A 225,220-nucleotide genomic window follows, 5' to 3' on the forward strand; every position below is an offset into this window, starting at 1 on the left:
TGATCGGCTGCGTGGCCGGCGCGGCGGTGATTTCGCCGGTGCTGGAACTGCTCTACAACGCCTACGGTTTTGCCGACGCCATGCCGCGCGCAGGCATGGACCCGGCGCAGGCCCTGTCGGCGCCGCAAGCGACGCTGATGCTGGCGATCGCGCGCGGCATCTTCACGCACCAGCTCAACTGGACCATGATCCTGATCGGCATGGCGGTCGGCGTGGGGCTGATCGTGGTGGACGAAATCATGAAGCGCACCTGCCGCGTGGCCCGCATTCCGGTGCTGGCCGTGGGTATCGGCATCTACCTGCCGCCCACCGTCGCCGCGCCCATCGTGGTCGGCGCGATCCTGGCATGGCTGCTGGAACGCGCTCTGCGCCGCCGCGCGGCCGCTGCCGGCAAGCCCTACGAGCAGTTCGCCGACGCGGCCAACCGCCGCGGCGTGCTGATCGCCTCTGGCCTGATCGTGGGCGAAAGCCTGGTCGGCGTGCTGATGGCCGGCATCATCGGCGCGGCCGGCACCGAAGCGCCGCTGGCGATCGCCGGCGCGGGCTTCGAGCACACGGCCTCGTTCCTGGGCCTGGCCGTCTTCGTGGCGGTGGCGATCCTGTTCTGGCGCCGGGTGATGAAACTGGCGTGAAGCGCCCGGCCGGTCCTGCCGGGCGCCCGCCTCAGGCGGCGTCCAGCAGGTCGGCCAGCGTGCGGGCGATGACCTTGGTGGCGCGCCGCAGGTCTTCCAGCACCACCCGCTCATCGTTGCGCTTGGCGTGCGATTCCAGCACGGTGCGCGGTCCGGCGCCGTAGATCACGCCCGGAATGCCCGCTTCGGCGTACAGGCGCACGTCGGTATAAAGCGGCGTGCCCATGGCGGCGATGGGCTCGCCGAACAATTCCTCTCCATGTTTCTGTATGGCCTGCACCAGCGGCTGGTTGCCCGGCAGCGGGCGCATGGAATTGGCCAGCAGCAGGCGCTTGATGTCCACGCTGATGCCGGGCACGGAGGCGGCGGTTTCCTGGATGATGCGGCGGATGTCGGCCTCGACCTCGGCCGCGTTTTCTTCGGGGATCATGCGCCGGTCCAGCTTGAACACCACCTTGCCCGGCACCACGTTGGTGTTGGTGCCGCCTTCGATGCGGCCGACGTTCAGGTAGGGGTGGCTGATGCCCGGCACCTCGGAGCGGATCTCCCGATACCGCGTGTTCTGCGCGTACAGCGCGTTCAGGATCGCGACCGCGCCTTGCAGCGCATCCACGCCGCTGCTGGGGATGGCGGCATGCGCCATCTTGCCGTGGACCGTCACTTCCATCTGCAGGCAGCCGTTGTGGGCGGTCACGACCTCGTAGCTGAAACCCGCGGCGATCAGCAGATCGGGCTTGGTCAGTCCTTGGGACAGCAGCCAGCCGGGGCCGAGCAGGCCACCGAATTCCTCGTCGTAGGTGAAGTGCAGTTCGACCGCGCCGCGGCTGGGGCGGGCGACGGCTTCCAACGCGCGCAGGGCGAACGTGTAGCTGGCGAAATCGCTCTTGCTGACCGCGGCGGCGCGGCCGTACAGGCTGCCGCCGTCGATTTCGCCGCCGTAAGGATCATGTTCCCAGCCTTCGCCCGGCGGCACCACGTCGCCGTGGGCGTTGAGCGCCACGCGCAGGCCGCCCGCGCCGTACTCGCGGCGCACGATGAGGTTGGTGATGGATTGCAGGCCATAGTCCCGCACCTCCTGCGCCGGCACCGGATGGGCTTCGGCCTCCAAGCCGAAGCCTTGCAGCAATTCGGTCGTGCGCTCGGCGTGTGGCGCATTGTTGCCGGGAGGCGTGTCGGTCGGCACGCGCACCAGCTCCTGCAGGAAGCGGACTTCCTCGTCAAAGTGGGCGTCAATCCAGGCGTCGAGTCGGGCGTAATCGGTCATGGTCGGCTATTGGGTGTCGTGGGCAAGATCGTCGAGCAGGCGCAGGAACGCCAGCACGGCAAGCTGGATGTCGTCGCTGGAGGTGGATTCGCGCGGGTTGTGGCTGATGCCGGAGTTCTGGCCGCGTACGAACAGCATGGCCTGGGGCATGACTTCATGCAGCTTCATGGCGTCGTGGCCGGCGCCGCTGGGCATGCGATGGACGGGCAGTCCCAGCGCGTCGACGGCGCGTTCCCAGCGCTGCTGCCAGGCCGGATCGCTGGGCGCGGCGGCGGCGCGCATGGTTTCTTCCAGCGTGTAGCGCAGGCCGCGGCGCTGGCAGATGGCTTCGAGCTCGGCCAGCACGTCGCGCGCCAGCGCATCACGCTGCGCGTCGCTGGGCGCGCGCAGGTCCAGGCTGAAGCGGCATTCTCCCGGCACCACGTTGATCGAACCGCCGGGCACTTCCAGCATGCCCATGGTGCCGACCGAGTCGCCGTCGCGGGCGGCGCGCTGCTCCACGTACAAGGCCAGCTCGGCCGTGGCGGTGGCGGCGTCGCGGCGGCGGTTCATCGGGGTGGTGCCGGCGTGGCAGGCTAGGCCGTTGATCCGCACCTGATAGCGCACGCAGCCGTTGATGGACGTGACCACGGCCAGCGGCAGCCCCATTTCGTAGAGCACCGGACCTTGTTCGATGTGGACTTCGACGAAGCCCAGATAGCGGGCGGGGTCGCGCTTGAGCATGGGGATGTCTGCGCTGCGCAGGCCGGCTTGCGCCATGGCGTCGCGCATGCTGACGCCGTCGGCGTCCTGCTGGTCCAGCCATTGCGGCTTGAAGTCGCCGATCAACGCGCCCGAACCCAGGAAGGTGGCGCGGTAGCGCTGGCCTTCCTCTTCCGCGAAGCCGATGACTTCCAGGTGGTAGGGCAGGCGCTTGCCCTGGCGGTGCAATTCGCGCACGCAGGCCATCGGCACGAAGATGCCCAGCCGGCCGTCGTACTTGCCGGCGTTGCGGACGGTGTCGTAATGGCTGCCGGTCATGAGGGTGGGGGCGTCGGCGCTGGCGGCCAGGTAGCGGCCGACCACGTTGCCAACCGCATCGATGCCGACCTCGTCGAAACCGCAGTCGCGCATCCATTGCGACAACAGCGCGGCGCAGGCGCGGTGGGCTGCGGTCAGGTAGGTGACGGTGAGCTGGCCTTTTTCTGCGTAGCCCGGATCGCTGTGGACGGCCAGTTGTTCGCCCCAGTCCCAGATGTCGTTGCCGATGGCGGGCTCGGCGTCGAAGCTATCGCGCAGGCGGATCTCGGCGATGCGGTGCAGCTGCTGCTGGGCTTCTTCGAATTCCAGGTCCGGCGGGTTGTCCAGGCGGCGGGTGAATTCGTCGATCACCTGCTGGCGCGTCATGCCGGCGCCGCGCGGGCCGCGCACGGCCAGCACGAAGGGAAAGCCGAATCTGGCGCCGTAGTCGGCGTTCAATGCTTGCAGGCGAGCCAATTCGGCGGGCGTGCACGCGGCCAATCCGGCCAAGTCCTGTTCGCGTGCCGAATCCGCGTTCCGGGGCGTGCCTGCTGCCAGCTCCGGATGGGCGCGCAGCAGCGCCGTCCGGGCGTCGGCGTCGGCCTCGTTCACGGCGCGGCGCAGGCGCTGCGCCAGGTCGGCCAGCGAGCGAAACGGCCGGTGGCCAAGCGCGCGTTCGGCGATCCAGGGGGCATGTCCGTACAGGCCGTCGAGCATGGCGACGGCGTCCGCGGGCGCCGCCGCATTGAGTTGGGCTAGGGTATGGGCCATGGCCGTCCTGTTCAGGCGTTGGGGGTGTAGGGATGCGCCGCCTTCCAGTGGCGCGCGATGTCCAGCCGCCGGCAGACCCAGACGCGGTCATGGCTGGCAATGTGGTCCAGGAAACGCTGCAGCGCGGTGATGCGGCCGGGCCGGCCCAGCAGGCGGCAATGCATGCCGATGCTCATCATCTTGGGCGCTTCGTCGCCTTCGGCGTAGAGCGCGTCGAAGCTGTCCTTCAGGTACTGGAAGAAGGGATCAGCGTGCGAATAGCCCTGCGGCAGCGCGAAGCGCATGTCGTTGCAGTCCAGCGTGTAGGGCACGATCAGTTGCGGCACGACGCTGCCGTCCGTTTTCTGTACGCGCATCCAGAAGGGCAGGTCGTCGCCGTAGTAGTCGCTGTCGTACTCGAAACCGCCATAGTCGGCCACCAGGCGCCGCGTGCGCGGACTGTCGCGGCCGGTGTACCAGCCCAGCGGACGGCTGCCGGTCATTTGCGTGATCGCGTCCATGGCCAGGCGCATGTGTTCGCGCTCGGTGGCCTCGTCGATGTGCTGATAGTGGATCCAGCGCCAGCCGTGGCAGGCGATCTCGTGTCCCAGTTCGACGAAGGCGGCGGTCAGTTCCGGATGGCGCTGCAAGGCCATGCCCACGCCGAATACCGTCAGCGGCAGGCCGTGCTTCTCGAATTCCCGCAGGATGCGCCAGACGCCGGCGCGCGAGCCGTACTCGTAGATGCCCTCCATGCTGAGGTGGCGCTCGGGATAGCTGGCGGGGTTGAACATTTCCGACAGGAACTGTTCGGACCCGGGGTCGCCATGCAGCACGCTGTTCTCGCCGCCTTCCTCGTAATTCAGCACGAACTGCACCGCGATGCGCGCCTGCCCCGGCCATCGGGCATGCGGCGGATTGCGGCCGTAGCCGGCCAGGTCGCGGGGGTAGGGGAGCGTGGAATCGTAGACGGTCATGAGGCGGGCGGAGGGCAACGGCGCGCGGCGGCCGGGCGTGGGTGGGCGGATGACTTCCTGATGATCAGCACCATAGCGGGAAATCATAGTTTTGTATACAAACTATGTACATAATTCTATTGGAGGGCCGGAAAGGCGGGCCCAAACGAAAAGCCCAGCCGGCGGATACGCCGGCTGGGCTGCGCTTCCTGCGCTCATCATCGGCGCTGGCGGCCAGGACTGGCAAGTCCAGGGCCTGGCCGGCCTTTCAGCGCAAGTCGCCGCAAGGCCAGCCGAAGGCGCCGTAGGCGCCCTTATCCGTTGCGGTAGAGAAAGCTGTAGGCGTTGATCGCCGGCACCCCTCCCAGGTGCGCATACAGAACCCGCGAGCCGGCCGGAATCTCGCCGCGGCGGATGATGTCCATCATGCCCTGCATGGATTTTCCTTCGTAGACCGGGTCGGTCATCATGCCCTCGAGCCGGGCGCAAAGACGGATGGCCTCGTTGGTCTCGGCCGAGGGCAGGCCATAGGCCGGGTAGGCATAGCGGGTGTCCAGCACCACGTCGCGCTCTTCGATGGCGGCGCCGAGTCCGACCATGTCGGCCGTGCGCCGCGCGATGCGCAGGATCTGCGCGCGGGTTTGCTCGGGCGTGCCTGAAGCGTCGATGCCGATGACGCGGTCCGCGCGGCCATCCGCCGCAAAGCCCACCACCATGCCGGCCTGCGTGCTGCCCGTGACCGCGCAGACGACGATGTAGTCGAACTTGAAGCCCAGCTCGGCTTCCTGGCGCCGCACTTCCTCGGCGAAGCCGACGTAGCCCAGGCCGCCGAGTTCGTGGTCGGACGCGCCCGCTGGAATCGCGTAGGGCTTGCCGCCGCGCTTGCGGACATCTTCCAGCGCCTCTTCCCAGCTGCGGCGAAAGCCGATGTCGAACCCCTGGTCCACCAGACGCACGTCGGCGCCCATCAGGCGGCTCATCATGATGTTGCCGACCCGGTCGTAGACCGCGTCCGAATAGTCCACCCAGTTTTCCTGCACCAGCACGCAGGCCAGCCCGAGCTTGGCGGCCACGGCCGCCACCATGCGGGTGTGGTTGGACTGGATGCCGCCGATGGTGACCAGCGTGTCGCAGCCCTGTTCCAGCGCCTGCGGGATCAGGTACTCCAGCTTGCGCAGCTTGTTGCCGCCGAAGGCGAGGCCGCTGTTGCAGTCTTCGCGCTTGGCGTAGATCTCGACCTTGCCGCCCAGATGCGCGGACAGGCGCTCGAGCTTCTCGATGGGGGTGTCGCCGAAGGTCAGGCGATGGCGCGGAAATCGTTGCAGATCCATGGGACTCTCCTGGGCCGGGCCGGGTGGCGCGGATGGAAAAATCATAGGAATTTCAAGGATTTGCCGTCAATTGCGTATTTTTATTATTTAAAAGGAAAATAATTAAATAAACGTCCAGGTTTCTATTTAATATTTCTAGATTGGCTTTTTGATCGAAATTTAATTTTCAGGGACGCATCAAATGCCGACGAATTCTGACCTGGACCGCATCGATCGCCACATCCTGCGCGTGCTGCAGCAGGACGCCCAGATCACCAACCTGGAACTGAGCGCGCGCGTCCACCTGAGCCCGGCCGCCTGCCTGCGCCGCGTGGAAAAGCTCAAGAGCGAGGGAGTCATCCGCAAGACCGTCGCCCTGCTGGCACCGGCAGAGGTGGACATGGCCACCCTGGTCATCGTGGGCGTGGTGCTGGACCGCTCCACACCGGAGTCCTTCACGGATTTCGAAGCCGCGGCGCGCGGCATCAGCGGCTGCCTGGAATGCCACCTGGTGGCAGGCGAGTTCGACTACTTCCTGATGCTGCGCATCCGCGACCTGGAACGCTTTAACAAGCTGCATGCGGGCGAGATCATCAAGCTGCCCGGCGTACGCCAGATCCGCACCTTTTTCGTCCTGAAAGAGATCCTGTCGACCACCGAATTGCCCGTATGAACGAGGCTAATGCGCAACACTGCAATTTTTGCCAGCGAAAATGATGCGGCGCGGCATTTTGGATTGCCGGAAATTGAATGCGAGTAGACGGCGCAATGGAAGGGGTTGCCTGGACATTCCAATGCTGCATGACGGCATTCCGAATGCGCTTTTGCGTCACGCAAACGCAAGAAGACGTCCTTAAACTCAAAGGGCTATACTCTTATCCCATACGGCTTTTAAGGCTTGTACGCGCCTTCTGCCCCTGCTATCCGCTTAACGGGAAGCCCGTGTCGCGGAAGGTTTTCCTGCATCGTGTCGAGTGAAGCACTCGTAAAGGTGAAGCGATATGTCTTCGGAAATAGAATCTCTATCCACGTCTTATCTCTTTGGGGGTAACGCCCCTTATGTTGAGGAGCTTTACGAAGCCTACCTCGACAATCCCGGTTCGGTACCTGACAACTGGCGCGAATACTTCGACCAGCTGCAACACGCTCCCGCCACCGACGGCCAGGAATCCACCCGCGACCAGGCCCACGCTCCCATCGTCGAATCGTTCGCCCAGCGCGCCAAGGCCAATGCCTTCGTGCAACGCGCGGCCGAACCCGATCTGACCGTGGCCAGCAAGCAGGTTTCGGTGCAGTCGCTGATCGCGGCCTACCGCTCCCTGGGTTCGCGCTGGGCCGACCTGGATCCGCTCAAGCGCCAGGAACGTCCCCCGATCCCCGAACTCGATCCGGCCTTCTACGGCCTGACCGAAGCCGATCTGGACCAGACCTACTCGGCCACCAACACCTACTTCACGACCGCCAGCACCATGACGCTGCGCGACATCCTGAAGGCGCTGCGCGACACCTACTGCCGCAGCATCGGTGCCGAATTCACGCACATCTCCGACCCCGCCGCCAAGCGCTGGATCCAGGAACGCCTGGAAGCCACCCTGGGCGCGCCGGCCTACTCGGCCGAAGAAAAGCGCCACATCCTGCAGCAGCTGACCGAGTCCGAAGGCCTCGAGCGCTTCCTGCACACCAAGTACGTCGGCCAGAAGCGCTTCTCGCTGGAAGGCGGCGAAAGCTTCATCGCCTCGATGGACGAAGTGGTGAACCACGCCGGTGAAAACGGCGTCCAGGAAATCGTGGTCGGCATGGCCCACCGCGGCCGCCTGAACCTGCTCGTGAACATCATGGGCAAGATGCCCGGCGACCTGTTCGCCGAGTTCGAAGGCAAGCACGCCGAAGGCCTGACCGACGGCGACGTGAAGTACCACAACGGCTTCTCCAGCGACCTGTCCACCCGTGGCGGCCCGGTCCACCTGTCGCTCGCGTTCAACCCGTCGCACCTGGAAATCGTCAACCCCGTGGTCGAAGGCAGCGCACGCGCCCGCCAGGAACGCCGCGGCGACGCCGAAGGCAAGCAAGTCCTGCCGGTGCTGGTGCACGGCGACGCGGCCTTCGCCGGCCAGGGCGTGGTCATGGAAACCCTGAACCTGGCCCAGACCCGCGGCTACGGCACGGGCGGCACGCTGCACATCGTCATCAACAACCAGATCGGCTTCACCACGTCCGACCCGCGCGATTCGCGCTCGACGCTGTATTGCACCGACGTGGTCAAGATGATCGAAGCGCCGGTGTTCCACGTCAACGGCGACGATCCCGAAGCCGTCGTGTTCGTCACCAAGCTGGCCCTGGACTACCGCCTGCAGTTCCGCCACGACATCGTCGTGGACATCGTCTGCTTCCGCAAGCTGGGCCACAACGAGCAAGACACTCCGTCGCTGACGCAGCCCCTGATGTACAAGCGCATCGGCCATCATCCCGGCACGCGCAAGCTGTACGCCGACAAGCTGACCACGCAAGGCGTGCTGGCCGAAGGCGAAGCCGATCAGCTCGTCAAGGACTACCGCCAGCTGATGGAAGACGGCCAGCGCACCATCGAGCCGGTGCTGACCGACTACAAGAGCAAGTACGCCATCGACTGGTCGCCGTTCCTGGGCGCCAAGTGGACCGACCAGGCCGACACCGCCGTGCCGCTGGCCGAACTCAAGCGCATCGGCGAACGCATCACCACCGTGCCGGAAGGCTTCACGGTGCACCCGCTGGTCGCCAAGCTGCTGAACGACCGCCGCACCATGGCCAAGGGCGAAATGAACCTGGACTGGGGCATGGGCGAACACCTCGCCTTCGCGACCCTGGTGTCCTCGGGCTACGCCATCCGCATCACCGGCCAGGACTCGGGCCGCGGCACGTTCACGCACCGCCACGCCGTGCTGCACGACCAGAACCGCGAACGCTGGAACGACGGCACCTACATTCCGCTGCAAAACGTCTCGGAAGGCCAGGCTCCGTTCACCGTCATCGACTCCGTGCTGTCCGAAGAGGCGGTGCTGGGCTTTGAATACGGCTACTCCAGCGCCGAACCCAACACGCTGACCATCTGGGAAGGCCAGTTCGGCGACTTCGTCAACGGCGCCCAGGTCGTGATCGACCAGTTCATCAGCTCCGGCGAAGCCAAGTGGGGCCGCCAGTCGGGCCTGACCCTGATGCTGCCGCACGGCTACGAAGGCCAGGGTCCCGAGCACTCGTCGGGCCGCATCGAGCGCTTCCTGCAGCTGTGCGCCGACAACAACATGCAAGTGGTCCAGCCGACCTCCGCGTCGCAGATCTTCCACGTGCTGCGTCGTCAGATGATCCGTCCGTTCCGCAAGCCGCTGGTGCTGTTCACGCCCAAGTCGCTGCTGCGCAACAAGGACGCCGGTTCGCCCCTGACCGATCTGGCCGGCGGCAGCTTCCGCCCGGTCATCGGCGAGGTCGACGAGGCCATCGACGCCAGCAAGGTCAAGCGCGTGCTGGCTTGCTCGGGCAAGGTCTACTACGATCTGGTCAATGCCCGCCGCGAGCGTGGCGCCGACAACGTTGCGATCGTCCGCGTCGAACAGCTGTATCCGTTCGCGCACAAGTCGTTCGAAACGGAACTGCGCAAGTACCCGAAGGCAACCGAAGTGATCTGGGTTCAGGACGAACCGCAGAACCAGGGCGCCTGGTTCTACGTTCAGCATCACGTGTACGAGAACATGGTCGAAGGCCAGAAGCTGGGTTACGCCGGCCGCGCCGCGTCGGCATCGCCGGCCGTGGGCTACCTGGCCAAGCACCAGGAGCAGCAGAAGGCCCTGATCGACACGGCTTTCGCGCCCAAGTTCAAGGTCATGTTGACGAAGTAACACTCGCTTGATGCACGCGCCGCGCGCGCAGGTTTCTGGAATTCCGATTCGAAGCTTGCCGCGCAGCGCGACCAGAACACAAACTTTACGGAACAAACAAAATGGCTATTACCGACGTCGTCGTCCCCCAACTCTCCGAATCCGTCTCCGAAGCGACGCTGCTGACCTGGAAGAAGCAGCCGGGCGCTGCCGTTGAAGCGGACGAAATCCTGATCGAAGTCGAAACCGACAAGGTCGTGCTGGAAGTGCCGGCTCCCGCCTCGGGCGTGCTGGCTGAAATCGTCAAGGGCGACGGCAGCACCGTCACCTCCGGCGAAGTGCTGGCCCGCATCGACACCGCCGGCAAGGCCGCCGTTGCCGCCGCCGCGCCCGCCGCCGAAGCGCCCAAGGCCGCCGAGCAAGCCGCTGCTGCTCCCGCCGCTCCCGCTTCGTCGGCTGCCGCCGGCGTGGCTTCGCCCGCCGCTGCCAAGATCCTGGCCGAGAAGGGCGTCGACGCCGCTTCCGTGGCTGGCTCCGGCCGCGACGGCCGCGTGACCAAGGGCGACGCCCTGGCCGCCAGCGCTCCCGCCAAGGCCGCTCCGGCCAAGGCCGCCGCCCCGGTCGCGCCTCCGACGCTGTCGCTGGACGGCCGTCCGGAACAGCGCGTGCCGATGAGCCGCCTGCGCGCCCGCATCGCCGAGCGCCTGCTGCAATCGCAGCAGGAAAACGCGATCCTGACCACGTTCAACGAAGTGAACATGCAGGCCGTCATCGACCTGCGCAACAAGTACAAGGACAAGTTCGAGAAAGAGCACGGCATCAAGCTGGGCTTCATGTCGTTCTTCGTCAAGGCCGCCGTTGCCGCGCTGAAGAAGTTCCCGCTGATCAACGCCTCGATCGACGGCAAGGACATCATCTACCACGGCTACTTCGACATCGGTATCGCTGTCGGCAGCCCGCGCGGCCTGGTTGTGCCGATCCTGCGCAACGCCGACCAGCTGTCGATCGCCGACATCGAGAAGACCATCGCCGACTTCGGCCGCCGCGCCGCTGACGGCAAGCTGGGCATTGAAGAAATGACCGGCGGCACGTTCTCGATCTCCAACGGCGGCGTGTTCGGCTCGATGCTGTCGACCCCGATCATCAACCCGCCGCAATCGGCCATCCTGGGCGTGCACGCCACCAAGGATCGCGCCGTGGTTGAAAACGGCCAGATCGTCATTCGCCCGATGAACTACCTGGCGCTGTCCTACGACCACCGCATCATCGACGGCCGCGAAGCCGTGCTGGGCCTGGTCGCGATGAAGGACGCTCTGGAAGATCCGCAGCGCCTGTTGCTGGACCTGTAATCTCGACGCCCCGGCCCGGCGCCCGATCGACCTTCGGGTCTTGCGGCGCCCCGGCCGGCTCCATGCCGGCCCGCAGGGCGGGGCGTGTTCCACTCAATACCTCTTCGCGAGAACACTATGTCCAAACAATTTGACGTCGTCGTCATCGGCGCGGGCCCCGGCGGCTACATCGCCGCCATCCGCGCCGCGCAGCTCGGCATGTCGGTGGCTTGCATCGACGCCTGGCAGAACGGCCAAGGCGGCCCGGCACCCGGCGGCACCTGCACCAACGTCGGTTGCATCCCGTCCAAGGCGCTGCTGCAATCGTCCGAACACTACGAACAAGCCAACCACCACTTCGCCGAGCACGGCATCGAAGTCAAGGGCGTCAGCCTGAAGCTCGACACGCTGATCGGCCGCAAGAACACGGTGGTCAAGCAGAACAACGACGGCATCCTGTACCTGTTCAAGAAGAACAAGGTCACGTTCTTCCATGGCAAGGGCGCGTTCGCCGGCCAGGTGGAAGGCGGCTGGGCCATCAAGGTCACCGGCACCGCCGAGGAAGACCTGGTTGCCAAGCATGTCGTGGTCGCCACCGGTTCGTCGGCGCGCGAGCTGCCCGGCCTGCCGTTCGATGAAAAGGTCGTGCTGTCCAACGACGGCGCGCTGAACATCGGCGCCGTGCCGAAGACGCTGGGCGTGATCGGCGCCGGCGTGATCGGCCTGGAAATGGGCAGCGTGTGGCGCCGCCTGGGTTCCGAAGTCACCATCCTGGAAGCCATGCCGGAATTCCTGGCCGCGGCTGACGGCCAGGTGGCCAAGGAAGCCCTCAAGGCCTTCACCAAGCAAGGCCTGAACATCCAGATGGGCGTCAAGATCGGCGAGATCAAGGCGACCGCCAAGTCCGTCACCGTGCCCTACGTCGACGCCAAGGGCGCCGAGCAGAAGCTGGTGGTCGACAAGCTGATCGTCTCGATCGGCCGCGTGCCTTACACCGGCGGCCTGAACGCCGACACCGTGGGACTGAAGCTCGACGAGCGCGGCTTCATCGCCGTGGACGGCGACTGCAAGACCAACCTGCCGAACGTCTGGGCAGTGGGCGACGTGGTGCGCGGTCCGATGCTGGCGCACAAGGCCGAGGAAGAAGGCGTGGCGGTTGCCGAGCGCATCGCCGGCCAGCACGGCCATGTCAACTTCGACACCGTGCCGTGGGTGATCTACACCTCGCCGGAAATCGCCTGGGTCGGCAAGACCGAACAGCAGCTCAAGGCCGAAGGCCGCGAGTACAAGGCTGGCAGCTTCCCCTTCCTGGCCAACGGCCGCGCCCGCGCGCTGGGCGACACCACCGGCTTTGCCAAGGTGATCGCCGATGCCAAGACCGACGAGGTCCTGGGCGTGCACATCGTGGGCCCGATGGCCTCGGAACTGATCTCGGAAGCCGTGACCATCATGGAATTCCGTGGCGCGGCCGAAGACATCGCCCGCATCTGCCACGCGCACCCGACGCTGTCGGAAGCCGTGAAGGAAGCCGCATTGGCCGTGGACAAGCGCGCATTGAACTTCTGATACGCGCATAGCCGATGCAAGACGGGGGCGGGTTCACGGATCCGCCCTTTTTTCATTCTGCTTTTCCTGCTCCCACATGAACGTCCGCGAATACTACGAACACGCCCTGGCCGAACGCGGCTACAAGCCCGACGAAGCCCAGAAAAAGGCGATCGACCGGCTGCAGCGCTATTTCGACGAATGGGTCAAGTTCAAGTCGATGCGCTCGAACGCGCTGAAGAAGCTGCTGAACCGCCCCGACGTGCCGCGCGGCGTGTACCTGTGGGGCGGAGTGGGGCGGGGCAAGAGCTTCCTGATGGACGCTTTCTACGCCACCGTGCCCGTGGTGCGCAAGACGCGCCTGCACTTCCACGAATTCATGCGCGGCGTGCACCGCGAACTCGAAGAAGTGAAGGGTATGCAGGATCCGCTGGACGAGGTGGCCAGGCGCGTGGCCAAGCGCTACCGCCTGATCTGCTTCGATGAGTTCCACGTATCCGACGTGGCCGACGCGATGATCCTGCACCGGCTGCTGTTCAAGCTGTTCGAGTACGGCACGTCCTTCGTGATGACGTCCAACTACGAACCCTCGACTCTGTATCCGGACGGCCTGCACCGCGACCGCATCCTGCCCGCGATCCAGCTGATCCAGGCGCGCATGGACATCATGAACGTGGACGCCGGCGTGGACTACCGCCGCCGCTCGCTGGAACAGGTGCAGTGTTATCACACGCCGCTGGACGAGCGTGCCCAGAACGCTTTGCAGGAAGCGTTCGACAGCCTGGCCGATACGTCGCCCCAGGATCCGGTGCTGCACATCGAACACCGCGAGATCCGCGCGCTGGCGCTGGGCGGGTCGGTGGTGTGGTTCGATTTCGCCACGCTTTGCGGCGGGCCGCGTTCGCAGAACGATTATCTGGAATTGGCCAATCGCTTCCACGCGGTGATCCTGTCGGGCGTACCCCGCATGGGACCGCGCCAGGCTTCCGAGGCGCGCCGCTTCACCTGGCTGATCGACGTGTTCTACGACCACCGCGTCAAGCTCATCATGTCCGCCGAATGCGAACCCGAGGAGATCTACACGGAAGGCGCGCTGGCCAATGAATTCCACCGCACCGTCTCGCGCATCCTAGAAATGCAGTCGCGCGAGTACCTGGAGTCGGAACGCCGCCACACCGTGTCGTTGTAGTCGCGCCGCATCTGTCCGGATTTTCCGGGCAGATCGCGGTTGAAATTGGTAATACAAGTCATTATCAATTAAGATTTGGAGACTTCTGGTCCAGCACCGCAGTTTCCAACGTGTCTTCCACCCTCCTGTCCGCATCGGCCGCGCGCACCGACCCTCCCGCCGCGCCCGTCGATGGCCTGTACCGCGATCATCGCTCCTGGCTGTTCGGCTGGCTGCGCCGCAGGCTGGGCTGCGAGCACCGCGCCGAAGACCTGGCGCAGGACGTGTTCCTGCGGGTGATCCAGGGCCGCAAGGCGGTGCGCGCCACCGAAGCGCGCGGGCTGCTGACCACCATTGCCAAGGGTCTGGTAGTGGACCACCAGCGGCATGCGGCGCTGGAACGGGCCTATCTCGCCTATCTGGCCGCCATTCCCGAGGCCTATGCGCCATCCCCCGAGGAACAAACCGAGCAGCTGCAATCGCTGGCGCGGCTGGACCGTTTGCTGGACGGCCTGCCGCCCAAGGCCCGATCCGCGTTCCTGCTGTCGCAGCTCGACGGGCTGACCTATCCCGAGATCGCCCGGCGGCTCGAGGTTTCCTTGAGTTCGGTGCAGCAATACATGGTGCGCGCCATGACCGCGTGCTACGCGGCCTTTGATGACTAGCGCCGCGGATCCCGCCGCGGACCCCGTTGCGGGCCAGGCGATCGCCTGGTGGGTGCGATTGCAATCCGGCCTGGCCGGCGCGGCGGAACGCCAGTCCTGTGAGGCATGGCTGGCGCAAGACCCCGCGCACCGCTGCGCGTGGGACCGCTTGCAGCGCATCAGCCAGGACGCGCGCCGCGTGCCGGCGGCATTGGCGCATGGTGCGCTGACGCGCTCCGCATCGTCCTCGCCCCGATCGACCGGCCGTCGCACGGTGTTGCGCGGACTGCTGGCTATCGGCGGCACGGCTTTTACCGGCTGGGCTGCCTACCGCCATACGCCGTGGCAGCGGCTGGCGGCGGACCTCAGCACGGGCGTCGGTGAGCGGCTGGCGGTAGCGGTGGCGGATGGGCTGCACATCACCTTGAACAGCGACAGCGCGGTGCGCCTGCATGTGCAGGGCGATGCCCGCGGCATGGACCTGCTGCGTGGCGAAGTGCTGGTGCGGGCCGAAATGCGGCCCGGCATGGCGGCGCTGCGCGTGGATACGGGGCATGGCGAGCTACGCGTCGAGCAGGCGCGCTTCGATCTGCGCCGCACCGCCGAAGGCGCGCGCGTGGGCGTGTACGAAGGCAGTCTGGCGCTTTTGCGCGGCGGCGCGGTCACCCATGCGGAAGCCGGGGAGCGCCTGCAATTCTCCGAACACGGCGACGTCGGCCGTCTTGCATCCGATTCCGACCGGCTGGCCTGGACCGACGGGCTGGTGGTGGCCAAGGACTGGCGCCTGGACTATTTCGCGCAATACCTGGCGCGCCAGCGGTTGGGCATGATCCGGGTGGACCCGGCGGTGGCCGGCCTGCGGCTGTCGGGCGTGTTCCCGCTGGACGACGCCGAGCGTGCGCTCAAGGCGCTGGAGCCCGCCTTGCCCATCCGCGTGACACGACATACGCAGTATTGGCTGCAGGTCGGTCCGCGCGAGGCCTGAGCGTTACAAATTTTTTTGCCTGCGGCTTGCAGGTTTTCCGATCCCGTACGGAAGGCAGGGATAGATACCACCGTACAGGGAGAGTTTTGTGTCCGTTTCATCTCACCCGCGCTTGCGCGCCCCCTTGTCCGCCGGCCGCGTGGCCCTGCTGGCCGCCATGTGCGCGGGCGGGCTTGCCGCCGGCATGCCGCAGTCCTGGGCGCAGCCGGCGCCCGCCTCCGCGAATGCGCCGCGCAGCTACCAGATCGCTGCCGGCTCCTTGGCCGATGCCCTGACGCAGTTCGCGCGCAGCGCCGGCGTGGTCCTGTCGTTCGACCCCGCGCTGGTGCGGGGACGCCGCTCGGACGGGCTGGACGGCGCCTATTCGGTGGGCGCGGGATTCGCCCGCATCCTGTCGGGCAGCGGCCTGCAGGCGCGCGCGCAATCGGGCAATACCTGGACCCTGGTGCAGGTCGCCGCGCCCGGGGGCGACACGCCCACGCTGGCGCCAGTGACCGTGTCCGGCCTGTCCGACAGCCCGATCACGACGGTGGGCTATGTCGCCACGGTGAGCGCCAGCGCCACCAAGACCGACACGCCGCTGATCGAAACGCCGCAGTCGGTATCGGTCGTCACGCGCGAGCAGATCACGGAGCAGGGCGCGCAGACGCTGAACCAGGTTCTGCGCTACACCGCGGGCGTGGCCACGGAATCGCGCGGCGCCACTGCTACGCGCCTGGACCAGTTCAGCGTGCGCGGCTTTTCGGCGTCGACGTATCTGGACGGCCTGCGGGTATTTGGCGGCCGCGACGCCTTGCCGCAGGTGGACGCCTATCGGCTGGAGCGCGTGGACGTGCTGAAGGGACCGGCCTCCGTCATGTACGGGCAGGGCGGTCCGGGCGGCGTGGTCAACCAGGTCAGCAAGCGCCCGCTGGAAGAGACGCTGCGCGAGGTCGAGGTGCAGGTCGGCAACTACGACTACCGCCGCGCCAACTTCGATTTCGGCGGTCCGGTCGATGAAGACGGCAAGTTCCTGTACCGCCTGGTCGGCTCGGGCTACATGTCCGACGGCCAGGTCAAGGACACCAAGGAACGCCGCTACTTCGTGTCGCCGGCCTTTACCTGGAAGCCCAGCGGCGACACGACGCTGACGGTGCTGACCAATTTCCAGCGCGATCCCGACATGGGTTCCTACGGCAGCGTGCCGGCCATGCGCACGCTGCTTTCCGCGCCCGACGGCATCCGCCTGCCGGCCGATTACTACGACGGCGACGCCAACTTCGAAAAGAGCGATCGCAAGAGCTATTCGCTGGGCTACGTGCTGGAGCACCGTTTCAACGACAACATCAAGGCATCGCAAAGCCTGCGCTGGACGCGCGCGGAAGCGCAGTACCGCAGCATCTACGGCGCCATGACCAACAACTACGGCTACACCGACAAGACCTACCGCTACCAGCAGCGTGCGTCGATCGCGACCGACGTGGACGTGGGCGCGCTGGTGCTGGACAACAACGTGCAGGCGCGCTTCAACACCGGTCCCTTCGCCCATACTACGTTGCTGGGTTTTGACTACCAGCACGTCAAGACCGACACGCTGTCCGGCTTCGGCACCGCGCCCGCGCTGGATGTGCTGAACCCGAACAATCATCAGAACATCCCGGTGCCGGCGTTCTCGTCGGACGCAACCTCCAAGCAGTACCAGACCGGCCTGTACTTCCAGGACCAGATCAAGATCGACCGCCTGTCGGTGTTGCTGGGCGGACGCTACGACTGGTCGCGCACCGTGGGTGAGACCACCACGATCGCCACCGGACGGGTCGCGCCGTCCTCGCTGAATGCGGAGAAGTTCACGGGCCGCCTGGGTGCGATCTACAACTTCGACAACGGCGTGGCGCCGTACTTCAGCTATTCGGAATCGTTCGAGCCGCAGTCCGGCACGGGCTGGCAGAACAAGCCGTTCAAGCCGATCGAGGGCAATCAGTACGAGGTTGGCATCAAGTACCAGCCGCCGGGCAGCGCCACGCTGCTGTCGTTTGCGGCGTTCGACATCCGCCGCGAGAACATGACCACCACCGATCCGGATCCGACCCATATCTGCGGTACGGCCGGCGGACGCTGCTCGATCCAGGCGGGCGAACTGCGCACGCAGGGCATCGAGCTCGAAGCCAAGACCGAGCCCCTGCGCGGCCTGACGCTGGTGGCTGCGTACTCCCTGATGGACAACGAGTACTCCAAGGGCTATCCCAACGCCGCGGGCCTGAACCTGAAGGGCAAGACGCCCGTGGGCGTGCCTTCGCAACAGGCGTCCGCTTGGGCCCGCTACCAGTTGCAGGAAGGTCCGCTGGCGGGCGTGGGCGTGGGCGGCGGCGTGCGCTACATCGGTTCCTCGTATGCCAACGAGACCAACACGCTGAAGGTGCCGTCGGTCACGTTGTTCGACCTGATGCTGGACTATGACCTGGGCCGCGCGTCGCCGTCGCTCAAGGGCATGCAGGTGGCGCTGAACGTGCAGAACCTTTTCGACAAGGAATACATCGCCTCGTGCTCGGGCGATTCCTGGTGCTGGTACGGCTACCAGCGCTCCATCAAGGCCAGCCTGCGCTATCGCTGGTAAGCCTTGCCGCTATTTCGAAGTGAGAATGGTTATAATTTAAACCCTCCGAATCGGACCCGGGCCGCGGGGCTGGTCCGATCCGGTCCTCTAAAGGAAATCAACAATGACATTCGCAAGAACCTTGGCTGCCATCGCCTTGTTGAGCACGGCAGGGGCCGCGCAGGCGCATTTTGTTTGGTTGGAACGCAGCGCCGAGGGACCGGCCAAGGCGTATTTCGGGGAATGGGCGGATGATGTGCGCGAAAAGCGCGACGGCCTGCTCGGCAAGATCATGGTCGCACCGGTCGTGACGGGCGCCGACGGCAAGGCGCTGAAGACTTCGGGCGAAGGCGCGGATTTCCTGGAATTCGCGGCGGCGGGCAAGGGCGACGTGCGTCTGCGCCAGGCCTACCAGTTCAAGGACACCCTGGTGCAGTACGGCGCCAAGGCGGGCCGCGCGGACACCGAGGGCAAGCTGGACCTGGAGCTCGTGCCGGTCGCGGCCGGGACCAACGCCTTCGTGCTGCAGTTCAAGGGCAAGCCGCTGGCGAAGACGGAAGTCACCGTTTTCGGCCCGCCCAAGTGGGAGAAGCGCTTCCACAGCGACGAGAACGGCCGCATCGAGATCACCACGCCGTGGCCCGGCCAGTACGTGCTCGAAGCCGCCCACGTCGAAGACAAGCCGGGCGAGGCCGACGGCCGTGCCTACGCCAAGATCCGCTACGTTTCCACCACTACCTTCAACGTGTCCCAGTGAAAGCTCCCGCTGCCGGCGCAGGCATGATGCGCTACCGTCTGGCCGTCTTTTCCAGGGCGGCGGCCGCCATCCTGGGCGGCTACGCCCTGGCGTCGGCGGCCGCCGCCTGCCTGGCGATCTGGCTGCCCATGCGGCGGCCGGACGCCGTGGTCACGGCGCAGATGCTGTCCTTCGTGTTCTACGCCTGCGGCGTGATCTGGGTCTTTGCCACGCGCAATGCCTGGCGCGCCTGGGCCGGCGTGCTGTTGCCCGCTGCCTTGATGGGCGCGCTGTTCCTGGCCGGCCGGGCAACGGGGGCGGCATGAAGGCGAAAGTGGAAAGGGCGCCGGGCGAGGAAGGCCTGCGCCAATCCATGTCCTGGCTGCATACCTGGTCGGGGCTGATCTTCGGCTGGGTGCTGTTTGCGATGTTCCTGACCGGCACGCTGGCGTTCTTCCGCCCCGAGATCACGGCCTGGATGCAGCCCGAGATCCAGGTGCGGCCCGCGCCTGCTGCGCAGTCCGTGGCCGCCGCGCAAAACTACCTGGCCGAACACGCGCCCGACGCCACGCGCTGGTTCATCACGCCGCCGTCCGACCGCGAGCCGTCGGTCCAATTGCTTTACCAGGTGCCCAAGCCCAAGCCGGGTGAACGCGGCTTCGTGCGCGTGAAGCTGGATGCGGCCACCGGCCAGGCCGTGACCGCGCGCGAGACTCGCGGCGGCGACTTCTTCTATCGCTTCCATTTCGAACTGGAAACCGCGTTTCCCTGGGGGCGCTGGCTGGCCAGCATCGCCGGCATGTTCATGTTGGTGGCCATCATCAGCGGCATCATCACCCACAAGAAGATCTTCACCGATTTCTTCACGTTCCGGCCCGGGAAAGGCGGGCAGCGCGCCTGGATGGACGGCCACAACGCCTTGTCCGTGCTGGGGCTGCCGTTCCACCTGATGATCACGTTCAGCGGGCTGGTGCTGTTCATGGCCATGCTGATGCCGGCCGGCATCCTGGCCGTCTACGAGAGCCCGCGGCAGTATTCCGACGACGTTTTCAAGTCGTTCAGGATCACGCCCGCGCGCAACGAGCCGGCGCCGCTGATCGCGCTTGCGCCGTTGGTGGAGCAGGCGCAGCAGCACTGGCAAGGCGGCCGGGTGGGGCGCATCACCGTCAACCATCCCGGCGATGCCGGCGCGACCGTGACCCTGGTGCGCGACGCTGCCGACGGCGTGTCGTTCGGCAAGCTGGCGCCCTACATGCGCTTTGACGGCGTCACGGGCGCACTGCGGGAAAGCGAGGACGAACTCGGCGCCACGGCGCGTACGGCGGGCGTCATCGTCGGCCTGCACCTGGGTCTGTTTGCCGAACCGTTCTTGCGCTGGCTTTATTTCCTGGTCAGCATGGCGGGCACGGCCATGGTGGGCACGGGCCTGGTTCTGTGGATCGCCAAACGGCGGCAGAAGGCACGTCCGGGCGCGCGCGAAGCATTCTCGCTGCGGTTGGTGGATGCGCTCAACGCCGGCACGATCGCGGGCCTGTTCATCTCGATCGCGGCCTTTTTCTGGGCCAACCGCCTCTTGCCCGTCGACCTGCCGGGCAGACAGTTCTGGGAGTCTCGCGCCTTCTTCGCCGCCTGGGGGCTGTCGCTGGTCTACGCCTTCCTGTTCCAGCACCGCAAATGGCGCGACCTGCTGGCCGCCGCAGCCGTTGCCCTGGCGCTGGTGCCCGTGGTCAATGCCCTGACGACCTCGCGCCATCTGGGCGTGTCGCTGCCCGCGGGCGACTGGGTCATGGCCGGTTTCGACCTGACCTGCCTGGCCGGGGCGCTGCTGTTGGCCTGGATGGCGCGCAAGGCGGCCCGCGCTGGCAAGGTGGGCGCCAAAGCGCCCGCCAAGGGCCGCGCCGCGATCAAGCCGGCGGTCCAGCCGCAGGCCGCGCCGGCCCAGCCCGCCTACGAACCTAGAGGTGATACGCCATGACGCTAGCCGCCTTCTGCCTGGCCTATGCGGGCTTTTCCGCCCTGTGCCTGGGCATGGACCGCCACTACGAAGACCTGTTCGACCGCGCTCTGCCGCGGCGTCATCGGCTGCCCCTGCGCCTGTTTGGCTGGGGGGCGCTGGCCCTGTCCCTGTGCGCCTCGGCGGCGGTCTGGGGTTGGAGCTACGGCACGGTCGAATGGATCGGCATACTCAGCATCGCCGGGCTGCTGCTGATCTGGTTCCTGACGTTCCGGCCGCGCGCCGCGCTGACCGCGGGCGGGCTGTGCGCGCTGGCGGCGCCGGTGCTGGCCGTCCTGTAGCCGCGCGCCCGGCACGTTACACTGGGCGTTTCCCCTAGCAAACGCCTCTTCGCCTCATGAATACCCGCGTCCTCACCGGCATCACCACCTCTGGAACTCCCCACCTCGGCAACTACGCGGGCGCGATCCGTCCCGCCGTCCAGGCCAGCGCGCAGCCCGGCGTGGACGCATTCTTCTTCATGGCGGACTACCACGCCCTCATCAAGTGCGACGATCCCGCCCGCGTGGCGCGCTCGCGCCTTGAAATCGCCGCCACCTGGCTGGCGGTGGGCCTGGACCACGAGCGCGTGACCTTCTACCGCCAATCGGACATCCCCGAGATCCCCGAACTGACCTGGTTGTTGAACTGCGTCACCGCCAAGGGCCTGATGAACCGGGCGCACGCCTACAAGGCGTCGGTGGACCAGAACATGGAAAAGGGCCTGGAGCCGGACGATGGCGTGACCATGGGCCTGTTTTCGTACCCGGTGCTGATGGCCGCTGACATCGTCATGTTCAACGCCAACAAGGTGCCGGTGGGCCGCGACCAGATCCAGCATCTGGAAATGGCGCGCGACATCGCCCAGCGCTTCAACCACCTGTACGGCCGCGACTACTTCACGCTGCCGGAAGTCGTGATCGAAGAGGACGTGGCGACCTTGCCGGGCCTGGATGGCCGCAAGATGTCCAAGAGCTACAACAACACCATTCCGCTGTTCGAAGGCGGCGCCAGCGCGCTGCGCGCGGCGGTGATGCGCATCGTGACCGACTCGCGCGCGCCGGGCGAGCCCAAGGACGCTGAGAACTCGCACCTGTACACCATCTATCGCGCCTTCGCCACGCACGAGCAGGCCGCCGCGTTGCGCAAGCAGCTCGAAGAAGGCATGGGCTGGGGCGAAGCCAAACAGGCGCTGTACGACCATCTGGAAAACCTGCTGGCGCCCATGCGCGAAAAGTACTTCGACCTGATGGCCAACCCCGGCCGCATCGAAGACATTCTGCAGGCCGGCGCCGCCAAGGCGCGCAAGCTGGCCACGCCGTTCATGCAGGAACTGCGCCAGGCCGTGGGCCTGCGCAACCTGGAAGCCGGCTCGGGCGCCAAGGCCGCGCAGCCCAAGAAGGAAAAGGGCAAGGGCGCGCGCTTCGTCAGCTTCCGCGATGAAGACGGCGGCTTCCGTTTCCGCCTGCTGGCCGCCGACGGCGAGGAACTGCTGCTGTCGCAGCGTTTCGCCGATCCGAAGGAAGCCGGCGCGCTGATGCGCCGCCTGCAGTCGGAACCGGCCGATGCGGTGCTGCAGGCTGACGGGCAGGGCTATGCCGCGATGATCGACGGCGTGGCCGTGGCCACCGCGCCGGCAGGCGCGCAGGGCGAGTCCGGCGCCTTGCTGGAACGCGCGCGCGCTGCGCTGTCGTCTTTGTCGCAGGAATAAACCCAAGGGGCCGGCGCGCAGCCGGCCCGGCGGTTCAGGCCGCGCGGGCGCTGGCCACGATGCGCCCGTCGCGCACCTGGAAGCGCTGCGCGCTGCCCTGGCCGGCGATTTCCAGCATGTCGCCTTCCGTGTAGCCGGTGACGTTCGGGCAATCCAGCCATTCCGGATTGATGAACGGGAAGTACTTCAGCGTGCCGCTGCCCTGGCTGGCGAAATCGAAGGTGGTGTTGGCGACCACTTCCGGGTCCCATTGGCTGGCGTCGAAGGTCAGCGCGCAACCCGCGCCGATGCGGTAGGTGATGCTGGCGCCCATGCTGGCGAATCCCAGTGCGCCGACGTGCAGCTGCGCCCCATTGCTCAGTTCGATGATGCGGCTGCCCAGCCGCTCCAGCGTGATGTGCTTGAAGCTGACTTCGGCGCCGTCGACAAGCAGGTGCGAATACTGGCCCAGGGTGATTTCGCTATAGACGCCGCTGGCGTTGGTTTCCTTGGCGGCGAGGGTTGCCGTTTCATTGGCGGCAAGCGTGATGGTATGGGACATGGCGGGGCGGATCTCCGGTCGTTCGGGGCAGGGCGCTGTTGTTCTTGTGCTGCTCCCCGGCAGGCGCTGCGCGCCATGGCGCGCCTGCTCGCGGGGGGCTTGTGCCGCCTTGCGGCCTGGCGCCGCCGGGTTTTATTATTTGGACACAATTAGATATTTTCTATCATTTTTGATAGGTTTGGCTTGAGACTACGCAAGTAACCTGTCTCTTTACGGGTAAGCCCTAGGCAAAAAAAAACCGGCGCATCAGGCGCCGGTTTTCCGTGGGGCGGTGCTCGCTCAGCGCTTGAGCTTGGCGAAGGCGTCCGCCATGGCGCTGTTCATGCCTGCGCCGGCCCCGGCGCCGGCGCGGCCGCCGTCGCCCTGCGGACGGCGGTTGCGGTCGCCGCCCTTGGGCGCGTCGCCGCTGCGGCGGGCGGGAGCCGCGGTGTCGTTCAGGCGCATGGTCAACGCGACGCGCTTGCGCGCCACGTCCACTTCCAGCACCTTCACGCTGACCGTCTGGCCCACCCGCACGACGTCGCGCGGATCCTTCACGAACTTCTCGGCCAGGGCCGAGATGTGGACCAGGCCGTCCTGATGCACGCCGATGTCCACGAACGCGCCGAAGTTGGCCACGTTGGTCACAACGCCTTCCAGCACCATGCCCGGGTACAGGTCGTTCAGCGTTTCGACGCCTTCCTTGAACTGCGCCGTCTTGAATTCCGGACGCGGATCGCGGCCGGGCTTTTCCAGTTCGGCGAAGATGTCGCGCACCGTCGGCAGGCCGAAGCGCTCGTCGGTGAAGTCGGACGGCGACACGCCCTTGAGCGCTTCGCGCTGGCCGATGATCTGCTTCACCTCGGCCTTGATCTTGGCGACGATGCGTTCGACCACCGGATAGGCTTCGGGGTGGACCGACGAGGCATCCAGCGGGTTGTCGCCGTTGGGAATGCGCAGGAAGCCCGCGGCTTGTTCAAACGCCTTGTCGCCAAAGCGCGGCACCTTGCGCAGGATCTCGCGGGTCGGGAAGGCGCCGTTCTCGTCGCGCCAGGCAACGATGTTCTTGGCCAGCAGCGAATTCAGGCCGGACACGCGGGCCAGCAGGGCGGCCGACGCGGTGTTCACGTCCACGCCCACGGCGTTCACGCAATCCTCGACCACGGCGTCCAGCGAACGCGCCAGCTCGCGTTGGTTGACGTCGTGCTGGTACTGGCCCACGCCGATGGCCTTGGGATCGATCTTGACCAGTTCGGCCAGCGGATCCTGCAGGCGGCGGGCGATGGACACGGCGCCGCGCAGCGTCACGTCCAGGTCGGGGAATTCCTGGGCCGCGGTTTCGGAAGCCGAATAGACGGAAGCGCCGGCTTCGGAGACCACCACGCGGGTGACCTTCAGGTCCGGGAAGCGTTCCATCATGTCGCCCACCAGCTTCTCGCTTTCGCGCGAGGCGGTGCCGTTGCCGATGGCGATCAGGTCGACCTTGTGGCGCGCCACCAGGGCGGCCAGCGTGTTGATGGTGCCTTCGCGGTCGCGGCGCGGCTCGAACGGGTAGACCGTGGTGGTGTCCACGACCTTGCCGGTCTGGTCGATCACGGCGACCTTGCAGCCGGTGCGGATGCCGGGGTCCAGGCCCAGCACGGCCTTGGGGCCGGCGGGCGCGGCCAGCAGCAGGTCCTTCAGGTTGGCGGCGAACACGCGGATGGCTTCGGCTTCGCCGCTTTCGCGCAGGCGGCCGATCAGTTCGCTTTCGAACGCCGTCAGCAGCTTCACGCGCCAGGTCCAGCGGCAGACTTCGCCCAGCCAGCGCGCGCGCGGCGTGGCGTCCAGCGCGAACAGGCCGTTGCCCAGCTTCAGGAAGCCGGCGATGCGGGCCACGCAGGGATGCGGCGTCTGCGCTTCCAGTTCGGCTTCCAGGCCCAGGCGCAATTCCAGCACGCCTTGTTGGCGGCCGCGCAGCAGCGCCAGGATGCGGTGCGAGGGCAGGGTGCGCAGCGGTTCGTTGAAGTCGAACCAGTCGCGGAAATTGGCGCCCTCGGTTTCCTTGCCGTCGACCATCTTGGAATGGATCAGTCCGGTGGACCACAGGTGCTCGCGCATGTCGGCCAGCAGGTCCGCGTTTTCCGCGTAGCGCTCGGCCAGGATGTCGCGCGCGCCGTCGAGCGCGGCCTTGGCGTCGTTGATGGACGCTTCGGGATTCAGGTACTGCGCGGCCAGCGCGGCGGGGTCGCAGGCGGGATCGGCGAGGATGCCGTCGGCCAACGGCTCCAGGCCCGCTTCGCGCGCGATCTGCGCACGGGTGCGGCGCTTGGGCTTGTACGGCGCGTACAAGTCTTCCAGACGCTGCTTGGTGTCGGCCGTGGCGATTTCCTGCTGCAGCGCTTGCGTCAGCTTGCCCTGCTGCGAGATGGATTCAAGAATGGAGCCGCGGCGCTCTTCGAGTTCGCGCAGATAGCCCAGGCGCACTTCGAGATTGCGCAGCACGGTATCGTCCAGGCCGCCCGTGGCTTCCTTGCGATAACGGGCGATGAAGGGCACGGTGGCACCATCGTCCAGCAGTTCCACCGCCGAAGCGATCTGGGAGGCGCGCGTACCCAGCTCGGTGGCGAGCTGCGCGACGATGCGGGCGTTGTCGACGCCGGCGGCGACGTACGTGATAGCGGAAGTTTCAGACATCTCGATACGACGACAAAAAGGAAAAACAAGGGGCGGATTGTGCCATAAGCCGCTGTTACAAAACGTGCCAGGGTGGACGGATATGTCCCCCTCGCGGCAGCCTGGCGGCCAATCCGCGGCCCGGCAGCGGGTATCATTTGGTCCTTTCCCACCCAAGTGTCTGGCGCCCGAACCGCAACCGGCACCGGTTCACCGTTGACTCGCTATGCTGGACCTGGATATCTCCGAATTCTTTGATGCCGAAGGCCCTTTGGCCACGGCCTTGCCTGGCTACAAACCCCGGCCTTCACAGGTCGAACTCTCGCAGGCCATAGGGCAGGCCATCCAGGACCGCGCCACCTTGGTGGCAGAGGCAGGCACCGGCATCGGCAAGACCTGGGCCTATCTTGTACCCGCCTTCATCCAGGGCGGCAAGGTGCTGATTTCCACCGGTACGCGCACTTTGCAGGACCAGCTTTTCGCCCGCGACCTGCCGCGCGTGCGCGCGGCGCTGGCCGCGCCGGTGACGGCCGCGCTGCTCAAGGGCCGCGGCAACTACGTCTGTCATTACCACCTGGACCGCCTGCAGGGCGACGAGCGTGCGCTGAAGTCGCGCACCGAAATCCAGCAGTTGCGCCAGATCCAGGTATTCGCCGGCATCTCCAAGACGGGCGACCGCGGCGACTTGGCGCAGGTGCCGGAAGACGCCGACATCTGGCAGCGCGTGACCTCCACGCGCGAGAACTGCCTGGGCCAGGAATGCCCGCGCATCCGCGACTGCTTCGTGGTGAAGGCGCGCCGCCAGGCGCAGGAAGCCGACGTGGTGGTCGTCAACCATGCCCTGTTCATGGCAGACCTGGTGCTGCGCGAAGAGGGCGTGACCGATCTGCTGCCCGAAGCGGACACCGTGATCTTCGACGAGGCGCACCAGCTGCCGGACACCGCCACCCGCTTCCTGGGCAGCAGCGTGTCCACGCACCAGCTGCTGGATTTCGGCCGCGCGTTGGAAGCGGCCGGCCTGGCCTACGCCCGCGAAGCCGCCAAATGGAGCGACGTCAGCCGCCATGTGGAAACGGCGGCGCGCGAGCTGCGGCTGGTCTGTGCGCCGCTGGACCGCATGCCGGGCCGCAAGGCCACCTTCGAGGCCATCCCCAATCCCGAGGAATTCGATGAAGCGCTGCTGGCGCTGCGCGAGGCCGTGGACGGCGCGGCCAAGGCGCTGGGCGCGGTGGCCGAAAAGCATCCGGACCTGATGGCGGCCGCGCGCAGCGGCGCCGAGATCTCGGTGCGCCTGAAACGCTGGGCCACGCCGGGGCGGGCGGGCGCGGACCATGCCGACGAAGGCTGGGGCCGCGATGACCAGGCGTCCGAACCCGCCGCGCAATCGGCGCTGGGCGATGGGCTGTCCACGCCCGCCGCCATCCTGGAGGGTGCGGCCGCCGCGGAACAATGGACCGGTCCGGCGGTGCGCTGGGTCGAACACGGGCAGCACCATGTGCGCCTGCATTCGGCGCCGCTGTCGGTGGCGCAGGCTTTTTCCAAGTACCGCAAGCCGGGCCAGGCCTGGATCATGACCTCGGCCACGCTGTCCGTGAACGGCGAGTTCACCCACTTCACCAGCCAGCTGGGGCTGGAGAAGGCGCGCACGGGCAAATGGGAATCGCCCTTCGACTACCCCGAACAGGCCTTGCTGTTCGTGCCTCGCGGCATGCCCGAACCGCAGTCGCCGCAGTTCCTCGATCGTTTCGTGCAGACCTTGCTGCCGCTGCTGGAGGCCAGCCCGGGCGGCACGCTGGTGTTGTGCACGACGCTGCGCGCGGTGGACAAGGTTGCCAATCTGCTGGCGGACGCCTTCGACGATGCCGGCCATGAATGGCCCTTGCTCAAGCAGGGCGAGGGCACGCGCCGCGATCTGCTGGACCGCTTCTGCAAGCTGGAGCACCCCGTGCTGGTGGGCAGCGCCAGTTTCTGGGAAGGCATAGACCTGCCCGGCGACGTGCTGACGCTGGTAGCGATCGACAAGCTGCCGTTCGCGCCGCCCGACGATCCGGTCATCGAGGCGCGGCTGCGCGCCTGCCGCGCGCATGGCGGCAATCCCTTTGCGGAATACCAACTGCCGGAAGCCGCGATCTCGCTCAAGCAGGGCGCCGGCCGTCTGATCCGCACGGAATCGGACTGGGGTGTGCTCATGGTGGGCGACGCGCGCCTGGTCGAAAAGCCTTATGGCAAGCGCCTGTGGCGCGGACTGCCGCCGTTCGCGCGGACGCGCGAACTGGAAGAGGTGCTGGCGTTTTACCGGCGCAAGCAGGAACCTCAGGACTAGCGGCCGTTCACGCCACAATGAGCCGGCCCTGGGGATCGCCCGCGCCAGCGGGCGCCCCTGGCAGCCACCTCAGGCCGCGACCCGTTCCGTCCGCCGCGACATCGCCCACCAACCGGTCATGACCGCGGCCAGGCCCACGATGGGCAGCATGGCGGCATTCAACGTTTCCCAGCCCATGCGCGCGAGCGCCGGGCCCGCGGCCAGCGTGGCCAGGGCGGTGGTGGCATAGCGCAGCATTTCGGCGGCCCCTTGTACGCGCGCCCGTTCGGCGGGCCGGTAGGACTGCGCCAGCAGCGTGGTGCCGCCGACGAACATGAAGTTCCAGCCCACGCCCAGGCAGAACAATGCCGCGTGGAAGGCCGTGAGCGAAGTCGATTGCATCGCGATCACCGAGCAGGCCGCGTTCAGCGCCATGCCCATGCCGAGCACGCGGGGCAGCCCCAACCGGTTGATCAGCGCGCCGGCGAAGAAGGCCGGCGCGTACATGCCGATCAGATGCCACTGCATGATGCTGGCGCCGTCGGCGATGCTGTGCTGGCAGGCGACCGCTGCCAGCGGCGCGGCCGTCATGACGAACATCATCGATACGGAACCCACGACATTGTTGGCCAGGGCCGCGACGAATATCGGCTGCCGCATGACCTCGCCCAAAGGACGGGCCGGCAGGTCCGCGGCCTGCGTGCCGGCGGGCTGGCCGCCGGCGGCTTCCTGGTCGCGGTAGGCGATCAGCAGCAGCGCGCTGGCGACTCCCAGCAGCGCCACCATCAGATAGGCGCCGGAGAAGATCGCGGCGGGGAAGAGGTCCTTGGCCCAGGCCGCCAGCGCCGGCCCCGCGATGGCGGCGATGACGCCCCCCGTCAAGACCACGGATATGGCGCGGCTCTTGGCCTCGGCGGGCACCGCGTCGGCGGCGGCCAGCCGGTAGTACTGCGCGAAGGCCTGGAACACGCCGACCAGCGCCGTGCCCAGGCAGAACAGCCAGAAGTCGCTGGCGAACACCGCGGCCACGGAAATCAGCCCGCCGGCCGCGCCCGCCAGCGATCCCAGCATGAAGCCCGCGCGGCGGCCGATGCGTTGCATCAGCAGCGATGCATACCAGGTGACCGCGGCGCCTGCCACCGTGATCAGCGCGAACGGCAGCGTGGCCAGCGCCGGATGCGGCGCCAGCATCTGGCCGGTCAGCGCCGTCAGGGTCAGGTCGATGGAGATCGCCGCGATGTACAGGCCCTGGCAGACGGCGAGGATGCGGGCATTGCGCAGGCCGCGCGTGGAGGAGGTCATGGCTGGTGGGAGTCCGGAGGATTGACAGGCCCCACTCTAGCGCCGGAAACTATGGCAAGAATGACTATTTTCCCTCATTTCATGCCATGACCCATCGCGTCTGCATTTTGCCTGTACCCAACTTCCAGCTGCTGGACATGGCTGGGCCGCTGTCGGTCTTCCAGATCGCCGCCGAACTGGTGCCGGGCGCCTATGAGGTGGCCGTGGCATCGGCCGAGGGAGGCCTGGTCCGCTGTTCGGCCGGCGTGCCCGTGTTGACGCGGTCCTGGCGCGGCCTGCGCGCCGACACCGTGCTGGTGCCGGGCGGCCAGGGCGCGCGCGAGCCCCAGGCGGCCCCGGCCATGCTGGCCTATCTGCGCGCCGCGCACGCTCGCGGCCGGCGCGTGGCCAGCGTCTGCACCGGCGCTTTCGTGCTGGCGCAGGCCGGCATCCTGCAAGGGCGCCGCGTGACCACCCACTGGCGCCATGCCGCCGAACTGCAGCAGCGCCATCCCGCGCTGGCGGTGGAAGCGGACCGCATCTACGTCGAGGACCGCGCGGTCTGGACCTCGGCGGGCATCACCGCCGGCATCGACCTGGCGTTGGCCATGGTGCAGGCAGACCACGGCGAGGCGGTCGCGCGCGCCACCGCCCGCGAGATGGTGGTCTATCACCGGCGCACGGGCGGGCAGTCGCAGTTCTCGGCGCTGCAGGACCTGGCGCCGGCCAGCGGACGCATGCGCGAGGTGCTGGCGCACGTGGGCCAGCACCTGGACGAAGTCCTGGATATCGAGCGCCTGGCCGGCGTGGCCTGCCTGAGTCCGCGCCAGTTCTGCCGCCAGTTCAAGCTGGAAACCGGCGAGACCCCGGCCAAGGCCGTGGAACGCGTGCGCGCCGAGGCTGCCCGCGAACTGGTCGAGGAGGGCGACGCCGGCATGGATGCCATCGCGCGCCGGGTGGGTTTCGGCGACACGGAGCGCATGCGCCGCGCCTTCATCCGCATCTACGGGCAGCCGCCGCAGGCCCTGCGGCGCGGCGCGCCGGCATAAAAAAAAGCCCCTGCGTCGTGGCAGGGGCTTTCTTCGCTGCGGCGGTTACGTCAGTTGAACGGGTTCCACCAGCTCTTGTCGGCCTTCAGACCCTTGGTCTTGAAGTCGCTGTTGGGGAAGTTCTTGTCGTACACGCGCTGCGAGTCGTTCTTCAGTTCGGTCAGGCCGAGCTTGTCGTAGGACTCGACCATCAGGTAGAGCGCTTCCTCGGTGGCGGGGGCGCCTTCGAAGTCGGTGATGACGGTCTGCGCGCGGTTGGCCGCGGCCACGTAGGCGCCGCGTTCGTAGTAGTAGCGGGCGACGTGCACTTCGTTCATGGCGATGGTGTTGACCAGCCAGGCGACGCGCTTCTCGGCATCCACCGTGTACTTGCTGTCCGGGTAGCGCTTGATCAGCTCGTTGAACGCGTCGTAGGACGCGCGCAGGCCCTTGGGATCGCGCTCGGCGGGATCCTGGCCGGTGATGCTGCTCATGAAGGCGCTGGCCGGGGTGAAGTTGATCAGGCCCTTCAGGTAGAGGGCGTAATCGGTGCCGGGGTGGTTGGGGTAAAGCTGCTGGAAGCGGTCGATGGCGGCCAGGGCCTGCTCGTTTTCGCCATCTTTCCAGTTGACGTAGGCAAGCTCAAGCAGCGCTTGCTGGGCGTAGACGCCGAAGGGGTAGCGGCTTTCGATCGCGGTCAGACGCTCGCGCGCTTCTTTCCAGCCGCCCGAGGCCATTTCCGCCTTGGCGTCCGCGTAGAGCTGTTCGGCGCTCCAGTTGGTGGTCTTGTCGTACTTGCTGTTGCTTGAGCCGCAACCGGCGATGACCATCACGGCGAGCAGCGCGATAACCACGCGCAAGACCGGCCCGCTTCGGGAGGCGGGATTCGAGGGAGCTGCGGAGTGGTGAATCACGAGAATCGTATCCTTGGTGTTAGCATGCAAGGCTGATTATATGATTTGTCTCCATGTCTGATACAGCCTCCGGCGCGGATCTCGTTTCCGACGACGAACTCCTGGGTATTTCCGAAGAAAACCCGCGGGGGGAACCGCAATTTGTAACAGTGCCTTCCGGCACGCGCGCCGACCGGCTGGACAAGGTGCTGGCAGGGCTGATGCCCGAGCATTCCCGCAGCCGGCTGCAGGGCTGGATCGAGGCCGGCAACGTCCACGTGAACGGCAAGCCGGGCAAGATCCGGCAGACGGTCGGCCCCGACGATGAACTCACCGTCTGGCCCCAGCCCGCGCCCGAAACCCTGGCCTTCGCGCCCGAACCCGTGGATTTCGCGGTCGTGGCCGATAGCCCCGACTGGATCGTGGTGAACAAGCCTGCCGGCCTGGTGACGCATCCCGGCGCCGGCAACTGGAGCGGCACGCTGCTCAACGGCCTGCTGTACCGCTATCCCGAACTGGCGCAGGTGGCGCGCGCCGGCATCGTGCACCGCCTGGACAAGGACACTTCCGGCCTGATGGTCGTGGCGCGCAACGAAACTGCGCAGACCCATCTGGTGCGTCAATTGCAGGCGCGCAGCATGGGCCGCGAGTACGTGGCGCTGGCCCACGGCTGGCTGGCCGGAGCCGGCAAGGTCGACCGTCCCATCGGCCGCGATTCGCGCGTCCCGGTGCGCATGAGCGTGGAGCGCCCGGTGGCGCCCAAGCCCGCCATCACCCATTACATGCCCGCCCGCCGCGGCGAGGCGGATCCCGGCGGCCGCGTCACCGAAGTGGTGTGCCGCCTGGAAACCGGCCGTACCCATCAGATTCGCGTGCACATGGCCAGCCTGGGGCACCCGCTGCTGGCCGACACGCTATACGGCGGCAAGAACATTGCGGGCGCGCAGCGGCAGATGCTGCATGCGCGCGCGCTGCACTTCGAAGATCCGGGCGGCCGCGGCGAAGTCGACTTCACCGCGGCCGTGCCACCCGACATGAGCTTGGTCCAGGAAGAGATTGCATGGAACGCGTAGTGGCAGGCCTGCCGGTGGTGACTGGCCCGCAATGGCCGGGCGTGAACTACTTCTGCACGACCCGGGCAGGGGGCGTCGGCGTCGCGCCGCACGACACCTTGAATCTGGGGCGCCGCGCCGGGGATGACCCGGACACGGTCACCGAGAACCGTCGCCGCGTGCGCGCCGCATTGCCGGCCGAACCCTTGTGGCTGCGCCAGGTCCATGGCAGCGAAGTGGTGGATGCCGATCAGGCCGACCTGCCGGACGAGCCGGCGGTCGACGCCAGCGTCACGGCGCAGCCCGGCCGCGTGCTGGCGGTGATGGTCGCCGATTGCCTGCCCGTGGTCATCGCCGATGCGCAAGGCACGGTGCTGGGCGCGGCGCATGCCGGCTGGCGCGGCCTGTCGGGAGGCGTGCTGGAGAACACGCTGGCGGCCATGCGCGCCAAGGCGCCGCAGGCCTCGGGCTGGCGTGCCTGGGTCGGGCCAGGCATCGGCCCGCAGGCGTTCGAAGTCGGCCAGGACGTGCTGGACGCCTTCTCCAAGGACGATCCCGCGACCCTGCGGTACTTCACGCCGCGGCCGGGCATTTCCGGAAAATGGCTGGCCGACCTCGCCGGATTGGCTGATTTCCGCCTGCGCCGCGCCGGGGTACAAGAAGTGTCCTTGAGCGGGATGTGCACGGTGGAGGGGGCGGATCGGTTCTTCTCGTACCGCCGCGACGGCGAAACCGGACGCATGGCTTTGCTGGCCTGGCTAGGCCCGGTTTGATCTGGCGCAAGGCCCGCAGCCGGCCTTGCGTCATACCCTGTCAGGCCTCCTTGTATACCCGCATTGACAGTCCCGGACCCGGAATGCAACATCAATCGCGTAGTTTCGATAACAAGGTGTCGAAGTGAATGCCAATCTCTCCGCAGGGCCCATTCCGGTGAGCGTGGCACCGGAAGTCCTGGCCGACATTCAGGCCGAATTCTCCCGCGAGTGGCAGCGCCTTTGCGATGACGCCCGCCGTGGCGCGCTTGCGCCGCCGCCAGACCGCCGTTTTTCGGGCGATGCCTGGGCCTCCAATCATTCGCATCTGTTGCTGGCGCATACCTATCTGCTGTCGGCCCGCGCCATGTCGCGCATGGTCGACGCGGCCCAAGTCAGCGAGCCCATGCGCGACCGCCTGCGTTTTTCGATCATGCAATGGGTCGACGCGCTGTCGCCGTCGAACTTCCTGGCGCTGAACCCGGATGCCCAGCAATCCATCGTCGAAAGCGCCGGCCGCGCGCTCAACGAAGGGCTGGCCAATCTGCTGGGCGACGTCAAGAAAGGCCGCATCACGCAGACCGACGAATCGCAGTTCGAGATCGGCCGCAACGTCGCCGTGACGCCGGGCGAAGTGGTGTTCGAAAACCGGTTGTTCCAGCTCATCCAGTACGCGCCGTCGACCGCCACCGTGCACGAACGGCCGCTGGTCATCGTGCCGCCGAACATCAACAAGTTCTACATCCTGGACCTGCAGCCCGAAAATTCCTTCGTGCGGCACGCGGTGGACCAGGGCTTTACGGTGTTCCTGATTTCCTGGCGCAATCCGGTATCCAGCGACACCGATGGCGTGGACCGCGCGACTTGGTCCGATTATCTGGACGACGCGGTGTTGCAGGCGCTGCGGGTTGCCAGCGACATCACCAAACAGCCGCAGGTCAATGCGCTGGGCTTCTGCGTCGGCGGCACGATGCTGGCTTCCGCGCTGGCCCTGGCCGAGGCGCGCGGCGAGCATCCGGTCGCATCGCTGACGCTGCTGACCTCGCTGCTGGATTTCCACGATACCGGCATCCTGAACGTCTTCGTCGACGAGGCCCACGCGCTGCTGCGCGACCACCAATTGGGGCAGGGCGGGCTGATGCCCGGGCGCGATCTCGCCACCACGTTCTCGTTCCTGCGGCCCAACGAGCTGGTCTGGAATTACGTGGTCGGCAACTATCTGAAAGGCCAGAAGCCGCCCGCGTTCGACCTGTTGTTCTGGAATGGCGACAGCACCAATCTGCCTGGCCCGTTCTTCTCCTGGTACTTCCGCAATACCTACCTGGAGAACAACCTCAAGGTGCCGGGCCGCGCGCATGCCGCGGGCCTGCCGCTGGACCTGACGCGCCTGGAAATGCCGGCATACATCTTCGGGTCACGCGAGGACCATATCGTGCCCTGGGTCTCGGCGTATGCGTCGACCCAGGTGCTGCGCGGACCGCAGCGCTTCGTGCTGGGGGCATCCGGCCACATCGCTGGCGTGGTCAACCCTCCGGCGAAGAAGCGCCGCAGCTATTGGGCGGCTGACAAGCTTGAACAGTCAGGCCATCATCTGCCTGGCGATCCGAACACGTGGTTCGCGCAGGCCGTCGAGACGCCGGGCAGCTGGTGGCCCGACTGGGCCGGCTGGTTGTCGGGCCACTCGGGCAAGCAGGTCAAGGCGCGCGAAAAATTGGGCAATGCCAAGTACCGGCCGATAGAGCCGGCGCCTGGCAGGTATGTGAAAGTCCGGGCAGCCTGAAACCGCGACCAGCGGTTAGGCCCAGACGAGAAGAAGGTTAATTAACGAGGCGTCCGTCGCACACAGGAGGAAGTCCAATGAGCGGAAAACTGGCTTACGTAACAGGCGGGATGGGCGGTATCGGCACCTCTATTTGCCAGCGCTTGGCCAAGGATGGCTTTCGCGTGGTGGCAGGTTGCGGCCCCAGCCGCAACTACCAGCAATGGCTGGATGAGCAGGCAGCGCAGGGCTACACGTTCTACGCATCCGTGGGTAACGTGTCCGATTGGGACTCCACGGTGGAAGCCTTCGAACGGGTCACGAAGGAGCTGGGCCCGGTCGACGTGCTGGTCAACAACGCGGGCATCACCCGCGATGGCCTGTTCCGCAAGATGAGCGCGGACGATTGGCGCGCGGTCATCGACACCAACCTGAACAGCTTGTTCAATGTGACCAAACAGGTGATCGACGGCATGGTCGAACGCCAGTGGGGGCGCATCATCAACATCAGCTCGGTGAACGGGCAGAAAGGCCAGTTCGGCCAGACGAACTATTCGACCGCCAAGGCCGGCATCCATGGCTTCACCATGGCGCTGGCCCAGGAAGTCGCCAGCAAGGGCGTCACCGTCAACACGATCTCGCCCGGCTACATCGGCACCGACATGGTTCGCGCCATCCGCCCCGACGTGCTGGAAAAGATCGTCGCCACCATTCCGGTGCGCCGCCTTGGCACGCCGGAAGAAATCGCGTCCATGACGTCGTGGCTGGCCTCGGACGAGTCCGGTTTTTCGACGGGCGCGGACTTCTCGCTCAATGGCGGCCTGCACATGGGCTGACCCATCGCGGACCGCCAGCGGGCGGCCCGTCGGCGCCGGAGGGCCTCGGGGAGAGGGCCCTCCGGATTACACTAACCCTATCCGAAGCCTTAGAGATCGCCCGATCCGGGGACAACCATGACGCAAGCACAAACCGGCGCCAGCCTGCGCCTGATTAAAAAGTACCCCAACCGTCGCCTGTACGACACCCGGACCAGCACCTACATCACCCTGGCAGATGTCAAGCAACTGGTCCTGGCAAACGAAGAATTCCAGGTGGTCGATGCCAAGAGCAGCGAAGACCTGACGCGCAGCATCCTGCTGCAGATCATCCTTGAAGAGGAAAGCGGCGGCATGCCCATGTTCTCGTCGAACATGCTGTCGCAGATCATCCGTTTCTACGGCCATGCCATGCAGGGCATCATGGGTTCCTACCTGGAAAAGAACATCCAGGCCTTCATGGAAATCCAGCAACGCATGGCGGAACAGTCCAAGGGCCTGTACGGCAGCCAGTTCGGCCCCGAGGCCTGGACCCAGTTCATGAACGTGCAGACGCCCATGCTGCAGAACATGATGAACAACTACATCGACCAGAGCAAGAATCTGTTCGTGCAGATGCAGGACCAGATGCAGGATCAGACCCGCGCCATGTTCTCGACCTTCCCGTTCACGCCCGGCGGCACGCAAGGTCCCGGCCGCAAGTAACGGCGGGGCCGCGCCAGGCGCGCGCCTCATCGATCAACACCCCAAAAGCCGGACGGAGATCCGGTTCTTGGGGTGTTTTTTCATCATCGCGCGCGGCCTTTTGCTCGCGCGGCATGCAAAAGAACCGACCCCAGGAGTGCAAGCATGAGACTGAACAAGGCGTTTTCCCGCTTGGCCTGCGCGGCATTGGCCGGCTTGACTGCCGTGTCCGCGTCGCCCGCCGCTTGGGCTTGCACGCGCGTGGTCTTCCATGGCGCCAACCAGCAGGTCGTTACCGCGCGCTCCATGGACTGGAAGAACGACATCACCAGCAACCTGTGGGTATTGCCGCGCGGCATGGCGCGCAGCGGCGAGGCCGGCCCGAACTCCCTGCGCTGGACTTCGCGCTACGGCAGCGTGGTCACGTCCGGGTATGACGTCTCCACCACCGACGGCGTGAACGAAGCGGGCCTGAGCGCCAATCTGCTGTGGCTGGCCGAATCGCAGTACCCGCAATTCGATGCGAAGGGCAAGCCCGGCCTGACCATCGCGGCGTGGGCGCAGTACGTGCTGGACAACTACGCCACCGTCAAGGAAGCCGTGGCCGCGCTGGAGCAGGAACCCTACACCATCGTCTCGGACAACGTGCCCGGCGAGGACCGCCTGACGACGCTGCACCTGTCGATCTCGGACGCCAGCGGCGACAGCGCCATCGTCGAATACATCGGCGGACGCCAGGTGATCCACCACAGCCGCGATTACCAGGTGATGACCAACTCGCCTCAGTTCGAACAGCAGCTCGCGCTCGACGCCTATTGGCAGCAGATCGGCGGCACCACCATGTTGCCGGGCACCAACCGCGCGGCCGATCGTTTCGTGCGGGCATCGTTCTACATCAACGCCATCCCCAAGGATCCCGATCCCAACAAGGCGCTGGCCAGCGTCTTCAGCGTGATACGCAACGTCTCCGTACCCTACGGCATCAGCACGCCCGGACAGCCCAATATCTCGTCCACCCGCTGGCGCACGGTCTTTGACCACCAGCGCAAACTGTATTTTTTTGAGTCGGCCCTGACGCCCAACACGTTCTGGGTGGATCTGAAGGCCCTCGATTTCAGCCCGGAAAGCGGCAAGGTGCTGAAGCTGGACCTGGGGCCGGATCAGCGCCACACGTTTGCGGGCGACGCCACGCGCGACTTCCAGCCCTCGGCGCCGTTCAAGTTTCTCGGGCTCTGAGTCATCCGGGGCCGCACCTCTTTCACCGCTTGATCAAACGCAATGATCCGCAGATTTCCCTGGCCCGAGGTTCAGGGTTCTGTCAGTTGATTTGGTTACATTAATGAAAACGGTTCTTGTTTGTATTTTAAGAGCCGTCGTCTCATTCGTGACTCAAGGATTATGCACATGATCAAGAAAGCCTTGGCCCTGGCCATCGTCGCCCTGAGCGTTTCCGCCGCGAACGCGGCCGAATACCCCATCGGCAAGCCGGTGGAAAAGGGCGGCATGGAAATCGGCGCGGTATACCTGCAGCCGATCGAAATGGACCCCCCCGGGATGATGCGTCCGGCCAAGGATTCGGATGTGCACCTTGAGGCCGACATTCACGCCACCGCCGGCAACAAGACGGGCTTCCCTGAAGGCGAGTGGGTGCCCTACCTGGTCGTGAAGTACGAAATCCAGAAGGTCGGCAGCCAGAACGTGCAGAAGGGCACCTTCATGCCCATGGTCGCCAATGACGGTCCGCACTACGGCGAGAACATCAAGCTGGAAGGACCGGGCAAGTACAAGCTGAAGTACACCATCCTGCCGCCGACCGAGGACAAGATGAGCCACTTCGGCCGCCACATCGACAAGGAAACCGGCGTGGGCCCGTGGTTCGAGCCCTTCGACCTGGAATATGAATTCGTCTACGCCGGCACCGGCAAGAAGGGCGGCTACTGATCGTGCGCAGCCTGCTACGCGTTGCCGCCGCATTGCTGATCGGCCTGGCGGGCCTGGCCGGGGCGGCATCCGCGCAGGCTGACGAACTGCCCACGTTCACGCTGACCTTCAAGCCGAACGGGACGTTCGAACCGGCCACGCTGGAAGTGCCGGCGGGCCGGTTCAAGATCGAGCTCATCAACGAGAGCAACGAGCCGGTGGAATTCGAAAGCATTCCGCTGCGCAAGGAAAAAGTCCTGGGGCCGGGCGTGAAGTCTTTCGTGGTGATCACTATTTCCCGCCCCGGCGAATATCCCTTTTTCGACGATTTTCACCAGAACGTGAAAGGCACCTTGGTCGTCAAGCCCAAGGAATAAGCGGTAGCAATATATGGAACAGGTCCTCTTTATCGTCTGGCGTGAAAGCGTCGAAGCCATGCTGGTGGTGGGCATTCTCTACACCTGGCTGCGCTCCACGCCCGAGGGCAAGCGCGGCCTGAACTACCTGTGGGGTGGCGTCGCGGCAGGCTTGGCGCTGGCCGTGGCCCTGGCGCTGGTGCTGCTGGGCGTGTCCACCTGGCTCAGCGACGAAGGCCAGGAATGGTTCCAGGCCATCATGTCGCTGGCCGCATGCGCACTGGTGGTGCAGATGGTCGTGTGGATGAAGAAGCACGGCCGCACGCTAAAGGGCGAACTCGAAGGCGGGGCGCGCGCTTCCGTCGCCAGCGACAACTGGTGGGGCCTGTTCGTGCTGGTGGCCATTGCCGTGGCGCGCGAAGGCAGCGAAACCGTGGTGTTCCTGTACGGCACCGTGTCGGCGGGCGAGGGCGGCAGCGACATGCTGATGCTGGCGCTGGCCGGCGTGGCTGGTTTCGCGGTGGCGCTGCTGACGTTCTGGCTGCTGCAGCTGGGCGGCAAGCTCATCACCTGGCGCCGCTTCTTCCGCGTGACCGAAATCCTGTTGCTGCTGCTGGCCGGTTCGCTGCTGGTGGGCGGCCTGGATCACCTGATTTCGCTGGACGTACTCCCGACCATCGTGGATCCGGTCTGGGACAGCTCCTGGCTCCTGAGCGACAGCACCGGCGTGGGCAAGATCCTGGCCGACTTTGCCGGCTACCGCGCGCTGCCTGCGCTGAGCTCGGTGCTGTTGTGGGCGGCCTACTGGATCATTGTGTGGGCGCTGCTGCGCTGGGTGGGGGGCAAGCCGGCAGGCGCTGCCACCGCCGCCCGCAGCGCTTCCTGAACCCGACTGTTGCCGGACTGAATATTTGAAGGTTTGACCATGGCAGCTGCACTCGGGAGGGCGACCTCCCGTATCGCCGACTTCCTCCGTGACCATGCCCCGCTGTTGCGCAAGCTGCAGTGGGGCATTGTTGCGATATACGCGTTCCTTTTGATCGTGCCCGCGATCCTGCCTTTGCCGGACAATGCGGCCTCGGTGTTCAACAATCTGACCATCGTCGCGCAGTTCGCGTTCTGGGGCGTGTGGTGGCCGTTCGTGCTCATCTCCATGCCCATTCTGGGCCGGGCCTGGTGCGGCTGGCTATGCCCCGAGGGCATGCTGACCGAATGGGCCAGCGAACGCGGCCAGGGCCACGCCATCCCGAAATGGATGCGCTGGGGCGGCTGGCCTTTCGTCGCGTTCGCGCTGACCACCGTTTACGGCCAGCTGGTCAGCGTCTATCAGTATCCGCTCGCGGTACTGGCGGTGCTGGGCGGGTCCACGGTCGCGGCCATGATCGTCGGCTGGCGCTACGGCCGCAGCAAGCGCGTGTGGTGCAAGTATCTGTGCCCGGTCAACGGCGTCTTCAACCTGCTGGCCAAGCTGGCTCCCTGGCACTTCAAGGTCGACGAAGAGAAGTGGCGCCATCCGGTCATCCGCATCGAGCCCATCAACTGTGCGCCGCTGGTACCGCTGCGCCACATGAAGGGCGCGGGCGACTGCCATGTCTGCGGACGCTGCAGCGGCTATCGCGGCGCGATCGAGTTGACGCCGCGTTCGCCTGAAGAAGAAATCGTGCATGTCACCCATGGCGATCCGTGGCAGACGGCGCTGCTGTGCTTCGGCCTGATGGGCATCGCGATCGGCGCCTTCCTCTGGAGCGCCAGCCCCTGGTACGTGACCGCCAAGCAGTGGGCTGCGACCTGGCTGGTCGAACACGACATCATGTGGCCGCTGCTGGACAACGCGCCCTGGTTCATCCTGACGCATTACCCGGAAGTGAACGACAGCTTCTCGTGGCTGGATGGCGCCGGCATCCTGATGTTCGTCGTCGGCGCCACGATCTGTGTCGGCGGCGCTTCCTTCCTGTCGTTGTGGATCGCCGACCGCCTGGCGCCCGCCGCGCCGGTGGAAGGCGAACCCGCGACGCGCTGGGGGCGTCCTGGCCTGCATAAGCTGGCGCAGGCCTTGATTCCTTCCGCCGGCATTGGCGTGTTCCTGGGCCTGTCGGCCACTACCGTCAACCTGCTCAAGCACGAAGGGATGCAGGCCGCCTGGGCCGCGCCCGTGCGCTTCACGCTGCTGAGCCTGGCGGTGCTGTGGACGCTGCGCCTGTTTGCGCGCCTGCTCAAGCCGCGCCAAGCCAGCGGCTGGCGCAAGGGGCTGGCCTGGCTGGTGCTGGCGGCCGGCCTGGCGCCGTTCTGCCTGGCCTGGGTATTGTTCTTCGCGGTCTGGTAGCCCGGGTCCGAGGCTTGCGATAAAGTGGGAAACGCGCCGGCCTGAGCCGGCGCATACGTTTTCAACTATCGCTACCGCCATGGCCTCCTACGCTTTCCGCCTGCTCAACGTTTTCGCTTCCTCCACCTTCAGCGGCAACCAGCTCTGCGTGTTCGAAGACGCGCGCGGCATGGACGACGCCACCATGCTGAATCTGGCGGCGCAATTCAATCTGTCCGAAACGACTTTCATCCTGCCGTCCGACAAGGCGGCAGCGCGCGTGCGCATCTTTACGCCGGGCTTCGAGATGAAGTTCGCGGGCCACCCCACCATAGGCACCTCGCAGGTCGTGCGTGACTTGCGGCAGACGGGCGATGCGTTGACGCTGGAGTTCGCCGCCGGCGTGGTGCCGGTGACGGCGCGCGGCGATGCCTGGACCTTTACCGCGCCGTGCCCGGATGGCGTGCGCACCGCCGCGCCCGCGCTGGAACGAGGCGAAATTGCCAGTCTGCTGGGCCTGGATGCAAGCGATCTGCTGGACGATCCGATCTGGCTGGACACCGGCGCCGATCAGCTGCTGGTGCCGCTGGCCAGCGTCGACGCGGTGTGCCGTGTTGCGCCCGATGCCTCGCGGTTGGACCGCTGGCAGGCCAACAGCCTGGGCCGCAAGGTCATGTATGCCTACGCTTTCGACGACGATCGCCAGCAGGATGGCCGCCAGGTGGTGGTGGCGCGCTATTTCTACGCCAAGGCGGGCGGCGGCGTGAACGAAGACGCCGGCACGGGTTCCGCCTGCGCCAATCTGGGCGGCTGGCTGCTGCATCAAAAGCGTTCTTTGCCCGCCAGCATCCTGGTGGAGCAGGGCGACCAGATGGGCAGGCCCTGCCGGCTGTTGCTGGACGTCCAGGCCGACGGCCGGATCCAGGTGGGCGGACGGGCGCTGGAGATAGGCCGGGGCGTGGTGAACATCTGATCCGGAGCGCCGCGGGTAGCGGCGCAAAACAAGGCGGCGCCTGTGTCGGACACAGGCGCCGCCTTGTATTTCAAGAACGGGCCGCAACAGCCCGGTTGGGGTTACTTCTTGTTCTTGGCCGGGTCGACCTTGATGTTGTTCATGACCTGCTTGACGCCTTCGACGCCGCGCGCCACGGTGGCGGCATGATCGGCTTCGGCTGCGGTGCCGACGGTACCCGTCAGCTTGGTGACGCCCGCATTGGTCTCCACGGCGATGTCCAGCGCGCTCAGCTGCTTGTCGGCCACGATGGCGGCCTTGACCTTGGTGGTCACGGTGGCGTCGGACGCGTACTCACCCACGGACTGTTTCGGCTTGCCGTCGTCGGCGGCAAAAGCCATGGAAGTGAAGACGGCGCCCGTGCCCAGTGCAGCGGCGGCGATCAGCTTGCGGAATTCCATAGTCATGCTCCTTGTTAGTGGTTCAGCGCGTCGGGACGCGAGGATGGGGTAGTGTCTTGGGTGCGAGTTCTATTTCTTGCGGAATGCGCCGCCGAGGATGGACAGCAGCGCCAGTACCAGAAAGACGAAGAACAGGATCTTGGCGATACCGGCAGCGCCGGCGGCGATGCCGCCGAAGCCCAGGACAGCCGCGATGATGGCGATGACGAAGAAAACTACGGCGTAATGCAACATGTCAGCTTCTCCTGGTGGTTTATCGGATCAAGGATTGCGGTCGAAGAAGTCACGGACTTCTTTTTCGGCCTGCTCCTTGGTCTTGCCGTAACGCTCCTGAATCAGGCCCGCCAGACGTTCGGCGTTGCCTTCGGTGCGGGTCAGCTCGTCATCGGTGAGCTCACCCCAGGCGGCCTTGGCCTTGCCCGTCAGTTGCTTCCATTTGCCAGCGATGATGTCGTTGTTCATGGTGACCTCTCCATTTGCTAGCGGCATCCGGTTTGCGGCCTGTAAACCGGGCTGTCGCGGTTGAGTGGGACACTGATCAGCTAGGGCCTGTCGGTTCAAGTGATTCCGTCCAGGCCATGCACTTACCGTACGGGCCCGCGGCATGGCCGTCAAACCTGGCTGTGGGCAAATGTAACGGCCCGGCGCCGGCGAAATGGCCCGGTTTCCGGCGGGTAGGGATTGCAGGCGCACTAGATCCCGTAGTTACATTCCGGCAATGTCTTGTCCCCTTTTGAGGGAGGCTGGTAACTGGATCTGCAAGGCTGGACGCGGGCATGCGTGCTTGGCTTGCCGGCGGGCGCGCCGGTATAGTGTCCGCGGAACCCGCAAGCAGGTTCGGCCACGGAATATGGAAAGAGGAACTCGCATGACGCAACGACTTTGCCGCGCTATCTTGCTGACGCTGGCCGCGATGGCCGCGCTCGGATGCACGCACGTGACGGACCGCTATCAGGCCGCCGCGCCCGTGGTGTCGTCCAGCAGTTGACTGGCGCGCGCTGACGCAAACGGGGCGCCCTTGGGCGCCCCGTTTTTACTTCAGGAACCGCGTGCGGCTCAGGCCTGCGCGATGCGGCGCGCGATGTGATCCAGGGCTTCTTCGACCTGGTCGACCAGGATCAGGCACAGGTCGCCTGCGCCCAGGCGCGCCAGCGCCGTGTCGATGGCGAGAAACTCGCCGTGGATCTCTTCGACGTGCTTGCTGCGCGTGGCGTTGGCCAGGCCTTGCTGCAACAGGGCCAGCACTTCGCCATCGGCGCGGCCGCGCTGGCACTGGTCCTGGTAGAGCAGCACGTCGTCGAAGGCTTCGCCGAGGATCTCGGTCTGCATCCGGATGTCTTCGTCGCGCCGGTCGCCCGCGCCGCTGATGACCACGGAGCGGCGCTTGGCCGGCATGGCGTCCACCGCGCGCACCAGGGCCAGGATGGCATCGGGATTGTGGCCGTAGTCGGCGATGACCGTGGCGCCGCGGTAATCGAACACGTTGAAGCGTCCGGGCGCGGTTTGGGCGTCATTGACGAAGCTGGCCAGGCCGCGGCGGATGATGTCCGTGTCCAGGCCCAGCGCCCAGGCAGCGGCAATCGACGCCATGGCGTTTTCCACCTGGAAGGTGATCGTGCCGTTGCGCGTGAGCGGAATGGCGGCCAGCGGGTAGCGGGTTTCCTCGCCGCCCTGCGCGGTGACGATGGAGTCGCCGTCGCGGTAGACGCAGCGCAGGCCTTGGGCGCGATGCGTGGCCAGCACGGGATGATTGCGGTCTTCGGCGAAGTAGGTAATGGAGCCCGGGCAGCTCGCCGCCATTTCAGCCACGATGGGGTCGGCCGCGTTCAGCACCGCGGTGCCGGTGGGGTGCACGTGCTGCACGATCACGCGTTTGACCACGGCCAGGTCTTCGACCGTGCTGATGTAGCCCAGGCCCAGGTGGTCGCCCATGCCGATGTTGGTGACGATGGCCACGTTGCAGCGATCGAAGGCCAGGCCTTCGCGCAGGATGCCGCCGCGCGCGGTTTCGAACACGGCTGCGTCGACGTCCGGGTGCATGAGCACGCTGCGGGCGCTGCGCGGACCGCTGCAATCGCCGGTGTCGATGCGCAGGTTGTCGACATAGACGCCGTCGGAGTTGGTCATGCCGACACGGTTGCCGGCGACGCCCAGGATGTGGGCGGTCAGGCGCACGGTGGTGGTCTTGCCGTTGGTGCCGGCCACGGCCACGACCGGGATGCGGCCGTCGTCGCCGTCCGCGTACATGTTGGCGATGATGGCCTCGCCCACGGCGCGGCCCTTGCCGAAGGACGGATTCAAATGCATGCGCAGGCCGGGGGCGGCGTTCACTTCCACCACGCCGCCGTTCTGGTCTTCAAGCGGGTAGAGCACGCTTTCGGCGACCACGTCCACGCCGCAGATGTCCAGCCCGATCATGCGGGCCGCCGACACCGCGCGCGCGGCCATTTCCGGGTGCACTTCGTCGGTCACGTCGGTGGCCGAGCCGCCGGTGCTGAGGTTGGCGTTGTTGCGCAGGAAGATCAGGGTGCCGGACGGCGGCACGGAATCGGCCTCGAAGCCCTGCTTCTTGAGCGTGGCCAGGGCAATGTCGTCAAAGCGGATCTTGGTCAGCGAGGTGGCGTGGCCGTCGCCGCGCAGCGGATCGGCGTTGACCTGGTCCACCAGTTGACGGATGGTCTGCACCCCATCGCCCGTGACTTGCGGCGGATCGCGGCGCGAGGCCGCGACCAGTGCGCCGCCGACCACCAGCAGGCGGAAGTCGTGGCCGGGGATGTAGCGTTCGACGATGACTTCGGAGCTTATTTCCTCGGCCACTTCAAAGGCCTGGATCACGCGCTCGCGGGATTCGATGTTGACGGCGACGCCGCGTCCCTGGCTGCCGTCGCGCGGCTTGACCACGACCGGGCCGCCCAGTTCCTCGGCGGCGGCCCAGGCTTCTTCGGCGGTGGTCACCGAGCGGCCCATGGGCACCGGCACGCCGGCGGCGTCCAGCAGCATCTTGGTCAGGTCCTTGTCCTGTGCGATGGACTCGGAGATGGCGCTGGTCAGGTCGGTTTCGGCGGCCTGGATGCGGCGCTGCTTGCTGCCCCAGCCGAACTGCACCATGCTGCCCTGGGTCAGGCGGCGGTACGGGATGTTGCGGGCAGTGGCGGCGTTGACGATGGAGCCGGTGCTGGGTCCCAGGCGAACGTCTTCGTCGAGTTCGCGCAGGCGCTTCAAGGCGTCGGCGAGATCGAAGGGCGTGTCGTCCAGCGCGGCGCGCACCAGCACTTGCGCCAGTTCCATCGCCAGCTTGCCGACTTCTTCCTCGCTGTACTCGACCACCACCTGGAACACGCCAGGCTCGATGGTGGAGGCGGTGCGGCCGAACGTGACGGGGCAGCCGGCATGCGCCTGCATCGTCAGGGCCACGATCTGCAGCACGTGCGCGATGGAGACCGCGCCCTGATGGCCTTCCGGGCGCAGCAGCCCGGTCTGCGGCAGACGGGCGCGCAGGCGTGCTTCGAAATCAGGCAGGTTGTCGATGGAGCATTCGGCGTCGGCGCAGGAAACGATGGCCTCGATCGCGGTGTTCTTGCTCCACAGATTGGGGCCGCGCAGTGCTCGGATACGGGAAACTTCCATGGCAGGTATTCCTGTCTAGCTCACGCGCGCCCCGCTAGTGCAAGGGCGCGCGCAGATATTGTCAGTATTGCTGAATCCAGCGGCGGACCAGGTCGATGGTGGGACCGGAGAAGGCTTCGTCGGACTGCAGCAGGACGAAGTCGCCTGCGGCGATGGCGTCGAGCTGGCTCTGGATGGCCTTGCCGTGGTCGGGCTCGTCCTGGATGTCCTTGACGCGGGAACCTTGCGCCAGGCCCTGGCGCAACAGCGCGCGCGCTTCGCCTGCGGGACGCTTGCTGCGCACGGTCAGGTCGTCGTAGAGCACCACGCGGTCGAACGCGTCGCCCAGCAGCTTGCCCTGTTCGATCAGGTCCGCGTCGCGGCGGTCGGCGCCGGCCGAATAGACGGCGGCGCGCGTGGTCGACGGGAACTGGTCGATGGCGGCGATCAGGGGGCGCAGCGCCGAGGCGTTGTGCACGTCGTCGACCACCACGGTGCTGCCGTTGCGTTCGAACAGCGTGAACTGCCAGGGAGCGTCGGCCTGGTCGATGTCGAAGGTTTCGATGCCGGCGCGGATCAGCTCCACGGGAATGTCCAGCGCCCAGGCCGCGCCCACCGCGGCCAGCACGTTCTCGACCTGGAAGGCGACGCGCCCGCCATGGGTCAGCGGGATCGAAGCCACGGTGGCCAGGCGTTCCTCGCGGGTGCCTTGCGCCAGCACGATGCCGCCGTCGCGCACGAATACGGCGCGGCCGTCTTGTTGCAGGTGGGCGGTGATGGCGGGCAGGGCGGGATCGATGCCGAAGAAGATCACGGCGCCGTCGGATAGCTCGGCCATTTCCACCACGCGCGGATCGCGCGCGTTCAGCACGGTGGAGCCGCCGGGCAGCACCACGTCCACCTGCGTGCGGAACACATTGAACATGCGCTCCGTTTCATTGATGTCGAAGTCGCCGAGATGGTCGGCGTCGTCGATGTTGGTGACCACGCCCACCTGGCAGCGGTCATAGGCCAGGCCCTGGCCCAGGATCACGCCGCTGTCGTTCTCGATGACGGCGGCATCCACGTTGCGGTTCATCAGCAGGCGCGTACCGGAAGCGAAATCGGCGCGGTCGCCCTTTTGCACCAGGCGGCGGTCCAGGTACAGGCCTTCGCTGCAGGCCAGGCCGGTGCGCTTGCCGGACAGGCTCAGCAGGCGGGCAACCAGGCGCGCCACCACGGTCTTGCCATTGGTGCCGGTCACGCCCACGATGGGGATGCGGCCTGCATCGCCTTCAGGGAACAGGTGGTCGACGATGGCGCGGCCCACCGGGCGCGGCGTGCCGTCGGCCGGCTTCAGGTGCATCAGCAGGCCCGGGCCGGCATTGACTTCGACGATGGCGCCGCGCTGTTCGTCCAGCGGGCGCGAGATGTCCTCGGCCACCAGGTCCACGCCGGCGATGTCGAGGCCGACGATGCGCGCGGCCAGGGTCACGGTGGCGGCGATGCTGGGGTGCACGCGGTCGGTGACGTCGAAGGCGACGTTGCCGCTGCGCTGCACCAGCACGCGCTGGCCTTCGGGCGGAACGCTGTCTTCCGACAGGCCCTGGCGCGCGATTTCCAGCCGCGCGGCGGAATCGAGGCGCACCGGGTTCAGCGGGTGGTTCTCGGTGCGGCCGCGGCGCGGGTCGGTATTGATCTGGCTGTCGATGAGTTCGGTGATGGTGGACTTGCCGTCGCCCGTCACCCAGGCCGGTTCGCCGGCGGCGGCGGCCACCATGCGGTTGCCCACGACCAGCAGGCGGTGTTCGTTGCCCAGCACGAAGCGTTCGACGATCACGCCGCTGCCTTCGTCCACGGCCACGCGGTAGGCCGACACCACTTCCTCGCGCGTGGTCAGGTTGGTGAACACGCCGCGGCCGTGGTTGCCGTCATAGGGCTTCACGACCACCGGCAGGCCGATGTCCTCGGCCGCTTCCCAGGCGTCGTCCTCGCTGCGCACGAGGCGGCCTTCGGGCACGGGCACGCCGCAGGTCGACAGCAGTTCCTTGGTCAGGTCCTTGTCGCGCGAAATGCCTTCGGCGATGGCGCTGGTGCGGTCGGTCTCGGCCGTCCAGATGCGGCGCTGGGCCGAGCCGTAGCCGAACTGCACGAGGTTGCCCTCGAACAGGCGGATGTAGGGAATGTCGCGGTCGTCGGCGGCATCCACGATGCAGGCGGTGCTGGGGCCGAGACAGTGCTTGTCGATCAGGCTGCGCAGCTTGGCGATGGCGGCGGGCACGTCGAAGGGGCGGTCTTCGATGGCGGCCATGACCAGGTCGCGGGCTTCGTTCAGGGCGGTGCGGGTGACCTGTTCCTGCCAGGCGCGCACCACCACCTTGTAGACGCCGCGGGTGGAGGTTTCCCGGGCCTTGCCGAAACCGCCGCGCAAGCCGGCCAGGTTCTGCAGTTCCAGGGTGACATGCTCAAGTATGTGGCCGGGCCAGGTGCCTTCCTTCAGGCGCGACAGGAAACCGCCCCGGACCCCCGGGCTGCAGCGGTGCTCGATCAGCGTCGGCAGCCATTCCGTCAGGCGTTCGTAAAAGCCGGGGATGGTGTTGGAGGGGTAGTCCTCCAGTTCACCGATATCCACCCACGCTTCGAGTACCGGACGGTACGTCCAAATGTTCGGGCCGCGCAAAGCCACGACATCGAGAAATTCAATGTCTTTCTTTTTCATGTTTTAATTTACGAGAGAAGCAGGTTGGCACGCGCGGACGCCCCTATGCAAGACCGCGAATTTATTGGGGTTGCGCCTTTAGAATAATGCCAACGAGTGGGGGATCCCAGATATTCCTAATTAGAAAAATCGGCTGCTACTATACGACGCCTTCAAGGCGTGAAATCGTTATGTTGTAAGGAAGGGACACGTTTGCCGCCAGTCCAGGTTGCGAACCGGTTGCCGCCTAGTAGGGCAGAGTCCTGGCCCGGTATGCGTTCCAATGAAAAAACCAAACCTGCTTTCCGGCCTTGCCGAAGCCTTTCCTGCCCGCTGGCGCGATGAAATCAGCGCCGAACTGGCGGACGGCGAAACCTTGTTGGCCTGGGTTGAAATAGACCTGGATCAGCGCCTGAAGTTCCGTCCGGGGCTGATCGCCGCCACCGACCGCCGGCTGCTGGCCCGCCATCCCGACGAACCGCGCTGGGAATCCTGGGCATACGGCCCCCAATTAAAGCTGAGCCTGACCGACCACGCCGGCGCCGCGCTGCTGGAATTGCACGACGATGGCTCCCGCCTGGGCGCGTGGCGTTTTACGCTGGCGCGCAATCCGGCCGCGTTGAAGCTGCTGGCGCAGTTCGAGACCCAGCAGGCCATCCGTTTGTCGGGCCATCAGGACGAGGAACTGGCGGAGCGCACCTGCACCGTCTGTAATAACGTCATTCCGGCGGGCGAGGAAGAATGCCCGACCTGCAACCAGGAACAGGCGGCGCCATCCACCACTTGGGCGCTGCTGCGCCTGTGGCGTTTCGCCCGCCCTTACCGCGGGCCGCTGCTGGCGGGTTTCGTGCTGACCCTGCTGGGCACGGCCGCCACCCTGGTGCCGCCGTACCTGACCATGCCGCTGATGGATGACGTGCTGATTCCGTTCCAGAACGGCGCGCCCATCGATTACGACAAGGTCCGCCTCTATCTGGGCGGGCTGCTGGCCTCGGCTTTCCTGGCCTGGGGCCTGGGCTGGGCCCGGACCTACATCCTGGCCTGGGTCAGCGAGCGCATCGGCGCGGACCTGCGCACCACCACCTATGAGCACCTGCAGCAGTTGTCGCTGGAGTATTTCGGCGGCAAGCGCACCGGGGACCTGATTTCCCGCATCGGCAGCGAAACTGACCGCATCTGCGTGTTCCTGTCGCTGCATTTGCTGGACTTCGCCAACGACATCCTGATGATCTGCATGACCGCGGTCATCCTGGTGTCCATCAATCCGTGGCTGGCGCTGGTCACGCTGGTGCCGCTGCCGTTCATCATCTGGATGATCCACGCGGTGCGCGACCGCCTGCGCCATGGCTTCGAAAAGGTCGACCGCATCTGGTCGGAGATCACCAACGTCCTGGCCGACACCATCCCGGGCATCCGCGTGGTCAAGGCTTTCGCGCAGGAAAAGCGCGAAGTGGCGCGTTTCCGCGAAGCCAACAACCGCAACCTGGAAGTCAACGACCGCGTGAACACCACCTGGTCGCTGTTCTCGCCCACGGTCACGCTGCTGACCGAAGTGGGCCTGCTGGTGGTGTGGATCTTCGGCATCTGGCAGGTGTCGCAGAAGCAGATCACCGTCGGCGTGCTGGCCGCCTTCCTGGCCTATATCGGGCGCTTCTACATGCGCCTGGATTCGATGAGCCGTATCGTCTCGGTCACGCAGAAAGCGGCTGCCGGCGCCAAGCGCATCTTCGATATCCTGGACCATGTCTCCAGCGTGCCGGAACCGCAGAATCCCGCCAAGCTGCCGCATATCAACGGCCGCATCGAGTTGCGCGACGTGGGCTTCCGCTACGGCAACCGCCAGGTTATCCGCGGCTTGAACCTGAACATCGCGCCGGGCGAGATGATCGGCCTGGTGGGTCACAGCGGCTCGGGCAAGAGCACCTTGATCAACCTGATCTGCCGCTTCTACGACGTGTCCGAAGGGGCGGTGCTGGTGGACGGCGCCGATATCCGTTCGGTGCGCGTGGCGGACTACCGCCGCAACATCGGGCTGGTGCTGCAGGAGCCGTTCCTGTTCTTCGGCACCATCGCCGAGAACATCGCCTACGGCAAGCCGGACGCCACCCGCGACGAAATCGTGGCGGCGGCGCGCGCCGCGCATGCGCATGAATTCATTCTGCGGCTGCCGCACGGCTACGACTCGCTGGTCGGCGAACGCGGCCAGGCCCTGTCCGGCGGCGAGCGCCAGCGCATCTCGATCGCGCGCGCGCTGCTGATCGATCCGCGCATCCTGATCCTGGACGAGGCCACCTCGTCGGTGGACACCACCACCGAAAAGGAAATCCAGAAGGCGCTGGACAACCTGGTGCGCGGCCGCACCACGATCGCCATCGCCCACCGCCTGAGCACCTTGCGCAAGGCGGACCGCCTGGTGGTGCTGGACCGCGGCCAGATCGTGGAGCAGGGTCCGCACGAAGAACTGATGGCCCGCGAGGGCGCCTACTACCGCCTGTACCAGGCGCAGGCGCGCCAGGCCGAGGCCGACGCGCAGGCGTCGGGCAGCGAAGACATGGCCGCCGTGGCCTGACGCGGAACCGGAATTATCGTCATGACCTTGCCGTCTTTTCAGCTGCGCCGCAATGCCTTCGGACGCCTGGAGTTCCAGTCCGCCGATGGCCAGAACCACGAGGGCGTGCTGCCCGTGCGCGCCTTTCCCATCAGCGAACCTGGCCGCGGCCTGTCGCTCGTGACGGTGGACGGGCGCGAACTGCTCTGGATCGAGCACCTGTCCGATGTGCCGTCTCCGCAGCGCGAGTTGATCGAGGAAGAACTGGCGAGCCGGGAGTTCATGCCCGAGATCCGCAAGCTGGCCAGCGTCTCCACCTTTGCCACCCCCAGCACCTGGCAGGTCGATACCGACCGCGGCCCCACCTCGTTCACGCTGCGCGGCGAAGAGGACATCCGCCGCCTCAGTCCGCAGACCCTGTTGATCGCCGACAGCCACGGCATCTTCTATCTGGTGCGCGACATCCAGTCGCTGGACAAGCACAGCCGCAAGCTGCTGGACCGCTTCCTCTAGCCCTCAGCCTTCCCGCGGCCGCTTGAACGGGGAGTGCGTTTCCAGCTCTCCCAGATAATCCGTCACCGCCGCGGTTTCCTCGTCCAGGAAGTTCTGGATCGCGTCCGCGAAGCCGGGATGCGCGACCCAGTGCGCCGACCAGGTGGGCGTGGGCAGCAGCCCGCGCGCCATCTTGTGTTCGCCTTGCGCGCCGCCCTCGAAGCGCGCGATGCCGTGGACGATGCAATAGGCGATGGACTGCATGTAGCAGGTCTCGAAGTGCAGCCCCGGAACGTATTCGGTCGCACCCCAGTAACGCCCATACAGCGCGTCGCCGCCCGCCAGGTTGAGCGCGGCGGCCACCGGCTGGCCGTCGCGCTCTGCCAGGATCAGCACGAAGGCCTCGGGCTGTTCGCGGTACGCGCGGCGGAAGAATTCGTGGTTCAGGTAGGGCGGATTGCCATGGCTGAAGTAGGTGCGGCAATAGCATTCGTAGAAGAAGTCCAGCTCGGTCTCGCCGATTTCCGCGCCGCGCAGCCAGCGGTACGACAGCCCGGCGGCCGCGACCTTCTTGCGATCCTGGCGGATCTTCTTGCGCTTGTCGTGGCTCATCGTGGCCAGAAAGGCGTCGAAGTCCGCGTAGCCCGGATTGGTCCAGTGGAACTGCACGCTTTCGCGGATCATGAAGCCGGCCTCGCGCAGCGCGCGCATGTCGGCCTCGGCAGGGAACAGCAGGTGCAGCGACGACACCTTGATCTCTTCGGCGAAGGCGACCAGCCCGCGCACCAGCGTGGCGCGATCCTCATCGTTGCCGGCCAGCAGCCTGGGACCGGTGACCGGGGTGAACGGAATGGCCGACAGCAGCTTGGGGTAGTAGCGCAGCCCGTGGCGCTGGAAGGCGTCGGCCCAGGCGTAGTCGAATACATACTCGCCGCGCGAATGGGATTTCAGGTACAGCGGCGTAGCGGCGGCCAACGCATCGTCGCGCCACAGCGCCAGGTAATGCGGAGCCCATCCGGTCTGAGGCGCGGCGCAGCCGGTCTCGTGCAGCGCGCGCAGGAACGCATGGCGCAGAAAGGGCTGGTCGCCTGCCAGCGCGTCCCATTGCTGGGCGTCGATGCGGGACAGGTCGGTCTCTATGGTCAGGCGCAGGGAATCCATGGGTGAATGATAAAGTCTCCGTGTATGCGCGCGGCCTGCGGCCACGGCGCTTTCAAGGGATTTCGGGTGGGCGCGAGGCCGCCCGGCACAGAGAAGCATATGGATAGCAACACGACGCCCGCCGCGGCCGGGCATCGCCAGGATTGCCTGCGCGGGCAGGCGCTGGCGGCCCTGGCCGCGACGGCCTGGCAGGACAAGCTGGCGGCAGTGCGCGCCATGTCGGATGAGGCGGCGCTGGACTGCGAGCGGACATACACGCCCACGGCTGGACTGCCGGGCCGTCCTGCCCGGCCCGAGCTGGTGGCTCCCGCCCAGGTCAAGCAGCGTTCCATGGCCACCGAGGAAGGGCGCGCGGCGCTGCTGCACGCGCTGGCGCACATCGAATTCAATGCCATCAACCTGGCGCTGGACATCATGTGGCGCTTTGCCGGCATGCCTCAAGCCTTCTACCTCGACTGGCTGCGCGTGGCGCGCGAAGAGGCCTATCACTTCGATCTGCTCAGGCAGCGCCTGGCCGCCATGGGGTGCGCCTATGGCGACTTCCCCGCCCACAACGGCCTGTGGGACATGGCGCAGCGCACGCAAGAGGATCTGCTGGCCCGCCTGGCCCTGGTGCCGCGCACGCTGGAGGCGCGCGGCCTGGACGCTTCTCCCGCGATCCGCGCCAAGCTGGCGGGAGCGGGCGACGCGGAAAGCGCCGCCATCGTCGACATCATCCTGGCCGACGAGATCGGCCACGTGGCCATCGGCAATCATTGGTACAAGCAGCTATGCGCGCAGGCGGGCAAGGATCCCGTGTCCTGCTATGCCGAACTGGCGCAGCGTTACGACGCGCCCCGGCTGCGCGGCCCCTTCAACCTGGAGGCGCGCCGCGCCGCCGGATTCGACGACGCCGAGCTTGCCGCGCTGCAGGCCGGTTGATTGGAAAACATGAGCACCGACACTTTCATCAAAGCGCTGCGGACCCGCTGCTTGCGTCCACTGACCATCTTCTTGACGGGAGGCGCGCTCATTTCGCTGGCGCCTGCCGCATCGGCCGCCGACGCGTTCGCGGCCTGCCTCGCGCAATTGCGCGGCCCGGCGCTCAAGGCCGGCGTGTCGGGCGCTACCTTCGACACCCAGACGGCGGGGCTCGCGCCCGACATGACGGTGCTGGATCTGCTGGACGCCCAGCCGGAATTCAAGACGCCCATCTGGGACTACATGGCGGCCCTGGTCGACGATGAGCGCGTGGCCGACGGCCAAGCCGGCATGGCGCGCTGGCAGTCCGACCTGGACCGCGCCGCGTCGCGCTACGGCGTGGACGCGGCCACCATAGCCGCGGTGTGGGGCGTGGAAAGCAACTACGGCCGCACGCTGGGCGGCCGGCCCCTGCTGACGTCGCTGTCCACGCTGTCCTGCTTCGGCCGGCGCCAGGCCTATTTCCGCGGCGAGTTCTTTGCCACGCTGAAGATCATCCAGGACGAGCACATCGCGCCAGAACGCCTGACCGGCTCCTGGGCGGGCGCCTTCGGCCAGACCCAGTTCATGCCCTCGACGTACTTGCGGCTGGCGGTGGACTTCGATGGCGACGGCCGCCGCGACCTGGTCGACAGCGTGCCGGACGCGCTGGCATCGACGGCCAACTTTCTGAAGCGGGCGGGCTGGAACAGCGCGCTGCAATGGGGCTATGAAGTCCGCCTGCCGGCGGGCCTGGATACGTCGGGCGCGGGCCGCAAGAACAAGCGCGCCATGTCGTATTGGGCGGGGCGGGGCGTGACGCGCGCCGATGGTCAGCCGCTGCCCGCGGGCGACACGCCGGCGGGCCTGCTGCTGCTGGCTGGCAGCAAAGGTCCCGCCTTCCTGGTCACGCGCAACTTCGACGCCCTGTACTCCTACAACGCCGCGGAAAGCTATGCGCTGGCCATCGCCCACCTGTCCGACAGACTGCGCGGCGGCGGTCCGCTGGCGCAGCCCTGGCCGACCGACGATCCGGGCCTGTCGCGCGCGCAGCGGCGGGAATTGCAGCGGCTGCTGATTGCCCGGGGCTATGAGATCGGCGAACCCGATGGCATGATCGGCGCCCGTACCCGGCAAGCCCTGCAGACGGTGCAGCGCGAACTGGGCCTGCGGCCGGACGGCCGCGCCGGCCTGAAGTCCTTGCAGGCCCTGCAGGCAGGAAAAACCGCCAACTGACGGGTCGGAATCGATAAGCTTTGTAAAGATGCCGGGTGTCATCCATCGGATGACAGGCAGGGCGGCAGGCATGGGCCTATACTGAATCTCCGTTTTTTCAGGAGCACGATGATGAGCCTATTGGATACCTTGGCCTCGATGGCCGGCGGCGGTCAGCAAGGGGGCTCGGCTTCGCTGCTGCCCGCGCTGATCGAGCAACTGAACAAGTACCCGGGCGGCCTGACCGGCCTGATCGCCAGCTTCCAGAAGGGCGGCTTGAGCGAGATCGTGGCCTCGTGGGTGGGCACCGGCCAGAACATGCCGGTCAGCGCCGATCAGCTTGGTTCCGTGCTGGACCCTGGCGTCGTCAACGAACTGGCCGCCAAGACCGGCCAGGACACGGATTCCGTGCTGGGTTCGCTGTCCTCGCTGCTGCCGCAGCTGGTGGACAAGGCGACGCCCAACGGCGAGGTCCAGGGCGAACAGCAATTCAACCCGGCCGACCTGCTGGCGTCCTTGTCCGGCATCTTCGGCAACCGCGCAGGATAAGTCCTATCGCCAGGCAGCCCATGCAGGCTTCTGCGCCTGCTTCCACCGGCCGGCGGCGTCTGTTGCAGGGCCTGGGCGCGGCGGCGCTGGCCGCCAGCCTGCCCGCCTGCGCGCCGGCCTGGTCGGTGCAAAGTACCTTCTGGCAGCTTTGGCCCAGCCATCTGGAATTGAGTCCAGAGGCCTGGCGCGAACGCATCGCCGCCATGCATGCGCTGGGATTCCGCGAGATCATCATCCAGTGGGTAGGCGCCAGCGGCGGGGCGCAGCCCTGGCAACTGCCCGCGCCCACGCTGGCGCTGATCTTCGACGAGGCCGAGCGCCTGGGCATGGGGCTGCAACTGGGCCTGCCCTACGACGAGCGCTGGTGGCGACAGCTTGGCAATCCGGATGACGCGGCGCTGGCCGAATTCCTGCAAGCCGCGCAGACGCAGGCGCTGGCCTATGCGGGGGCGTCGAACGCGACCGGGTTGGCGGCGTTTCGCGGCTGGTACATCCCCTACGAGATCGAGCAGCACAGTTGGGCCGCGCCCGGCCGCCAGGCGCGGTTGGCGCAATGGCTGCGCGAGCTGTCCGATCCGCTTGCGCAACAGACGGGACGCGCGCCCGCCATTTCCACCTATCACAGCAAATTGCCAGGAGCGCTGAGCCTGGCCGACCTGTGGAACGGATTGTTGGATGTTGCCAAGCTGAGGCCCATGGTCCAGGACGGAGTGGGCGTGTCCGGCATGGCGGCGTATGAGGCGCTGGAGCCCCTGCATCGCATGCTGCTGGCGCGGCGCGCGCCATTCGACCTGATCGTCGAATTGTTCGAGGAACTGCCGTCCGAACGCCAGGACGGCACCACCTTCAATGCCCGCTCCGCCGATGCGGCGCGCGTGCGCCGGCAGTTGCGCATCGCGCGGCGCTACCGCGCGCAAAGCGTGGTCGCCTTTGCGGCGGACCCCTGGCTGATCGGGCCTACGCCCGAGGCCGAGCGCTTGCGGCGCGAATGGCCGCTCTAGGCGGCCGTTTAGCGGTCGGGAAGGGAAGGGTCAGCGCGGTTGCGCCGCGGCCATGGCCTTGAGCTGCGCGCAGGTCTTTTCCTTGTCGGCCGCGCTCAGCGTGCCCAGTTGCACCTTGGCTTGGCTGTAGGACTTCGAAAAAGCGGCGTCGAAGTCCGCAGCGGACATGCCCTGGGCGCTGGTCGCGGTCTTCTGTTGTTGCTTCATCTGTTCGAGCTGCGCTGCCGTGTAGGCGCCGCAGTATTCGGCGGCGGCATGCATCTGGCCGCTCACGGCCGCCAGGTTGGGCATCTGGCCCGGCATGGTCTGCTGGGCAAGGGCGGCGCTGCTGGCCAGGGTCAGGGCGACGGTCGTCAGGGCGATACGGGCTTGTTTGAACATCGGCAATTCAATCTCCAACGCGGTGAGGGATGGGGTTTGCACGCCTGGCGATCGCGCTGCCTGCGTGGCGCGGAGCACTATGCCCGAATCATTGTTATAGGCTTATGAATCGATGTAATCGTGTGTATCAGCGGCTCAGTACGACAGCGTCATGTTCATGAACCAGCCCTTGGCGCGGTCGCTCTCGCCGCCGCCCAGGCTGGTGCGGTACTGGACGCCGAAGTCCAGATAGGAGCGCGGCGCGTTGTAGTGGTCTTCGCGGAACCAATAGCGCACGTTGAAGCCGGGTCCCACGCCCAGCGACCAGGAGGTGCCATGGTCGGACAGGACCACCGACTGGTTGCCGTAGCCGGGCAGGTCGTTCAGCTTGGCCACGCTTTTTTGCCACAGCCAGTCCGCGCCGACCACCGCATACGGAAACAGCACCAGCTTGTCGCTGATGCTGGTGGCGCGGAAGCTGCGGCCCACGCGCAGCTCGCCGGACAGGAAGGCCTGGTCGCGCTTGAGGCGGCCCGAGGAACTGCCCAGGTCCTGCTGGCGCTGGCCCTTGGAGTCCACCGAGTAGGCGGTGTAGTTGGCGCTATTGTCGTCCCAGAGATAGCCGCCCTGCGCATAGCCTTCGATGGTGAGCCAGCTCGGCACGTCCACGCGCAGCTCGCGGCCATGGTAGTAGCCGTAGGTGAGGTAGGTCATCCATCCGCCCGCGTTGCCGTTGAGCTTGTAGCGCGCGACCGCGCTCTGGTCCTGCAGGTTGGGGTAGGCGCTGTGGAAGGCCTGCTGCGCCGCGCATTGCACCGCGCTGGATTCCGGATAGGCGTAGCCCTGGCGGGTGGCCGACCCCAGGAAGAAACGCCGTTCTATGCCGAAGGTCACGCCGGTGTCGGCCAGCAGGTAGCGCAGGCCCAGCGCGCCGATGGTGCTGGGGATGCCCGCGGCCGAGCTGCTGTTGCGCAGGCGTTCGTCGGCCGAGCGGTTGTCCGGCGTGCTTTCTCCGGTGCAGGGATCCACGTTCCTGCGCGACTCGTAGGTGCTGCCGCCGTCGTACAGCGTGTTTGAGCTGCGCGCATAGGCTTCGAGCATGCCCCAGCGATTGTTCAGCTGCGGCGGACGCCAGAAGATTTCCGCAGTGCTGAATACCACGTCGCCTGGCGTGTTGATGGCGGCGCCGCCCATGCTGGAGTTGGCGGGGCGCGCACCGCGGTAAGACGCGGAGAACGAGCCGCCCCATTCGCGCGACAGGGCGGCGACGCCGCTGCGCGTGTTGTAGCGCTCAAGCGGCGTAAGGCCCAGCTGGCCGGCATCGTCCATGTCGATGGCTTGCTTGAGCGAGTCGGTGGCGGCGCGGTTGTCGCCCATTGCGGACTGCGCATAGGCCTGGTCCAGGATCAGGCGCGGCGGCGCCTGGCCGGTGGCGCGCGCGGCCGCGAAGTCGGACGCGGCGCCCGCGGGCTGGCCCAGGCGCTGGCGCGCGTAGCCGCGCTGCGCCAACAATTGGGCCGAGTCCGGCTGGCGGGCGATGGCGTCGCTCAGCCGGGTTTCCGCCTCGGCGGCTTGCGCCTTGTTGCCGGCGGCCAGCGCGGTCGTCAGCAGCTGGGCATAGCTTTCGTTGTCCGGCGCTTGCGCCACGGCCTGGCGCGCCAGGGCGATGGCTTCCTGGTAGGCGCCCTTGTCGTAGGCGGCATAGGCGCCCGTGGCGGCCGCGCTGCCCGGAGCCGGCGCGGCGGGCGCCTGGTTCGCGGCGATCTGCTTCTGAAAGGCCTGTTGCCTGGCCTGTAGCGCCACCTTGTTGGGCGCGCCCAGCGCCAGCGCCGTGTCCACGGCCTGGCTGGCGGCTTCATAGCGCTGTTGCGCGCCCAGCGATTCCACCCACAGCAAGGCCCATTCGCCTTGCCTGGGCACGGCGCGGAAGGCGCGTTCGGCGCCTGCCGCCGCCGCTGCGTAGTCCTGTCGGCCATAGTCCGCATAGGCGCGCGCCGCCACGGGATAGGCGCGCTGGTAAGGGGTTTGCGGCGCGGATTTGCGGGCAGGGGCGAGGGTTTGTACAGGCGCCTGCCCGGAAGCTTGCGCAGGCGTTTGCGCCGCAGGCTGCGCGGGCGTGGCGGCTACCGCGGGCGGACGTTGCAGGTTGGCCTTGGCCTGGCGCAGTTCGGGCGTGCCCAGGCCGTCGGCGATCGCCGCATCGGCCGCGCGCGCGGCCTCTTGGCGCTTGCCCTGCTTTTCCAGGGCGTACACCAGCAGCAGCCGCAGGCGGGCCACGTCGGGCCGCAGGCGGATGGCGTTCTCCGCCATGATCTGGGCGGTTTCGTAATGGCCGGCGTCGTACTGCTTGTAGGCCTGGTCGGCGAGTTGGTAGGCGTCGCCTTCCAGCGGACGTTCGGCTGCGGCGGCGGGTTGCGCGGCCGCTTGAGGGACTGCGGCCACGCACAGCAGGGCGCTGAAAGCCAGCGTACGGGAAATGACGGTCATGGAGGTGTGGGCCTGTGCGATAGCGGGTCCGCGGGGTGTTCGGTCTGCGTCGGGGCGCCTTGCTGGAACGAGAGCGCTTCGTGCAGCGTCTTTTCGTCGAGCCAGCCCCGTTCCATCAGGATTTCGCCCAGCGGCCGCTTCTCGCGCGCCTGGATCTCCAGCGCCTGCTCCAGCATCTGGTGATCGATGGCCTGCCAGGACAGCAGCAGGTCGCCCAGGCGCTGGCGTTGCTGCGCCAACTGGTCGGTGGAGGGGAAGTCATGCATGGTCTTGTCCCAGGCCAGCCGCTTGCCCGTGATCAGATGGCCGATGAACAGGCGCCAAGCCCGCGCCGCCGCCATGGCGTTGATGAAGTTGCCGACGATCATGCGCGGCATGGACAGCAGCGCATGCTCCCAGCCGTACATGCGGCCGACGAAGTACGCGCGTTGCACCACGCGCAGCAGCAGGGCCCCCGCGTTCAGCCACATCAGCGTCACCAGCCAGCCGCCCGGACGGAAATAGGAGGGGTAGTAGACCTTCCACCAGCCAAAGCGGTCGGCCAGATAGAAGAGAAAGAAGTTGGCCAGCAACAGATAGGCCAGTATCGCGATGAAGGATGTGAACAGTCCCTTGCGGTCGCGGAACAGCAGGTACTTGGTGGCCAGCGACCCGGTCCATCCCACCTGCTGCCAGCCTTGCAGGCCGATGCCCAGCGTCCAGCGGGCCTTCTGCCGGTAAGCGGTGCGGAAGGTGTTGGGGAAGTACTCGCGCACGCCCAGCGGCATCTTGATGGCGGAGATCTTCTCCCGCCCCAGGCCGAACCAGGAACGGCGGCGCGTCACGTACTCGACCTCGAATTTGCCGAAGATCTGGCGCATGCCGCGCTGGGCCAGGCGCGCGCCGATGTCGTAATCCTCGGTCAGCGTGTCGGTATTGAAAGGCTGGTTGTTGGTCTCTGCCGCCAGCACCTCCAGCGCGTGGCGCGAGAAGCAGGTGCCGACGCCGGCGGACGGCACCATCTTGGACAGGCTTTCGCGCACCACCAGGTCCTTGGTGTGCCATTCGGCGAACTCGTCCATGTAGGTGCCGGCGACCAGTTCGTGCCACTCCCGCTCCAGCGACGTGACCGGCAACTGGATGAAATCGATGCGCGGCAGCAGGTAGTTGTAGTACTTGAGTTCCAGCGGGTGCAGCACGTCTTCGCTGTCGTGCAGGATCACGCCGGCGAAGGGTTCGGGCTGCTGGGCGTTCTGCGCGAAGATGGCCTGCACGATCCAGTTCAGGCAGTCGGCCTTGCAGGTCGGTCCGTCGTGCGGCACTTCCACCCGTATCAGTTGGCGGTAGCGCCGCCGCATGCGTTCCACTTCCTTGATGGTGCGCTCGTCGTTCTGGTAGGTGCCCGCGAAGATCATGTAGTTCTTGTATTCCAGCGTCGACACCATGTTTTCCAGCATGGGCGCGATCACGTCATACTCCAGCCAGGCCGGCACCATGATCGCCAGCGGCTGTTCCCGCTTGGCGCGCAGCTGCTCCGCGCTCAGCGGCGCATACTGGCGCTTGACCGTCAGCCCGCGGCGCAGTTCGCGCAGCCAGAACCAGCCGTCGATGAACAGGTCGTCCAGGCTGGACAGCAGGATGATGACGCCGACCACCGCCGTCACGATCTCCAGGCCGCGGTAGTAGTCGGCGATGAGGTAGGGCCAGTAAAGCGAGGACATGGCGCCTCCGGGTTACTTGCTGTCCTTGTTCTTCCTGCGGGTGACGCGCAATGCGGCGATCAGGATCAGGAGCAGGACCAGCAGGCCCACGCTCATCGCCGGGACGCTCCACGACAGGTAGTTGCGCCATTCGAAGAAGGCGCTTGCGCCCGCCCCCGGCGGCTGGCCCGCCGCGGGATTGGCGCTGTCGATCCAGGCCAGCGGTCCCGCCGCGCCGATGATGGCGATGTTGCCGCGGTTCAGCACGAAGGGCGCCTGCGGCATCACCGGATTTTGGCCCAGCGTGTGCCACAGCAGGCCGTCCTGGCCGCCCGCGCGCACCACTTCGGCCGTGCTCAGGTTGTCCAGGCCGGAAATGTCGAGCCAGGGCGCGTTCTTGCCGTCCACCGTCAGCTGCTTGCGGTCCGTGACCTTGACCATGGGTTTGGCGCCATCCACCGCGACTTCCATCGCCACGAAGGGGCCGCCGGGCTTGGCCGCCTGGCCCGCAGGCGTGAGCGACAGCGCCGCGCGCGTGGCGGACAGGCCGCTGGCCGTGGCGATGCCGATGACGCGCTGCAGGCTGGCCGGCGCGTCGGCCAGATAGCCGTCGGGGATCAGCAGCTGGGGACTGCCCGCCAACAGCGGCAGCAGTCCCACGAAGGTGCCGTCCGGCTGCGCGCGGCCCGGCTTCACGTAGCTGGTGGGCAGCACGTTGACGGGATAGCCTTGCGGGATTTCGTTGCAATCGACCGATACCGGCTGGCGCTGGAACGTGACGCGCACCGCGTTGGTGAGGCCCAAGGCGTAGCCGGGCACGCGTGCCGTCAGGCGTTCGGGATGGCCGTCGGCGTCCATCTGCTTGGCGGCCAGCAGGATGCCGTTCCAGAACACCGAGGCGACCGGGCGGGTGGCGGAGGCGCCCGGCGCGGCGGCCAGGTCCATGACCAGTTCGTCCGGCATGCTTCCGTCCGCCGACACCGCGGCCAGCGCGAACGTGGCGTTCCAGTCGCCGCGCGCGACCACGTCGAAGCTGGCGGACGATCCGCCCAGCGCGGTCAGGCGCATGCCGTCTTCGCCCGAGGCTTGCGGCGGTTCGGCCGTCTTGACCTGAGCCTGGCGCGTGACCAGGATGCGGCGCCAAGCCGTGTCGAAGGCGCCCGCGCCCTGCGCGCCGGCATCGGCGGCCACGGCGATGACCGCCTGCCGGCCCAGCGGCGCGAGGCGGATCTCCTTGGAGGGCAGGTCCTGGCCGGCCAGGGGCATGCGCCGCTGGCGCCAGGCCTTGAAGGCCTCCGCGGCGTCGGCGTCCTGCGCCAATTGCGCCTGCAAGGCGTCCAGCGCCTCGTTGTAGCGGGCGCGCAGCGCGGCGTCGGCGATCACCACGTCGCCGCTCACGGCGGGGGCGCCCATGACCAGCAGCGCGCCGATCTCCGCGGCGTTGCCCAGCTTGTGCTTGTCACTGGCCGCCAGGGCTGCGAAAGCCGGCACCTGCCCCAGTCCGTTTGGAGCCTGCAGGCCGCGGGTGTCGATCTCGTCGCCGACTGCCGGGAAGGCGCGAACCGCAACCCGCTTGCCGCTGCGCTCCATCGCCACGCCCATGCGCCATGCGCTGTCGAAGGCCTGCTGGTCGAGCTTGGCGCCCGCCACCATCAGCACGGGCTTGCCGGGCAGGGTGCTCCAGGCTTCGTCCAGGCTGCCGATGGCCGATGCGTCGTAGCGGTAGCTCAGGCGCGTGCGCGGCGACACCATCAAGGCGTTGGCGGTGGCGCGGTTGCTTTCGCACTGGCGCTGCGCGATCTCCGATTGCCAGTCCACCGCCAGCCGCACGAAGCCGGTGTCGCGCACGCGTTGCTCCACGCTCAGCTTGCGCGTGGCCGAGCCCTCGCCGTCGGCGATGCGCTGCGCCGTCTGCGGCACGCCGTCCACCCACAGCACCATGCTGGCGCGGCCCGGTTCGCCCTTGATGTAGCGCGCGTCGAAGTCCAGCGTGGCGTCGGCTATCGGCACGCCGCGCGGCACCGGCAGGTAGAACTCTTGGCGCGCGTCGCTGTTGCTCAGCACCACCGGTTCGCGGATGCCCAGGTCTTCCAGGCTGGTGTCGCGCGTGACCCAGTCGTCGCCCAGCAAGCGCCGCAAGGCGTCGCCCGCGGGACTGGCCATCGCTCCCAAGGGGAGCAGCAACCCGGCGGCGATCAGGGCGCGGCAGAGGGTGCGGGCGGCGGGGGAGTGCGGGGCATGGGGCATGAGGGCTCCGGTGGTGAGGGGCGTGGGGCGGCTAACGGGCCGCGGCCGGTGCTTGAGGCGCAAACTCGGATACGGCGCGGCCGCAAAGCGCGTCGACGATGCGTTGGCTGGCGAGGCCGTCGCCATAGGGATTGATGCGGCGTGAGAACGAGGCGTGCAGTTCCGGGTTGTCGAGCAGGCGGTTCACTTCGGCCAGGATGCGCTGCGTATCGGTGCCGACCAGCGTCACCGTGCCGGCCTGCACGGCTTCCGGGCGTTCGGTGACGTCGCGCATCACCAGCACCGGCTTGCCCAGGTAGGGCGCTTCTTCCTGCACTCCGCCCGAGTCGGTCAGGATCAGGTAGGCGCGCTGCATGAACCAGACGAAGTCCAGGTAATCCAGCGGGGCGATCAGATGTACGCGCGACAGGCCGTCCAGCTGCGCCATCACCACGTTGCGCACCTGCGGATTCAGGTGCACGGGGTAGACGATCTGCAGGTCCTCGCGCCGCGCCAGTTCGGCCAGGGCGGCGCAGATGTTCCGGAAGCCCTCGCCGAAGCTCTCGCGCCGGTGCCCGGTGACCAGCAGCAGGCGGCGCTGCGGATCCAGCCAGCCGTAGCGCGCCGCCAATTGCTGCGCGAGCGCGCCTTCGGGCGCGAGCTTGGCGCAGGTCAGGGCCAGCGCGTCGATGACGGTATTTCCCGTGACCGTGATGCGTCCCGACAGGTTTTCGCGCAGCAGGTTGGCGCGCGATTGCGCAGTGGGCGCGAACAGCCAGTCGCCCACCGCGTCGACCACGCGGCGGTTCATTTCCTCGGGGAAGGGCTTGGCCAGATCGCCGGTGCGCAGGCCGGCTTCGACGTGGCCGATGCGGGCGCGGCGGTGGAAGGAGGCCAGCGCGCAGGCCGATGCGGTGCTGGTGTCGCCGTGGACCAGCACGCAATCGGGCTGCTCCGCCTCCAGCACGCTGTCCACCCGGCTGATCAGCCGTGCGAACAGGCCGTTGAGCGTCTGGTTGGGCACCATGATGTCCAGGTCGTGCTGCGCCCGCAGGTCGAACAGGGCCATCACCTGATCCAGCATCTCGCGATGCTGGCCCGTCACGCAGACGACGCTCTGGATCCGGGGTTCGGCTTGCAGCGCGGACACCAGGGGGGCCATCTTGATCGCTTCGGGACGGGTCCCGAATATGGAAAGGACTTTCATCGCAAGAGCGGGCCCCCTACGCCGGTGGCATTTTCTTGCGTAGATTATGTATTGAAAGTAATCGTAATATGTGACGGTTTATTTCATAGAAAGGGGGTTGCTGGAAAATTTGGGGACAATCTGTTGCTTTCGCGCGATACCCCGCACTATTTACCCAGTGTCATGCCGCCGTCGATCGTGACGATCGAGCCGGTCATGAACAGGAACGGCGGCCTGGTCAACGCGATGATCGACGCCGCGATTTCCTGGGTGGTTGCCAGGCGGTTCATCGGATGCATGGCCGCAAGCCGCGCCTCGTCCAGTTCGCCCGCGTCGATGGAATGCTGGATCAAGGGCGTCTTGACGTAGCCGGGCGCCACCGCGATGACGCGGATGCCGTTTTCGGCCCATTCATTGGCCAGCGACCGCGTCAGCGTCGCGACGCCGGCCTTCGACACGGCGTAGTGGGCGCGGCCCTTCATCATGACCATGCCGGCCACCGATGCGATGTTGACGATGACGCCGCCGCGGGCGCGCAGCGCCGGGTACAGGGCATGCGCGCAATAAAAGGTGCCGTTGAGGTTCACCGCCAGGACCTGGGCCCATTCCGCCGGGTCCTTCTCCGCAACCGGGGCACGGCTGCCGGCGATGCCGGCGGCGTTGATCAGCAGGTCTACGCCGTCCAGCTGTGCCGCCGCGCGGGCCACGCTGGCGTAGTCCGAAACGTCGACGGCGACGGCGTCATCCGCGGCGGTCCGGTCCCACACCACGACCTGCCAGCCTTCGGCGCGCAACTGCCGCGCGCATTCCTGGCCGATCCCGCTTGCGCCGCCGGTGATGACGGCGATCCTTGCTTGAGTATTCGTGCTCATGTCTGACTCGCTATGTAGGTTGTGTGGATTTCAGGTGCCGGAGGCCGCGGCTTGCGCGGCTGGCGCCGCGCGCCGGTTGCGCACGCACAGGATTGCCAGGCCCGCGCTCGCCAGCGTCGCCAGGGCGAACACCTGGGCCGCGAGTTCCCATTCGCCGCCGCTGGCCTGCATGACCGCGCCGGTCAAGGTCGGGCCGAAGAAGCCTCCCAGCGAACCAATGGTCGTCACCAGCGCCAGGGGGCCGGCGTTTGCGCCGATGTAGTTCTGCACCGCGGCATTGAGCGGACCGTAGTACGCGATGGTGTAGCCGGTGATGATGGATACCACGGCGAGGAACGCCGCCAGGGACACCGTCGCCGCGCCGTGCAGCATCAGGAAGCCGCCCGCGCCCGCCAGGCAGACGATCGCCAGGTGCCAGCGGATGTCGCCGGTGCGTTCGCTGCTGCGCCCGACCACGTAGCTGAACACCAGCGCCACGACGTTGGGGATCATCAGCAGCGCGCCGATTTCCAGCGGCGTGATGCCATACAGCTGCTTGAGGATGGTGGGAAGAAAGTACGCCAGGGCAAAGGTCGCGGCATACGCGGCCAGCAAGATCAGCAGCAAGCCCCACAGCATGGGCTGGCGGAAGACGGCGAATCCGTGCGTCCAGGAAGCGGAGGGGGAGGCGGCGCGGGCGGGAGCCTCGTGTTCCATGACGGCGCGCAAACCCTGGCGCTGGTCGTCGCTGAGCCAATGGGCCTCCCGTGGCGTGCCGGGCAGGTAGCGTAGGATCAGCAGGCCCAGCAGCATCGTGGGCAGGCCTTCGATGAGGAACAGCCAGCGCCAGCCCGGCATGCCGACGTCGATCTTCAACAGCGCGCCCGCCAGCGGCCCGCCGAAGATCATGGCCAGCGGTAGCGCCATGATGAAGATCGAATTGATGCGGCTGCGGTAGCGCGGCGGAATCCAGGACGCGATGTAGAAATTGACGGCGGGGATGAAACCGCCCTCCGTCACGCCCAGCAGGAAGCGCAGCGCGTAGAACGATTTTTCGCCGTGCAGCGCGGCCATCAGGCAGGAGACCAGGCCCCAGGCCAGGAACATGCAGGCCAGCCAGCGCCTGACGCCAAAGCGTTGCAGCGCCAGGTTGGCGGGCACGCACACGCTGGCGTAGCCGATGAAGAACAGTCCCGCGCCGAAGCCGTAGGCCGCCAGGGAGATGCCCAGGTCCGCGCCCATCTGCAGCTGCGCATAGCTGATGTTGGTGCGGTCCAGGAAGTTGAGCAGATATCCTGCGAACAGCAAGGGCAGGACGCGGTTGCGAAAGCCGGCGACAGCCTGTTCGGCATGCGCCAGATCTTCATTGCGGATCATGGTTGGTCTCCTGTGTCGTCCGCCTTGGTGGCGGATCTCGCTAGACTGGGATTGCGGTGGCGCGGGGCAGCGCGCCGCCGGTCGTGGTTTCAGGTGCGCCCCGTCACTCGGGCGTACAGGTCGGCATCCGGCCAGGCGGCGCCGCGCCAGGCGACGTGCTGATCGGGTCTGATCAAGGTGAGGGGGGCGGGGTAGAGGTTGGCGACGCCGCCTTCGTCCGGGCGGATCAGCGTCAAGGGCACGCCCGCGGCCCGCGCCGCGGATACGGCGGCATCGACGTCGCGGGCGGCCGCCGTGGGCAAGGCCAGCAGCGTAAAGCCCGAACCGAAATGGTCGTACAGCGAGCTGCCGTCGTGCAGCCAGGCATGCGGGGCCAGGGCGCCCGGGCGGGACGACGGCGTGTAGTTGATGAAGTCCCGGGCCGGCTCGGGGCTGCCGTCAGGCACGATGACGGGAGAGTCCCCATATTGGTAGCCCAGCACCACGCCTAGGGTGGCGAACTCGCGCATCTTGGCCGCGCAGATGCGCGCGCCGGCTTCCTGGCGGGCCTGTTCGCCCGCGGCGCCGGCGTCTTCAAGATGGTCGGCCAGCAAATGATTGCCGAGAATCGAATGGTTGTGTTCGGCTTCGTCCAGTACCCATTGGTGCACGGGCCGGCGTTCCCGTTCATAGCTGTCGATGAGGGCGGGGCCGCCCCAGCCTTGCAGCGCCGCGGCCAGCTTCCAGCCCAGGTCCACGCTGTCGGCCACCCCCATGTTCATGCCATAGCCGCCGAAGGGCGGATGCAGATGGCAGGCGTCGCCCACCAGGAAGACGCGCCCCTGGCGGTAGCGGTTGCCCAGCAGCTTGCTGGCGGTCCATTCGTCGCTGCTGAGCACCTCGTAAGGCAGGTCGATGCCGGTGGCGCGGGCGATCATGGCGCGCGCGTCGATGTCGTTGGCGCGCCGCTGCGGGTCCACATGAGTGGGCATGAAGAACCAGGTGTCGCCGCTGTCCATCGGGCCGATCAGGCTGGGCGCATCGCCGTTGATCTGCCAGTACATGATGGCGGGTCCGTGCCGATGAGCCTGGGCCAGTCCGGGGGCGCGGAACACGATGTTGTAGTTGCGGGACAGCCCGTAGCTGCCTTCCATGCGCGTGCCGATCAGGTCCCGCACCAGGCTGCGGGCGCCGTCGGCTCCCACCAGGTAATCCACTTCCAGTTCGATGTCGCGGCCTTGCGCCAGATCGCGCAAGCGGGCGCGCACGCCGCCGGCATCCTGCGTCAGGTCCAGCAGTTCGGAGCGGAACCGTATCTCCACGCCGGGCAGGGAGGCCGCATGCGAACGCAAGACCTCTTCCACGGTGTATTGGGGAATCCATTGCGCGTGTTCCGAGTACAGCGGATTGCGGCCGGGGGCGCAATACATGGCGTTCTCGTGCCGCGCGAGCTCGAAGCCGGCCAGGCGGGTGCAGAACACGACGTTGGAGGGGTAGTAGGCGCCCAGCGGCGATGCCGCGCGCAGGCGGTCGGCGATGCCCCAGCGGCGTAGGTGTTCGCGTGTGCGCACATTGGTCGTCTTGGCGCGCGGCGCGTATCCCACGCGGTCATTGCGCTCGATGAGCAGGCACGGAATCTTCCTGTGCCCCAGTTCGATCGCCAGACTCAGTCCGGCCGGTCCGGCGCCCACGATCAGCACGCGGGGCGAGGCTCGCTTCTCCACCTTCGGTCTCCTCGGTTGCCTGCTTTCCTTGCAGGCTTTGGACGCATCCTAGGCCTATGCCGCCGATGCTGAAAGATGGCAGAATTGGCTTATCGATATCAAATCTGAATCACTTGGCATGAAGCTCAACACCCTGCGGGATTTCCTGGCCGTGGCCGAACGCGGCGGCGTCAGGGCCGCGGCCCGGCATCTGGACACGCCGCAGCCGGCCATCTCGCGCAGCATCCGCGAACTTGAGAAAGAGCTGGGGTGCGTGCTATTCGAACGGCATGCCAAGGGCGTGCGCCTGACCCCCATGGGCGCCGTGTTCCTAAGGCGGGCCAACGCCATACGCCATGAGCTGCAGCGCGCGCGCGACGAGATCGGCCAGTTGAACGGGGAATCCCGCGGACGGGTCACGCTGTGCATGTCTACGGCGCCGCATCTGGGACTGTTCGCCGAAGTATTGCGCGAGTTCCGGGCGCGCTACCCGGACACCCATCTGGAAATCATCGACGGGGTCTACCCGCTGGTGGAAGCGTCCCTGCTGGACGGCACCGTGGACTTCTATATCGGGCCAGTGCCCACGCGCACGCCTGGCGAACTACAGGTGGAAAAGCTCTTCGACAACACGCGCGTGATCATCGGCCGCAAGGGCCATCCGCTGGCGCGCGCCCGCTCCCTGCGTGACCTGGCCGGGGCGCAATGGATTACCACCTCCATCACGCACAAGGCCGAAGAAGAGCTGGGTCCGCTATTCGAGAAGCATGGCCTGCCGCCGCCGCACCTGGCCCTGAAGGCCCAGTCCGCGCTGACCTTCATCACCGCCCTGACCAACTCCGACCTGCTGATGATGCTGCCGGTGCAATGGTTGCGGTATCCGCTGCTGCAAGGCGTGTTCCAGGAAATCCGCGTCAAGGAACCGCTGCCCGCGCCGCCGGTATGCATCGTGCAGCGCGCCGGCCTGCCGCTGACGCCGGCGGCCGAGTACTACTGCACGCTGGCGCGGCGGGCAAGTGCGCGCCCCCCGGGCTAGAAGCAGAGCGGCGGGCGCCGCGCTCGAAGAAAACGATATGCCCTATCTGGCGTCGGCCGCCGGCCACTGGAAGCGTTGCGCCACCTTGTCGAGAAATCGGCCCGCCGCCTCGCGGTGATAGTCGGTGGAACGGGCCACCCCCTGGCCGGCGGCTTCCAGGTCCAGCATCGCGTTCAGGTCGCTGTTGAGCGAGGCATTGAAGCCGCGCTTGGTGATCGCCAGCGCCGCCATGGGCAGTTCGGCCATGGACAGCGCGATCTGCCGCGCACGTTCGTGGATGGTCTCCTGCGGTTGGATCTCGAACACGATGCCCATGTCGCGGGCCTCCTGCGCGCCGAACTCGCGGGTGGAGAAGGCCAGTTCCTTGGCGCGCTGCAATCCCACCATGCGCGGCAGGGTATACATGGTGGCGCAATCGGGGATGGCCCCCAGCCGCAGGAAGGACAGGCAGAATCGTGCCCGCGGCGAGGCCAGGATCAGGTCGGCGGTCAGGGCCAGGCCCAGTCCGGCGCCATAGGCCGGGCCGTCGACCGCGGCGATCACCGGCCGGTCCAGCGTGATCAGGCCTTCAATCGTCAGGAGCAGGCTGGCCATGCGTTCGCGCGCCTCTTCGGCGGAGCCGCCGGAGCCCATGGTGGAGATGTCGCCGCCCGAGCAGAAGGCGCCGCCGGCGCCGGCCAGGATCACGACGCGCACGCCGCGGTCGCGTCTGATTTCGCCCACCAGATGGGCCAGCTCTTCGCGCATGACCATGTCCAGCGCGTTGCGCTGGGCGGGGCGGTTCAGCGTGATGGTGGCGACTCCGCCTTCCACGGCATAGAGCAGGGTCTTGAACTCGCTAGAGATGACTTGCATCGGATCGGTCTCCATGTCTGCCTTCCATGATGGCCGGGCCGCGCCATGCGGACCGGGCCGCAAGCTGCAGCGGGCGCTCAGGCGATGGCGCCGCGTTCGCGCAGGGCCTGGATCTCGGCTTGCGCCAGGCCCAGTTCCGCCAGCAATTCTTCCGTGTGCGCGCCGGGCGCGGGCACTGCGCGGGCCTGCCCGGGCGTGCGCGAAAGCCGCGGCGCGGGGGCGGGATGCACGATGCCGCCGGTTTCGATGAAACTGCCGCGCGCCTGATGATGCGGGTGCCGCGGCGCTTCCTCGAAGTCCAGCACCGGCGCGAAGCAGGCATCCGTGCCTTCGAGTAGCGCGCACCATTGTTCGCGGGTCCGGCCCGCGATTATGCCGGCCAGCTTGGCGCGCAGCTGCGGCCATTGCGCGCGTTCCCATTGCTGCTGGAAGTCCGGGTCGTCGATGCCGCAGCGCTCCAGCAGCAGGCGGTAGAACTGCGGTTCGATCGCGCCGATGGAGACGTACTTGCCATCCGCGCAGGCATAGCAGCCGTAGAAATGGGCGCCGCCGTCCAGCATGTTGGATTGGCGCTGGTTGACCCAGCCGCCGTCCCGCAGCTTGCCGTGGTAGGCGCTGGCCAGCAGGGACGCGCCGTCGCAGATGGCTGCGTCCACCACCTGGCCCCGGCCCGTGCGGCCGGCCTCGAGCAGGCCGCATAGCACGCCGAAGGCCAGCATCATCGCGCCGCCGCCCATGTCGCCGACCAGATGCAGCGGCGGCGTCGGCGGCAGTTCGGCATGTCCCATGGCGTGCAGCGCGCCGGTGATGGCGATGTAGTTCAGGTCATGGCCGGCCGCCTGCGCCAGCGGGCCGTCCTGGCCCCAGCCCGTCATGCGTCCGTACACCAGCCGCGGATTGCGCGCCAGGCATTCGTCGGGCCCCAGGCCCAGCCTTTCCATCACGCCCGGCCGGAAGCCTTCCAGCAGGGCATCGGCCTGGTCCAGCAGCCGCAGCACGATGTCGGTCGCGCCGGGCTTCTTGAGATCCAGCGCAATCGTGCGCCGGCCCCGGTCGATGATGGTGCCGCCGCCGCCCAGGAAACCGGGCGCAAGCCGGTCGATGCGGATCACGTCCGCGCCCATGTCCGCCAACATCATGGCGCAGAAGGGGCCAGGTCCGATACCGGCCATCTCGACCACCGTAAATCCGCTCAGGGGACCAGCCATGTCTATCGTCACTCCATGATGTGTCGGGTTCTCAGGATTCGAAAAATTCAGCGCGCGCGTCCAGGATGATCTGGACGTACTTCTCCATGTTGGCGTCCATGCGGTGGGTCGGGCCGACGATGGACAGGGCCGTCAGCTGGCCTCCCACGCGCCCCGCGATGCCAACCGCCGACACGCCTTCATTGCCTTCGTCGCGGCTGTTGAAATAGTGCTTGGCCTGCTGTGATTCGATCTGCGCGCGCAAGGTGGCGGGGTCGGTGATGCTGCTGGCCGTGACGTGCTCATACGGCAGCGAGTCGATCAGCGCATTGCGTTCCGCCGCGTCCATCTCGCCCAGCAGCGCCTTGCCCAGCGCCGCGACCTGCAGGTCGAAGGTGGTGCCGGGCTGCACCACGTAGCGCAAGGCGCGCGGGCTTTCCTGGCTGGCGTAGATCTTCACCTTGTTGCCGTCCAGCAGGCCGCACATCGAGGATTCGCCGGACTGGCGCGTCAGGATCTCCAGCGCTTCGGACGCGAAGGCCTGCAGCGGGTCGGCCGCCGAAATGCCCTGGGCCACGTCGAGCAGCCGGCCGGTCGGGTGGAAGTAGCGCGACTTGGGCGTGCGCAGCAGGTAGCCTGCCTGGCGCAGCGTGTAGAGCAGGTCCGAGCAACTGCTGTCGGCCAGGTCGAGAAAGCGCGCCATTTCCGAATTCGTCAGGGGACGGCGTTCCCGCGCATAGACTTCGAAGACTTGCAGCACGCGCTGTGCGGTAGGGAGGATTTGCGGCATAGGATGTCGGAGTGGATAGGGGAGCCGGCCTGGGCGTTTGCGTAGTCGGTCATTTCAACGCGGAAATGCCCAGTACGCTCTGCGCCATGAGTAGGGCCTGGATCTGGTTGGTGCCTTCGGCAATGCTCAGGTGACGGGCGTCGCGGTAATGACGCTCGACGGGGAACAGCGTGGTGTAGCCCGCGCCGCCATGCACCTGCATGGACAGTTCCGCCACGCGCAGCACGGCGTCGGTGGCATGGCGCTTGGCCATCGAACATAGCATCTGGCTGTCGGCGGCGTTGCGGTCCAGCGCGTCGGCGGCGCGCCAGCACAGCAGGCGCGAGGTTTCGACCAGCGTCATCATGTCGGCGATCATATGCTGCACCAGCTGGAAGCCGCCTATGGGCCGGCCGAACTGGACCCGGTCGCCGGCGTATTTTACCGCCGCCTCATAGGCGGCCTCGGCGATGCCCAGCGCGGAAAACGCCACCACGCAGCGGCCGATGTTGAGGTATTTCTTGGCCAGCGCGAAACCCTTGCCCTCCGTGCCGATCAGGTTGGCGGCGGGGATTTCCACGTCTTCGAACAGCAGCTCGCCCAGCGGGCAGCTCAGCATGCCCATCTTGTCGATGGGGCTGGACGAGAAGCCCGGCATGGCGCGCTCGAACAGCAGGCAGGACACGCCTCGTTCGCCGCCATCCCGCTGGGTCTGCACGAATACCACGCCCAGCTCGCAGACCGTGCCCAGGCTGATGTACAGCTTGCGGCCGTTGACCCGCCAGCCGGTCTCGGTCTGCACCGCGCGCGTTTCGACATGGGCGGCGTCCGAACCGATATTGGGTTCGCTGAGCGCGAAGCTGGCGATCGCGTCGCCCGACAGGACGCGCGGCAGGTACTTTTCCTTGAGATAGGGCGAGCCGCCGTCGCTCAGCACCGAGGCCGCGAGATTGCTGGTGCTGACGATGCTGCGCAGCGACGGCCAGACGCGCGCCAGCTCGGCTATCAGCACGCCGTAGGTCGTCATCGGCAGGCCGTAGCCGCCGTCCTTTTCCTGCAGCATGCCGCCCAGGAGGCCGAAGTCGCGCATGGCGCGGACCATGTCCTGCGGCACCACGCGGGCTTCGGCCTCGTAGCGGTTGACGATGGGCGCGACTTCGGCCGCCAGGTAGCGGCGCAGCGAATCGCGCAATTCGATCTGGGTGGAGTCCAGTGAGAAGTCCATGCGAGTCCTAGGCGGATATGGTCGAGGAGGGCGTTGCGGCGGCGGTCATGATGGGCGTTGCTCCAGGCCGGCGTCCGCGCCGGGGCGCAGGCCGATCAGCGCGTCCAGCGGCATCGCGCCCTGTCCTGCGGCGCCGACCCAGACCGGGTTGAGCTCCAGTTCCTGCAAAGCGTCGCGGCGGCTCCAGGCAAAGTCCGATACCCGCAGGATCAGGTCCTCCAGCGCGGCAAGGTCGGCGGGCGCCTGGCCGCGCACGCCGTCCAGCACGTCGGCATGGCGGATCTCGCGCAGCAAGGCGCGAGCATCGTCGCGCGACAGCGGCACCATGCGGTGCGCCACGTCGCGGATGGTCTCGACGAAGATGCCGCCCAGGCCGAAGGTCAGCACCAGGCCGAAGGCCGCATCGCTGTGCACGCCGACCAGCACCTCGCGGCCGCCCGGCGGCAGCATGCGTTCCACCAGGATGCCGTCGATGACGGCATCGGGATGATGGCGCGCGACGGATTCGCGGATGGCGGCATAAGCTTCGCGCGCCGCGCCGGCGCTGGCAATGCCCAGCTTGACGCCGCCCGCTTCGGTCTTGTGCGCGATCTGGGCGCTGACCACCTTCATCACCACGGGAAAGCCCAGGCGCTCGGCTTCGCGGGCCGCCTGGTCGGCGCTGGCGGCCACCACCCCTTCAGGTATCGACAGGCCGGCCGCGCGCAGCATCGCCTTGGCCGCGGCTTCGCTGAGCATGCAGGCCTGGTCGGTAGCGGCGTCCACGTGCACGGGGGGCGCAACCGCCCTGCGGTCGGGCCGTTTCCAAGGGATGGCCTTGGACAGCGCCGCAATCGCATCCGACAGCGACAGGAACGGCAGCAAACCGGCGGTTTCCAGCAGCTGGAAGCCGCCGCCCAGGCGCCGGCTCATCCAGACCGGCACGATCAGGGTTTCGGTTTCGGCCGCCACCGTGGCGATGGCCTGCGCCATGCCGTCGGTGATGGAACCGTAATCCATGGGGATGGGGAACAGCACCGTGCCCACCGCCGGGTCGGCGCATATGGCGCGCAGGCAGGCTGCCGAGGCCTCGGGGTTGCGCAGGATGTCGGCGGTGGTGTCGACGGGGTTGTCGATGCTGGCGAAGTCCGGCAGCAGCTTGCGCAAGGCGGCCTTGGTCTCGGGCGCGAAGGACGCCATCGGCAGGCCGGCGGCGCCGGCGATATCGGCGGCCAGCGCGGCGGTCCCGCCCGAAAACGTATAGATGCACAGGCCATTGCCGCTCTTGGGCGTGATGCGCGTAAGCAGGCGCGAGACCGCCAGCAACTGGTCCAGGTCGTCCACTTCGATCGCGCCGAATTGGCGGAACACCGCGCTGTTGACGGCGGCCGTGCCGGCTACCGACGCCGTATGCGACTGCGCGGCGCGCACGCCGGCTTCGGAGCGGCCGACCTTCAGCACCACCACCGGCTTGTTGCGGGCGCGCGCCAGCTCCAGCGCGGCGGTCAAGCGCCTGCCATCCTTCACGCCTTCCATCAGCAAGGCGATCACGCTGGTTTTCGGATCGTTCGCCATGTGGGCAATGAAGTCAGGAATCTCCAGGTCGACCTCGTTGCCGGCGGAAAACCACAGGCCCACGCCCTGGCCGTAGGACAGGCCTTGCAGCAGGTTGCGGCCGAGTCCGCCGCCCTGGGTTGCCAGGCCGATGGAGCCGGTATTCAGATCGTCCTTGAAGGCGGGCGAAAAGGTCATGCCCAGCCGGTCGCGGACATTGACGAAGCCCGGACAGTTCGGCCCGTAGACATGCAGGCCGGTGGCTTCGCACAGCTCGGCGATCTCGCGTTCGAGCCGCTGGCCTTCCTCGCCCGCCTCGGAAAAGCCGGAGGTCATGACCACCGCGAAAGGAATCCCGCGCGCCGCGCATTGCCGCAAGGCATCCAGCACCAGCGAGGCGTTGACCATGATCAGGGCCACGTCGATCTCGGCCTGTGGCAAGGCGCTGATGGAGGGCCAGCAAGGCCGACCGCCTATCTCCTGGTAAGCGGGATTGACCGCGTATATCTCGCCTGGCACCGAGGAATGCAGCGCCAGGTTGTCGTAAAGGCGGCGTCCCTGGCTGGATTCGCGGGCGGACGCGCCGACCACGGCGATGTTGCGCGGATTGACGAAGCGGCTGAGGTCTGCGAACGGCTTCATGCCTGACCCTCCATGGAACGCAGCACCATCGCGAAGTCGGCCTGGACCGCTACCTCGCCGCGCTGATTGATGGCTTCGCGCCGGAACACCACCTTGTCCTTGCCGGGCCGGTACTGCTTCGTCTTTTCCGTCACCGTTACCCGCACCACGATGGTGTCGCCGATGAAGGTGGGTTTGGGAAAGCGGCAGTTGATGTCGATCAGCGCCAGCACGTAGGGCTCCAGCTGGCGGTAGCCGCTGGACTGGGTGGTCAGCCCGGACAGCACGGACAGCACCAGCAGGCCGTGGGCGATGCGCTGGCCGAAGGGCGTGGCGCTGGCGTATTCGTGGTCGACGTGCAGGCGGTTGAAATCACCCGACAGGCAGGCGAAGTTGACGATGTCGCTTTCGGTAATGGTGCGGCCGGCGGATTCGAAATGGTGGCCGACCTCCAGCGGCGGCTGGATGGGTAGCGGGGGCTGGCTGACTGGGCTTGCGCTTTGCATGGCTGATCGGATTCCGGATGGGAGGGGCGTTTTACGACGCGTAGCGGCCGCCGGTCACGTGCAGCAGTTCGCCCGTGATGAAGGAGGACCGCTCGGAAGCCAGGAAGGCCACCGCGTTGGCGATGTCCTCGACCGCGCCCAGGCGCGGCACCGGCTGGCGCGCCAGCGCATTGGCGCGCAGGGTTTCGTAGGTGGACAGGCCGCGCACCAGCGGCGTTTCGATCAGCCCCGGGGCGATGGCGTTGGCGGTGATGTTGAACTTGCCCTGTTCCAGCGCCAGCGCGCGGGTGAAGCCGATCAGGCCGGCCTTGGCGGCCGAGTAGTTGGTCTGGCCGGGATTGCCCCAGTGCGCGCGCGAGGCGATGTTGATGACGCGGCCCCACTTCCTTTCCATCATCGAGGGCAGGGCGGCCTTGGTGCAGTAGTAGGCGCCCTTCAGGATGGTGTCGACCACCGAATCCCAGTCCTCCACCGGCATCTTGAGCAGGTACTTGTCGCGCGTGAAGCCGGCGTTGTTGACCAGGATGTCGATGCCGCCGAACTTGTGCGCGGCCAGCTCGGCCATGGTCTGGACCTGTTCCGCATCGCAGACGTCGAGCACGGCGCCGATAGCCTCGTGACCGGCCTGCTTCAGGCTGCCGACCGCATGTTCCACCGATTCGGGGTTGATGTCGGTAATGACGATGCGGGCGCCTTCCTGCGCCAGGGCCAATGCCGACGCATAGCCGATGCCGCGGCCGGAACCCGTGATGACAGCGACTTTACCGGTGAGTTGCAGGTCCATCTCCATTCCCCTTCTGTAGCTGATGGCGCCCGGCGCCCTGGACCCGAAATCCAACATCCCGGGATAGGCGCCTGGCAGGTTTGAATTTATTCCGAGGTTCCGAACAAATATACACATCACCGGAATTCTTGACAATTAATATCGGCACGTCGTTATACTGTTCGGCATGTCGGAAATAAGCAGGCCCGGCATTCCCATATCTCTAAAAAAACGGAAGGAGATCGACTCATGGCAATGTTGAAGGGATTGTTGGCCGCGGTACTGAGCCTGGCTGCCGCAGGCGCAGCCAGCGGGGCCGACGCTTATCCGGACAAGCCGGTGCGGGTGTACGTGGGCTTCGCGCCCGGCGGCGCCACCGACCTGCTTGCCCGCCTGTACGCCAAAAAGCTTGGCGAACGTTTCAACCAGACTTTCATCGTGGAAAACCGCCCGGGCGCCGGCGGCAACATCGCGATCCAGGCGCTGACGCAGGCGCCGGCCGACGGCTACACGATCGCGATGGCGGCCAACTATGTGGCGGCCAACGCCGCCATGAAGCGCAACCCCTACGACTGGGAGCGCGACCTGATGCCCATAGGCATGGTGGCGTCCACGCCCAACATTCTGGTGGTGCCGCCCGGCTCCAGCATCCAGAGCGTCGACGACCTGGTGCGCAAGGCCAAGGCCGGCGGCAACAAGCTGACCTTCGCCTCGGCCGGCATGGGCTCGTCCATCCACCTGGCGGGCGAGCTGTTCAAGGTCATGGCCGGCGTCGACATGACCCACGTGCCCTACAAGGGGGTGTCGCCGGCGGAGGTGGACCTGATGTCGGGCACGGTGGACATGATGTTCGGCAGCGTCTCCACCGCCATCCCGCTGGTGCAGTCCAAGAAGCTGAAGGCGCTGGCCGTGACCGGGCGCGAGCGCATGAAGGCGATGCCCGACCTGCCCACCATCGAGGAGGCCGGCCTCAAGGGCTACGACGTGGAAGCGGTGTACTTCATGGCGGCGCCCGCCAAGGTGCCGGCGCCAGTCCTGAAGAAGCTGGCCGATGCCGTGGCCGACATCAACAAGCAGCCCGATGTGCAGGAGTTCATGGACCGGATCTACGCCCGGCCCCTGACCGGCGGCCCCGAAGAGGCCCGGGCCTTCCTGAAGGGCGAAGTGAAGAAGTGGCAGGGCGTGGTCGACGCCACCGGCATGAAGGTGGACTGACGCGCGGCAACGGGTCCGTACGCCGGATTCGAGACAGCGGGCGCCACAAGCCCGCGGACAAAAAACCAATCAGGAGACATACATGAACACACGCAGGCGATACACGCTGGCAGTGCTGGCCGGCCTGATGACCGCAATATCCTTGCCGCAGATGTCGCACGCGGCCGATGACTATCCGAACAAACCCCTGCGCCTGATCGCGCCCAGTTCGCCCGGCGGAATCCTGGACATCACCAGCCGGGTGATAGGCAAGAAGCTGTCAGAGCGGCTCGGTCAGCCGGTGGTGGTGGAGAACATGGCAGGCGCGGCCGGCATCCTGGGCATGCAAGGCCTGCTGCGCGCCGAGCCCGACGGCTACACGATGGTCATGGGCAGCAGCGGCCCGAACGCGGTCAATTACACGCTGTACAGCAAGCTGCCGTACGCAATGTCCGACTTCGCCCCGGTGATCCGCATCATCACCATGCCGAACGCGCTGGTGGTCAACGCCAACGCGCCGGTCAAGACGCTGGCGGAGTTTCGCGACTATGCCCGCAAGAAGCAGGGCAACCTGTCCATGGCGGTTTCCATGATCGGCACGTCCGGACACCTGGGCGGAGAGCTGCTGAAGAACCGCCTGGACTTCACCGCGGTCACCGTGCCCTACAAGGGCGCCGCGCCCGCGACCAACGACCTGGTCGCGGGCCAGGTCGACTTCACGGTCGAGAACGTGATCACCGTCGCGCCGCTGGTCAAGGCGGGCAGGCTGCGGGCGCTGGCGGTTACCACCCGCGAGCGCAGCCAGATCCTGCCCGATGTGCCGACGCTGGCCGAGCAAGGCTATCCCGATGTGGACGTCGGCGCCTGGCTGGGCGTACTGGTCGCGGCGCGCACGCCGCCGGCGGTGGTCGCGCGGCTGAACACGGAGCTCAACGCGGTCCTGGCCGATGAAGAGGTGAAGAAGCAGCTGGCGCAGCAGGGCGGCATTCCGCTGGGCGGCACGCCGGCCGAGTTCGACAGCTTCATCCGGTCGGAAAAAGACCGTTGGGAAAAAATCATCAAGGCCGCCGGCATCAAGGCGGAATGACCAGCATGCCGGCGGCCTGGCGCTGCCGGCATGCGTAGGGAGGCATGATCCATGGCAATCGATTATCAAAACCTGCGCAACTGGAAGTTCGAGGACCGCGTCGACCGCTACAGCGCGCGCGACTGCATGATCTACGCGCTGGGCCTGGGCTACGGCAGCGACCCTGCCGATGAAGCCGAGCTGCGCTACGTGCTCGAGGACGGGACGGCCGTGGTGCCGACTTTCCTGGCCACCATCGGCGCGCCCAACGGCTGGGCCGCCGATCCGGCCACCGGCATAGACTGGGTCAAGATCCTGCACGGCGAGCATCGCATGACCTTCCACGCGCCGCTGGCCGCGGCCGGCGCGGTGCGCAGCCAGACCCGCGTCACGCGGGTGGTGGACAAGGGCGCCAGCAAAGGTGCGCTGGTGGTGACCGTGCGCGACATTTCGGACGCCGACAGCGGCGCGCCGCTGGCCACGGTGGAGCATGTGTCGTTCTGCCGCGCCGATGGCGGCTTCGGCCAGGGCGACGAACCGCCCGAGGCCTTGCCGGCCACGCCGCAACGCGAGCCCGATCAGGTCGTGCTGCTGTCCACGCTGCCGCAGCAGGCATTGCTCTATCGCCTGAACGGCGATCTCAATCCGGTGCACGCGCTGCCGCACATGGCGCGCACGGCGGGCTTCGACCGGCCCATCCTGCATGGCCTGTGCACCTATGGCATGGCGGCGCGCGCGCTGCTGCAGGCCTGCGCGCCCGGGGGGGCGCAACGCCTGGGCGCCATCGCCGCGCGTTTTTCCGCGCCGTTCTTTCCAGGCGAGACGCTGCGCGTGGAGATCTGGCGCGACGGCGACCGCCTGCAATTCCGCGCGCTGGCGCACGAGCGCGGCACGGTGGTGCTGAGCCACGGCGCCGCCAGCCTGGCGCATTGAGAGAAACCAGAGGTGAACCATGTCTGTACTTGAAGCCCATGCCCGGGAGATGCCCGATGGCATCGCCTACCGCATGATTCCGTCCGGCACCACGGTGACCTGGCGCGAGTTGGAACTGCGCAGCCGCAAATGCGCGGCGGCCTTGCTGGACGCCGGCCTGCAATCCGGCGACGTGATCGCGGTGTTCCTGGAGAACCATCCGCGCTTCTTCGAACTGTTGTGGGCCGCGCACCGCGTCGGCCTGTACTACACCACCATCAGCCGCCACCTCAAGCGCGAGGAAGCGCGCTACATCATCGAGAACTGCGACGCGCGGGTGTTGTTCTACTCCGGCCACACCCAGGCCGAAACGGATGCGGATGCGCTGGACGCGCGCGGCGTGCTGCGCGTGAGCATGGACGGCGCGGACGCCAGCGCGATCCAGTACGAAGACTGGACCGGCCGTTACGCCGACGACGTGGCCCTGCCCGAAACCCCGGAAGGCACGGACTTCCTGTATTCGTCGGGGACCACCGGACTGCCCAAGGGCATCAAGCGCCCGCTGTCCGTGGCCAACCGCTATTTCCGCGTTGGCGACGCGCCCAGCAGCGCCTGGAAGGCCTTCGACCGCGACACCGTCTATCTGTCCACCGCGCCGTTCTACCACGCGGCCCCGGTGCGCTGGAACATGGCGGCGCTGCGGGCGGGCGGCAGCTGCGTCATGATGGAAAAATTCGACGCGGCCGCGGCGCTGGAGGCCATCGCCACCTATGGCGTTACCCATTCGCAATGGGTGCCGACCATGTTCATCCGCCTGCTGCGCCTGCCGCCAGAGGAGCGCGCGCGACACAACCTGTCCACGCTGCGCTACGCGGTGCACGCGGCCGCGCCGTGCCCGGCCGACGTCAAGGAGGCGATGATCGCGTGGTGGGGGCCGATCCTGTACGAGTACTACAGCGGCACCGAACTGGTGGGACGCACCTCGCTGGGCTCCGACGAGTGGCTGGCGCACCGCGGCTCGGTCGGCCGGCCGGAGTTCGGCCAGGCCCACATCATGAGCGAGGACGGGCTGAACGAACTGCCCGCGGGCCAGCCCGGCGTCATCTATTTTTCCGGCGGCGGCTCCTTCGAATATCACAAGGATCCGGACAAGACGCGCGGCGCCTACAACGCGCGCGGCTGGGCCACCTACGGCGATATCGGCTATCTGGACCAGGACGGCTATCTGTACCTGACAGACCGCCTGTCCAACATGATCGTGTCGGGCGGCGTCAACATCTATCCCCAGGAAGCGGAGAACCTGCTGAGCACGCATCCCGCGGTGGCCGACGTGGCGGTGGTCGGCGTGCCGAACACGGAGTTCGGCGAGGAGGTGAAAGCGGTGGTGCAACTGCGCGATCCCGCCGCCGCCAGCCCCGACCTGGCGCAGCAGCTCATCGCCTACTGCCGCGACCGGATCTCGCCCATCAAGTGCCCGAAGAGCGTGGACTTTTCCAGCGACATGCCGCGCACCGAGACCGGCAAGCTGCTCAAGCGCCTGGTCAAGCAACGCTACTGGCCGCAAGCCTAGGCGGCCCGCCATGACAGACCAGGAGACCGCATGAACCCGCAGCGCAAGCTTTTCTCGGCGGAGCACGAACTGTTCCGCGACACGGTGGCGCGCTTCATTGCGCAAGAGATCACGCCCCATCACTACCAATGGGAACAGGAAGGCCTGGTGCCGCGCGAGCTGTGGCGCAAGGCCGGCGCGGCCGGAATCCTGCTGCCCAGCACGCCCGAGGAATACGGCGGCGGCGGCGGCGACTTCCTGCACACCATCATCGTGGTGGAAGAGATCGCCCGTGCGCTGGCCACCGGCGTCACCGGCTTCACCACCCATTCCGACATCGTCGCGCCCTACCTGCTGAACTTCGGCAGCGAACGCCAGAAGCAGCGCGACCTGCCCGGCATGGCCCAGGGCGACATCGTGGCGTCCATCGCCATGACCGAGCCGGGCGCGGGCAGCGACGTCAAGGCGATACGCACGGCGGCGGCCAAGGCGCCGGGCGGCTATGTCATCAACGGCCAGAAGGCCTTCATCACCAACGGCTTCCATGCCGACCGCGTGCTGGTGGTGGCCAAGACCGATCCCGCCGCCGGCGCCCGCGGCATCAGCCTGTTCTGGGTCGATACCGCGACGCCCGGCTTCACCCGCGGACGCCTTTTGGACAAGGTCGGGCAGAAGGCGCAGGACACGGCCGAACTCTTTTTCCAGGACATGTTCGTGCCGGACGCGGACATGCTGGGCGAGCCGGGGCAGGGCTTCGGCTATCTGATGAAGGAACTGGTGCGCGAGCGCCTGATGATCGCGGTGCGCTGCGCCATGGCGCTGGAGAGCGCGCTGCAATGGACCGTCGACTACACCAAGAACAGGCGCGCCTTCGACAAGGCGTTGATCGACAACCAGCACATCCGCTTCAAGCTGGCCGACATCAAGACCCTGGCCGCCGCCACCCGCGCCTTCGTCGACGGCTGCGTGCAGCAATACCTGGATGGCGAGCTCGATGCCGGCGGCGCGGCCATGGCCAAGCTGTGGGCTTCTGAAGCCACCAGCGCCATCGACGACCTGCTGCAGTTCCACGGCGGCTACGGCTACATGCGCGAATACCCCATCGCCCGCGCCTACACCGACGTGCGGCCCAACCGGATTTACGGCGGCGCTTCGGAGGTCATGCGCGAGCTGATCGCGCGGACGCTTTGAACCTTCTTCTTCGACTTCGACAGGAACAGATCCCTACATGAGCAAGCATCTCTCGAAATCGGTCGCCATCGTCGGCGCCGCGGAATCCGACCTGGGGAAGGTACCCGGGATGACCTCGCTGGACCTGCAGGCGCAGGCAGCGGCCCGCGCGTTGCGCGATGCCGGGTTGACGCTCAAGGACGTCGACGGCGTGTTCGCGCACGTGGACGACAAGTTCGCCGGCCTGCACCTTGCGGAATACCTGGGCATACGGCCGCGCTACGTCGATTCGACCAGCGTGGGCGGCATGTCCAGCGTCATGCACATCCGCCACGCCATGGCCGCCATTGAGGCCGGCATGTGCGAGGTGGCGCTGGTGGCCTACGGCAGCACCCAGCTGTCGGACGGCACACGCAAAGTGGGCGGCACGCCCGAAGACATGCGCATGCCGCGCGGGCAGTTCATCACGCCGTATGGGCAGCTGAGCCCCATCGGCTACTACGCGATGGTGGCGCAGCTGCACATGCAGCGCTACGGCACCACGCACAAGGACCTGGCCGAAGTGGCGGTGGCGGCGCGCAAATGGGCGCAGCTCAATCCCAAGGCCTACCGCCGCGAGGACACCTCGATCGAGGAAGTCATGGCGTCCAAGATGATTGCCGATCCTCTGCGCCAGCGCGACTGCTGCCTGGTGACCGACGCCGGCGGCGCGGTCATCATCACGTCCGCGGCACGCGCCCGCGAACTCAAGCGGCCGCCGGTCTACGTGATGGGCATCGCCGAATCCTTCTCGCACCACTACACGCCTTTCAACACCGCGGACTGGCTGGACACCAATGTGGCGCAGACGGCGGACGCCGCGCTCGCCATGGCCGGCGTCACGCGCGCCGACATCGATGTGGTGCAGATCTACGACCACTTCACCATCGGCGTGATCCAGTCGCTGGAGGAACTGGGCTTCTGCAAGCGCGGGGAGGGCGGGGCCTTCGTGGCGGACGGGCGCCTGGCTCCCGGAGGCGACTTCCCCATCAATACCTCGGGCGGCGGCCTGTCCTATAACCATCCCGGCCAGTTCGGCATGCTGCTGCTGCTCGAGGCCGTGCACCAATTGCGCAAGGAATGCGGTGAGCGTCAGCTGCCCCGCGCCGAGCTGGCCTTGGTACATGCGCCCGGCCTGGTTTTTTCCTGCAATACCACCCTGATACTCGGAGTCTGACCATGGATCTCGCCCAACGCCCGCTGCCGCAACCGACCCGGATCACCCAGCCCTACTGGGATGCGGCGAAGGAAAACCGCCTGGTCATCCAGCAGTGCGGCTGCTGCAAGACGCGCCAGTTCTATCCGCGCGAATTCTGCACGGCCTGCCTGTCCGACAGCATCGAATGGATCGACTCCGCAGGCCAGGGCACCGTCTACACCTACACCGTCAACCGGCGCCCGAGCAACGCGGCCCTGAGCGAAAAAGTGCCTTATGTCGTCGCCATGATCGACCTGGACGAAGGCGTGCGCATGATGGCAAACATCATCGACAGCCCGCCCGAGGCGGTCCGGATAGGAAGCCGGGTGCGGGTGTGCTTCGAACAGGTATCGGACGAGATCACCTTGCCGCAGTTCAGGCTGGAGGCTTGAGCACAGCGCCGGCCCGTGGCCGGCGTTGCTGCGTGGCTACAGGTGCTGCTTGAAGAAAGGAACCAGCTCGGCCATGGCCAGCGCCACGGGTTCGGGCTTGTCATAGAAGTCGTAGTGCGACCAGCCTTCGACCAGCACCATGCGCTTGTCCCTGGAGCCGGCGCGGCCGTAGATTTCCCAGCCGTCGCGGTAGGCGCCGAAGCCGCCCGGCTTGCTGCCCATCACCACCATCAGCGGCTGGGTCAGCAGCACTTCCGCGTTCAGGAAGGCATCCCAGCCCATCGCGGCGCTATTGAAGGAGTACAAACCGCTGGTCGCGCCATTAGGCTGCCGGCCGCGCGGCGTCTTGTAGTACTCGGTGGCTTCCAGCAGGTCGATGTCGGTGATGCCGGCCTGCTTGCCCGCTTCCACCGAGTCCGGCAGGTAATTGATGATGTGGGGCGCGGCGCCCTTGGCCTCCGCCGTGCGCTGCTTGGCCATGGCCTCGATCGCGGCCAGCGGATCGAAATTGGCGAAACCCTCCCGGATCAGGCGCCCGAAATTCACGCCTGTGATCGAGGCCAGCGCCTTGATGCGGTGGTCGGTGATGGCGGCGTGGATGGTATAGGCGCCGCCGCCGCAGATGCCGATCGCGCCGATGCGGTTCTCGTCCACATAGGGCAGCGACTGCAGATAGTCGATGGCGTGGCGGATGTCGGACACGCGGATGGCCGGATCCTCCATATAGCGGGGCTCGCCGCCGCTGGCGCCCTGGAAGCTCGCGTCGAAGGCCAGGACGATGAAGCCCTCCTTGGCCAGCCCGGCGCCGTACACATTGCCGCTGGTCTGTTCCTTGCAACTGCCGATGGGGTGGGTGCTGACGATGGCCGGATACTTTTTCTTCTCGTCGAAACCCGGCGGCAGGTAGAGGTCGGCGGCCGTGTCCCAGCCCAGGTTCCGGTAGCTGACGTGCTTGATGGTGGTCGAGGTCATGATGGTTTCCTTGTCGGGCGGTGTGTGCCAGAGGATGGGGTGATCAGTGATGCAATGGAGTCATCTTAGGAGCGCCATTGATTAAGATAAATACGCATTGAAGGACATGAGAGTTAAGCTATGCTTACCAATATGCCCATGTCGCCTTCGCTACTCCCCGCGCTCGCCTGGTTCGCGCACATCGCCCGCCATCGCAGCTTCACCAAGGCCGCGTCGGAAATGGAAGTGTCGCGCGCGGCCCTGTCGCAGCAGTTGAAGGCGCTGGAACAGCAGCTGAACGTGCGGCTGCTGCATCGCACGACCCGCGACATGTCGTTGACCGAAGAAGGGCAACGGCTGTTCGATGCGCTTGCGCCCGCGCTCGCGTCCATCGAGCGCGCAGTCGGCGAACTGGGCGAGGCCTGCGCCGAGCCCGCCGGCCTGATCCGCATCAACACCTCGCGGCCGGCCGCGAGGTTGTTGCTGGAGCCGGGCATGACCCGCTTCCTGGCGGCCTACCCGAAGTTGCGGCTGGAACTGGTCATGAACGACGGCTTCGCCAACATCGTGGCCGAAGGGCTGGATGTCGGCATCCGGCTGGGCGAAAGCCTGGACGAACACATGATCGCTGTGCCGGTGACCCCCATGCTGGAAATGGCCATCGTCGGCGCGCCGGCCTACTTCGAGCGCCACGGCATCCCCGAAACGCCCGCCGACCTGATGCGGCACAACTGCCTGTCCTACCGCTACACCACCAGCGGCACGATAGACCGCTGGACGTTCAACTCCCCCGATGCCGAGGGCCGCACGATCGTGCTGGAGCCGCAGGGCAACGCCGTCTTCAACGACGACGACAGCATGCTGCGCGCGGCGGTGCAGGGGGTAGGGCTGGTCCAGCACATCGACCTGTGCGTGCGCCAGCAACTGGCCGAGGGCACGCTGGTGCGCGTCCTGCGGCCGTGGTGCAAGCCATTTCCGGGATTCTTTCTTTATGTGCCGTCGCGGGCGCAAATGCCGGCCAAGATACGGGCGCTGATGGATTTTCTGGTGGAACAGCGGCGGTGGTTGGAGCAGGAGAAGCGCGACATCCTGGGGTAGCCGGCGCGCGGTTGGCGCAGGCAAATAAAAAAGGCCGGTCTGACTTTGAATCAGACCGGCCTTCTGCGGTATTTGGTGGAGCCGGGGGGAATTGAACCCCCGTCCGCAAGCCCTCCGCAACCAGTTCTACATGCGTAGTCGATTTATTTGGTTTTAACCCTGGACTTAGCCAACCGACAGGCCGGACCAGAGCGATTCACGTAATTTAAATTTGAACCGTGTGACCCCAGTTCAAACCGATTCCTTGTGAATGTCGCTGCTGCGGTTCGAGGGTTGCCCCTCTAGGAAGTTGCCTTCCCCCGCCTGACCCAAGGACAGATCAGTGCAGCGGCTCACCGCTTAAGCGGCGAGAGCGAAACGCTCGTCGTTGGCGTTTGTAGTGTTCCAGTGGTTTAACGAGCGTACTGGTGCTCGGCATGCCCTGAGTTGTTTCGCGACCCACGTCGAATCCGGATCGGCCCCAAGAACATCTATTGTACTGGGAAACGCCATAGCCTGCTGCATCGTCTGCGCCGCCATGCCCGGGCGTGGCGCAGACGATACAGGCGGGGCGTCAGGCGGCGTTGGCGCAGGCCGCCTTGGGCTCCCGGCGCGGGCGCGAGGCCGCCATCAGCGCGATGGCCAGGATCACGGAGACGCCGACGATGACGGCCGCGGCCCAGCCCAGCGAGGCCAGCCCGTAGTTGTCGATGACGTACCCGCCGACCACGGCGCCCAGGCCGATGCCGGTATTGGCGCCCGAGATATTCAGGGACGCGGCAAAGGCCGGCGCTTCCGGCGCGGACTTCATCAGCCGCACGTGGCAGACGATGAAGAGCGCGGCTTGCGCAATGCCCCAGACGCCCAGCGCCACGGCCAGCAGGCCATGCGATTGCATCACGGGGGCGATCACGGCCAGCCCGGCCGCCATCAGCGCCGAAAAGAGCGCGGTCGCGCCCAGCGGGCTGCGGTCGACCATGCGGCCGCCCAGGGTGTTGCCGATCAAACCGACGGCGCCGAACGCCATCATGGTCCAGCCCACGATCTGGCCGTTGAAGCCGGCCAATCGCTCCAGCATGTCCGCCAGGTAGGTGTAGGCCGTGAACATGCCAGTGAAAACAAGCAGCGACAGCAGCACATGTCCCACCACGATCGGATTGCGCAGGATGCGCAGTTGCGTGATGAGCTTGACGCTATCGGCGCGGATGCGGGTGCTGGGGAAGGCGAACAGCAAGAGCAGGGCCTTGGCGAACGCCACCGCCGACAGCACGCCAAAGGCGGCGCGCCAGCCGAAGGCGTCGGAAATCAGCACGCCGATGGGGATGCCGAACACCGTGGCCGCGACGATGCCGAAGGCGACCATGGAGATGGCGCGGCCGGCGCGCGCCGGGCCGACCAGCTCCACGGCCGTGGCGCTGGCCAGCGACCAGAATACGGGCAGAGCCAGGGCAGGGACGAGGCGAGCCACGGCCATGACCCAGATGTTCGGCGCGACGGCCGCCAGGGCGTTGGACAGGCCGAACAGCACCAGCACGCCGATGAACAGCCGCTTGCGCTCGATATTGGCCATGAGCGCCGTGAGCAGCGGACCGGTCGCCGCCACCGTGAAGGCGAACAGCGATACCAGCAGGCCGGCCTGGGACACGGTGACGTCCAGGTCGCGGGCCAGGCCGGGCAGCAGCCCGATGATCAGGAACTCTGTCGTCAGGATGGTGAAGCCGGCGGCGGAAAGTAACAGGATGGGCAATAGCATAGGCATTCCTCTGGCGCGGCGCGGGATGGCGGCGCGCGGGCGGCGTTGTGGGCGGTCTAAAAAAAGGTCAGGGGTGCGCCGGCCGGAGCGCCGGGCAGAGCATCGGGGCCGAAAGGCGCCGGTGCGGGGATCAGTGGCGGCGGATGGTACTGGCCGCAACTGCCGGCATCAGCCGGAAAAGGCAATCGGGAAGCACCCGCATGCCTTGCATGAGTCACACTTTAAGTGACTATGGTTTCAGGATAAAGACCCTGGTGTCGGAAATATTGTTCGGGTAACTCAACTAATTCCTGCGAACAACCAAAAGGCCGGAACCGGGCCGCATGGCGGCCCGGCCGTGCAGACTTAGCGCAGATCGCTGGGCAGCAGCGGATGGATGGCGGACCAGAGTTCCGCGGGGGTATTGGCGCAGGTTTCCGCTTCCCAGGCCGTGATGTTGTCGTCCTCGCCGACGTAGCCGTAAGCGGCTGCCACCGCGGGCATGCCTGCCGCGTGCGCGGCCTGGATGTCGCGCAGGTCGTCGCCGACATAGACGCAGCGGTCTACGGCGAAGCCGGCTTCGCGCGCGGCGTGCTGCAGCGGCAGCGGGTGCGGCTTGGCGTGCGCCGTGGTGTCGCCGCAGACCAGGACCGCGCTGTCGCGCGTCAGGTCCAGGTATTCGACGATGGGCAGGGTCAGGTAGGTGACCTTGTTGGTCACGATGCCCCAGGACAGTCCGCGGCTGCGGATGTCCGCCAGCAGCGCTTCGATGCCGGGAAACAGCTTGCTGTGGACGGTGGAGCCGGCGGCGTAGTCTTCCAGGAACTGAAGGCGGGTGGGCTCGTAGTCGGCGTCGCCCGGCTTCAAGTCCAGCGCCACGCGCAGCAGGCCGCGCGCGCCCTGGGATGCGACCGGACGCAAGGCCTCGTAGGGCATCGGTTCCAGGCCCTTGCGGGTGCGCTGGCGGTTGGCCGCGGCGGCCAGGTCGGGGGCGGTGTCGGCCAGCGTGCCGTCGAAGTCGAACAGGATCAGGGCGCTCATTTGCGGGTAGCCATCAGGTAGTTGACCGAGGTGTCGGAAGACAGGGTGTAGATCTGGGTGATCGGGTTGTATTCCATGCCGCGCATGCTGACCGGTTCCAGGTTGGCGCCGCGCGCGGCCGCCGACAGCTCGCTGGGCTTGATGAACTGGTCATAGCTGTGCGTGCCGCGCGGCAGCAGGCGCAGGACATATTCGGCGCCCACGATGGCGAACAGGAAGGACTTGGGATTACGGTTCAGCGTCGAAAAGAACACCCAGCCGCCCGGTTTGACCAGGGTCGAGCAGGCGCGCACGACGGACGCCGGGTCCGGCACGTGTTCCAGCATTTCCATGCAGGTCACCACGTCGTACTGACCGGGTTGTTCCGCTGCGAGTTCCTCTACGGGAACCTTGCGGTACTCCACCTTCACGCCGGATTCCAGGCCATGCAGGCGAGCCACTTTCAGGGACTTGTCGGCCAGGTCGATGCCGGTGACCTCGGCGCCGCTGCGCGCCATGGCTTCGGACAGGATGCCGCCGCCGCAACCCACGTCCAGCACCTTCTTGCCCGCCAGGCTGCCTGCGCATTCCTGGATCCATTCCAGCCGCAGCGGGTTGATGGCGTGCAGAGGCTTGAACTCGCTTTCGGGATCCCACCAGCGGCTGGCCAGGGCGCCGAACTTGTCGATTTCGGCCTGGTCGGCGTTGATGGCGGGGCGGGCGGTGTCGTGAGTTTGCGTAGTCATGGGCAGGTTCAGCGTAAGGCGACTCTATGACTCTATATATAGAGGGGTCCGTCGCGCCGGGCGAGGGAGGGGCGGCGCAGCCCTGCACCGCTTTGGTGCGTGGCCGGCGAAAAAAAGGGCCTCGCTATGCGAGGCCCCCTTATTGTAGCTAGTCCAGCAATTACTTGCGGCTACCCACGATTTCGATCTCAACGCGACGGTTTTGGGCGCGGCCTTCCTTCGTCTTGTTGGAAGCGATCGGGTTCAGCTCACCCTTGCCTTCCGTGTAGATACGGTTCGGGTCGATACCCTTGCTGACCAGGTAGGTCTTGACCGAAGCGGCGCGGCGCTCGGACAGCTTCTGGTTGTAGGCTTCCGTACCGATCGAGTCGGTGTGGCCCACAGCAATGATGGTTTCGAGGTCGATACCGCGAGCTTGCTGGGCGACTTGGTCCAGCAGCTGACGGCCTTCGGGCTTCAGCGTCGACTTGTCGAAGTCGAAGAACGTGTCAGCATTGAACACGACCTTGGCCGCCATCGGGGCCGGCTTCGCCTTCTGTTGTGCAACCGGAACGCCGTCGCAACCGGGGATGCCGGTGGCCGGGGTCCAGAATGCATCGCGCCAGCACAGTTCGTTCGTGCCGTTCTTCCAAACGTCACCGAACGGGTTGCGCCAGTTGTCCACGGTTTGCGCGGAAGCTACACCAGAGGCCGTGACGGCGGCGAAGGCGAGCGCCAGAGCGAATTTGGAGGGTTTGTTCATGTTTCTCCTCGTTGAGCTTGAAGCTGGATAAGTGACTCGCAGCGAACCCCCGCCGCATATCAGGAAAACGGGGCCAGTATAGCAACGCCAAGAGCTGGTTCAAAGGAATAGCTACTGGGTTTCCTGCGTGCTGGAAACAATCTTAAGGCATTTGGGGGGCTTTGGCTTCCCTGGAGAGGCGCATTGGCGCTGGATATGACGTTTTCGGCGCTCCTTCGGTTTTCCATGTTGGTTTTTGACAACAGGGCCGCGGGACGCGGGCGGACGCGCGGTCGGTCGCCGCCCCATATCTTCCGCTCCGGCCGGTCGAGGCGCTACTTGGGGAGCGCCTTCTGACCTCTACGGGAATCGGATGATAGAATTTCCTGTTTACCCGGCCCGGGTTCCTCCTTACACGATTCTGTCGTTATATATATGGATTCCTTTGCCAAGGAGACGCTTCCGGTATCGCTGGAAGAAGAGATGCGCCGCAGTTACCTCGATTACGCGATGAGCGTGATCGTCGGGCGGGCGCTACCGGATGTGCGGGACGGCCTCAAGCCTGTCCACCGGCGCGTGCTCTACGCGATGCACGAACTGAACAACGACTGGAACCGCGCCTATAAGAAGTCGGCGCGTATCGTCGGGGACGTCATCGGTAAATACCACCCCCACGGCGACCAGTCCGTCTACGACACCATCGTCCGCATGGCGCAGGATTTTTCCATGCGCTACATGCTGGTCGACGGCCAGGGCAACTTCGGCTCGATCGACGGCGATAACGCCGCGGCGATGCGTTACACCGAAATCCGCCTGGCCAAGATCGCCCACGAATTGCTGGCCGACATCGACCAGGAAACGGTGGACTTTGGCCCCAATTACGACGGCAGCGAACAAGAACCGCTGCTGTTGCCGTCGCGCCTGCCCAACCTGCTGGTCAACGGCAGCTCGGGCATCGCGGTGGGCATGGCCACCAACATTCCGCCCCACAACCTCCAGGAAGTGGTCGACGGCTGCCTGTACTGCCTGCGCAATCCGGGCTGCTCGGTCGATGAGCTCATGGAGCTCATCCCGGCCCCCGATTTCCCCACCGGCGGCATCATCTACGGCATGTCCGGCGTGCGCGAAGGCTATCGCACCGGTCGCGGCCGCGTCATCATGCGCGCCAAGACCCACTTCGAAGACATGGAGAAGGGCAACCGCCAGGCCATCGTGGTCGACGCGATCCCCTACCAGGTCAACAAGAAGACGCTGCAGGAACGCATCGCCGAGCTCGTCAACGACAAGAAGATCGAAGGCATCTCGGACATCCGCGACGAGTCGGACAAGGACGGGATGCGCCTGGTCATCGAGCTCAAGCGCGGCGAGGTTCCCGAGGTCGTCCTGAACAACCTCTATAAGAACACGCAACTGCAGGACACCTTCGGGATGAACCTGGTGGCGCTGGTCGACGGCCAGCCCCGCCTGCTCAACCTGAAGCAGATGATCGACTACTTCCTGCAGCATCGCCGCGAAGTGGTCACGCGCCGCACGGTGTTCCAGTTGCGCAAGGCCCGCGAACGCGGCCACGTGCTGGAAGGCCTGGCCGTCGCGCTTGCCAACATCGACGATTTCATCGCCATCATCAAGGCGGCGCCGACCCCCCCGGTCGCGCGCCAGGAACTGATGGCGAAGTCGTGGGATTCGTCGCTGGTGCGCGAAATGCTGTCGCGCGCCGACGGCGATACGCCGGGAGGCCGCGCGGCCTTCCGTCCGGACGACCTGGGCGCCGAGTTCGGCCTCCAGGGCGACGGCCTGTACCGCCTGAGCGACACGCAGGCCCAGGAAATCCTGAACATGCGCCTGCAACGCCTGACCGGGCTGGAGCAGGACAAGATCGTCGGCGAATACAAGGACATCATGTCCACCATCGCCGACCTGCTGGATATCCTGGCGCGCCCCGAGCGCATCACGACGATCATTGGCGAAGAGCTGCAGGCCATCAAGGCGGAGTTCTCGACCGGCGCGAAGGATACGCGCCGCTCGGAAATCGAACTCAACGCCACCGAGCTCGACACCGAAGACCTGATCACCCCGACCGACATGGTCGTGACCCTGTCGCACGGCGGCTACATCAAGAGCCAGCCGCTGTCCGAGTACCGCTCGCAAAAGCGTGGCGGACGCGGCAAGCAGGCCACGGCCATGAAGGAAAACGACTGGATCGACCAGTTGTTCATCGCCAACACGCACGACTTCCTGCTGTGCTTCTCCAACCGCGGCCGCGTGTACTGGCTGAAGGTCTGGGAAGTGCCGCAAGGCACGCGCAATTCGCGCGGCAAGCCCATCGTCAACATGTTCCCGTTGGCCGAAGGCGAGAAGATCACCGTGGTGTTGCCGGTCAAGGAATTCAGCGAAGACCACTACGTCTTCATGGCGACCTCGCGCGGTACGGTCAAGAAGACCCCGCTGTCCGACTTCTCCAACCCGCGCAAGGCCGGCATCATCGCCGTGGACCTGGACGACGGCGACTACCTGATTGGCGCCGACCTGACCGACGGCCAGCATGACGTCATGCTGTTCTCGGACGCCGGCAAGGCCGTGCGCTTCGACGAGAACGACGTGCGTCCGATGGGCCGCAACGCCCGTGGCGTGCGCGGCATGATGCTGGAAGACACCCAGACCGTCATCGCGCTGCTCGTGGCTGGCGACGAAACGCAAAGCGTGCTGACCGCCACCGAAAACGGTTACGGCAAGCGCACGCCGATCACCGAGTACACGCGCCACGGCCGCGGCACCAAGGGCATGATCGCCATCCAGACCAGCTCGCGCAACGGCAAGGTCGTGGGCGCCGTGCTGGTCATGCCTTCGGACGAGATCATGCTGATCACGACCGGCGGCGTGCTGGTGCGCACCCGCGTCTCTGAAATCCGCGAAATGGGCCGCGCCACGCAAGGCGTCACGCTCATCAACGTCGACGACGGCAGTTCCCTGTCCGGCGTGCGTCGCGTCGTGGAAAGCGATGCGGACGATGACGGCGACCTGGGCGAAGACGGCCAGGACGCGGATGGCGGCGACGACAACGGCGCTGCGGACTCGACGGATTCGACGGAACCTACGGAGCAATAATGGCCCGCCCCTGGAACTTCTCGGCAGGCCCCTCGGCCTTGCCCGAGGTGGTGCTGCAGCAAGCCGCTGCGGAAATGCTGGACTGGCACGGCAGCGGCATGTCCGTGATGGAAATGAGCCATCGCGGCAAGCATTTCGTGCAGATCTGCGATGAAGCCGAGTCCGATCTGCGTGACCTGCTTGGACTGCCGGCGGATTACGCCGTCATGTTCATGCAGGGCGGCGGTTCCGGGGAAAACGCCATCGTCCCCATGAATCTCATGGGACGCCGCGGTACGCCGGCGGCCGACTTCGTCGTGACGGGCCATTGGTCCAAGCGTTCGTACAAGGAAGCCGGCCGCTACGGCAGCACCCATGTGGCGGCAAGCAGCGAGCAGGCCATCCAGCTGGATGGCCGCGAGCAGGCGCCGCTGACCTGGGTGCCGCCGGTCGATACCTGGCAAGTGCGCCAGGATTCGGCCTATCTGCACCTGTGCAGCAATGAAACCATCGGCGGCGTCGAGTTCATGGACTGGCCCGACACCGCCGCGCTGGGCGCCCCCGACGTGCCGCTGGTCGTCGACGCGTCCTCGCATTTCCTGTCGCGTCCGATGGACGTGACGCGCTGCGGCATGATGTACGCTGGCGCGCAGAAGAACGCCGGCCCGGCGGGCGTGACCATGGTCATCGCGCGCCGCGACCTGATCGGCCACGCCTTGCCGATCTGCCCGTCCGCGTTCGACTACGCCAACGTGGCAGCCGAACACTCGCGCTACAACACCCCGCCCACCTTCGCCATCTACGTCGCCGGCCTGGTGTTCAAGTGGGTCAAGGCCAATGGCGGCGTGGCCGGCATGGAAGCCGCGAACAAGGCCAAGGCCGATCTGCTGTACGGCTATCTGGACAGCACCAGCTTCTACCGCAACCCCATCCACGCACCCGTGCGTTCGCGCATGAACGTGCCGTTCGTGCTGCGCGACGAATCGCTCAACGACGCCTTCCTGCAAGGCGCGGACGCGGCCGGCCTGACGCAGCTCAAGGGCCACAAGAGCGTGGGCGGCATGCGCGCCTCGATCTACAACGCGGTGCCCCTGGCCGGGGTCTCGGCGCTGGTCGAGTACCTCAAGGAATTCGAGCGTCGCTATGGATGACGATCTGCAGCGCAAGCTGCTCCCCCTGCGTCAGCGCATCGACGCGTTGGACGCCCAGATCCTCGACCTCCTGACGCAGCGCGCAAGCGCCGCGCTGGAAGTGGGCGAGGCCAAGCACGCCGCGAATGCCGATGGCCCCGTGCTGCGCCCCGAGCGCGAAGCCGAGGTCATCCGCCGCCTGCAACAGACCAATCCCGGCCCGTTCCCGAACACCGGCGTGGCCGCGGTCTGGACCGAAATCATCTCGGCCTGCCGCGGCCTGGAGCGCGGCATGACGGTCGCCTTCCTGGGGCCGCAGGGCTCGTTCTCGGAGCAGGCCGCGCAGGAGCATTTCGGCCACGCCGTGCAGAAGCTGCCGTGCGCTTCGTTCGATGAAGTGTTCCGCGCCGTCGAGGCGGGGCAGGCCGACGTCGGCATGGTCCCGGTCGAGAACTCCACCGAAGGCGCGGTCAACCGCAGCCTGGATCTGCTGCTGAACACACCGCTGAAGATCCTGGGCGAGCGCTCGCTGGTGATACGCCACTGCCTGATGTCGCAGTCCGGCAGCATGGACGGCATCAAGACGATTTCCGCGCACCCGCAGGCGCTGGCCCAGTGCCAGGGCTGGCTCACGCGCAACTATCCCGACGTGGCCCGCGTGGCCGCGTCCAGCAATTCCGAGGCCGCGCGCGCGGCAGCCGGCGACCCGAGCATCGCGGCGATCGCCGGCGAAGTGGCGGCGCCCGCCTGGAACCTGCAGATCGTGGCCGCAGGCATTCAGGACGACCCGCACAACCGCACGCGCTTCCTGGCGATCGGCAACATCGAACCGCTGGTCAGCGGCAAGGACAAGACCAGCCTGATCCTGGCCGTGCCGAACCGCGCTGGCGCGGTCTACGAAATGCTGGCGCCGCTGGCGGCCAACGGCGTGTCCATGACGCGCTTCGAGTCGCGGCCGGCCCGCACCGGCCAGTGGGAATACTATTTTTATGTGGACGTCCTGGGTCACCGCAATGATCCGAACGTTGAACGCGCCCTGGCCGCCTTGCAGGCGCAGGTTGCCTACCTGAAAGTGCTGGGTTCCTACCCGGCGCCGTGAGCCCTTCCGACATGACCACCGCATCCAAGCCCCTCGTTGCTCCGGCGCACGTCAGCGCCATCGCGCCTTACCAGGCGGGCAAGCCCATCGAAGAACTGGCCCGCGAATTCGGGCTGGACCCGGCCGGCATCGTCAAGCTGGCGTCCAATGAAAACCCGCTGGGCATGCCCAAGTCGGCGCGCGAGGCGATGCTGGCCGCGGCCGAGTCGCTGGCGCGCTATCCCGATCCCAACGGCTTCGACCTGAAGTCGGCGCTGGCTGAACGTTATGGCGTGCCGATGAGCTGGGTCACGCTGGGCAACGGCTCCAACGACATCCTGGAAATCGCGGCGCTGGCGCTGCTGGAGCCGGGCGTGTCGGCGGTCTATGCGCAGCATTCGTTCGCGGTCTACCGCCTGGCCACCCAGGCGCGCGGCGCGCGCCACATCGTGGTGCCGGCCAAGGACTATGGCCATGACCTGGATGCGATGTTCGATGCCATCGCCGACGACACGCGGCTGCTGTTCATCGCCAACCCGAACAACCCCACCGGCACCTTCGTGCCGGGCGACCAGATCGCGGCCTTCCTGGAGCGCGTCCACGCCGCCCACGGCGATCGCGTCACGGTGGTGCTGGACGAGGCCTACAACGAGTACCTCGATCCCGAGTTCCGCTTCGACAGCACCGCGCTGGTGCGCCGCTATCCCAACCTGATCGTGTCGCGCACCTTCTCCAAGGCCTACGGCCTGGCGGGTCTGCGCGTGGGCTTCGCGGTGGCGCAGCCCGCCCTGACGGATCTGCTGAATCGCGTGCGCCAGCCCTTCAACGTCAATACGCTGGCGCAGGCCGCGGCCATCGCCGCGCTGCGCGATACGGCCTACCTGGAAGAGGCCTATGCCTCCAACAAGGCGGGCAAGGCGCAGCTCTGCGCCGCGTTCGAGCGCCTGAAGCTGCGCTACGTGCCCAGCTACGGCAACTTCGTGCTGGTGCATGTGGGCGACGCCCCGCGCATCAACCTGGAACTGCTCAAGCGCGGCGTGATCGTGCGCCCGGTCGCCGGCGACGGCTTGCCGGAGTGGCTGCGGGTGTCCATCGGACTGCCGCAGGAAAACGAGCGGTTCATCGAAGCCCTGACCGCCATCCTGTCCGCATGAACGACGCGTCACCGAAATCCGATCAGGGGGCCGCTGGCCCCCTGATTCCTGTATTGGCCGTCGTAGGGGTGGGCCTGATCGGCGGATCCTTCGCCGCGGCCTTGCGCCGGGCGGGGCAGGTGGGCCGGGTGCTGGGGGTAGGGCGCAACGCGCAATCGCTGGCCCGCGCCGTTGAATTGGGCTTGATCGACGAGGCTGCTTCGGCCGAGGAAGCCGCGGCGCGCGCCGATTTGATCCTGCTGGCGACGCCAGTGGGCGGGTTGGGCGACGTGCTGTCGCGCATGCGTGCGCATCTGCGCTCCGATACCGTGCTGACGGATGGGGGCAGTACCAAGGCCGAAGTGGTCGAGGCCGCGCGGGTCGCGCTGGGCGATCGCGTCGCGCAATTCGTGCCTGGCCATCCCATCGCCGGCGCCGAACGCAGCGGACCCGAGGCGGCCGATGCCGGCCTGTACCGTAAGCGCACCGTGATCCTGACGCCCTTGGCCGAGAACGGCGAGTCGTCCCTGGAGCTGGTGCGCCGCGCGTGGCAGGCTTGCGGAGCCGATGTGATCGACATGGACGCCGACGCCCATGACCGGGTGCTGGCCTCGGTCAGCCATCTGCCGCATCTGCTGTCGGCGGTATACATGGAACAGGTGGCCGAGGCCGCCGACGCCGCCACGCGCCTGGCGCTGGCAGGCAGCGGCTTTCGCGACTTCACGCGTATCGCCGCGGGTTCGCCCGAAATGTGGCGCGATATTTTTCTGTCCAACCGCGATGCGATGCTGGCCGAACTGGCCGACGTGCGCGCGGTGCTGGACCGTGCCGAACGCGCCATTGCCGACGGCGATGGCGCGGCTTTGCTGACGCTGCTGGATACGGCGGCCCGCGCCCGCCGCAACTGGCGCAAGGAGTAGCTGACATGGGCGCTTTGCCTTATCTCGATCTGCCGCGCGTGCGGCAAGCGCGGGGCGTGATTGCCCTGCCGGGTTCCAAGAGCATTTCCAATCGCGTGCTGCTGCTGTCCGCCATCGCCGAGGGCAGCACGGTCATCACCGGTTTGCTGGACTCCGACGACACCCGCGTCATGCTGGGCGCCTTGCGCCAGCTGGGCGTGCAGGTGTCGGAACTGGAAGCGGGCAGCGTCACGGTGCAGGGCGTGCGCCGCTTTCCGGTGGAAAGCGCCGACCTGTTCATGGGCAATGCCGGCACCGCGATCCGGCCGCTGACCGCGGCGCTGGCGCTGATGGGCGGCGACTACCGTCTGTCGGGCGTGCCGCGCATGCATGAGCGTCCCATCGGCGATCTGGTCGATGCGCTCAAGGGTTTGGGCGCCAGCATCGACTACCTGGGCCAGCCTGGCTATCCGCCGCTGCACATCGGCCGCGGCGACATCGCGGCGGATGCTGTCACTCGGGTGCAGGGTTCTGTGTCTAGCCAGTTCCTCACCGCCTTGCTGATGGCCGCGCCGCTGCAAACCGGCCGCAGCGGCAAGCCGGTCACGATCGAAGTGCTGGGCGAGCTCATCTCAAAGCCCTACATCGAGATCACGCTGAACCTGATGGCGCGCTTCGGCGTGCAGGTGCGGCGCGACGGCTGGAGCCGTTTCGTCATCGACGGCGGGGCCGCCTATCGCAGCCCCGGGCGGATCGCGGTCGAAGGCGACGCCTCGACGGCCTCCTATTTCCTGGCGCTGGGCGCGATCGGCGGCGGGCCGCTGCGCGTGACCGGCGTGGGCGCGGACAGCATCCAGGGCGATGTCGCCTTTGCCGACACGCTGGCCGAGATGGGCGCCACCGTGACCTACGGCCCCGACTGGATCGAGGTGTCGGGCGCGCGCGTCGCCCAGGGCGAACGCCTGAAGGCCTTCGACACCGATTTCAACCTGATCCCGGATGCCGCCATGACCGCGGCGGCCCTGGCGCTGTATGCCGATGGCCCGTGCCGCCTGCGCAACATCGGCAGCTGGCGCGTCAAGGAAACCGACCGCATCCACGCCATGCAGACCGAGCTGGAAAAGCTGGGCGCGCGGGTGGAGTCGGGGCCGGATTGGCTGCGCGTGACGCCGCCGGCGCAGGACGCCTGGCGCGACGCGCACATCGGCACCTGGGACGACCACCGCATGGCGATGTGCTTCTCGCTGGCGGCTTTCGGGCCGGCGGCCGTCCGTATCCTCGACCCGGGCTGCGTCAGCAAGACCTTCCCGGGTTACTTTGATGTTTACGCGGGCCTGGTAGCGGCCTAGCGAAGAATCGCCCATGACTTCGATTTCCCCTGCAACTTCTTCCACTGTCCCCGTCATCACGATCGACGGCCCCACCGCGTCCGGCAAGGGCACGGTGGCCCACCGCGTCGCCAAGGCCCTGGGCTGGGCCGTGCTCGACAGCGGCGCGCTCTATCGCCTGACCGCGCTGGCGGCGCTCAATCGCGGCTTGTCTCCCGAGGACGAACCCGCCGTCGCGCGCGTGGCTGAAACCCTGGACGTGCGTTTCGAGGGGCCTCATGTCTACCTCGAAGGCGTGGACGTCGGCCACGACATCCGCCGCGAGGAAGTCGGCAATTTCGCCTCGCGCGTGGCCGCCTTCCCGGGCGTGCGCCAGGCGTTGCTCGAGCGCCAGCGCGCCTTCCGGCTGGCTCCGGGCCTGGTTGCGGACGGGCGCGACATGGGTACGGTGGTGTTTCCCGATGCGCCCCTGAAGGTGTTCCTGGTCGCCGATGTGGTCGCGCGGGCGCAGAGGCGCTGTAAGCAGTTGATCGAAAAGGGAATTTCTGCTAATCTTGATGACCTCCTACGGGATATGCGCGAGCGGGACGCCCGCGATATGGGGCGGACTACCGCTCCCTTGGCTCCCGCAGCGGATGCACACGTACTGGATTCGTCTGATTTGACGATTGCGGAAACGGTGCAGGCAATACTGGATTTCTGGAAGAACGCCGCCGCGGATTGAAGTACCGGTCCCGGACTTTCCCCTCGAATCCTCCGCAGTTTTCTGTTTTTTTTATCGGCCCTGTTCAAGCCAGGCGCAGCCCCCACGGGACACCCCGCAAGGGTAAACCGGCAAGCAGGCATTTTGACTCCACTGTGGCGGGCAATCCGCTGCGGTGTGTTTTTAACGGCCATTTCGGCCCAATGGATTTCAACCCCATGTCTTCCGTTTCCACTACCGCCACCGGCGGCGAAAGCTTCGCCGACCTTTTCGCACAAAGCCTCAAGAGCCAGGACATGAAGTCCGGCGAGGTCATCAGCGCCGAAGTCGTGCGCGTCGACCACAACTTCGTCGTCGTCAACGCCGGCCTGAAGTCCGAAGCGCTGATCCCCCTGGAAGAGTTCCTGAACGACCAGGGCGAGCTCGAAGTGCAACCTGGCGATTTCGTCTCGGTGGCCATCGATTCCCTGGAAAACGGCTACGGCGACACCATCCTGTCGCGTGACCGCGCCAAGCGCCTGTCGGCCTGGCTGCAACTGGAAAAGGCCCTGGAAAACGGCGAACTGGTTACCGGCACCATCACCGGCAAGGTGAAGGGCGGCCTGACCGTCATGACCAACGGCATCCGCGCGTTCCTGCCGGGTTCGCTGGTGGACCTGCGTCCGGTCAAGGACACCACCCCGTACGAAGGCAAGACCCTCGAATTCAAGGTCATCAAGCTCGACCGCAAGCGCAACAACGTCGTTCTGTCGCGTCGCCAGGTGCTGGAAGCCAGCATGGGCGAAGAGCGCCAGAAGCTGCTCGAAACCCTGCACGAAGGTGCTGTGGTCAAGGGCGTGGTCAAGAACATCACCGACTACGGCGCGTTCGTGGACCTGGGCGGCATCGACGGCCTGCTGCACATCACCGACATGGCCTGGCGCCGTGTGCGTCACCCCTCCGAAGTCCTGCAAGTGGGTCAGGAAGTCGAAGCCAAGGTGCTCAAGTTCGACCAGGAAAAGAGCCGCGTCTCCCTGGGCGTCAAGCAGCTGGGCGAAGATCCGTGGGTGGGCCTGGCTCGCCGCTACCCGCAAGGCACCCGCCTGTTCGGCAAGGTCACCAACCTGACCGACTACGGCGCGTTCGTTGAAGTCGAAGCCGGCATCGAAGGCCTGGTGCACGTCTCCGAAATGGACTGGACCAACAAGAACGTCGATCCGCGCAAGGTCGTGACCCTGGGCGAAGAAGTCGAAGTCATGGTCCTGGAAATCGACGAAGACCGTCGTCGCATTTCGCTGGGCATGAAGCAGTGCCGCCAGAACCCGTGGGAAGAGTTCGCCACCAACTTCAAGCGTGGTGACAAGGTCCGCGGCGCCATCAAGTCGATCACCGACTTCGGCGTGTTCGTCGGTCTGCCCGGCGGCATCGATGGCCTGGTTCACCTGTCCGACCTGTCGTGGACGGAAACCGGCGAAGAAGCCGTGCGCAACTTCAAGAAGGGCGACGAGATCGAAGCCGTGGTTCTGGGCATCGATACCGACAAGGAACGCATCTCGCTGGGCATCAAGCAGCTGGAAGGCGACCCCTTCAACAACTTCGTTGCCACCTTCGACAAGGGCGCCGTTGTTCCGGGCACCATCAAGTCGGTCGAAGCCAAGGGCGCTGTTGTCACGCTGTCCGTGGACGTTGAAGGCTACCTGCGCGCTTCCGAGATCTCCTCGGGCCGCGTTGAAGACGCCACCACCGTTCTGACCGCCGGCGAGAACATCGAAGCCATGATCGTCAACATCGACCGCAAGACGCGTTCGATCCAGCTGTCGATCAAGGCCCGCGACAACGCCGAAACCGCCGAAACGATCCAGCGCATGTCCGACGCCAGCGCTTCGTCCGGCACCACCAACCTCGGCGCGCTGCTGAAGGCCAAGCTGGACCAACAGCGCAACGACGGTTAATTCGTGACCAAGTCGGAGCTGATCGCCGCCTTGGCGGCCCGCTATCCTCAGCTGGCCGCCCGCGACACCGATTACGCGGTCAAGACCGTGCTCGACGCAATGACCCAGGCCCTGGCCTCGGGTCAGCGCATCGAGATCCGCGGTTTTGGCAGCTTCTCGTTGTCGCAGCGGTCTCCCCGCATCGGTCGCAATCCGAAATCCGGCGAACAGGTGCTGGTGCCTGGCAAACAGGTGCCGCACTTCAAGGCGGGCAAGGAATTGCGCGAGCGGGTGGACTTGGCCGGCGGCAATGACGAGGACGCTCAATCCTCTGGATCGAGTGAACCGATGCCGTCGATGGTGAGTCTGCACGCCATGCATTGACGGCACGGCAGTAAGGCCGCCTTCGGGCGGATCGGACCGAGAACCTAGCCCCTTGAGCAATCAAGGGGCTTTGTTTTTTGGCGCCAGGAGGGATCCGTCGCTTACAATTGATAGTCTTGAATTCTTTGGAGCATGCGCCATGCGCTACCTAGTCTGGGCCCTGCGATTGCTCGTGTTTGTTGCAGTTCTGATGTTTGCGTTGAAAAACACGGATCCGGTCGCCGTGAAGTTCTACGCCGATTACGTGGTGCAGGACGTGCCCCTCATCGTCGTGATGCTGGTCGTGTTCGTCTTGGGCGCCTTGTTCGGCCTGTTGCTGACCGTGCCCGCCGCCATGCGCCGCCGCCGCGAAGCCATGCGCCTGCGCCGCGAGCTGGACCGTGTCCAGGCCGCCGTGGCCGGCACCACGCCCGCCGTGCCGCCGGAGGCCGTGGCCCCGATGTCGCCGCTGTGATGCCGTTGCGCCAGCACTGAATCCCTTTCCGCACTGAATTACCGCAAGAGCCCGCATAGTGGATTTTGAACCTTGGTGGTTGATTTTCGTGCCGGTATTGTTCGCGCTGGGCTGGCTGGCCGCGCGCTTCGATATCCGGCAAATGCTGCGGGAAACCCGCAGCCTGCCCGATTCCTATTTCCGCGGGCTGAACTTCCTGCTCAATGAAGAGCCGGACCGCGCCATCGACGCCTTCGTCGAAGTGGCCAAGCTGGACCCGGAAACCACCGAGCTGCACTTCGCTCTGGGCAGCCTGTTCCGCCGCCGGGGCGAAATGGAGCGCGCCATCCGCGTGCACCAAAGCCTCCTGAACCGTTCCGACCTGCCCGCCGCCGAACGCGAGCATGCGCAGCACGAGCTGGCGCAGGATTTTCTCAAGGCCGGCATGCTGGATCGCGCCGAAAACGGCTTCGAGCAGCTCAAGGACACTCGCTACGCCTTGCCTGCGCTGCGTTCGCTGATCCGGATCTACGAATCGGAACACGACTGGCCGCGCGCCATCGAAGCCGTGAAGACGCTGCAGGGCCTGGTCGACGAGCCGGTGCCGCAGCTCGTGCACTATTACTGCGAACAGGCGCAGACCGCGCTGTCGGCCAAGCCTGCCGATATCGACGCGGCCCACAAGGCGCTGGATGCCGCCGACCATGCCTTGTCGACCATCGATCCGGCGTCGAGCAAGGGCGCCATGGTGCGCACCGCGATGCTGCGCGCCCGTCTGGCCCTGATCGAACAGGACCCGAAGCGCGAACGCCTGTACCTGGAGTCGATCATGACCGACGCTCCCGAGTACGCCGGCCTGGTCGCCGAGCAGGTGCTGGCGAACTACCGCGCCGCCAATCAGGAAGCGGCCGGGCTCGACGTGCTGCAGAAGCAGTATGCGCGCCACGCGTCGCTGGACCTGTTCAACGTGCTGTTCCGCGAGCTGCGCGCCCAGCAGGGCGCGGCGACGTCATGGGCATTTGCCCGCAACGCGCTGCGCAGCCATCCGTCGCTGCTGGGGCTGGACCGACTGCTGGAGGCCGAGCTGGCCAATCCGGAAAGCGGCGCCGAGCAGGCGCCGGTGCCGGGCGCCGACCTGACGCTGTTGCGCAGCTTGATACACAAGCATACGCAGCGGCTGGACCGCTACGCCTGCCGCAGTTGCGGATTTCAGGCGCGTCGCTTTTACTGGCAATGTCCCGGCTGCAATGCCTGGGAAACCTACGCGCCGCGCCGCTTGGAAGAACTTGAATGAATGCATTTCCCGCCGAAGCCATTTCGCATAGCCGCGTCCTAGTGGTGGGCGATGTGATGCTGGACCGGTACTGGTTCGGCGAAGTCGAACGCATTTCGCCGGAAGCGCCGGTGCCCGTGGTGCGCGTGGCGCGCCGCGAAGACCGCCTGGGCGGCGCGGCGAACGTCGCGCGCAACGTGGCGGCCCTGGGCGGCCACGTGACCTTGGTCGGCGTGCTGGGCGAAGACGAGGCCGGCGACAGCGTGCGGCGTTTGTCCGCCGAAGCCGGGATACAGGCCGAGCTGGTCGCCGATCCGTCCCTGCACACGACCTTGAAGATGCGCGTGCTGGGCCGCCAGCAGCAGCTCCTGCGCGTGGACTTCGAACAGCATCCGGCACAGCCCGCGCTGGATAACGTCGATGCCGCATTCGCGCGCCACCTGGCGAACCACGACATCGTCGTGTTGTCCGACTATGCCAAGGGCGTGCTGGCGCGGGTCGAATCGCTGATCGCCCTGGCCCGCAACGCCGGCGTGCCGGTGCTGGTGGACCCGAAGGGCCACGATTACACCCGTTACCGCGGGGCGACGCTCGTCACCCCCAACCGCTCGGAAATGCAGGAGGCCGTGGGCCGCTGGAGTTCCGAGGCCGAACTTACCGATCGCGCGCAGCGCCTGCGCGCCGACCTGGATCTGGAAGCCTTGCTCGTGACGCGTTCCGAGCAGGGCATGACTTTGTTTACCGACGCGGGACGCGACCACATCGACGCGCAGGCGCACGAAGTCTTCGACGTGTCCGGCGCGGGCGATACCGTGCTGGCGACGCTGGCCGTGTCGCGCGCCATCGATCTGCCGTGGGTCGACGCGATGGGCTGGGCCAACAAGGCCGGCGGCATCGCCGTGGGCAAGCTCGGCACGTCCATCGTCACCGCTGCGGAATTGGCAGGAGAACTCTCATGATCGTCGTTACCGGAGCCGCGGGCTTCATAGGCAGCAACCTGGTGCGCGGGCTCAACCGCCGCGGCATCAAGGACATCATCGCGGTCGATGACCTGACCGAAGGCGACAAGTTCGTCAACCTGGTCGATTGCCAGATCGCGGACTACATGGACAAGGACGACTTCCGCCGCCGCGTCCTCGACGGCAGCCTGCACGAAGTGCGCGCCGTGCTGCACCAGGGCGCGTGCTCGGACACGACCGAGCGCAACGGCCGCTACATGCTCGACAACAACTACCGCGTCACGCTGGAGCTGTTCGAGTTCTGCCAGGAGCGCCGCATTCCGTTCCTGTACGCCTCGTCGGCGGCGGTCTACGGCGGTTCCTCGATCTACGTGGAAGACCCTGCCAATGAAGGCCCGCTCAACGTCTACGGCTATTCCAAGCTGCTGTTCGATCAGGTCCTGCGCCAGCGCATGGACAGCCTGACCGCGCAGGTCGTGGGCCTGCGCTACTTCAACGTCTACGGCCCGCACGAACAGCACAAGGGCCGCATGGCCTCGGTGGCGTTCCACAACATGAACCAGTTCCTGGAGCATGGGCATGTGCGCCTGTTCGCGGGCTGGGACGGCTACGTGGATGGCGGCCAGAGCCGCGACTTCATTTCCGTCGAAGACGTGGTCGCGGTCAACCTGCATTTCCTGGATCACCCCGAGCAATCCGGAATCTTCAACTGCGGCACCGGCCGCGCGCAGCCCTTCAACGATGTGGCGGCCGGCGTGGTCAATGCGCTGCGCGCGGAGCGCGGCGAAGCCGAGCTGACGCTGGCGCAACTGGTGGAACTGGATCTGATCCGCTATATCCCGTTCCCGGACGACCTGAAAGGGCGCTATCAGAGCTACACGCAGGCCGACGTCACGCGCCTGCGCGCGGCAGGGTTCCAGGCGCCGATGCGCGATGTGCGGACCGGCGTTACCGAGTACGTGCGTTATTGGCGCGCCCGCAAGTAAGTCTGCGCAGGCGCCGTGCATGGAAGAAAGCCACCGTCCGCGGTGGCTTTTTTTCGTCTGGCGGTTTGCCGGGGCGGATGTTTCCATTCACAGGGCCTCCGTGACAGAGCGCGCCGCCCGCATGATCTGAGCGTGCGTGACAGCCGTTGCGCCAGACTCCAGGGAGATCATCCATGAATCCATTCCTTCAATCCGCCGCCGCCCGCCCGGCGCCCTTTGCCAGATGGCGCAGGGCGCGCGCCGCCCTTGCTTCCGGCGCCCGGCCGCGGCCTTTGCGGCAGGCCTTGGGCGCGCTGCTGGTAACGGCGGGCCTGGGCCTGGCCGCGCCGCTGGCGCACGCGGTGGACCTCAATCAGGCCAATGCCCAGCAGCTCGAAGGTGTCCGGGGCATCGGCCCGCGCATGGCGGAAATAATCATCAAGGAACGCGAGCGGGGCGGCAAGTTCGAATCCTTGAACGACCTGGCTGAACGAGTGCGCGGCATCGGCCCGAAGAAGGCGCAGGCCCTGCAAGAGGCAGGCCTGCAGGTGGGAGGGGCGGGCCCTCAGGCCGGGCAGGGCGAGACGGCAGCCAAGCCGGCGCAGGGCAAGCCGGTTGCGGGCAAGGCCGAAGCCAAATCCGAAGCGAAACCGGCGGCGTCCCAGCCCGCCGCCCGCGCCCGGCCCTGAGCGCGTAGCGGCCTGCGCCGTTAGCCCTGGCGGGAGCGCGGCTTTTGGCGGCGCGCGCCGCCAGGCGGGGTTATCATCGTCCGCATGACTACTACCTATCCCACTATCGAGCAAACCGTCGGCAACACGCCGCTGGTGCGCCTGCAGCGCATTCCCGGGGCCGCGGGCGCCGCCCGGGGCAATGTCATCCTGGCCAAGCTGGAGGGCAACAACCCTGCCGGCTCCGTGAAGGACCGTCCGGCCCTGTCGATGATCGCTCGCGCGGAAGAGCGCGGCGACATCAAGCCGGGCGACACCCTCATCGAGGCGACCAGCGGCAATACCGGCATTGCGCTGGCCATGGCCGCCGCCATGCGCGGCTACCGCATGATCCTGATCATGCCGGACAATCTTTCGGTGGAGCGCCGCGCGGCCATGACGGCCTATGGCGCCGAGCTGATCCTGACGCCGGCGGACAAGGGCGGCATGGAATATGCCCGCGACCTGGCATCCGCCATGCAGGCGGACGGCCGCGGGCTGGTGCTGGACCAGTTCGCCAACCCCGACAATCCCCGCGCCCATATCGAAACCACCGGGCCGGAAATCTGGAACCAGACTGAAGGCCGCGTCACCCACTTCGTGAGCGCCATGGGCACCACCGGCACCATCATGGGCGTGTCGACCTACCTGAAATCGCGCAATCCCGCGGTGCAGGTGGTGGGCGCGCAGCCCGCCGAAGGATCGTCGATCCCGGGCATCCGCAAGTGGCCCGAAGCCTACCTGCCCAAGATCTTCGATCGCAGCCGGGTGGACGCCTACGAATCCATCGAACAGGCCGAGGCCGAACAGATGGCGCGCCGGCTGGCGGCGGAAGAGGGCATCTTCGGTGGAATTTCCTCGGCGGGCGCGCTGATCGCCGCCCTGCGCGTGGCCGAACGCGTCAACGACGCCACCATCGTGTTCATCGTATGCGACCGCGGCGACCGCTATCTGTCCACGGGCGTCTTCAACTGAACGCCTGATCGCCTTCGGGCAGAATAAAACCGCCATGCCGGGTTTGCCGGGCATGGCGGTTTTTCATTGGACGGGCGCGCCGGGCGCCCTCGTTTCTTGCGCGCTTATTCGGGCTGGATGCCGGCGTCCTGCATCACCTTGATCCAACGCTCGCTTTCCGCGAGGTTGAAGGCTTCGGCTTCCTGGTAGCTCATGGTGCTGGGCAGGGTGCCTTGCGACTTCAGCGCTTCAACCACCTTGGGCGATTGCGAGGCTTCGATCATGACCTTGTTCAGCTTGGCGATGATGGGCTGCGGCGTATCTTTCGGGGCCCACATGCCGTACCAGGTGACGATGTCGAAACCGGGCAGGACGCTTTCCGCGATGGTCGGCACGTCGGGCAGTTCGGCCAGGCGGGTCTTGGTCGTCACGGCGATCGGGCGGATCTTGCCGCTCTGGATCAGCGGCAAGGCCGGCGCCAGCGGCGCGTACATCAGGTCCACATGGCCGCCCGCGACGTCGGTCAGGGCCGGGCTGCTGCCGCGGTAGCCGACGTGGGTGATCTTGGCCTTGGTGGAGGTATTGATCAGCTCGCCCGCCAGGTGCGGCAAGGTGGCGACGCCGGGGGAGGCGAAGGTCAGCGAGCCGGGCTGGGCCTGGCCCTGCTTGATCAGTTCGCCGAAGGTCTTGAACTTGGAGTTGGGCGGGACGACGGCCACCATCGGCACCGTGCCCAGCACGCCCACCATCTTGAAGTCCTTGATCGGGTCGAAGCTCAGATTCTTGAATTGAGCCGGATAGATGCCCTGCACCGACGGGTTCATCAGCAAGGTGTAGCCGTCGGCCGGCGCCTTGGCGACCTGGGCCGTGCCTATGGTGCCGCTGGCCCCGGCGCGGGTTTCGATCACCAGCGGCTGACCCAGGATCTCGCCCATCTGGACCGCGATCAGGCGGCCGACCACGTCCGTCGGTCCTCCTGCCGCCCAAGGCATGATCACGCGGATGGGCTTGTCCGGATAGTCCGCCTGAGCATAGGCGGTCGCTGCCGGCAAGGCCGCCGTGGCGATGGCCGAGCAGGCCGCGGCGAGGAAGGTGCGTTTGTTCATCTACTGTCTACTCCTACAAAGGTGAGATTGGCCGAGGGCAGCGCTGCTTGCAGCATCGCCTTGACCTCGGCCAGCTGTTTCCCCGTGGTGGCTTCGTTCTTCAGCATCCGGCTCAGCGGGCCGGCCACCACGATGGCAAAGGGTTGTTCGTATGCCCGGAATCCGAGCGAAATGGACATCACGTCTTCCACGTTCTCGCCCACCGAGCGCTGCCAGCCGCGCGCCACGCCCGCTTCCAGGTCGCGGTCGAAGGCCTCCTGGCTGGTGAGCGTGCTGTCCGTATAGGCGGCAAAACCGCTGTAGGCCTTGAACCATTTCTGCCGTTCTTCCTGCGACAGCACCGATAGCAGCGCCTTGCCGGAGCTGGTGGCGTGCACCGCCTTGAAGCCGCCCGGCTGGTGCGAGAAGCGGATGGTCTGCTTGGACTCGGCAACGATCAGGTACACGACCTTGTCGTCGGCCAGCTTGGCCAGCAAGGCCGTCTCGCCCGTCAGGTCCCGCACCCGGGCCAGCACCGGCTCGATCACCGCGTTCAGCGGGTCGCTATGGCAGATCAGGGTGGCCACGTGGATCAGTTTCTGGGTCGGGTAATAGCCGTGCTTCTTGCCGATTTCATAGAGATAGCCGCGCGCCACCATGGTCTTCAGCAGCCCATGACAGCTCGACAGCGGTATCCCCATCTGGGCAGCGATCTCGCTGTACAGCAGGGGCTTCTGCGCCTCGGCGAAGAGGTTCAGCACATCCAGCACTCGGCCAGCGGTTTTCACATCCATGATGTTAGTATCCTATACGTGATAAATTTTTGTCAAACAGCATTCAATCGACCAGGAGTTGCAACGCATGAGATGGAAGAACCGTCCTGAGGGATCGAACTGGGGAGATTTCGGGCCTGACGACCAGCGAGGCTGCCTGAATTACATCACCCCCGCGAACGTGCTGAGCGGCATGCGGGAAGTCCGCGAAGGACTGAGCTTTTGCCTGTCGCTGCCGCTGGATTACCCGGGCGGCAACGGCGTGAACGTGCGGCGTCATCCGCCCAAGCTGCGGCCTACCGAGAGGGACGGCGACCAGTATCTGAATTTTCCGCTGGGGCGCCTGCGCCCCGGCTGCGTCGACGTGCTCAGCGATGACATCGTCGAAATGAGCTTGCAGTATTCGACGCAATGGGATTCGCTGGCTCACGTGGGCGCACTGTTCGACGCCAACGGCGACGGCCTGCCCGAGCGCGTCTACTACAACGGCTACCGGCCCAATGAGCACGTGGTGGGGCCGGTGGACTACGACGTGGACAATGGCTACGCCAAGACCGACCTGGGTCAGGGGCCGGCCTCCAACGCCAAGAAGCTGGACATCACCCAACTGGCCGAATCCTGCCTTCAGACTCGGGGCGTGATGGTTGACCTGGCGCGCCATTACGGCCGGGAGCAGAAGTCGGTCGGCTACGACGATCTGATGCGCATCCTGGAAGCAGACCGGATCGAGATCGAGCAGGGCGATATCGTGCTGTTCCATACGGAATTCGGCGACGCCCTGCTGGAAAAGAACCGCGAGCCGGATCCCCATACGTTGCACGAGATCTGCGCCGGCCTGGACGGCAGCGACGAGAAGCTGCTGCAGTGGATCACCGACTCGAAGGTGGCGGCCATGGCTTCGGACAACCACGCGCTGGAAATCTATCCCACGCAGAAGCCCAATGCCTGCTGCGCGGCGTTGCCCTTGCACCACCACTGCATCTTCAAGCTGGGCCTGCCGATAGGCGAGATGTGGTACCTGGGGGCGCTTGCGCGCTGGCTCACGGCCAACGGCCGCAGCCGCTTCCTGCTGACGGCGCCGCCGCTGAACCTGCCTGGCGCCGTGGGTTCGCCCGTGACGCCCGTCGCGACGGTGTAAAGCAGACCGCGGCGCTTGGCGCCGCGGTCCCAGGGCCGTCAGCGGCCCACGCGCGCTTCGATCTCGCTTGCCAGATCCGCCACGGAGGTCGCGTAGAAGTAGCTGCGGTTGTACTTGGTGAGCGCGAAGAAGTTGGGCGTGCCGACGCGGTATTGCGCCGTGCCCCGGGCTTCCTCGACCAAGTCGACCACGCCCAGCGGCTGGCTGCCCCAGCCCGCGGCCGATGCGCCAGGCTGCAGGCGGGCGCCGGCCGCGGTGAGCGTGCCCCAGCTTTGCTTGGGTTCCAGTCCGCCGTCGACCAGGGGGGCGGGATCCGCGGGCAGCACCACCGGAGCGAACACCGGCAGGCCGCGCTGCCAGCCGTGCTGCGACAGGAAGCTGCCCACGGACATGATGGCGTCGCGGGTGTTGTTGCTCAGGTCGATGTGGCCGTTGTCGTCGCCGTCCACCGCGTAATGCATGACGCTGGTGGGCATGAACTGGGGCATGCCGATGGCGCCCGCGTACGAGCCGCGGGTTTCCAGGTCCAGCTTGTCTTTCATGACCAGGGTCAGGAAGTCGGCGAGTTGGCCGCGGAACATGGTGGCGCGTTCGGGTTTGGCGGGGTCCGGATAGTCGAAGGCCAGCGTGGTCAGCGCATCCAGCACGCGGAAATTGCCCATATTGCGGCCGTACAGCGTTTCCACGCCGATGATGGATGCGATCACCGGCGCCGGCACGCCGAAGCGCTGCGCCGCCTGATTGAGCAGGTCGCGGTTCTCGTTGTAGAACTCCACGCCCCAGCCGATGCGCTTGGGTTCGACAAAGCGCGAGCGGTAGGTCAGCCAGCTGCGCCAGATCTTTTTGCCCGGGGGCGACGGCGCGATCAGGCGCGCGACGGTGGCGTTGTAGCGCGACCCGGCCAGCGCGGCGACCATGGGGTCCAGCGGCAGCTGGCGCTCGGTGGCCAGGTTTTCCACGAAAGTGCGGACTTCAGGCCGCAACGTGCCATTGGCGGCCAGCGCGGCGGGAGCGTCGTCCGCCAGTTCGGATCCAGGTGTCGGCGCACTGGGTCCGATGCGGATGGGGGCCGGGGTTGATTCGGCAGCCGGCTGGCCGGCGACGGTGTTGGGTGCAGAGGGGGCGGTGGTGGAGCAGCCCGCCAGCAGGGCGGAGAGCGTTCCGAGTTGCAGTAATCGCCGACAGATGAACATAATCTTCCTTATGGAGACCATGTATCTTACCCACCCGGCATGCCGCCTGCATGAAATGGGCAGTTGGCATCCCGAAAGCCCCCAGAGGCTGGACGCCATTTCAGACCAGTTGCTGGCCAGCGGCTTGATGCCTTACCTGGACGACCGCCAGGCGCCGCAGGCATCCCGCCATGACATATTGCGGGTGCACACTGTCCAGTATCTGAACAGTTTGCGCGAACATACGCCGGAGCAAGGGTATTTCCCTATCGATCCGGATACGCTGATGAACCCCCACACCTACGAAGCCGCGCTGTACGCGGCTGGGGCAGGGGTGGCCGCGGTGGACGCGGTGATGGGCGGAGAGGCCCGCACGGCCTTCTGCGCGGTGCGGCCCCCCGGGCATCACGCCTGCCGTTCCCAGGCCATGGGATTCTGCTTTCTGAACAACGTCGCTATTGCGGCGCAGCATGCGCTGGACTTCCACGGCCTGTCGCGGGTCGCCATCGTCGATTTCGACGTGCACCACGGCAACGGCACCGAAGACATCTTCGCCGGCAACGACCGCGTGCTGATGTGCAGCTTCTTCCAGCACCCGTTCTTTCCCAATAGCGGCGCCGAGAATCCCGCTTCGAACATGTTGAACGTGCCCGTGGCCGCGTATACCGGCGGGGCCGCGGTCAGGGCCATCGTCACCGATACCTGGCTGCCGGCGCTGGAAGCGCACCGGCCCGAGCTGATCCTGGTATCGGCCGGTTTCGACGCGCACCGCGAGGACGACATGGGCCAGATGGGCCTGGTCGAGGCCGATTACGCCTGGATAACAGAACAGCTCGTGGAGGTGGCCGAGCGCCACTGCCAGGGGCGCATCGTCAGCACGCTGGAAGGCGGTTACAACTTGTCCGCCCTGGGCCGCAGCGTGGTCGCCCATATACGAGCGCTGGCGAAGCTGTAGAATCGAGAAAAAATTGTGCAATGCGATCCCGGCGCATGCCGGGTAATTATTTTCCATTTGGAGGCAGCGGGATGAAGGTTTTGGTACCTGTCAAACGCGTCGTTGACTACAACGTCAAGGTGCGCGTCAAGTCTGATCAAACCGGCGTGGATATCGCCAATGTGAAGATGTCCATGAACCCCTTTGACGAAATCGCCGTCGAAGAAGCGACCCGCCTGAAGGAAAAGGGCGCCGTGGCTGAAGTCGTGGCGGTTTCTTGCGGCGTTGCGCAATGCCAGGAAACGCTGCGCACGGCCATGGCCATCGGCGCCGACCGCGGCGTGCTGGTCCAGACCGATGCCGAACTGCAGCCGCTGGCCGTGGCCAAGCTGCTGAAGGCGCTGGTCGACAAGGAACAGCCGCAGCTGGTGATCCTGGGCAAGCAAGCCATCGACGACGATGCCAACCAGACCGGCCAGATGCTGGCCGCGCTGCTGGACTGGCCGCAAGCCACGTTCGCCAGCAAGGTCGAGCTGGCCGACGGCAAGGTCACGGTCACGCGTGAAGTCGACGGCGGCCTGGAAACGCTGACGTTGAAGCTGCCCGCCATCGTCACCACCGACCTGCGCCTGAACGAGCCGCGCTATGTCACGCTGCCGAACATCATGAAGGCCAAGAAGAAGCAGCTGGACACCGTCACGCCGGAAGAACTGGGTGTGGACGCCGCGCCGCGCCTGAAGACGCTGAAGGTCAGCGAGCCGCCCGCTCGCAAGGCCGGCATCAAGGTGGCCGATGTCGCGGCCCTGGTGGACAAACTCAAGAACGAAGCGAAGGTGGTCTGAACATGACGACGCTGGTTATTGCCGAACACGATAACGCCCAGCTCAAGGGCGCAACCCTGAACGCCGTCGCCGCCGCCGCCAAGATCGGAGGCGACGTGCACGTGCTGGTCGCCGGCGCCAACGCGCGCGCCGTGGCCGACCAGGCCGCCGCCGCCGCGGGCGTCGCCAAGGTCCTGCTGGCCGACGCGCCGCAACTGGCCGACGGCCTGGCCGAGAACGTCGCCGCCCAGGTGCTGGCCGTGGCCTCGGGCTACAGCCACATCCTGTTCCCCGCGACCGCCTCGGGCAAGAACGTGGCCCCGCGCGTGGCCGCCAAGCTGGACGTGGCGCAGATCTCCGACATCATCGGCGTGGAATCGGCCGATACCTTCCAGCGCCCGATCTACGCCGGCAACGCCATTGCCACCGTGCAGTCGGCCGACGCCGTCAAGGTCATCACCGTGCGCACCACCGGCTTTGACGCCGTGGCCGCGCAGGGCGGTTCGGGTGCGGTGGAAGAAGTCGCCGCCGTGGCCGATTCGGGCCTGTCCACTTTCGTGGGCCGCGAAGTCGCCAAGAGCGACCGTCCGGAACTGGCTGGCGCGCGCGTCGTCGTCTCCGGCGGCCGCGGCCTGGGCAGCGCCGAGAACTTCAAGATCCTGGATCCGCTGGCCGACAAGCTGGGCGCGGCGCTGGGCGCCTCGCGCGCCGCGGTCGACGCCGGCTACGCGCCTAACGACTGGCAAGTCGGTCAGACCGGCAAGATCGTCGCGCCGCAGCTGTATGTGGCGGTTGGTATCTCGGGTGCCATCCAGCACTTGGCCGGCATGAAGGATTCGAAGGTCATCGTGGCCATCAACAAGGATCCGGAAGCGCCGATCTTCGGCGTGGCCGATTATGGCCTGGTGGGCGATCTGTTCCAGGTCGTGCCCGAACTGACCGGCGCGCTGTAAGCCTTACGCGCTGTTGTATTTGAAGGGCCCGCCAGCTTTGCGCTGGCGGGCTTTTTTATTTTTCGACGCGAGGACTACACATCTTGTGATTTCAGTGTTCCAAATCTTTTGATTTCTCGAAAGATTCTGATAATGTGTTCCGCGCGCAGCTAGATACGCGCAAGTGCTTGACCTGTACAGAACGAAGGAGATTCGGGATGGAATGGTTCTTTGACACTCTGCGAAAATATCCGGAACTTGCGATATTCCTTACCCTCGGTCTCGGGTACTGGATAGGCGCCAAGAAGATTTTCGGATTCAATCTGGGAGCCGTGACCGGAACGCTGCTGGTAGGCGTGCTGGTGGGGCAGCTCAATATCACGATCGCTCCCGTCCTCAAGCAGGTCTTCTTCCTGCTCTTTCTCTTCGGTCTGGGTTACGGCGTCGGACCGCAGTTCTTCCGGGGTATGAAAAGCGATGGCCTTCCGCAGGTCATCTTCGCCGTCATTCTGTGCGTGATCTGCCTGCTGGTGACATGGGCGACAGCCGTAGGCTTCGGCTTCGATGCCGGCACTGGCGCAGGCTTGTTGTCCGGAGCCCAAACCATTTCTGCGGTCATGGGCGTGGCGACGGACACCATCAACGGCCTGGGCATAGACGCAGCCACCAAAAAGAAATGGATCGACAGCATTCCTGTCGCCTACGCGGTCTGCTACATCTTCGGCACGGTCGGAAGCGCCTGGCTGCTGGCCTCGCTGGGGCCGAAGCTGATGCGCGTGGACATCGTCAAGGAGTGCCAGGAATACGAAGCCAAGATGTCCGGCGGCGCCGACTCGATGGAGCTGTCCGGTTATCGCAAGTTCACCGCGCGCGCCTACAAGCTGGACAACGCCGAGTTCGCCGGCAAGACGGTGGGAGAGCTGGAGTCCCGCTTCGTCGAGGCCCGCGTGTTCGTGGAGCGCATCCGGCGCGGCGACCAGGTCATCGACAGCGATGGCAAGACGGTGTTGCAGCAGGGCGACGTGTTAGGCATTACCGGCCGGCATGACGCGCTGGTCACCCAGGCCGCCGGCATCATCGGCACCGAGGTCGAGGACCGCGACCTCATCAGCATGCCCGCCGAGGTCGTCGAGGTCGTGCTGACCAATAAGAACATTGCCGGCAAGACCATCAAGGAAATCGCGGACAGCGAAGTCGGCCGCGAACTGGGCCGCGGCGTGTTCCTGCGCAAGGTCGTGCGCGGCGGCCACGACATGCCGATCAACTGGGGGCTGAAGCTGGACCGCGGCGACCGCCTGTTCGTGCTGGGCGCCAAGCGCGACGTCGAGCGCGTGGTGGGCAAGCTGGGCTACGTCGACCGCGCCACCAGCCAGACCGACATGGTCTTCGTCGGTTTCGGCATCCTGCTCGGCGGCCTGTTCGGCTCGCTGGTGCTGACCGTGGGCGGCGTTCCCGTCACCTTGTCGACCTCCGGCGGCGCGCTGATTTCCGGCCTGATCTTCGGCTATCTGCGCTCGGTGCATCCGACCTTCGGCCGGGTGCCGGAACCGGTGCACTGGTTCCTGACATCGGTGGGGCTGACGACATTCGTTGCGGTCGTGGGCATATCGTCAGGACCGGGATTCGTGCTGGGCTTCCAGCAACTGGGCGCCAAGCTCTTCATCGCGGGCATCATCGCCACCAGCGTGCCGATGATCGTGGGCGTATACATTGCGCGGTATGTATTCAAGTTCCATCCCGCCATTGCATTGGGAGTCTGCGCCGGAGCCCGGACCACCACCGCGGCCATCGGCCAGATCACCGAAACGGCAAAGAGCCAGGTGCCCGCCCTGGGCTACACGGTTCCTTACGCCATCGGCAATACCCTGCTCATCATTTGGGGGATTGTCATCGTCATGCTCATGTCCTAGCAAAACGCCCCGCAAGCCCCGTGCTTGCGGGGCGTTTTGCAAGCGCGCCGGCCCGGCCGGCGACGTCCAGCGCCTGTCACCATGCAAACCAGGAGTACTGAACAATGGCTTCCACCACGCCTCTTACCGTCAGCCTGGCTTCGGCCTTGAAAACCACCCGCTCGCGCCAGCGCGACCTCGAACAGCTTTCTCCGTTTGAACTCAAGGACTATCTGATCACGCTGGCCAAGGACAACCAGCACACCGCCGCCATCACCATGTTGAACGCGGGCCGCGGCAACCCGAACTGGATCGCCACCGAACCGCGCGACGCCTTCTTCCTGATGGGCCAGTTCGCAATGAAGGAAGCGCGCCGCGTGCGCGACGAATCCATCCTGGCAGGCATGCCGGCCAAGAAGGGCTGCGCCGACCGGATGCGCAAGTTCCTGGCCAAGCACAAAGGCATGGACGGCTACGATTTCCTGGTCGGCGTGCTGGAGTATGGCGTCAAGGTCAAGGGTTTCGACCCCGACGCGTGGGTCCATGAGCTGACGGACAGCATCATCGGCGACAACTATCCCGTGCCGCCGCGCGCGCTGGTCCATCTTGAACAGATCGTGCACGATTACCTGATCAAGGAAATGTGCGACGGCCGTCCGCCCAAGGGCAAGTTCGACCTGTTCCCGGTCGAAGGCGGCACGGCGGCCATGTGCTACATTTTCGATTCGCTGATGCAGAACGGCCTGCTCAAGCAGGGCGACACCATCGCGCTGTTCCTGCCGACCTTCACGCCCTATATCGAGATCTCGCATCTGGAGCGCTTCCAGTTCAAGATCGTGCCGATCAACGCCAGCAGCCTGCGGGCCGACGGCACCCATGATTGGCACTATCCGGCGTCTGAAATCGCCAAGCTGGAAAATCCCAAGATCAAGCTGGCGGTCACGGTCAACCCCAGCAATCCGCCGTCGGTGGCGTTCAGCCCGGTCGAGATGAAGCAGATCGTGCGCCTCATCCGCAAGAACCCGGATCTGGTGCTGGTGACGGACGACGTGTACGGCACCTTCGTGCCGAACTTCCGCTCGCTGATGGCCGAAGTGCCGCACAACACCATATGCGTGTACTCGTTCTCGAAGAACTTCGGCTGCACGGGATGGCGCCTGGGCGTGATCGCGACCCATGAAAAGAACACCATGGACCGCCGCATTGCCGAGCTGCCCGCGTCCTGGAAACAGCGCCTGAACAAGCGCTACGGCGCCATGACGATGGAGCCCGAAAAGCTCAAGTTCATCGACCGGCTGGTGGCCGACAGCCGCAACGTCGCGCTGAACCACACCGCGGGCCTGTCCTTGCCGCAGCAGGTGCAGATGGGGTTCTTCGCGCTGTCGCACCTGATGGACCTGAAGGACTCCTACAAGCACCTGACGATGAAGATCGTACGTGCGCGCCGCGATGCCTTGTGGCGCGGTCTGGGCATACCCATGCCGCCCGAAGATCCGATGCGCGCCTGGTACTACGTCGAGCTGGATTTCATGGTCTGGGCCAAGATCACGTACGGGGACGCGTTCTGCAAGTACATGATGTCCAATTACGAGCCGGTCGACTTCCTGTTCCGCCTGGCGGAAAAATCCGGCGTGGTGCTGATGGACGGCGGCGGCTTTGGCGGCCCGCCGTGGTCGATCCGCGTGTCGCTGGCGAACCTGGACGACGGCGACTACGCCAAGATCGGCAAGCACATGGTCGAAGCCGCGACCGAGTACGTCGAGGCCTGGAAGGCTGGCGAGCTGGTGCGTTCGGGCCCGAAGGCCGGTAAGGGCCAGACGGTGAAGGCATCCGCGGCCAAGCGCAGCGCAGGCAAGACCGCGGCGGCCAAGAAGGCGGTGAAGAAAGCGGTGAAGAAGGCCGGCACGGCGGCGAAATCCGCCAAGAAGGCCGCGGCGCGCAAGTAGGCGGGCCGGGCAGCAACCTCCAGGGCGACATGACGACATGACTTGCACGGTCGGGTTTTTCAATAGCGTTCCCATCGCAGTGCTGTTCGTGACGGTGGGCTTGGGATACCTGATCGGCAAGCTCAAAGTCGGGCCGATCCAGCTGGGCGGAGTGTGCGGAACACTCATCGTCGCCTTGCTGATCGGCCAGACCGGTTGCCAGATGCGCGGCGACCTGAAGGAAGTCGCCTTCGCCCTGTTCATATTCGCGATGGGGTACTCGGGCGGGCCGCAGTTCTTCGCCAACCTGAACCGCTCCAGCCTGCGCTATATCGCGCTGCCGCTGATCGAAGCCTTGCTGGTGCTGGCGATCGTGCTGACCGCGGTGCCGCTGTTCGGCCTGGATGCGGGAACGGCGGCGGGTCTTGCGGCAGGCGCGGCGACTGAATCGGCCGTGGTCGGGACGGCTGCCGAGGCGCTCAAGCACCTGGGCCTGGCGGACGCCGAGGTCCAGCGCATGGAAGCCAACATCGCCACGGCCTATACGCTGACTTATCTGGTCGGCTTGATCAGCATCGTGTTCTTCACCAGCCAGATCGCCCCGGCGCTGCTGCGCATGAATCTGCGCGAAGCCTCCAAGGCGCTGGAGGAAAAGCTCGGCGTGGCGGCCGGCGAAGGCGAAGAATCGAACATGCCCACCTTGCCGCGGCTGGTGGGACGGTCGCACGTGGTCAAGGACGCGGATGGCAAAAGCGTGGCTGAAGTGGAGGCCGCGCTGGGCGGACGCACGGTCATCAGCCGCATCCTGCGCAATGGCGAGGCAGTCGACGCCACGCCCGGTGACACGCTGGCCACGGGCGACATCGTGGTGGTGCTGGGCCTGCGGCGCTTCGCGCTGCGCGCGGGTTCCGTCATCGGACCCGAAATCCAGCTGCCGGAGGCGCACGCCGACGACTTGCAGCTGAGCGAGCTGGCCGTCATCGTCAGCAAGAAGACCGTCAACGGCCATACCGTAGGCGAACTGGCGAAGCGGCCCAACGCCCAACGCGCGCGCGGCGTGTTCCTGCAGTCCATCGTACGCTCCGGCCATTCTTTGCCGATCACGCCAGCCACCGTGGTGCAGTATGGCGACCTGGTGACGCTGGTCGGCGCCGAGCCCGAACTGTCCCAGGCCGGCGCGGCGCTGGGCAACGAGTTGCGGCGCAGCGGCGTGACCGATCTGGTGTTCCTGGCTTTCGGCATTCTGGCCGGCTTGCTGATCGGCAGCCTGAGCGCGCGGCTCTGGGGCATCCCCGTGTCGCTGGGCAGCGGCGGCGGGGCGCTGGTCAGCGGCCTGGTCTGCGGCTGGATCAACGCCAAGCGGCCCTCGATAGGCCACATGCCGGACCATGCCGTGCAGTTGCTGAAGGATCTGGGGCTGGCGGTGTTCGTGGCTTGCGTGGGCTTGTCGGCGGGGCCGGAAGCCATCGCGCTGATCCGCGAGCATGGCGCGGTGCTGCCGCTCATCGGCCTGCTGGTGTCGTTGGGGCCTGCCTGCCTGTCGCTGTGGCTGGGCCACAAGATCCTGAAGATCGAAGGTCCCTTGCTGGTCGGCGCCATCGCCGGTCAGCACGTCAGCACACCGGCCATCAGCGCCATCCTGACCTCCAGCGGCAGTTCAGTGCCGCTACTTGGCTACACGGTGACGTACGCCATCGCCAACGTGCTGCTGCCGGTGCTGGGTCCGATCATCGTGTCGCTGGCGCATCATCTGAACTAGGGGGCGTCGAGAGACCCTGGCGGGCATAGGGTTTAAGATAGGCCAAACAATATGAAGACGGCCTACCCACGGAGACACCATGCCCTACGTAACCCCGCTGCAGGACTTCCGCTTTGCCTTGAAGCTGGCAGGGCTTGATGACGTCCTGAAACTGCCCGGCTTCGAAGAAGTCACGCCGGATCTGGTGGATGCCATCCTGGAAGAGAACGGCCGCTTCGTCGAGCAGGCCGTGGCGCCATTGAACGTGCCAGGCGATACGCAGCCGCCGGTCTGGAACGACGGTAGCGTCACCACTACCCCGGGCTACGCGCAGGGATTCAAGGATTACGCCGCGGGCGGCTGGCAGGGCCTGCAGCATCCGGTGGAGTGGGGCGGGCAGGGCCTGCCCAAGCTGGTCGCGGCGGCGCCGGGCGAGAACATCCAGGCGGCCAGCCTGGCGTTTTCCTTGTGCCCCATGCTGACGGACGGCGTGATCGAGGCCTTGCTGACGGTCGGGTCGGACGCGCAGCGCAAGCAATACGTGCCGCAGCTGATCGGCGGCAAGTGGACTGGCACGATGAACCTGACCGAACCGCAGGCCGGTTCGGACCTGGCCCAAGTCGCGACGCGGGCGGTGAAGCAGGAAGACGGCAGCTACCGGCTGACGGGCCAGAAGATCTTCATCACTTATGGCGACCATGACCTGGCCGAGAACATCATCCACCTGGTGCTGGCGCGTACGCCGGACGCGCCGGCGGGCGTGAAGGGGATTTCGCTTTTCATCGTGCCCAAGTTCCTGGTGCAGGCCGACGGCACACTGGGCAGGCGCAACGACGTCTGGTGCGCATCGCTGGAGCACAAGCTGGGCATCCATGGCAGTCCCACCGCCGTGCTCATGTACGGCTCGGGCAAGGGCGAGGTGGGCGAGGGAGCCATCGGCTATCTGGTCGGCGAGCAGAACCGCGGCCTGGAGTACATGTTCATCATGATGAATGCCGCCCGCTATTCGGTGGGGCAACAGGGCATAGGCGTGTCCGAACGCGCCTGCCAGCATGCCCTGGCCTATGCGCGCGAGCGCGTGCAGGGCCGCGCCGTGGAAGGGTCGCCCGGCCCCGTGGCCATCGTGCGCCATCCGGACGTGCAGCGCATGCTGATGACCATGAAGGCGCTGACCGAGGCGGCGCGCGCCGTGTCCTACGTGACCGCGGCCGCGCACGACAAGGGCACGCATCATCCCGATCCCGAGCAGCGCTCGCGCAACCGGGCTTTCTACGAATACATGGTGCCCATCGTCAAAGGGTTCTCGACCGAGACCGCGGTCGAGGTCGCGTCCCTGGGCCTGCAGGTGCACGGCGGCATGGGCTACATCGAGGAAACCGGGGCCGCGCAGTACTACCGCGATGCGCGCATCCTGCCCATCTACGAAGGCACGACCGCGATCCAGGCCAATGATCTGGTCAGCCGCAAGACCCAGCGCGACGGCGGCGCCACCGCCCATGCCGCGATCGCGGCGATGCGGGAGACGCTGCGCGCGGTGGAGAACGAGGCCACTCGTGCGTCGGCGGACGATCGCGAGGGACTGCGCCTGCTGCGCGACAACCTGGACAGCGCCATCCAGGCCTACGAGGCCGGCGTGGCTTTCATCCTGGAGCAATCGCCGACCAACATCAGGGCGGTCTACGCCAGCAGCGTGCCCTATCTGATGCTGGCCGGCGTGGTGCACGGCGGCTGGCAGATGGCGCGCGCCGTGCTGGCCTGCCGGCGCCACCTGGCGGCCGGATTCACCGATCCGTTCTACCGGGCCAAGCTGGCGACCGGATTGTTCTATGGCGCCCACATCCTGCCGCGCGCGCTGGCCTTGTCGGCCGCGGTGCGGGCCGGGGTGGTGGCGGACGCCTGCGGCGCCAGCTTGAATATTGCATAAGGTTATATGACTTGCGTATTTCCCCAGCTACAGGTTTGATGGAAGAATCGTTTCACAGGCGCTGGCCTGCGCCATGAAACGCTTTTCCTGCGCCGCCCGCAGCGACGGGCGGCCAGCCCCCCCACCTGCATCCGCACACAGGAGACACCATGAGTCATCTACGCCTGGGCGACACCGCCCCTGATTTCGAACAGGAATCTTCGGCAGGGCCGATCCGCTTCCATGAGTATCTGGGCAACAGCTGGGGTGTACTTTTCTCGCACCCGGCCGATTTCACGCCCGTCTGCACCACCGAACTGGGCTACACCGCCAAGCTGGCCGACGAATTCGCCAAGCGCAACGTGAAGGTGCTGGCGCTGTCCGTGGACGGCACCGATTCGCATACCAAGTGGATCGAGGACATCAACGACACGCAGTCCACCAAGGTCAACTTCCCGATCCTGGCCGACAAGGACCGCAAGGTGTCCGAGCTCTACGACATGATCCATCCGAACGCCAACGCCACGCTGACCGTGCGCTCGGTGTTCATCATCGACCCCAACAAGAAGGTGCGCCTGACCATCACGTATCCGGCCAGCACCGGCCGCAACTTCAACGAGATCCTGCGCGTCATCGACTCCCTGCAGCTGACCGACAGCCACAGCGTGGCCACGCCGGTGAACTGGGAAGATGGCGACGACGTGATCATTGTTCCGTCCTTGCAGGACGAGGCCGTGATCAAGCAGAAATTCCCGAAGGGCTACAAGGCCGTGCGTCCCTATCTGCGCATTACGCCTCAGCCGAATAAGTAAATTCGGCAATCGAAGGGGCTGGACCCTCTTCGCAACCGCCGCCTGCCCCTTGGGGAGGCGGCGGTTTTTCATTGGGCGCGCCTGGGGGCAAGGGAGATTTCCATTGTTGGGACGCTGGTCCTATATGCCTGCGAGCGATGAGCAACCAAATAATGATTCGTTCCGTTCAGAACGCCCAGCCAGCACACTTGCTCCCACATTGCCGAACACAGGGAGCATGGGATGTCTTTCAGGAAAGCCGGTTGGTTGGCCGCCTTGGCCGCAGTGACGATGTCGTTTGCCGCGATTGCGCCGGCGCAGGCACAGCAGAAGCAGACGCTCCTGAATGTCTCATATGACCCGACCCGCGAGCTGTATCGCGCCATCGACGATGCGTTCATCAAGCAATACAAGGAAAAGGCCAACGTCGACCTGACCATCCGCCAATCGCACGGCGGTTCGGGCCGTCAGGCGCGCTCCGTCATCGACGGGCTGGAAGCCGACGTGGTGACGCTGGCGCTGGCCTATGACATCGACGCGGTCGCCGACCGCGGACTGCTGCCGGCCGATTGGCAGGCTCGCCTGCCGCAGAACAGCTCGCCGTATACCTCCACCATCGTGTTCCTGGTGCGCAAGGGCAACCCCAAGCAGATCAAGGACTGGGACGACCTGGTCAAGGACGGCGTGCAGGTCATCACGCCCAACCCCAAGACCTCGGGCGGGGCGCGCTGGAACTACCTGGCTGCCTGGGCCTATGCGCTGGAGAAGAACGGCGGCAGCGAGGAAAAGGCGCGCGCCTTCGTGGGCGACCTGCTCAAGCACGTGCCGGTGCTGGACACCGGCGCGCGCGGCGCCACCACCACCTTCGTGGAGCGCGGCGTGGGTGACGTGCTGCTGGCCTGGGAAAACGAGGCTTTCCTGGCGCTGGAAGAGCTGGGTCCGGACAAGTTCGACATCGTGGTGCCGTCTCTGTCCATCCTGGCCGAGCCGCCGGTGGCCGTGGTCGACAAGGTCGTGGACAAGAAGGGCACCCGTGCGGCGGCGCAGGCATATCTAGAATTCCTCTACACGCCCGCCGCGCAGGAAATCATTGCCAAGAACTACTACCGGCCCATCGACAAGACCGTGGCCGCCAGGTACGAAAGCAAGTTTCCCAAGGTCAAGCTCGTGACCATCGACGACAAGATCTTCGGCGGCTGGCGCAAGGCGCAGAAGGATCACTTCAGCGACGGCGGCACCTTCGACCAGATCTATCTGCCGCAAAAGAAATAAGCACTTGATGATCGGACGACGGCCATGACGACAGCCTCGAACCCGGCGGCAAACGGCGCGCAAGCGCCTTTTGCCTTTCGGCGCAACAGCCCGGGCGTGCTGCCCGGATTCGGCATCTCGATGGGTTACGCGGTGCTGTACCTCAGCGTGCTCGTGCTCATTCCGCTGGCGGCCTTGCCGATCAAGAGCGCGAGCCTGGGCTGGCAAGGCTTCTGGGATGCGGTGACCGCGCCGCGGGTGCTGGCCTCGTACAAGCTGACCTTTGGCGCGTCGCTGATCGCGGCGCTGGTGAACCTGGTGTTCGGCACGGTGGTGGCCTGGGTGCTGGTGCGCTACCGCTTTCCGGGCAAGAAGATCCTGGATGCGCTGGTGGATCTGCCGTTCGCGCTGCCCACGGCGGTGGCGGGCATCGCGCTGACCTCGCTGTATTCGCAGAAGGGCTGGCTGGGCGGGCCGCTGGCCGACTGGTTCGGCTGGAAGGTGGCGTTCACGCCGCTGGGCATCGTGATCGCGTTGATCTTCATCGGCGTGCCGTTCGTGGTGCGCACGGTGCAGCCGGTGCTGGAAGACGTCGAGCGCGAAATCGAGGAGGCCGCGGCCAGCCTGGGCGCCAACCGCTGGCAGACCATACGCCGGGTGCTGCTGCCCATCATCATGCCGGCCTTGATGACCGGCTTCGCGCTGGCGTTTGCGCGCGCGGTGGGCGAGTACGGTTCGGTGGTGTTCATCGCCGGCAATATGCCCATGGTGTCCGAGATCACGCCGCTGCTGATCATCGCCAAGCTCGAGGAATTCGACTACGCGGGCGCCGCCGCCATCGCCACGGTGATGCTGGTGCTGTCCTTCGCGCTGTTGCTCGTCATCAATCTGCTGCAGGGCTGGCAGGCCCGCCGCAACCTCGGGAGGCTCGCATGAGCGCCGCGGACCGTCCCGCCCATCTGACCGAGCCGCGCTGGGTGCGCGGCGTGCTGCTCTTCATCGCGCTGGGATTCCTGGCGCTGTTCCTGCTGGTGCCGCTGACGGCGGTATTTGCCGAAGCCTTCAAGAAGGGCTGGCAGTTGTACCTGGACGCCATCGTCGAACCGGACGCGCTGTCCGCCATCCGCCTGACGCTGCTGGTGGCGGCCATTGCGCTGCCGGTGAACCTGGTGTTTGGCGTCGCCGCGGCCTGGGCGATCACCAAGTTCCAGTTCCGCGGCAAGCAGTTCCTGATCACCTTGATCGACCTGCCGTTCTCGGTGTCGCCGGTGGTGGCCGGCCTGGTATTCGTGCTGCTGTTCGGCACACAGGGCTGGTTCGGCGGCTGGCTGCAGGCGCACGACATCAAGATCGTCTACGCGGTGCCGGGCATTGTGCTGGCCTCGCTCTTCGTGACCTTTCCGTTCGTGGCGCGCGAGCTGATCCCGCTGATGCAGGCGCAGGGCAGCGAAGAAGAGCAAGCCGCGCTGACCCTGGGCGCCAACGGCTGGCAGATCTTCTGGCGCGTCACGCTGCCGAACATCAAGTGGGGCCTGCTGTACGGCGCCATCCTGTGCAACGCGCGGGCCATGGGCGAGTTCGGCGCGGTGTCGGTGGTGTCCGGGCAGATCCGCGGCCTGACCAACACCATGACCCTGCACGTCGAGATTCTCTACAACGAGTACCAGTATTCCGCGGCGTTCGCCGTGGCGTCGTTGCTGGCCCTGCTGGCGCTGGTGACGCTGGTGGCCAAGAACATCGTCGAGTGGCGCAACGCGCGCTTTCAACAGGCCGCCGACCTGCCGGTCGAGTATCCCGGCCAGCCGGCCGCCATCAAGCCGGCGCTGGCCTGACGCGGCGGCCTGACAGGAGATAAGCATGAGCATCGAAGTCCGCAATCTATCCAAGCGCTTCGGCCAGTTCCGCGCGCTGAACGACGTCTCGCTGCATATCGAGACGGGCGAGCTGGTCGCGCTGCTGGGTCCGTCGGGCTGCGGCAAGACCACGCTGCTGCGCATCATCGCGGGGCTGGAGTCGGCCGATTCCGGCAGCGTGCTGTTCGCGGGCGAAGACGCCACCGCGGTGGACGTGCGCCAGCGCCAGGTTGGTTTCGTGTTCCAGCACTACGCGCTGTTCAAGCACATGACGGTGTTCGAGAACGTGGCCTTCGGCCTGCGCGTCAAGCACCGTTCGCAACGTCCTTCGGAGGACGTGATCCAGCGCAAGGTGCATGACCTGCTGGGACTGGTGCAGCTGGACTGGCTGGCGGACCGCTATCCCGCGCAACTCTCCGGCGGCCAGCGCCAGCGTATCGCCCTGGCGCGCGCGCTGGCCGTGGAGCCGCGGGTGCTGCTGCTGGACGAGCCCTTCGGCGCGCTGGACGCCAAGGTGCGCAAGGAATTGCGGCGCTGGCTGCGCCGCCTGCATGACGAGCTGAACGTGGCCAGCGTCTTCGTCACCCATGACCAGGAAGAAGCGCTGGAAGTGTCGGATCGCGTGGTGCTGATGAACTCGGGCCGCATCGAGCAGGTCGGCACGCCGCGCGAGGTCTGGGAAGAGCCGGTCACGCCCTTCGTCTACGGCTTCCTGGGCGACGTCAACCAGTTGCAGGGCTTTGCCACGCGCGGCATCTGGAACGGCGCCGGCCTGTCCTTGCCCGCGCCGGAGCTGGCGCAGGCCGAAGCGCAACGCGCCACCGCCTATGTGCGGCCGCACGAGTTCGAGGTCGAACGCTATCGCGCCGGCGCGGACGGCATCCCCGTGCGCCTGGCGCACGCCTTTCTTGCGGGTCCCAGCGCCTATCTGGAGCTGGCCAGCGAGGATTCCGACGCCATCATCGAAGCCGAGGTGCCCGAGTCGCTGTACCGGGAACTGGGCCTGCGCGATGGCGAAATACTGTTGGCGCGTCCGCGGCGGGCGCGCATTTTCGCGACGCAATCATGAGCACTACCGATCTTTTGCCTGAACTCGAACCGGGCCTGGCCGCGCGCTGGCGCGATCTGGGCGAGCGCCTGGCCGATGTGCAGCGGCGCTACCCGGACGCGGCGCTGGCGTCCTCGCTGGCGGCCGAGGACATGCTATTGACGCACGCCATCTACAGTGCCAGCCTCGACCTGGAAGTCTTCACGCTGGACACGGGCCGGCTGCACGCCGAAACGCTGGGCGTGCTGGACGCCGTGCGCGAACGCTACGGCCGCGAGGTCACTGTGTACCGGCCGGTGGCGGCCGCGGTCGAGCAGCACGTCGCCGAACATGGCGCCTACGCGTTCTATGAAAGCGTGGAACTGCGCAAGGCCTGTTGCCAGATCCGCAAGGTCGAGCCGCTCAAGCGCGCGCTGGCCGGACGCGGCGCCTGGATCACAGGGCAGCGGCGGGCGCAATCCACCACCCGGGGCGAACTGCCGCTGGAAGAAGAGGACCAGGCTTTCGGCCTCTACAAGTTCAATCCGCTGGCCGAATGGAGCGAAGGCGAGGTCTGGTCCGCCATCCGCGCGCTGGGCATTCCATACAACCCGTTGCACGACCAGGGCTACCCGTCCATCGGCTGCGAACCCTGTACCCGAGCCATCCGTCCCGGCGAAGACCTGCGGGCAGGGCGCTGGTGGTGGGAGTCGTCGGATTCCAAGGAATGCGGCCTGCATGCGGGCAACCGGGTCATCAGCATCGCGGCGCGCGCCGATTGATGCGGCCCACGAATTCGAAATCTGTTTTAGGGGAAGTGCATATGTCTGCAGTGATCCAACGCAGCCACCTGGATTGGCTGGAATCGGAAGCAATATTCATCCTGCGCGAGGTGGCCGCCGAAAGCGAGAAGCCCGTGTTGCTGTTCTCGGGCGGCAAGGACTCCGTGGTGCTGTTGCGCCTGGCCGAGAAGGCCTTCCGGCCGGGGCGTTTTCCGTTCCCGCTGATGCACATCGATACCGGCCACAACTTCGACGAAGTGATCGCCTTCCGCGATGCGCGCGCGGCCGAGCTGGGCGAGACCCTGATCGTGCGCAGCGTCGAGGACTCCATCGCGCGCGGCAGCGTGGTGCTGCGCCGCGAGACCGACTCGCGCAATGCCGCCCAGGCGGTGACGCTGCTGGAGGCGATCGAGGAATTCGGCTTTGACGCCTGCATCGGCGGAGCGCGCCGCGACGAGGAAAAGGCCCGCGCCAAGGAACGCATCTTCTCGTTCCGCGACGAGTTCGGCCAATGGGATCCGAAGGCGCAGCGCCCGGAACTCTGGAACCTGTTCAATACCCGCGTGCATCGCGGCGAGAACATGCGCGTGTTCCCGATCTCGAATTGGACCGAGCTGGACGTCTGGCAGTACATCCAGCGCGAGCAGCTGGCGCTGCCGTCGATCTACTACAGCCACCAGCGCGAGGTCGTGCGCCGCAAGGGCCTGCTGGTGCCGGTCACGCGGCTGACCCCGCCGCAGGATGGCGAACAGGTCGAACGCCTGCAGGTTCGGTTTCGCACGGTGGGCGACATCTCCTGCACCTGCCCAGTGGCGTCGGATGCCGCCGACACCCGGGCCATCATTGCCGAAACCGCGGTGACCGACATTACCGAGCGCGGCGCCACGCGCATGGACGACCAGACTTCCGAGGCCTCGATGGAGCGCCGCAAGAAAGAAGGCTATTTCTGATCGCATGACACGCCGGCATTCGCCGGCGACCAGGAACGCACATGAACGCACTCAATGATTCTTTTCTTTCCGGCGCCGACACGGGCGTGCTGCGCCTGATTACCGCAGGCTCGGTGGACGACGGCAAATCGACGCTGATCGGCCGCCTGCTGTACGACAGCAAAGGCGTGTTCGCCGACCAGCTGGACGCGATCTCGCGCGCCAAGCACAAGCGCGTGGCGGGCGACGGCATCGACTTTTCGCTGCTGACCGACGGCCTGGAGGCCGAGCGCGAGCAGGGCATCACCATCGACGTGGCCTACCGCTATTTCTCGACGCCCGCGCGCAAGTTCATCATCGCCGACGCGCCGGGCCACGAGCAGTACACGCGCAACATGGTCACGGGCGCGTCGACCGCCGACGTGGCCGTCATCCTGATCGACGCCACCCGCGCGGCCGACGGCGTGCTGTTGCCGCAGACCAAGCGCCACAGCACCATCGCGCGCCTCTTGGGCATCCGTCACATCGTGGTGGCGGTCAACAAGATGGACCTGGTGGACTGGGACCGTACGGTGTTCGAGCGCATCCGCGAGGCCTACGCCGACCTGGCGGGCAAGCTGGGCATCGAGCACTTCGACGCGCTGCCGCTGTCGGCGCTCAACGGCGACAACGTCGTCACGCTGTCGCCGCAAACGCCCTGGTACGAAGGACAGCCCTTGCTGGCCTTGCTGGAGTCGCTGGACCTGGCAAGCGATGGCCGCGCCTTGCCGTTGCGCTTTCCGGTGCAATGGGTGGCACGCCATGACGGCAGCCGCAAGGATGACTTCCGCGGCTATGCCGGCCGCGTCGCAAGCGGCGTGCTGCGGCCGGGCGACGAGATCACGGTGCAACCCTCGGGCGTGACGGCAGTCGTGAGCGAAGTGCGCGCCTTCGACCGCGCGCTGGATGAAGCGGTGGCGGGCGACTCGATCACGCTGGTGCTGGACCGCGACGTGGACGTGTCGCGCGGCGATGTGATCGTGCATGCGTCGGCGCCTGCGCAGGTCGCGCGCGAATTCGAAGCCGAGCTGTGCTGGCTCGATGCGCAGGCCTTGAATCCCGCACGCAAGTATCTGCTGAAGTCGGGCACGCGCCTGACCTCGGCGAAGATACGCGCGGTGCTGTCGCATCGCGACATCCACGAACTGCAGGAAGTGGAGAACACCGAGGGCACGCTGCGCATGAACGATATCGGACGCGTCACGCTCACCACGCGCGAGTCGCTGGCGGTCGATCGCTATGCCGATGTGCCCGCGACCGGCGCATTCATTCTGATCGACGAAGCCACGCATCAGACCGCTGCGGCAGGTATGTTGCGCTAATTCGCAAGAGGCCGGAAAACAACGGGCTTCCTGCCCCCGCAGAACCTGTTGTTTTTCTGCTAGATCCAGTATTGGTGCGGGTTTCCAGGCGATCTCGCCTGGTGAAAACGATTTGTCCGGACGGCGCCGGCGTCTTGCGGTAAAGTGGGGCTGTCTTACGAAAAGGCTTTTGGTGCTTGTCAAAACCACTGTGTTTTTGTACAGTAGTTTTCATGGCACGCACCGATCATTCTTTTCCCGCCGGTTCTGGGTCCCCGGCTGCCGCCCCCGCCGCCTTGCGCGGTCGGGGTGCGGTTACTAATGTTCGGCATCGCTTTCAACGCGATGACCGCGTGCAGGTCGACGACGGCTGGTCTTCCTCCGGTCTGCCCGCCGACTTCGTAGACTCCGTCCCCGATAATTTCCCCGAAGCTGCCGCCGGCGAGCAAGCCGCCCGCGTCATTCCCATCGTGCCGGATGCGCGCATTGCGCCGCCCGCTCCCAAGACCACGGTCACCGCCGAAGAAGCGCGCAAGATGCTGTCGCGCAACGATTCGCCCGACATTCCCTTCGACGTGGCGGTAAATCCGTACCGCGGCTGCGAGCATGGCTGCGTCTATTGTTACGCCCGGCCCACCCATTCCTACCTGGGCCTGTCGCCCGGGCTGGACTTCGAAACCCGGCTGGTGGCCAAGGCCAATGCGGTAGAGGCCCTGCGCGCCGAACTCGCGCGGCCAGGCTACAAGCCGTCTCCCATCAACATCGGTTCCGCCACCGACGCCTACCAGCCCATCGAACGCGAATGGCGGCTTACCCGCGGCCTGCTCGAACTGATGCTGGAAACCCGCCATCCGCTCACCATCGTCACCAAGAACGCGCTGGTCGCCCGCGACCTGGACCTGCTGGCCGCCCTGGCCGAGCAGAAGCTGGTGGTGGTGTACATGAGCATCACCACACTGGACGCCGGCATGGCCCGCACGCTGGAACCGCGCGCCGCCGCACCGTGGCGCCGGCTGGAAGCGGTACGCAGCCTGACCGACGCCGGCGTGCCGGTGGGCGTGCTGGTGGCGCCCATCATCCCGTTCATCAACGACGAGTCCATGGAGCACATCCTCCAGGAGTCCAAGGCGGCCGGCGCGCACTATGCCAGCTACACCGTCCTGCGCCTGCCCTGGGAGGTCAAGACCTTGTTCGAGGACTGGCTCAATGCCCATTTCCCGGACCGCGCCCAGCGCGTCCTGCATCGCATCGAAGACCTGCGCAACGGCCGCCGCAACGATCCCAATTTCGGGTCGCGCATGCGCGGGACCGGCGTCTGGGCCGATCTGCTGCGCCAGCGCTTCACCATCGCCACGCGCAAGCTGGGCTTGAACCGCCATCGTCTGGCGCTGGACTGCGACCGTTTCCTGCCTCCCGCCGCCGCCGCGGCGAAGGCTGCCGATTTCCTATCCCCGGTTGGCGCGCAAGCGTCTTCAGGGGTCCCTTTTCCCGCCGTATCGCCCGCAGCCGGCGGCGCGCACGGGCGCGTAGCGCGCCAGTTGCAAGCCATGGCCGCAGGCCAGTTGTCATTGTTCGATTGACCGCCGGCTGCCGCCGCGCATGCCTGCCGGGGGGCTATGCCCTGGCGCTGGACCGTCTTTCCTAGGAGTTCCCATGAACACCGCTGATATTTCCGTCTTGTCGGATGAACTCGTCGTCACCCTGAACCCGCTGCGCCGCGGCACGAACCGCGCCCGCGCCTGGTGCGCCAGGGTCGCCGGCATGGCGCTGCCCTGGAACACGTCCGCAGCCGATGTCGAACCGCGCCGCCGCACGCGGCCCGGTTCCGCCCCGGCTCGCTGGCCGTTCCCGCCCGCGCCCGCCGAAGCCGGGGCGCTGGCTGGTCCGGCAGTCGCCGCGCCGATGTCCGCGCCCGCAGCGCCGGTCGTACCGGTCGAGGCCGCGGTTGCCGCCGCGCCTGCCGCCGCGCGCGAGCGCAGCCTGGGCAACGCCACGGTGGAACCCGTAACGGCGCAGGTGACCATGAAGGCCATGGTGATCGATGTGGTGATGGTGCTGGCCTGGGGGGCGATCATCCCCGGCCTGATGTGGCTGGGCGCGGCCGCCGGATTCTGAGCGGCCCTATGCCCGGCGGTAGCCGGCAGGCAGGGCGTAAGCGGTAGGTGCGCGCCAGCCCCGCCAGCCGCAGTGGCCAGGAGCGGTGCTCGTCAGCTTGAACCGAGCAGAATGACACCCGCCAGGATGGCCATACAACCCGCCAGCCGGCCCGGTCCGACTTTTTCGCGCAGCAGGAACATGCCGGCCAAGGTGCCGAGCATCATCGACATTTCCCGGGCAGGGGCGACCAGGCTCAGCGGCGCGCCGTTGCGCAGCGCATACAGCACCAGGATGTAGCCCAACGGCGACAGCAGGCCCACGGCCAACGCCAGATGCCAGTGTCCGCGCATGGCCTCCCAGGCCTGGGGGCGGCGGCGCAGCATGTGGGGGGCCATCATGGTCGTGCGGGTCACGCAGGTAAACCAGTCGAACAGCACCGGGCTGATCAACAACACTTTCACGCCATAGGCGTCGACGACGGTATAGGCCGCGATGAACAGGCCGATCACCACGCCCCAGCGCACGCCGACCCAGGCCTGGGCCTGCTTGAAAATGGCCAGGCGGCCCTGGGTCGCGATCAGCAGCACGCCGCCCACCACGCAAAGCATGCCGATGATGCCGGTGCTGGTGGCGGGTTCGCCCAGCAGCAAAAAGGCGCCGGTGGTGGACAGCAGCGGGCCGGTACCTCGGGCGATGGGGTAGACGACCGACAGGTCGGCTACCTGATAGCCGCGCTGCAGGCACAGGCTGTAGCCCAGATGCAACAGGCTGGAAGTCAGGATGGCGCCGACCACGGGCCAGGTCCAGGTCATGCCGTCATGCATCAGCACCCAGATGACCCAGGGCGCGTACAGCACGGAAGCGCACAGGCCATAGGCGAAGACAAAGGGAGCGCCCACCATGGCCGCGCGCTTGGCGAGCAGATTCCACGTGGCGTGGGCCATTGCCGCCAGGACGACCAATATCAGGGACGAATACGACATGAGGGAACAGCGTCAGATGACGTGTTTGTTACAGAAGACGGAAGGGTACTCCAAACCGCGAGAACCGGGGCCATGTTACCTGATGCCTGGAGCGATTTTTGGTGTAGAATCATTGGTTTGCCAAATCTCATCCTCTGCTTGCGGCACATGCAACGGGGGCTGGCCTTACCGCCATGGCCCGTGCAACACGCGACGGATGTGGGCTGCGTACTGCGCAGTCCTGCAGAAATCGCGTGAACAACATCGAACGGCAAAAGTTTTAGTCCGCAAAGACATGATGATCTAGGAGTTCTCATGAACCTTATCGCTATCCTGGAACAGGAAGAAATTGCCCGCCTGACCGGCGGTCAAGCCAAGCCTGAATTTGCTCCTGGTGACACCGTCATCGTGAGCGTGAACGTCGTTGAAGGCACCCGCAAGCGCGTGCAGGCTTTCGAAGGCGTCGTGATCGCCAAGCGCAACCGCGGCCTGAACTCCGCGTTCACCGTGCGCAAGATTTCGTCGGGTGAAGCCGTGGAACGTACGTTCCAGCTGTACTCGCCGCAAATCGCCGGCATCGAAGTCAAGCGCCGCGGCGACGTGCGCCGCGCCAAGCTGTACTACCTGCGCAACCGCTCGGGCAAGTCGGCGCGTATCAAGGAAAAGCTGGTCAGCAAGCAAGCCTCGGCGGCTTGATCGCTTATCGGCACACGGCCCTACCAGTGTCGGACGCTCACGCCATCCAGCGTTTTCGTTCGGCACGGGTTTCCGGGTTAAAAAGGCACCTGCGAGGGTGCCTTTTTCTTTTTGCAGAGCCTTTTGCAGAGCCGTATGTCTGATTCCTCGTCTTCTCCGCGGCCCCGGCGGCCGCTGGCGCGTCCCGGCTTCGATCCGGCGACGCAACCCTGGGTGGTCGCCAACGCGTCCTTGCCGGCCGTGCCCGCCAGCCTGTTGACCCCGGATTCGTTGCGGGGCACGCTCAGCCAGCCGTCCACCTGGACGCTGGAGCTGTCGCGCGACACCGACCTGCGCTATCCGGGCCGCGAAGGCGTGCCCGTGCCGGCGGCGGTGCTGATTCCGCTGGTGACGCGCGACAACGGCGTCCACATCATGCTGACGCAGCGCGCCGCCCACCTGCATGACCATGCCGGCCAGATCAGCTTTCCGGGCGGGCGCATCGAAACCAGCGATTCCACGCCCGAGGCCGCGGCCTTGCGTGAAGCGCAGGAAGAAACCGGGTTGCCCGCCAACCACGTCGAAGTGCTGGGCAGCATGCCGCCGTATCTGACGGCGACGGGATTCTCCATCGTTCCGGTGGTGTCGCTGGTGCGTCCGGGCTTTGACCTGGCCCCCGATGCCTTCGAGGTGGCGGAAGTGTTCGAGGTGCCGCTGTCCTTCCTGATGGACCCCGCCAATCACAGGCTGTACGAAGCCCGTCTGGACGACGGCCGGGTGCGCCAGTACTACGGCATGCCTTACGGCAAGCATTTCATCTGGGGTGCGACCGCCGGCATGTTGCGCAACCTCTACCATCTGCTGCGCCACGGCTTCACGCCCCGTTGATCCTTGTTGCGCGCCGGCCTTGTCGGGTTTCTGGTTCGCGCCGTCAATGAATACGGCCCCGTACAGGGGCCGTATTCATTGCGGGACCGTTCGGAGACGTCAGCGTCGGGCACCGGCGCAAGTGCCGAGGGGGCAAGACGCTAGTAGCGTTGTTGCCCCGCCAGGTTCTCTTCCAGGATGCGCTGGTACAAGGCATAGCGCGCCGGGTCGATCGCGCCCGCCTGCAGGGCCGCGACCACGCCGCAGCCAGGCTCCTGGCGGTGGGTGCAGTTGTAGAAACGGCACTGTTCGATGGGTTTGGTGAACTCCGGGAAGCCGCGGATGATGTCCTCGCGGCTCAGGTGCTGCAGGCCGAAGGCCTGGAAGCCCGGGGAGTCGATCAGGTCGCCGCCGGGAGCGGGCAGGTGATAAAGCCGCGTGCTGGTGGTGGTGTGCTTGCCCATGTCCAGCGCCGTGGAGTGTTCGCGGGTGGGGGCGGCGGCGTCCGGCACCAGGGCGTTGAGCAGCGTGGACTTGCCCATGCCGCTCTGGCCCAGCAGCAGGCTGGTGTGCCCGGCCAGGCGCGGCGCCAGCAGCGTATGCACTTTCTCGGGCTCCAGCGCGCTGAGTTCGATCACGTCCACACCCAGCGCGGCAATCGGCGCCAGCCGCGCGCGCGCCGCTGGCAGTTCGTCGGACAGGTCGGTCTTGTTGAGGATGATGATGGGCGCGATGTCCGCGCTCCAGGCGCCGGCCAGGGCGCGCCCGGTCAGGTCATCCGAAAACGTCGGCTGCACGGCGACGACGATCAGCAACTGGTCGACGTTGGAGGCGAACTGCTTGGAACGCATTTCGTCCGAGCGGTACAGCAGATTGCGCCGCGGCAGGATGGCGTCGATGGCGCCTTCGTCCTTGCCCTGGGGCGTGATGCGCACGCGGTCGCCCACGGCGGCGCCTGCCTTCTTGCCGCGCGGGAAGCACTTGCGCAGCGTGCCGTCGGCGAGCTCCACCGTGTAGTGGCGCCCGTGGGCGGCGATGATGCGGCCTTCGTTGGGCGGCGCGGTCATGCAGCGGCCGCCGTCAGGTGGCGGATGCGCACGGCGGCGGGGGGATGGCTGTCGTAGAAGGCGGAGTGCACGGGGTCGGGAGTCAAGGTGGCGGCGTTGTCGTCGTAAAGTTTGACCAGCGCGGACACCAGGCGTTCCGGCGAGCTCTGTTCGGCCGCGTAGCGGTCCGCTTCGAACTCGTCGCGGCGCGAGTACCAGCTGGCCACGGGCGTGAGCATGAAAGTGAAGACGGGGATGACCAGGAAGAACAGCAGCAGCGCCATGGCGTCGTTGCGCCCGCCCAGCTGCGGCATGACGCCCAGTCCCACGTAGAACCAGGGCTGTTGCGAGATCCAGCCCAGGATGGCGAAGAACGCCAGCGCGGCGGCGAAGCTGAAGACGATGCGCTTGATGATGTGGCGCTTGGCGAAGTGACCGAGTTCATGCGCCAGCACGGCTTCGATCTCGTCGCCGTTCAGGCGCGCCAGCAGGGTGTCGAAGAACACGATGCGGCGCGAGCGGCCGAAGCCCGTGAAATAGGCATTGCCGTGGGCCGAGCGGCGCGAGCCGTCCATCACGAACAGGCCGTTGAGCGCGAAGCCGCAGCGCTGGGCCAGGCGCTGGATGCGGCCGGCCAGTTCCGGATCGGATAGCGGCGTGAATTTATTGAAGAGCGGAGCGATGAACATCGGGTAGACGATCAGAAGCGCCAGGTTGAACGCGGTCCATAGCGCCCAGGCCCACACCCACCAGTAGGCGCCCGCGCTGCCCATCAGCCATAGCACCGCGGCCGCCAGCGGCAGGCCCAGCACCGCCGCGACCAGCAGGCCCTTGACGGCGTCGGCGATGAACAGGCCGGGCGTCATGCGGTTGAAGCCGAAGCGCGCTTCCAGCTTGAACTGCCGCCACAGCGTGAAAGGCAGGCCCAGCAGGCCCAGCAGCAGCGCCACCACGACCAGCAGCAGCATCTGGCGCAGGAAGTCGTTGCTGGTAAGCTGGGCCACCATCAGGTCGATGAGCTGCAGCCCGCCCATCAGCGTCAGGCACACCAGCAGGATGGCGTCGTAGGTGCGTTCCAGCATGCCCAGCTTGACCCGCGCCACCGTGTAATCCGCCGCGCGCTGATGGCTGGCCAAGCCGATACGGTGGGAGAATTCAGACGGCACCTGGTCGCGGTTGCGCGCGACGTGGCGGATCTGGCGCGTAGCCAGCCACAGGCGCACGGCGATATCGGTCAGCAGGAAGGCAACGAACAGCAGTGTGAACATGGGCGATGTGGCGTGCTCAAGTGTAGGTATGTGCGAAAATCGCACGTTTTATAGGCAAATTATATGGCTGTGAACGAAAACCGCCTGGTTTGGCTGGACATGGAAATGACCGGCCTGGACCCTGAGAAAGAACGCATCATCGAAGTCGCCGTGGTGGTGACGGAACCCGACCTGACCGTCGTGGCCGAAGGCCCCGTGCTGGTGGTGCACCAGCCCGACAGCCTGCTCGACGCCATGGACAGCTGGAACAAATCCACCCACGGCAAGAGCGGCCTGATCGACAAGGTCAAGGCGTCGACGATTTCCGAGGCGCAGGCCGAGGATACGCTGCTGGCGTTTCTGGCGCAGCACGTGCCGGCAGGCAAGTCGCCGCTTTGCGGCAACACCATCAGCCAGGACCGCCGCTTCATGTTTGCTTACATGCCGCGCCTGGAGCAGTTCTTCCATTACCGCAACCTGGACGTGAGCACGCTGAAGGAACTGGCGCGCCGCTGGGCGCCGGCCGTCTACAAGGGATTCGAGAAGAAGAGCCGCCACGAAGCGCTGGCTGACATCTACGAATCGATCGACGAGCTCAAGTACTACCGCGAACACTTCCTGAAGGTGTAAACGGTCTTTCGCCATGCCTGCCGTCCCGTCCGCCTGCGAGCCGCTCATCGGGGAGCACCCGTCGATGGCGGTGCTGCGCGATCTGGTCGGCCGGGTCGCGCGCAGCAAGGCCAGCATCGTTCTCATCTACGGCGAAACCGGCACGGGCAAGGGGCTGGTAGCGCGCAACCTGCATGCGCAGTCGGCGCGCGCGGCCAAGGGCTATACCGAGATCAACTGCGCCGCCATCCCGGGCAACCTGCTCGAATCCGAATTGTTTGGCCATGAACGCGGTGCGTTCACCGGGGCGGTGGCGCGCAAGACCGGGCTGCTCGAAGCCGCCAACGGCGGCAGCGTGTTCCTGGACGAGATCCGCGAGCTGGATCCGGTCATGCAGGCCAAGATCCTGACCTTGCTGGACAGCCGGCGCTTCCGGCGCATCGGCGCGGTCCAGGAGGTTTCGGTCGATGCGCGTTTCATCGCCGCCACCAACAAGATCCTGCTGGGGGAAGTGCAGGCCGGCCGCTTTCGCGACGACCTGTATTACCGCCTGCAGGTGGTGTCGATCAACCTGCCGCCGCTGCGCGAGCGCGGCGATGACGTCATCGTGCTGGCGCAGCGTTTCCTGGAACGCTACAACGCCACCCACGGCAGCCGTTTTACCGTCATCGATCCCGAGGTGCGGCGCATTTTCAAGGCCTACGCCTGGCCCGGCAATGTGCGCGAACTCGGCAATCTGCTGGAACGGATCTGCATCCTGGAAGACGGCGACACGGTGCTGGCGCGGCACCTGCCGCAGCGCATCCTGCGCGAAGCCGGCAAGCCCGCGCCGGCGGCTTCGCCTGCCGCTGCCGGCACCTATGCCGAACTGTCCGCGCAGTTCCAGCGCGGCCTGATCCGCGCGGCCTTGCAGGCCCAGGACGGCAACCTGGGGCGCGCCGCCGAGTCCCTGGGACTCACGCGGCACGCCCTGCGCCACCAGATGCTCAAACTGGGGCTGGACGGTTAAAAGCTATTCCGCGCTGATGTTGTGCTTGCGCGCAATGCCTTGCCACAGGGCCAGTTCCTCGCGCACGCGCGTGCCGAATTCGGCGCTGTCCATGCGCGACGGCACGGTGCCGTCCAGATCCAGCAAGGCCTTCATTTCGGGCGACGCCGAAATCTCGACGAGCGCGGCGTTGAGCTTGTCGATATAAGGCTGCGGCGTGCCCGCTGGCGCGAACACGCCCACCCAGATCTGCACCGAATACCCCGGCAGCGCCTGCGCGGCCGGCGGCAGGTCGGGGAACGCCGCTGAGGGCGCTTGCGCCGTGGTGGCCAGCAGCTTGACCTTCTTGCCCTGCACCACGGGGGCCAGCGTGCTGTAGTTGGACAGCATGACGTGGATCAGCCCGCCGGCCAGGTCGGAGGCGGCGTTGGCCGCGCCCTTGTAGGGGACGTGGGTCATGTCCGTACCCGCGGCGTCGTCCAGCATGACGGTGGCCAGGTGCGCCAGCGAGCCGACGCCGGCGCTGCCGTAGTTCAGGGCGCCCGGCTTGCTGCGCGCCGCTTCCAGCAGCTGCTTCAACGAGGTGTAGGGTGTCTGCGCCGAGGCGGCGATGACCAGCGGACCCTGTCCTATCATCGCCACCGGCGCGAACTGCTTCAGCGGGTCGTAGGGCAGGTGCGGCTGGGTGGCGGCGGTGGTCAGGAAGGTCGACGAGGTCAGGAGCAGCACCGAGCCGTCCTTGGCCGAGCGGGCCACGTACTCGGAACCGATCGCGCCGGCCGCGCCGCCGCGGTTTTCCACGATCACCGTGTTGCCGAGGCGGGCCGCGAGTTGCGGCGCGATCGCGCGGGCGATCGCGTCATTGCTGGCGCCGGCGGTGAACGGCACTACGATCTTGACCTGCTTGGGCACTTCCGTCTGGGCCGCTGCCGCGCCGGCCAGCAGGGATGCCGCCAGGAACAACGTTGTTTGCATTAGCGCTTTCATGATCGATTCTCTAGGAGAGCGGAGGTTGGAGCGGGCGCCGGACGCGGCGCCCGCGGCGTTCAGTCCGGCATGGGAACTGCGACGTCCAGCAGCGGCGCATACTGCTGCGCGCCGAAGATGTCGCCGTCGCCCGCGGACCCGCTGGGAGCCAGCCGGTAGATCGTGAATTTGATGGCCAGGCCGGGATCGTAATGCACGAAGTCCGATATGCGGCTGTCGTCGATGCGGTACAGGGCGGCCATGCTGGCGCGCGTCAGCGCGCCGGAGCGCTTGACCGCCTCGTAGGTCGCCGGCTCGCGGAAGATGATGTCGAAGGTGATCTTGTTCACGCCCGCGTTCTTGCTGCGGATGGTCTTGGCCAGGGTGCTGAGTTTCTGGGTGCTCATGGTCTTGCCGGCTCAGGCGCCAGCCTCGGTGAGGTGGGTCGGGAAGAGTTCGCCGGCGTCTTCCACCGGCAGCGTGTGGTTCAGGGTCCAACGGTAGGCGGCGCTGGTGCGCACCACTTCGTCCAGCGGAAACGACACCGAGCCGGCCGTGCCTTTCACGTCGGGCAGGCGGGCGTAGAACATCTGGCGCAGGCCCGTGAGCGTCAGCTCCTCGGCCATTTCGGCGGTCGGCGCCACGCCCTGAACCATGACGCACAGCTCATGGCCGGGCTGGTCGCGCAGCGGCTCCAGGTCGCCCATGACGCCGTCGCGCCCGTAGACCTTGTAGTGCAGCTCGTAGCCCGAGTCGCCGAAGCGTTCGCGCACCTTGTCGCGCGCCCAGGCGATGACGCGGTCCACGTTGGCGATGGTGTAGGGATCGCGTATGCCGCAAAGCCCCATGTAGCGTTCGCCGACCTTGCCGGAGCCTTCCAGCTTCACGCGCACCTGGGCGGCGGGCTCGAAGCGCGAGCCGGTGATGCGGGTGGTATTTTCGCTCAGTTGCTCGTAGCGGCATTCGGCCATGTCGAGCCGGCCGCCGGCGAAGAATTCTTCGTACGGATTGGAGCGCTCGTACATCGCGTGGCCCGCGACTGACGCGATGGTGCAGCGCTGGTCGGGATGCATGGCGGTGACGCGCACGTCCTCGGCCGAGATCTCGCCCATCACGGTTTCCTTGCCGCCGTAGGGTTCGGCGCAGAACGAGGCGCACTCCAGCACCTTGCCCAGGTAATAGGCGCGGTCGGCATCGTAGCCCTGGTGCAGGGCCGGGGCGGCGAACACGGCGGCGTCCGAGCTGCGGCCGCCGATGACCACGTCCGCGCCGGCTTCCAGCAGCTTGATGTAGGGATGCACGCCGGCCACGGCCACGATGCGGTCGCTGGCATCCAGCTCGGCCTCGGTCAGGTCGGCGTAGCCGTCCAGGCCCGCCACCTGCTGGCCCGCGCGCAGCGCGCGGCGCACGCGCTCCTTGTCGACTTCGGAATAGAAGTAGCCGATCTTGAACGGAGCCAGCTTGTGCTCGGCGGCGATTTCCTTGATCAGGCGCACATACAGGTCGACGCGGCTGTTGGAGCCGGTGTCGCCGGCCGAGCCGATGACCATGGGCACACCCAGCTTGCGCGCGGCCAGCAGCATCTGTTCCAGGTCGTGGCGCTGCCAGGCTTGCGGGCTGGTGGAGGTATCGGAGCCCAGCGGCACGGGACCCACGTCGTCGCTGCCCGAGTCGGCGGCGATGCAGTCCGGCCCGGCGGCGACGCCGAGCTGGAAGCTCTCGGTGCGCAAGGGGGCGAATCCTAAGTGCCCGTTCGGGCAGATGATGCTCATGGAACGCATGGGTGTAGTCTCTTCAGTTGAGTCGTCCGGTCTCGCTCGTACCGGCAATGACTACAACGCAAGATGCGTGCCAACTGGCAGGAAGCGAAAATCCCGCGAATTCGCGGGGCCAGTGGCGCAATCCCTCCCGATCTGCGGGTAAATTTTCACGCAATGCGTTAATTTCACGCATAGATAGGCCATGCCATTCTCATACTCAGTCGCCAGCATCCGCGACGCCGAACGCCAGGCCCTGGCAGCCGGCCGAAGCTTGATGCCCCTGGCGGGGGCGGCCGCGGTCCGTTACGCGGCAGCGCGGATCCGGCCGGGGACGGTGGTGTTGGCGCTGGCGGGGCCTGGAAACAATGGCGGCGATGCGCTGGAAGCCGCGGCCGGCCTGCGCGCCATGGGGCATGACGTGCGCGTGCTGCTGCCATCGGGGGCGCAGCGCCTGCCGCCCGATGCCGCCCGCGCTTATGCCGGCTGGCAGGCCGCGGGCGGTGAAACCTGGTCAGCGCTGCAGCCGGGTTTCGTGCCGGAACTGGTCATCGACGGCCTGTTCGGCATCGGCTTGAATCGCCCGCTGGGCGCGGACTGGCAGGCGCTGGTGGACACGGTCAACGCCTGGAACGTGCCGGTGCTGGCGCTGGACGTGCCCAGCGGCATCGACGCCGATAGCGGCGAGGCCCTGGGGCGGCCGATCCGGGCGCGCTGGACCCTGTCTTTCATCGGCCGGGCGAGGGGGCTGGAACTGCCGGGGCCGGGACGCGACGCCTGCGGCGTGTCGGCAGTGGACACGCTGGGCGTGACCATCGCCCCGGCGGCCTGACCCGAAGGATTCGCCTTACGCGGGCTTGCCGCCGAAGCGCGAGGCGATGTCGGCTGCCAGCGGCGCGTAGCGCTCGTTGTCGCGGCCGGCCAGCGCATCCAGATGCGCTTCCGACGCGTCGAACACCTGCCAGTAGATGCGGCCGCAGATCTCGCGGGCGGCATGGCCGGGCCAGTCGTCGGGCAGCATGGGGCCCGGCAGTTGCGGATCGTGCAGCACGATCCGGCGCCAGCTGTGCAGCAGCATGACGCGCACGATGAACGCCTCGGCAGGCGCGGGCGGGGTTTCCAGCAGCTTTTCCAGCGGACCGAAATTCTTGGCGAACTGGCGGTACTGCTCGGCCAGCTCGTCCAGGTTCCAGCATTGCGAGGCCAGGCTGGCTATCGGCAGACCGCCGGCGCCGGCCAGGTCGCGCGCCGACAGCACCAGGGCGCGGTCGGGGATGCCCAGCTTTTCCAGGATGTCGTGCGCGGCGCTCGCCTCGGTGTGCGGGTGGGCAAACAGCCCGGGCGCGATCATGCCGAAGCCCTCCCAGACCAGCTCCCGGCGCAACTCGGCGCGCTCGGCCAGCCCGTTGCCGGTGCGCGGCAGTGCGACCAGCGTCCACTCGCCGTTCCATTCCTGGGGCGGGCCGACATAGATGCGCTGGGAGGCATGCGCGGTGTGGCGCAGGCCCTGCTCGGAAATCAGGTAGAGGCTGCGCCGTCCGTGGCGTTCGGATTGCAGCCAGTTCTGCGCCACCAGGCGGAACACGCTGGTGCGCAGCAGGCGTTCATTGATGCCTAGCGGGGCCAGCAGCTCGATCAGGTCGCCCAGCCAGATGGCGCCGCCGTGCGGCGCCAATGCGTCCCCGAGCAGGCTGACGCAGAGCGATTTTGCGCGCGGCGGATCGTTCTTGATCAGGCGTGACAGAAAGCGGTCCAGGGGCGACTGAGGGTTTGCCATTAGAGGGGGCCGGGGCGGCCGATATCGGGATCCGCAATATGATACATAAATCCAATGTGATACAGATTTGAGTTTGACAATGAATTTTTTGTATTAAATAATCCGCCTATGACATGACGGCACTGCGGAACGTTTGCTTTGCGTTTTCGCAAACCGTCTTCAAGGAGACAGACATGTACGCTCAACTCGTCGAAACCGGCGTCAAGCAGGTCAAGACCGCGGACCAGCTCGAAGGCCGGGAACAGACGTTCCAACGCCGGATCGACGACGGCGTCCGCATCGAGGCCAAGGACTGGATGCCGGACGCCTACCGCAAGACGCTGGTGCGCCAGATTTCCCAGCACGCGCACTCTGAAATCGTGGGCATGCTGCCCGAAGGCAACTGGATCACCCGCGCGCCTTCGCTCAAGCGCAAGGCCATCCTGCTGGCCAAGGTCCAGGACGAAGCCGGCCATGGCCTCTACCTGTACAGCGCCGCGGAAACCCTGGGCGTGTCGCGCGACGACCTGATCGACGATCTGCACGCCGGCCGCGCCAAGTACTCCAGCATCTTCAATTACCCCACGCTCAGCTGGGCCGACATCGGCATGATCGGCTGGCTGGTCGACGGCTCGGCCATCATCAACCAGATCCCGCTGTGCCGCTGTTCCTACGGCCCCTATGCGCGGGCCATGGTGCGCGTCTGTAAGGAAGAGTCCTTCCACCAGCGCCAGGGCTACGACCTGCTGATGCAGATGTGCCTGCACGGCACGCCCGAGCAGAAGGCGATGGTGCAGGACTCGCTGAACCGCTGGTGGTGGCCGGCGCTGATGATGTTCGGTCCTTCGGATGCCGACTCGCCCAACAGCGCCCAGTCCATGGCCTGGAAGATCAAGCTCTTCTCCAACGACGAACTGCGCCAGAAAATGGTGGACCAGACCGTGCCGCAGGCCGAATACCTGGGCCTGACGGTGCCGGATCCCGATCTGAAGTGGAACGCCGAGCGCGGCCACTACGATTTCGGCGAAATCGATTGGTCCGAGTTCTACGCGGTGCTCAAGGGCAACGGCCCCTGCAACCGCGAACGCCTGGCCGCGCGCGTCAAGGCGCACGAGGACGGCGCCTGGGTACGCGACGCATTGGTCGCCTACGCCGACAAGCAGGCAGAGCGCAAAGCCGCGTGATGAAACCCACCCCCGAAGCGCTGCGCGCTTCCTCCTTAAGGGGGCGCCACTGCGGACCGGCAAAGCCGGCTCCGCGCGGCCGCGCTGCGGCTCCGGTGGCTGGGTTTCCGGACTCACTCTTTTAACCATTGCAGATCAGGGCGCGCCGCGCGCGCCCGGCATTCAAGGACATCCATCATGAGCAAAGACTGGCCCCTGTGGGAAGTGTTCATCCGCAGCCAGCACGGCCTGGCGCACAAGCACGTCGGCAGCCTGCACGCGCCCGACGCCGAAATGGCGATCAACCACGCCCGCGACGTCTACACGCGCCGCAACGAAGGCCTGAGCATCTGGGTGGTGCGCGCCTCCGACATTTCGGCCAGCAGCCCCGGCGACAAGGATCCGCTGTTCGAACCGGCCAACAGCAAGGTCTACCGGCATCCCACGTTCTTCCCGATGCCCGAAGAAATCAAGCACATGTAAGACGGCGGGGGAGACATGGACAAGACTCTGTTTGAATACCTGCTGCGCCTGGGCGATTCCTCGCTCATCCTGTCGCAGCGTCTGGGCGCCTGGACCGGCCACGGCCCGATCCTGGAAGAAGACCTGGCATTGACCAATACCGCGCTCGACCTGCTGGGCCAGGCCCGCATGTGGCTGACGCTGGCGGGCGAGGTCGAAGGCGCCGGACGCGACGAAGACGCGCTGGCCTACCTGCGCGACGCGCACCAGTTCCACAACGTGCTGCTGGCCGAACGCCCCAACGGCAACTACGCCGACACCATGGCGCGCCAGTTCCTGTTCGACGTCTGGCACTACTTCCTGCTGCAGCGCCTGGAAAAGTCGAGCGACGAACGCGTCGCCGGCATCGCGGCCAAGGCCATCAAGGAAGTGACCTACCACGTGCGCCGTTCCTCGGACATGGTGGTGCGCCTGGGCGACGGCACGGCGGAAAGCCATGCCAAGATGCAGGCGGCCATCGATGACGCGTGGCGTTTCACCGGCGAACTGTTCGCCGACGACGCCGTGGACCTGGACGTCGCCGCCCGCGGCATCGGCTGCGAGCTGTCGGCCTTGCGCGAGCCCTGGCTGGCGCACGTGCGCGAAGTGCTGGAAGAAGCCACGCTGACCGTGCCCGACGAAGCCGCCGCCAACCATCTGGCGCACCGCGGCGGACGCCAGGGCAAGCACACCGAGGAACTGGGTTACGTGCTCGCCGAAATGCAGTTCCTGCCGCGCGCCTATCCGGGAGCCACCTGGTGAACGCGCTGGCGCCCGTTTCCGCCGACCAGGTCTACGCCTGGCTGCAGGAGGTCCCCGATCCGGAGATCCCCGTGCTGTCCGTGGTGGATCTGGGCGTGGTGCGGGACGTGTCCTGGGACGGCGAGGCCTGTGTCGTGGTCATCACGCCCACGTACTCCGGCTGTCCGGCCATGCGCGAGATCACGCAGGATATCCAGCAGACGCTGGCCCGCCACGGCATCGCCGAGGTCCGCGTGGAAACCCGCCTGGCGCCAGCCTGGACCACCGACTGGATGAGCGAGAAGGGACGCGAGGCGCTCAAGGGCTATGGCATCGCCGCGCCCGCCGAACGCGCCGTCGACATCTCGGGCATCAGCCGGCGTGCGGCGGGCCCCGCCATCGCCTGCCCGCGCTGCGGCTCGAAAGACACGCGCCTGGTCAGCAACTTCGGGTCCACGTCGTGCAAGGCGCTGTATCGCTGCGTGTCTTGCCGCGAACCCTTCGATTATTTCAAGACTCACTGAGAGCGGTTTCGCAATGAGCCAGAACCAATTCCATTCCTTGACGGTGGCTTCGGTGGCGCGCAACACGCGCGACGCCGTGGTCGTGACCTTCGACCTGCCCGAGACGCTGGCGCAAGAGTTCGCCTTCCAGCCGGGCCAGTACCTGACGTTGCGCACCGAGCTCAACGGCCAGGAACAGCGCCGCTCCTATTCCATCTGTTCCGCGCCCGACGACAAGCTGCTGCGCGTGGCCATCAAGAAGGTGGACGAGGGCGTCTTCTCCAGCTGGGCCAACCATGAGCTGCAGCCCGGCCAGACCCTGGAAGTCATGGCGCCGGCCGGCAACTTCACCGTCGATTTTTCCCCCGAGAACAAGCGCCACTATGTGGCGTTTGCCGTAGGCAGCGGCATCACGCCGGTGTTCTCCCTGGTCAAGACCGCGCTGTCGACCGGGCCCAACAGCAAGTTCACGCTGTTCTTCGGCAACCGCGCCTCGTCCGCGGTGCTGTTCCGCGAAGAGATCGAAGACCTGAAGAACCTCTACATGGAGCGCTTCTCGCTGGTCTACATCATGAGCCGCGAGACCCAGGACATCGAACTCTTCAACGGCCGCCTGGACGGCGACAAGGTCGACCAGCTGATGTCGGCCTGGATGAGTCCCGAGGATATCGATTACGCTTTTGTCTGTGGTCCGCAGACCATGACCGAAAGCGTGGTCGAGCGGCTGCAGGCCCGCGGCATTCCGAAGTCGAACATCAAGTTCGAACTCTTCGGCGCGCCCAAGGGGCCGCGCGCATTGCGCACCGGCCAGGACGCCCGCCAGGCGCGCGGCAAGGGCCAGTGCGAGGTGACCGTGGTGCAGGACGGCCACAGCCGTATGTTCGTGATTGAAAAGAATAAAGACAGCGTGCTGGATTCGGCGCTGGCGCAAGGTATCGAACTGCCGTATTCGTGCAAGGGCGGGGTGTGTTCCACCTGCCGCTGCAAGGTCATCGAAGGCGAGGTGGACATGGACGCCAACTTCGCCCTGGAAGACTACGAAGTGGCGCGCGGGTTCATCCTGAGCTGCCAGAGCTTTCCGGTCAGCGACCGCCTGGTCATCGACTTCGACCAGGAAACCTGACCCGGCCCGCGCCAGGCAGATAAAACCATATCCATTTGGAGAGACGCAGTGTCCCAACAATTCTTCGAACGCCATCAGCCCCTGCTGGAACAAGCCATGGCCGCCGCCTCCCTGCGCGGCTACTGGAGCCCCTTTGCCGAGTCGCCCAGCCCCCGCAACTATGGCGAAACCGCCAACGACGAGGGCCGCGCGGCCTTTGAGGCGCTGCAAGGCAAGCCTTTCCCGCTGAACCTGCACGACGCCGACGGTACCGTGGGCGGCGAAAAATCGCCGTTCGGCTTCGACCTGGGCATCACCTATCCGCACGTCCCCGCCGACAAGCTGATCGCCGCTTCCAAGCGCGCGCTGGAAGACTGGCGCCGCGCCGGCCCGCGCGCCTGGGTGGGCGTGTCGCTGGAAATCCTGGCCCGCCTGAACAAGCGCAGCTTCGAGATCGCCTACGCGGTCCAGCACACCACCGGCCAGGGCTTCATGATGGCCTTCCAGGCCGGCGGCCCGCACGCGCAGGACCGCGGCTTCGAAGCCGTGACCTACGCCTGGCAGGAAATGTCGCGCATCCCCGGCGTCGCCGTCTGGGAAAAGCCGCAAGGCAAGAATGACCCGATCCGCATGGAAAAGCAGTTCACCGTGGTGCCGCGCGGCGTCGCGCTGGTGATCGGCTGCTCCACCTTCCCGACCTGGAACGGCTACCCCGGCCTGTTCGCCAGCCTGGCCACCGGCAACACCGTCATCGTCAAGCCGCACCCCGGCGCCATCCTGCCCCTGGCCATCACCGTGAAGGTGGCGCGCGAAGTGCTGCAGGAAGCGGGCTTCGATCCGGACGTCGTCCTGCTGGCCGCGCATGCAGCCGGCGATGACACCGCGCAGAAGCTGGCGCTGGACCCGGCCGTCAAGATCGTCGACTTCACCGGCAGCACCGCCAATGGCGACTGGCTGGAGAACAACGCCCGCCAGGCGCTGGTCTACACCGAGAAGGCCGGCGTCAACCAGGTCATCATCGACTCCACCGACGACCTGAAGGGCGTGGCCCGCAACCTGGCGTTCTCGCTGGCCCTGTATTCGGGCCAGATGTGCACCGCGCCGCAGAACATCTACGTGCCGCGCGACGGCATCCAGACGCCGGAAGGCCGCGTCAGCTTCGACGAGGTCGCCGCCGCCCTGGGCGCCGCGGTCGAGAAGGTCGGCGCCGATGCGGCCAAGGCCGTCGAACTGACCGGCGCGATCCAGAACGAAGGCATCGTTGAGCGCATCGAGAAGGCCCGCGCGCTGGGCCTGCCGGTGGTGGCCGACAGCAAGGCGCTGACGCACCCGCAGTTCGAGAACGCCCGCGTCCGCACGCCGCTCCTGCTGCGCACGGAGGCCGGCAACGCCGCCATCAGCCAGGAATGGTTCGGTCCGATCGCCTTCGTGGTCGCCACCGACTCCACCACCCACAGCATCCAGCTGGCGCGCGACAGCGTGATCAAGCATGGCGCGCTGTCTCTGTCGGCCTACACCACCAGCGACGCCGTCGCCGACCAGGTGCAGGACGCTGCGGAAGTCTCGGGCGTGTCGCTGTCGCTGAACCTGACGGGCGGCGTGTTCGTCAACCAGACCGCCGCCTTCAGCGACTTCCACGGCACCGGCGCCAACCCGGCCGCCAACGCCGCGCTGTCGGATTCGGCCTTCGTGTCCAACCGTTTCCGCGTGGTGCAAACCCGCCGCCATGTCTGAACGGGGCCGCTGACATGAGCTACCAGGATATCCAATTCGACCTGTCGGGCGGCATCGCGCGCCTGACGCTGAACCGTCCCGACAAGCTGAACAGCTTCACCGCCAACATGCACGGCGAAGTGGCCGACGCGTTGACGCGCGTGGAGACCGAAGGCGCGCGCGTGCTGGTGCTGACCGGCGCGGGCCGCGGCTTCTGCGCCGGCCAGGACCTGAGCGAGCGCAAGCCCGCCGCCGACGGCACGCCGCCCGACCTGGGCGAGACCGTCGACAAGTTCTACGGACCGCTGGTGCGCCGCGTGAACGCCCTGCCCATGCCCGTCGTGGTGGGCGTGAACGGCGTGGCCGCCGGCGCGGGCGCCAACCTGGCGTTTACCGGCGATATCGTCATCGCCAAGGCTTCGGCCACGTTCATCCAGTCGTTCTGCCGCCTCGGGCTGATTCCCGATACCGGCGGCACCTTCGTGCTGCCGCGCCTGGTGGGCCGCGCCCGCGCCATGGGCCTGGCCATGCTGGGCGACAAGCTCGGCGCCAAGCAGGCCGAAGAGTGGGGCCTGATCTGGCAATGCGTGGCGGACGAGGAATTCGATGCGACGCTGGAACGCCTGGCGCAGCATTTCGCCAAGGCGCCGACCAAGGGCCTGGCGTTCACCAAGCGGGCCATGCAGGCCAGCCTGGGCAATGACCTGTCCACGCAGCTGGACCTGGAGCGCGACATGATGCGCGAACTCGGCCGCAGCGCGGACTATGCGGAAGGCGTGGCCGCCTTCCTGGGCAAGCGCGAACCGCAATTCAAGGGGCAATAAGAATGAACGCACACGTTCCCGAGGTCGAAGTGCCGGCCGATCCCCAGGAGCTGGCGCAAGCCGTCGGCACCGTCATGTACGCGGGCGACGCGGCGTCGCAGGGCCTGGACATGAAAGTCGAGGAAATGGCGCCGGGCTACGCGCGCCTGACCATGCGCGTGCGTCCCGACATGCTGAACGGCCACAAGACCTGCCACGGCGGATTCATCTTCGCCCTGGCGGACAGCGCGTTCGCCTTTTCGTGCAATTCGCGCAACGTCAGCACCGTCGCTTCGGGCTGCACCATCGACTATCTGGCCCCGGGCTTCGAAGGCGATCTGTTGACCGCGGTGGCGCAGGAGCGCTCGCTGGCCGGCCGCACCGGCGTCTATGACGTCACCGTCACCAACCAGGACGGACGCAACGTGGCGCTGTTCCGCGGCCGTTCCTACCGCATCAAGGGCCAGATCGTCGGCGTTCCCGCGGACGCTTGAGGCAGCCAGCCAACCAAAGCTATACGGCCGCGGGCCGGGCAGCGAGCGGGCAGGGCATATGCCCGCCGCGATCAGGCCCCGCGCAGAGAGAATTTCAGGAGAGAGATAACCATGTCCAACACCATGAGCAAGCCGGGGCTGGACCCCATCGAGCATGCCAGCCAGGATGAGCTGCGCGCGTTGCAGCTCGAGCGCCTGAAGTGGTCGCTCAAGCACGCCTACGACAACGTGCCGCACTACAAGAAGGCTTTCGATGAAGCCGGCGTACACCCTGACGACCTGAAGCAGCTGTCCGATATCTCGAAGTTCCCCTTCACCACGAAGAAGGAACTGCGCGAGAACTATCCCTTCGGCATGTTCGCCGTGCCGCGCGAGCGCATTTCGCGCATCCACGCGTCCAGCGGCACCACCGGCAAGCCGACCGTGGTGGGCTACACCAAGGGCGACCTGGACAACTGGGCCAACCTGGTGGCGCGCTCGATCCGCGCGGCGGGCGGCAAGCCCGGCGACACGGTGCACGTGGCCTACGGCTACGGCCTGTTCACGGGCGGCCTGGGTGCGCATTACGGCGCCGAACGCCTGGGCTGCACGGTCATTCCGATGTCGGGCGGACAGACCGAAAAACAGGTGCAGCTGATCAACGATTTCCGTCCGGACATCATCATGGTCACGCCCTCCTACTTCTGCAATATTCTGGAGGAACAGCGCCGCCAGGGGATTGATCCGCGTCAAAGCTCGCTGCGCATCGGCATCTTCGGCGCCGAACCCTGGACCGGGCAGATGCGCGCCGACATCGAGGCCGAAGCCGGCATCGACGCCGTCGACATCTACGGCCTGTCCGAAGTGATGGGGCCGGGCGTGGCCAGCGAATGCGTCGAGACCAAGGACGGTCCGGTGGTCTGGGAAGACCATTTCTACGCGGAAATCATCAATCCGGACACGGGCGAGCCCGTGGCTGACGGCGAGCCGGGCGAACTGGTGTTCACTTCGCTGACCAAGGAAGCGATGCCCATCATCCGCTACCGCACCCGCGACCTGACCCGCCTGCTGCCGCCCACCGCGCGCAGCATGCGCCGCATCGGCAAGATCACTGGCCGCAGCGACGACATGCTGATCGTGCGCGGCGTGAACATGTTCCCGACCCAGGTCGAGGAACTGGTCCTGAAGATCGCCCAGCTGGCGCCGCATTACCAGCTGGTGCTGTCGCGCACCGGCAATATGGACGAGCTGGAAATCCTGACCGAACTGCGCGCCGAATTCTCGACGCTGTCGGATGCGGACCGTACGAATCTGGGCAAGCAGCTGCAGCATGCCGTGAAGACGCACATCGGCGTGAGCGCGCGCATCCAGGTGTCGGACGCGGGCCATGTGGAACGCACGCTGACCGGCAAGGCGCGCCGCGTGATCGACAAGCGGCCGAAATAGTAAGGGCCCCCACGCCGCGCCCGCTTACGCGGGCTAGCTGCCCCCCGAGGGGGCGTTTTCCCCTTGGGGCGGCCCGGCGGGGAAAAAGGGCCCCCACGCCGCGCCCGCTTACGCGGGCTAACTGCCCCCGAGGGGGCGGCTCGTCGGCGGGGCGGCTGCTTCTTGTAGGTAGCAGTCAAAAAAAAGCAGCCGTAAGGCTGCTTTTTTTACTTGATCGTCCCACGCACGATGCGCCGGTACCAGTAGTGCAGCAAGGCCGCCGACAGTCCCAGGCCGACCATGGCCATCAGCCACATGCTGCCGGCGCCCTGGGGAGATCCAGGGACCAGGATGGCGCGCACGCCGTCCAGGCCGCCGCGGCCCGGGCCGAAGCCGAACCACCAGCCGCCGACCAGGCCCACGCCCGCCAGCGCCACCACTTGCAGCAGCAGCGGCACCACCGCGACCTTGTAGGCGCGCAGCAGGTAGGAGTTGATGCACTGCATCGAGTCGAACAGGTGGAACAGGGGCAGGACGGCCAGCAGCGTGGTCGCCACCGCGGCCACCTCGGGGTTGTCGGTGTAGGCGGCCAGGATCAGCGGGCGGCCGGCCAGCAGCACCGCCGCCGTCAACAGCGCGCCCAGTATGCCCAGCGTCAGGCCGGCCATGCCGGTGCGGTGTGCATGGGCGAGGTTGCCCGCGCCGATGGCCTGCGCGGTCAGGGCCGCCGTGGCCACGCCCAGCGCCATGGGCATCATGTAGCAGAGCGCGGCCAGGTTCGACATGATCTGATGGCCGCCGGTCACGTAAGTGCCTTCGCGCGCCACCAGCAGGGCCATGAAAGTGAAGGCCGACACTTCGACCAGATAGGAGCCGCCCATGGGGATGCCCAGGCGCAGCAGCTCCTTGAGCGTCTTCCAGTCGGGCTTGCCGACGTGCAGCTTGAAGCGGCGGTAGTAGCGGTCGTGGGTGATGACCCACAAGCCGAGGCCCAGGCTCATCCACGACACCACGGCGGTGGCCAGTCCGGCGCCGGTGGCGCCCATGGCGGGCAATCCCAGCTTGCCGTAGATGAACAGCCAGTTGAAGAAGGCCTTGAAGCCAATGGCCGTCAGGTTGATCGCCATGACCAGCTTGGGCCGCGAGACCGACGTGCCCAGCGCGTAGATGGTGCGGAACACCAGCGCGGCGGGCAGGGCCAGCACCAGGGCCTGCAGATACGAGCCGATGCGTTCGCGCACGCCGGGAGCGACCTCGCCGGACATGGACAGCCACATGTTTGGGAACAGCATCAGCACGGCGCCCACCACGGACAAGCCCAGCGCCAGCCAGACGCCCTGGCCCCAGCTGCGGCCGACCTCGAGGTTGTTGCCTGCGCCGAAGTGCTGGGCCAGGATGGGAATCAGGGCGTGCGCCACGCCCATCAGTCCGACAAAGATAGTGATGTAGATCGACGCGGACAGCGCCATTGCCGCCAGGTCGGCGGCGCTGGAATGGCCGGTCATGGCGGTGTCGAGCACGCCGAAGGAGATGCCGGCCCACTGGCTGACCAGCACCGGCCAGGCCTGCCTGGCGATGCCGCGCAGGGTGGCGCCGAAACTCATCGGCGCGGCGGGAGCGGGCGTCATCGGGGGGCGCCGACTCGCAGCAGGCGGAAGACTTCCTGGCGGTCGGCGCGCCGGCCGCCTTGCCACAGCACCTCGGCGCCGTCGCTGTAAGCGGCGGTGTTGTCGCGCAAGCTCTGATTGCTGGTCTGCTGCAGCACCAGCGTGCACTTGGAGTCGAACGTGAACGTCAGGTTATCGAAGATCAGGAACGAGGCGCGCTGCCCGCTGCCCAGGCTCAGCCCGCGCACGCACTCGCCGGCGCGCGCGTTCTCTTTCAGCGCATGGGCCAGCTGGCCCGACACGGTGCGGTAGCTGCGGGCGTAGTCCACGGCCGGTTGCCACAACAGCACCAGCAGGATCCAGGTCACGGTCAGGCCGCCGGCCGACAGCACCGTGCCGCGCCACAACGCCTGCGGCCGCACCCGCAGCCGCCACACCACCAGCGCGATCCAGCCCACGGTGAAGCCCACGGCCAGCGCGAACGCCACCCAGGAGATCTCGGGTTCGTAGCCGGTGGTCTGGCGGGCGATATTGCGGGAAATTTGCGCCGGCCAGCCGAAGTGCAGGGCGACCCAGCCCAGCCAGACCGTGGTGGCCGTCAGCGAAAAGCACATGACGGCGAACCAGTCCAGCGTGTTGACCACGCCGCGGCGCAGCGTGGGCAGCGAGAACGCGCCCAGCACCGCGCAGGGCACGGCCAGCAGCACATATTCGGAATCGGAAGCTTCTTCCAAGCCGAACAGCACGACCGCCGAGCACACCAGCAGGGCCAGGGGCAGCCAGATGTGCGGCGCATAGAGCCAGGCGCGCCAGCGCCAGATGGCCAGCAGGGCCAGCGGCCAGGTCGGCCACAGGTACCAGGGCAGATCGCGCAGGGTGCGCCCGATGTCATGCCAGGGCGGCACGGTGAAGGACGACAGGTTCCAGATCTTCCAGTTGCGGATCCAGTACTCGCTGCTTTGGCTGGCGGGTATCCACCAGGCCAGGATCAGAACGGCGGCCAGCAGCGCGGCCCACAGCAGCCAGCGGCGGCATTTCCACAGCCGGCTGCGCGGATAGAACGCCAGGGCCGCGCCCACCATGATGGGGATGGCGCCGACCCAGCCGCGGGTCAGGAAACTGGCCGCCAGGGCGATGCCCAGAGTGGTGCTGCCGGTGAACGGCCGGTCTATGCTGCGCGCCAGCGAATAGAAGGCAAGCGCCTGCCACGCCATGATGGCGGGCACGACGGTGGTTTCGTGGGTGCGCTGCAGGATGCCGACCGTGGCCAGCAACAACAGCAGCGCGGCGTCCGCCAGCATGCGTCCGTAGTCGCGCGGCTCGGGTTCGCCGCCGAAGGGCAGGGCCAGCGGTTGCGCCTCGGCGCGTCGGCCCAGCAGATAGGTGCCGTACCAGACGCTGGTGGCGGTGATGCCGAACCACAGCAGATTGGGCAGGCGGCCGGCGGTGATGTCGCCGATGAAGGGGCCGAACAGCCAGATGCAGATCGCGCCCACCCAGGTGATCAGGGGGCCTTCCTCGGCGTGCGCCAGATGTCCCACCTGCGGCAGCAGCCAGGTGATGCCGCCTTCGCGGATCGCCGTGATCATGGTCGCCAGCCCCACGGCATCGTCTGTTTTCCACGGGTCGCGCATGAACAGGCCGGCCACGATATAGGCCAGCGACAAGCCCAGCAGTATCAGTCTGGGCAGTTTCGCGGTGGCCACGGACGTGAGCCGGGCCGGAGTGGAAATGGAAAGTGGGGACACGGGCGTTAATGTAACCGAGTGGTCTGGTTGCGCTAGTACCCAGCGTCAGAATCGGACGGCCAGGGAGAAAAAAAAGCAGCCCGGAGGCTGCCTTTTCGCTGCGGCTCCCGGGGGAGCGACAGATCAGGAAGCGGACTTGACCGTGCCTGCGGTGCGGGCGAAGCGGGCGCGGAATTTTTCCACGCGGCCGGTTTCGACGATACGCGTCTGGGCGCCCGTGTAGAACGGATGCGATTCGGAGGTCACGTCGCACTTGAAGAGCGGGTACGTCTTGCCATCCAGTTCGATGCTTTCGCGCGTTTGGACGGTCGAACGGGTGATGAACTTGTTGCCCGTTTGCAGGTCGGCGAAGACGACTTCGCGGTATTCGGGGTGAATGCCTTCTTTCATGGTGCTTTCCTAGGGCTCGGTCGAGCCTTGCAAGTTGTTAGGGTCGCCAGCCGGGTGTCCGGTGTCCCGCCAGCCTGGCGAACCCGTCGACATGCGGATCGGGTTTGCCCAGCGGCCGGATACTCGTCGACTGTTCCAGCCACGTATCCAAAAAGTAACCCCAAATTCTAGCATGGGAATTTTGGCCAGGCCAAGAGGAAAGGACTCGCCGCGTAGCGGGCGGTCCTTGCCAGAAATTGGGGTCGGATTGTTTCGGCGCTTAGAGATCCGTGCGCAGCTTCCAGATCTCGGGGAACAGCACCACTTCCAGCATGCGCCTCAGGTAATCCACCCCCGACGTGCCGCCGGTGCCGCGCTTGAAGCCGATGACCCGTTCGACCGTGGTGACGTGGCGGAAGCGCCACAGGCGGAACGCGTCTTCCAGGTCGGTCAGCTTTTCTCCCAGCTGGTACAGGTCCCAGTAGCGGTCGGGCTGGCGGTAGACCGTCAGCCAGGCGGCTTCCACGCCAGCCGACGATTGGTAGGGCTGGGTCCAGTCGCGCTCGAGGTGGTCGGCCGGCACGTCCAGGCCGTGGCGCGCCAGCAGCCGCAGCGCCTCGTCGTACAGCGATGGGGCTTCATAGGCGCTGCGCACCTGGGCCAGCAGGTCCTCGCGGTGCGCGTGCGGCTTGAGCATGGCCGCGTTCTTGTTGCCCAGCAGGAATTCGACCTGGCGGTACTGATAGCTCTGGAATCCGCTGGAACGCGCCAGATAGGGGCGCAGCGCCGAATACTCGGGCGGCGTCATGGTCGCCAGCACGTCCCAGGCATGGACCAGCTGTTCCATGATCTTGCTGACGCGGGCCAGCATCTTGAAGGCGGGCTGCAGCCGGTCGGCGGCCACGTTGGCGATGGCGGCGCGCAGTTCGTGCAGCATCAGCTTCATCCAGAGTTCGCTGGTCTGATGCTGGATGATGAAAAGCATCTCGTTGTGCTCGGGCGACAGCGGATGCTGCGCGCCCAGCAGTTCGTCCAGATGCAGGTAATCGCCGTAGGTCATGTCGCGCGTGAAATCCAGCTGCGCTTTTTCCTGGCGGACGATGTCCTCGGGGCGTTCGGAGTGGCTCATGCGCGGCCTCCCTTGCAGGGCGGGGCGGCGCGGCGGGCCGAGGCGGGCAGGGCGCGCCACGAGGGCGCGTGGGGGCGGACGCAGGCAAGCGCCGCATGCAAATCGGAATGGTCTTTCATGGTCGTGCTTCCAGAACCGGCGGCCGACTTCGGATCGGCCGCCATGGCCAGCGGACCAGCCTACAGTTCGCGCAAGACGGCGCGAACCGGGCTGGCATCGGCCTGGACCAGCGCCAACGGCAGTGCGATCAACTCGTAATCGCCTTCCGGCACATCGTCGAGCACCAGGTTCTCCAGTACCCGCATGTCGTGCCGCAAGATCGTGTGGTGGCTGTCCAGGGTCTTGCTGGAGGCGGGGTCGATGCTGGCCGTATCCAGGCCGATCAGCATGACGCCGCGTTCGGCCAGCCATTCGATGGTCTGGGGCGCGTAAGCGGAGAAATCGTCGGTCCACCAGTCCTGCGCGGCGTGCTTGGCGGTGCGGACCAGCACGCGGGGCGGCAGGTTCAAGGCCGCATGGGCCAGGTGGTCCACCGTGATGAGGGGGCCGCAGTCGACGGCGTGGATGACGCGGCAGGGCCCGAGGAACGGTTCGAGGGACACCGCGCCGATGGCGGCGGCGCCGTTCTGGTAATGCAGGGGCGCGTCAGCATGCGCGCCGATGTGCGGCGACATGGTGATTTCGCTGACGTTGACCGGGCAGCCGGGCGCAAGCGACCATTTCCATTGCTGGCGGTACGGCGTGTCGCCAGGAAAGACTGGCGACGCCGTGGAGACGGGCGGGGAGATGTCCCACAAGCGTTTCATGTCAGGCGGGGTGGGTCGAGAGATGCGTTAAGCCTAAAACAATTGCGGGCGCTAGTCTAACGAATTCGGGCGCCGGCCGCAGCCCCTAAAGGCCGCCGAGTTCGGCCATGGACACGACGGTGCCGGCGGCCACGATCAGGTGGTCCACCAGCCGGATGTCCACCAGGGCGAGCGCCTGCTTCAGGTGCTGGGTGAATCCGCGGTCCGCGGCGCTGGGCTCGGCCAGGCCGGACGGATGGTTGTGGGCGATGATCAGGGCCGCCGCGTGGTGGCGCAGGGCTTCGCGCACGACCTCGCGGGGATAGACCGATGCCTGGGACAGGGTGCCGCGCGCCAGTTCGCCCGTGGCGATCAGGCGCAGGCGGTTGTCCAGGTAGAGCGCAATGCAGTGTTCCACCTGGCGGTGCCCCAGCGCCATCTTGCAATATTGTTTTACCTGCAGCGGGTGATCCAGGTTGCTGTTGCGGGCCAGGTCTTCCTCGATGGCGCGGCGGGCCAGTTCCAGCAGGGCGGCCAGCATGCACGCCTTGGCGGTTCCCAGGCCGGGAACCGCGGTCAGCTCCTCGGGCGTCGTGCCCAGGAGGCCCCGCAGGCCGCCGAATCTGGCCAGCAGCCGGTTGCCCAATTCCACCACGTCCAGGCCGGGAACGCCGGTGCGCAGGGCGATGGCCAGCAGTTCCGAGTCCTGGAGCGCGGCGGCGCCGTGGCGCAGCAGTCGCTCCCTGGGACGCTCGTGTTTGGGCAGCCGGTCGGACAATTTCATAAGAGGCTCTAAAATCAAGGTTTATTCAATTGCATATACGGTGGCAGATCTTGAGCATCGCCTCTAATGAAGTGAACGTTTTGGTCCGTCCGGATTCCTACCTGACGCTGCACTACCGCATCACGCTGGCCTCGGGACCGGGCAAGGATTCCGTGTTCGCCGATACCTTCGACGGCCGTCCCGGCACGCTGCAGATGGGTAGCGGCCAATGGGCGCCCGGGCTGGAAGCCGCGCTGGTCGGCCGCGCTGAAGGCGAGCGCTTCAGCGTCACGGTGGAACCCGCCAATGCCTACGGCGAACGCAACCCCGAACTGATCCAGCGCGTCACGCGCGCCATGCTGGCCGAGCATGCCGGCGCCGACGCCGCCTTCGAGCCGGGCGACCTGGTGGAATTCACCGCGCCCAATGGCGGCCGCTATTCGGGCGTCCTGAAGGAAATCAACGACGAATCGGCCCTGTTCGATTTCAACCACCCGCTCGCGGGCATCAGCTTGCGGGTCGACGTGGCGCTCTTGGGAGTCCTCTGATGAGCCAGGTTGTCACCGCCGCCGACGCCGAAGTCCTGCTGGCGCAGCCGCGCGGCTTCTGTGCCGGCGTGGATCGCGCCATCGACATCGTCGAGCGCGCGCTTGAACTGCACGGCGCGCCCATCTATGTGCGCCACGAAATCGTCCATAACCGCTACGTGGTGGAAGACTTGCGCGCCAAGGGCGCCATCTTCATCGACGAGCTGGACGACGCGCCTGCCGGCGCCATCGTGGTGTTTTCGGCGCACGGCGTGTCCAAGGCGGTGCGGGCCGAAGCCGAAGCCCGCGGGCTGCGCGTGTTCGACGCCACCTGCCCGCTGGTCACCAAGGTCCACATCGAGGTGGCCCGCATGCGCGCCGCCGGCCGCGAGATCATCATGATTGGCCACAAGGGCCATCCCGAGGTCGAAGGCACGCTGGGCCAGGCCCAGGGCGGCATGTACCTGGTCGAGACCGTCGAGGACGTCGCCGGCCTGCAAGTGACCGATCCCGAGAACCTGGCCTACGTCACGCAGACCACCTTGTCGGTGGACGACGCGGCGGCCGTGTCGCGGGCGTTGAAAGAGCGCTTCCCCAATATCGTCGAGCCCAAGAAAAGCGATATCTGCTACGCCACCCAGAACCGCCAGGACGCGGTCAAGGTGATGGCGCCGGATTGCGACCTGGTGCTGGTGGTGGGCAGTCCCAACAGTTCCAACTCCAACCGGCTGCGCGAAGTGGCTGAACGCAAGGGCGTCGCTTCCTATCTGATCGACGGCGCACAATCGATCGACCCTGCCTGGCTGGTGGGCCGCAAGCGCATCGGCGTGACCGCGGGCGCGTCCGCGCCCGAGATCCTGGTGCAGCAGGTGATCGACCGCGTCAAGGAATTGGGCGCGGTCTCGGTACGCACCATGCCCGGCCTGGAAGAGAATGTGGCGTTCCCGCTGCCCAAGGGCCTGTCCCGCAAGTCGGCGCAGACGGAATCGCTGGAATAAGCAGACGGACGCCGCGCGCATGCGCGGCGCCGCAACAGAAAATCAAGGAGACTTCATGCAGTTGTACAGCTACTTTCGCAGCTCGGCCGCGTACCGCGTGCGCATCGCCCTGAACCTGAAGGGCTTGCCCTACGAATACCTGCCCGTGCATCTGCTGAAGGACGGCGGCCAGCAACTGTCGGCGGATTACCGCAAGGTGAATCCGACCGCGCTGGTGCCCACGCTCGTCGATGGCGACGCCGTCATCGGCCAATCGCTGGCCATCATCGAATACCTGGAAGAAACGCATCCCGAAGTGCCGTTGCTGCCGGCGGACGCGGTCGGCCGCGCGCGGGTGCGCGACCTGGCGCTGGGCATTGCCTGCGACACGCATCCCTTGAACAACCTGCGCGTGCTGAAGTACCTGAAGCACACCCTGGGCGTGGACGAGGCGGCCAAGACCGCCTGGTACAAGCACTGGGTGCATCAGGGCCTGGAAGCCCTGGAGGCGCAACTGGCGGGTTCTTCCGCCACCGGCCTCTTCTGCCACGGCGATACGCCCACGATCGCCGACCTGTGCCTGGTGCCTCAGGTGGCGAACGCCCAGCGTTTCGACTGCGACCTGTCGGCCATGCCCAACGTCGTGCGCATCGATGCCGCCTGCCGTGCGTTGCCGGCATTCGACGCGGCCGCGCCGGGCAAGCAGCCCGACGCGGAGTAGCGCCTAGCCGGGTGTGGACCGGCTCAGCCGATCTGCACCGGCACGAAGATCTTGTCTTCGCCGCGCTGCACCAGCAGGGCGACCGTCTTGCCCGCCTTGGACAGCGCGTCCTTCACCTGCGCGACGTTGTGCACCGGCACGCCGTTCAGGGACAGCAGCACGTCTCCCGGTTCGATCCCGGCCTTGGCGGCCGGTCCGATCGAGCGTTCGATCAGCAAGCCCTCGGTGCCCGCCGCCTGCTGCTCCTGCGGACTCAACGGCCGCAGCGCCAGGCCGAGCTGACCGCGCTGCACCTCCTGGTCGCCCGCCGAGGCCTGCGTCTTGTCCTTGGGCACGCCGCCCAGGGTGGCGACCAACTCCTTCTGCGAGCCGTTGCGCCAGACGTCCAGCTTGATCTTCTCGCCCGGCGTGGCCAGCGTGATGGTGGAGGCCAGGTCGCCCGAGGACACGATGGTCTTGCCGTCGATCTTGCGCACCACGTCGCCGGGCTGCAGGCCGGCCTTGTCGGCGGCGCTGCCTTTCTCTACGCTGGAAACCAGCGCGCCCGAGGGCGTATCCAGCTTGAAGGAGTTGGCCAGGTCCTGGTTCACTTCCTGCACCGTCACGCCCAGCCTGGCGTGCTGCACCTTGCCGTGTTCCAGGATCTGGTCCTTGATCTTGTAGGCCACATCGATCGGGATCGAGAACGACAGGCCCTGGAATCCGCCGGTGCGGCTGTAGATCTGGGAATTGATGCCCACGACTTCGCCGCGGTCGTTGAACAGCGGGCCGCCCGAGTTGCCGGGGTTGACCGCCACGTCCGTCTGGATGAAAGGCACCGAGGTGTCGTCGGGCAGCGAGCGGCCCTTGGCGCTGACGATGCCGGCAGTGGCCGTGTTTTCCAGGCCGTAGGGCGAGCCGATGGCCAGCACCCATTCGCCCACCTGCAGCTGGTTGACGTCGCCCACCTTCACCACCGGCAGGTTCTTGGCGTCGATCTTGAGGACGGCCACGTCGGTCTGGGGATCCGAGCCCAGCACCTTGGCCTTGTATTCGCGGCGGTCGGTCAGCTTGACCGTGACTTCCTTGGCGTCCTGGACCACGTGCGCATTGGTCAGGATGATGCCGTCGGCGCTGACGATGAAGCCGGAGCCTTCGCCGCGCATGGGTACTTCACGCGCAGGCCGCTGGCCGCGCGCGCCGGGAATCTGGCCGAAGAACTGGGCGAAGGGGTCGCCTTCGTCGGCCGACACCTTGCGCGTGCCGCTGACGCTGATGTTCACCACGGCCGGGCCGAAGTCGCGCGTGATCTGCGCGAAATTCGGCGGGCTGGACGTGCCGGGCGTTTGGATGGAGGAGGTGATGGCCGGCGCGCTGGCCGCCATCGAAACGCCGCCGGTGAAGGCGGTTGCGCCCGCGCCGCCTATGGCGCCGGCAGCCAGCAGCGCCAGCACCAGGCGCGAGGGTTTCATTTGGGTGGTCTTCATGTCGGCTCCTGCGTTCATGTTGAAGGACATGGCGCTATCTTCGGGCCTGACACTTAGGCGAGCCTTAAGTCGGAAAAACCACCTTCACGCGCAGGCCTGAGCCAGCCGGCGTGTCCTGCAGTTCTATGGCGGCGCCGTGCTGGTCGGCGATGCTGCGCGCGATCGCCAGCCCCAGGCCGCTGCCGTGCTGCGCATTGCCTTCGACGCGGTAAAAGCGGTCGAACACGCGCTCGCGTTCTTCAGGGGCGATACCCGGGCCTTCGTCGTCGATCAGCAGGGCGGCTTCAGCGGAAGTCTGTTCCAGATGGAGGTGGATGCGCTTGCCGGCGGGCGTGTATTTGATCGCGTTGTCGAGCAGATTGCGGACCAGCAGCGTCAGTGCGTCGCGGTGTCCCTGCACCCAGGCTTGCGGCGCGCCGTCCAGATCGATGCCGAGTGACTTGGCGTTGGCCTGGGGCAGCATTTCAGAGAGCGCCTGGCGCAGCACGTCGGCCAGGTCCACGGCTTCGGCGGGCGCCTGTTCCGCCGCGCTTTCGTGGCGCGCCAGGGAGAGCAGTTGCTCCACCAGGCGCGTGGCGCGGTCGATGCCCGCGGCCAGCCGTTGTTCGGCAAGCCGGCGCGCATCCGCATCGCCCGCGCGTTGCAGGGCCTGCAACTGCAGGCGCAGCGCCGTCAGGGGCGAACGCAGTTCGTGCGCCGCATCGCCGACGAACTGTTTCTGCTGCGCGAAGGCGCCGCGCATGCGCTCCAGCAGCAGGTTCAGTTCCAGCACCAGCGGCCGGATCTCATCGGGCAGGCCCTCCACGCTGACGGGCGACAGGTCTTCGGGCTGGCGCGCCGCAACCTGGGAGCGTGCGCGCTTTACCGGCCGTAGCGACCAACTGACCACGCACCAGACGATCAGCATGAGCAAGGGGGCTGCTGCGGCGATGGGGGCGATGGTGCGCAGCGCCAGCGCGCGCGCCATGCTGGTGCGCACGGCCATGTCCTGCGCCACCTGGATGACCTGGAAGGGCGTGGCCAGCGAATACACGCGATAGGTGCTGCCCTCCATCTTCGCGTCGGAGAAGCCGAGGATGATCTGGTCCGGCAACGGCCGGCGGGATCGGGAATTGAAGACGCGCACGCCGTCGGGTGTCCAGATCTGGATGATCAGGTCGTCCGCCACGGGCGATCCCGCGCCGCGCGCGTGCGCCGGGCCTGTGCTGAGCAGTCCGTCGCCCGTGCCCAGCGACAGGGCGGTGCGCTGCAGCAGCGAGTCGAAGATATCGTCGGCCTGCGCCAGGGTGCTGCGGTAGGCGATGACGCCTTGCACCAGCGCGCCGACCATGATGGCGGCCAACAGGAAGAAAAGCAGCCTGGCTCTCAGTGAGTAGCTAAGCGGAATGCTCATGTTTTGGGGATGACATAGCCGACGCCTCTGACGTTCTGGATCAGGTTCTGACCCAGTTTCTTGCGCAGGCCATGAATATAAACCTCAACCGCGTTGCTGCTGATGCCGTCTTTCCAGCTGTACAGCTTTTCTTCCAGCTGGGCGCGCGAAAAAATCATGCCCGGGCGCGCGATCAGCGGTTCCAGCACCGCCCATTCGCGCGCGGTCAGCGTGACCGGGGCGCCGTCCACCATGGCGGCGTGCGACTGGGGGTCGATGGTGATGCCCTCGTGCTCGAACACCGGTTCCGCGCGCCCCGCGCTGCGGCGGATCAGGGCGCGCATGCGGGCCAGCAGTTCATCCACGTCGTAGGGTTTGACCACGTAGTCGTCGGCGCCGGCGTCCAGTCCCGCGATCCGGTCGCTCACCGCGTCGCGGGCGGTGGCGATCAGCACCGGCGTGCGGTCCTTGCGCGTGCGCAGATCGCGCAGCAGCGACAGGCCGTCGCGCTTGGGCAGGCCCAGGTCCAGGAGTATGAGGTCGTAGGTATCGGTGCGCAGCGCGAGTTCCGCGGCATTGCCGTCCTTGACCCAGTCTACGGCGTAGTGCTCGGCGCGCAGGCAGTCCAGCACGCTCTCGCCTATCATGAGGTCGTCTTCGACTAGAAGGATGCGCATGGTGATGTCCGCCAGGATGGTCCAGCAGGTTGGACGCATGGCGGCGGGCGGGAGTTCCCGGGCGGAGCGGGGGAAGGGTGGTGCGCGAACCGGCGCGGAAATGAAAAAAGCAGCCCGAGAGGGCTGCTTTTTGGAATCTGGTGCCGGCAATAGGAGTCGAACCTACGACCTTCGCATTACGAATGCGCTGCTCTACCAACTGAGCTATGCCGGCAAGACCATTTGCTCCGCTCTTCTCTTGTAAGAACCGCAAGCAAAACATCTTTGTTTTTTTCCGGTCCGTCACCCGGTTTATGGGGTCCGATCTGGAAAGACCGAGATCATATCAGAGTTTTTTTGCGATGGGAAACCAAGCAGGCAAAACAGACGAAAAAATCAGCGATTTGCACAGTTCGAATTTTTAGTTCATAATCTCATTTCTTAGCAGTTCCCCGATAGCTCAGTCGGTAGAGCGACGGACTGTTAATCCGCAGGTCGCTGGTTCGAGCCCAGCTCGGGGAGCCAAAGAATTCAGGGCCATTCACGCAAGTGAATGGCCCTTTTGGTTTTCTTCATCGGAATGGCTTGCATGGAAGATCGGGTATGGACGACAAGCGCATAGGCGTGACGGTGATCTCCGGTTTCCTGGGCAGCGGCAAGACGTCGCTGCTCAACCGGTTGCTGCGGGATCCCTCGTACGCCGATAGCGTTGTCATCGTCAACGAATACGGCGAGGTGGGCGTCGACCATCACCTGGTGCGCCAGGCCCGCGACAACATCGTCCTGATCGAGGGCGGCTGCCTGTGCTGCGTCGTCAGCGGCGCGGTGGTCGAAGCCTTGCGCGAGTTATTCATGTTGGCGCTCAGCCGCAAGATCAAGCCCTTTCGTCGCGTGATCATCGAAACCAGCGGCTTGGCCGATCCCGCGCCCATCCTGTTCACCCTCAAGCACGACCGCTTCCTCGCCGAGCGCTATGCGTACCGGGGCGCGATCGTCCTGGCGGACGCGCGCGGCGGATCGGACCAATTGGAACGGCAGCCCGAAGCGTTGCGGCAACTGGCCCTGGCGGATGTCGTGGTGTTCAGCAAGCCCGATCTGGCGGACGCGGCGAGTCTGGATCTTCTGGAGCAGGCGGTGGTCGCGATCAATCCAGGGGCGCGGCGCTGCGTGCAATGGCCCGATGCGCCGCTTGCGGATCCGCTGCGCGCGGGTCTCGATCTGCAGGCCAGGCGCGATGGCGTCGCTCTGGCGAATTGGTTGCGGCCCTTCGCGCAGCCGCGGAGCGCCGTTCATGGGGATGTGGGCAGTTTCTCGCTGGTACTGGCCGCTCCCGTCGGACGGGCGGCGTTTCTTGCCGGCATGTCGCGGGTCCTGGAGCGCTATGGGCAGGGCTTGCTGCGCGTGAAGGGGCTGGTGTGCTTCGAGGGCGAGGCGCTGCCGTGCGAGGTGCATGGCGTGCATGGCGAGCTCTATCCGATCAATCAGCTGGAGCGATGGCCGGACGAGGGGCGGGTGTCGCGGCTGGTCTGCATCTTGCGGGGGCTTGAGGCGGGCGAGGTCCGTGCTGCCCTGGGTGTCGCGCTCGGGCAGCCGACCTCTTGAACGCCTGCGTCTGAACGTCTGGCCCGGTCAGGGTTCGCGGGCGGCGGTCTCGATTATGGTGTCGATGTTGCGCCGAAATACGGTATAACCGGAGCGGTCTGGTGCAAGAATCGAGACAATCATGGATCGTTTGAAAGCCATGCAGGTATTCGTGGAAGTCGCTGACAGGGGCAGCCTGTCGGCGGCGGCGATTCATCTGGACATGTCGCGCGCCATGGTGTCGCGCTATCTCGCGGAAATGGAGCAGTGGGTGGGGGTGCGCCTGTTGCATCGCACGACGCGGCGTCTGAGCCTGACGCCCGCCGGCGCCGAAACGCTGCCGCGCTGCCGGCAGATGCTGGACATGGTGGGGGATCTGCGCAATGCGGTATCGACCCCGGACGATACGCCCCGCGGCCTGCTGCGCATCACCACCAGCATGTCGTTCGGCTCGCGCCATCTGGCCAGCGCCATTACCGACTACGTCAAGCTGCATCCGGGCACCTCGGTCGACCTGATGCTGGTGGATCGCGCCGTCAACCTGGTGGAAGAGCGCGTGGATCTGGCTGTACGCATCACCAACGACCTGGATCCCAACCTGATTGCCCGCAAGCTGGCGGTCTGCCGCTCGGTGGTGTGCGCCTCGCCCGAGTATCTGCAGCGCGAAGGCGTGCCGGCGCGCATCGAAGACCTGTCCTTGCGCAACTGTCTGACCCATTCGTATTTCGGCAAGAGTCTGTGGCGTTTCGAGCGCGATGGCGAGCCGGTGGATGTGCCCGTCAGTGGCAATATCAGCGCGAACGAGGTCTCGGTGTTGGCGCGCGCGGCGCTGGAGGGCGCGGGCATTGCGATGTTGCCGACCTACTATGCCGCGGACGACATCGCATCGGGCCGCCTGCGGGCCATCCTGACCCAAAGCAAGCCCCAGGAGTTGGGTATTTACGGCGTTTATGTCTCGCGTCGCCAGATGCCCCTGATCTTGAGATCCATGCTGGATTTCCTCGTGAGCCGCCTGGAGTCCACGCCATGGGACAAGCCTGCTCCGTAGTTTTTGCGCCGCGCAAGGCGCCGTGCGGGCTTGAGGGTGGGGTATATGGCGGTATAATGAAACAACTGCTTGAATATGTTGGGCGCGGTCGGCGGATGCCTGCTGTGTGTAGTTAGAAAACATCCAAGAATCGTGGTTGCGGCTCGGGTGAGCCGCGGCATCGCGGAACCGGTTTTTCGCGTGCGCCAGGGGAAACATATCGGGTTTGTGGGGTGCGGCGGTCTGTCCGTGGCGCCCGAGCCTCGATGATTCAGGTCCTTGATATCGATTGCCGCGGGAAAGCGGCGCCGGGTTGCCGGCGTGCTCCGCGGGCTGGCTGGCGATTTGTGCCGGCTTTTCCAGAATTTGCTTGAGTGTTTGCTGCGCCAGGCGCGGCAGGCATCCCGCTCAATCCCGATTGGCGCGGTCGTTTCGGCACATGTCCAGGGTACCTCTACCCGGGGCGCATGGCGGTAAACACAGGAATCCCGTGAGAACTACGCAAACCAATGCTGTCTGTTGCTGGCGAGCCGCCGAGGCTGCCGGCGCGGCGGCGGGTGTCTGTGCTGGCGCGCCGCGCGCGCTGGTGCGGTCGGGTTTGCCGGACTCGCTGATTTTTTCCGGCGCCGCAAATGAAAAAGGCCCGGCGAAATCGCCAGGCCTGAATCAATTTGGTTGCGGGGGCAGGATTTGAACCTACGACCTTCGGGTTATGAGCCCGACGAGCTGCCAGACTGCTCCACCCCGCGTCTGAGAAATGAATAGTAGCCTTATTTTCAACCTAGCGCAAGTTAGCCCTTTTTGAATTTGAATGTCGATGAACGATAGCGAGGCAATACTCGTGTTGGAAACCGCGCTGCTTTGCGCGGCGCAGCCGATGCAACTGTCCGATATGCGCAAGCTGTTCGGGGACGATGAACAATTCGACAACAGCGCATTGCGCACGCTTCTGGAAACGCTGCAGGCCAATTGGGCCGACGGCGGGCTGGAGCTGGTGCAGTTGGCCACCGGATGGCGCTTTCAGAGCCGTCCGCGCATGCAGCGCTACCTTGAGCGCCTCAATCCGGAAAAGCCGCCCAAGTACTCGCGCGCCGTGATGGAGACGCTGGCCATCGTGGCCTGGCGCCAACCGGTGACGCGCGGCGACATCGAGGATATCCGCGGCGTCACCGTGTCTTCGCAGATCGTGAAGGCGCTGGAAGACCGCGGTTGGATCGAGGTCATCGGCCACCGCGACGCGCCGGGCCGTCCGGCGCTGTTCGGCACGACACGCCAGTTTCTCGATGACCTGGGCCTGCGCGCCCTGGACGAATTGCCGGCGCTGGAATCCGCGCAGGCCGCTGCGGCGCTCGCCGGGTTGGACCTGGGCGAAGTGCAGCAGGTGCTGGGTGGGGAAGCGCCCGCCGCAGAGGCTGATGCGTCTGCCGAGGGCGCCGAGGCAGCCGACCAAGCCATTGCCGAGGTCGAGCAAGGTGCCGAAGGTGAGATAAGTGCCGAGGGCGGGGCTGGCGGCGAAGCCGAGGCTCGTCCCGAGGGCGAACCTGCGGCCACGGCAGGCGAGCCCGACGCGTCCGAAAGCAGTATTCCGGTTGCGGAATTGTTTGTTTCGGAACAGGATATACCCATCGCTCCCGTCGATAGCGTAGAATCCATGCTTTCGCGCACAGAAGAAGGCGCGGATCCCGCCGACGAATCCACCGTCCGGGAGCAAGCCGAAGGCTTGTCCAATACGTCAGCCACGTCCGGTTTTCCCGACGATACGGCTGACAACGACATTTCCGATATGGCCGCCGATGCCCCAGAAGCCGGCGCTGCAAAGGAAAACGTCGAGAACGCAAAACACGCGGAACCGACCGACCCGATTGACGAGACCGATACCGCGGCGCCTGACGCCGCCGGGCATGAGCCCGCTTCCGGTCTTGCCGATCCTGTTCGGCCTGGCCCGGATGCCGCCTCTCCGGAATCGGACGAGGCAGGCTTCGAGCGGCCCGAGACCGATCGAGAGCCGGCGTCCCCAGATGATGACGAGCCTGCCGCAGGCAGGCCCACCCAAGTTTGAAATTCGGAGCTGTCCCAGTGACAACGAATACAGCAATGCAGGACGACAATCCCCGTTCGGATGATGCCGTTTCCAACGGCCAGCCGGAATCCGCCGCGCGTGAGCCGGCGGCTGAAGGCGAGACGGGAGCCCGCGGCAGGGGCCGCAAGCTGAGAACGCCGTTCCGCCGCCGCCGCGGCGATACCGCCGCCGAGCAGGCGCCGGCCGGCGAGGCGCAGCCCGCGGCGGCCGCCGCCCCGCAGGCCGAGCCGCAGGAATCGCGCGGCACCGAGCAGGAAGCCGAGCAGGCGCTGTCGTACCTGGAAACCGCTGACCGCATGGAGCAGCGTCTGGGCAAGTACCTGAACAGCGATTCGGTCATGCCCAAGCTGCACAAGGTGCTGGCGGACGCCGGCATCGGTTCGCGCCGCGAAATGGAAGAACTGATCGTCGCGGGCCGCGTGTCGGTCAATGGCGAGCCGGCCCATATCGGCCAGCGCGTGGCACCCAATGACCAGGTGCGCGTCAACGGCAAGCCCATCATGCGCGTCAACACGAAAAAGCCGCCGCGCGTGATCCTGTATCACAAGCCCGCCGGCGAGATCGTCAGCCACGACGACCCGGGTGGCCGCGCAAGCGTTTTTGCCCGTCTGCCCAAGCTGCGCACGGGTAAATGGCTGTCGGTCGGCCGCCTGGACCTGAATACTGAAGGCCTGTTGATCTTCACGACCTCCGGCGACATGGCCAACCGCATCATGCATCCGCGCTACGGCACGGAGCGCGAGTACGCGGTGCGTGTGCTGGGCGAGATGGACGAGGCCCAGCGCCAGTCGCTGGTCGACGGCATCGAGCTGGACGACGGCATGGCTGCCTTCGGCGCCTTGGACTACCTGGGCGGCGACGGCAGCAACCGCTGGTATCGCGTCACGCTGCAGGAAGGCCGCAATCGTGAGGTCCGCCGCATGTTCGAGGCCGTGGGCGTCACGGTCAGCCGGCTGATCCGCACCCGTTTTGGCGACGTGGTCCTGCCGCGTACGTTGCGCCGCGGCCGCTGGGAAGAGTTGGATTCTTCCCTGGTCTCCGCCTTGATGGTCCAGTTGGGCCTGGTGCGCGACGACGACGAATCCGGCGGCAACCGCCGCCGCTCCAAGCAGCCGCAATCTCATGACAGCGCGCTGCCCCCGGGTTTCGGCACCATGGACCGCAACGGCATGAACGGCGCGCGCATCGGCCGCCGCGGCAAGCTGCAAGGCGGCCGCTTGGGCAGCGCAGGCCAGGCGGCCGCGTGTCCGTCGGATCCTTTTGGCACGGGCTTGATGATTGCTGGCGGTTACGCCAATGGCCACCCCCTGTCGGGAGAGGGCGCTGGCGGCAACCGCAAGGGCGGCAAGCCTGGCGGCGGCCGTTCCGCAACGGGAACGGGCGGCGGCAAGGCTGGCGGCAAGCAGGGCGGGGGCAAGCCTGGCGGCAAGTCCGGCGGCAAGCCGCGCGGTCCGCGCGCGGCTGCGGCAGGCGGTCAGCCTGGCAATGCCATGTCGGTCGAGGCTGGTGCCGGCAACGTCGCGGAAGCGCCGGCCGGCGGTCGTCGGCCGGCTGGCGGCAAGCCTGCCGGCGCGCGTGGCAATAGCGGTCGCGGCGGCAAGCCGGCAGGCGCTGGTGGCGGCCGTAGCGGCAATAAGTCGGGCGGCGCCGGCGGCAATAAGGGGCCGAACGCTGGCGGCAAGCCGCGCGCACCCCGCAATGCCTCGTCGTCTCCGCGTGGCGATGATTGGCAGCCGCGCGGCGCTTCGGCGCACGAATCCCGTCTCGGTGTGATGGGCGGGCGCGGTCGTCAGGGGCGCTGAAGGTCCGCGGGCGGCGCGCCGGACGCGCCGCCGCGCGGGATATGTCCCGCATAAGCGTAAGCCCGCGACGAATCAGGCGTTTTTCCAGTTTATCTGGTAAAATCAATGGTTTTCATGGCTTCGCGCCGTTGTCTTTTGCGTGCCCGCAAGGAAAAAGCACGCAAATACAGGGGGCGGCGAGAGCCTGGCAGTTTGCATCGGACTTTGCGCCTGGTGCTGCCTGGCCCGGATTGCGGGTTGGGGCGGCGGTCTTAATGGCCTGGGCGGCGCAAGCCAAATTTAGGTCGCAATATAGGGCACTGCCCAGCATTGCTCCTTACGTGCAGTAGGGTGGCGGCTGGGCGCTGTGCAATACGGTGGGCTGGGCGTGCAGCCCATTTTTTTTGAGTATATGGCTGATTTATTCGCATTGACCAAAGAGGCTCTGGCCGGCATGGACGTCGAACTCGTGGACGTCGAGCGTGCCGCCCTGGGCCTTTTGCGCGTCACGATCGATCGGGTCGGCGGTGTGCGCATCGAAGACTGTGAACAGGTGTCCCGCCAGTTGTCGCGGGTGTTCGAAGTCGAGAACGTCGACTACAAACGACTGGAGGTCGGTTCGCCGGGCGTCGACCGCCCGCTGCGCAACGAGGCCGACTTCCGCCGGTTCGCAGGCGAGCGCATCGAAATCAAGCTGCGCGAGGCATTGGACGGCCGCAAGGTCTTTGCCGGCACCCTGACGGTGCCCGAAGACGATGCCGCAGCCTCCGACGCGGCTGCTGGAATGCAAAAGACCGTGTTCGGTCTCGAATTTGAGGCAAAAAAGAACGAAGTCCAGGTGTTGAATTTCACGGTCGACGATATCGAACGTGCAAAACTGGATCCCGTTCTGGATTTCAAGGGCAAAAAGCGATGAGTCGCGAAATTCTTCTGTTGGTCGATGCCTTGGCGCGTGAAAAGAACGTCACGCGCGACGTCGTGTTCGGAGCGCTGGAAAGCGCGCTGGCCTCGGCGATGAAAAAGCGCTTCAAGGATGATGCTGACATCCGTGTCGCCATCGATAGGGACACGGGCGATCACGAAGGCTTCCGCCGCTGGCTGGTCGTGCCCGATGAGGCAGGCCTGCAAGAGCCCGACAAGCAGGAAATGCTGTCGGACGCGCTGGAAATCGTTCCCGGTATCAAGGAAGGCGAGTACATCGAAGAGCCGCTCGAACCCATCGAGTTCGGCCGCATCGGCGCGCAGGCGGCCAAGCAGGCCATTCTGCAGAAGATCCGCGACGCCGAGCGCGAACAGGTGCTGAACGACTTCCTGGACCGTGGCGAAACCATCGTGTCCGGAACGATCAAGCGCATGGACAAGGGCGACGCCATCGTCGAAACCGGCAAGATCGAAGCGCGCCTGCCGCGTTCCGAAATGATCCCGAAGGAAAACCTCCGGGTGGCCGACCGCGTTCGCGCCTTTGTGTTGCGCGTAGACCACGCCGCGCGCGGCCAGCAGGTGATCCTGTCGCGCACCGCGCCGGAATTCATCCGCCAGCTGTTCGAGAACGAAGTCCCCGAAATCGAGCAAGGCCTGCTCGAGATCAAAGCCGCGGCCCGCGACGCCGGCGTGCGTGCGAAGATCGCCGTGGTGGCATACGATAAGCGCATCGACCCGATCGGCACCTGCGTGGGCATGCGCGGTTCGCGCGTGACCGCCGTGCGCAACGAGCTGGGCGGCGAACAGGTCGATATCGTGCTGTGGTCGGAAGACCCCGCTCAGTTTGTCATCGGCGCCCTGGCGCCGGCCAACGTCGAGTCCATCGTCGTTGATGAAGACAAGCACGCGATGGACGTCGTGGTGGACGAGGAAAACCTGCCCAAGGCCATTGGCGCCAAGGGCCAGAACGTCCGCCTGGCTTCCGAGCTGACCGGCTGGCAGATCAACATCATGACGCCGGAAGAAAGCCTGAACCGCCAGGAAGTCGAGCGTTCGGGCCTGCGCTCCACGTTCATGAGCAAGCTGGACGTCGACGAGGAAGTCGCTGACATCCTGATCGACGAAGGTTTTACCGGTATCGAGGAAATCGCCTACGTGCCCATGCAGGAATTGCTGGAAATCGAGGCCTTTGACGAAGACACCATCAATGAGTTGCGCGCCCGTGCCCGCAATGCGCTGCTGACCGAGGCGATCGCCCAGGAAGAGCGCCTTGAGACCGCGCAGGATTTGCTCGAACTCGAAGGCATGACGCCCGAACTGGCTGCCAAGCTGGCCGAGCGTCAAGTGCATACGCGTGATGATCTGGCCGAACTGGCGACGGACGAACTGGCGGAAATCGCCGGTCTGACCGAGCAGGAAGCCAGCGATCTCATCATGCGTGCCCGCGCCCATTGGTTCGACGAGGAATAACCAAAAGGACACGGGTCCGTGGCGGGCGGAATATCCGCCGCCGCGAGTTCACGTTGTTTGTAATAGCTGCATATAGGGAAGAGAGAGCCTAATGTCGAGTAATACCGTCGCGCAGTTCGCTACCGAGCTGAAAATGCCTGCCAATGTGCTGCTGGATCAGCTGCGCTCGGCTGGCGTTGACCTCAAATCGGTCGACGATTCCGTCACCGACAGCGACAAGGCGAAATTGCTCGAATCGCTGCGTCGCGCCCACGGCGCGACCGAAGGCAAGAAGATCACCTTGACGCGCCGCCAGACGTCCGAGATCCGCCAGGCGGATGCCACCGGCCGTTCGCGCACGATTCAAGTCGAAGTGCGCAAGAAGCGCGTGTTCGTCAAGCGTGATCCCTCCGAAATCGCCCTGGAACAGGCCGCGTCCGCGCGTGCCGAAGAGGAAGCAGCCGCCGAAGCGGCGCCGCAGGAAGTGTCGGCGCCCGTCGCGCCCGAGGCTCCCTCTGCTGCCGCTCCTCGCGAGACCGCTCCCGTCCAGGCCGAGGCTGTTGCCCCGGCCAAGGCTGAAGAGCCCGTTGCTGCAGAAGCGCCCGCGCCGGTTGAAGCGCCCGCGCCTGTTGAATCCGTCGCGGCCGAAGCGCCCGCTCCCGTCGAGGCGAAAGCCGCCGAGGTCCAGGCCCAGCCTGAACCCGAACCGACGCCGGCGCCTGCTCCTGCCGAGCCCGTGGCCGAAGAGGCCAAGCCCGAAGTCAAGACTGAATCCACCGAGCCCCAGGCTGAAGAAGCCAAGCCGGAACCCGTTGTGCTAGCCAATAAGTCCGAAACATCTTCCTCCCAGGCCACCGCGCCTGTCGCCCAGGCTCAGCCTGCTGCGAAGTCCGAACCCGTCAAAACCGCCGCGAAGCCCGAGCCCGCCGCGCCCGCCGTCAAGGTTGGCAACCGCGCGGACAACCGCCGCGCCGGCCCGCCTCTCGCGGCTTCCGCCCAGCCGGCGGCCCGCGATGAAGCTCGCCGCAAGGCCGAGGCTGAAGCCGCCGCCCTGCGCGAGATGCTGAACCGTCCGCGCAAGGTGCTGCGCGCTCCCGAACCGGAAGCGCCCGCCGCTGCCGCGCCTATCTCCGGCACGCTGCACAAGCCGGCTGGCAAGCCGGGCGCCGCTCCTGGCGCCAAGAAGGACGCCAAGCCCGCCGCTCCCGGCGCGAAGAAGACCATCAAGACCGCCGAAGTCGCTTCGACCTGGTCCGATGACGCCTCGCGCAAGAAGCCCGCGGACAAGCCGGCAGCCCCGGCCAGCCGCGACGGCTGGCGCGCTGGCGGCAAGGGTGGCGGCAAGGGCGGCCGAGGCGGCCGCAACCAGCAGAACGATCGCCGCAACGAGCCGGCGCCGCAGGAATTCATCGCGCGTGAAGTTCACGTGCCGGAAACCATCAGCGTGGCCGACCTGGCTCACAAGATGTCCGTCAAGGCCGCCGAAGTCATCAAGCAACTGATGAAGCTGGGCCAGATGGTCACCATCAACCAGGTGCTGGACCAGGAAACCGCCATGATCGTGGTCGAGGAACTGGGCCACGTGGCGATCGCCGCCAAGCTCGACGACCCGGAAGCCTTCCTGGACGAAACCGCCAGCGTGTCGGAAGCCGAACAGCTGCCGCGTGCGCCGGTCGTGACCGTCATGGGCCACGTCGACCACGGCAAGACCTCGCTGCTGGACTACATCCGCCGCGCCAAGGTTGCCGCGGGCGAAGCCGGCGGCATTACGCAGCACATCGGTGCCTACCACGTTCAGACCGAACGCGGCATGGTGACCTTCCTTGACACCCCGGGCCACGAGGCGTTCACCGCCATGCGCGCCCGCGGCGCCAAGGCGACCGACATCGTCATCCTGGTCTGCGCGGCCGACGACGGCGTGATGCCGCAGACCCGCGAAGCCATTCACCACGCGAAGGCCGCAGGCGTTCCGATGGTCGTGGCCATGACCAAGATCGACAAGCCCTCCGCCAACCCCGAACGCGTCAAGCAGGAACTGGTTGCCGAGGAAGTGGTGCCGGAAGAATACGGCGGCGACGTGCCGTTCGTGTCCGTGTCGGCCAAGACCGGCGAGGGCATCGACGATCTGCTCGAAAACCTGCTGCTGCAAGCCGAAGTGCTGGAATTGAAGGCTCCCGTCGACGCGCCCGCCAAGGGCCTGGTGATCGAAGCCCGTCTCGACAAGGGCCGCGGCCCGGTCGCGACCATCCTGGTGCAAAGCGGCACCCTGCACCGTGGCGACGTGGTGCTGGCCGGCGCAAGCTTTGGCCGCGTGCGCGCCATGCTGGACGAAAACGGCAAGCCGATCCAGGAAGCCGGTCCGTCGATCCCTGTGGAAATCCAGGGCCTGACCGAAGTGCCGGCCGCTGGCGACGAGCTGATGGTGCTGTCCGACGAGCGCAAGGCGCGCGAAATCGCGCTGTTCCGCCAGGGCAAGTTCCGTGACGTCAAGCTGGCCCGCCAACAGGCCGCCAAGCTCGAGTCCATGTTCGACAACCTGGGCGAGGGCACGCAGACCCTGGCCCTGATCGTGAAGACCGACGTCCAGGGTTCGCAGGAAGCGCTGGTGCAGTCCCTGGTCAAGCTGTCGACCGACGAAGTGCGCGTGCAGGTCGTGCACGCCGCCGTGGGCGGCATCTCGGAAAGCGACATCAACCTGGCCATCGCCTCGAACGCCGTCGTCATCGGCTTCAACGTCCGCGCCGAAGCCAGCGCCAAGAAACTGGCGGAGAACAACGGCATCGACGTGCGCTACTACAACATCATCTACGACGCCGTGGATGAGGTGAAGGCAGCCATGTCGGGCATGTTGGCGCCCGAGAAGAAGGAAGAAGTCATCGGCTTGGTCGAGATCCGCGAGGTTTACAGCATTTCCCGCATCGGCAACATCGCCGGTTGTATGGTGCTGGACGGCCTGGTGCGTCGCGATTCGCAAGTCCGCCTGCTGCGCAACAACGTGGTCCAGTGGACCGGCCAGCTCGATTCGCTGCGCCGCTTCAAGGACGACGTCAAGGAAGTCAAGTCGGGTTTCGACTGCGGCCTTACGCTGCGCGGCAACAACGACATCCAGGTGGGCGACCAGCTGGAAGTCTTTGAAATCAAGGAAATCGCGCGTACGCTGTAAGGCGACCGCGAGGCATTTTTTCCAATGAGCCGTCACAAGTCCAAAGCCATCCCCGGCCGCAATCTGCGGCTGGCCGACCAGATCCAGAAGGATCTGGCCGGGATCATCCAGCGCGAGATCGACACGACCCGCGCTGGACTGATCACGCTCTCTGGTGTGGAACTGTCGACCGATTACGCGCATGCCAAGGTGTATTTCACGGTTTTGGGCGCCGAGCCCGAAGCCGCGACCGCCTTGCTGAACGAAAAAGCCGGTTGGCTGCATTCCCAGCTGTACAAGCTGCTGCACATACACACTGTCCCCACTTTGCGCTTCTTCCACGACGAGCAGATCGCCCGTGGCATCGAAATGTCGATCCTCATCGACCGCGCAAACCGGCCCGGCCCGCACTCGGGCGTGCCCGACGAACCTGAAGACCAGTCCTGATCGGGCTGTCGTCACTGCTTTAAACCGGATTCCGACGATGGCTAAACGACGCGGGCTTACGCTCGACGGTGTGCTGTTGCTCGACAAACCCGTGGGTTTGTCGAGTAACCACGCCCTGCAACGCGCCAAACGCGCCATGGACGCGGCGAAAGCCGGCCACACCGGCACGCTGGATCCCTTTGCCACCGGCCTGCTGGTGTGCTGCATGGGACGCGCAACCAAGATTTCCGGCGCGATGCTCAACGCCGACAAGGCATATCGCGCTACGCTGCAATTTGGCTCCGAAACCGATTCTGGCGACCTGACCGGCAATGTCGTGTCCACCGCCGAGCCGGGCTTTACCGTGGATGAGCAGTCGCTGCGCGACGCGCTGTCACGTTTCTCGGGCACGATCGAGCAGATTCCGCCCATGTATTCGGCGCTCAAGCGCGACGGCAAGCCCTTGTACGAGTACGCGCGCGCCGGCATCGAGCTGGAACGGCCGCCGCGCCAGATCACGATTTACCGCATCGAACTGCTGTCCCTGAACGGGACCGAGGCAGAGATCGATGTGGCATGCAGTAAAGGCACATACATCCGGACGCTGGCCCAGGACATCGGGCGCGTGCTGGGCTGTTACGCCCACCTGACGGCGCTGCGGCGCACGCACGTCGGGCCGTTTTCCCTGGAACGCGCCGTTGCGCTGGATGCCTTGCAGGCCATGCCAGACCCCAAGCAGGCATTGCTTGCATTGAACGAATTGCCGGAGGGCTTGCTGCCCTCCACCCTGACCTTAAAGGACTCGCTATGACTCGCGCCTTGCGCAACGTCGCCATCATCGCCCACGTGGACCACGGTAAAACCACCCTGGTCGACCAGCTGCTGCGCCAATCCGGCACCTTCCGCGAAAACCAGGCGCTGACCGAACGGGTCATGGACTCGAACGACCTGGAAAAAGAACGCGGCATTACGATTCTGGCCAAGAACTGTGCCGTCGAATACGAAGGCACGCACATCAACATCATCGACACCCCGGGACACGCGGACTTCGGCGGCGAAGTCGAGCGCGTGCTGTCCATGGTCGACGGCGTGCTGCTGCTGGTGGATGCGGTTGAAGGCCCCATGCCCCAGACCATCTTCGTGACCCGCAAGGCGCTGGCCCTGGGCCTGAAGCCCATCGTCGTGGTCAACAAGGTCGACCGTCCTGGCGCCCGCACCGATTTCGTCATCAACGCCACCTTCGACCTGTTCGACAAGCTGGGCGCCACCGACGAGCAGCTGGACTTCCCGGTGATCTACGCCTCGGGCCTGTCGGGCTACGCCGGCCTGAATCCTGACGTGCGCGAAGGCAACATGCGTCCGCTGTTCGAAGCCATCCTCGAACACGTGCCGCAGCGCGACGACGATCCCAACGGTCCGCTGCAGATGCAGATCATCTCGCTGGACTACAACAGCTACGTCGGCAAGATCGGCGTGGGCCGCATCAACCGCGGCCGCATGCGTCCCGGCATGGAAGTGGCTTACAAGTTCGGTCCCGAAGGCCAGGGCGGCCGCGGCCGCATCAACCAGGTGCTGAAGTTCCACGGCCTGGAGCGCATCGTCGTGGACGAAGCCGAAGCCGGCGACATCGTGCTGATCAACGGCATCGAAGAACTGGGCATCGGCTGCACGGTGACCGACACCGCCAACCAGGACGTGTTCCCGATGCTGCGCATCGACGAGCCCACCCTGACCATGAACTTCATGGTGAACACCTCGCCGTTGGCCGGCCGCGAAGGCAAGTTCGTGACCAGCCGCCAGCTGCGCGACCGCCTGGACCGCGAACTGAAGTCCAACGTGGCGCTGCGCGTGCGCGACACGGGCGACGACACGGTGTTCGAAGTGTCGGGCCGCGGTGAACTGCACCTGACCATTCTGCTGGAAACGATGCGCCGCGAGGGCTACGAGCTGGCCGTGTCGCGTCCGCGCGTGGTGTTCAAGGATATCGACGGCGTGAAGTGCGAGCCGTTCGAATCGCTGACCGTCGACGTCGAAGACGCCCACCAGGGCGGCGTGATGGAAGAGCTGGGCCGCCGCAAGGGCGACCTGCAGGACATGCAGCCGGACGGCCGCGGCCGTACCCGCCTGGAGTACCTGATCCCGGCCCGCGGCCTGATCGGCTTCCAGAACGAGTTCCTGACGCTGACGCGCGGCACCGGCTTGATGAGCCACATCTTCCATGAATACGCTCCCATCAAGGAAGGCTCGATAGGCGAGCGCCGCAACGGCGTGCTGATCAGCCAGGATCACGGCGACGCCGTGGCCTACGCCCTGTGGAAGCTGCAGGATCGCGGCCGCATGTTCGTGAGCCCGGGCGATGCGCTGTACGAAGGCATGATCATCGGCATCCACAGCCGCGACAACGACCTGGTCGTGAACCCCATCAAGGGCAAGCAGCTGACCAACGTGCGCGCCTCGGGCACCGACGAAGCCGTGCGCCTGGTTCCGCCGATCCAGATGTCGCTGGAGTACGCCGTGGAATTCATCGACGACGACGAACTCGTGGAAATCACGCCCAAGTCGATCCGCCTGCGCAAGCGTTTCCTGCTGGAAAACGAGCGCAAGCGCGCCGCGCGCGAATCCGCCGTCTGATAATTGCGCGCAGCCTTGCTGCGCGTGACATCAGAAAAACGCAGCCCGTGGGCTGCGTTTTTTTTGCCCGGCGCCGCGCCGCGCTGTTCCTTACTCGGTCGCACACGTCGCTTCGGGCGTGGCTGGCCTGCCTGAATGAATCCGCATTGGGGGCCGGCATGGCCCGCCTGCGCGCGCCCGGCCTGCCTTCCGCCAACATGCCTGAACAGCCCGCCCTGATGGAACGGCTGAGGGACCTTATGGCCGCGAGGAACAGCAACGATGCCGTGGGCGCGGTGCTGCGCACCATCTGGGACGGGAACGCCCACCGAGATTTGCAGAGCTAGAACCTCAGTGGCTGGAAGCGGCCGCCGCGCCGGGCAGGCGCTGTACCGCATCCAGCAGCCGGGCGGCGAACTCTTGCGCGGCGCGGCTGCGCGAGGCTTCCTTGCGCCACAGGATGGCTGCGCGGCGGATGGTGGTCGGGTCGGTGAGCGCGATGCTCTTGAGCCCCGATCCGGCCGCGCCCGCCGCATGTTCGGCGGCGATGGTGGCCAGCTCACCTTGCCGGCACAGGTGGATCAGGGCGTCCACCGACTCCATTTCCACCCGCACGTCGGGCATCAGGCCCGCCTGGGCGCAGGCCGCGTCTATCATGCGGCGCGTGGCGAAGCTGCGCGGCAGCAGCGCCAGCGGCACGCCCGCGAGATCGCGCATGCGCAGGCTGCGCCGCGAGGCCAGCGGGTGGTTCTTGCCGACCACCACCTGCAGGCGCTCGTCGAACAGGGGTTGCGCCTCGATTTCTTCACGCAGCGCCGGATGGAAGGAAATGCCCAGGTCCAACTGGCCGCTGACCAGCAGGTCTTCGATGGGGCCTGCCCGCAGATCGCGCACCTGAATCTGGACCTTGGGAAAGGCCAGGCTGAATCCGGCCACCGCGTCCGGCACGAAATGGGTCAGGAAGGTGGGAATGACGCCTATGGTCAGGGACCCCGCCTGCAGGCCGGCCAGATCCGCCAGGGCCATCTTGCCGGCTTCGATTTCCTGTAGCGCCCGGCTGGCGTGGTCGCGCAGCACCCGGCCCGCCTGCGACAGGCGCAGCCCCCGGCCGATGCGGTCGAACAAGGGCATGCCGAGTTCTTCTTCCAGTTGCCGCAGGCCGTGCGACAGGGTGGATTGCGTGACGTGCAGGGCGTCGGCCGAGCGGGTCAGGTGCTCGGTGTCGGCGACGCTGAGAAAGTAGCGCAACTGGCGCAGTTCCATCGAGAGACTCCTGGCGACCAGCCGGTCTTGGCGGCCGATGATTGCAAGTATATTGTTCGATAATATCGAATGATAAATGCAATATAAATCATTGGATGCAAAACCGGCCGAGCCCTAATCTTGCCGCATCACTCACGCAGGGCTTCAGGCTTTATGACATCCGTTTCGACCCCGGCTCCGATCACGGCAGACGACGCCACCTGGCGCATCGAGCGCATCCACGCAAGAATCGTCGACATCCCGACGATCCGGCCGCACAAGTTCTCGTTCGGCGCCATCAACCGGCAAAGCCCGGTCATCGTGCAGCTGTGGCTGGCCAACGGTGCCTGCGGGTTTGGCGAGGCGGCCACGATAGGCGGACCGTCCTGGAACGAGGAGTCGCCGGAAACCATCCTGCATGCGATCCAGAATTACCTGGCTCCCGCTGTGACAGGCGCCGATGCGCGCAGGTTCGCCGAACACATCAATCGCTTCGATGCCGTCTGCAAGGGCAATGCGTTTGCCAAGAGCGCGGTGGAAATGGCGCTGATCGATGCGGTGGCGCGCAGCCTGGGCGTGCCGGCCTGGCAGTTGCTGGGCGGCAAGCGCATCGAACGCCTGCCGCTGGCCTGGACGCTTGCCAGCGGCGATTCGCAGCGCGATCTGGAGGAGGCCGAGCAGATGATGCAGGCGCGCCGCCATCGCCTGTTCAAGCTCAAGATCGGCGCGCGCAGTCCGGCGGATGACGTGGCGCACGTGACCCGCATCGCGCGCGGCCTGGACGGCCGCGCCGACATGACGGTGGACGTCAACCAGGCTTGGGACGGCAACACGGCGCGCCGCTATCTGCCGCAGCTGGTGGAGGCCGGCGTGACCCTGATCGAACAGCCCGTGGCGAAGTGGGACGTGCAGGCCTTGCGCGAAGCGACGCAGTCGCTGGGTTCCGCCGCGCTGATCATGGCGGACGAAACCGTGTGCTCCGCGCAGGACGCCTACATGCTGGCCTCGCAGCGCGCCTGCCATGTGTTTTCCCTGAAGGTCGCCAAGCATGGCGGGCTGCTGCGCACGCGCGAGGTCGCGGCCGTGGCGCAAGCCGCCGGCATCGGCTGGTACGGCGGCACCATGCTGGAAACCTCGCTGGGAAGCGCGGCATCGGCGCACGTGTTCGCCACGCTTTCCGACCAGCACCACGGTTGCGAACTGTTCGGCCCGCAGTTGCTGGTCGACGACATCGTCGAGCAGCCCATGGCCGTGCGCGACTTCGAACTCCATCTTCCCGACGGCCCCGGCTTTGGCGTCGTCGTCGACGAAAAACGGCTGGAACGCTTTGACCGCGCAAGGGCTGGCCTGACGCCTGCCACGGTCGACTTCGGCCGCCGCGGCGAGACCGCCGCGACCTGACCCACCACTTTTCCGATCATTCCAAAAAGCAGGAGACGCATCATGGCTGAATATACCCAGCAACAACTACTGGACCTGGTCAACAGCTCCCAGGTCAATCCGGGCAACGACCGCGTCCGGCAGATCACGCAGCGCATCGTGTCGGACCTGTTCCGCGCGATCGACGATCTCGACATCAAGCCCGACGAATTCTGGGCGGGCGTGGACTGGCTGGCGCGCCTGGGCGCCAGCGGCCAGCTGGGATTGATCACGGCCGGCCTGGGCTTTGACCGCCTGATCGACATCCGCGAGGAAGAAGCCGACGAGGCCGCCGGCCGCGCCGCCGGCACGCCGCGCGCGATCGAGGGGCCGCTCTACATCGCGGGCGCGCCCTTGTCCGACGGCGAGGCCCGTCTGGACGAAGATCCCGCAGCCGGCACGGTGCTGGTGATGGAAGGGCAGGTGCGCGACGTGGACGGCAATCCCGTCGCCGGCGCGCTGGTGGACGTCTGGCATGCCAACGAGCTGGGGCGCTATTCGCACTTCGATCCCGATCAGGCGGACTACCACCTGCGCCGCAAGATCAAGACCGACGCGCAAGGCCGCTACCGCTTCCGCAGCTTCATTCCGCCGGGCTACGCGATTCCGCCGAACAGCCCCACGTCCGAACTGTTCGTGGCGCTGGGCCGCCATGGCAACCGGCCGGCCCACATCCACTTCCTGATCGCCGCCGAAGGCCAGCGCACCTTGACCACGCAGGTCAACATTCCGGGCGACACCTTCCTGGACGATGACTTCGCCTTCGCCACGCGCGACGGCCTGGTGGTCGAACTGCAGCCCAATACGCCGGCCGCCGGCTATGAGAGCCTGGGCGTGAACGCGCCGTTCACACGCGTCTGTTTCGACTTTGTGGTGCAGCCGGCGCTGGACGCCGACGAGGCCCGTCCGCAAGCCCGCATGGACCGCGCCACCGCCTGACCGATGCCTGGGCGGCCCCCGCAAGCGGCGCCGCCATTTTTTCCCCAAACCACCTAGAACAACCCGCAGGCGCGAGGCCGGGTTCGGCCGCGCCATGGAGACAACCATCATGACCGCGACTTCCAGCTGGTCGATACCCACGCTGATCGACCAGGAACGGCTGGGCGCCTTTCAATGGCGCGTGCTGATCCTGTGCTTTCTGATCGCGCTTTTCGACGGCTTCGATACACAGGCGATCGCCTTTACCGGACCCGCGATCCTGGCCGCTTTCGATTTGAAGGCGGGCGCCCTGGCGCCCATTCTGACCGCCGGCATCGTCGGCATGACGGTGGGTGCGATGACCCTGGGCCTGATCGGCGACCGCATCGGCCGCCGTCCGGCCATCATGCTGGGCCTGGCCCTGTTCGGCCTGTCCACGCTGGCCACGGCCTGGGCCACCGACACCACCCACATCCTGGTGCTGCGCTTCATTGCCGGACTGGGCATGGGCGGGTGCACGCCGGTGCTGCTGGCGCTGGCCGCCGAGTACGGTCCGGCCCGTTTGCGCGGCGCCATCATGACCGGCGTGCTGCTGGGCCTGCCGGCGGGCGCCATGCTGGGCGGCCTGCTGGCCGCCCGCATGCTGCCCGTGATCGGCTGGGAAGGCATCTTCATCGTTGGCGGCCTGGCGCCGCTGGTCCTGCTGGCCGTGGCCTTCGTGATGCTGCCCGAGTCGCTGTACTTCAAGGCCACGCGCCGCGATCCGGAAAGCCAGCGCTATATCGCGCGCGTCCTGTCGGCGATATCGAGCCGCAAGCTGGGCGCGGACACGCAGTTCACCGTGCCGGAGGAATCCGTCGCGCGGGCCGGCGTGGGCGCGCTGTTCTCGGACGGCCACGGCGCCAAGACGGTGGCGATCTGGGCGGTGTACCTGCTGAATTGGGTGGCGTGGTTCATGCTGCTGTCGTGGCTGCCCACGGTGCTGAAGGCCGCGGGCCTGCCCGCCGAGCAGGCGCCCATGGGCACCGTCATCGTCAATGCCGTCTTCATCATCTGCGCGATTCCGCTGTCCTTCGTGCTGCCGCGCGTCAACACCCGGCGGCTGCTGGGCGGCATGTTCGCGCTGGGCATCGCGGTGGCCGTCGGCCTGAGCCAGGCCGGCGACAACTGGACGCTGGTCTTCATCCTGGTCGGCGCGGCCGGCTTCGGCATCGGCGGACAGCAGATCGCGCTGAACTACCTGGTCGTGGGCGCTTATCCGACCGCCTTGCGCGCCACCGCCACCGGCTGGGCCATCGGCATGGGCCGCGCGGGCGCGATCGCGGGTTCGGCAATCGGCGGCAGTTTCCTGGCCTGGGGCGGACCGTCGGGATTCTTCATCGCGCTGGCCATACCCCTGGCGGTCGCGGCTTTGGCGGTGCTGAGCCTCAAGCTCAAGCATGCGCGGCCGGACGGGGCGCTTTCGGCGGCGCATTGATACCGCAAAGGACGATACAAGCATGAGCACACATCTACGTTTCGAGGGCCAGGTGGCCCTGGTGACCGGCGCCGCGCAGGGCGTGGGCCGGGCAACGGCGCGGCGCCTGGCGGCCGAGGGCGCGCACGTCGTCGTGGTGGACCGGGCGGAGGAGCAGGGCGCCGCCGTGGCCGAGGAAATCCGGGCCGCGGGCGGACGCGCCAGCTTTGCCCAGGCCGATCTGGAAACCCATGCGGGCGCGCAGTCCATGGTGCGCGCGGCGCTGGAAATCAACGGCCGCATCGACGTGTCGGTGCACAACGTGGGCGGCACGATCTGGACCCGGCCGTTCTGGGAATACACGCCCGAGCAGATGCAGCGCGAGGTCAACCGCTCGCTGTGGCCGACGCTGTGGTCCTGCCGCGAAGTCATACCGGTGATGCGGGCGCAGGGCGCGGGCGCCATCGTCAACGTGGGTTCCAACGCCACGCGCGGCATCTACCGGGTGCCGTATTCGGCGTCCAAGGGCGGCGTGCACGCCGCCACCGTCTGCATGGCCCTGGAGCTGGCGAAGTCCGGCGTGCGCGTCAATTGCGTGTCGCCGGGTGCGCTGGACAATGGCGTGCGGGCGATCCCGCGCAACCAGGAGACGCCGTCCGAGCAGGAGACCGCCTGGGTGGGCGAGATGTATGCGTCATGCCTGCGTGACACGCCGCAGGACCGGCTGGGGCAGGCCGAGGAAGTCGCCGCGGCGATCTGCTTCATGGCCGCGCCCGAGGCGTCCTACATTACCGGGCAGATCATGTACGTGGCGGGCGGCGACATAGGCTGACCCGCTGGACTGGCTGGCGGCTCGGGGGTGTTTTTTCAGGCCGCCAGCCAGTCGAGGAAATCGCGGCCAGGTCCCTGGTCGCGCACGATCGCGCCGATCGGCTGGAATGAACCCGGCGATTCGATGCGCAGGCGCTGGAAATGCCCGTGCTGCATGTACCAGTTGCCCAAGGTCTGCGGCACCATGACCAGGGCCTGCTGCGCCTGCATGACGGCGATGAGCAGCGGCATGGGCGGGGCGGCGCTGCTCAGCCTGCACAGTCGCGGCACCACCCCGGCGCGTTCGAAGAAGGCCTTGAACACCGCATGGATGGCCAGTTCCGGGCGGGGTTCTATCCACAGTTGGGACGCCACCTGCGCCAGCGTGGGCGCGCCGTCCGCATCCAGCAGCGGGTGGCCGGCAGCGGCCACGATCACCGCCGCGTCCTCCTGCAGCGGCACGAATTCCAGGCCGGCGGGCACGGCTTCCGGACGCCGGCACAGCAGCATGTCCAGGCTGCCGCTGGCGGCCTGGGGCAGTAGCTGTTCGCGGCTGCCTTCCACCACCTCCACTTGCAATCCCGGGCGCGCGTTCAGGTAGGCGGGCAGGCGCTCGGCCAGCAGGCCGCCCGTGGCTGCCGGGATGGCCCCCAGGCGCAGATTGCCCGTGGCGCCCTGGCGCAGGGCCGCCACCGAATCCGTGGAGGCGCGCAGCGTCGTCAGCATGCTGCGGGCGCACTCCGCCATGAGCTGGCCGCTGCGCGTGGTGCGCATGCCGCGGGCATGGCGCTCGAATAGCTGCACGCCCAGCAGATCCTCTATGTCGGCCAGCGCATGGGTGGCCGCCGGCTGGCTCAGGCCGATATGGCTGGCCGCCTGCTGGATGCTGCCCAGGTCGGCGATGCTGGCCAGCAATTGCAGGTGGCGCAGGCGCCCCTTGGCGAGCAGGCGGGACAGCAGGGTGGCGGGAGCGACGTCCATGGCGCAGGCAGGAAAGATATTCAAAACACGAATATATCCACGCATTAATGTATTTGAAATAAGGATATGCCCTGGACACAATGCTGCGATCCCTTACATCGCTTCCGTTCCCGAGGAGTGGCTGGTCCATGAAGTCCCGTCTGCTGCACGCGCTGGTATGCGCCGTAACTTTCAGTGTTTCGTCCCTGGCCGCCGCCCAGGACGCCTATCCCTCCCAGCCCCTGCGGCTGATCGTGCCGTTCGCGCCCGGCGGGTCCACCGACGCGCTGGCACGCGCGGTGGCCGAGGGCCTGCGCAAGGAACTGGGCCAGAGCGTGGTGGTGGAGAACCGCGCCGGCGCGGGCGGCCTGCTCGGCACCGAGGCGGTGGCCCGGGCCGAACCCGACGGCTACACGCTGGGCATGGCCACGGTCAGCACCATGGCCGTCAATCCGCTGCTGTACGGCACCAAGCGCGTCAATCCCGAAACGCAGCTGAAACCGGTGGCCTCGGTGGCGACGGTGCCGGTCGTGTGGATGGTGAATCCGGCGTTTCCGGCGCAGGATTTTGCGCAATTCCTGGCCGAGCTGCGGGCCCATCCGGGCAAGTATTCCTATGGTTCGCCCGGCGTCGGTTCGCTCGGCCACCTGAACCTGGCGGCGATGAACGCGGACCTGAAGGTCGATGTGCTGCACGTGCCGTACCGCGGCATGGGGCCGGCGCTGACGGCCGCGGTGGGCGGCGAGGTGCAGGTGCAGCAGGACCAGTACGCGTCCGCGCAATCGCTGGTCAAGGCCGGCAAGCTGCGCGCCATCGCCGTGTCGGCGCCCGCCCGTATGCCCGACATGCCGGACCTGCCGACCATGACGGAACTGGGTTATCCGCAACTGAACGCGCTGGGCCAGACCTGGTTCGGCTTGGTCGTGCCGGCCGGAACGCCCGATGCCGTGGTGCAGCGCCTGAACCAGGCCGCGGTGCGCGCGCTGGCCGATCCCGCGCTGGTGCAGCGCCTGGCGGGCATGGGCGCGCAGCCCGACGCGGGCACGCCGCAGGCCTTTGCCGAGCGCATCGCGCAGACGCTGGCCGCCAACCGCAAAATCATTGAAACTGCCGGCATCAAGCTCGACGAGTGACCTGACCGGTTTTTTCCCCGCCATTACAGCCACAGGAGAAACAATGGGTGCCATCGATAAACTTGCGCCGTTCATCGACGCGCGCAGCGAGCGCTACGCGGAACTGAGCGACCGCATCTGGAGCCTGGCCGAACTGCGCTACGACGAGCACAAGTCCGCCGAGCTGCACATTGCCATGCTGGAGGACGCCGGCTTTCGCGTCACGCGCGACGCGGCCGGCATTCCCACCGCCTTCGTGGCCGAGGCCGGCAACGGCGGTCCGGTGATCGGCATCCTGGGCGAGTACGATGCGCTGTCCGGCTTGAGCCAGGAAAGCGGCGCCTACGCCTGCCAGCCTTCGCCGGAGACGCCGAACGGCAACGGCCACGGCTGCGGCCACCATCTGCTGGGCACGGCCGCGCATTTCGCGGCGGTGGCGGTCAAGGAGTTCCTGGAGGCCAACGGCCTGCCCGGCACCATCCGCTTCTACGGCTGTCCGGCGGAAGAGGGCGGCTCGGGCAAGACCTTCATGGCGCGTGCCGGCCTGTTCGATGACGTGGACGCGGCGTTGACCTGGCATCCCGCATCGCACACCGGCATCTTCCACCAGTCTTCGCTGGCGAACATCCAGGCTTATTTCCGCTTCCGCGGCGTCGCGGCGCACGCGGCCAATTCGCCGCACCTGGGCCGCAGCGCGCTGGACGCGGTCGAGCTGATGAACGTGGGCGTGAACTACCTGCGCGAACACATGGTGCCCGATGCGCGCGTGCATTACGCCGTGACCAACAGCGGGGGCATTTCGCCCAACGTGGTGCAGGCCCGCGCCGAGGTGCTGTACCTGGTGCGCGCGCCCATCAATTCGCAGGCCGCCGAACTGTACGAACGCGTGCAGAACGTGGCGCGCGGCGCGGCGCTGATGACGGGCTGCGAACTGGAGATCGTGTTCGACAAGGCCTGCTCGAACTACATCCCCAACGGCGTGCTGAACCAGATCATGTACGCCAACATGCTGGCCTTGCAGGGTCCCGATTACACCGCGGGCGAGCAGCAGGCCGCGCGCCGCATGTGGGACGCGATCTCCGCGGACGACATCGACAACGCCGGCAAGAACCTGGGCGCGGTGCTGCGCAATCCCACGCCGCTGTTTGCCGGCGTGGCGCCCTACGAGCCCGGCCGAGCCGAGATCACCTACGGTTCCACCGACGTGGGCGACGTGAGCTGGGTCGCGCCCACCGCGCAATGCTGGGGCGCCTGCTACGCCTACGGCACGCCGTTCCATTCCTGGCAGATGGTGGCGCAGGGCAAGATGTCCATGGCGCACAAGGGCATGGTGCACGCCGCCAAGATCATCGCGGCGACCGCCGCCGATCTGTACACGCAGCCGGAGGCGCTGGCGCGCGCCAAGGAAGAACTGATGGAGACGCGCCGCGGGCAGCCTTATGTCTGCCCGATACCGGCGGACGTTCTGCCGTCGTTCATGCGCAAATAGAGGAAGGGCCCCCACGCCGCGCGCGCTTTGCGCGCTTGCTGCCCCCCGAGGGGGGCGGCGCCGCCTTAGGGCGGCCTGGCGGCGGCGCGGGCCCCCACGCCGCGCGCGCTTTGCGCGCTTGCTGCCCCCCCGAGGGGGCGGCGCCGCCTTGGGGCGGCCTGGCGGCGGCGCGGGCCCCCACGCCGCACGCGCTTCGCGCGCTTGCTGCCCTCCGAGGGGGCGGCGGCGCGGGGCCTCAAGCTACATACGATTTCAGGCCGGCAGGGACGGCGCGTACTGCGCGTCCGAAATGACCTTGGCGTGGAATTCCACCACCTTGCGCACCACCTTCATGGGATCGTCCTCGATGATGAAGAGATCCAGGTCGTGCGCGCCTATCATGCCGTTGGCCAGCACCTGGCCGCCCAGCCATTCGACCAGTCCGGACCAGTACTCGCTGCCCACCAGCACGATGGGAGCGGGCGGGACCTTGCCCGTCTGGATGAGCGTCAACGCTTCGAAGAGTTCATCCAGGGTGCCGAAGCCGCCAGGCATCGCCACATAGGCGAAGCTGTGCATGAAGAAGGTTGCCTTGCGCGAGAAAAAATACTCGAATGACAGGCTGATGGTTTGGTATTCGTTGTTGTGCGCTTCGTGGGGCAGGCTGATGTTCAGACCGATGCTGGTGCCGCCTGCTTCGAACGCGCCCTTGTTGGCTGCCTCCATGATGCCGGGACCGCCGCCGGCGATCACCGCGAAACCGGCGTCGGCCAGCGCGGCGGAAATTGCGACGGTGGTTTCATAGTGGGGGGAATTACGGCTGACTCGTGCACTGCCGAAGACGCTGACAGCAGGCCCGATGTTCGCGAGCTTGTCTGCCGCCGTCCGTATCTCTGACATAATCAGCGGAATTTGTTTGTTGGCGGGTGTTTCCGCAGCTATTGCCATATCTGCCTTTGTAACCATGAAAAAAACCTTATTACTGGTCGACGGTTCAAGTTACTTGTACCGCGCTTTCCACGCTATGCCTGATTTGCGCAACGCGCAAGGCGAACCCACGGGGGCGCTTTACGGCGTGGTGAATATGCTGCGCAAACTTGTCTCTGATCATAAGGCAGAGTATGCCGCATGTATTTTCGATGCCCGCGGCAAGACCTTCCGTGACGATCTCTATCCGGAATACAAGTCGCATCGCCCGCCCATGCCTGAAGACCTGGCCGCGCAGATCGAACCCATCCACCGCGCCGTGCGCGCGCTGGGCTGGCCGGTGCTGGCCATCGAAGGGGTCGAGGCCGACGATGTGATCGGCACCCTGGCCAAGCGCGCCGCAGAGCATGACGTGCACACCATCGTGTCCACCGGCGACAAGGACCTGGCGCAACTGGTCAACAGCCACGTCACCCTGGTCAACACCATGACCGGCGAAGTGCTGGACGAGCCCGGCGTGGTCAACAAGTTCGGCGTGCCGCCCGATCGCATCGTGGATTACCTGATGCTGGTGGGGGACGCGGTGGACAACGTTCCCGGCGTGACCAAGGTGGGCCCGAAGACGGCGGTCAAATGGCTTACGGAATTCGGCTCGATAGACAAGCTGGTAGAAGGCGCGGAAGGCGTCAAGGGCGTGGCGGGCAGCAACCTGCGCGAGGCCATTCCCAACTTCCCGCTGACGCGCCAATTGCTGACCGTGAAGTACGACTGCGACCTGGCCGGCCATGTGGATAGCGTGGACGACCTGACGCCGCGTCCGCGCGACGACGCGACGCTGACCGAACTTTATGAACGCTATGGTTTCCGCACCTGGCTGCGCGATCTGACTGGCGACGCCGAGCGTGTGCCCACGGGCGACGCCCGCGTCGCGCACGAGGCGCCGGCCGCGCCGGTGGAACTGGATTATCAGATCATTTCCGATTGGGCCGCGTTCGACGCCTGGATGGAAAAGCTGAAGGACGCGTCCCTGGTCGCGGTGGACACCGAGACCACCTCGCTGGACGAAATGCAGGCCAGGATGGTGGGCATGTCGCTGGCGGTGGCGCCTGGCGTGGCGTGCTACATCCCGGTTGCGCACCGCGGCCCGGACAATGCGCCGCAGTTGCCCAAGGCCGAGGTGCTGGCGCGCCTGAAGCCCTGGCTGGAAGACGCGTCCCGCGCCAAGCTGCTGCACCACGCCAAGTACGACGCGCACGTGTTCGCCAACGAAGGCATCAAGCTGGCCGGCATCGCCGAAGACACGATGCTGCAGGCCTATGTGCTGGAATCGCACCGCGGCGTGGGCTTGAATGATCTGGCCCAACGCTATCTGGGCCGCAGCGGCGTGTCCTACGAGGACCTCTGCGGCAAGGGCGCCAAGCAGATCGGCTTTGACGAAGTGGCGGTGGACAAGGCCGGCCATTACGCCGCCGAAGATTCGGACTTCACCTTGCAGCTGCACCAGGTGCTGCGCCCGATGGTGGCCGCCGACGCAGGCCTGAACCGCATCTATCTGCTGGAAATGCAGGTGTCCTCGGTGCTGACCACGGTCGAGCGCAACGGCGTCAAGGTGGATGCCGCGGAACTCGGCCGCCAGAGCCACAAGCTGGGCCAGGAGATGCTGCAGCTCGAACAGAAGGCCTATGAGTTGGCAGGCCAACCCTTCAACCTGAATTCCCCCAAGCAGCTGGGCGAGATCCTGTTCGGCCGCATGCAGCTGCCGGTGGTGCGCAAGACCGCCAGCGGCGCGCCGTCCACCGACGAAGAGGTGCTGAGCAAGCTGGCGCTGGACTATCCGCTGCCGCAGGTGCTGCTGGAGTACCGCGGCCTGTCCAAGCTGAAGTCCACCTATACGGACAAGCTGCCGCGCATGATCAACCCGGACACGGGGCGGGTGCACACGCACTATTCGCAGGCCGCGGTGATCACCGGCCGCCTGGCCTCGTCCGATCCCAACCTGCAGAACATTCCGGTGCGCACCGAAGCCGGCCGGCGCGTGCGCGAGGCGTTCATCGCCGAGCAGGGCATGCTGCTGTCGGCGGACTATTCCCAGATCGAGCTGCGCATCATGGCGCACGTGTCGGACGACGCCAACCTGCAGCGCGCCTTCGCGGCGGGCGAGGACATCCACCGCGCTACCGCCTCCGAAGTGTTCGGCGTGGCGCTGGCCGACGTCTCCACCGACCAGCGCCGCGCCGCCAAGGCCATCAACTTCGGCCTGATCTACGGCATGGGGGTGTTCGGCCTGGCGTCCAACCTGGGCATCACGCGCGATGCCGCCCAGGCCTACATCGACCGCTATTTCGCCCGCTATCCCGGCGTGGCGATGTACATGGACGATACCCGCCGCCGCGCGCGCGAACAGGGCTACGTGGAAACCGTCTTCGGGCGCCGCCTGCAGCTGCCGGAAATCCGCGGCGCCTCGGGTCCGCGCCGCCAGGCGGCCGAACGCGCGGCCATCAACGCGCCCATGCAGGGCACGGCGGCCGACCTGATCAAGATGGCCATGGTGGCGGTGCAGGACTGGCTGGAAGCCGAACAGCTGCAGACGCGCATGATCATGCAGGTGCACGACGAACTGGTGCTGGAAGCGCCCGACGCCGAGCTGGAGCTGGTCAAGGAAGCGTTGCCGCGCCTCATGTGCAACGTTGCGGAACTGCGCGTGCCGCTGGTGGCGGAAGTCGGCATGGGCAAGAACTGGGAGCAGGCCCACTAGGGCCGGAATCACCCCGTCCCAAGACACATGGGCTGCCTTCGGGCAGCCCATTTCCGTTTTTGGTATTGAAACAATATAATGTTTCGCTTCCCTCCGCCTTAAAGCGTCCCCCCAAAAATGTTGCTGCTCTGGATCTTGCTCGCCACCGTCACCGGCGGGCTTATCGCCGTCCTTGTCGCCAGCTGGCTGGCCTACAAGGTCTTCGCGCAATACCTGCACCATATGGTCAGCCTGTCGGTGGGGGTGCTGCTGTCGGTGGCGCTGCTGCACCTGCTGCCCGAGGCCTTCGAGACCGGGGTGGGCGATGCCCACGTGCTGTTCGGCCTGATGCTGGCGTCGCTGATCGGGTTTTTCGTGCTGGAGAAGATCGCGCTGCTGCGCCACAGCCATCACCACGAGGGCGACGGCCATCACCACCACAAGGGACATGACCGCCACGAGGCGGGCCGCGGCGGCGTGCTGATCCTGATCGGCAGTTCGCTGCACAATCTATGCGACGGGGTGCTGGTGGCGGCGGCGTTCCTGACCGACCCCCTGCTGGGCGTGCTGACCGCGGCGTCCATCATCATTCATGAAGTGCCGCACAAGCTGGGCGACTTCGTGGTGCTGCTCAACGCGGGCCTGGCGCGCCGCCGCGCCTTTTCGCTGATCCTCTTCACCAGCTTGTGTTCAGCCGTGGGCGGCATAATAGGGTACTTCGTGCTGCAGCAGGCGCAGCAATGGGTGCCGTATGTCCTGGTGGTTGCAGCCAGCAGCTTCCTCTATATCTCGGTGGCCGACCTGATGCCGCAGATGCACGAACGGGTATCCCTGGCCGATGCCGTCCCGCAATTGCTGCTGGTCGGCGTGGGCGTGGCGCTGATCTACAGCGTCACCACGGTCATGCACCACGGGCACGACCACGAGGCCGAAGCCGGCCTGGCCGCGCCGCAAGCGGAGCATGGCCACCGGCATTAGGATCGGCGCGAGGCCATGCAGGCGCTGGCGGGATATCCGGCTTGGTCGATCATCCCTACACAGGAGTTCTTCATGAGTTTTTCCGCCGCAGCCGGCAATGTCGCGCCCACCGTGATCCACACGGACACCCAGGGCCTGGTCCACGGGGATTTCAAGCTGCCCGTGGCCGACGGCACGATCGCCGCCTATTACGCCGCGCCCGAAGGCAAGCGCGACCTGCCCATCGTGCTGGTGGTGCAGGAGATCTTCGGCGTGCACGAGCACATCAAGGACCTGTGCCGCCGGGTCGCCAAGGCCGGCTACCTTGCCGTCGCCGCCAATCTCTACGAGCGCCAGGGCGACGCCTCGGTCTATACCGACATCCCGAAACTCATCGCCGAACTGGTCAGCAAGGTGCCGGACGAGCAGGTCTTTGCCGACCTGGACGCCAGCGTGGCCTGGGCCGCCGCGCATGGCGGCGATCCCAAGCGCGTGGCGGTGACCGGCTTTTGCTGGGGCGGCCGCCTGACCTGGATGTACGCCGCCCACAATCCCGACGTGAAGGCGGCGGTGGCCTGGTACGGCAAGCTCAGCGTGGGCCATGGTCCGCTGATCAAGCGCTTTGCCTTCGACGTGGTCAACGAGTTGCACGCGCCGGTGCTGGGCCTGTACGGCGGCAAGGACGCCAGCATCCCGCTGGCCGACGTCGAAACCATGAAATCCAAGCTGGCCGCCGGCAACGACAACGCCCGGCGCTCGGAGTTCGTGGTGTATCCCGAGGCCGACCACGCCTTCCTGGCGGACTACCGCGCCAGCTACAAGGCCGAGGCCGCGCAGGACGGCTGGAAGCGCATGCTGGAGTGGTTCAAGCGCTATTTGTAGGATGCGGGGGCAGTGAAAACTGCCCGGGAGCACAGTTGAAAAAAGCCGACCACATAAGGTCGGCTTTTTCGTTCCGCTCAGTTCCCCGCTTCGCGCAAGCGGCTGGGCAGCAGTTCGCCGTGACGCGCCAGCAGGGGATAGGCCGCCGCGCCGACCAGATGGGAGTTGATGCCCTTCATGTCGCGCAGGATATCCAGGTAGAGCGCGCCCACCTCGGCGGCGTCGACCTCGCCCCCTTTGATTTTCTGCAGGTGCGTGTCCGCCGCATTGGTCTCGATCGAGCGGAAGCGGGCCTTTTCTCCTGCCAGCGCGCGGGCCTGGCGCAGGTCGTCGTTGACGAACAGGGCGGCGGCGGTGCGCTGGTTGGCGATGAGCTGGCCCAGCGTGTCGTCCAGGCTGGCGCGCTGTTCCGGAGAGAAGACCCAGCCCTGCTTGCGCAGCTTGGAAATGTGGCTGAGCAGACCGTGGTTGGCGATGTCGCCGGCGTGGCCGATATTGCTGGTGAAGGCCAGGATGGCGTCCAGGCGCTGGATGTCCTCGCGCGTCATGTTCTCCTGGTCCAGGGTGGCCAGGTAGGTGGTGATGGCGTTTTCCAACTTGTCCAGCGCGGCGTCCAGCTGGCGCGCCTGCACCATGCGGTGGCGGTTGTCGCGCTTGAAGCCGGCGCGGGCGTAGAGCAGCAGGGTCTGCAGCATGTCGGCCATGCGCAGGGCTTCGCGCGCGGCGTTGCCCAGGGCCACGGCCGGCACGTCATGGGCCCATTCATCCAGGTACTGGGGGCGCGACGGGTCGTTCGGATCCGCGCGCTTGGGCAGCCAGCGAGTCAGCAGGGCGGCGTAGGGCGTCAGCAGCGGCAGGAACACCAGGGCGATGACGGCGTTGAACAGGGTGTGGAAGTTGGCCACCGCGCGGGCCGGGTCGGACGCCAGGTCGCTCATCATGGGCTGCAGATAGGGCAGCAGGATCAGGCCGGCCAGCACGCCCAGCACCCGCGTCAGCAGGTTGCCCAGGGGCAGGCGGCGGGCGGCGGGATCGTCCCCGGTCACGCCTTCGATCATGGGGTTGATGGCGGTGCCGAGGTTGGCCCCCAGCACCAGCGCAAACGCGACGTGCGGCGCCACCATGTGATGGCTGGCCAGCGACATGACCAGCACCACCACGGCCACGCTGGAATGCGCCGCCCAGGTGAAGGCGGCTGCCAGCAGCACGGTGGCCACCGGCTGGGTCGACAGCGCGTCCAGGATCATGCCCAGCATGGGCGCGGTCTGGAAAGGTTGGAACAGTTCGACCAGTTGGTGCAGCGATAGCAGCAGCAGCCCCAGGCCGATGAAGACGCGGCCGAGGTCGCGCGTGCGGCCGGGCGGGTAGCGGCGGAACATCCACACGCCCGCGAGGATCAGGATGGGGGCGAGCGAGGTCAGGTCGAAGGACAGCAACTGGACGATGAGCGTGGTGCCGACGTTGGCGCCCAGCATGGCGGCCAGGGCCGGCGCCAGGCCGACGACGCCGCCGGCCGCGAAGCCCGTGATCATCAGGCCCGTGGCGGTACTGCTCTGCAGCGCGGCGGTAATGCCCAGTCCGGCGGCGAAGGCCCGCAGCCGGGTGCCCAGGGCCTTGCCCAACGCCGCGCCCAGGGCGGCCCCGAAGGCGCGCTGTACGCCTGTTTGGACCATGTGCACGCCCCAGAGGAGCAGGGCGACGTAGCCGGCGAAGTCAAGCAGGGTAATGAGTCCGGACATCCTGGCGTGTTTCCATTCTTTTATGACAAGTAATAATTCTGTAATGATCGCATGCGCGGCGCTGCCGGGGGAACCTGTCCCCGCAATACAGCATACGCTTGCCGGGCCTGCTGCGCGCGGGCTGGCCTACGCGTATCATTGCCTCATCAATCCCAGATGCAATGGAGTTTTGCGTGGCCGTTTCCGTATTCGACCTGTTCAAGATAGGCATAGGCCCGTCTAGCTCCCATACGGTGGGCCCCATGCGGGCCGCCCTGTTGTTCGCGCAAGGCCTGGAGCGCGATGGACTCATGTCCAGCGTGGCCACGGTGCGCGCCGAGCTCTACGGCTCGCTGGGCGCCACGGGCAAGGGCCACGGTACCGACAAGGGCGTGCTGCTGGGCCTGATGGGCGAAGCCCCCGACACCGTCGACCCCGCCGCCATCGCCGGCATGATCGCGTCGGTGCGGGCCAGCCGCCAATTGCCGCTGCTGGGACGCTATCCGGTTCCTTTCGTCGAAAAGGAACACATGATGTTCTACCGCCGCGAAGCCATGGCGGAACATCCTAACGGCATGAAGTTTCACGCCTTTGACGCCAATGGCGAATCGCTGCGCGAGGCCCGCTACCTGTCGGTGGGGGGCGGCTTCGTGGTGACGGCCGGCGCGTCCAACAGCCAGGTCATCGCCGCGCACGACCAGTTGCCGTACCCGTTCCGCATGGGTCGAGAACTGATGGCCATGTGCAGCGAGAGCGGCCTGTCGGTGGCGCAGCTGATGATGAAGAACGAGCTGACCTGGCGCGACGAGGCCGAGGTGCATGCCGGGCTGGACCGCATCTGGCAGGTCATGCAGGACTGCGTGTCGCGCGGCTGCGGCATCAACTATCCGGAAGCGGACGGCGAACTGCCCGGCCCCTTGCGCGTGCGCCGCCGCGCGCCCGAGCTCTACCGCAACCTGACCCAGCGCGCCGAGCGCACCCTGTCCGATCCCCTGTCCGTGATGGACTGGGTCAATCTGTACGCCATGGCGGTCAACGAAGAGAACGCCGCGGGCGGGCGCGTCGTGACGGCGCCGACCAACGGCGCGGCCGGCATCATCCCGGCGGTGCTGCATTACTACGACCGCTTCGTGCCCGGTTCCAACCGCGAAGGCGTGCGCGACTTCCTGCTGACCGCGGCCGCCGTGGGCTTGCTCTACAAGTACAACGCCTCGCTGTCGGGCGCCGAGGTCGGCTGCCAGGGCGAGGTCGGCGTGGCCTGCTCGATGGCGGCGGGCGGCCTGGCCGCCGCCCTGGGCGGCACCGTCGAACAGGTCGAGAACGCGGCCGAGATCGGCATGGAGCACAACCTGGGCCTGACCTGTGACCCCGTGGGCGGCCTGGTTCAGATTCCCTGTATCGAGCGCAACGCCATGGCCTCCATCAAGGCCGTGAACGCTGCCCGCATGGCGCTGCGCGGCGACGGCCAGCACTACGTGTCGCTGGACTCCGTCATCAAGACCATGCGCGAAACCGGCGCCGACATGAAGACCAAGTACAAGGAAACCGCGCGCGGCGGGCTGGCGGTGAACATCGTCGAGTGCTGACGGGGGCGGGGTGACGACGATGCGGGAGGGCCAACGGATGTCATGGCCTTGGGGGTCCTTTCCGAAGCAAGGGAAGAACGCAGGCCGGCGAGGAAATGGCAAACGGCACGCCTGCAGGCTGCAGCTGGCCGCTGTCCGGGTCGATGCGCATGCAGGAAATGCGGTGTTCGTCCTGGCTGGCGACCAGCAGGAAGCCGCCGTCCGGGGGGATGGCGGCGTCGCGCGGCGTGCGCCCGCCGGCGGGCCACAAGCCTATCGGCTCGAGCCACGGGGCGGATTCCAATAGCCGAAATCCCGCGATGCTGTCGTGGCCGCGGTTGGTCGCGTAGAGCCAGCGTCCGCTCGGATGCAGGCAGAGCGCGGACGCGGAGTTGGCGTTGTGCCAATCAGCGGGCAGCGTGCCGATCCGGGTGAGCGCCTGTGCACGGGGATTGCGTGCCGTGGGCAGTTGAACGACGGTCACGCTATTGGACAGTTCGTTGAGCACGAAGGCGCGGGTACCGGCCGGATTCAGCCGCAGATGGCGCGGCCCGGAACCTGGTCCGATCTGCAGCTGCAGGTCCGGGAGCAGATCCAGCGTGGCGCCCCGCAGGGCATGGCGGGCGACGCTGTCGGTACCCAAGTCACACAGGTAGACCGCATCGCCGGACGGGGTCGGCTGGGCGCAATGCACATGGGGGCTCGCCTGGCGGTCGCTGCGCGGACCGCTGCCATGGCGCACGATGATGTCGGGCGGGGAGATGGGCAACCCCTGTCCGTCGAGCCGGTAGCTCAGGAGTTCGCCGCTGCCATAGTTGGACACGAAGAGGCGGTCCGCCGCAGGGGTCAGGCAGATGTGGCAAGGGCTGGCGCCAGGGGTAGGCACATTGAGCAAGTGCCGCAGCGTGGCCGCGTCGTCGACCGCGTAGACGTCGATGCTGGCGCCTTCTTCCTGCTCGCTCACGCCATACAGCAGGCCGAGGGACGCGGAATGGCACAGGTAAGAGGGATTGACGCTGTGGCTGTGCACCCGCAATTCACGCAGCGCGGCCGTCGCGGAGTCGAAACTCAGCAGGTGGATGCCGCGCCCTTTGCCATGCACATGCGGCATCGGCCGCGTATACGTGCCCACGGCAATCAGCCAGTTGCGCGTTCCGCGGGCCGGGGAGTGCGTATTCGATTCAGCCATGGTCTGCCCTCGACATCACGTCTATCCATACGGCCAGGACCGGCGCCAGGCCCCTGAAGTTATGCCCCCACCCCATTTAAGCAGGAATATCTGATCGTCAATCGTCCTCGGGGGGCCCGCCTCGCATCCTTGGGGCGGTTTTTCTTTTGGACGGAGCCGGAAAAGACGATGGCCCGCGCAGGCGGGCCATCGAGTCAGGGTGACGGGCGCGCGGCCCGTCTGAGCGAAAGGCTTAGATCACGCGTGCATTTTGCAGCGCGGCGATGCGGGCCGGAATCGGCGGGTGCGAGGCGAACATCGCGGCCAGGCCGCCCTTGCCGGTGATGCCCGAGGCCTCGAAGGACTTGGGCAGCTCGCCCGGTTCCAGGCCGCCCAGGCGGGCCAGGGCGCGGATCATGGGTTCGCGGGCGCCCATCAGGTGGGCCGAGCCGGCGTCGGCGCGATATTCGCGCTGACGCGAGAACCAGGCCACGATGATCGAGGCCAGCACGCCGAAGATGATTTCACAGACCAGCACGGTGATGTAGTAGCCCGGGCCGATGCCGCGTTCGTTCTTGAACACCACGCGGTCGATGAAGTAGCCGACCACGCGGGCCAGGAACACGACGAAGGTGTTCACCACGCCCTGGATCAGCGTCAGCGTGACCATGTCGCCGTTGGCGATGTGCGCGACTTCGTGGGCCAGCACGGCGGCGACTTCTTCCTCGCTCATGCTTTCCAGGAGGCCGGTGGACACCGCGACCAGGGAGTCGTTCTTGAAGGCGCCGGTGGCGAAGGCGTTGGGGGCGCCTTCATAGATGGCGACTTCCGGGCGGCCGATGCCGGCGCGGTCGGCCAGTTGGTGCACGGTGTCGACCAGCCAGGCTTCGCGCTGGTTGCGGGGCGAGTTCGGGTCCAGCACCTGGGCGCCGGTGCTCCATTTGGCCATGGGCTTGCTGATCAGGAGCGAGATGATCGCGCCGGTGAAGCCGACCACCACCGAGAAGATCAACAGGGCGTTCAGGTTCAGGCCGTTGGCGGTGATGTAGCGGTCCACGCCCAGGATGCGCAGCGTGGCCGACAGCACCAGCATGACAGCCAGGTTGGTCAGGACGAACAGGACAATGCGTTTCATGTTTTTTGTGTTCCTCTGCGAGCAGGATATGCCGGGATTCGACACTGCTGCGGGCCGCCAGTTCCCCGACTCGCGGCGCCGCTTCCGGTGACGGAGAGTATAGTATCGCTTTCCCTTATTCCTCTTCACTTTTCCCTTAGCGTAGACCCCCATGCAGGCACTCTGGATGTTGCTGGCGTCCGCCATGTTCGCCATCATGGGTTCGTTCGTGAAGCTCGGCACCGAACACGGCGCCTCGCTGCCGCAAGTCGTTCTGTTTCGTGGACTGCCGTCGGTCATCCTGCTGCTGATCTGGGCCCGCGCCGGCCGCCAGTCCATCATTCCCGTCAGCTGGAAACTCCACCTGTGGCGCAACCTGTCCGGTGTCACCTCGATGTGGCTGGGTTTTTTCGCCATCGCCCATCTGCCCCTGGCCACCGCCACCAGCCTGAACTACACCGCGCCGCTGTTCATCGCCTGCTGGATGCTGGGCTGGGGCGGCGCACAGCGCGACCCCGTGCGCATCGTGGCGGTGGCGCTGGGGTTCCTGGGCGTGATCGCGGTGCTGCGGCCCAGCATCAACGAGGACCAGTGGCTGGCCGCCCTGTTGGGGATGACCGCAGGCGCCATGTCGGCCATCGCCATGATGCAGATCCGCCAGCTGGGCCGGGTTGGTGAACCTGAATGGCGCACCGTGCTGTTCTTCTCCGTGGCCGTTTGCGTGTCCAGCCTGGCCGGACTGCTGTTCGAGGGCTGGGGCCACGCCGACTGGACCGGCTACCTGTCGCTGCTGGGCGTGGGCGTGACGGGCCTGTTCGGCCAGTTGGCCATGACCCGCGCCTTCGGCCTGGGGTCGGCGCTGCTGACGGCGGCGCTGCAGTACAGCACCATCATCTTCGCGGCCTTGCTGGGCATGGGCTTCTGGGGCGAACAGCTGGACGCCCTGGCCTGGGCCGGCATGGGCCTGATCATTTTCGCGGGCCTGTTGTCGATCTGGCGCACCATGCGCGATCCGAAGCCGGCCTGAGCCGCGGTCGCCCCACACCCTTACAGGAGCACACCGAATGCCGATGACCCTGATTTCCGCCGCCGAACTGGCCGCGCGCCTGGATGCGCCGGACGTGCGCGTGTTCGACGTGCGCCACGATCTGACCAATCACGCGGCGGGCCGTCAGGCCTATGACGCGGGCCACATCCCCGGCGCGCGCTACCTGGACCACGAAACCGAGCTGTCCGCAGCCCGCACCGGCAAGAACGGCCGTCATCCGTTGCCGTCGCGAGGCGCGTTCGGCGCGCTCATGGCCGCCCACGGCGTGACGCCCAAGACCCTGGTGGTGGCCTACGACGCCAGCGGCGGCATGTACGCCGCGCACCTGTGGTGGATGTTGCGCTGGCTGGGCCACGACCAGGTGGCGGTGCTGGACGGCGGCTGGCAGGCCTGGACCGCGGCCGGCCTGCCGACCACGACCGAAGCCGGCGCCGCCGTGCGCGCGGGCCAGCCGGTGGAGCCGGGCGCCTCGCTGGCGGGTTCGGTGGATGCGCAGGCGGTGCTGGACAACATCGCCCATCCGGCCTTCACCGTGATCGACGCGCGCGCGGCCAACCGCTACCGCGGCGAGGTCGAGCCCATGGACCCGGTGGCCGGCCACATTCCGGGCGCGTTGAACCGTCCCAACGGCGAGAACCTGCAGGCCGACGGCCGTTTCAAGCCGGCCGCGCAGTTGCGCGAGGAGTTCGCCAGCCTGCTGGACGGCCGCGATCCGGCGGCCATCGTGCACCAGTGCGGCTCGGGCATCACGGCTTGCCACAACCTGCTGTCCATGGAAATCGCGGGCTTGTCCGGTTCGCGCCTGTACCCGGGCTCCTGGAGCGAGTGGTGCAGCGATCCATCCCGCCCGGTGGCCACGGGCGCTCAGTGACCTGACGCCTGGACCTGATGCCCGGGCCTGGACGCCCGGGCGTCCGCGAATACCCGGGCACCCAGAAAGTCCACCAGCGCCCGGACCTTCGGCGACGGGTGCTTGCTGGCAGGCCACAGGATGTGGAAGACGTTGGTCCGCTCCGATTTGCCTTTCAGGACCTGCACCAGGCGGCCATCCGCCAAGGGTTCGCGGATGGCGAAGTCCGGCAGGTAGGCAATACCCAGTCCTTGCAGCGCGAAGCAGGCGCGCGTCTCGATGTTGTTGCAGATCATCGAGACGGGCAGCTGCAGCTCTGGCTCGCCTTCGGCTTGCCGCAGAGCCCAAGTCTCCAGCTTGCCGCTGCTGGGAAAGCGGTAGTGCAGGCAGCTATGGCGCAGCAGGTCGGCCGGCGTTTTGGGCGTGCCGCGGCTGGCCAGGTAGGCGGGGGAGGCGACCAGCAGGATCTGGAACGCGCCGAGGCGGCGCGCCGACAGGCGCGAGTCGGCGGGTTCGCCCGTGCGCACCACGGCATCGAAGCCCTCTTCGATCACGTCCACCATCCGGTCGGTGAAATCCAGGTCGAGTTCGATCTCGGGATACTCGCGCATGAACTCGCCCAGCACCGGCAGCACCAGTCCGCTGACCAGCGGCAGGCTGACGCGAAGGCGTCCGCGGGGCGCGGCGGCGGCCTGCGACAGCTCCAGTTCGGCCGCTTCGATCTCGGCCAGGATGCGGCGGCTGCGTTCCAGGAACAGCGCGCCCTCGGCCGTCAAGGTGACGCTGCGCGTACTGCGGTGGAACAGGCGCACGCCCAGCTTTTCTTCCAACCGCGCCACGCTCTTGCCGATGGCGGATGCCGACACGCCCAGCAGCCTGCCGGCGGCGACGAAGCTGCGCGTTTCCGCAACCTGCACGAACACGACAAAGCCATTGAGGCTATCCATCTGGTTTCCTTGATTGCGGACATCTGGTTCCGCAGAAGAAGGAAATGTAGCCTACTTTTTCTTTAATCTCCGGGCCTATATCGTCTCGGCACCAAGCTGCAACCGAGGTGCCTGAGATGAAAAAACCTACGAATTCCCCGCGTCCGCGCACTGCGCCGGCGCTTCCACCCGCCGGCCGCGACCGGCTGCCGCAGGGCGCCTTGCTGGCGCTGGCGATGGCCGGCTTCATCACCATCCTGACCGAGGCGCTGCCGGCCGGGCTGTTGCCGCAGATGGCGCGGGGCCTGGCCGTGTCCCAGGCCAGTATCGGCCAGACCGTCACCATCTATGCGATCGGGTCGCTGGCGGCGGCGATCCCGCTGGTCGCCGCGACCCGGGGCGTGCGGCGGCGTCCGCTGCTGCTGGCGGCGATCGCCGGGTTCGTGCTGGCCAATACAGTGACCGCGTTGTCTTTCAGCTATGTGCTGACCCTGGCCGCGCGCTTCCTGGCCGGCATGTCGGCGGGATTGTTGTGGGCGCTGCTGGCGGGCTACGCCGCGCGTATGGTGCCCGCACATCAGCAGGGCCGCGCGATCGCGGTGGCGATGCTGGGCGCGCCGCTGGCGCTGTCGCTGGGCGTGCCTGCCGGAACTTTTCTTGGGGCGCTGTGGGGGTGGCGCATCGGCTTTGGCATCATGAGCGCGCTGGCAGTGCTGCTGATGGTCTGGGTGCGCTTGCGGGTGCCGGACTTTGCGGGACAGGCCCGGGGCAAGCAACTGCCGCTGCGGCATGTCTTCCTGCTGCCCGGCGTGCGTCCGGTGCTGTTCGCGGTGCTGGCGTTCGTCCTCGCGCACAACATTCTCTACATCTACATCGCACCGTTCCTGGCATCGCTGGGCATGGCCGCAAGCACCGAGCTGGTGCTGCTGGTGTTCGGACTCAGTTCCCTGGCCGGGATCTGGCTGGTCGGGACGTTGATCGACCGCCATTTGCGGGCGCTGACTTTGGCTTGCGTCGCCCTGTTCGGCTTGGCCGCGTTGGCGCTGGGTATCGCGGGCGGCATGCTGGCCATGCTTTATCTGTCGGTGGGGGCTTGGGGCGTGGCGTTCGGCGGTTCGCCGACGCTGTTCCAGACCGCGCTGGCCAAGACGGCGGGCGACGCCGCGGACGTGGCGCAGTCCATGCTGGTGACCGCGTGGAACACGGCGATTGCCGCGGGCGGTATCGTTGGCGGCGCGTTGCTCGAACGCCTGGGCGTGGGCGCGTTCGTGCCGGCCCTGCTGGCGCTGCTGGCGGCGACGCTGGCGGTCGTCTGGGCCGCCAGGACGCATGGCTTTCCCGCCAGCCCTACCAGATGGCAGCCAGCTTGACCCGCCCCGAGATGCTTTCGGCGATTTCCAGGAAATGGTCCAGGGGCGGCGTCGCCAGCCCCGGAACCTTGGCCATGTCGTCCCACCGCCTCAGGCGGATCGCATCCGGCGCGCCCGGCATGCTCGCGAATTCCACCGCCTGGCTCGCATCGAAACTGCCCCCCTGCAGCGCCAGGCTGCGTTTCGAATCCTCCGAGAGCGACGCTTCATATTGCGGTTCCACATAGCAGAGGTAGCGCTTGGCTTCCACATGCAGCCGGATCGGGTCCAGCACCGCCGAGCTGAACAGGCCGCGCAGGAAGGGCAGGACGAAGTACTGGTGCTTGTCGTCGATGCCGCGCAGCGTGGGCGTGCCGGGCCGGTCGGCGATGAGATGGCCCAGGTCGTGCAGCAGGCTGGCGGTGATCAGGTGGGCGCCGGCGCCGTTGCGTTCCGCCAGCGCCGCGGTCTGCAACGCGTGCCGCAGGTGGCTGACGGATTCGCCGTCATAGGAGCGGTGTCCGCGCTCCAGGAAAATCTGCTCGATATCTTGCAAGGTCAAGGCCATGGTTGTCTCCTGGGTGGCCGCATAGGGGAGGGCGGCGCTCAGCCGGCGGCTGGCGCCATCTCCAGAAAGCGAGCGATCAACTGCACCGGTTGGCGCTCGCGCAGGCAGTACAGGTATTCGTGCATCACGATGTCGGCGCCCTCGATGTCCAGGGCCGCCAGGTCGGGATGGGAAGGGATCTCGCGCGAGGGGATCAGGCTGATTCCCAGGCCGCACAGGGTGGCTTGGCGGATGGATTCACGGCTGCCGATTTCCAGCGTGCGGCGCACCGTGACGCCAGCCGCCAGCAAGGCGTCCTCCGTCAGTTGCCGCGTCATGGAGCCGGGTTCGCGCAACAGCAGCGCGTGGTCGGCCAGGTCGGCCAGTCGGACCCGGCCGCGGCGCGCCAGGGGATGGTCGCGATGCGCCACGACCCGGATGGGGTCGGCGGCGATCATGCGCCGGTACAGGTGCTTGTCATCCATCAGAAACGACGACGTGGCAATCTCGATGCGATAGTCATGCAGCGCCTGGAGCATGCTTTGCGAGTTGCCGATAGCCAGCGTCAGATCTATGCCCGGGTAGCGCTGGTTGTAGGCGCGCACCGTGTCCATGATGTAGTAGGGGCCGGTGGCGCCGATGCGCAGATTGCCTTCGCGCAGGTCGCTGGCGTCGCGCAGGCGGAAGTCGATCTCGGTTTCCTGCTGGACCAGTTTTTCCACCATGGGCATCAGGCTGTGGCCCGCGTCCGACAGGCGCATGCCGCGCCCCTGGCGGTGGAACAGTTCGACGCCGTAACGCGACTCCAGCTGGCGCAATTGCCCGGTCACCGTGGGCTGGCTGACGCCCAGCTGGGCGGCGGCCTTGGTGACGGTGCCGCAGCGGGCCACGGCATAGAAGGATTTGAGTTCGGCGACAAGCACGGTGCAGGGGGCGGAATAGGGCGCAATGCGCAAGACCGCCAGTACACCAAAATAATTTGATGTTTTTATTACTGCATTTGCGCGAAGTGTCATAAACACTCAATACGCGTCTTCCATACTGCCGTCGTTCCCAAACCGGAGGCCCCATGGCCGAACGCGATACCGCATTTCTCTCTGTCAGGCATCTAGTGAAGCGCTTTGGCAGCCATACCGCGCTGTCGGACGTCTCGCTCGACATCCGCGCCGGGGAGCTGGTGTGCCTGCTGGGCCCCTCGGGCTGCGGCAAGACCACCTTGCTGCGCGCCATCGCCGGCCTGGAACGCCAGGACAGCGGCACCATCGTCCTGTCCGGGCGCGACATCTCGCACGCCGAACCGCAGGCGCGCGACTACGGCATCCTGTTCCAGTCGTACGCGCTGTTTCCCAACCTGACCGTGGCCCAGAACGTGGCCTACGGCCTGAGCGGCAAGCGCGCCCACCGCAACCACGTCGCCAACCGCGTCGAGGAAATGCTGACGCTGGTCGGCCTGGCGGGCGCGGCGGATAAATACCCGGGACAGATCTCTGGCGGGCAGCAGCAGCGCGTGGCCCTGGCGCGCGCGCTGGCGCCGTCGCCGTCCCTGCTGCTGCTGGACGAGCCCATGTCGGCGCTGGACGCCCGCGTGCGCGAGCATCTGCGCATCGAGCTGCGGGCCTTGCAGAAGCGCCTTTCCATCACCACGCTGATGGTCACGCACGATCAGGAAGAGGCCATGGTGATGGCCGACCGCATCGCCGTCATGAATGGCGGGATCATCGAGCAGTACGGTACGCCGCGCGAACTCTACCGCCAACCCGGCTCGGCCTTCATCGCCGATTTCGTGGGCGAGGCGAACTGGCTGCCGTTCGAGCGCCTGGATGCGCACCGCGCCCGTGTCGGACGCCAGGAACTGGCCGTGGATGAGGCGCTGGATGCCGCCAGCGGCAAGCTGTTCGTGCGCCCGGAAGCCGTGCGCGTCAGCACCGCGCGCCCGGACCAGCCCAACGCCATGCTGGCCGATGTGCTGGACGGCGTGTTCCTCGGCCGCGGCTATCGCCTGGCCCTGCGCCTTGAGGGCGTACCCGGCAGCACGGTGCATTCCATCGTGTCCCCTGAAATCGGAGACGCCCTGCTGGGCCCTCACGCCGCCAGCCGCTGCTGGGTGGAGCTGCCGCGCCATGCGATACGCGCCTACGCTTGATCCGGCCATGACCCGTTCCTCCAACGCCGCCGCGCCGGCAGCTGGAAGCTTCGCAACGCCGGCGCCTGCGCCAGCGCTGGGCCGCCGCCCGCTGCCGGCCTGGGTTGGCGCCTTCGGCCTGGCCGCCGGGCAGGGCGCCCTGGCGCTGGGCCTGCTGCTGTTCCTGGCGCTGCCCTTGGCCGCCATCTTGCTCAAGTCCGTGACCGACAGCGACGGCGCCTGGGCCGGGCTGTCGGTGCTTGCGGACATCATCGGCGGCGACGGCTTCATGGACATGGTCGCGCGCAGCCTCGCGGTGGGCGTCGTGACGACGCTGCTGGTCGTGCCCTGCGCCTACGGATTCGCCTACGGCCTGACCCGCACGCGCTTGCCGGGCAAGGGCCTGCTGCGCACCGTCGCCTTGCTGCCGCTGCTGGCGCCGTCGCTGCTGCCGGGCATCGCGCTGGTGTACCTGCTGGGCAACCAGGGCCTGCTCAAGAGCCTGACGGGCGGCGCGACCATCTACGGTTTCTGGGGCATCGTCGTGGGCGAGGCTTTCTATACCTTCCCGCACGCGCTGATGATTCTGCTGACCGGCCTGGCGCTGGCCGATGGCCGTCTTTATGACGCCGCGCGCGCCATGGGCGCCGGCCCCTGGCGGACCTTCCTGACGGTGACCCTGCCGGGCACCCGCTACGCCGTGTTTTCGGCCTGCTGCGTGGTGTTCACGCTGACGGTTACCGACTTCGGCGTGCCCAAGGTCGTGGGCGGCGACTACAACGTGCTGGCGATGGAAGCCTACAAGGCCGTGGTCGGCCAGCAGAACTTTCCCAAGGGCGCGGCCATCGGCATCCTGCTGCTGCTTCCCGCGATCCTGACCTTCGCCCTGGACCGGCGGCTGCGCGCCCGCCAGGGCGCCCAACTGAGCGGCCGGGCCCAGCCCTATGCCGCCGGCGTCAACCGCCGCCGCGATGCCGCGTTCCTGGCGCTGGCCGGCGTGCTGGCGGCGTTCCTGCTGCTGATCATCGGCGTGGCGGTGTGGGCGTCCTTCGTGAAGATGTGGCCCTACAACCTGTCGATGTCGCTGCGTTCGTACGACTTCGACAATATGGACGGCGGCGGCTGGCTGGCCTGGCGCAACAGCCTGCAACTGGCGTTCTGCACCGCCCTGGCCGGCACGGCGGTGGTCTTCACCGGCGCATGGATGATGGAAAAAGTGCCTGCTCGCAGCTCGCTCACGCGCGGTCTGCGCGGCATGGTCGGCATGCTGGCGCTGATGCCCATGGCCGTACCCGGCCTGGTGCTGGGCCTGGGCTACATCTTCTTCTTCAACAGCCTGTCGAACCCGCTGAACCTGCTGTACGGCACCATGCCGCTCCTGGTCCTGTGCACCATCGTCCACTTCTACACCAGCGCGCACCTCACCGCCGCCACCGCGCTCAACGCGCTGGACCCCGAATTCGAGGCGGCCTCCGCGTCGCTCAAGGTGCCGCGCCTGACGACCTTTGTCCGCGTGACATTGCCGATGTGCCTGCCGGCGGCGCTGGACGTGGCCCGCTACCTGTTTGTTTCCGCCATGACCACGGTGTCCGCGGTCGTGTTCCTTTACAGCCCGTCGACGGTGCTGGCCGCGGTCGCGGTGCTGAACATGGACGACGCCGGCTTCATCGGTCCTGCCGCCGCCATGTGCACCGTGATCATGGCCAGTTCGGCCGCGGCCGCCCTGGTCCTGCATCTGGCCAGCCGCGCACTGGTGGCGCGCAGCCAGGCCTGGCGCCGCCCCGCGGCCCATTGAACGATTTCTCAAGGAAGACCCTCATGACTGTTTCGCCTTTGCCCGTCCGCCTGGAAGCGGTGATTTTCGACTGGGCCGGCACGCTGGTCGACTTCGGCTCCTTCGCGCCCACCAAGGTGTTCGTGGACGCGTTCTCGCAGTTCGGCGTGGAGATGTCGCTGGAGCAGGCCCGCGGCCCCATGGGCATGGGCAAGTGGGACCACATCCGCACGCTTTGCAACGATCCCGTGATCGCCAGCCAGTACCAGGCCCAGTTCGGCCGCTTGCCCACCGATGACGACGTGACCGCCATCTATGAGCGCTTCCTGCCGATGCAGCTGGACAAGGTCGCCCAGTATTCGGCGGCTATCCCCGGCGCGGCCGAGTTGCTGCGCGCCCTGCGCCAGCGCGGCCTGAAGATCGGCTCGTGCTCGGGCTATCCCGCCAGCGTCATGCGCCGCGTGGTCGAACGCGCCGCCTCCGAAGGCCTGGAACCCGATTGCATCGTCGCCAGCGACGACGTGCCGCGCGCGCGGCCGGCGCCCGCGATGGCGCTGAAGAACGTGGTCGAACTCGGCCTGTCCGACGTCGCCGCCTGCGTCAAGGTCGACGACACCGCGCCCGGCATCGAAGAAGGACGCCGCGCCGGCATGTGGACCGTGGGCCTGCTGCTGTCGGGCAACGCCGCCGGTCTGACGCTGGAGGAATACCTGAGCCTGGACGACGCGGGCCGCCAGAAGGCCCGCACCGCCGCCAGCCTGGAGCTGTCGCCCGCCGCGCCGCACTACCTGATCGACACCGTCGCCGACCTGCCTGGCGTGATCGCCGACATCGAATCCCGCTTGTCCGCAGGCCAGCGCCCTTAACCCTCAACCACCTGTCTGCATCGCTTGCCGGGGCCGGTTCGCGCCAGCCCTGGGGGCTTCCCTCAGCCTTTTTCCGCTTACCCACGGAGTACTTCATGAATCGCTACAAGCTGCTTGCACTGGCCGCCGCCCTGACGGGCGTGATGGGCGCCGCCTCCGCCGAGACCACGCTGACGGTCTACACCGCGCTCGAAGCCGACCAGATCAAGGCCTATCAGGCCGCGTTCGAGAAGGCCAATCCCGACATCAAGATCCAGTGGGTGCGCGACTCCACCGGCATCATCACCGCCAAGCTGCTGGCCGAGAAGAACAACCCCAAGGCCGACGCCATCTGGGGCCTGGCCGGCACTTCGCTGGGCCTGATGGACAAGGAAGGCATGCTGCAGCCCTACGCCCCCAAGGGCCTGGACCAGATCGCCGCCAACATGCGCGACGCCAAGGCCGAGCCCAGCTGGGTCGGCATGGACGGCTTCGCCGCCGCCATCTGCTTCAACACTATCGAAGCCGAAAAGCAGAAGCTGCCCAAGCCGACCTCGTGGCAGGACCTGACCAAGCCGGTGTACGCCGGCAAGATCGTCATGCCGAACCCGGCGTCGTCGGGCACCGGCTTCCTGGACGTCAGCGCCTGGCTGCAGATCTTCGGTGAAGAGAAGGGCTGGGCCTACATGGACGCCCTGCACAAGAACATCGGTTCGTACACGCACTCGGGCTCCAAGCCGTGCAACATGGCCGCCGCCGGCGAATTCCCGATCGGCGTGTCGTTCGACTACCGCGCCGCCAAGCTGAAGGCCGACGGCGCGCCGGTCGAAGCCGTGTTCCCCTCGGAAGGCCTGGGCTGGGAAGTGGAAGCCACCGCCATCATGAAGGGCACCAAGAACCTGGAAGCCGCCCGCAAGCTGGCCGACTTCTCCGCCAGCCGCGAAGCCAACGAGCTGTACAAGGCGAACTTCGCCGTGCTCGCCATCCCGTCGATCGCCACGTCCAATCCGAACCTGCCGGCCGACCTGATGCAACGCATGATCAAGAACGACTTCACCTGGGCCGCCACCAACCGCGACCGCATCATCGCCGAGTGGACCAAGCGCTACGACGGCAAGTCCGAGCCGAAGAAGAAGTAAGTCGGTTTGACCGCGGCGGCGCAGGACGCCGCCGCGCCCCGGGAGCGCCCGCCAGGGCGGCTTCCGCCGCATTTCCCTTTGCAATGTTCCACAGATGAAAAATTTCGACGTAGTCGTGGTGGGCGCCGGCATGCTGGGCATCGCCCACGCCTGGGCCGCCGCCAAGCGCGGCCTGTCGGTGGCCGTGATCGAGCGCAGCCGCCAGGCGCATGGCGCCACCATCCGCAATTTCGGCCAGGTCATCGTGACGGGCCAGGCCCCCGGCATGATGCTGTCGCACGCCCAGCAGGCGCGCGAGCTATGGCTGGATCTGGCGGGGCGCGCGGGTTTCCATGTGCGCGCCAACGGCGCCCTGGTGCTGGCGCGCAACGCCGAAGAGGCGGACGTGCTGCAGGAATTCGCCGACACACGCATGCGCCAGGAAGGCTATCGCGCCGAACTGCTGTCGGGCCGCGAGGTGGCCCGCTTGTACGGCGGCCAGCTGGCGCATCACTGCGCCGGCCTGCAAGGCCATGACGATCTGCAGATCTATTCGCGCGAGGCGCTGCCGGCCATCACGCGCTACCTCGCGGAGTCGCTGGGCGTGACGTTCATCACCGGCACGCTGGCGCGCGCGGTCGAGGGCGGGCTGGTGTGCACCTCGGCGGGAGAATTCAAGGGCGGGCACGTGTTCGTCTGTCCCGGGCACGACTACCTGACCTTGTTGCCCGAGCGCTTCGCGCCGATGAACCTGGAGGTCACGCGCCTGCAGATGCTGCGCGCCGCGTTCGAGACCCAGCCCATCGCGCTGGACCGCCCCTTGCTGACCGGCCTGTCCTGCGTGCATTACGGCGCGTTCTCGGACCTGCCGTCGGCGCTGGCGCTGCGCGACGTGATCCAGGCGCGCACGCCCATGCTGCTGGAGAACGGCATCCACCTGCTGATCAGCCCCACGCCCTATGGCGAACTGATCATCGGCGATTCGCACCGCTACGGCCAGGACGCGCCGCCGTTCAACGACGAAGCGGTCGACAACGCCATGCTGGACCTGGCGACCCAGGCGCTGGGTGCGCGCTTGCGCGTGCTGGAGCGCTGGCAGGGCGTCTATGGCGCGCACGGCCCGGCGCCGTTCTCGGTCATGCCGGTGGACCCGGCCACGACGGTGGCGGTGATGCACTCGGGTGTGGGCATGACGGTGGGTCTGGCCATCGGCGAGCGCACGGTGGCGGGCGCGCTGGGCCGCTGATCGCGGCAGCCGGAAAGAAGAAAGGCCTCGCATATGCGAGGCCTTCTTGCATGGGAGAGGCGCCGAAGCCAGGCTTCAGACCCGCTCCTGCATGATGCGCCGATACCATTCATGGAAGTGCTGCATGCCGTCTTCCATGGGCGACTGGTAGGGGCCGGTTTCGTTCACGCCGCGCAGCATCAGCGCCTTGCGGCCCGCGTCCATGCGCTCGGCGATCTCGTCATCCTCGATGGCCGTTTCCATGTAGGCGGCGCGCTGCGCCTCGACGAATTCGCGCTCGAAGGCGGCGATTTCCTCGGGGTAGTAGAACTCGACCACGTTGACCGTTTCCTGCGGGCCCTTCGGGTACAGCGTGGAGAGCACCAGCACGTGCGGATACAGCTCGATCATGTGGGTCGGGAAGTACGTGACCCAGACCGCGCCGAAATCCGGCGCATCGCCTTCGCGGAACGCCAGCAGGCGGTCATGCCATTGCTTGTAGACATCGGAGCCCGGCTGCGCCAGGGCGTTGTGCACGCCGACCTTTTGCAGGCTGTACCAGTCGTTGAACTCCCAGCTCAGGTCGTCGCAAGTGACGAAGCGGCCCAGGCCCGGGTGGAACGGACCGACGTGGTAATCCTCGAGGTAGACCTCGATGAAGGTCTTCCAGTTGTAGTTGCACTGGTGCACTTCGACGTGGTCCAGCACGTAGTCGCCGAAGTCGAATTCCGGACGCGAGAACAGCGGCGCCATGTCGGCGGCCGGATCGCGCGGGCCTTCGAACAGCAGGCCATGGCAGTCGCGCAGGCGGAACTTCTGCAGGTTCATGCAGGGCGTGGTGGCGAACTGGGGCGCGCCCAACAACTCGCCCTGGTTGTTGTACGTCCAACGATGCAAGGGGCAAACGATATTGCCGCCGGTTGCCTTCAGATTGCCATGCGTATTGCAGTTGCCGGCCACATTGCCGGTCTCGCCGCCAAGCATCAGCGCCTGGCGGTGGCGGCAGACATTTGAGATGAGTTCGACGCCTTGCTGATTGCGAACCAGCACGCGTCCTCCGTCTTCCTGGACCAACGTACGCCAATCCCCGATTTCGGGCACCACTTTCTGGTGGCCGACGTATTGCGAGGATTGCTTGAAAATGAGTTCTTGCTCGCGGGCAAAGAGGGCTTCGTCAAAATACGCGCTGACGGGTAGCTGGGTGCGAGCTGGCACTACATGTGCCATCCGACCGATGTCGGTCATGATTCCCCCCGCTCGGATAAAAAAGCCAGGACGGAGAGGCTTTTGCCTGGCGGCTTTGAAATCCGCAGGATGCGTTCCGTGCTGGCGCGAAGAAAAATCGGTGTCTGGCCGATCAAATAAGCCGTGAATTGTACCCCAAGCCCTTACCCCGCGCCCGTGAAGATCTGCGAAGCTTCGTGAAGTTACGCCGTAGCCGTCGTGCACGCGCTACGCGCGGCATAACCCCTTGAAGATGTAGGCCTTTCAGACGAAGCGCCGGGTCGCCGGATGACGTCTCATCAGCCAGCTGCTGGCGGCCGACAACATGAACACGGCCACCGCCAGCACGGGCAGCGTCCAGGCCTCGTTGCGCGCGCCCGTCAGGGCGCCGGCGCGATGCGCCACGTCGAGGAACAGCGGATGGATCAGGTAGACGCCGAAGGTCAGCGGCGCCAGCGAGGCCAGCCGCGGCAGCCGCGGCGACGAAACGATCCACTGGAACGCGGCCAGCGACATGAACGGCACCGTCAGGCTGAAGTAATCGTAGAAGTAGGTATCCAGCGCGCGGTTGCTCGACATCGAATACACGCCCAGCGCGGTCGCGGCCACGCTGGCCGCCAGCATCAGGCCGGGGCGCGGGATGCGCATCTGGCCGTCGAAGATCAGGCGGCCCGCCACGAAGTAGCCCAGATAGGGCAGGAACCAGGTCAGGAAGAAGCCCGCGGGCGCGCCCAGCGCGCGGCGATACAACGCGTCCAGGATCGCCACGCCCAGGATGCCGACCACCCACAAGGCGCGGGCGCGCGGCGTGCTGCGCGCATACAGGATGCGCACCAGCGGCGCGAACAGGTACAGGCCCACGATCATGTACAGGTACCACAGGTGGTAGTACGGCTCGCCCTGCACCAGCTTGCGCGGCCAGAACGAAAAATCGATGCGGCCGTCGTCCCACCAATCCAGCGCCGTGCGCCAGGCCAGATAGAAAAACGTCCAGAACACGAGCGGCGCGCAGATCCGCGCCAGGCGCCGGCTGTAGAACTGGCGCGCGTCCTGCGGCTTGTCGGGGTCCAGCAACAGGGCGCCGCTGACCATGACGAACACGGGCACGCACCAGCGCGCCGCCGAGTCGTACAGATTGGCGGCCAGCCACGCTCCGCCGCCGTACACCGCGGGGTTGCTTACCACCATGGCCGCGCTGTGCAGCAGCACCACGGCCACCGCCGCCAGCCAGCGGGCGGCATCCAGGCGCGCATATTTCTCTTCGGCGTACGGCATCGGGCTCCCATGGCGGTGTCTACTTTTTCACCATAGCAGCGGGCAGCGTCCTGGTTCTGTATCCAGGGGTTAGAGGGCATATCGACGCGCATGAAAAACCGGCAGGGGCGCTGGAGCCCTCTGCCGGCGGATGCCGCGTGGCGCGGCGCATTCACGGGCGGGCGCGGGCCCGCCTACGTTTTGTCACGAAACCAGCCGCGCCATCATTGCAGGACGATATTGGCCTGCTTGATCAGCTGCGCCACGATGGGCTGTTCAGTCTTGATCTGCTTGTCCAGTTCCGCGGCCGTGCCCGAGCGCGGGTCGATGCCCATGTCCAGCATGCGCTTCTTGATGGTCTCGTCCTGCAGGGTCTCGGTCAGGGCCTGCTGCAGCTTTTCCATCACGGGGGCGGGCGTGCCCTTGGGCGCCACGAAGCTGAACCAGGCGGTCATGTCGAACGCGGGATAGCCTTGCTCGGCCAGCGTCGCCAGCTTGGGCTGCGTCGCCAGGCGGCCGGGGCTGGTGATGGCGAAGACCTTGACCTTGCCGGCATCGGCCTGCGGCATGCCGGTGGCCACCATGTCGAAGAAAAGGTCCACGTCGCCGCTGACCAGCGCGGGCAGGGCCTGGGTCGCGCCCTTGAAGGGCACATGCAGGATGTCGATGCCTGCGCGTTCCTTGAACAGTTCGCCCGCCAGGTGAGAGGACGTGCCAGGGCCGAAGGTGGCGAAGGTCAGCTTGCCCGGATTCTGCTTGGCGTAGGCCACCACATCCTGGGTGCTGTTGAACGGCCGCTTGGGGCTGGACAGCAGGACCAGCGGCCCCACGCCGACCATGCCGATGCGGGCGAAGCCATCGGGATCGTAGGGCAGCTCCTTGTACAGATAGCGGTTGGTGACCAGCGTGGAGTTGGTCGCCATCAGGATGGTGTAGCCGTCCGGCGCTTCGCGCGAAACAAAGGCCGCCCCGATCGAGGTGCCGGCGCCTGCCTTGTTCTCGACGATCATGGGCTGGCCCAGCGTCTTGGCCATGCGTTCGGCCAGGATGCGCGTCAGCACGTCGGTGGCGCCGCCGGCGGGGAAGGGCGAGACCACCTTGATCGGCCGGGCCGGATAGGTTTCGGCCTGGGCGCCCAGCGCTGCGGCGCTGAGCAGCAGGGTGGCCAGCAGTTTGAAGCTAGTGCGAATCATGTTTTCCCCTTGAAATCGCGTGCATGAGTGGAGGTTCGGGCCTGGCTTGGCGCTGCGGGCAGCGCTTGCCAAGTCTCCTTGGGTGCATTAAATTCCGTAAAATGGAATTTAATTTTGTTATTCGAAATAAACTATAAAAACGAAGCGAATAGAAATGCAATCTTTTTCTGACGCCAAGCGCATCGCCCATCCCGCCGCCAAGCCGGACGGCAAGGTCGAACTCAGCCTGCCCGCGCGCCGCAAGCGCGCTCCCGGCGCGGGCGAGGGCGCCAATTCGCCCGATTTCATCACCGCCCTGGCGCGCGGGCTGGACGTGCTGCGCTGCTTTCGCCATGGCGTGACGGCCTTGGGCAATCTGGACCTGGCGCGTCTGACCGGTCTGCCCAAGCCCACCATCAGCCGCATCACCTACACCCTTACTGAATTGGGTTATCTGCGCTATCACCCGGACACCGGCAAATATTCGCCGGGCTATGGCGTGCTGGCGCTGGGCTTCGGCCTGCTGGCCGGACTGGAGGTGCGCGAACTGGCCAAGGCCTCGATGACCGAGCTGGCCCGCGCCACGGGTGGCGCGGTGGCCCTGGGCGCCTTCGATGGCGACGCCATGACCTACGTCGAAGCCATCCACGGCTCTTCGGCGCTTTACCTGCGCCTGCCGGTCGGCTATCGCGCCAGCCTGGACAGCGCCATGGGGCGGGCCTACCTGGCCAGCCTGCCGCCCCAGGCCTGCGCCGACGCGCTGGCCCGGCTGGGCGAGACGGCGCCGGACGCGGCCGCCGTCGAGCGCGCGCGCGTCGAACTGCGCGATACGGGCTGCTGCTACGCCATCGGCGAATGGCAGTCGGGGATCAATGCGGTCGCGGTGCCGTTCTCGTCCATCACGGGCGAGGGCGTCTTCGTCATGAGCTGCGGCGGACCCGCCAGCCTCTTGCCGGAGGCGGACCTGCGTACGCGCGTGGCGCCCCTGCTGCAGGCCTCCATAGCGGGGCTGGCGGGCGCCGCGGCCTGAGACGCGCCGCGCGCGGCGGCAAGCCCGACGGCCTTGCGGGTATCTCGTACAATTCACGGATTGATCCACCCCTAGCGCCCTCGGAGACCCGTTTGGCCAAATCTTCACAAGCCGATCCGCAGATCGATGACCGTCCCTTGCCCCAGGATTTCGAAACGGCGCTGGCCGAGCTCGAATCGCTGGTAGCGGCCATGGAAGACGGCTCGTTGCCGCTGGAGCAGTCGCTTGCCGCCTACCGGCGCGGCGTGGCGCTCACGCGGGTCTGCCAGGAACGCTTGGCGCAGGCCGAACAGCAGGTCAAGGTCCTGGAGGGCGACCTGCTGCGTCCGCTGGACCCGGCGGCGCTGGATGACGAATAAGAGCCCGATGAAGCAAATTCAACTCGCCTTCCCGGAATGGTTGCAAGGCCGTGTCCAGCACGTCGAAGACGTCCTGGACGATCTGCTCCCCCCGGCTGACGCGTTGCCCGCCCGGCTGCACGAAGCCATGCGCTACGCCGTGCTCGGCGGCGGCAAGCGGGTGCGCGCCGCGCTGGTCTACGCGGCGGGGCAGGCTTGCCCCGTCAGCGGCAGCGTGCTGGCCGTGCAGGCCTCGCTGGACCGCGCCGCCGCGGCGGTGGAACTGATCCACGCCTATTCGCTGGTGCACGACGACCTGCCCTGCATGGACGACGACACGCTGCGCCGCGGCCGTCCCACCACCCATGTGCAGTTCGACGAAGCCACCGCCATGCTGGCGGGCGATGCGCTGCAGCCGCTGGCCTTCGATCTGTTGGCCTCCATGCCGATCGCGCCCGCGCTGATCGTGCAGGCCACCCAGTCGCTGGCGCGCGCTGCCGGCAGCCAGGGCATGGCGGGCGGCCAGGCCATCGATCTGTTCAGCGTCGGCCGCGCGCTGTCGCGCGACGAACTGCAAACCATGCACAGCATGAAGACGGGCGCCATGCTGGCTTGCAGCGTGGCCCTGGGCGGCATCGTGGCGGGCGCCAGCTCGGCTTCGCGCCAGGCGCTGGACGCCTACGCGCAGGCGGTGGGGCTGGCCTTCCAGGTGGTCGACGACATCCTGGACGTGACCGCGGACAGCGCCAGCCTGGGCAAGACGCCGGGCAAGGACGCCGCCGAGAACAAGCCCACCTATGTATCGCTTCTGGGCCTGGACGGCGCGCGCGCGTTTGCCCAGGAACTGCGTGAGGACGCGCTGGCGGCCCTGGCTCCGCTGGGCGAGGCCGGATCGCGCCTGGCTGAACTGGCCGACTTCATCGTCCTACGAGACCGCTGAGCCGGGACCAGCCCGGGCTGGAGGCAGGCCGGGCCAACGAACCACATAAAAGCATGACGACAGATTTACTGGACCGCATTCAATCCCCGGCTGACCTCAAGCGCCTGGATCGCCGCGAGCTGAAGAAGCTGGCCGACGAACTGCGCGGCTTCGTGCTGGAATCGGTGTCCAAAACGGGCGGGCACCTGTCGTCCAACCTGGGCACGGTCGAACTCACCCTGGCCCTGCACCAGGTGTTCGACACGCCGCATGACCGCATCGTCTGGGACGTGGGCCACCAGTCCTACCCGCACAAGATCCTGACCGGGCGCCGCGCCGGCATGGCCAAGCTGCGCCAGCAGGGCGGGATTTCGGGCTTCCCGAAACGCAGCGAATCCGAATACGACGCCTTCGGCACCGCGCATTCGTCCACTTCCATCTCGGCGGCGCTGGGCATGGCGGTGGCCTCGCGCAATGCCGGCGTGCAGCGCCAGCACATCGCCATCATCGGCGACGGCGCGATGTCCGCGGGCATGGCCTTCGAAGCCATGAACAACGCCGGCGTCACGCCCAACATCAACCTGCTGGTGATCCTGAACGACAACGACATGTCGATCTCGCCGCCGGTGGGGGCGCTGAACCGTTACCTGGCGCGCCTGATGTCGGGCCGCTTCTATGCGGCTGCCAAGAACGTCGGCCGAGCGGTGCTGCAGCACGTGCCGCCGGTGCTGGAACTGGCGCGCCGCTTCGAAGAACATGCCAAGGGCATGGTCACCCCGGCCACGCTGTTCGAGGAATTCGGCTTCAACTACGTCGGCCCGATCGACGGACACGACCTGGACGCGCTGGTGCCCACGCTGCAGAACCTCAAGGCCCTGGAAGGCCTGCAGTTCCTGCACGTGGTCACCAAGAAGGGCCAGGGCTACAAGCTGGCCGAGGCCGACCCGGTGCTGTACCACGGCCCGGGCAAGTTCGATCCGGCCGTCGGCATCCAGCAATCGAAGGCGCCGGGCAAGCGCAGCTTCACGCAGGTGTTCGGCCAGTGGCTGTGCGACATGGCCGAACAGGATTCGCGCCTGGTCGCCATCACGCCCGCCATGCGCGAGGGCAGCGGGCTGGTCGAATTCGAAAAGCGCTTTCCGCAGCGCTACTTCGACGTGGGCATCGCCGAGCAGCACGCCGTGACGTTCGCCGCGGGCATCGCCTGCGAAGGCCAGAAGCCGGTGGTCGCGATCTACTCCACCTTCATGCAGCGCGGCTACGACCAGTTCATCCACGACGTGGCCCTGCAGAACCTGGACGTGACCTTCGCGCTGGACCGCGCCGGCCTGGTGGGCGCGGACGGCGCCACGCATGCGGGCAATTACGACATCGCCTTCCTGCGCTGCGTGCCCAACATGGTCGTGGCCACGCCTTCGGACGAAAACGAAACGCGGCTGCTGCTGTCGACCTGTTATCAGTATCCCGGCCCGGCGTCGGTGCGCTATCCGCGCGGCGCGGGCTGTGGCGCGGCCGAGGCGCCCGGCCTGGACACGGTCGAACTCGGTCGCGGCGTGGTGCGCCGCGAGGGCCGCAAGATTGCCATCCTGGGTTTCGGCATGCTGCTCCAGGCCGCGTTGGGCGCGGCCGAAAAGCTCGACGCCACCGTGGCCGACATGCGCTTCGTCAAGCCGATCGACCGCGAACTGATCCTCGACCTGGCCAGCCGCCACGACGCCCTGGTTACGCTGGAAGACGCGTCCATCATGGGCGGCGCGGGCAGCGCGGTGCTGGAAACGCTGAGCGCGGCCGGCGTTGCGATTCCGGTCCTGCAACTGGGCCTGCCCGACGAGTTCATCGACCACGGCGAGCAATCGGCGCTGTGGGCCGGCATCGGCCTGGACGCGGCGGGCATCGAAAGCGCGATCCGCGCTCGTTACGCCGACCTGCTGGGCTGAATCCGGCCCGATTCCGCGGACAGGGGCGAGGCCACTGTCCGCGGTAATGAAACACACTGTTCCGGCCCCGCCAACCTACGAATAAAAGGGTTTTCCCTGGCGATCGGCGGACTATGGGCGATAATGGCCCCCTTCTCAAAGATTCCTAGGCCCGTGCGTTTTCACGACTGACTGCCTAGACAGGTAAGCCGAAATGAATTCTCCGATCGACCCCGCCATCGTGATGCCCGACGTCCAGAGTTCGGCGGACACCCGGCACATCCCGATTCAGCGCGTGGGCATCCGTGGCGTGCGCCACCCCATGTTGATTGAAAGCGGCGACGGCTCGCCCCAGGGCACCGTGGCCAACTGGACGCTGACCGTGGCGCTGCCGCCCGAAGAAAAGGGGACGCACATGTCCCGCTTCGTGGCCTTGCTGGAAAAGTACCGCAGCATCCCCATGACGCCGACCCTGTTCCGCGCCATGGCGGCCGACATGCTGCCGCTGCTGCATGCCGAACGCGGCGACATCACCGCCGCCTTCCCGTACTTCATCAACAAGTCCGCCCCGATCTCCGGCGTGCAAAGCCTGCTGGACTACGAAGTGCAGTGGATCGCGCGCGCCCAGGGCGACGAGGTCGAGTTCGAACTGATCGTGCAGGTGCCCGTCACCAGCCTCTGTCCCTGCTCCAAAGCCATCTCCGAGTACGGCGCGCACAACCAGCGCTCGCACGTCACGGTGTCGGCCATCCTGAACGCCGATATCGGCATGGACGGCGTCATCCGCCTGATCGAAGAAGAAGGCTCGTGCGAACTCTGGGGCCTGCTCAAGCGCCCCGACGAGAAGTACGTCACCGAGCGCGCCTACGACAACCCCAAGTTCGTCGAGGACCTGGTGCGCGACGTGGCCGCCCGCCTGAACGCGCATCCCGGCATCGCCCGCTACCGCGTGGAAGCCGAGAACTTCGAATCCATCCACAACCACTCGGCCTACGCCGTCGTGGAAGGCTGAGCTTTCCGTGAGCCATCCGGCGGCCAATGACTGGCCGCTCATCGCGGGGCTGCAGGAGTGGGAATCGCGGCTGGCCAGCAATCTGGCCGGCCGCGGCCGTTTTGGCGTCGCGCTCTACGAGTTTTTCCGCTTCGGCGTGAAGCAGGCCTGGGCCTGCCTTTTCGGCGGCCTGATGTGCGCGCTGCTGCTCGGCACGCATTGGTGGTATCCGAAGGATGCCGCGCTGGCCCGCTACGACTTCCTGACCCTGGCCGCGCTGGGCATCCAGGCGCTGCTGCTGGCGCTGCGCATGGAAACCTGGAGCGAAGCCCGCGTGATCCTGCTGTTCCATGTGGTGGGCACGGGCATGGAAGTCTTCAAGACCGCCGCGGGTTCGTGGATCTATCCCGAGGCCAGCGTGCTGCGCATCGGCGGCGTGCCCCTGTTCACGGGTTTCATGTATGCGGCGGTGGGCAGCTACCTGGCCCGCGTCTGGCGCCTGTTCGACTTCCGCTTCCGCGCGCATCCGCCGCTGGCGGCCTGCGTGGCGTTGTCGGTGCTGATCTACCTGAACTTCTTTGCGCACCACTACATCATGGATATCCGGTGGGCGCTGTTTGCGCTGACCGCCATCCTGTTCGCCCGCACCTGGGTGTATTTCCGTATCTGGCAGGTCTACCGCCGCATGCCGCTATTGCTGGGTTTCGTGCTGGTGGCCCTGTTCATCTGGTTCGCCGAGAACATCGGCACCTTTGCCAACGCCTGGCGCTATCCGAACCAGTCGCAGGGCTGGCAACTCGTGTCCATCGCCAAGCTGGGCTCATGGTTCCTGCTGATGATCATCAGCTACGTGATGGTCAGCGTGGTCAACCGTCCCCAGGAAATCGATGTTGCCGATTTGCCTCGGCAGGCGGGGCAGGGCGATGGAAATAGTCCGTCCCTTATTTCATGATCGGCCTCTAGCTTGCGCCTGACCGCTCAATCGGTGATAATCGAGAGCTTTCTTGCTCGACCGCCCATGGTTTTTGGGTAGCGGGCTGCCCCTTGCGGGCCACTGTTCAAGATGCATATTGCGATCCGCCCCTGATGGAAAGCGGGGGCGCAGGACGGTCGGCCAGCGAGACATCCTCAAGGAGTTTTACTCATGCGTCACTACGAAGTGGTGTTTATCGTTCACCCCGACCAAAGCGAGCAAGTGCCCGCCATGGTCGAGCGTTACCAAGCGCTGGTCACGGGCCAAGGCGGCTCGGTTCACCGCCTGGAAGACTGGGGTCGCCGTCAACTGGCCTACCCGATCCAGAAGCTCGTCAAGGCTCACTACGTCTGCCTGAACATCGAGTGCGGCCAAGCCACGCTGGATGAGCTGGAACACTCGTTCCGCTACAACGACGCCGTTCTGCGCCACCTGGTCATCAAGACCAAGAAGGCTCAAGCCACGCCCTCGATCATGATGAAGTCGGTCGAACGCGAAGAAGCCCGCAAGGCTTCGGCTGAAGCAGCAGCGCCGGCTCAGGCCGAGTAAGCAGGGCTCACGCAGAGCTCATCCCATGAAGTCCCCTCGGTGCCTGGCAGGATGAACAAGCTGGAACTCAGCGCCCGCGTTCTCGAATGCGAGCCTTTGCGCCACACTCCCGCCGGTTTGCCCGCACTGGAAATGGTGCTGGCGCACGAGTCGGAAGTCATCGAAGCTGGCCACCCGCGCCGCGTCGAACTGACTATCGCGGCCGTGGCACTGGGCGATCTGGCGTTGCTGCTGAAGGACACCGCGCTAGGGTCCGAATTGCTGGTGCAGGGGTTTCTGGCTCCCACCCGCAAGGACTCGGTGAAGGTCAAGCTGCATTTGCAGCAGGCACGCAGGATCAGCGGCAGCGCAGGGCGCGATCCGCTGGTGGCTTGAAGGGAATTGGGCAAGAGGCGCGATGAGCGCCTTCTGATTACGGATAGGTTATGGGGGTTTGGGCCCGTTTTGGGTAGAACCCGGCCCCCTCAAACAAAGAGGCACATATCATGGCTTTCTTCGGAAAACGCAAGGAAAAACGCAAATTCACGCAGCAGAACCCGCTCTTCAAGCGTCGTAAGTTCTGCCGCTTCACCGCTGCCGGCGTGGAAGAGATCGACTACAAGGATCTGGACACCCTGCGCGACTTCGTGCAAGAAAACGGCAAGATCATCCCGGCTCGCCTGACCGGCACCAAGGCAATCTACCAGCGTCAGCTGGACACCGCCATCAAGCGCGCGCGCTTCCTGGCCCTGTTGCCTTACACCGACAACCACAACTAATCCGGGGCACTGAAATGCAAGTTATTCTGCTCGAAAAAGTCGTCAACCTGGGTAACCTCGGCGAAGTCGTCCGCGTGCGTGATGGCTACGCCCGCAACTTCCTGATCCCCCAGCGCAAGGCCCGTCGCGCAACCGACGCCGCCCTGAAGGAATTCGAAGCGCGCCGCGCCGAACTGGAAAAGGCCCAGGCTGAAAAGCTGGCCGCTGCCCAAGCTCTGGGCGAGCGCGTCGCCGGCTTCCAGCTGAAGATCGTCCAGAAGGCTGGCGTCGACGGCCGTCTGTTCGGCTCGGTCACCAACGCCGACATCGCTGAAGGCCTGCGCAAGGCTGGCTTCGAAGCCGTGGAAAAGGCGCAAATCCGCCTGCCCAACGGCCAGCTGAAGTCGATCGGCGAGTTCCCGGCCCAGGTCGCCCTGCACGCCGACGTTCTGGTCGACGTGACGATCCTGGTCGAAGGCGAACTGTCCTAAGCCGGTACCCGCAGTAAAAAAGAAGCCGGCCCGCGCGCCGGCTTTTTTTCTTTTTGCCCATCGCCGTATTGCGTGTAGTCTTCGGACTCCACGATCCAGGCCCCGCGCCGCATTCCTCAGAGGACGTCTTGACTCAGCCCCCCGTGCACCACAACGCGCCCCCAGGCCTGCGAGCCTGGCTGGACAGCGTGGATGCGTCGCGTGAACCTTCGGTGAGGGATGTGACGATAGATGGCGTGCGCTGCATCATCAAGCGCCGCCGTTCCAGCATCGGCCAGGGCGTGAGCTACGCGCTGCGCTATGTGCGCGCCCTGTTCCTGGGCGTGGGGTGCAAGATTTTCCTGGGTGAGTTTCCACGTCCGGGCGTGTTGCTGCGCAACGGCCTGACGCACGAGTCGCAGCGCCTTGCTCAACTTCTGAAGGCCGGTTGCCGCGTGCCCGAGGTCTGGTGGCAGGAGCAGGGTCTGCTGGTGCTGGAATACGTGGGCGAAGACCTGGCCGACCTGATCCGCAACGAGGACACGACATCCCGCTTGTGGCTGGCGCGCGCCGCCGCGGCCGACCTGGCCGCTTTCCATGCCCGCGGCCTGTGGCATGGCGGCGCCCAGATCCGCAACATCACCTTGCAGGACGGCGAGCTCTGGCGCATCGATTTCGAAGAGAACATCGGTTCGACGCTGTCGCGGCCGCTGGCCCAGGCCTATGACCTGTTCCAGATGCTGGCCTCTCTGGTGTCTTTGCGTAAATTGCCGGACGATGTGGCCCGTACGCTGGGTAAACTGGCGTTCGAAGTCTATTTCGAGAGCAACCCAGACCCTGAGGTCCGATCCCGCCTGACGCGCCTGGCGCGCGTGCTCTGCGGCATTGCCGCGCCCTTGCGCGTGGTGCTGGGCCGATTGCCCTCGCGCGATATCCAGGGATTCTTCCGCGTCGCGGACATCCTGCAGCCGTTACTATTGAAGTCATGAATACACCTGCCGACTCCCAGCTCGAATACCTGCGCGTTCCCCCCCATTCCATCGAGGCGGAGCAGTCGGTGCTGGGCGGCCTGCTGCTGGACAATGCGGCCTGGGACCGCATTGCCGACGTGCTGGTCGAAGAGGATTTCTACCGGCATGACCACCGGCTGATTTGGCACCATATCGCCCGCCTGATCGGGCTGGCGCGCCCGGCCGACGTCATCACCGTCCACGAATCGCTGGTCAGCGCAGGCAAGGCCGAGGATGCCGGCGGCCTGGCCTATCTGAACGCGCTGGCCCACAACACGCCATCGGCCGCCAACATCCGCCGTTATGGCGAGATCGTGCGCGAGCGCGCCATGCTGCGCAAGCTGGTCGCGATCGCCGACGAGATCTCCGCGGCCGCCATGAGCCCGCAGGGCAAGGAAGCGCGCCAGCTGCTGGACGAGGCCGAGTCCAAAGTGTTCCAGATTGCCCAGGAAGGCGCACGCGGCGCCGCGGGCTTCCAGGAAATCCAGCCGCTGCTGACGCAGGTGGTGGAACGCATCGACGAGCTCTATCACCGCGAAAGCACCTCCGACGTGACCGGCGTGCCCACGGGCTTCACCGATCTGGACAAGATGACCTCGGGCATGCAGGGCGGCGACCTGATCATCGTGGCCGGCCGCCCGTCCATGGGCAAGACCTCGTTCTCGATGAACATCGGCGAGCACGTCGCCATCGAGGAAGGGCTGCCGGTGGCGGTGTTCTCCATGGAAATGGGCGCGGTCCAGCTGGCCATGCGTATGCTGGGCTCCGTGGGCCTGCTGGACCAGCATCGCATGCGGACCGGCAAGCTGATCGCCGAGGACTGGCCGCGCGTGACCCACGCGGTCCAGCTGATGCAGGACGCGCAGGTCTACATCGATGAATCGCCGGCGCTCAGCCCGATGGAAGTGCGCGCGCGCGCGCGCCGCCTGGCGCGCCAATGCGGCCAGCTTGGCCTGATCATCATCGACTACCTGCAGCTCATGTCGGGCAACGGCTCGGGTGAAAACCGGGCCACCGAAGTGTCGGAAATCAGCCGCTCGCTCAAGGGGCTGGCCAAGGAACTGAACTGCCCGCTGATCGCGCTGTCGCAGCTGAACCGAAGCCTGGAACAGCGCCCCAACAAGCGTCCCGTGATGAGCGACCTGCGCGAATCCGGCGCTATCGAACAGGACGCGGACGTGATCCTGTTCATTTACCGCGACGAGGTCTACAACCCTGATTCGCCGGACAAGGGCACCGCCGAGATCATCATCGGCAAGCAGCGTAACGGTCCCATCGGCTCGGTGCGTTTGACCTTCCAGGGCTCCAGCACGCGCTTCCTGAACTTCTCGGGTGCGCAGCCGCGCGACATGTACTGAGCCTTTTGGCCCCAAGAAAAAACCGCGCTTCGGCGCGGTTTTTCGTTGCGGCTGCGAACTCGCCTCAGGCTTGCGCCTCGGGGCGTTTGCCGAAGCGCGCGGCCAGCACGCCGCACACCATCAGCTGGATTTGGTGGAACAACATCAATGGCAGCACGATTGCGCCCACGGCATGGCCGGCGAACAGCACCTGTGCCATCGGAATGCCGCTGGCCAGGCTTTTCTTCGAACCGCAGAACAACAGCGTGATGCGGTCTTCGACATTGAAGCCGAACACGCGGCCGGCCAGGGCCGACAGGCCCAGTGCGAGTGCCAGGATGACGGCGCAAGCCACCACCAGGCCGGCCAGCGCGGGGATAGGGGTCGAACTCCACAGGCCTTCGTTGATGGCTTCAGAGAAAGCCGTGTAGACCACCAGCAGGATGGAGCCCTGGTCGACGAACTTCAGCATGGCCTTGCGCTTGTGCACCCAGGCGCCGATCCAGCGGCGGGCGAACTGGCCCAGCACGAAGGGCAGCAGCAGCTGCAGCATGATCTTGCCGACGGCGTCGAACGAGATCGGCGCGCTGCCCGCGTTGGCGACCACCGTGCCCACCAGCAGCGGAGTGATGAAGATGCCGAGCAGGCTTGAGGCGGAGGCGCTGCACACGGCGGCCGGCACGTTGCCGCGCGCCATCGAGGTGAAGGCGATGGCCGATTGCACCGTGGCGGGCAGGCAGCACAGGAACAGGATGCCCAGATAGAGCTCCGGCGTGACCAGCGGCTCCAGCACCGGCTTGAGCGCCAGGCCCAGCAGCGGG

Annotated in this window: 199 protein-coding genes, 3 tRNA genes and 1 other RNA gene (2 of these 203 cut by a window edge); 134 read left to right on the forward strand and 69 right to left on the reverse strand. The window is 66.5% G+C overall.

The annotated features are described in order from the left end of the window. Window positions 1-632, forward strand: partial view of an OPT family oligopeptide transporter gene (locus ACZ5YA_RS31020; RefSeq protein ID WP_464091679.1) — the 3' portion only. 1,417 nt of this gene lie to the left of the window's left edge; the window shows 632 of its 2,049 coding nt (coding positions 1,418-2,049); its start codon lies beyond the left edge, outside the window; its stop codon occupies window positions 630-632. Window positions 633-663: 31 nt separating this feature from the next. Here ACZ5YA_RS31020 and ACZ5YA_RS31025 read toward each other — a convergent pair whose 3' ends face one another. The 4 genes from ACZ5YA_RS31025 to ACZ5YA_RS31040 all read right to left on the reverse strand — a co-directional run bounded on the left by ACZ5YA_RS31025 (window position 664) and on the right by ACZ5YA_RS31040 (window position 5,932). After that, window positions 664-1,896 carry a M20 family metallopeptidase gene (locus ACZ5YA_RS31025; protein WP_059374648.1) on the reverse strand — a complete coding sequence of 411 codons (1,233 nt, stop codon included), beginning with the start codon at window positions 1,894-1,896 and terminating at the stop codon, window positions 664-666. Between the two features lie 6 nt (window positions 1,897-1,902). Beyond that, window positions 1,903-3,666 (reverse strand): 2-oxo-4-hydroxy-4-carboxy-5-ureidoimidazoline decarboxylase, encoded by a 1,764-nt coding sequence (uraD, locus tag ACZ5YA_RS31030; RefSeq protein ID WP_464091680.1) that lies wholly within the window; start codon window positions 3,664-3,666, stop codon window positions 1,903-1,905. Window positions 3,667-3,677: 11 nt separating this feature from the next. Further along, window positions 3,678-4,622, reverse strand: coding sequence for an allantoinase PuuE (gene puuE, locus ACZ5YA_RS31035; RefSeq protein ID WP_464092882.1), 945 nt, complete (start codon window positions 4,620-4,622; stop codon window positions 3,678-3,680). A 293-nt stretch (window positions 4,623-4,915) separates the two neighbouring features. Continuing rightward, window positions 4,916-5,932, reverse strand: a complete 1,017-nt coding sequence (locus ACZ5YA_RS31040) for a 1-aminocyclopropane-1-carboxylate deaminase (RefSeq protein WP_054450759.1) — start codon at window positions 5,930-5,932, stop codon at window positions 4,916-4,918. A 181-nt stretch (window positions 5,933-6,113) separates the two neighbouring features. Here ACZ5YA_RS31040 and ACZ5YA_RS31045 point away from each other — a divergent pair, with 181 nt between their 5' ends. From ACZ5YA_RS31045 to ACZ5YA_RS31105, 13 genes are all read left to right on the forward strand, one after another. Continuing rightward, complete coding sequence (locus ACZ5YA_RS31045; protein ID WP_464091681.1) at window positions 6,114-6,584, forward strand: Lrp/AsnC family transcriptional regulator; 471 nt, start codon at window positions 6,114-6,116, stop codon at window positions 6,582-6,584. Between the two features lie 328 nt (window positions 6,585-6,912). Further along, complete coding sequence (locus tag ACZ5YA_RS31050) at window positions 6,913-9,780, forward strand: 2-oxoglutarate dehydrogenase E1 component (protein WP_280016595.1); 2,868 nt, start codon at window positions 6,913-6,915, stop codon at window positions 9,778-9,780. Window positions 9,781-9,881: 101 nt separating this feature from the next. After that, complete coding sequence (odhB, locus tag ACZ5YA_RS31055; protein WP_059374638.1) at window positions 9,882-11,108, forward strand: 2-oxoglutarate dehydrogenase complex dihydrolipoyllysine-residue succinyltransferase; 1,227 nt, start codon at window positions 9,882-9,884, stop codon at window positions 11,106-11,108. Between the two features lie 117 nt (window positions 11,109-11,225). Next, entirely contained in the window at window positions 11,226-12,653 is a 1,428-nt protein-coding gene (gene lpdA, locus ACZ5YA_RS31060; protein WP_059374636.1) for a dihydrolipoyl dehydrogenase, read from the forward strand. Between the two features lie 76 nt (window positions 12,654-12,729). Next, complete coding sequence (gene zapE, locus ACZ5YA_RS31065) at window positions 12,730-13,821, forward strand: cell division protein ZapE (RefSeq protein WP_464091682.1); 1,092 nt, start codon at window positions 12,730-12,732, stop codon at window positions 13,819-13,821. A gap of 110 nt (window positions 13,822-13,931) precedes the next feature. After that, window positions 13,932-14,465 (forward strand): sigma-70 family RNA polymerase sigma factor, encoded by a 534-nt coding sequence (locus tag ACZ5YA_RS31070; RefSeq protein ID WP_251877328.1) that lies wholly within the window; start codon window positions 13,932-13,934, stop codon window positions 14,463-14,465. Further along, window positions 14,458-15,429, forward strand: coding sequence for a FecR domain-containing protein (locus ACZ5YA_RS31075; protein WP_306633657.1), 972 nt, complete (start codon window positions 14,458-14,460; stop codon window positions 15,427-15,429). The genes ACZ5YA_RS31070 and ACZ5YA_RS31075 overlap by 8 nt, the downstream gene beginning before the upstream one ends. A gap of 157 nt (window positions 15,430-15,586) precedes the next feature. Continuing rightward, the gene (locus ACZ5YA_RS31080; RefSeq protein ID WP_464092883.1) at window positions 15,587-18,022 is read left to right on the forward strand and encodes a TonB-dependent siderophore receptor; all 2,436 of its coding nucleotides are present in this window, start codon (window positions 15,587-15,589) and stop codon (window positions 18,020-18,022) included. A 103-nt stretch (window positions 18,023-18,125) separates the two neighbouring features. Then, window positions 18,126-18,758 carry a DUF4198 domain-containing protein gene (locus tag ACZ5YA_RS31085; protein ID WP_118933986.1) on the forward strand — a complete coding sequence of 211 codons (633 nt, stop codon included), beginning with the start codon at window positions 18,126-18,128 and terminating at the stop codon, window positions 18,756-18,758. A gap of 23 nt (window positions 18,759-18,781) precedes the next feature. Beyond that, window positions 18,782-19,063 (forward strand): DUF3649 domain-containing protein, encoded by a 282-nt coding sequence (locus ACZ5YA_RS31090; protein WP_059374627.1) that lies wholly within the window; start codon window positions 18,782-18,784, stop codon window positions 19,061-19,063. Continuing rightward, window positions 19,060-20,712 (forward strand): PepSY-associated TM helix domain-containing protein, encoded by a 1,653-nt coding sequence (locus ACZ5YA_RS31095; protein ID WP_251877321.1) that lies wholly within the window; start codon window positions 19,060-19,062, stop codon window positions 20,710-20,712. Before ACZ5YA_RS31090 ends, ACZ5YA_RS31095 begins: the two co-directional genes overlap by 4 nt. After that, entirely contained in the window at window positions 20,709-21,032 is a 324-nt protein-coding gene (locus ACZ5YA_RS31100) for a DUF3325 domain-containing protein (protein WP_054450784.1), read from the forward strand. The genes ACZ5YA_RS31095 and ACZ5YA_RS31100 overlap by 4 nt, the downstream gene beginning before the upstream one ends. Before the next feature lie 56 nt (window positions 21,033-21,088). Continuing rightward, window positions 21,089-22,441: a tryptophan--tRNA ligase gene (locus ACZ5YA_RS31105; protein ID WP_251877319.1), complete on the forward strand. Its 1,353-nt coding sequence runs from the start codon at window positions 21,089-21,091 to the stop codon at window positions 22,439-22,441. A gap of 34 nt (window positions 22,442-22,475) precedes the next feature. Here ACZ5YA_RS31105 and ACZ5YA_RS31110 read toward each other — a convergent pair whose 3' ends face one another. Continuing rightward, window positions 22,476-22,982 (reverse strand): hypothetical protein, encoded by a 507-nt coding sequence (locus ACZ5YA_RS31110; RefSeq protein WP_059374623.1) that lies wholly within the window; start codon window positions 22,980-22,982, stop codon window positions 22,476-22,478. A 279-nt stretch (window positions 22,983-23,261) separates the two neighbouring features. Continuing rightward, entirely contained in the window at window positions 23,262-25,637 is a 2,376-nt protein-coding gene (gene tex, locus ACZ5YA_RS31115; protein WP_059374621.1) for an RNA-binding transcriptional accessory protein Tex, read from the reverse strand. Between the two features lie 205 nt (window positions 25,638-25,842). Between tex and ACZ5YA_RS31120 the strand changes: the two genes are divergently transcribed. After that, window positions 25,843-27,939: an ATP-dependent DNA helicase gene (locus tag ACZ5YA_RS31120; RefSeq protein WP_464091683.1), complete on the forward strand. Its 2,097-nt coding sequence runs from the start codon at window positions 25,843-25,845 to the stop codon at window positions 27,937-27,939. Between the two features lie 69 nt (window positions 27,940-28,008). Here ACZ5YA_RS31120 and ACZ5YA_RS31125 read toward each other — a convergent pair whose 3' ends face one another. Continuing rightward, complete coding sequence (locus tag ACZ5YA_RS31125; protein WP_059374617.1) at window positions 28,009-29,220, reverse strand: MFS transporter; 1,212 nt, start codon at window positions 29,218-29,220, stop codon at window positions 28,009-28,011. Window positions 29,221-29,306: 86 nt separating this feature from the next. Here ACZ5YA_RS31125 and ACZ5YA_RS31130 point away from each other — a divergent pair, with 86 nt between their 5' ends. Continuing rightward, window positions 29,307-30,248 (forward strand): GlxA family transcriptional regulator, encoded by a 942-nt coding sequence (locus ACZ5YA_RS31130; RefSeq protein ID WP_118934241.1) that lies wholly within the window; start codon window positions 29,307-29,309, stop codon window positions 30,246-30,248. A gap of 50 nt (window positions 30,249-30,298) precedes the next feature. On the opposite strand, the gene ACZ5YA_RS31135 is transcribed toward ACZ5YA_RS31130, so the two are convergent. Next, window positions 30,299-31,057, reverse strand: coding sequence for an outer membrane protein assembly factor BamD (locus tag ACZ5YA_RS31135; RefSeq protein WP_240633409.1), 759 nt, complete (start codon window positions 31,055-31,057; stop codon window positions 30,299-30,301). A gap of 137 nt (window positions 31,058-31,194) precedes the next feature. Here ACZ5YA_RS31135 and ACZ5YA_RS31140 point away from each other — a divergent pair, with 137 nt between their 5' ends. The 11 genes from ACZ5YA_RS31140 to ACZ5YA_RS31190 all read left to right on the forward strand — a co-directional run bounded on the left by ACZ5YA_RS31140 (window position 31,195) and on the right by ACZ5YA_RS31190 (window position 41,733). After that, on the forward strand, window positions 31,195-32,193 hold the full coding sequence (locus ACZ5YA_RS31140; RefSeq protein WP_118934240.1) for an RluA family pseudouridine synthase: 999 nt from the start codon (window positions 31,195-31,197) through the stop codon (window positions 32,191-32,193). After that, window positions 32,181-32,945 (forward strand): peptidoglycan editing factor PgeF, encoded by a 765-nt coding sequence (gene pgeF / locus ACZ5YA_RS31145; RefSeq protein WP_118934239.1) that lies wholly within the window; start codon window positions 32,181-32,183, stop codon window positions 32,943-32,945. Before ACZ5YA_RS31140 ends, pgeF begins: the two co-directional genes overlap by 13 nt. A gap of 124 nt (window positions 32,946-33,069) precedes the next feature. Next, a complete protein-coding gene (phaC, locus tag ACZ5YA_RS31150) occupies window positions 33,070-34,704 on the forward strand; it encodes a class I poly(R)-hydroxyalkanoic acid synthase (protein WP_059374608.1) in 1,635 nt (544 codons plus the stop codon). 77 nt (window positions 34,705-34,781) lie between these two features. Then, a complete protein-coding gene (gene phbB, locus ACZ5YA_RS31155) occupies window positions 34,782-35,519 on the forward strand; it encodes an acetoacetyl-CoA reductase (RefSeq protein ID WP_054450805.1) in 738 nt (245 codons plus the stop codon). 117 nt (window positions 35,520-35,636) lie between these two features. Continuing rightward, window positions 35,637-36,203 carry a polyhydroxyalkanoate synthesis repressor PhaR gene (gene phaR / locus ACZ5YA_RS31160; protein WP_059374607.1) on the forward strand — a complete coding sequence of 189 codons (567 nt, stop codon included), beginning with the start codon at window positions 35,637-35,639 and terminating at the stop codon, window positions 36,201-36,203. A 144-nt stretch (window positions 36,204-36,347) separates the two neighbouring features. After that, window positions 36,348-37,418 carry a linear amide C-N hydrolase gene (locus ACZ5YA_RS31165; RefSeq protein WP_059374605.1) on the forward strand — a complete coding sequence of 357 codons (1,071 nt, stop codon included), beginning with the start codon at window positions 36,348-36,350 and terminating at the stop codon, window positions 37,416-37,418. A 168-nt stretch (window positions 37,419-37,586) separates the two neighbouring features. Further along, entirely contained in the window at window positions 37,587-38,123 is a 537-nt protein-coding gene (locus ACZ5YA_RS31170) for an iron transporter (protein WP_059374603.1), read from the forward strand. 2 nt (window positions 38,124-38,125) lie between these two features. Further along, window positions 38,126-38,479 carry a cupredoxin domain-containing protein gene (locus tag ACZ5YA_RS31175; protein WP_464091684.1) on the forward strand — a complete coding sequence of 118 codons (354 nt, stop codon included), beginning with the start codon at window positions 38,126-38,128 and terminating at the stop codon, window positions 38,477-38,479. A 13-nt stretch (window positions 38,480-38,492) separates the two neighbouring features. Then, window positions 38,493-39,344 (forward strand): FTR1 family iron permease, encoded by an 852-nt coding sequence (locus ACZ5YA_RS31180; protein WP_306633645.1) that lies wholly within the window; start codon window positions 38,493-38,495, stop codon window positions 39,342-39,344. Window positions 39,345-39,383: 39 nt separating this feature from the next. Continuing rightward, window positions 39,384-40,781 carry a 4Fe-4S binding protein gene (locus ACZ5YA_RS31185; RefSeq protein WP_118934237.1) on the forward strand — a complete coding sequence of 466 codons (1,398 nt, stop codon included), beginning with the start codon at window positions 39,384-39,386 and terminating at the stop codon, window positions 40,779-40,781. A 79-nt stretch (window positions 40,782-40,860) separates the two neighbouring features. After that, window positions 40,861-41,733: a PhzF family phenazine biosynthesis protein gene (locus ACZ5YA_RS31190; protein WP_464091685.1), complete on the forward strand. Its 873-nt coding sequence runs from the start codon at window positions 40,861-40,863 to the stop codon at window positions 41,731-41,733. 101 nt (window positions 41,734-41,834) lie between these two features. Here the strand turns inward: ACZ5YA_RS31190 and ACZ5YA_RS31195 are convergent, their stop codons facing one another. From ACZ5YA_RS31195 to cphA (ACZ5YA_RS31215), 5 genes are all read right to left on the reverse strand, one after another. Then, entirely contained in the window at window positions 41,835-42,173 is a 339-nt protein-coding gene (locus ACZ5YA_RS31195) for a BON domain-containing protein (RefSeq protein WP_013392352.1), read from the reverse strand. 69 nt (window positions 42,174-42,242) lie between these two features. Then, window positions 42,243-42,407: a DUF1328 domain-containing protein gene (locus tag ACZ5YA_RS31200; RefSeq protein ID WP_006389411.1), complete on the reverse strand. Its 165-nt coding sequence runs from the start codon at window positions 42,405-42,407 to the stop codon at window positions 42,243-42,245. 27 nt (window positions 42,408-42,434) lie between these two features. Then, window positions 42,435-42,635 carry a CsbD family protein gene (locus tag ACZ5YA_RS31205; protein ID WP_006389412.1) on the reverse strand — a complete coding sequence of 67 codons (201 nt, stop codon included), beginning with the start codon at window positions 42,633-42,635 and terminating at the stop codon, window positions 42,435-42,437. A gap of 594 nt (window positions 42,636-43,229) precedes the next feature. Further along, window positions 43,230-45,800 carry a cyanophycin synthetase gene (cphA, locus tag ACZ5YA_RS31210; RefSeq protein WP_059374592.1) on the reverse strand — a complete coding sequence of 857 codons (2,571 nt, stop codon included), beginning with the start codon at window positions 45,798-45,800 and terminating at the stop codon, window positions 43,230-43,232. A gap of 61 nt (window positions 45,801-45,861) precedes the next feature. Next, window positions 45,862-48,477, reverse strand: a complete 2,616-nt coding sequence (gene cphA / locus ACZ5YA_RS31215) for a cyanophycin synthetase (RefSeq protein ID WP_059374590.1) — start codon at window positions 48,475-48,477, stop codon at window positions 45,862-45,864. A 262-nt stretch (window positions 48,478-48,739) separates the two neighbouring features. Between cphA (ACZ5YA_RS31215) and ACZ5YA_RS31220 the strand changes: the two genes are divergently transcribed. Together ACZ5YA_RS31220 and ACZ5YA_RS31225 are read left to right on the forward strand one after the other, a co-directional pair. After that, entirely contained in the window at window positions 48,740-51,025 is a 2,286-nt protein-coding gene (locus tag ACZ5YA_RS31220; RefSeq protein ID WP_118934235.1) for a cyanophycin metabolism-associated ABC transporter, read from the forward strand. A 21-nt stretch (window positions 51,026-51,046) separates the two neighbouring features. Further along, window positions 51,047-51,517, forward strand: coding sequence for a cyanophycin metabolism-associated DUF1854 family protein (locus ACZ5YA_RS31225; protein WP_059374585.1), 471 nt, complete (start codon window positions 51,047-51,049; stop codon window positions 51,515-51,517). A 3-nt stretch (window positions 51,518-51,520) separates the two neighbouring features. Here the strand turns inward: ACZ5YA_RS31225 and ACZ5YA_RS31230 are convergent, their stop codons facing one another. Next, window positions 51,521-52,657 carry a GNAT family N-acetyltransferase gene (locus ACZ5YA_RS31230; RefSeq protein WP_464091686.1) on the reverse strand — a complete coding sequence of 379 codons (1,137 nt, stop codon included), beginning with the start codon at window positions 52,655-52,657 and terminating at the stop codon, window positions 51,521-51,523. Window positions 52,658-52,756: 99 nt separating this feature from the next. On the opposite strand from ACZ5YA_RS31230, the gene ACZ5YA_RS31235 reads away from it, so the two are divergent. The 4 genes from ACZ5YA_RS31235 (at window position 52,757) to ACZ5YA_RS31250 (ending at window position 56,361) form a co-directional block, all read left to right on the forward strand. Then, on the forward strand, window positions 52,757-53,578 hold the full coding sequence (locus ACZ5YA_RS31235; RefSeq protein ID WP_251877306.1) for a ferritin-like domain-containing protein: 822 nt from the start codon (window positions 52,757-52,759) through the stop codon (window positions 53,576-53,578). A gap of 9 nt (window positions 53,579-53,587) precedes the next feature. Beyond that, complete coding sequence (locus tag ACZ5YA_RS31240; RefSeq protein ID WP_464091687.1) at window positions 53,588-54,832, forward strand: lytic murein transglycosylase; 1,245 nt, start codon at window positions 53,588-53,590, stop codon at window positions 54,830-54,832. A gap of 111 nt (window positions 54,833-54,943) precedes the next feature. Further along, complete coding sequence (locus tag ACZ5YA_RS31245; RefSeq protein WP_054450829.1) at window positions 54,944-55,360, forward strand: YidB family protein; 417 nt, start codon at window positions 54,944-54,946, stop codon at window positions 55,358-55,360. A 20-nt stretch (window positions 55,361-55,380) separates the two neighbouring features. Continuing rightward, complete coding sequence (locus tag ACZ5YA_RS31250) at window positions 55,381-56,361, forward strand: DUF4434 domain-containing protein (RefSeq protein WP_118934230.1); 981 nt, start codon at window positions 55,381-55,383, stop codon at window positions 56,359-56,361. Window positions 56,362-56,391: 30 nt separating this feature from the next. Here ACZ5YA_RS31250 and ACZ5YA_RS31255 read toward each other — a convergent pair whose 3' ends face one another. The 8 genes from ACZ5YA_RS31255 to ACZ5YA_RS31290 all read right to left on the reverse strand — a co-directional run bounded on the left by ACZ5YA_RS31255 (window position 56,392) and on the right by ACZ5YA_RS31290 (window position 68,230). After that, window positions 56,392-56,742: a hypothetical protein gene (locus tag ACZ5YA_RS31255; RefSeq protein ID WP_059374579.1), complete on the reverse strand. Its 351-nt coding sequence runs from the start codon at window positions 56,740-56,742 to the stop codon at window positions 56,392-56,394. A gap of 135 nt (window positions 56,743-56,877) precedes the next feature. After that, window positions 56,878-59,208, reverse strand: coding sequence for an NfrA family protein (locus ACZ5YA_RS31260; RefSeq protein WP_464091688.1), 2,331 nt, complete (start codon window positions 59,206-59,208; stop codon window positions 56,878-56,880). Continuing rightward, window positions 59,205-60,908, reverse strand: a complete 1,704-nt coding sequence (locus tag ACZ5YA_RS31265) for a glycosyl transferase family protein (RefSeq protein ID WP_059374572.1) — start codon at window positions 60,906-60,908, stop codon at window positions 59,205-59,207. The genes ACZ5YA_RS31260 and ACZ5YA_RS31265 overlap by 4 nt, the downstream gene beginning before the upstream one ends. A gap of 12 nt (window positions 60,909-60,920) precedes the next feature. After that, on the reverse strand, window positions 60,921-63,134 hold the full coding sequence (locus ACZ5YA_RS31270; protein WP_280016334.1) for a cellulose biosynthesis cyclic di-GMP-binding regulatory protein BcsB: 2,214 nt from the start codon (window positions 63,132-63,134) through the stop codon (window positions 60,921-60,923). A 31-nt stretch (window positions 63,135-63,165) separates the two neighbouring features. After that, complete coding sequence (gene wecB, locus ACZ5YA_RS31275; protein WP_251877292.1) at window positions 63,166-64,320, reverse strand: non-hydrolyzing UDP-N-acetylglucosamine 2-epimerase; 1,155 nt, start codon at window positions 64,318-64,320, stop codon at window positions 63,166-63,168. Between the two features lie 146 nt (window positions 64,321-64,466). Continuing rightward, window positions 64,467-65,171, reverse strand: a complete 705-nt coding sequence (locus ACZ5YA_RS31280; RefSeq protein WP_464091689.1) for an SDR family NAD(P)-dependent oxidoreductase — start codon at window positions 65,169-65,171, stop codon at window positions 64,467-64,469. A gap of 30 nt (window positions 65,172-65,201) precedes the next feature. Beyond that, complete coding sequence (locus tag ACZ5YA_RS31285) at window positions 65,202-66,527, reverse strand: MFS transporter (protein WP_059374563.1); 1,326 nt, start codon at window positions 66,525-66,527, stop codon at window positions 65,202-65,204. Window positions 66,528-66,616: 89 nt separating this feature from the next. Then, a complete protein-coding gene (locus tag ACZ5YA_RS31290; RefSeq protein ID WP_464091690.1) occupies window positions 66,617-68,230 on the reverse strand; it encodes an FAD-dependent monooxygenase in 1,614 nt (537 codons plus the stop codon). A 118-nt stretch (window positions 68,231-68,348) separates the two neighbouring features. On the opposite strand from ACZ5YA_RS31290, the gene ACZ5YA_RS31295 reads away from it, so the two are divergent. Next, on the forward strand, window positions 68,349-69,245 hold the full coding sequence (locus tag ACZ5YA_RS31295) for a LysR family transcriptional regulator (protein ID WP_118933423.1): 897 nt from the start codon (window positions 68,349-68,351) through the stop codon (window positions 69,243-69,245). 42 nt (window positions 69,246-69,287) lie between these two features. Here the strand turns inward: ACZ5YA_RS31295 and ACZ5YA_RS31300 are convergent, their stop codons facing one another. The 7 genes from ACZ5YA_RS31300 to fabG all read right to left on the reverse strand — a co-directional run bounded on the left by ACZ5YA_RS31300 (window position 69,288) and on the right by fabG (window position 76,725). Further along, a complete protein-coding gene (locus tag ACZ5YA_RS31300) occupies window positions 69,288-70,115 on the reverse strand; it encodes an enoyl-CoA hydratase/isomerase family protein (protein ID WP_464091691.1) in 828 nt (275 codons plus the stop codon). A gap of 62 nt (window positions 70,116-70,177) precedes the next feature. Next, a complete protein-coding gene (locus ACZ5YA_RS31305) occupies window positions 70,178-71,308 on the reverse strand; it encodes a CaiB/BaiF CoA transferase family protein (RefSeq protein WP_118933421.1) in 1,131 nt (376 codons plus the stop codon). Between the two features lie 31 nt (window positions 71,309-71,339). After that, on the reverse strand, window positions 71,340-72,077 hold the full coding sequence (locus tag ACZ5YA_RS31310) for an IclR family transcriptional regulator (RefSeq protein ID WP_059374555.1): 738 nt from the start codon (window positions 72,075-72,077) through the stop codon (window positions 71,340-71,342). 49 nt (window positions 72,078-72,126) lie between these two features. Next, window positions 72,127-73,281, reverse strand: a complete 1,155-nt coding sequence (locus ACZ5YA_RS31315; RefSeq protein ID WP_059374553.1) for an acyl-CoA dehydrogenase family protein — start codon at window positions 73,279-73,281, stop codon at window positions 72,127-72,129. Window positions 73,282-73,326: 45 nt separating this feature from the next. Beyond that, window positions 73,327-75,456, reverse strand: a complete 2,130-nt coding sequence (locus tag ACZ5YA_RS31320; protein WP_464091692.1) for an acetate--CoA ligase family protein — start codon at window positions 75,454-75,456, stop codon at window positions 73,327-73,329. Further along, a complete protein-coding gene (locus ACZ5YA_RS31325) occupies window positions 75,453-75,941 on the reverse strand; it encodes a MaoC/PaaZ C-terminal domain-containing protein (RefSeq protein WP_059374549.1) in 489 nt (162 codons plus the stop codon). Before ACZ5YA_RS31325 ends, ACZ5YA_RS31320 begins: the two co-directional genes overlap by 4 nt. Before the next feature lie 31 nt (window positions 75,942-75,972). Beyond that, on the reverse strand, window positions 75,973-76,725 hold the full coding sequence (gene fabG / locus ACZ5YA_RS31330) for a 3-oxoacyl-ACP reductase FabG (RefSeq protein WP_059375319.1): 753 nt from the start codon (window positions 76,723-76,725) through the stop codon (window positions 75,973-75,975). A 228-nt stretch (window positions 76,726-76,953) separates the two neighbouring features. On the opposite strand from fabG, the gene ACZ5YA_RS31335 reads away from it, so the two are divergent. The 7 genes from ACZ5YA_RS31335 (at window position 76,954) to ACZ5YA_RS31365 (ending at window position 84,224) form a co-directional block, all read left to right on the forward strand. After that, window positions 76,954-77,919 (forward strand): tripartite tricarboxylate transporter substrate binding protein, encoded by a 966-nt coding sequence (locus tag ACZ5YA_RS31335; RefSeq protein WP_251877282.1) that lies wholly within the window; start codon window positions 76,954-76,956, stop codon window positions 77,917-77,919. Between the two features lie 82 nt (window positions 77,920-78,001). Then, window positions 78,002-78,985: a Bug family tripartite tricarboxylate transporter substrate binding protein gene (locus ACZ5YA_RS31340; protein ID WP_059374542.1), complete on the forward strand. Its 984-nt coding sequence runs from the start codon at window positions 78,002-78,004 to the stop codon at window positions 78,983-78,985. A 51-nt stretch (window positions 78,986-79,036) separates the two neighbouring features. Next, on the forward strand, window positions 79,037-79,897 hold the full coding sequence (locus ACZ5YA_RS31345; RefSeq protein WP_464091693.1) for a MaoC/PaaZ C-terminal domain-containing protein: 861 nt from the start codon (window positions 79,037-79,039) through the stop codon (window positions 79,895-79,897). 19 nt (window positions 79,898-79,916) lie between these two features. After that, window positions 79,917-81,446: an AMP-binding protein gene (locus tag ACZ5YA_RS31350; RefSeq protein WP_251877277.1), complete on the forward strand. Its 1,530-nt coding sequence runs from the start codon at window positions 79,917-79,919 to the stop codon at window positions 81,444-81,446. A gap of 30 nt (window positions 81,447-81,476) precedes the next feature. Continuing rightward, entirely contained in the window at window positions 81,477-82,616 is a 1,140-nt protein-coding gene (locus ACZ5YA_RS31355) for an acyl-CoA dehydrogenase family protein (protein ID WP_464091694.1), read from the forward strand. Window positions 82,617-82,653: 37 nt separating this feature from the next. Continuing rightward, window positions 82,654-83,811 (forward strand): acetyl-CoA acetyltransferase, encoded by a 1,158-nt coding sequence (locus ACZ5YA_RS31360; protein WP_054450871.1) that lies wholly within the window; start codon window positions 82,654-82,656, stop codon window positions 83,809-83,811. Between the two features lie 2 nt (window positions 83,812-83,813). Continuing rightward, entirely contained in the window at window positions 83,814-84,224 is a 411-nt protein-coding gene (locus tag ACZ5YA_RS31365) for a Zn-ribbon domain-containing OB-fold protein (protein WP_280016344.1), read from the forward strand. Between the two features lie 36 nt (window positions 84,225-84,260). On the opposite strand, the gene ACZ5YA_RS31370 is transcribed toward ACZ5YA_RS31365, so the two are convergent. After that, the gene (locus ACZ5YA_RS31370) at window positions 84,261-85,196 is read right to left on the reverse strand and encodes an alpha/beta hydrolase (RefSeq protein WP_464091695.1); all 936 of its coding nucleotides are present in this window, start codon (window positions 85,194-85,196) and stop codon (window positions 84,261-84,263) included. 120 nt (window positions 85,197-85,316) lie between these two features. Between ACZ5YA_RS31370 and ACZ5YA_RS31375 the strand changes: the two genes are divergently transcribed. Next, window positions 85,317-86,273, forward strand: a complete 957-nt coding sequence (locus tag ACZ5YA_RS31375) for a LysR family transcriptional regulator (RefSeq protein WP_464091696.1) — start codon at window positions 85,317-85,319, stop codon at window positions 86,271-86,273. Between the two features lie 73 nt (window positions 86,274-86,346). On the opposite strand, the gene ssrA is transcribed toward ACZ5YA_RS31375, so the two are convergent. From ssrA to ompA, 5 genes are all read right to left on the reverse strand, one after another. After that, window positions 86,347-86,735: a transfer-messenger RNA gene (gene ssrA / locus ACZ5YA_RS31380) on the reverse strand. Between the two features lie 91 nt (window positions 86,736-86,826). Next, window positions 86,827-88,005, reverse strand: a complete 1,179-nt coding sequence (locus tag ACZ5YA_RS31385; RefSeq protein ID WP_118933413.1) for an MFS transporter — start codon at window positions 88,003-88,005, stop codon at window positions 86,827-86,829. A 345-nt stretch (window positions 88,006-88,350) separates the two neighbouring features. Beyond that, complete coding sequence (locus ACZ5YA_RS31390; RefSeq protein WP_059374526.1) at window positions 88,351-89,025, reverse strand: HAD-IA family hydrolase; 675 nt, start codon at window positions 89,023-89,025, stop codon at window positions 88,351-88,353. After that, complete coding sequence (ubiG, locus tag ACZ5YA_RS31395; RefSeq protein WP_118933412.1) at window positions 89,022-89,750, reverse strand: bifunctional 2-polyprenyl-6-hydroxyphenol methylase/3-demethylubiquinol 3-O-methyltransferase UbiG; 729 nt, start codon at window positions 89,748-89,750, stop codon at window positions 89,022-89,024. Before ubiG ends, ACZ5YA_RS31390 begins: the two co-directional genes overlap by 4 nt. Window positions 89,751-89,910: 160 nt before the next feature. After that, the gene (gene ompA, locus ACZ5YA_RS31400; protein WP_013392385.1) at window positions 89,911-90,492 is read right to left on the reverse strand and encodes an outer membrane protein OmpA; all 582 of its coding nucleotides are present in this window, start codon (window positions 90,490-90,492) and stop codon (window positions 89,911-89,913) included. A gap of 414 nt (window positions 90,493-90,906) precedes the next feature. Between ompA and gyrA the strand changes: the two genes are divergently transcribed. From gyrA to cysM, 15 genes are all read left to right on the forward strand, one after another. After that, entirely contained in the window at window positions 90,907-93,576 is a 2,670-nt protein-coding gene (gene gyrA / locus ACZ5YA_RS31405; protein ID WP_054450882.1) for a DNA gyrase subunit A, read from the forward strand. After that, on the forward strand, window positions 93,576-94,706 hold the full coding sequence (serC, locus tag ACZ5YA_RS31410) for a 3-phosphoserine/phosphohydroxythreonine transaminase (RefSeq protein WP_059374521.1): 1,131 nt from the start codon (window positions 93,576-93,578) through the stop codon (window positions 94,704-94,706). Before gyrA ends, serC begins: the two co-directional genes overlap by 1 nt. Beyond that, the gene (gene pheA / locus ACZ5YA_RS31415; RefSeq protein WP_059374519.1) at window positions 94,699-95,784 is read left to right on the forward strand and encodes a prephenate dehydratase; all 1,086 of its coding nucleotides are present in this window, start codon (window positions 94,699-94,701) and stop codon (window positions 95,782-95,784) included. The genes serC and pheA overlap by 8 nt, the downstream gene beginning before the upstream one ends. 11 nt (window positions 95,785-95,795) lie before the next feature. Further along, on the forward strand, window positions 95,796-96,917 hold the full coding sequence (hisC, locus tag ACZ5YA_RS31420; protein ID WP_059375308.1) for a histidinol-phosphate transaminase: 1,122 nt from the start codon (window positions 95,796-95,798) through the stop codon (window positions 96,915-96,917). After that, a complete protein-coding gene (locus ACZ5YA_RS31425) occupies window positions 96,914-97,816 on the forward strand; it encodes a prephenate dehydrogenase (RefSeq protein WP_306633603.1) in 903 nt (300 codons plus the stop codon). Before hisC ends, ACZ5YA_RS31425 begins: the two co-directional genes overlap by 4 nt. Window positions 97,817-97,821: 5 nt before the next feature. Then, window positions 97,822-99,144 carry a 3-phosphoshikimate 1-carboxyvinyltransferase gene (gene aroA / locus ACZ5YA_RS31430; RefSeq protein ID WP_464091697.1) on the forward strand — a complete coding sequence of 441 codons (1,323 nt, stop codon included), beginning with the start codon at window positions 97,822-97,824 and terminating at the stop codon, window positions 99,142-99,144. 13 nt (window positions 99,145-99,157) lie between these two features. Next, window positions 99,158-99,847 carry a (d)CMP kinase gene (cmk, locus tag ACZ5YA_RS31435; RefSeq protein WP_054450894.1) on the forward strand — a complete coding sequence of 230 codons (690 nt, stop codon included), beginning with the start codon at window positions 99,158-99,160 and terminating at the stop codon, window positions 99,845-99,847. A 197-nt stretch (window positions 99,848-100,044) separates the two neighbouring features. Next, entirely contained in the window at window positions 100,045-101,757 is a 1,713-nt protein-coding gene (gene rpsA / locus ACZ5YA_RS31440; RefSeq protein WP_026382780.1) for a 30S ribosomal protein S1, read from the forward strand. Between the two features lie 3 nt (window positions 101,758-101,760). Next, window positions 101,761-102,120, forward strand: coding sequence for an integration host factor subunit beta (locus tag ACZ5YA_RS31445; protein WP_013392394.1), 360 nt, complete (start codon window positions 101,761-101,763; stop codon window positions 102,118-102,120). A gap of 139 nt (window positions 102,121-102,259) precedes the next feature. After that, on the forward strand, window positions 102,260-102,574 hold the full coding sequence (locus tag ACZ5YA_RS31450; RefSeq protein ID WP_013392395.1) for a LapA family protein: 315 nt from the start codon (window positions 102,260-102,262) through the stop codon (window positions 102,572-102,574). Between the two features lie 58 nt (window positions 102,575-102,632). Further along, complete coding sequence (lapB, locus tag ACZ5YA_RS31455) at window positions 102,633-103,847, forward strand: lipopolysaccharide assembly protein LapB (RefSeq protein ID WP_059379332.1); 1,215 nt, start codon at window positions 102,633-102,635, stop codon at window positions 103,845-103,847. Further along, window positions 103,844-104,785: a D-glycero-beta-D-manno-heptose-7-phosphate kinase gene (gene rfaE1, locus ACZ5YA_RS31460; RefSeq protein ID WP_118933409.1), complete on the forward strand. Its 942-nt coding sequence runs from the start codon at window positions 103,844-103,846 to the stop codon at window positions 104,783-104,785. The genes lapB and rfaE1 overlap by 4 nt, the downstream gene beginning before the upstream one ends. After that, a complete protein-coding gene (gene rfaD, locus ACZ5YA_RS31465; RefSeq protein WP_118933408.1) occupies window positions 104,782-105,771 on the forward strand; it encodes an ADP-glyceromanno-heptose 6-epimerase in 990 nt (329 codons plus the stop codon). The genes rfaE1 and rfaD overlap by 4 nt, the downstream gene beginning before the upstream one ends. A 173-nt stretch (window positions 105,772-105,944) precedes the next feature. Next, window positions 105,945-106,439, forward strand: coding sequence for a ComEA family DNA-binding protein (locus ACZ5YA_RS31470; protein ID WP_464091698.1), 495 nt, complete (start codon window positions 105,945-105,947; stop codon window positions 106,437-106,439). A gap of 84 nt (window positions 106,440-106,523) precedes the next feature. After that, window positions 106,524-107,432: a cysteine synthase CysM gene (gene cysM, locus ACZ5YA_RS31475; protein WP_059379329.1), complete on the forward strand. Its 909-nt coding sequence runs from the start codon at window positions 106,524-106,526 to the stop codon at window positions 107,430-107,432. A gap of 104 nt (window positions 107,433-107,536) precedes the next feature. On the opposite strand, the gene ACZ5YA_RS31480 is transcribed toward cysM, so the two are convergent. Further along, the gene (locus ACZ5YA_RS31480; protein ID WP_118933407.1) at window positions 107,537-108,517 is read right to left on the reverse strand and encodes a Bug family tripartite tricarboxylate transporter substrate binding protein; all 981 of its coding nucleotides are present in this window, start codon (window positions 108,515-108,517) and stop codon (window positions 107,537-107,539) included. Then, the gene (locus tag ACZ5YA_RS31485) at window positions 108,514-109,290 is read right to left on the reverse strand and encodes an IclR family transcriptional regulator (protein WP_059379327.1); all 777 of its coding nucleotides are present in this window, start codon (window positions 109,288-109,290) and stop codon (window positions 108,514-108,516) included. The genes ACZ5YA_RS31480 and ACZ5YA_RS31485 overlap by 4 nt, the downstream gene beginning before the upstream one ends. Before the next feature lie 67 nt (window positions 109,291-109,357). Here ACZ5YA_RS31485 and ACZ5YA_RS31490 point away from each other — a divergent pair, with 67 nt between their 5' ends. After that, window positions 109,358-110,407, forward strand: coding sequence for a cyclase family protein (locus ACZ5YA_RS31490; protein ID WP_118933406.1), 1,050 nt, complete (start codon window positions 109,358-109,360; stop codon window positions 110,405-110,407). Between the two features lie 38 nt (window positions 110,408-110,445). Here the strand turns inward: ACZ5YA_RS31490 and mltB are convergent, their stop codons facing one another. Then, complete coding sequence (mltB, locus tag ACZ5YA_RS31495; protein ID WP_059379325.1) at window positions 110,446-111,600, reverse strand: lytic murein transglycosylase B; 1,155 nt, start codon at window positions 111,598-111,600, stop codon at window positions 110,446-110,448. A gap of 10 nt (window positions 111,601-111,610) precedes the next feature. On the opposite strand from mltB, the gene ACZ5YA_RS31500 reads away from it, so the two are divergent. From ACZ5YA_RS31500 to ACZ5YA_RS31580, 17 genes are all read left to right on the forward strand, one after another. Continuing rightward, window positions 111,611-112,534: a histone deacetylase family protein gene (locus ACZ5YA_RS31500; protein WP_187524001.1), complete on the forward strand. Its 924-nt coding sequence runs from the start codon at window positions 111,611-111,613 to the stop codon at window positions 112,532-112,534. A 71-nt stretch (window positions 112,535-112,605) separates the two neighbouring features. Beyond that, window positions 112,606-113,355, forward strand: coding sequence for an electron transfer flavoprotein subunit beta/FixA family protein (locus ACZ5YA_RS31505; RefSeq protein WP_013392406.1), 750 nt, complete (start codon window positions 112,606-112,608; stop codon window positions 113,353-113,355). Window positions 113,356-113,357: 2 nt separating this feature from the next. After that, window positions 113,358-114,287, forward strand: coding sequence for an electron transfer flavoprotein subunit alpha/FixB family protein (locus ACZ5YA_RS31510; protein WP_054450918.1), 930 nt, complete (start codon window positions 113,358-113,360; stop codon window positions 114,285-114,287). A gap of 197 nt (window positions 114,288-114,484) precedes the next feature. Next, complete coding sequence (gene aspT / locus ACZ5YA_RS31515; protein WP_251877259.1) at window positions 114,485-116,176, forward strand: aspartate-alanine antiporter; 1,692 nt, start codon at window positions 114,485-114,487, stop codon at window positions 116,174-116,176. Between the two features lie 104 nt (window positions 116,177-116,280). After that, a complete protein-coding gene (locus ACZ5YA_RS31520; protein ID WP_059379323.1) occupies window positions 116,281-118,101 on the forward strand; it encodes a bifunctional aspartate transaminase/aspartate 4-decarboxylase in 1,821 nt (606 codons plus the stop codon). Between the two features lie 37 nt (window positions 118,102-118,138). After that, entirely contained in the window at window positions 118,139-119,839 is a 1,701-nt protein-coding gene (gene aspT, locus ACZ5YA_RS31525; RefSeq protein ID WP_118933405.1) for an aspartate-alanine antiporter, read from the forward strand. A 79-nt stretch (window positions 119,840-119,918) separates the two neighbouring features. Further along, window positions 119,919-121,742, forward strand: coding sequence for an acyl-CoA dehydrogenase (locus tag ACZ5YA_RS31530; protein ID WP_464091699.1), 1,824 nt, complete (start codon window positions 119,919-119,921; stop codon window positions 121,740-121,742). 149 nt (window positions 121,743-121,891) lie between these two features. Next, on the forward strand, window positions 121,892-122,533 hold the full coding sequence (locus ACZ5YA_RS31535; protein ID WP_042792543.1) for a peroxiredoxin: 642 nt from the start codon (window positions 121,892-121,894) through the stop codon (window positions 122,531-122,533). 270 nt (window positions 122,534-122,803) lie between these two features. Then, complete coding sequence (locus ACZ5YA_RS31540; protein ID WP_223283434.1) at window positions 122,804-123,784, forward strand: sulfate ABC transporter substrate-binding protein; 981 nt, start codon at window positions 122,804-122,806, stop codon at window positions 123,782-123,784. Between the two features lie 24 nt (window positions 123,785-123,808). Further along, a complete protein-coding gene (gene cysT, locus ACZ5YA_RS31545; RefSeq protein ID WP_059379319.1) occupies window positions 123,809-124,699 on the forward strand; it encodes a sulfate ABC transporter permease subunit CysT in 891 nt (296 codons plus the stop codon). Continuing rightward, window positions 124,696-125,595: a sulfate ABC transporter permease subunit CysW gene (cysW, locus tag ACZ5YA_RS31550; protein ID WP_464091700.1), complete on the forward strand. Its 900-nt coding sequence runs from the start codon at window positions 124,696-124,698 to the stop codon at window positions 125,593-125,595. The genes cysT and cysW overlap by 4 nt, the downstream gene beginning before the upstream one ends. Before the next feature lie 25 nt (window positions 125,596-125,620). Continuing rightward, on the forward strand, window positions 125,621-126,685 hold the full coding sequence (locus ACZ5YA_RS31555; RefSeq protein WP_464091701.1) for a sulfate/molybdate ABC transporter ATP-binding protein: 1,065 nt from the start codon (window positions 125,621-125,623) through the stop codon (window positions 126,683-126,685). Continuing rightward, on the forward strand, window positions 126,682-127,425 hold the full coding sequence (locus ACZ5YA_RS31560; RefSeq protein WP_464091702.1) for a phosphoadenylyl-sulfate reductase: 744 nt from the start codon (window positions 126,682-126,684) through the stop codon (window positions 127,423-127,425). The genes ACZ5YA_RS31555 and ACZ5YA_RS31560 overlap by 4 nt, the downstream gene beginning before the upstream one ends. A 41-nt stretch (window positions 127,426-127,466) precedes the next feature. Beyond that, on the forward strand, window positions 127,467-128,375 hold the full coding sequence (gene cysD / locus ACZ5YA_RS31565) for a sulfate adenylyltransferase subunit CysD (protein WP_059379315.1): 909 nt from the start codon (window positions 127,467-127,469) through the stop codon (window positions 128,373-128,375). A gap of 41 nt (window positions 128,376-128,416) precedes the next feature. Beyond that, window positions 128,417-129,715, forward strand: a complete 1,299-nt coding sequence (locus ACZ5YA_RS31570) for a sulfate adenylyltransferase subunit 1 (protein WP_306633585.1) — start codon at window positions 128,417-128,419, stop codon at window positions 129,713-129,715. A 212-nt stretch (window positions 129,716-129,927) separates the two neighbouring features. Then, window positions 129,928-131,274: a PA0069 family radical SAM protein gene (locus ACZ5YA_RS31575; protein ID WP_464091703.1), complete on the forward strand. Its 1,347-nt coding sequence runs from the start codon at window positions 129,928-129,930 to the stop codon at window positions 131,272-131,274. 73 nt (window positions 131,275-131,347) lie between these two features. Further along, window positions 131,348-131,809 (forward strand): hypothetical protein, encoded by a 462-nt coding sequence (locus ACZ5YA_RS31580; protein ID WP_059379312.1) that lies wholly within the window; start codon window positions 131,348-131,350, stop codon window positions 131,807-131,809. A 92-nt stretch (window positions 131,810-131,901) separates the two neighbouring features. Here the strand turns inward: ACZ5YA_RS31580 and ACZ5YA_RS31585 are convergent, their stop codons facing one another. Next, window positions 131,902-132,774, reverse strand: coding sequence for a DMT family transporter (locus ACZ5YA_RS31585; protein ID WP_059379311.1), 873 nt, complete (start codon window positions 132,772-132,774; stop codon window positions 131,902-131,904). A gap of 294 nt (window positions 132,775-133,068) precedes the next feature. Here ACZ5YA_RS31585 and rplS point away from each other — a divergent pair, with 294 nt between their 5' ends. Together rplS and ACZ5YA_RS31595 are read left to right on the forward strand one after the other, a co-directional pair. Beyond that, entirely contained in the window at window positions 133,069-133,449 is a 381-nt protein-coding gene (rplS, locus tag ACZ5YA_RS31590) for a 50S ribosomal protein L19 (protein WP_006218237.1), read from the forward strand. 135 nt (window positions 133,450-133,584) lie between these two features. Beyond that, entirely contained in the window at window positions 133,585-134,316 is a 732-nt protein-coding gene (locus ACZ5YA_RS31595; protein ID WP_059379310.1) for a CoA pyrophosphatase, read from the forward strand. A gap of 140 nt (window positions 134,317-134,456) precedes the next feature. On the opposite strand, the gene rsgA is transcribed toward ACZ5YA_RS31595, so the two are convergent. Continuing rightward, window positions 134,457-135,362 carry a ribosome small subunit-dependent GTPase A gene (rsgA, locus tag ACZ5YA_RS31600; protein ID WP_280016355.1) on the reverse strand — a complete coding sequence of 302 codons (906 nt, stop codon included), beginning with the start codon at window positions 135,360-135,362 and terminating at the stop codon, window positions 134,457-134,459. Beyond that, window positions 135,359-136,609, reverse strand: coding sequence for a M48 family metallopeptidase (locus ACZ5YA_RS31605; protein ID WP_059379308.1), 1,251 nt, complete (start codon window positions 136,607-136,609; stop codon window positions 135,359-135,361). The genes rsgA and ACZ5YA_RS31605 overlap by 4 nt, the downstream gene beginning before the upstream one ends. A gap of 63 nt (window positions 136,610-136,672) precedes the next feature. Here ACZ5YA_RS31605 and orn point away from each other — a divergent pair, with 63 nt between their 5' ends. Both orn and ACZ5YA_RS31615 read left to right on the forward strand, forming a co-directional pair. Then, window positions 136,673-137,218: an oligoribonuclease gene (orn, locus tag ACZ5YA_RS31610; protein ID WP_042792554.1), complete on the forward strand. Its 546-nt coding sequence runs from the start codon at window positions 136,673-136,675 to the stop codon at window positions 137,216-137,218. Window positions 137,219-137,231: 13 nt separating this feature from the next. Further along, window positions 137,232-138,206, forward strand: a complete 975-nt coding sequence (locus tag ACZ5YA_RS31615; protein ID WP_464091704.1) for a sigma-54 interaction domain-containing protein — start codon at window positions 137,232-137,234, stop codon at window positions 138,204-138,206. Between the two features lie 3 nt (window positions 138,207-138,209). On the opposite strand, the gene ACZ5YA_RS31620 is transcribed toward ACZ5YA_RS31615, so the two are convergent. From ACZ5YA_RS31620 to ACZ5YA_RS31630, 3 genes are all read right to left on the reverse strand, one after another. Further along, on the reverse strand, window positions 138,210-139,160 hold the full coding sequence (locus tag ACZ5YA_RS31620) for a tripartite tricarboxylate transporter substrate-binding protein (protein ID WP_251877245.1): 951 nt from the start codon (window positions 139,158-139,160) through the stop codon (window positions 138,210-138,212). Between the two features lie 71 nt (window positions 139,161-139,231). After that, window positions 139,232-139,558 (reverse strand): DUF4387 domain-containing protein, encoded by a 327-nt coding sequence (locus ACZ5YA_RS31625; RefSeq protein ID WP_013392433.1) that lies wholly within the window; start codon window positions 139,556-139,558, stop codon window positions 139,232-139,234. 12 nt (window positions 139,559-139,570) lie between these two features. Further along, window positions 139,571-140,932, reverse strand: coding sequence for an acyclic terpene utilization AtuA family protein (locus tag ACZ5YA_RS31630; RefSeq protein WP_464091705.1), 1,362 nt, complete (start codon window positions 140,930-140,932; stop codon window positions 139,571-139,573). 181 nt (window positions 140,933-141,113) lie between these two features. Here ACZ5YA_RS31630 and ACZ5YA_RS31635 point away from each other — a divergent pair, with 181 nt between their 5' ends. Then, a complete protein-coding gene (locus ACZ5YA_RS31635; protein WP_464091706.1) occupies window positions 141,114-141,740 on the forward strand; it encodes an NAD(P)H-hydrate epimerase in 627 nt (208 codons plus the stop codon). 15 nt (window positions 141,741-141,755) lie between these two features. On the opposite strand, the gene paaX is transcribed toward ACZ5YA_RS31635, so the two are convergent. Next, window positions 141,756-142,685 carry a phenylacetic acid degradation operon negative regulatory protein PaaX gene (gene paaX, locus ACZ5YA_RS31640; protein ID WP_059379303.1) on the reverse strand — a complete coding sequence of 310 codons (930 nt, stop codon included), beginning with the start codon at window positions 142,683-142,685 and terminating at the stop codon, window positions 141,756-141,758. A gap of 173 nt (window positions 142,686-142,858) precedes the next feature. On the opposite strand from paaX, the gene paaA reads away from it, so the two are divergent. The 9 genes from paaA to paaK all read left to right on the forward strand — a co-directional run bounded on the left by paaA (window position 142,859) and on the right by paaK (window position 151,109). Beyond that, window positions 142,859-143,848: a 1,2-phenylacetyl-CoA epoxidase subunit PaaA gene (paaA, locus tag ACZ5YA_RS31645; RefSeq protein WP_059379302.1), complete on the forward strand. Its 990-nt coding sequence runs from the start codon at window positions 142,859-142,861 to the stop codon at window positions 143,846-143,848. Window positions 143,849-144,025: 177 nt separating this feature from the next. Continuing rightward, window positions 144,026-144,310: a 1,2-phenylacetyl-CoA epoxidase subunit PaaB gene (gene paaB, locus ACZ5YA_RS31650; RefSeq protein WP_006388300.1), complete on the forward strand. Its 285-nt coding sequence runs from the start codon at window positions 144,026-144,028 to the stop codon at window positions 144,308-144,310. Between the two features lie 15 nt (window positions 144,311-144,325). Then, window positions 144,326-145,090 (forward strand): 1,2-phenylacetyl-CoA epoxidase subunit PaaC, encoded by a 765-nt coding sequence (paaC, locus tag ACZ5YA_RS31655; RefSeq protein ID WP_059379301.1) that lies wholly within the window; start codon window positions 144,326-144,328, stop codon window positions 145,088-145,090. Next, window positions 145,087-145,593 (forward strand): 1,2-phenylacetyl-CoA epoxidase subunit PaaD, encoded by a 507-nt coding sequence (gene paaD, locus ACZ5YA_RS31660; RefSeq protein WP_059379300.1) that lies wholly within the window; start codon window positions 145,087-145,089, stop codon window positions 145,591-145,593. Before paaC ends, paaD begins: the two co-directional genes overlap by 4 nt. Window positions 145,594-145,606: 13 nt before the next feature. Next, window positions 145,607-146,695: a 1,2-phenylacetyl-CoA epoxidase subunit PaaE gene (paaE, locus tag ACZ5YA_RS31665; RefSeq protein ID WP_464091707.1), complete on the forward strand. Its 1,089-nt coding sequence runs from the start codon at window positions 145,607-145,609 to the stop codon at window positions 146,693-146,695. Window positions 146,696-146,743: 48 nt separating this feature from the next. After that, window positions 146,744-148,408, forward strand: a complete 1,665-nt coding sequence (paaN, locus tag ACZ5YA_RS31670; protein ID WP_059379298.1) for a phenylacetic acid degradation protein PaaN — start codon at window positions 146,744-146,746, stop codon at window positions 148,406-148,408. A 14-nt stretch (window positions 148,409-148,422) separates the two neighbouring features. After that, complete coding sequence (paaG, locus tag ACZ5YA_RS31675) at window positions 148,423-149,211, forward strand: 2-(1,2-epoxy-1,2-dihydrophenyl)acetyl-CoA isomerase PaaG (protein ID WP_464091708.1); 789 nt, start codon at window positions 148,423-148,425, stop codon at window positions 149,209-149,211. 2 nt (window positions 149,212-149,213) lie between these two features. After that, window positions 149,214-149,684: a hydroxyphenylacetyl-CoA thioesterase PaaI gene (gene paaI / locus ACZ5YA_RS31680; RefSeq protein WP_059379296.1), complete on the forward strand. Its 471-nt coding sequence runs from the start codon at window positions 149,214-149,216 to the stop codon at window positions 149,682-149,684. 111 nt (window positions 149,685-149,795) lie between these two features. Next, window positions 149,796-151,109: a phenylacetate--CoA ligase PaaK gene (gene paaK, locus ACZ5YA_RS31685; protein ID WP_059379295.1), complete on the forward strand. Its 1,314-nt coding sequence runs from the start codon at window positions 149,796-149,798 to the stop codon at window positions 151,107-151,109. A gap of 206 nt (window positions 151,110-151,315) precedes the next feature. On the opposite strand, the gene ACZ5YA_RS31690 is transcribed toward paaK, so the two are convergent. From ACZ5YA_RS31690 to radC, 6 genes are all read right to left on the reverse strand, one after another. Continuing rightward, window positions 151,316-152,716: an MATE family efflux transporter gene (locus tag ACZ5YA_RS31690; RefSeq protein ID WP_464091709.1), complete on the reverse strand. Its 1,401-nt coding sequence runs from the start codon at window positions 152,714-152,716 to the stop codon at window positions 151,316-151,318. Further along, window positions 152,713-154,443: an ArnT family glycosyltransferase gene (locus ACZ5YA_RS31695; protein ID WP_251877241.1), complete on the reverse strand. Its 1,731-nt coding sequence runs from the start codon at window positions 154,441-154,443 to the stop codon at window positions 152,713-152,715. Before ACZ5YA_RS31695 ends, ACZ5YA_RS31690 begins: the two co-directional genes overlap by 4 nt. A gap of 123 nt (window positions 154,444-154,566) precedes the next feature. Beyond that, on the reverse strand, window positions 154,567-154,833 hold the full coding sequence (locus ACZ5YA_RS31700; RefSeq protein ID WP_054450976.1) for a type B 50S ribosomal protein L31: 267 nt from the start codon (window positions 154,831-154,833) through the stop codon (window positions 154,567-154,569). A gap of 259 nt (window positions 154,834-155,092) precedes the next feature. Beyond that, complete coding sequence (gene kynA, locus ACZ5YA_RS31705) at window positions 155,093-155,941, reverse strand: tryptophan 2,3-dioxygenase (RefSeq protein ID WP_054450977.1); 849 nt, start codon at window positions 155,939-155,941, stop codon at window positions 155,093-155,095. Window positions 155,942-156,120: 179 nt separating this feature from the next. Next, window positions 156,121-156,747 carry an arylformamidase gene (kynB, locus tag ACZ5YA_RS31710; protein WP_059379291.1) on the reverse strand — a complete coding sequence of 209 codons (627 nt, stop codon included), beginning with the start codon at window positions 156,745-156,747 and terminating at the stop codon, window positions 156,121-156,123. Window positions 156,748-156,832: 85 nt separating this feature from the next. Further along, entirely contained in the window at window positions 156,833-157,510 is a 678-nt protein-coding gene (gene radC, locus ACZ5YA_RS31715) for a RadC family protein (protein ID WP_059379290.1), read from the reverse strand. Window positions 157,511-157,560: 50 nt separating this feature from the next. Between radC and ACZ5YA_RS31720 the strand changes: the two genes are divergently transcribed. From ACZ5YA_RS31720 to maiA, 3 genes are read left to right on the forward strand one after another with little or no spacing between them, the layout of a single operon-like run. Beyond that, on the forward strand, window positions 157,561-158,037 hold the full coding sequence (locus ACZ5YA_RS31720) for an FKBP-type peptidyl-prolyl cis-trans isomerase (RefSeq protein WP_118934218.1): 477 nt from the start codon (window positions 157,561-157,563) through the stop codon (window positions 158,035-158,037). Then, entirely contained in the window at window positions 158,037-159,014 is a 978-nt protein-coding gene (gene ispH, locus ACZ5YA_RS31725) for a 4-hydroxy-3-methylbut-2-enyl diphosphate reductase (RefSeq protein WP_118934220.1), read from the forward strand. The genes ACZ5YA_RS31720 and ispH overlap by 1 nt, the downstream gene beginning before the upstream one ends. Window positions 159,015-159,069: 55 nt before the next feature. Then, entirely contained in the window at window positions 159,070-159,714 is a 645-nt protein-coding gene (gene maiA, locus ACZ5YA_RS31730; RefSeq protein WP_054450982.1) for a maleylacetoacetate isomerase, read from the forward strand. 23 nt (window positions 159,715-159,737) lie between these two features. On the opposite strand, the gene ACZ5YA_RS31735 is transcribed toward maiA, so the two are convergent. The 4 genes from ACZ5YA_RS31735 to ACZ5YA_RS31750 form a co-directional block, all read right to left on the reverse strand. Continuing rightward, window positions 159,738-161,180 carry a DegQ family serine endoprotease gene (locus ACZ5YA_RS31735; RefSeq protein WP_464091710.1) on the reverse strand — a complete coding sequence of 481 codons (1,443 nt, stop codon included), beginning with the start codon at window positions 161,178-161,180 and terminating at the stop codon, window positions 159,738-159,740. Window positions 161,181-161,244: 64 nt separating this feature from the next. Beyond that, window positions 161,245-162,573 (reverse strand): ATP-binding protein, encoded by a 1,329-nt coding sequence (locus ACZ5YA_RS31740; protein WP_280014684.1) that lies wholly within the window; start codon window positions 162,571-162,573, stop codon window positions 161,245-161,247. Beyond that, window positions 162,570-163,229, reverse strand: a complete 660-nt coding sequence (locus ACZ5YA_RS31745) for a response regulator (RefSeq protein WP_059379341.1) — start codon at window positions 163,227-163,229, stop codon at window positions 162,570-162,572. Before ACZ5YA_RS31745 ends, ACZ5YA_RS31740 begins: the two co-directional genes overlap by 4 nt. A gap of 138 nt (window positions 163,230-163,367) precedes the next feature. Continuing rightward, window positions 163,368-163,443 (reverse strand) — tRNA-Thr (locus tag ACZ5YA_RS31750). Window positions 163,444-163,657: 214 nt separating this feature from the next. Between ACZ5YA_RS31750 and ACZ5YA_RS31755 the strand changes: the two genes are divergently transcribed. From ACZ5YA_RS31755 to ACZ5YA_RS31765, 3 genes are all read left to right on the forward strand, one after another. Then, a tRNA-Asn gene (locus ACZ5YA_RS31755) sits at window positions 163,658-163,733 on the forward strand. A gap of 78 nt (window positions 163,734-163,811) precedes the next feature. Further along, entirely contained in the window at window positions 163,812-164,810 is a 999-nt protein-coding gene (locus tag ACZ5YA_RS31760; protein WP_464091711.1) for a CobW family GTP-binding protein, read from the forward strand. Window positions 164,811-164,931: 121 nt separating this feature from the next. After that, the gene (locus ACZ5YA_RS31765; RefSeq protein WP_251877233.1) at window positions 164,932-165,837 is read left to right on the forward strand and encodes a LysR family transcriptional regulator; all 906 of its coding nucleotides are present in this window, start codon (window positions 164,932-164,934) and stop codon (window positions 165,835-165,837) included. Between the two features lie 651 nt (window positions 165,838-166,488). On the opposite strand, the gene ACZ5YA_RS31770 is transcribed toward ACZ5YA_RS31765, so the two are convergent. After that, window positions 166,489-166,565 (reverse strand) — tRNA-Met (locus ACZ5YA_RS31770). 62 nt (window positions 166,566-166,627) lie between these two features. Here ACZ5YA_RS31770 and scpB point away from each other — a divergent pair. From scpB to ACZ5YA_RS31815, 9 genes are all read left to right on the forward strand, one after another. Next, window positions 166,628-167,875 (forward strand): SMC-Scp complex subunit ScpB, encoded by a 1,248-nt coding sequence (gene scpB / locus ACZ5YA_RS31775; RefSeq protein WP_464091712.1) that lies wholly within the window; start codon window positions 166,628-166,630, stop codon window positions 167,873-167,875. 35 nt (window positions 167,876-167,910) lie between these two features. Further along, window positions 167,911-169,698, forward strand: a complete 1,788-nt coding sequence (locus ACZ5YA_RS31780) for a pseudouridine synthase (RefSeq protein WP_464091713.1) — start codon at window positions 167,911-167,913, stop codon at window positions 169,696-169,698. Between the two features lie 391 nt (window positions 169,699-170,089). Continuing rightward, window positions 170,090-170,593: a ribosome maturation factor RimP gene (gene rimP, locus ACZ5YA_RS31785; RefSeq protein WP_059379281.1), complete on the forward strand. Its 504-nt coding sequence runs from the start codon at window positions 170,090-170,092 to the stop codon at window positions 170,591-170,593. Then, window positions 170,590-172,068: a transcription termination factor NusA gene (gene nusA, locus ACZ5YA_RS31790; protein WP_118934803.1), complete on the forward strand. Its 1,479-nt coding sequence runs from the start codon at window positions 170,590-170,592 to the stop codon at window positions 172,066-172,068. Before rimP ends, nusA begins: the two co-directional genes overlap by 4 nt. A 91-nt stretch (window positions 172,069-172,159) precedes the next feature. After that, window positions 172,160-175,210: a translation initiation factor IF-2 gene (infB, locus tag ACZ5YA_RS31795; protein ID WP_118934805.1), complete on the forward strand. Its 3,051-nt coding sequence runs from the start codon at window positions 172,160-172,162 to the stop codon at window positions 175,208-175,210. 24 nt (window positions 175,211-175,234) lie between these two features. Continuing rightward, a complete protein-coding gene (gene rbfA / locus ACZ5YA_RS31800; protein ID WP_006388333.1) occupies window positions 175,235-175,636 on the forward strand; it encodes a 30S ribosome-binding factor RbfA in 402 nt (133 codons plus the stop codon). A 37-nt stretch (window positions 175,637-175,673) separates the two neighbouring features. Further along, window positions 175,674-176,426, forward strand: coding sequence for a tRNA pseudouridine(55) synthase TruB (gene truB / locus ACZ5YA_RS31805; RefSeq protein ID WP_464091714.1), 753 nt, complete (start codon window positions 175,674-175,676; stop codon window positions 176,424-176,426). After that, window positions 176,423-178,246, forward strand: coding sequence for a translational GTPase TypA (gene typA, locus ACZ5YA_RS31810; protein ID WP_059379277.1), 1,824 nt, complete (start codon window positions 176,423-176,425; stop codon window positions 178,244-178,246). Before truB ends, typA begins: the two co-directional genes overlap by 4 nt. A gap of 158 nt (window positions 178,247-178,404) precedes the next feature. Continuing rightward, window positions 178,405-178,572, forward strand: a complete 168-nt coding sequence (locus ACZ5YA_RS31815) for a hypothetical protein (protein WP_223283508.1) — start codon at window positions 178,405-178,407, stop codon at window positions 178,570-178,572. Window positions 178,573-178,576: 4 nt separating this feature from the next. On the opposite strand, the gene cynR is transcribed toward ACZ5YA_RS31815, so the two are convergent. Next, window positions 178,577-179,488: a transcriptional regulator CynR gene (gene cynR, locus ACZ5YA_RS31820; RefSeq protein WP_059379275.1), complete on the reverse strand. Its 912-nt coding sequence runs from the start codon at window positions 179,486-179,488 to the stop codon at window positions 178,577-178,579. Window positions 179,489-179,641: 153 nt separating this feature from the next. Here cynR and ACZ5YA_RS31825 point away from each other — a divergent pair, with 153 nt between their 5' ends. The 4 genes from ACZ5YA_RS31825 to ACZ5YA_RS31840 all read left to right on the forward strand — a co-directional run bounded on the left by ACZ5YA_RS31825 (window position 179,642) and on the right by ACZ5YA_RS31840 (window position 184,092). Next, a complete protein-coding gene (locus tag ACZ5YA_RS31825) occupies window positions 179,642-180,868 on the forward strand; it encodes a muconate cycloisomerase family protein (protein WP_464091715.1) in 1,227 nt (408 codons plus the stop codon). Window positions 180,869-180,910: 42 nt separating this feature from the next. Continuing rightward, window positions 180,911-181,825, forward strand: coding sequence for a dioxygenase family protein (locus tag ACZ5YA_RS31830; RefSeq protein ID WP_464091716.1), 915 nt, complete (start codon window positions 180,911-180,913; stop codon window positions 181,823-181,825). A 109-nt stretch (window positions 181,826-181,934) separates the two neighbouring features. Beyond that, the gene (locus ACZ5YA_RS31835; protein WP_059379272.1) at window positions 181,935-183,281 is read left to right on the forward strand and encodes an MFS transporter; all 1,347 of its coding nucleotides are present in this window, start codon (window positions 181,935-181,937) and stop codon (window positions 183,279-183,281) included. Between the two features lie 22 nt (window positions 183,282-183,303). Beyond that, window positions 183,304-184,092, forward strand: a complete 789-nt coding sequence (locus tag ACZ5YA_RS31840) for a 1,6-dihydroxycyclohexa-2,4-diene-1-carboxylate dehydrogenase (RefSeq protein WP_059379271.1) — start codon at window positions 183,304-183,306, stop codon at window positions 184,090-184,092. 35 nt (window positions 184,093-184,127) lie between these two features. Here ACZ5YA_RS31840 and ACZ5YA_RS31845 read toward each other — a convergent pair whose 3' ends face one another. Then, window positions 184,128-185,075, reverse strand: coding sequence for a LysR family transcriptional regulator (locus ACZ5YA_RS31845; RefSeq protein ID WP_251877218.1), 948 nt, complete (start codon window positions 185,073-185,075; stop codon window positions 184,128-184,130). A 104-nt stretch (window positions 185,076-185,179) separates the two neighbouring features. Here ACZ5YA_RS31845 and ACZ5YA_RS31850 point away from each other — a divergent pair, with 104 nt between their 5' ends. Continuing rightward, window positions 185,180-186,163: a Bug family tripartite tricarboxylate transporter substrate binding protein gene (locus tag ACZ5YA_RS31850; protein WP_118934812.1), complete on the forward strand. Its 984-nt coding sequence runs from the start codon at window positions 185,180-185,182 to the stop codon at window positions 186,161-186,163. Window positions 186,164-186,206: 43 nt separating this feature from the next. Continuing rightward, window positions 186,207-187,631: a M20 family metallopeptidase gene (locus tag ACZ5YA_RS31855; RefSeq protein WP_059379268.1), complete on the forward strand. Its 1,425-nt coding sequence runs from the start codon at window positions 186,207-186,209 to the stop codon at window positions 187,629-187,631. A 252-nt stretch (window positions 187,632-187,883) separates the two neighbouring features. Here ACZ5YA_RS31855 and ACZ5YA_RS31860 read toward each other — a convergent pair whose 3' ends face one another. Then, window positions 187,884-188,576 (reverse strand): LOG family protein, encoded by a 693-nt coding sequence (locus ACZ5YA_RS31860; protein ID WP_444861182.1) that lies wholly within the window; start codon window positions 188,574-188,576, stop codon window positions 187,884-187,886. Between ACZ5YA_RS31860 and polA the strand changes: the two genes are divergently transcribed. From polA to ACZ5YA_RS31875, 3 genes are all read left to right on the forward strand, one after another. After that, window positions 188,575-191,292, forward strand: a complete 2,718-nt coding sequence (polA, locus tag ACZ5YA_RS31865) for a DNA polymerase I (RefSeq protein WP_464091717.1) — start codon at window positions 188,575-188,577, stop codon at window positions 191,290-191,292. The two genes, ACZ5YA_RS31860 and polA, sit on opposite strands and share 2 nt — an antisense overlap. Before the next feature lie 117 nt (window positions 191,293-191,409). Beyond that, window positions 191,410-192,249: a ZIP family metal transporter gene (locus tag ACZ5YA_RS31870; RefSeq protein ID WP_059379265.1), complete on the forward strand. Its 840-nt coding sequence runs from the start codon at window positions 191,410-191,412 to the stop codon at window positions 192,247-192,249. 72 nt (window positions 192,250-192,321) lie between these two features. Next, window positions 192,322-193,110, forward strand: coding sequence for a dienelactone hydrolase family protein (locus ACZ5YA_RS31875; RefSeq protein ID WP_088139343.1), 789 nt, complete (start codon window positions 192,322-192,324; stop codon window positions 193,108-193,110). 77 nt (window positions 193,111-193,187) lie between these two features. Here ACZ5YA_RS31875 and ACZ5YA_RS31880 read toward each other — a convergent pair whose 3' ends face one another. Then, window positions 193,188-194,849, reverse strand: a complete 1,662-nt coding sequence (locus ACZ5YA_RS31880; protein WP_059379264.1) for a Na/Pi cotransporter family protein — start codon at window positions 194,847-194,849, stop codon at window positions 193,188-193,190. Between the two features lie 173 nt (window positions 194,850-195,022). Here ACZ5YA_RS31880 and ACZ5YA_RS31885 point away from each other — a divergent pair, with 173 nt between their 5' ends. After that, window positions 195,023-196,414 carry an L-serine ammonia-lyase gene (locus tag ACZ5YA_RS31885; protein WP_059379339.1) on the forward strand — a complete coding sequence of 464 codons (1,392 nt, stop codon included), beginning with the start codon at window positions 195,023-195,025 and terminating at the stop codon, window positions 196,412-196,414. A gap of 40 nt (window positions 196,415-196,454) precedes the next feature. Here ACZ5YA_RS31885 and ACZ5YA_RS31890 read toward each other — a convergent pair whose 3' ends face one another. Continuing rightward, window positions 196,455-197,582 carry a lactonase family protein gene (locus tag ACZ5YA_RS31890; RefSeq protein WP_464091718.1) on the reverse strand — a complete coding sequence of 376 codons (1,128 nt, stop codon included), beginning with the start codon at window positions 197,580-197,582 and terminating at the stop codon, window positions 196,455-196,457. 232 nt (window positions 197,583-197,814) lie between these two features. Next, on the reverse strand, window positions 197,815-198,696 hold the full coding sequence (gene htpX / locus ACZ5YA_RS31895; protein WP_013392481.1) for a protease HtpX: 882 nt from the start codon (window positions 198,694-198,696) through the stop codon (window positions 197,815-197,817). A gap of 151 nt (window positions 198,697-198,847) precedes the next feature. Here htpX and ACZ5YA_RS31900 point away from each other — a divergent pair, with 151 nt between their 5' ends. Further along, complete coding sequence (locus ACZ5YA_RS31900; RefSeq protein WP_054451009.1) at window positions 198,848-199,702, forward strand: DMT family transporter; 855 nt, start codon at window positions 198,848-198,850, stop codon at window positions 199,700-199,702. Between the two features lie 37 nt (window positions 199,703-199,739). Next, window positions 199,740-200,594, forward strand: a complete 855-nt coding sequence (locus tag ACZ5YA_RS31905) for a sulfurtransferase (RefSeq protein WP_059379262.1) — start codon at window positions 199,740-199,742, stop codon at window positions 200,592-200,594. Here the strand turns inward: ACZ5YA_RS31905 and ACZ5YA_RS31910 are convergent. Then, window positions 200,588-201,520, reverse strand: a complete 933-nt coding sequence (locus ACZ5YA_RS31910; protein WP_059379261.1) for a LysR family transcriptional regulator — start codon at window positions 201,518-201,520, stop codon at window positions 200,588-200,590. The two genes, ACZ5YA_RS31905 and ACZ5YA_RS31910, sit on opposite strands and share 7 nt — an antisense overlap. 116 nt (window positions 201,521-201,636) lie before the next feature. Between ACZ5YA_RS31910 and ACZ5YA_RS31915 the strand changes: the two genes are divergently transcribed. Beyond that, entirely contained in the window at window positions 201,637-202,869 is a 1,233-nt protein-coding gene (locus ACZ5YA_RS31915; RefSeq protein WP_464091719.1) for an MFS transporter, read from the forward strand. On the opposite strand, the gene ACZ5YA_RS31920 is transcribed toward ACZ5YA_RS31915, so the two are convergent. Then, window positions 202,847-203,416, reverse strand: a complete 570-nt coding sequence (locus ACZ5YA_RS31920; protein WP_054451012.1) for a phosphonate degradation HD-domain oxygenase — start codon at window positions 203,414-203,416, stop codon at window positions 202,847-202,849. The two genes, ACZ5YA_RS31915 and ACZ5YA_RS31920, sit on opposite strands and share 23 nt — an antisense overlap. Window positions 203,417-203,454: 38 nt before the next feature. Beyond that, the gene (locus ACZ5YA_RS31925) at window positions 203,455-204,318 is read right to left on the reverse strand and encodes a LysR family transcriptional regulator (RefSeq protein ID WP_059379260.1); all 864 of its coding nucleotides are present in this window, start codon (window positions 204,316-204,318) and stop codon (window positions 203,455-203,457) included. 146 nt (window positions 204,319-204,464) lie between these two features. Between ACZ5YA_RS31925 and ACZ5YA_RS31930 the strand changes: the two genes are divergently transcribed. From ACZ5YA_RS31930 to ACZ5YA_RS31950, 5 genes are all read left to right on the forward strand, one after another. Continuing rightward, window positions 204,465-205,538: a putative 2-aminoethylphosphonate ABC transporter ATP-binding protein gene (locus ACZ5YA_RS31930; RefSeq protein WP_118933358.1), complete on the forward strand. Its 1,074-nt coding sequence runs from the start codon at window positions 204,465-204,467 to the stop codon at window positions 205,536-205,538. Then, window positions 205,516-207,312, forward strand: coding sequence for a putative 2-aminoethylphosphonate ABC transporter permease subunit (locus ACZ5YA_RS31935; RefSeq protein WP_464091720.1), 1,797 nt, complete (start codon window positions 205,516-205,518; stop codon window positions 207,310-207,312). Before ACZ5YA_RS31930 ends, ACZ5YA_RS31935 begins: the two co-directional genes overlap by 23 nt. 23 nt (window positions 207,313-207,335) lie before the next feature. Beyond that, the gene (gene phnX / locus ACZ5YA_RS31940) at window positions 207,336-208,157 is read left to right on the forward strand and encodes a phosphonoacetaldehyde hydrolase (RefSeq protein WP_118933356.1); all 822 of its coding nucleotides are present in this window, start codon (window positions 207,336-207,338) and stop codon (window positions 208,155-208,157) included. A gap of 95 nt (window positions 208,158-208,252) precedes the next feature. Beyond that, window positions 208,253-209,275 (forward strand): putative 2-aminoethylphosphonate ABC transporter substrate-binding protein, encoded by a 1,023-nt coding sequence (locus ACZ5YA_RS31945; RefSeq protein ID WP_054451016.1) that lies wholly within the window; start codon window positions 208,253-208,255, stop codon window positions 209,273-209,275. Between the two features lie 94 nt (window positions 209,276-209,369). Continuing rightward, window positions 209,370-210,500, forward strand: a complete 1,131-nt coding sequence (locus tag ACZ5YA_RS31950; protein ID WP_280014701.1) for a TIGR03364 family FAD-dependent oxidoreductase — start codon at window positions 209,370-209,372, stop codon at window positions 210,498-210,500. A gap of 75 nt (window positions 210,501-210,575) precedes the next feature. Here ACZ5YA_RS31950 and ACZ5YA_RS31955 read toward each other — a convergent pair whose 3' ends face one another. The 3 genes from ACZ5YA_RS31955 to ACZ5YA_RS31965 form a co-directional block, all read right to left on the reverse strand. Beyond that, entirely contained in the window at window positions 210,576-211,724 is a 1,149-nt protein-coding gene (locus ACZ5YA_RS31955) for an aromatic ring-hydroxylating oxygenase subunit alpha (protein WP_054451018.1), read from the reverse strand. Between the two features lie 243 nt (window positions 211,725-211,967). Beyond that, window positions 211,968-212,978 carry an acyltransferase gene (locus ACZ5YA_RS31960; RefSeq protein ID WP_464091721.1) on the reverse strand — a complete coding sequence of 337 codons (1,011 nt, stop codon included), beginning with the start codon at window positions 212,976-212,978 and terminating at the stop codon, window positions 211,968-211,970. A 203-nt stretch (window positions 212,979-213,181) separates the two neighbouring features. Then, window positions 213,182-214,150 carry a Bug family tripartite tricarboxylate transporter substrate binding protein gene (locus tag ACZ5YA_RS31965; protein ID WP_059379253.1) on the reverse strand — a complete coding sequence of 323 codons (969 nt, stop codon included), beginning with the start codon at window positions 214,148-214,150 and terminating at the stop codon, window positions 213,182-213,184. Between the two features lie 154 nt (window positions 214,151-214,304). Between ACZ5YA_RS31965 and ACZ5YA_RS31970 the strand changes: the two genes are divergently transcribed. The 12 genes from ACZ5YA_RS31970 to ACZ5YA_RS32025 all read left to right on the forward strand — a co-directional run bounded on the left by ACZ5YA_RS31970 (window position 214,305) and on the right by ACZ5YA_RS32025 (window position 224,420). After that, the gene (locus ACZ5YA_RS31970; protein WP_280014703.1) at window positions 214,305-215,159 is read left to right on the forward strand and encodes an IclR family transcriptional regulator; all 855 of its coding nucleotides are present in this window, start codon (window positions 214,305-214,307) and stop codon (window positions 215,157-215,159) included. Between the two features lie 92 nt (window positions 215,160-215,251). Further along, entirely contained in the window at window positions 215,252-215,518 is a 267-nt protein-coding gene (locus ACZ5YA_RS31975) for an exodeoxyribonuclease VII small subunit (protein WP_054451022.1), read from the forward strand. A 7-nt stretch (window positions 215,519-215,525) separates the two neighbouring features. Then, window positions 215,526-216,437 (forward strand): polyprenyl synthetase family protein, encoded by a 912-nt coding sequence (locus ACZ5YA_RS31980; protein ID WP_059379251.1) that lies wholly within the window; start codon window positions 215,526-215,528, stop codon window positions 216,435-216,437. 53 nt (window positions 216,438-216,490) lie between these two features. Then, window positions 216,491-218,353 (forward strand): 1-deoxy-D-xylulose-5-phosphate synthase, encoded by a 1,863-nt coding sequence (gene dxs / locus ACZ5YA_RS31985; RefSeq protein ID WP_059379250.1) that lies wholly within the window; start codon window positions 216,491-216,493, stop codon window positions 218,351-218,353. Between the two features lie 193 nt (window positions 218,354-218,546). After that, on the forward strand, window positions 218,547-219,344 hold the full coding sequence (folE2, locus tag ACZ5YA_RS31990) for a GTP cyclohydrolase FolE2 (RefSeq protein WP_054451025.1): 798 nt from the start codon (window positions 218,547-218,549) through the stop codon (window positions 219,342-219,344). 7 nt (window positions 219,345-219,351) lie between these two features. Beyond that, window positions 219,352-220,275, forward strand: a complete 924-nt coding sequence (locus tag ACZ5YA_RS31995; RefSeq protein ID WP_059379249.1) for a DUF817 domain-containing protein — start codon at window positions 219,352-219,354, stop codon at window positions 220,273-220,275. Window positions 220,276-220,467: 192 nt separating this feature from the next. Further along, window positions 220,468-220,845 (forward strand): 30S ribosomal protein S6, encoded by a 378-nt coding sequence (gene rpsF / locus ACZ5YA_RS32000; protein WP_013392507.1) that lies wholly within the window; start codon window positions 220,468-220,470, stop codon window positions 220,843-220,845. Window positions 220,846-220,896: 51 nt separating this feature from the next. Next, complete coding sequence (gene priB / locus ACZ5YA_RS32005; protein ID WP_054451027.1) at window positions 220,897-221,220, forward strand: primosomal replication protein N; 324 nt, start codon at window positions 220,897-220,899, stop codon at window positions 221,218-221,220. 110 nt (window positions 221,221-221,330) lie between these two features. Next, complete coding sequence (rpsR, locus tag ACZ5YA_RS32010; RefSeq protein ID WP_006218308.1) at window positions 221,331-221,603, forward strand: 30S ribosomal protein S18; 273 nt, start codon at window positions 221,331-221,333, stop codon at window positions 221,601-221,603. A 14-nt stretch (window positions 221,604-221,617) separates the two neighbouring features. Beyond that, window positions 221,618-222,073, forward strand: coding sequence for a 50S ribosomal protein L9 (gene rplI / locus ACZ5YA_RS32015; protein WP_054451028.1), 456 nt, complete (start codon window positions 221,618-221,620; stop codon window positions 222,071-222,073). A 128-nt stretch (window positions 222,074-222,201) separates the two neighbouring features. Next, window positions 222,202-223,041 carry an RIO1 family regulatory kinase/ATPase domain-containing protein gene (locus ACZ5YA_RS32020; RefSeq protein ID WP_059379247.1) on the forward strand — a complete coding sequence of 280 codons (840 nt, stop codon included), beginning with the start codon at window positions 222,202-222,204 and terminating at the stop codon, window positions 223,039-223,041. Beyond that, on the forward strand, window positions 223,038-224,420 hold the full coding sequence (locus ACZ5YA_RS32025) for a replicative DNA helicase (protein ID WP_054451030.1): 1,383 nt from the start codon (window positions 223,038-223,040) through the stop codon (window positions 224,418-224,420). The genes ACZ5YA_RS32020 and ACZ5YA_RS32025 overlap by 4 nt, the downstream gene beginning before the upstream one ends. A gap of 64 nt (window positions 224,421-224,484) precedes the next feature. Here the strand turns inward: ACZ5YA_RS32025 and ACZ5YA_RS32030 are convergent, their stop codons facing one another. Continuing rightward, window positions 224,485-225,220, reverse strand: partial view of a bile acid:sodium symporter family protein gene (locus tag ACZ5YA_RS32030; protein ID WP_054451031.1) — the 3' portion only. The gene runs 242 nt beyond the window's last position; only the last 736 of its 978 coding nucleotides appear in the window; its start codon lies beyond the right edge, outside the window; it ends in the stop codon at window positions 224,485-224,487.

The organism is Achromobacter sp. JCM 18799, from assembly GCF_055395645.1.

What these genes read in the sequence shown, in the direction of transcription:
- ACZ5YA_RS31025 (WP_059374648.1), bottom strand. Translation starts at nt 1,896, where the DNA reads ATGACCGATTACGCCCGACTCGACGCCTGGATTGACGCCCACTTTGAC.
- uraD (WP_464091680.1), bottom strand. Translation starts at nt 3,666, where the DNA reads ATGGCCCATACCCTAGCCCAACTCAATGCGGCGGCGCCCGCGGACGCC.
- puuE (WP_464092882.1), bottom strand. Translation starts at nt 4,622, where the DNA reads ATGACCGTCTACGATTCCACGCTCCCCTACCCCCGCGACCTGGCCGGC.
- ACZ5YA_RS31040 (WP_054450759.1), bottom strand. Translation starts at nt 5,932, where the DNA reads ATGGATCTGCAACGATTTCCGCGCCATCGCCTGACCTTCGGCGACACC.
- ACZ5YA_RS31045 (WP_464091681.1), top strand. Translation starts at nt 6,114, where the DNA reads ATGCCGACGAATTCTGACCTGGACCGCATCGATCGCCACATCCTGCGC.
- ACZ5YA_RS31050 (WP_280016595.1), top strand. Translation starts at nt 6,913, where the DNA reads ATGTCTTCGGAAATAGAATCTCTATCCACGTCTTATCTCTTTGGGGGT.
- odhB (WP_059374638.1), top strand. Translation starts at nt 9,882, where the DNA reads ATGGCTATTACCGACGTCGTCGTCCCCCAACTCTCCGAATCCGTCTCC.
- lpdA (WP_059374636.1), top strand. Translation starts at nt 11,226, where the DNA reads ATGTCCAAACAATTTGACGTCGTCGTCATCGGCGCGGGCCCCGGCGGC.
- zapE (WP_464091682.1), top strand. Translation starts at nt 12,730, where the DNA reads ATGAACGTCCGCGAATACTACGAACACGCCCTGGCCGAACGCGGCTAC.
- ACZ5YA_RS31075 (WP_306633657.1), top strand. Translation starts at nt 14,458, where the DNA reads ATGACTAGCGCCGCGGATCCCGCCGCGGACCCCGTTGCGGGCCAGGCG.
- ACZ5YA_RS31080 (WP_464092883.1), top strand. Translation starts at nt 15,587, where the DNA reads ATGTGCGCGGGCGGGCTTGCCGCCGGCATGCCGCAGTCCTGGGCGCAG.
- ACZ5YA_RS31085 (WP_118933986.1), top strand. Translation starts at nt 18,126, where the DNA reads ATGACATTCGCAAGAACCTTGGCTGCCATCGCCTTGTTGAGCACGGCA.
- ACZ5YA_RS31090 (WP_059374627.1), top strand. Translation starts at nt 18,782, where the DNA reads ATGATGCGCTACCGTCTGGCCGTCTTTTCCAGGGCGGCGGCCGCCATC.
- ACZ5YA_RS31095 (WP_251877321.1), top strand. Translation starts at nt 19,060, where the DNA reads ATGAAGGCGAAAGTGGAAAGGGCGCCGGGCGAGGAAGGCCTGCGCCAA.
- ACZ5YA_RS31100 (WP_054450784.1), top strand. Translation starts at nt 20,709, where the DNA reads ATGACGCTAGCCGCCTTCTGCCTGGCCTATGCGGGCTTTTCCGCCCTG.
- ACZ5YA_RS31105 (WP_251877319.1), top strand. Translation starts at nt 21,089, where the DNA reads ATGAATACCCGCGTCCTCACCGGCATCACCACCTCTGGAACTCCCCAC.
- ACZ5YA_RS31110 (WP_059374623.1), bottom strand. Translation starts at nt 22,982, where the DNA reads ATGTCCCATACCATCACGCTTGCCGCCAATGAAACGGCAACCCTCGCC.
- tex (WP_059374621.1), bottom strand. Translation starts at nt 25,637, where the DNA reads ATGTCTGAAACTTCCGCTATCACGTACGTCGCCGCCGGCGTCGACAAC.
- ACZ5YA_RS31120 (WP_464091683.1), top strand. Translation starts at nt 25,843, where the DNA reads ATGCTGGACCTGGATATCTCCGAATTCTTTGATGCCGAAGGCCCTTTG.
- ACZ5YA_RS31125 (WP_059374617.1), bottom strand. Translation starts at nt 29,220, where the DNA reads ATGACCTCCTCCACGCGCGGCCTGCGCAATGCCCGCATCCTCGCCGTC.
- ACZ5YA_RS31130 (WP_118934241.1), top strand. Translation starts at nt 29,307, where the DNA reads ATGACCCATCGCGTCTGCATTTTGCCTGTACCCAACTTCCAGCTGCTG.
- ACZ5YA_RS31135 (WP_240633409.1), bottom strand. Translation starts at nt 31,057, where the DNA reads ATGGTCATCGCCGGTTGCGGCTCAAGCAACAGCAAGTACGACAAGACC.
- ACZ5YA_RS31140 (WP_118934240.1), top strand. Translation starts at nt 31,195, where the DNA reads ATGTCTGATACAGCCTCCGGCGCGGATCTCGTTTCCGACGACGAACTC.
- pgeF (WP_118934239.1), top strand. Translation starts at nt 32,181, where the DNA reads ATGGAACGCGTAGTGGCAGGCCTGCCGGTGGTGACTGGCCCGCAATGG.
- phbB (WP_054450805.1), top strand. Translation starts at nt 34,782, where the DNA reads ATGAGCGGAAAACTGGCTTACGTAACAGGCGGGATGGGCGGTATCGGC.
- phaR (WP_059374607.1), top strand. Translation starts at nt 35,637, where the DNA reads ATGACGCAAGCACAAACCGGCGCCAGCCTGCGCCTGATTAAAAAGTAC.
- ACZ5YA_RS31165 (WP_059374605.1), top strand. Translation starts at nt 36,348, where the DNA reads ATGAGACTGAACAAGGCGTTTTCCCGCTTGGCCTGCGCGGCATTGGCC.
- ACZ5YA_RS31170 (WP_059374603.1), top strand. Translation starts at nt 37,587, where the DNA reads ATGATCAAGAAAGCCTTGGCCCTGGCCATCGTCGCCCTGAGCGTTTCC.
- ACZ5YA_RS31180 (WP_306633645.1), top strand. Translation starts at nt 38,493, where the DNA reads ATGGAACAGGTCCTCTTTATCGTCTGGCGTGAAAGCGTCGAAGCCATG.
- ACZ5YA_RS31185 (WP_118934237.1), top strand. Translation starts at nt 39,384, where the DNA reads ATGGCAGCTGCACTCGGGAGGGCGACCTCCCGTATCGCCGACTTCCTC.
- ACZ5YA_RS31190 (WP_464091685.1), top strand. Translation starts at nt 40,861, where the DNA reads ATGGCCTCCTACGCTTTCCGCCTGCTCAACGTTTTCGCTTCCTCCACC.
- ACZ5YA_RS31195 (WP_013392352.1), bottom strand. Translation starts at nt 42,173, where the DNA reads ATGGAATTCCGCAAGCTGATCGCCGCCGCTGCACTGGGCACGGGCGCC.
- ACZ5YA_RS31200 (WP_006389411.1), bottom strand. Translation starts at nt 42,407, where the DNA reads ATGTTGCATTACGCCGTAGTTTTCTTCGTCATCGCCATCATCGCGGCT.
- ACZ5YA_RS31205 (WP_006389412.1), bottom strand. Translation starts at nt 42,635, where the DNA reads ATGAACAACGACATCATCGCTGGCAAATGGAAGCAACTGACGGGCAAG.
- cphA (WP_059374592.1), bottom strand. Translation starts at nt 45,800, where the DNA reads ATGGAAGTTTCCCGTATCCGAGCACTGCGCGGCCCCAATCTGTGGAGC.
- cphA (WP_059374590.1), bottom strand. Translation starts at nt 48,477, where the DNA reads ATGAAAAAGAAAGACATTGAATTTCTCGATGTCGTGGCTTTGCGCGGC.
- ACZ5YA_RS31220 (WP_118934235.1), top strand. Translation starts at nt 48,740, where the DNA reads ATGAAAAAACCAAACCTGCTTTCCGGCCTTGCCGAAGCCTTTCCTGCC.
- ACZ5YA_RS31225 (WP_059374585.1), top strand. Translation starts at nt 51,047, where the DNA reads ATGACCTTGCCGTCTTTTCAGCTGCGCCGCAATGCCTTCGGACGCCTG.
- ACZ5YA_RS31230 (WP_464091686.1), bottom strand. Translation starts at nt 52,657, where the DNA reads ATGGATTCCCTGCGCCTGACCATAGAGACCGACCTGTCCCGCATCGAC.
- ACZ5YA_RS31235 (WP_251877306.1), top strand. Translation starts at nt 52,757, where the DNA reads ATGGATAGCAACACGACGCCCGCCGCGGCCGGGCATCGCCAGGATTGC.
- ACZ5YA_RS31240 (WP_464091687.1), top strand. Translation starts at nt 53,588, where the DNA reads ATGAGCACCGACACTTTCATCAAAGCGCTGCGGACCCGCTGCTTGCGT.
- ACZ5YA_RS31245 (WP_054450829.1), top strand. Translation starts at nt 54,944, where the DNA reads ATGAGCCTATTGGATACCTTGGCCTCGATGGCCGGCGGCGGTCAGCAA.
- ACZ5YA_RS31250 (WP_118934230.1), top strand. Translation starts at nt 55,381, where the DNA reads ATGCAGGCTTCTGCGCCTGCTTCCACCGGCCGGCGGCGTCTGTTGCAG.
- ACZ5YA_RS31255 (WP_059374579.1), bottom strand. Translation starts at nt 56,742, where the DNA reads ATGTTCAAACAAGCCCGTATCGCCCTGACGACCGTCGCCCTGACCCTG.
- ACZ5YA_RS31260 (WP_464091688.1), bottom strand. Translation starts at nt 59,208, where the DNA reads ATGACCGTCATTTCCCGTACGCTGGCTTTCAGCGCCCTGCTGTGCGTG.
- ACZ5YA_RS31265 (WP_059374572.1), bottom strand. Translation starts at nt 60,908, where the DNA reads ATGTCCTCGCTTTACTGGCCCTACCTCATCGCCGACTACTACCGCGGC.
- ACZ5YA_RS31270 (WP_280016334.1), bottom strand. Translation starts at nt 63,134, where the DNA reads ATGCCCCATGCCCCGCACTCCCCCGCCGCCCGCACCCTCTGCCGCGCC.
- wecB (WP_251877292.1), bottom strand. Translation starts at nt 64,320, where the DNA reads ATGAAAGTCCTTTCCATATTCGGGACCCGTCCCGAAGCGATCAAGATG.
- ACZ5YA_RS31280 (WP_464091689.1), bottom strand. Translation starts at nt 65,171, where the DNA reads ATGAGCACGAATACTCAAGCAAGGATCGCCGTCATCACCGGCGGCGCA.
- ACZ5YA_RS31285 (WP_059374563.1), bottom strand. Translation starts at nt 66,527, where the DNA reads ATGATCCGCAATGAAGATCTGGCGCATGCCGAACAGGCTGTCGCCGGC.
- ACZ5YA_RS31295 (WP_118933423.1), top strand. Translation starts at nt 68,349, where the DNA reads ATGAAGCTCAACACCCTGCGGGATTTCCTGGCCGTGGCCGAACGCGGC.
- ACZ5YA_RS31300 (WP_464091691.1), bottom strand. Translation starts at nt 70,115, where the DNA reads ATGGAGACCGATCCGATGCAAGTCATCTCTAGCGAGTTCAAGACCCTG.
- ACZ5YA_RS31305 (WP_118933421.1), bottom strand. Translation starts at nt 71,308, where the DNA reads ATGGCTGGTCCCCTGAGCGGATTTACGGTGGTCGAGATGGCCGGTATC.
- ACZ5YA_RS31310 (WP_059374555.1), bottom strand. Translation starts at nt 72,077, where the DNA reads ATGCCGCAAATCCTCCCTACCGCACAGCGCGTGCTGCAAGTCTTCGAA.
- ACZ5YA_RS31315 (WP_059374553.1), bottom strand. Translation starts at nt 73,281, where the DNA reads ATGGACTTCTCACTGGACTCCACCCAGATCGAATTGCGCGATTCGCTG.
- ACZ5YA_RS31320 (WP_464091692.1), bottom strand. Translation starts at nt 75,456, where the DNA reads ATGAAGCCGTTCGCAGACCTCAGCCGCTTCGTCAATCCGCGCAACATC.
- ACZ5YA_RS31325 (WP_059374549.1), bottom strand. Translation starts at nt 75,941, where the DNA reads ATGCAAAGCGCAAGCCCAGTCAGCCAGCCCCCGCTACCCATCCAGCCG.
- fabG (WP_059375319.1), bottom strand. Translation starts at nt 76,725, where the DNA reads ATGGACCTGCAACTCACCGGTAAAGTCGCTGTCATCACGGGTTCCGGC.
- ACZ5YA_RS31335 (WP_251877282.1), top strand. Translation starts at nt 76,954, where the DNA reads ATGGCAATGTTGAAGGGATTGTTGGCCGCGGTACTGAGCCTGGCTGCC.
- ACZ5YA_RS31340 (WP_059374542.1), top strand. Translation starts at nt 78,002, where the DNA reads ATGAACACACGCAGGCGATACACGCTGGCAGTGCTGGCCGGCCTGATG.
- ACZ5YA_RS31345 (WP_464091693.1), top strand. Translation starts at nt 79,037, where the DNA reads ATGGCAATCGATTATCAAAACCTGCGCAACTGGAAGTTCGAGGACCGC.
- ACZ5YA_RS31350 (WP_251877277.1), top strand. Translation starts at nt 79,917, where the DNA reads ATGTCTGTACTTGAAGCCCATGCCCGGGAGATGCCCGATGGCATCGCC.
- ACZ5YA_RS31355 (WP_464091694.1), top strand. Translation starts at nt 81,477, where the DNA reads ATGAACCCGCAGCGCAAGCTTTTCTCGGCGGAGCACGAACTGTTCCGC.
- ACZ5YA_RS31360 (WP_054450871.1), top strand. Translation starts at nt 82,654, where the DNA reads ATGAGCAAGCATCTCTCGAAATCGGTCGCCATCGTCGGCGCCGCGGAA.
- ACZ5YA_RS31365 (WP_280016344.1), top strand. Translation starts at nt 83,814, where the DNA reads ATGGATCTCGCCCAACGCCCGCTGCCGCAACCGACCCGGATCACCCAG.
- ACZ5YA_RS31370 (WP_464091695.1), bottom strand. Translation starts at nt 85,196, where the DNA reads ATGACCTCGACCACCATCAAGCACGTCAGCTACCGGAACCTGGGCTGG.
- ACZ5YA_RS31375 (WP_464091696.1), top strand. Translation starts at nt 85,317, where the DNA reads ATGCTTACCAATATGCCCATGTCGCCTTCGCTACTCCCCGCGCTCGCC.
- ACZ5YA_RS31385 (WP_118933413.1), bottom strand. Translation starts at nt 88,005, where the DNA reads ATGCTATTGCCCATCCTGTTACTTTCCGCCGCCGGCTTCACCATCCTG.
- ACZ5YA_RS31390 (WP_059374526.1), bottom strand. Translation starts at nt 89,025, where the DNA reads ATGAGCGCCCTGATCCTGTTCGACTTCGACGGCACGCTGGCCGACACC.
- ubiG (WP_118933412.1), bottom strand. Translation starts at nt 89,750, where the DNA reads ATGACTACGCAAACTCACGACACCGCCCGCCCCGCCATCAACGCCGAC.
- ompA (WP_013392385.1), bottom strand. Translation starts at nt 90,492, where the DNA reads ATGAACAAACCCTCCAAATTCGCTCTGGCGCTCGCCTTCGCCGCCGTC.
- gyrA (WP_054450882.1), top strand. Translation starts at nt 90,907, where the DNA reads ATGGATTCCTTTGCCAAGGAGACGCTTCCGGTATCGCTGGAAGAAGAG.
- serC (WP_059374521.1), top strand. Translation starts at nt 93,576, where the DNA reads ATGGCCCGCCCCTGGAACTTCTCGGCAGGCCCCTCGGCCTTGCCCGAG.
- pheA (WP_059374519.1), top strand. Translation starts at nt 94,699, where the DNA reads ATGGATGACGATCTGCAGCGCAAGCTGCTCCCCCTGCGTCAGCGCATC.
- hisC (WP_059375308.1), top strand. Translation starts at nt 95,796, where the DNA reads ATGACCACCGCATCCAAGCCCCTCGTTGCTCCGGCGCACGTCAGCGCC.
- ACZ5YA_RS31425 (WP_306633603.1), top strand. Translation starts at nt 96,914, where the DNA reads ATGAACGACGCGTCACCGAAATCCGATCAGGGGGCCGCTGGCCCCCTG.
- aroA (WP_464091697.1), top strand. Translation starts at nt 97,822, where the DNA reads ATGGGCGCTTTGCCTTATCTCGATCTGCCGCGCGTGCGGCAAGCGCGG.
- cmk (WP_054450894.1), top strand. Translation starts at nt 99,158, where the DNA reads ATGACTTCGATTTCCCCTGCAACTTCTTCCACTGTCCCCGTCATCACG.
- rpsA (WP_026382780.1), top strand. Translation starts at nt 100,045, where the DNA reads ATGTCTTCCGTTTCCACTACCGCCACCGGCGGCGAAAGCTTCGCCGAC.
- ACZ5YA_RS31450 (WP_013392395.1), top strand. Translation starts at nt 102,260, where the DNA reads ATGCGCTACCTAGTCTGGGCCCTGCGATTGCTCGTGTTTGTTGCAGTT.
- rfaE1 (WP_118933409.1), top strand. Translation starts at nt 103,844, where the DNA reads ATGAATGCATTTCCCGCCGAAGCCATTTCGCATAGCCGCGTCCTAGTG.
- rfaD (WP_118933408.1), top strand. Translation starts at nt 104,782, where the DNA reads ATGATCGTCGTTACCGGAGCCGCGGGCTTCATAGGCAGCAACCTGGTG.
- ACZ5YA_RS31470 (WP_464091698.1), top strand. Translation starts at nt 105,945, where the DNA reads ATGAATCCATTCCTTCAATCCGCCGCCGCCCGCCCGGCGCCCTTTGCC.
- cysM (WP_059379329.1), top strand. Translation starts at nt 106,524, where the DNA reads ATGACTACTACCTATCCCACTATCGAGCAAACCGTCGGCAACACGCCG.
- ACZ5YA_RS31480 (WP_118933407.1), bottom strand. Translation starts at nt 108,517, where the DNA reads ATGAACAAACGCACCTTCCTCGCCGCGGCCTGCTCGGCCATCGCCACG.
- ACZ5YA_RS31485 (WP_059379327.1), bottom strand. Translation starts at nt 109,290, where the DNA reads ATGGATGTGAAAACCGCTGGCCGAGTGCTGGATGTGCTGAACCTCTTC.
- ACZ5YA_RS31490 (WP_118933406.1), top strand. Translation starts at nt 109,358, where the DNA reads ATGAGATGGAAGAACCGTCCTGAGGGATCGAACTGGGGAGATTTCGGG.
- mltB (WP_059379325.1), bottom strand. Translation starts at nt 111,600, where the DNA reads ATGTTCATCTGTCGGCGATTACTGCAACTCGGAACGCTCTCCGCCCTG.
- ACZ5YA_RS31500 (WP_187524001.1), top strand. Translation starts at nt 111,611, where the DNA reads ATGGAGACCATGTATCTTACCCACCCGGCATGCCGCCTGCATGAAATG.
- ACZ5YA_RS31505 (WP_013392406.1), top strand. Translation starts at nt 112,606, where the DNA reads ATGAAGGTTTTGGTACCTGTCAAACGCGTCGTTGACTACAACGTCAAG.
- ACZ5YA_RS31510 (WP_054450918.1), top strand. Translation starts at nt 113,358, where the DNA reads ATGACGACGCTGGTTATTGCCGAACACGATAACGCCCAGCTCAAGGGC.
- aspT (WP_251877259.1), top strand. Translation starts at nt 114,485, where the DNA reads ATGGAATGGTTCTTTGACACTCTGCGAAAATATCCGGAACTTGCGATA.
- ACZ5YA_RS31520 (WP_059379323.1), top strand. Translation starts at nt 116,281, where the DNA reads ATGGCTTCCACCACGCCTCTTACCGTCAGCCTGGCTTCGGCCTTGAAA.
- aspT (WP_118933405.1), top strand. Translation starts at nt 118,139, where the DNA reads ATGACTTGCACGGTCGGGTTTTTCAATAGCGTTCCCATCGCAGTGCTG.
- ACZ5YA_RS31530 (WP_464091699.1), top strand. Translation starts at nt 119,919, where the DNA reads ATGCCCTACGTAACCCCGCTGCAGGACTTCCGCTTTGCCTTGAAGCTG.
- ACZ5YA_RS31535 (WP_042792543.1), top strand. Translation starts at nt 121,892, where the DNA reads ATGAGTCATCTACGCCTGGGCGACACCGCCCCTGATTTCGAACAGGAA.
- ACZ5YA_RS31540 (WP_223283434.1), top strand. Translation starts at nt 122,804, where the DNA reads ATGTCGTTTGCCGCGATTGCGCCGGCGCAGGCACAGCAGAAGCAGACG.
- cysT (WP_059379319.1), top strand. Translation starts at nt 123,809, where the DNA reads ATGACGACAGCCTCGAACCCGGCGGCAAACGGCGCGCAAGCGCCTTTT.
- cysW (WP_464091700.1), top strand. Translation starts at nt 124,696, where the DNA reads ATGAGCGCCGCGGACCGTCCCGCCCATCTGACCGAGCCGCGCTGGGTG.
- ACZ5YA_RS31555 (WP_464091701.1), top strand. Translation starts at nt 125,621, where the DNA reads ATGAGCATCGAAGTCCGCAATCTATCCAAGCGCTTCGGCCAGTTCCGC.
- ACZ5YA_RS31560 (WP_464091702.1), top strand. Translation starts at nt 126,682, where the DNA reads ATGAGCACTACCGATCTTTTGCCTGAACTCGAACCGGGCCTGGCCGCG.
- cysD (WP_059379315.1), top strand. Translation starts at nt 127,467, where the DNA reads ATGTCTGCAGTGATCCAACGCAGCCACCTGGATTGGCTGGAATCGGAA.
- ACZ5YA_RS31570 (WP_306633585.1), top strand. Translation starts at nt 128,417, where the DNA reads ATGAACGCACTCAATGATTCTTTTCTTTCCGGCGCCGACACGGGCGTG.
- ACZ5YA_RS31575 (WP_464091703.1), top strand. Translation starts at nt 129,928, where the DNA reads ATGGCACGCACCGATCATTCTTTTCCCGCCGGTTCTGGGTCCCCGGCT.
- ACZ5YA_RS31580 (WP_059379312.1), top strand. Translation starts at nt 131,348, where the DNA reads ATGAACACCGCTGATATTTCCGTCTTGTCGGATGAACTCGTCGTCACC.
- ACZ5YA_RS31585 (WP_059379311.1), bottom strand. Translation starts at nt 132,774, where the DNA reads ATGTCGTATTCGTCCCTGATATTGGTCGTCCTGGCGGCAATGGCCCAC.
- rplS (WP_006218237.1), top strand. Translation starts at nt 133,069, where the DNA reads ATGAACCTTATCGCTATCCTGGAACAGGAAGAAATTGCCCGCCTGACC.
- ACZ5YA_RS31595 (WP_059379310.1), top strand. Translation starts at nt 133,585, where the DNA reads ATGTCTGATTCCTCGTCTTCTCCGCGGCCCCGGCGGCCGCTGGCGCGT.
- rsgA (WP_280016355.1), bottom strand. Translation starts at nt 135,362, where the DNA reads ATGACCGCGCCGCCCAACGAAGGCCGCATCATCGCCGCCCACGGGCGC.
- ACZ5YA_RS31605 (WP_059379308.1), bottom strand. Translation starts at nt 136,609, where the DNA reads ATGTTCACACTGCTGTTCGTTGCCTTCCTGCTGACCGATATCGCCGTG.
- orn (WP_042792554.1), top strand. Translation starts at nt 136,673, where the DNA reads ATGGCTGTGAACGAAAACCGCCTGGTTTGGCTGGACATGGAAATGACC.
- ACZ5YA_RS31615 (WP_464091704.1), top strand. Translation starts at nt 137,232, where the DNA reads ATGCCTGCCGTCCCGTCCGCCTGCGAGCCGCTCATCGGGGAGCACCCG.
- ACZ5YA_RS31620 (WP_251877245.1), bottom strand. Translation starts at nt 139,160, where the DNA reads ATGCAAACAACGTTGTTCCTGGCGGCATCCCTGCTGGCCGGCGCGGCA.
- ACZ5YA_RS31625 (WP_013392433.1), bottom strand. Translation starts at nt 139,558, where the DNA reads ATGAGCACCCAGAAACTCAGCACCCTGGCCAAGACCATCCGCAGCAAG.
- ACZ5YA_RS31630 (WP_464091705.1), bottom strand. Translation starts at nt 140,932, where the DNA reads ATGCGTTCCATGAGCATCATCTGCCCGAACGGGCACTTAGGATTCGCC.
- ACZ5YA_RS31635 (WP_464091706.1), top strand. Translation starts at nt 141,114, where the DNA reads ATGCCATTCTCATACTCAGTCGCCAGCATCCGCGACGCCGAACGCCAG.
- paaX (WP_059379303.1), bottom strand. Translation starts at nt 142,685, where the DNA reads ATGGCAAACCCTCAGTCGCCCCTGGACCGCTTTCTGTCACGCCTGATC.
- paaA (WP_059379302.1), top strand. Translation starts at nt 142,859, where the DNA reads ATGTACGCTCAACTCGTCGAAACCGGCGTCAAGCAGGTCAAGACCGCG.
- paaB (WP_006388300.1), top strand. Translation starts at nt 144,026, where the DNA reads ATGAGCAAAGACTGGCCCCTGTGGGAAGTGTTCATCCGCAGCCAGCAC.
- paaC (WP_059379301.1), top strand. Translation starts at nt 144,326, where the DNA reads ATGGACAAGACTCTGTTTGAATACCTGCTGCGCCTGGGCGATTCCTCG.
- paaE (WP_464091707.1), top strand. Translation starts at nt 145,607, where the DNA reads ATGAGCCAGAACCAATTCCATTCCTTGACGGTGGCTTCGGTGGCGCGC.
- paaG (WP_464091708.1), top strand. Translation starts at nt 148,423, where the DNA reads ATGAGCTACCAGGATATCCAATTCGACCTGTCGGGCGGCATCGCGCGC.
- paaI (WP_059379296.1), top strand. Translation starts at nt 149,214, where the DNA reads ATGAACGCACACGTTCCCGAGGTCGAAGTGCCGGCCGATCCCCAGGAG.
- paaK (WP_059379295.1), top strand. Translation starts at nt 149,796, where the DNA reads ATGTCCAACACCATGAGCAAGCCGGGGCTGGACCCCATCGAGCATGCC.
- ACZ5YA_RS31690 (WP_464091709.1), bottom strand. Translation starts at nt 152,716, where the DNA reads ATGACGCCCGCTCCCGCCGCGCCGATGAGTTTCGGCGCCACCCTGCGC.
- ACZ5YA_RS31700 (WP_054450976.1), bottom strand. Translation starts at nt 154,833, where the DNA reads ATGAAAGAAGGCATTCACCCCGAATACCGCGAAGTCGTCTTCGCCGAC.
- kynA (WP_054450977.1), bottom strand. Translation starts at nt 155,941, where the DNA reads ATGAGCCACTCCGAACGCCCCGAGGACATCGTCCGCCAGGAAAAAGCG.
- kynB (WP_059379291.1), bottom strand. Translation starts at nt 156,747, where the DNA reads ATGAAACGCTTGTGGGACATCTCCCCGCCCGTCTCCACGGCGTCGCCA.
- radC (WP_059379290.1), bottom strand. Translation starts at nt 157,510, where the DNA reads ATGAAATTGTCCGACCGGCTGCCCAAACACGAGCGTCCCAGGGAGCGA.
- ispH (WP_118934220.1), top strand. Translation starts at nt 158,037, where the DNA reads ATGAGCCAGGTTGTCACCGCCGCCGACGCCGAAGTCCTGCTGGCGCAG.
- maiA (WP_054450982.1), top strand. Translation starts at nt 159,070, where the DNA reads ATGCAGTTGTACAGCTACTTTCGCAGCTCGGCCGCGTACCGCGTGCGC.
- ACZ5YA_RS31735 (WP_464091710.1), bottom strand. Translation starts at nt 161,180, where the DNA reads ATGAAGACCACCCAAATGAAACCCTCGCGCCTGGTGCTGGCGCTGCTG.
- ACZ5YA_RS31740 (WP_280014684.1), bottom strand. Translation starts at nt 162,573, where the DNA reads ATGAGCATTCCGCTTAGCTACTCACTGAGAGCCAGGCTGCTTTTCTTC.
- ACZ5YA_RS31745 (WP_059379341.1), bottom strand. Translation starts at nt 163,229, where the DNA reads ATGCGCATCCTTCTAGTCGAAGACGACCTCATGATAGGCGAGAGCGTG.
- ACZ5YA_RS31760 (WP_464091711.1), top strand. Translation starts at nt 163,812, where the DNA reads ATGGACGACAAGCGCATAGGCGTGACGGTGATCTCCGGTTTCCTGGGC.
- ACZ5YA_RS31765 (WP_251877233.1), top strand. Translation starts at nt 164,932, where the DNA reads ATGGATCGTTTGAAAGCCATGCAGGTATTCGTGGAAGTCGCTGACAGG.
- scpB (WP_464091712.1), top strand. Translation starts at nt 166,628, where the DNA reads ATGTCGATGAACGATAGCGAGGCAATACTCGTGTTGGAAACCGCGCTG.
- ACZ5YA_RS31780 (WP_464091713.1), top strand. Translation starts at nt 167,911, where the DNA reads ATGCAGGACGACAATCCCCGTTCGGATGATGCCGTTTCCAACGGCCAG.
- rimP (WP_059379281.1), top strand. Translation starts at nt 170,090, where the DNA reads ATGGCTGATTTATTCGCATTGACCAAAGAGGCTCTGGCCGGCATGGAC.
- nusA (WP_118934803.1), top strand. Translation starts at nt 170,590, where the DNA reads ATGAGTCGCGAAATTCTTCTGTTGGTCGATGCCTTGGCGCGTGAAAAG.
- infB (WP_118934805.1), top strand. Translation starts at nt 172,160, where the DNA reads ATGTCGAGTAATACCGTCGCGCAGTTCGCTACCGAGCTGAAAATGCCT.
- rbfA (WP_006388333.1), top strand. Translation starts at nt 175,235, where the DNA reads ATGAGCCGTCACAAGTCCAAAGCCATCCCCGGCCGCAATCTGCGGCTG.
- truB (WP_464091714.1), top strand. Translation starts at nt 175,674, where the DNA reads ATGGCTAAACGACGCGGGCTTACGCTCGACGGTGTGCTGTTGCTCGAC.
- typA (WP_059379277.1), top strand. Translation starts at nt 176,423, where the DNA reads ATGACTCGCGCCTTGCGCAACGTCGCCATCATCGCCCACGTGGACCAC.
- ACZ5YA_RS31815 (WP_223283508.1), top strand. Translation starts at nt 178,405, where the DNA reads ATGGCCCGCCTGCGCGCGCCCGGCCTGCCTTCCGCCAACATGCCTGAA.
- cynR (WP_059379275.1), bottom strand. Translation starts at nt 179,488, where the DNA reads ATGGAACTGCGCCAGTTGCGCTACTTTCTCAGCGTCGCCGACACCGAG.
- ACZ5YA_RS31825 (WP_464091715.1), top strand. Translation starts at nt 179,642, where the DNA reads ATGACATCCGTTTCGACCCCGGCTCCGATCACGGCAGACGACGCCACC.
- ACZ5YA_RS31830 (WP_464091716.1), top strand. Translation starts at nt 180,911, where the DNA reads ATGGCTGAATATACCCAGCAACAACTACTGGACCTGGTCAACAGCTCC.
- ACZ5YA_RS31835 (WP_059379272.1), top strand. Translation starts at nt 181,935, where the DNA reads ATGACCGCGACTTCCAGCTGGTCGATACCCACGCTGATCGACCAGGAA.
- ACZ5YA_RS31840 (WP_059379271.1), top strand. Translation starts at nt 183,304, where the DNA reads ATGAGCACACATCTACGTTTCGAGGGCCAGGTGGCCCTGGTGACCGGC.
- ACZ5YA_RS31850 (WP_118934812.1), top strand. Translation starts at nt 185,180, where the DNA reads ATGAAGTCCCGTCTGCTGCACGCGCTGGTATGCGCCGTAACTTTCAGT.
- ACZ5YA_RS31855 (WP_059379268.1), top strand. Translation starts at nt 186,207, where the DNA reads ATGGGTGCCATCGATAAACTTGCGCCGTTCATCGACGCGCGCAGCGAG.
- polA (WP_464091717.1), top strand. Translation starts at nt 188,575, where the DNA reads ATGAAAAAAACCTTATTACTGGTCGACGGTTCAAGTTACTTGTACCGC.
- ACZ5YA_RS31860 (WP_444861182.1), bottom strand. Translation starts at nt 188,576, where the DNA reads ATGGTTACAAAGGCAGATATGGCAATAGCTGCGGAAACACCCGCCAAC.
- ACZ5YA_RS31870 (WP_059379265.1), top strand. Translation starts at nt 191,410, where the DNA reads ATGTTGCTGCTCTGGATCTTGCTCGCCACCGTCACCGGCGGGCTTATC.
- ACZ5YA_RS31875 (WP_088139343.1), top strand. Translation starts at nt 192,322, where the DNA reads ATGAGTTTTTCCGCCGCAGCCGGCAATGTCGCGCCCACCGTGATCCAC.
- ACZ5YA_RS31880 (WP_059379264.1), bottom strand. Translation starts at nt 194,849, where the DNA reads ATGTCCGGACTCATTACCCTGCTTGACTTCGCCGGCTACGTCGCCCTG.
- ACZ5YA_RS31890 (WP_464091718.1), bottom strand. Translation starts at nt 197,582, where the DNA reads ATGGCTGAATCGAATACGCACTCCCCGGCCCGCGGAACGCGCAACTGG.
- htpX (WP_013392481.1), bottom strand. Translation starts at nt 198,696, where the DNA reads ATGAAACGCATTGTCCTGTTCGTCCTGACCAACCTGGCTGTCATGCTG.
- ACZ5YA_RS31900 (WP_054451009.1), top strand. Translation starts at nt 198,848, where the DNA reads ATGCAGGCACTCTGGATGTTGCTGGCGTCCGCCATGTTCGCCATCATG.
- ACZ5YA_RS31905 (WP_059379262.1), top strand. Translation starts at nt 199,740, where the DNA reads ATGCCGATGACCCTGATTTCCGCCGCCGAACTGGCCGCGCGCCTGGAT.
- ACZ5YA_RS31910 (WP_059379261.1), bottom strand. Translation starts at nt 201,520, where the DNA reads ATGGATAGCCTCAATGGCTTTGTCGTGTTCGTGCAGGTTGCGGAAACG.
- ACZ5YA_RS31915 (WP_464091719.1), top strand. Translation starts at nt 201,637, where the DNA reads ATGAAAAAACCTACGAATTCCCCGCGTCCGCGCACTGCGCCGGCGCTT.
- ACZ5YA_RS31920 (WP_054451012.1), bottom strand. Translation starts at nt 203,416, where the DNA reads ATGGCCTTGACCTTGCAAGATATCGAGCAGATTTTCCTGGAGCGCGGA.
- ACZ5YA_RS31930 (WP_118933358.1), top strand. Translation starts at nt 204,465, where the DNA reads ATGGCCGAACGCGATACCGCATTTCTCTCTGTCAGGCATCTAGTGAAG.
- ACZ5YA_RS31935 (WP_464091720.1), top strand. Translation starts at nt 205,516, where the DNA reads ATGCGATACGCGCCTACGCTTGATCCGGCCATGACCCGTTCCTCCAAC.
- phnX (WP_118933356.1), top strand. Translation starts at nt 207,336, where the DNA reads ATGACTGTTTCGCCTTTGCCCGTCCGCCTGGAAGCGGTGATTTTCGAC.
- ACZ5YA_RS31945 (WP_054451016.1), top strand. Translation starts at nt 208,253, where the DNA reads ATGAATCGCTACAAGCTGCTTGCACTGGCCGCCGCCCTGACGGGCGTG.
- ACZ5YA_RS31950 (WP_280014701.1), top strand. Translation starts at nt 209,370, where the DNA reads ATGAAAAATTTCGACGTAGTCGTGGTGGGCGCCGGCATGCTGGGCATC.
- ACZ5YA_RS31955 (WP_054451018.1), bottom strand. Translation starts at nt 211,724, where the DNA reads ATGACCGACATCGGTCGGATGGCACATGTAGTGCCAGCTCGCACCCAG.
- ACZ5YA_RS31960 (WP_464091721.1), bottom strand. Translation starts at nt 212,978, where the DNA reads ATGCCGTACGCCGAAGAGAAATATGCGCGCCTGGATGCCGCCCGCTGG.
- ACZ5YA_RS31965 (WP_059379253.1), bottom strand. Translation starts at nt 214,150, where the DNA reads ATGATTCGCACTAGCTTCAAACTGCTGGCCACCCTGCTGCTCAGCGCC.
- ACZ5YA_RS31970 (WP_280014703.1), top strand. Translation starts at nt 214,305, where the DNA reads ATGCAATCTTTTTCTGACGCCAAGCGCATCGCCCATCCCGCCGCCAAG.
- ACZ5YA_RS31980 (WP_059379251.1), top strand. Translation starts at nt 215,526, where the DNA reads ATGAAGCAAATTCAACTCGCCTTCCCGGAATGGTTGCAAGGCCGTGTC.
- dxs (WP_059379250.1), top strand. Translation starts at nt 216,491, where the DNA reads ATGACGACAGATTTACTGGACCGCATTCAATCCCCGGCTGACCTCAAG.
- folE2 (WP_054451025.1), top strand. Translation starts at nt 218,547, where the DNA reads ATGAATTCTCCGATCGACCCCGCCATCGTGATGCCCGACGTCCAGAGT.
- rpsF (WP_013392507.1), top strand. Translation starts at nt 220,468, where the DNA reads ATGCGTCACTACGAAGTGGTGTTTATCGTTCACCCCGACCAAAGCGAG.
- priB (WP_054451027.1), top strand. Translation starts at nt 220,897, where the DNA reads ATGAACAAGCTGGAACTCAGCGCCCGCGTTCTCGAATGCGAGCCTTTG.
- rpsR (WP_006218308.1), top strand. Translation starts at nt 221,331, where the DNA reads ATGGCTTTCTTCGGAAAACGCAAGGAAAAACGCAAATTCACGCAGCAG.
- rplI (WP_054451028.1), top strand. Translation starts at nt 221,618, where the DNA reads ATGCAAGTTATTCTGCTCGAAAAAGTCGTCAACCTGGGTAACCTCGGC.
- ACZ5YA_RS32025 (WP_054451030.1), top strand. Translation starts at nt 223,038, where the DNA reads ATGAATACACCTGCCGACTCCCAGCTCGAATACCTGCGCGTTCCCCCC.